Annotated in this window: 215 protein-coding genes, 1 tRNA gene and 7 pseudogenes (2 of these 223 running past the window's edge); 122 read left to right on the forward strand and 101 right to left on the reverse strand. The window is 40.8% G+C overall.

What is annotated here, in order from left to right; all coding sequences use genetic code 11:
* On the reverse strand, positions 1-531 hold the 5' portion of the coding sequence (locus QI031_RS28515; RefSeq protein ID WP_281482921.1) for a 7-carboxy-7-deazaguanine synthase QueE. The gene continues 267 nt to the left of window position 1, outside the view; the window shows 531 of its 798 coding nt (coding positions 1-531); the start codon lies at positions 529-531; its stop codon lies off the left edge, out of view.
* A 211-nt stretch (positions 532-742) separates the two neighbouring features.
* On the opposite strand from QI031_RS28515, the gene QI031_RS28520 reads away from it, so the two are divergent.
* Positions 743-1,780, forward strand: coding sequence for an anti-sigma factor antagonist (locus QI031_RS28520; protein ID WP_281482922.1), 1,038 nt, complete (start codon positions 743-745; stop codon positions 1,778-1,780).
* A 90-nt stretch (positions 1,781-1,870) separates the two neighbouring features.
* Here QI031_RS28520 and QI031_RS28525 read toward each other — a convergent pair whose 3' ends face one another.
* Entirely contained in the window at positions 1,871-2,530 is a 660-nt protein-coding gene (locus tag QI031_RS28525) for a glutathione S-transferase family protein (RefSeq protein ID WP_281482923.1), read from the reverse strand.
* A gap of 118 nt (positions 2,531-2,648) precedes the next feature.
* On the opposite strand from QI031_RS28525, the pseudogene QI031_RS28530 reads away from it, so the two are divergent.
* Positions 2,649-3,204, forward strand: a pseudogene (locus QI031_RS28530) (hypothetical protein); the annotation flags it as partial.
* A gap of 33 nt (positions 3,205-3,237) precedes the next feature.
* Entirely contained in the window at positions 3,238-3,951 is a 714-nt protein-coding gene (gene hetL, locus QI031_RS28535) for a heterocyst differentiation pentapeptide repeat protein HetL (protein WP_281486149.1), read from the forward strand.
* A gap of 253 nt (positions 3,952-4,204) precedes the next feature.
* Here hetL and QI031_RS28540 read toward each other — a convergent pair whose 3' ends face one another.
* From QI031_RS28540 to acsF, 3 genes are read right to left on the reverse strand one after another with little or no spacing between them, the layout of a single operon-like run.
* On the reverse strand, positions 4,205-4,828 hold the full coding sequence (locus QI031_RS28540; protein ID WP_281482924.1) for a 4Fe-4S single cluster domain-containing protein: 624 nt from the start codon (positions 4,826-4,828) through the stop codon (positions 4,205-4,207).
* A gap of 19 nt (positions 4,829-4,847) precedes the next feature.
* Positions 4,848-5,663 (reverse strand): radical SAM protein, encoded by an 816-nt coding sequence (locus tag QI031_RS28545; protein WP_281482925.1) that lies wholly within the window; start codon positions 5,661-5,663, stop codon positions 4,848-4,850.
* A gap of 25 nt (positions 5,664-5,688) precedes the next feature.
* Positions 5,689-6,744: a magnesium-protoporphyrin IX monomethyl ester (oxidative) cyclase gene (gene acsF, locus QI031_RS28550; protein ID WP_281482926.1), complete on the reverse strand. Its 1,056-nt coding sequence runs from the start codon at positions 6,742-6,744 to the stop codon at positions 5,689-5,691.
* A gap of 232 nt (positions 6,745-6,976) precedes the next feature.
* On the opposite strand from acsF, the gene hemF reads away from it, so the two are divergent.
* The 7 genes and pseudogenes from hemF to psbA all read left to right on the forward strand — a co-directional run bounded on the left by hemF (position 6,977) and on the right by psbA (position 12,681).
* The gene (gene hemF, locus QI031_RS28555; RefSeq protein ID WP_281482927.1) at positions 6,977-8,014 is read left to right on the forward strand and encodes an oxygen-dependent coproporphyrinogen oxidase; all 1,038 of its coding nucleotides are present in this window, start codon (positions 6,977-6,979) and stop codon (positions 8,012-8,014) included.
* Between the two features lie 194 nt (positions 8,015-8,208).
* A pseudogene (locus QI031_RS28560) lies at positions 8,209-8,970 on the forward strand (biliverdin-producing heme oxygenase).
* Positions 8,971-9,120: 150 nt separating this feature from the next.
* Positions 9,121-9,612, forward strand: a pseudogene (locus QI031_RS28565) (oxygen-independent coproporphyrinogen III oxidase); the annotation flags it as partial.
* Positions 9,613-9,785: 173 nt separating this feature from the next.
* Positions 9,786-10,649 carry an acyl-CoA desaturase gene (locus QI031_RS28570; RefSeq protein WP_281482928.1) on the forward strand — a complete coding sequence of 288 codons (864 nt, stop codon included), beginning with the start codon at positions 9,786-9,788 and terminating at the stop codon, positions 10,647-10,649.
* Between the two features lie 186 nt (positions 10,650-10,835).
* The gene (locus tag QI031_RS28575) at positions 10,836-11,201 is read left to right on the forward strand and encodes an ArsR/SmtB family transcription factor (protein ID WP_281482929.1); all 366 of its coding nucleotides are present in this window, start codon (positions 10,836-10,838) and stop codon (positions 11,199-11,201) included.
* A 94-nt stretch (positions 11,202-11,295) separates the two neighbouring features.
* Positions 11,296-11,421, forward strand: coding sequence for a hypothetical protein (locus tag QI031_RS28580; protein WP_281482930.1), 126 nt, complete (start codon positions 11,296-11,298; stop codon positions 11,419-11,421).
* Positions 11,422-11,598: 177 nt separating this feature from the next.
* On the forward strand, positions 11,599-12,681 hold the full coding sequence (gene psbA / locus QI031_RS28585) for a photosystem II q(b) protein (RefSeq protein ID WP_281482931.1): 1,083 nt from the start codon (positions 11,599-11,601) through the stop codon (positions 12,679-12,681).
* A 433-nt stretch (positions 12,682-13,114) separates the two neighbouring features.
* Here psbA and QI031_RS28590 read toward each other — a convergent pair whose 3' ends face one another.
* The 8 genes from QI031_RS28590 to petC all read right to left on the reverse strand — a co-directional run bounded on the left by QI031_RS28590 (position 13,115) and on the right by petC (position 21,931).
* Positions 13,115-16,417, reverse strand: coding sequence for an efflux RND transporter permease subunit (locus QI031_RS28590; RefSeq protein ID WP_281482932.1), 3,303 nt, complete (start codon positions 16,415-16,417; stop codon positions 13,115-13,117).
* A 91-nt stretch (positions 16,418-16,508) separates the two neighbouring features.
* Positions 16,509-16,964 (reverse strand): protein tyrosine phosphatase family protein, encoded by a 456-nt coding sequence (locus QI031_RS28595; protein WP_281482933.1) that lies wholly within the window; start codon positions 16,962-16,964, stop codon positions 16,509-16,511.
* Positions 16,965-16,970: 6 nt separating this feature from the next.
* A complete protein-coding gene (locus QI031_RS28600) occupies positions 16,971-18,422 on the reverse strand; it encodes an efflux RND transporter periplasmic adaptor subunit (protein WP_281482934.1) in 1,452 nt (483 codons plus the stop codon).
* Positions 18,423-18,467: 45 nt separating this feature from the next.
* Complete coding sequence (locus tag QI031_RS28605; RefSeq protein WP_281482935.1) at positions 18,468-18,794, reverse strand: rhodanese-like domain-containing protein; 327 nt, start codon at positions 18,792-18,794, stop codon at positions 18,468-18,470.
* Positions 18,791-19,186, reverse strand: coding sequence for a hypothetical protein (locus tag QI031_RS28610; protein ID WP_281482936.1), 396 nt, complete (start codon positions 19,184-19,186; stop codon positions 18,791-18,793). The genes QI031_RS28605 and QI031_RS28610 overlap by 4 nt, the downstream gene beginning before the upstream one ends.
* 139 nt (positions 19,187-19,325) lie before the next feature.
* A complete protein-coding gene (locus QI031_RS28615; RefSeq protein WP_281482937.1) occupies positions 19,326-19,778 on the reverse strand; it encodes a MamS/MamX family magnetosome protein in 453 nt (150 codons plus the stop codon).
* 16 nt (positions 19,779-19,794) lie between these two features.
* The gene (locus tag QI031_RS28620; protein WP_281482938.1) at positions 19,795-21,105 is read right to left on the reverse strand and encodes an NAD(P)/FAD-dependent oxidoreductase; all 1,311 of its coding nucleotides are present in this window, start codon (positions 21,103-21,105) and stop codon (positions 19,795-19,797) included.
* Positions 21,106-21,397: 292 nt separating this feature from the next.
* Positions 21,398-21,931: a cytochrome b6-f complex iron-sulfur subunit gene (petC, locus tag QI031_RS28625; protein WP_281482939.1), complete on the reverse strand. Its 534-nt coding sequence runs from the start codon at positions 21,929-21,931 to the stop codon at positions 21,398-21,400.
* A 141-nt stretch (positions 21,932-22,072) separates the two neighbouring features.
* Here petC and QI031_RS28630 point away from each other — a divergent pair.
* From QI031_RS28630 to QI031_RS28640, 3 genes and pseudogenes are all read left to right on the forward strand, one after another.
* A pseudogene (locus tag QI031_RS28630) lies at positions 22,073-22,189 on the forward strand (MBL fold metallo-hydrolase); the annotation flags it as partial.
* Positions 22,190-22,296: 107 nt separating this feature from the next.
* Entirely contained in the window at positions 22,297-23,163 is an 867-nt protein-coding gene (locus tag QI031_RS28635; protein ID WP_281482940.1) for a sulfite exporter TauE/SafE family protein, read from the forward strand.
* Positions 23,164-23,323: 160 nt separating this feature from the next.
* Complete coding sequence (locus tag QI031_RS28640) at positions 23,324-23,854, forward strand: hypothetical protein (RefSeq protein WP_281482941.1); 531 nt, start codon at positions 23,324-23,326, stop codon at positions 23,852-23,854.
* Between the two features lie 447 nt (positions 23,855-24,301).
* Here the strand turns inward: QI031_RS28640 and QI031_RS28645 are convergent, their stop codons facing one another.
* Positions 24,302-24,808: a hydrogenase maturation protease gene (locus QI031_RS28645; protein ID WP_425525997.1), complete on the reverse strand. Its 507-nt coding sequence runs from the start codon at positions 24,806-24,808 to the stop codon at positions 24,302-24,304.
* 262 nt (positions 24,809-25,070) lie between these two features.
* On the opposite strand from QI031_RS28645, the gene QI031_RS28650 reads away from it, so the two are divergent.
* The 4 genes from QI031_RS28650 to QI031_RS28665 all read left to right on the forward strand — a co-directional run bounded on the left by QI031_RS28650 (position 25,071) and on the right by QI031_RS28665 (position 27,583).
* Positions 25,071-25,262 carry a hypothetical protein gene (locus QI031_RS28650; RefSeq protein WP_281482942.1) on the forward strand — a complete coding sequence of 64 codons (192 nt, stop codon included), beginning with the start codon at positions 25,071-25,073 and terminating at the stop codon, positions 25,260-25,262.
* A gap of 167 nt (positions 25,263-25,429) precedes the next feature.
* Positions 25,430-25,819, forward strand: coding sequence for an Alr5209 family pentapeptide repeat protein (locus QI031_RS28655; RefSeq protein ID WP_281482943.1), 390 nt, complete (start codon positions 25,430-25,432; stop codon positions 25,817-25,819).
* Positions 25,820-25,967: 148 nt separating this feature from the next.
* Positions 25,968-27,089, forward strand: coding sequence for an AAA family ATPase (locus QI031_RS28660; protein ID WP_281482944.1), 1,122 nt, complete (start codon positions 25,968-25,970; stop codon positions 27,087-27,089).
* A 2-nt stretch (positions 27,090-27,091) separates the two neighbouring features.
* Complete coding sequence (locus QI031_RS28665; protein ID WP_281482945.1) at positions 27,092-27,583, forward strand: hypothetical protein; 492 nt, start codon at positions 27,092-27,094, stop codon at positions 27,581-27,583.
* 123 nt (positions 27,584-27,706) lie between these two features.
* On the opposite strand, the gene QI031_RS28670 is transcribed toward QI031_RS28665, so the two are convergent.
* The 11 genes from QI031_RS28670 to QI031_RS28720 form a co-directional block, all read right to left on the reverse strand.
* Positions 27,707-29,155: a Ni/Fe hydrogenase subunit alpha gene (locus QI031_RS28670; RefSeq protein WP_281482946.1), complete on the reverse strand. Its 1,449-nt coding sequence runs from the start codon at positions 29,153-29,155 to the stop codon at positions 27,707-27,709.
* 64 nt (positions 29,156-29,219) lie between these two features.
* Positions 29,220-29,840, reverse strand: a complete 621-nt coding sequence (locus tag QI031_RS28675; RefSeq protein ID WP_281482947.1) for a CBS domain-containing protein — start codon at positions 29,838-29,840, stop codon at positions 29,220-29,222.
* A gap of 193 nt (positions 29,841-30,033) precedes the next feature.
* Positions 30,034-30,486 (reverse strand): hypothetical protein, encoded by a 453-nt coding sequence (locus tag QI031_RS28680; protein ID WP_281482948.1) that lies wholly within the window; start codon positions 30,484-30,486, stop codon positions 30,034-30,036.
* A gap of 71 nt (positions 30,487-30,557) precedes the next feature.
* Positions 30,558-31,103, reverse strand: coding sequence for an NADH-quinone oxidoreductase subunit B family protein (locus tag QI031_RS28685; protein ID WP_281482949.1), 546 nt, complete (start codon positions 31,101-31,103; stop codon positions 30,558-30,560).
* 44 nt (positions 31,104-31,147) lie between these two features.
* Positions 31,148-32,053, reverse strand: a complete 906-nt coding sequence (locus QI031_RS28690) for an amino acid ABC transporter substrate-binding protein (protein ID WP_281482950.1) — start codon at positions 32,051-32,053, stop codon at positions 31,148-31,150.
* 40 nt (positions 32,054-32,093) lie between these two features.
* Positions 32,094-32,852 (reverse strand): bidirectional hydrogenase complex protein HoxU, encoded by a 759-nt coding sequence (gene hoxU, locus QI031_RS28695; protein ID WP_281482951.1) that lies wholly within the window; start codon positions 32,850-32,852, stop codon positions 32,094-32,096.
* 61 nt (positions 32,853-32,913) lie between these two features.
* A complete protein-coding gene (locus tag QI031_RS28700; protein ID WP_281482952.1) occupies positions 32,914-33,741 on the reverse strand; it encodes a DUF6920 family protein in 828 nt (275 codons plus the stop codon).
* A gap of 5 nt (positions 33,742-33,746) precedes the next feature.
* Positions 33,747-34,739, reverse strand: coding sequence for a M23 family metallopeptidase (locus QI031_RS28705; protein ID WP_281482953.1), 993 nt, complete (start codon positions 34,737-34,739; stop codon positions 33,747-33,749).
* On the reverse strand, positions 34,736-36,370 hold the full coding sequence (locus QI031_RS28710; protein WP_281482954.1) for a NuoF family protein: 1,635 nt from the start codon (positions 36,368-36,370) through the stop codon (positions 34,736-34,738). Before QI031_RS28710 ends, QI031_RS28705 begins: the two co-directional genes overlap by 4 nt.
* Positions 36,357-36,881, reverse strand: a complete 525-nt coding sequence (gene hoxE / locus QI031_RS28715) for a bidirectional hydrogenase complex protein HoxE (protein ID WP_281482955.1) — start codon at positions 36,879-36,881, stop codon at positions 36,357-36,359. Before hoxE ends, QI031_RS28710 begins: the two co-directional genes overlap by 14 nt.
* A gap of 310 nt (positions 36,882-37,191) precedes the next feature.
* Entirely contained in the window at positions 37,192-37,590 is a 399-nt protein-coding gene (locus QI031_RS28720) for a protein tyrosine phosphatase family protein (protein WP_281482956.1), read from the reverse strand.
* 86 nt (positions 37,591-37,676) lie between these two features.
* On the opposite strand from QI031_RS28720, the gene petJ reads away from it, so the two are divergent.
* Both petJ and QI031_RS28730 read left to right on the forward strand, forming a co-directional pair.
* Positions 37,677-38,063, forward strand: coding sequence for a cytochrome c6 PetJ (gene petJ / locus QI031_RS28725; protein WP_425526049.1), 387 nt, complete (start codon positions 37,677-37,679; stop codon positions 38,061-38,063).
* 140 nt (positions 38,064-38,203) lie between these two features.
* Positions 38,204-39,223, forward strand: a complete 1,020-nt coding sequence (locus tag QI031_RS28730) for an aldo/keto reductase (protein ID WP_281482957.1) — start codon at positions 38,204-38,206, stop codon at positions 39,221-39,223.
* 104 nt (positions 39,224-39,327) lie between these two features.
* Here the strand turns inward: QI031_RS28730 and QI031_RS28735 are convergent, their stop codons facing one another.
* Positions 39,328-40,617 carry a glycosyltransferase family 4 protein gene (locus QI031_RS28735; protein ID WP_281482958.1) on the reverse strand — a complete coding sequence of 430 codons (1,290 nt, stop codon included), beginning with the start codon at positions 40,615-40,617 and terminating at the stop codon, positions 39,328-39,330.
* Positions 40,618-41,247: 630 nt separating this feature from the next.
* Between QI031_RS28735 and sfsA the strand changes: the two genes are divergently transcribed.
* From sfsA to QI031_RS28750, 3 genes are all read left to right on the forward strand, one after another.
* Positions 41,248-41,973 (forward strand): DNA/RNA nuclease SfsA, encoded by a 726-nt coding sequence (gene sfsA / locus QI031_RS28740; RefSeq protein ID WP_281482959.1) that lies wholly within the window; start codon positions 41,248-41,250, stop codon positions 41,971-41,973.
* Positions 41,974-42,070: 97 nt separating this feature from the next.
* The gene (locus tag QI031_RS28745; RefSeq protein ID WP_281482960.1) at positions 42,071-42,196 is read left to right on the forward strand and encodes a hypothetical protein; all 126 of its coding nucleotides are present in this window, start codon (positions 42,071-42,073) and stop codon (positions 42,194-42,196) included.
* A gap of 25 nt (positions 42,197-42,221) precedes the next feature.
* Positions 42,222-42,539: a PadR family transcriptional regulator gene (locus QI031_RS28750; protein ID WP_281482961.1), complete on the forward strand. Its 318-nt coding sequence runs from the start codon at positions 42,222-42,224 to the stop codon at positions 42,537-42,539.
* A 26-nt stretch (positions 42,540-42,565) separates the two neighbouring features.
* Here the strand turns inward: QI031_RS28750 and QI031_RS28755 are convergent, their stop codons facing one another.
* The 13 genes from QI031_RS28755 to QI031_RS28815 all read right to left on the reverse strand — a co-directional run bounded on the left by QI031_RS28755 (position 42,566) and on the right by QI031_RS28815 (position 52,890).
* Positions 42,566-42,970, reverse strand: a complete 405-nt coding sequence (locus QI031_RS28755; protein ID WP_281480803.1) for a hypothetical protein — start codon at positions 42,968-42,970, stop codon at positions 42,566-42,568.
* Between the two features lie 204 nt (positions 42,971-43,174).
* The gene (locus tag QI031_RS28760; RefSeq protein WP_281480802.1) at positions 43,175-43,354 is read right to left on the reverse strand and encodes a hypothetical protein; all 180 of its coding nucleotides are present in this window, start codon (positions 43,352-43,354) and stop codon (positions 43,175-43,177) included.
* Between the two features lie 6 nt (positions 43,355-43,360).
* Positions 43,361-43,795 (reverse strand): hypothetical protein, encoded by a 435-nt coding sequence (locus QI031_RS28765; RefSeq protein WP_281480801.1) that lies wholly within the window; start codon positions 43,793-43,795, stop codon positions 43,361-43,363.
* Positions 43,796-43,800: 5 nt separating this feature from the next.
* The gene (locus tag QI031_RS28770; protein ID WP_281480800.1) at positions 43,801-44,148 is read right to left on the reverse strand and encodes a hypothetical protein; all 348 of its coding nucleotides are present in this window, start codon (positions 44,146-44,148) and stop codon (positions 43,801-43,803) included.
* Positions 44,145-44,648 carry a hypothetical protein gene (locus tag QI031_RS28775; RefSeq protein ID WP_281480799.1) on the reverse strand — a complete coding sequence of 168 codons (504 nt, stop codon included), beginning with the start codon at positions 44,646-44,648 and terminating at the stop codon, positions 44,145-44,147. The genes QI031_RS28770 and QI031_RS28775 overlap by 4 nt, the downstream gene beginning before the upstream one ends.
* Positions 44,645-44,857, reverse strand: coding sequence for a hypothetical protein (locus tag QI031_RS28780; protein ID WP_281480798.1), 213 nt, complete (start codon positions 44,855-44,857; stop codon positions 44,645-44,647). Before QI031_RS28780 ends, QI031_RS28775 begins: the two co-directional genes overlap by 4 nt.
* Complete coding sequence (locus QI031_RS28785; RefSeq protein WP_281480797.1) at positions 44,850-45,392, reverse strand: hypothetical protein; 543 nt, start codon at positions 45,390-45,392, stop codon at positions 44,850-44,852. Before QI031_RS28785 ends, QI031_RS28780 begins: the two co-directional genes overlap by 8 nt.
* A gap of 117 nt (positions 45,393-45,509) precedes the next feature.
* Positions 45,510-46,331, reverse strand: a complete 822-nt coding sequence (locus QI031_RS28790) for a hypothetical protein (RefSeq protein WP_281480796.1) — start codon at positions 46,329-46,331, stop codon at positions 45,510-45,512.
* Positions 46,331-48,835, reverse strand: coding sequence for an alanine-zipper protein (locus tag QI031_RS28795; protein ID WP_281480795.1), 2,505 nt, complete (start codon positions 48,833-48,835; stop codon positions 46,331-46,333). The genes QI031_RS28790 and QI031_RS28795 overlap by 1 nt, the downstream gene beginning before the upstream one ends.
* 1 nt (position 48,836) lies before the next feature.
* Positions 48,837-49,307, reverse strand: a complete 471-nt coding sequence (locus tag QI031_RS28800; RefSeq protein ID WP_281480794.1) for a hypothetical protein — start codon at positions 49,305-49,307, stop codon at positions 48,837-48,839.
* 2 nt (positions 49,308-49,309) lie between these two features.
* Positions 49,310-49,639 (reverse strand): hypothetical protein, encoded by a 330-nt coding sequence (locus QI031_RS28805; protein ID WP_281480793.1) that lies wholly within the window; start codon positions 49,637-49,639, stop codon positions 49,310-49,312.
* Between the two features lie 355 nt (positions 49,640-49,994).
* Positions 49,995-50,183 carry a hypothetical protein gene (locus QI031_RS28810; RefSeq protein WP_281482962.1) on the reverse strand — a complete coding sequence of 63 codons (189 nt, stop codon included), beginning with the start codon at positions 50,181-50,183 and terminating at the stop codon, positions 49,995-49,997.
* A gap of 283 nt (positions 50,184-50,466) precedes the next feature.
* On the reverse strand, positions 50,467-52,890 hold the full coding sequence (locus QI031_RS28815; RefSeq protein ID WP_281482963.1) for a DnaB-like helicase N-terminal domain-containing protein: 2,424 nt from the start codon (positions 52,888-52,890) through the stop codon (positions 50,467-50,469).
* Between the two features lie 176 nt (positions 52,891-53,066).
* On the opposite strand from QI031_RS28815, the gene QI031_RS28820 reads away from it, so the two are divergent.
* Entirely contained in the window at positions 53,067-53,258 is a 192-nt protein-coding gene (locus tag QI031_RS28820; RefSeq protein ID WP_281482964.1) for a hypothetical protein, read from the forward strand.
* A gap of 93 nt (positions 53,259-53,351) precedes the next feature.
* Complete coding sequence (locus tag QI031_RS28825) at positions 53,352-53,624, forward strand: KGK domain-containing protein (protein ID WP_281482965.1); 273 nt, start codon at positions 53,352-53,354, stop codon at positions 53,622-53,624.
* Positions 53,625-53,694: 70 nt separating this feature from the next.
* Here the strand turns inward: QI031_RS28825 and QI031_RS31845 are convergent, their stop codons facing one another.
* Together QI031_RS31845 and QI031_RS31850 are read right to left on the reverse strand one after the other, a co-directional pair.
* The gene (locus tag QI031_RS31845; protein ID WP_425525998.1) at positions 53,695-53,874 is read right to left on the reverse strand and encodes a hypothetical protein; all 180 of its coding nucleotides are present in this window, start codon (positions 53,872-53,874) and stop codon (positions 53,695-53,697) included.
* Positions 53,859-54,050, reverse strand: a complete 192-nt coding sequence (locus QI031_RS31850; RefSeq protein WP_425525999.1) for a ribbon-helix-helix domain-containing protein — start codon at positions 54,048-54,050, stop codon at positions 53,859-53,861. Before QI031_RS31850 ends, QI031_RS31845 begins: the two co-directional genes overlap by 16 nt.
* Positions 54,051-54,449: 399 nt before the next feature.
* On the opposite strand from QI031_RS31850, the gene QI031_RS28835 reads away from it, so the two are divergent.
* The 10 genes from QI031_RS28835 (at position 54,450) to QI031_RS28880 (ending at position 59,634) form a co-directional block, all read left to right on the forward strand.
* Entirely contained in the window at positions 54,450-54,767 is a 318-nt protein-coding gene (locus tag QI031_RS28835) for a hypothetical protein (protein WP_281482967.1), read from the forward strand.
* Between the two features lie 74 nt (positions 54,768-54,841).
* On the forward strand, positions 54,842-55,051 hold the full coding sequence (locus tag QI031_RS28840; RefSeq protein ID WP_281482968.1) for a hypothetical protein: 210 nt from the start codon (positions 54,842-54,844) through the stop codon (positions 55,049-55,051).
* Positions 55,044-55,238 (forward strand): hypothetical protein, encoded by a 195-nt coding sequence (locus tag QI031_RS28845; RefSeq protein WP_281482969.1) that lies wholly within the window; start codon positions 55,044-55,046, stop codon positions 55,236-55,238. The genes QI031_RS28840 and QI031_RS28845 overlap by 8 nt, the downstream gene beginning before the upstream one ends.
* 46 nt (positions 55,239-55,284) lie before the next feature.
* On the forward strand, positions 55,285-55,449 hold the full coding sequence (locus QI031_RS28850; protein ID WP_281482970.1) for a hypothetical protein: 165 nt from the start codon (positions 55,285-55,287) through the stop codon (positions 55,447-55,449).
* Positions 55,436-55,801, forward strand: coding sequence for a hypothetical protein (locus tag QI031_RS28855; RefSeq protein WP_281482971.1), 366 nt, complete (start codon positions 55,436-55,438; stop codon positions 55,799-55,801). The genes QI031_RS28850 and QI031_RS28855 overlap by 14 nt, the downstream gene beginning before the upstream one ends.
* Positions 55,798-57,051, forward strand: coding sequence for a P-loop NTPase family protein (locus QI031_RS28860; protein ID WP_281482973.1), 1,254 nt, complete (start codon positions 55,798-55,800; stop codon positions 57,049-57,051). The genes QI031_RS28855 and QI031_RS28860 overlap by 4 nt, the downstream gene beginning before the upstream one ends.
* A 275-nt stretch (positions 57,052-57,326) precedes the next feature.
* Positions 57,327-57,740 (forward strand): hypothetical protein, encoded by a 414-nt coding sequence (locus QI031_RS28865; RefSeq protein WP_281482974.1) that lies wholly within the window; start codon positions 57,327-57,329, stop codon positions 57,738-57,740.
* 2 nt (positions 57,741-57,742) lie between these two features.
* Positions 57,743-57,928: a hypothetical protein gene (locus QI031_RS28870; protein WP_281482975.1), complete on the forward strand. Its 186-nt coding sequence runs from the start codon at positions 57,743-57,745 to the stop codon at positions 57,926-57,928.
* Between the two features lie 6 nt (positions 57,929-57,934).
* Positions 57,935-59,095, forward strand: a complete 1,161-nt coding sequence (locus tag QI031_RS28875; protein WP_281482976.1) for a tyrosine-type recombinase/integrase — start codon at positions 57,935-57,937, stop codon at positions 59,093-59,095.
* 56 nt (positions 59,096-59,151) lie between these two features.
* The gene (locus QI031_RS28880) at positions 59,152-59,634 is read left to right on the forward strand and encodes a gluconokinase (protein WP_281482977.1); all 483 of its coding nucleotides are present in this window, start codon (positions 59,152-59,154) and stop codon (positions 59,632-59,634) included.
* A gap of 106 nt (positions 59,635-59,740) precedes the next feature.
* Here QI031_RS28880 and crtC read toward each other — a convergent pair whose 3' ends face one another.
* The 3 genes from crtC to QI031_RS28895 all read right to left on the reverse strand — a co-directional run bounded on the left by crtC (position 59,741) and on the right by QI031_RS28895 (position 62,876).
* Positions 59,741-60,664, reverse strand: coding sequence for a cyanoexosortase C (gene crtC / locus QI031_RS28885; RefSeq protein WP_281482978.1), 924 nt, complete (start codon positions 60,662-60,664; stop codon positions 59,741-59,743).
* Between the two features lie 167 nt (positions 60,665-60,831).
* Positions 60,832-61,260: a hypothetical protein gene (locus tag QI031_RS28890; RefSeq protein WP_281482979.1), complete on the reverse strand. Its 429-nt coding sequence runs from the start codon at positions 61,258-61,260 to the stop codon at positions 60,832-60,834.
* 638 nt (positions 61,261-61,898) lie between these two features.
* Positions 61,899-62,876, reverse strand: a complete 978-nt coding sequence (locus tag QI031_RS28895) for a carbohydrate kinase family protein (RefSeq protein ID WP_281482980.1) — start codon at positions 62,874-62,876, stop codon at positions 61,899-61,901.
* Positions 62,877-63,209: 333 nt separating this feature from the next.
* Between QI031_RS28895 and pedR the strand changes: the two genes are divergently transcribed.
* The 6 genes from pedR (at position 63,210) to cpdA (ending at position 68,062) form a co-directional block, all read left to right on the forward strand.
* Positions 63,210-63,473, forward strand: coding sequence for a photosynthetic electron transport-dependent transcriptional regulator PedR (gene pedR, locus QI031_RS28900; protein WP_214439929.1), 264 nt, complete (start codon positions 63,210-63,212; stop codon positions 63,471-63,473).
* A 615-nt stretch (positions 63,474-64,088) separates the two neighbouring features.
* The gene (locus QI031_RS28905) at positions 64,089-64,790 is read left to right on the forward strand and encodes a DUF6391 domain-containing protein (RefSeq protein WP_281482981.1); all 702 of its coding nucleotides are present in this window, start codon (positions 64,089-64,091) and stop codon (positions 64,788-64,790) included.
* Between the two features lie 165 nt (positions 64,791-64,955).
* The gene (locus tag QI031_RS28910; RefSeq protein ID WP_281482982.1) at positions 64,956-65,948 is read left to right on the forward strand and encodes a glycosyltransferase; all 993 of its coding nucleotides are present in this window, start codon (positions 64,956-64,958) and stop codon (positions 65,946-65,948) included.
* A 165-nt stretch (positions 65,949-66,113) separates the two neighbouring features.
* Positions 66,114-66,500, forward strand: coding sequence for a hypothetical protein (locus tag QI031_RS28915; protein WP_281482983.1), 387 nt, complete (start codon positions 66,114-66,116; stop codon positions 66,498-66,500).
* 113 nt (positions 66,501-66,613) lie between these two features.
* The gene (locus QI031_RS28920; RefSeq protein ID WP_281482984.1) at positions 66,614-66,934 is read left to right on the forward strand and encodes a hypothetical protein; all 321 of its coding nucleotides are present in this window, start codon (positions 66,614-66,616) and stop codon (positions 66,932-66,934) included.
* Between the two features lie 330 nt (positions 66,935-67,264).
* Positions 67,265-68,062 (forward strand): 3',5'-cyclic-AMP phosphodiesterase, encoded by a 798-nt coding sequence (gene cpdA / locus QI031_RS28925; protein WP_281482985.1) that lies wholly within the window; start codon positions 67,265-67,267, stop codon positions 68,060-68,062.
* A gap of 103 nt (positions 68,063-68,165) precedes the next feature.
* Here the strand turns inward: cpdA and QI031_RS28930 are convergent, their stop codons facing one another.
* Positions 68,166-68,756, reverse strand: a complete 591-nt coding sequence (locus tag QI031_RS28930) for a chromophore lyase CpcT/CpeT (protein WP_281482986.1) — start codon at positions 68,754-68,756, stop codon at positions 68,166-68,168.
* A 1,386-nt stretch (positions 68,757-70,142) separates the two neighbouring features.
* On the opposite strand from QI031_RS28930, the gene QI031_RS28935 reads away from it, so the two are divergent.
* Both QI031_RS28935 and QI031_RS28940 read left to right on the forward strand, forming a co-directional pair.
* Complete coding sequence (locus QI031_RS28935; RefSeq protein ID WP_281482987.1) at positions 70,143-71,240, forward strand: mechanosensitive ion channel family protein; 1,098 nt, start codon at positions 70,143-70,145, stop codon at positions 71,238-71,240.
* A 2-nt stretch (positions 71,241-71,242) separates the two neighbouring features.
* Positions 71,243-72,376, forward strand: a complete 1,134-nt coding sequence (locus tag QI031_RS28940) for a mechanosensitive ion channel family protein (RefSeq protein WP_281482988.1) — start codon at positions 71,243-71,245, stop codon at positions 72,374-72,376.
* On the opposite strand, the gene QI031_RS28945 is transcribed toward QI031_RS28940, so the two are convergent.
* The 3 genes from QI031_RS28945 to pbpC all read right to left on the reverse strand — a co-directional run bounded on the left by QI031_RS28945 (position 72,373) and on the right by pbpC (position 77,637).
* Positions 72,373-73,341 (reverse strand): glycoside hydrolase family 65 protein, encoded by a 969-nt coding sequence (locus QI031_RS28945; RefSeq protein ID WP_343217831.1) that lies wholly within the window; start codon positions 73,339-73,341, stop codon positions 72,373-72,375. The genes QI031_RS28940 and QI031_RS28945 overlap by 4 nt on opposite strands.
* 665 nt (positions 73,342-74,006) lie before the next feature.
* Positions 74,007-74,834, reverse strand: coding sequence for an SDR family NAD(P)-dependent oxidoreductase (locus QI031_RS28950; protein WP_281482989.1), 828 nt, complete (start codon positions 74,832-74,834; stop codon positions 74,007-74,009).
* Between the two features lie 475 nt (positions 74,835-75,309).
* Positions 75,310-77,637 carry a penicillin-binding protein 1C gene (gene pbpC, locus QI031_RS28955; protein WP_281482990.1) on the reverse strand — a complete coding sequence of 776 codons (2,328 nt, stop codon included), beginning with the start codon at positions 77,635-77,637 and terminating at the stop codon, positions 75,310-75,312.
* Positions 77,638-78,309: 672 nt separating this feature from the next.
* On the opposite strand from pbpC, the gene QI031_RS28960 reads away from it, so the two are divergent.
* The 5 genes from QI031_RS28960 to QI031_RS28980 all read left to right on the forward strand — a co-directional run bounded on the left by QI031_RS28960 (position 78,310) and on the right by QI031_RS28980 (position 83,313).
* Positions 78,310-78,795, forward strand: coding sequence for a hypothetical protein (locus QI031_RS28960; protein WP_281482991.1), 486 nt, complete (start codon positions 78,310-78,312; stop codon positions 78,793-78,795).
* 29 nt (positions 78,796-78,824) lie between these two features.
* Positions 78,825-79,070, forward strand: a complete 246-nt coding sequence (locus QI031_RS28965) for a hypothetical protein (protein WP_281482992.1) — start codon at positions 78,825-78,827, stop codon at positions 79,068-79,070.
* Positions 79,071-79,448: 378 nt separating this feature from the next.
* Entirely contained in the window at positions 79,449-80,630 is a 1,182-nt protein-coding gene (locus QI031_RS28970; protein ID WP_281482993.1) for a n-acyl-d-glucosamine 2-epimerase, read from the forward strand.
* Positions 80,631-80,941: 311 nt separating this feature from the next.
* Positions 80,942-82,129, forward strand: coding sequence for a glycosyltransferase family 4 protein (locus QI031_RS28975; RefSeq protein WP_281482994.1), 1,188 nt, complete (start codon positions 80,942-80,944; stop codon positions 82,127-82,129).
* 164 nt (positions 82,130-82,293) lie between these two features.
* On the forward strand, positions 82,294-83,313 hold the full coding sequence (locus tag QI031_RS28980) for a cyanophycinase (RefSeq protein WP_281482995.1): 1,020 nt from the start codon (positions 82,294-82,296) through the stop codon (positions 83,311-83,313).
* Between the two features lie 127 nt (positions 83,314-83,440).
* On the opposite strand, the gene QI031_RS28985 is transcribed toward QI031_RS28980, so the two are convergent.
* The 6 genes from QI031_RS28985 to QI031_RS29010 all read right to left on the reverse strand — a co-directional run bounded on the left by QI031_RS28985 (position 83,441) and on the right by QI031_RS29010 (position 89,751).
* On the reverse strand, positions 83,441-84,607 hold the full coding sequence (locus QI031_RS28985) for an IscS subfamily cysteine desulfurase (RefSeq protein ID WP_281482996.1): 1,167 nt from the start codon (positions 84,605-84,607) through the stop codon (positions 83,441-83,443).
* A 4-nt stretch (positions 84,608-84,611) separates the two neighbouring features.
* Positions 84,612-85,238 carry a restriction endonuclease subunit R gene (locus QI031_RS28990; RefSeq protein ID WP_281482997.1) on the reverse strand — a complete coding sequence of 209 codons (627 nt, stop codon included), beginning with the start codon at positions 85,236-85,238 and terminating at the stop codon, positions 84,612-84,614.
* 367 nt (positions 85,239-85,605) lie between these two features.
* Positions 85,606-86,205, reverse strand: a complete 600-nt coding sequence (locus QI031_RS28995) for a Uma2 family endonuclease (RefSeq protein WP_281482998.1) — start codon at positions 86,203-86,205, stop codon at positions 85,606-85,608.
* A gap of 147 nt (positions 86,206-86,352) precedes the next feature.
* On the reverse strand, positions 86,353-86,859 hold the full coding sequence (locus QI031_RS29000; protein WP_281482999.1) for a MogA/MoaB family molybdenum cofactor biosynthesis protein: 507 nt from the start codon (positions 86,857-86,859) through the stop codon (positions 86,353-86,355).
* A 113-nt stretch (positions 86,860-86,972) separates the two neighbouring features.
* Positions 86,973-87,308, reverse strand: coding sequence for a photosystem II reaction center protein Psb28 (gene psb28, locus QI031_RS29005; protein ID WP_281483000.1), 336 nt, complete (start codon positions 87,306-87,308; stop codon positions 86,973-86,975).
* Between the two features lie 286 nt (positions 87,309-87,594).
* Positions 87,595-89,751, reverse strand: a complete 2,157-nt coding sequence (locus tag QI031_RS29010) for a polyribonucleotide nucleotidyltransferase (protein ID WP_281483001.1) — start codon at positions 89,749-89,751, stop codon at positions 87,595-87,597.
* Between the two features lie 564 nt (positions 89,752-90,315).
* Here QI031_RS29010 and QI031_RS29015 point away from each other — a divergent pair.
* The 5 genes from QI031_RS29015 to QI031_RS29035 all read left to right on the forward strand — a co-directional run bounded on the left by QI031_RS29015 (position 90,316) and on the right by QI031_RS29035 (position 98,703).
* Entirely contained in the window at positions 90,316-93,549 is a 3,234-nt protein-coding gene (locus QI031_RS29015) for a DEAD/DEAH box helicase (RefSeq protein ID WP_281483002.1), read from the forward strand.
* 558 nt (positions 93,550-94,107) lie between these two features.
* Positions 94,108-94,920 (forward strand): toll/interleukin-1 receptor domain-containing protein, encoded by an 813-nt coding sequence (locus QI031_RS29020; protein WP_281483003.1) that lies wholly within the window; start codon positions 94,108-94,110, stop codon positions 94,918-94,920.
* Between the two features lie 90 nt (positions 94,921-95,010).
* Complete coding sequence (locus tag QI031_RS29025; protein WP_281483004.1) at positions 95,011-97,221, forward strand: tetratricopeptide repeat protein; 2,211 nt, start codon at positions 95,011-95,013, stop codon at positions 97,219-97,221.
* A 171-nt stretch (positions 97,222-97,392) separates the two neighbouring features.
* Entirely contained in the window at positions 97,393-98,229 is an 837-nt protein-coding gene (locus QI031_RS29030) for an SWIM zinc finger family protein (RefSeq protein ID WP_281483005.1), read from the forward strand.
* A gap of 162 nt (positions 98,230-98,391) precedes the next feature.
* Entirely contained in the window at positions 98,392-98,703 is a 312-nt protein-coding gene (locus QI031_RS29035; protein WP_281483006.1) for a CU044_2847 family protein, read from the forward strand.
* A gap of 140 nt (positions 98,704-98,843) precedes the next feature.
* Here QI031_RS29035 and psbC read toward each other — a convergent pair whose 3' ends face one another.
* Both psbC and psbD read right to left on the reverse strand, forming a co-directional pair.
* Positions 98,844-100,232 (reverse strand): photosystem II reaction center protein CP43, encoded by a 1,389-nt coding sequence (gene psbC / locus QI031_RS29040; RefSeq protein ID WP_281483007.1) that lies wholly within the window; start codon positions 100,230-100,232, stop codon positions 98,844-98,846.
* Positions 100,216-101,274 carry a photosystem II D2 protein (photosystem q(a) protein) gene (gene psbD / locus QI031_RS29045; protein ID WP_281483008.1) on the reverse strand — a complete coding sequence of 353 codons (1,059 nt, stop codon included), beginning with the start codon at positions 101,272-101,274 and terminating at the stop codon, positions 100,216-100,218. The genes psbC and psbD overlap by 17 nt, the downstream gene beginning before the upstream one ends.
* Before the next feature lie 444 nt (positions 101,275-101,718).
* Between psbD and QI031_RS29050 the strand changes: the two genes are divergently transcribed.
* The 3 genes from QI031_RS29050 to QI031_RS29060 all read left to right on the forward strand — a co-directional run bounded on the left by QI031_RS29050 (position 101,719) and on the right by QI031_RS29060 (position 104,664).
* A complete protein-coding gene (locus tag QI031_RS29050) occupies positions 101,719-102,315 on the forward strand; it encodes a photosystem I assembly protein Ycf4 (RefSeq protein WP_281483009.1) in 597 nt (198 codons plus the stop codon).
* Between the two features lie 209 nt (positions 102,316-102,524).
* Positions 102,525-103,322: a peptidylprolyl isomerase gene (locus QI031_RS29055; RefSeq protein ID WP_281483010.1), complete on the forward strand. Its 798-nt coding sequence runs from the start codon at positions 102,525-102,527 to the stop codon at positions 103,320-103,322.
* A 175-nt stretch (positions 103,323-103,497) separates the two neighbouring features.
* The gene (locus QI031_RS29060) at positions 103,498-104,664 is read left to right on the forward strand and encodes a beta-ketoacyl-ACP synthase (RefSeq protein WP_281483011.1); all 1,167 of its coding nucleotides are present in this window, start codon (positions 103,498-103,500) and stop codon (positions 104,662-104,664) included.
* Positions 104,665-104,668: 4 nt separating this feature from the next.
* Here the strand turns inward: QI031_RS29060 and QI031_RS29065 are convergent, their stop codons facing one another.
* Positions 104,669-105,820, reverse strand: coding sequence for a phosphotransferase (locus QI031_RS29065; protein ID WP_281483012.1), 1,152 nt, complete (start codon positions 105,818-105,820; stop codon positions 104,669-104,671).
* Between the two features lie 99 nt (positions 105,821-105,919).
* Between QI031_RS29065 and QI031_RS29070 the strand changes: the two genes are divergently transcribed.
* The 4 genes from QI031_RS29070 (at position 105,920) to QI031_RS29085 (ending at position 111,972) form a co-directional block, all read left to right on the forward strand.
* Entirely contained in the window at positions 105,920-107,356 is a 1,437-nt protein-coding gene (locus tag QI031_RS29070; RefSeq protein ID WP_281483013.1) for a folate/biopterin family MFS transporter, read from the forward strand.
* Positions 107,357-107,784: 428 nt separating this feature from the next.
* Positions 107,785-109,284: a carotenoid oxygenase family protein gene (locus QI031_RS29075; protein WP_281483014.1), complete on the forward strand. Its 1,500-nt coding sequence runs from the start codon at positions 107,785-107,787 to the stop codon at positions 109,282-109,284.
* 123 nt (positions 109,285-109,407) lie between these two features.
* Entirely contained in the window at positions 109,408-110,697 is a 1,290-nt protein-coding gene (locus QI031_RS29080; RefSeq protein ID WP_281483015.1) for a Glu/Leu/Phe/Val family dehydrogenase, read from the forward strand.
* Positions 110,698-111,735: 1,038 nt separating this feature from the next.
* Positions 111,736-111,972, forward strand: a complete 237-nt coding sequence (locus QI031_RS29085; protein WP_281483016.1) for a hypothetical protein — start codon at positions 111,736-111,738, stop codon at positions 111,970-111,972.
* A gap of 66 nt (positions 111,973-112,038) precedes the next feature.
* On the opposite strand, the gene QI031_RS29090 is transcribed toward QI031_RS29085, so the two are convergent.
* Both QI031_RS29090 and QI031_RS29095 read right to left on the reverse strand, forming a co-directional pair.
* The gene (locus QI031_RS29090) at positions 112,039-112,839 is read right to left on the reverse strand and encodes a TrmH family RNA methyltransferase (protein ID WP_281483017.1); all 801 of its coding nucleotides are present in this window, start codon (positions 112,837-112,839) and stop codon (positions 112,039-112,041) included.
* 40 nt (positions 112,840-112,879) lie between these two features.
* Positions 112,880-112,961 (reverse strand) — tRNA-Leu (locus tag QI031_RS29095).
* A 399-nt stretch (positions 112,962-113,360) separates the two neighbouring features.
* On the opposite strand from QI031_RS29095, the gene murA reads away from it, so the two are divergent.
* From murA to QI031_RS29120, 5 genes are all read left to right on the forward strand, one after another.
* Entirely contained in the window at positions 113,361-114,740 is a 1,380-nt protein-coding gene (gene murA, locus QI031_RS29100) for a UDP-N-acetylglucosamine 1-carboxyvinyltransferase (RefSeq protein WP_281486152.1), read from the forward strand.
* Positions 114,741-114,973: 233 nt separating this feature from the next.
* Positions 114,974-115,849 (forward strand): M48 family metallopeptidase, encoded by an 876-nt coding sequence (locus QI031_RS29105; RefSeq protein WP_281483018.1) that lies wholly within the window; start codon positions 114,974-114,976, stop codon positions 115,847-115,849.
* Positions 115,850-115,974: 125 nt separating this feature from the next.
* Complete coding sequence (locus QI031_RS29110; RefSeq protein ID WP_281483019.1) at positions 115,975-116,178, forward strand: hypothetical protein; 204 nt, start codon at positions 115,975-115,977, stop codon at positions 116,176-116,178.
* 32 nt (positions 116,179-116,210) lie between these two features.
* Positions 116,211-117,224, forward strand: a complete 1,014-nt coding sequence (locus QI031_RS29115) for a zinc-dependent alcohol dehydrogenase family protein (protein ID WP_281483020.1) — start codon at positions 116,211-116,213, stop codon at positions 117,222-117,224.
* A 1,265-nt stretch (positions 117,225-118,489) separates the two neighbouring features.
* Entirely contained in the window at positions 118,490-118,726 is a 237-nt protein-coding gene (locus QI031_RS29120) for a hypothetical protein (RefSeq protein WP_281483021.1), read from the forward strand.
* A 153-nt stretch (positions 118,727-118,879) separates the two neighbouring features.
* On the opposite strand, the gene QI031_RS29125 is transcribed toward QI031_RS29120, so the two are convergent.
* Together QI031_RS29125 and QI031_RS29130 are read right to left on the reverse strand one after the other, a co-directional pair.
* Positions 118,880-120,355 carry a DUF3131 domain-containing protein gene (locus QI031_RS29125; RefSeq protein WP_281483022.1) on the reverse strand — a complete coding sequence of 492 codons (1,476 nt, stop codon included), beginning with the start codon at positions 120,353-120,355 and terminating at the stop codon, positions 118,880-118,882.
* A 439-nt stretch (positions 120,356-120,794) separates the two neighbouring features.
* Positions 120,795-122,423, reverse strand: a complete 1,629-nt coding sequence (locus QI031_RS29130) for a mechanosensitive ion channel family protein (protein ID WP_281483023.1) — start codon at positions 122,421-122,423, stop codon at positions 120,795-120,797.
* Between the two features lie 402 nt (positions 122,424-122,825).
* Here QI031_RS29130 and ahcY point away from each other — a divergent pair, with 402 nt between their 5' ends.
* The gene (ahcY, locus tag QI031_RS29135) at positions 122,826-124,103 is read left to right on the forward strand and encodes an adenosylhomocysteinase (protein WP_281483024.1); all 1,278 of its coding nucleotides are present in this window, start codon (positions 122,826-122,828) and stop codon (positions 124,101-124,103) included.
* A 340-nt stretch (positions 124,104-124,443) separates the two neighbouring features.
* Here ahcY and QI031_RS29140 read toward each other — a convergent pair whose 3' ends face one another.
* The 3 genes and pseudogenes from QI031_RS29140 to xth all read right to left on the reverse strand — a co-directional run bounded on the left by QI031_RS29140 (position 124,444) and on the right by xth (position 126,939).
* Entirely contained in the window at positions 124,444-125,352 is a 909-nt protein-coding gene (locus QI031_RS29140; protein ID WP_281483025.1) for a phosphotransferase family protein, read from the reverse strand.
* A gap of 187 nt (positions 125,353-125,539) precedes the next feature.
* A pseudogene (locus QI031_RS29145) lies at positions 125,540-125,907 on the reverse strand (cyclic nucleotide-binding domain-containing protein).
* 240 nt (positions 125,908-126,147) lie between these two features.
* Positions 126,148-126,939: an exodeoxyribonuclease III gene (gene xth, locus QI031_RS29150; protein WP_281483026.1), complete on the reverse strand. Its 792-nt coding sequence runs from the start codon at positions 126,937-126,939 to the stop codon at positions 126,148-126,150.
* Positions 126,940-127,396: 457 nt separating this feature from the next.
* On the opposite strand from xth, the gene QI031_RS29155 reads away from it, so the two are divergent.
* On the forward strand, positions 127,397-128,464 hold the full coding sequence (locus QI031_RS29155; protein WP_281483027.1) for a glycosyltransferase family 4 protein: 1,068 nt from the start codon (positions 127,397-127,399) through the stop codon (positions 128,462-128,464).
* A 55-nt stretch (positions 128,465-128,519) separates the two neighbouring features.
* A complete protein-coding gene (locus tag QI031_RS29160; protein ID WP_281483028.1) occupies positions 128,520-128,705 on the forward strand; it encodes a hypothetical protein in 186 nt (61 codons plus the stop codon).
* Between the two features lie 106 nt (positions 128,706-128,811).
* Here QI031_RS29160 and QI031_RS29165 read toward each other — a convergent pair whose 3' ends face one another.
* Positions 128,812-129,498 (reverse strand): Uma2 family endonuclease, encoded by a 687-nt coding sequence (locus QI031_RS29165; RefSeq protein ID WP_281483029.1) that lies wholly within the window; start codon positions 129,496-129,498, stop codon positions 128,812-128,814.
* Between the two features lie 488 nt (positions 129,499-129,986).
* On the opposite strand from QI031_RS29165, the gene QI031_RS29170 reads away from it, so the two are divergent.
* Positions 129,987-131,009 carry a zinc-dependent alcohol dehydrogenase gene (locus tag QI031_RS29170; protein WP_281483030.1) on the forward strand — a complete coding sequence of 341 codons (1,023 nt, stop codon included), beginning with the start codon at positions 129,987-129,989 and terminating at the stop codon, positions 131,007-131,009.
* Here QI031_RS29170 and QI031_RS29175 read toward each other — a convergent pair.
* On the reverse strand, positions 130,987-131,499 hold the full coding sequence (locus tag QI031_RS29175; RefSeq protein ID WP_281483031.1) for a fatty acid hydroxylase: 513 nt from the start codon (positions 131,497-131,499) through the stop codon (positions 130,987-130,989). The genes QI031_RS29170 and QI031_RS29175 overlap by 23 nt on opposite strands.
* A 549-nt stretch (positions 131,500-132,048) precedes the next feature.
* On the opposite strand from QI031_RS29175, the gene QI031_RS29180 reads away from it, so the two are divergent.
* Positions 132,049-132,345, forward strand: coding sequence for a DUF433 domain-containing protein (locus QI031_RS29180; RefSeq protein WP_281483032.1), 297 nt, complete (start codon positions 132,049-132,051; stop codon positions 132,343-132,345).
* Complete coding sequence (locus tag QI031_RS29185; RefSeq protein WP_281483033.1) at positions 132,342-132,710, forward strand: DUF5615 family PIN-like protein; 369 nt, start codon at positions 132,342-132,344, stop codon at positions 132,708-132,710. Before QI031_RS29180 ends, QI031_RS29185 begins: the two co-directional genes overlap by 4 nt.
* A 121-nt stretch (positions 132,711-132,831) precedes the next feature.
* On the opposite strand, the gene shc is transcribed toward QI031_RS29185, so the two are convergent.
* Positions 132,832-134,754, reverse strand: a complete 1,923-nt coding sequence (gene shc, locus QI031_RS29190) for a squalene--hopene cyclase (protein WP_281483034.1) — start codon at positions 134,752-134,754, stop codon at positions 132,832-132,834.
* A gap of 217 nt (positions 134,755-134,971) precedes the next feature.
* On the opposite strand from shc, the gene QI031_RS29195 reads away from it, so the two are divergent.
* The gene (locus QI031_RS29195) at positions 134,972-135,322 is read left to right on the forward strand and encodes a Rieske (2Fe-2S) protein (protein WP_281483035.1); all 351 of its coding nucleotides are present in this window, start codon (positions 134,972-134,974) and stop codon (positions 135,320-135,322) included.
* A 91-nt stretch (positions 135,323-135,413) separates the two neighbouring features.
* Here the strand turns inward: QI031_RS29195 and QI031_RS29200 are convergent, their stop codons facing one another.
* Genes QI031_RS29200 through QI031_RS29210 form a run of 3 tightly spaced genes read right to left on the reverse strand, consistent with a single transcriptional unit; the run spans position 135,414 to position 138,444 of the window.
* Positions 135,414-136,121, reverse strand: a complete 708-nt coding sequence (locus tag QI031_RS29200; protein ID WP_281483036.1) for an actin-binding WH2 domain-containing protein — start codon at positions 136,119-136,121, stop codon at positions 135,414-135,416.
* Between the two features lie 39 nt (positions 136,122-136,160).
* Positions 136,161-136,868, reverse strand: a complete 708-nt coding sequence (locus QI031_RS29205) for an actin-binding WH2 domain-containing protein (RefSeq protein WP_281483037.1) — start codon at positions 136,866-136,868, stop codon at positions 136,161-136,163.
* 22 nt (positions 136,869-136,890) lie between these two features.
* The gene (locus tag QI031_RS29210; protein WP_281483038.1) at positions 136,891-138,444 is read right to left on the reverse strand and encodes an NAD(P)/FAD-dependent oxidoreductase; all 1,554 of its coding nucleotides are present in this window, start codon (positions 138,442-138,444) and stop codon (positions 136,891-136,893) included.
* Positions 138,445-139,051: 607 nt separating this feature from the next.
* On the opposite strand from QI031_RS29210, the gene QI031_RS29215 reads away from it, so the two are divergent.
* The 11 genes from QI031_RS29215 to mgtE all read left to right on the forward strand — a co-directional run bounded on the left by QI031_RS29215 (position 139,052) and on the right by mgtE (position 152,516).
* Positions 139,052-140,341, forward strand: coding sequence for a glycosyltransferase (locus QI031_RS29215; protein WP_281483039.1), 1,290 nt, complete (start codon positions 139,052-139,054; stop codon positions 140,339-140,341).
* A gap of 55 nt (positions 140,342-140,396) precedes the next feature.
* Positions 140,397-141,425, forward strand: a complete 1,029-nt coding sequence (locus QI031_RS29220) for a glycosyltransferase family 2 protein (RefSeq protein ID WP_281483040.1) — start codon at positions 140,397-140,399, stop codon at positions 141,423-141,425.
* A 167-nt stretch (positions 141,426-141,592) separates the two neighbouring features.
* Positions 141,593-143,209, forward strand: a complete 1,617-nt coding sequence (locus QI031_RS29225; protein ID WP_281483041.1) for a hypothetical protein — start codon at positions 141,593-141,595, stop codon at positions 143,207-143,209.
* Between the two features lie 28 nt (positions 143,210-143,237).
* Positions 143,238-144,083, forward strand: a complete 846-nt coding sequence (locus tag QI031_RS29230) for an ABC transporter permease (protein WP_281483042.1) — start codon at positions 143,238-143,240, stop codon at positions 144,081-144,083.
* Positions 144,084-144,085: 2 nt separating this feature from the next.
* The gene (locus QI031_RS29235; protein ID WP_281483043.1) at positions 144,086-145,363 is read left to right on the forward strand and encodes an ABC transporter ATP-binding protein; all 1,278 of its coding nucleotides are present in this window, start codon (positions 144,086-144,088) and stop codon (positions 145,361-145,363) included.
* A gap of 42 nt (positions 145,364-145,405) precedes the next feature.
* Positions 145,406-146,305 (forward strand): glycosyltransferase family 2 protein, encoded by a 900-nt coding sequence (locus QI031_RS29240; RefSeq protein ID WP_281483044.1) that lies wholly within the window; start codon positions 145,406-145,408, stop codon positions 146,303-146,305.
* A gap of 124 nt (positions 146,306-146,429) precedes the next feature.
* The gene (locus QI031_RS29245; RefSeq protein ID WP_281483045.1) at positions 146,430-147,422 is read left to right on the forward strand and encodes a glycosyltransferase family 2 protein; all 993 of its coding nucleotides are present in this window, start codon (positions 146,430-146,432) and stop codon (positions 147,420-147,422) included.
* 201 nt (positions 147,423-147,623) lie between these two features.
* A complete protein-coding gene (locus QI031_RS29250) occupies positions 147,624-148,328 on the forward strand; it encodes a TVP38/TMEM64 family protein (protein ID WP_425526050.1) in 705 nt (234 codons plus the stop codon).
* A gap of 64 nt (positions 148,329-148,392) precedes the next feature.
* The gene (locus tag QI031_RS29255) at positions 148,393-149,934 is read left to right on the forward strand and encodes a mercuric reductase (RefSeq protein ID WP_281483047.1); all 1,542 of its coding nucleotides are present in this window, start codon (positions 148,393-148,395) and stop codon (positions 149,932-149,934) included.
* 409 nt (positions 149,935-150,343) lie between these two features.
* Positions 150,344-150,694 carry a hypothetical protein gene (locus QI031_RS29260; protein WP_281483048.1) on the forward strand — a complete coding sequence of 117 codons (351 nt, stop codon included), beginning with the start codon at positions 150,344-150,346 and terminating at the stop codon, positions 150,692-150,694.
* Between the two features lie 421 nt (positions 150,695-151,115).
* Positions 151,116-152,516: a magnesium transporter gene (gene mgtE, locus QI031_RS29265; RefSeq protein WP_281483049.1), complete on the forward strand. Its 1,401-nt coding sequence runs from the start codon at positions 151,116-151,118 to the stop codon at positions 152,514-152,516.
* 75 nt (positions 152,517-152,591) lie between these two features.
* Here mgtE and QI031_RS29270 read toward each other — a convergent pair whose 3' ends face one another.
* The 6 genes from QI031_RS29270 to mdh form a co-directional block, all read right to left on the reverse strand.
* Positions 152,592-152,849, reverse strand: a complete 258-nt coding sequence (locus QI031_RS29270) for a hypothetical protein (RefSeq protein ID WP_281483050.1) — start codon at positions 152,847-152,849, stop codon at positions 152,592-152,594.
* A gap of 164 nt (positions 152,850-153,013) precedes the next feature.
* Positions 153,014-153,877, reverse strand: a complete 864-nt coding sequence (locus QI031_RS29275; RefSeq protein ID WP_281483051.1) for an SDR family oxidoreductase — start codon at positions 153,875-153,877, stop codon at positions 153,014-153,016.
* Between the two features lie 503 nt (positions 153,878-154,380).
* Positions 154,381-155,763, reverse strand: coding sequence for a DUF1802 family protein (locus tag QI031_RS29280; protein ID WP_281483052.1), 1,383 nt, complete (start codon positions 155,761-155,763; stop codon positions 154,381-154,383).
* A 10-nt stretch (positions 155,764-155,773) separates the two neighbouring features.
* Positions 155,774-157,675: a hypothetical protein gene (locus tag QI031_RS29285; protein ID WP_281483053.1), complete on the reverse strand. Its 1,902-nt coding sequence runs from the start codon at positions 157,673-157,675 to the stop codon at positions 155,774-155,776.
* Between the two features lie 38 nt (positions 157,676-157,713).
* Positions 157,714-158,391, reverse strand: a complete 678-nt coding sequence (locus QI031_RS29290; RefSeq protein ID WP_281483054.1) for a hypothetical protein — start codon at positions 158,389-158,391, stop codon at positions 157,714-157,716.
* 431 nt (positions 158,392-158,822) lie between these two features.
* Complete coding sequence (gene mdh, locus QI031_RS29295; RefSeq protein WP_281483055.1) at positions 158,823-159,800, reverse strand: malate dehydrogenase; 978 nt, start codon at positions 159,798-159,800, stop codon at positions 158,823-158,825.
* Between the two features lie 259 nt (positions 159,801-160,059).
* On the opposite strand from mdh, the gene QI031_RS29300 reads away from it, so the two are divergent.
* Positions 160,060-160,338: a hypothetical protein gene (locus QI031_RS29300; RefSeq protein WP_281483056.1), complete on the forward strand. Its 279-nt coding sequence runs from the start codon at positions 160,060-160,062 to the stop codon at positions 160,336-160,338.
* A 57-nt stretch (positions 160,339-160,395) separates the two neighbouring features.
* Here QI031_RS29300 and ndhO read toward each other — a convergent pair whose 3' ends face one another.
* The 4 genes from ndhO to QI031_RS29320 form a co-directional block, all read right to left on the reverse strand.
* Entirely contained in the window at positions 160,396-160,611 is a 216-nt protein-coding gene (gene ndhO / locus QI031_RS29305; protein WP_281483057.1) for an NAD(P)H-quinone oxidoreductase subunit O, read from the reverse strand.
* A gap of 414 nt (positions 160,612-161,025) precedes the next feature.
* Positions 161,026-161,880, reverse strand: a complete 855-nt coding sequence (locus QI031_RS29310; RefSeq protein WP_281483058.1) for a DNA-formamidopyrimidine glycosylase — start codon at positions 161,878-161,880, stop codon at positions 161,026-161,028.
* A gap of 243 nt (positions 161,881-162,123) precedes the next feature.
* The gene (locus QI031_RS29315) at positions 162,124-162,336 is read right to left on the reverse strand and encodes a photosystem I reaction center subunit IV (protein WP_281483059.1); all 213 of its coding nucleotides are present in this window, start codon (positions 162,334-162,336) and stop codon (positions 162,124-162,126) included.
* Positions 162,337-162,685: 349 nt separating this feature from the next.
* A complete protein-coding gene (locus QI031_RS29320; RefSeq protein ID WP_281483060.1) occupies positions 162,686-163,270 on the reverse strand; it encodes a PAP/fibrillin family protein in 585 nt (194 codons plus the stop codon).
* A 230-nt stretch (positions 163,271-163,500) separates the two neighbouring features.
* On the opposite strand from QI031_RS29320, the gene QI031_RS29325 reads away from it, so the two are divergent.
* From QI031_RS29325 to QI031_RS29340, 4 genes are all read left to right on the forward strand, one after another.
* The gene (locus tag QI031_RS29325; protein ID WP_281483061.1) at positions 163,501-163,743 is read left to right on the forward strand and encodes a DUF3134 domain-containing protein; all 243 of its coding nucleotides are present in this window, start codon (positions 163,501-163,503) and stop codon (positions 163,741-163,743) included.
* A gap of 81 nt (positions 163,744-163,824) precedes the next feature.
* Complete coding sequence (gene mraY, locus QI031_RS29330) at positions 163,825-164,928, forward strand: phospho-N-acetylmuramoyl-pentapeptide-transferase (RefSeq protein WP_281483062.1); 1,104 nt, start codon at positions 163,825-163,827, stop codon at positions 164,926-164,928.
* 282 nt (positions 164,929-165,210) lie between these two features.
* Positions 165,211-166,038 (forward strand): metallophosphoesterase, encoded by an 828-nt coding sequence (locus QI031_RS29335; protein WP_281483063.1) that lies wholly within the window; start codon positions 165,211-165,213, stop codon positions 166,036-166,038.
* Between the two features lie 261 nt (positions 166,039-166,299).
* Positions 166,300-166,518, forward strand: a complete 219-nt coding sequence (locus tag QI031_RS29340) for a DUF433 domain-containing protein (RefSeq protein WP_281486153.1) — start codon at positions 166,300-166,302, stop codon at positions 166,516-166,518.
* Positions 166,519-166,545: 27 nt separating this feature from the next.
* Here QI031_RS29340 and QI031_RS29345 read toward each other — a convergent pair whose 3' ends face one another.
* Both QI031_RS29345 and QI031_RS29350 read right to left on the reverse strand, forming a co-directional pair.
* The gene (locus QI031_RS29345; RefSeq protein ID WP_281483064.1) at positions 166,546-171,651 is read right to left on the reverse strand and encodes a WD40 domain-containing protein; all 5,106 of its coding nucleotides are present in this window, start codon (positions 171,649-171,651) and stop codon (positions 166,546-166,548) included.
* On the reverse strand, positions 171,621-172,958 hold the full coding sequence (locus QI031_RS29350) for a P-loop NTPase fold protein (protein ID WP_281483065.1): 1,338 nt from the start codon (positions 172,956-172,958) through the stop codon (positions 171,621-171,623). Before QI031_RS29350 ends, QI031_RS29345 begins: the two co-directional genes overlap by 31 nt.
* Before the next feature lie 498 nt (positions 172,959-173,456).
* On the opposite strand from QI031_RS29350, the pseudogene QI031_RS29355 reads away from it, so the two are divergent.
* Positions 173,457-173,732, forward strand: a pseudogene (locus tag QI031_RS29355) (Uma2 family endonuclease); the annotation flags it as partial.
* Between the two features lie 586 nt (positions 173,733-174,318).
* On the opposite strand, the gene proB reads toward QI031_RS29355, so the two are convergent.
* The gene (gene proB, locus QI031_RS29360; RefSeq protein WP_281483066.1) at positions 174,319-175,428 is read right to left on the reverse strand and encodes a glutamate 5-kinase; all 1,110 of its coding nucleotides are present in this window, start codon (positions 175,426-175,428) and stop codon (positions 174,319-174,321) included.
* A 347-nt stretch (positions 175,429-175,775) separates the two neighbouring features.
* Positions 175,776-176,300 carry a YqeG family HAD IIIA-type phosphatase gene (locus QI031_RS29365; RefSeq protein WP_281483067.1) on the reverse strand — a complete coding sequence of 175 codons (525 nt, stop codon included), beginning with the start codon at positions 176,298-176,300 and terminating at the stop codon, positions 175,776-175,778.
* A gap of 85 nt (positions 176,301-176,385) precedes the next feature.
* Here QI031_RS29365 and QI031_RS29370 point away from each other — a divergent pair.
* Positions 176,386-176,523: pseudogene (locus QI031_RS29370) on the forward strand (zinc ribbon domain-containing protein); the annotation flags it as partial.
* Between the two features lie 132 nt (positions 176,524-176,655).
* On the opposite strand, the gene QI031_RS29375 reads toward QI031_RS29370, so the two are convergent.
* The 4 genes from QI031_RS29375 to QI031_RS29390 all read right to left on the reverse strand — a co-directional run bounded on the left by QI031_RS29375 (position 176,656) and on the right by QI031_RS29390 (position 182,295).
* The gene (locus tag QI031_RS29375) at positions 176,656-177,240 is read right to left on the reverse strand and encodes an Npun_F5749 family FMN-dependent PPOX-type flavoprotein (RefSeq protein WP_281483068.1); all 585 of its coding nucleotides are present in this window, start codon (positions 177,238-177,240) and stop codon (positions 176,656-176,658) included.
* Between the two features lie 89 nt (positions 177,241-177,329).
* Positions 177,330-178,802, reverse strand: a complete 1,473-nt coding sequence (locus tag QI031_RS29380; RefSeq protein ID WP_281483069.1) for a S8 family peptidase — start codon at positions 178,800-178,802, stop codon at positions 177,330-177,332.
* 266 nt (positions 178,803-179,068) lie between these two features.
* On the reverse strand, positions 179,069-181,000 hold the full coding sequence (locus QI031_RS29385) for a S8 family serine peptidase (RefSeq protein ID WP_281483070.1): 1,932 nt from the start codon (positions 180,998-181,000) through the stop codon (positions 179,069-179,071).
* A 407-nt stretch (positions 181,001-181,407) separates the two neighbouring features.
* Positions 181,408-182,295 carry a LysR family transcriptional regulator gene (locus QI031_RS29390; RefSeq protein ID WP_281483071.1) on the reverse strand — a complete coding sequence of 296 codons (888 nt, stop codon included), beginning with the start codon at positions 182,293-182,295 and terminating at the stop codon, positions 181,408-181,410.
* A 199-nt stretch (positions 182,296-182,494) separates the two neighbouring features.
* On the opposite strand from QI031_RS29390, the gene QI031_RS29395 reads away from it, so the two are divergent.
* Positions 182,495-183,271, forward strand: coding sequence for a methyltransferase domain-containing protein (locus tag QI031_RS29395; RefSeq protein WP_281483072.1), 777 nt, complete (start codon positions 182,495-182,497; stop codon positions 183,269-183,271).
* A gap of 284 nt (positions 183,272-183,555) precedes the next feature.
* A complete protein-coding gene (locus tag QI031_RS29400; RefSeq protein WP_281483073.1) occupies positions 183,556-184,200 on the forward strand; it encodes a Uma2 family endonuclease in 645 nt (214 codons plus the stop codon).
* 193 nt (positions 184,201-184,393) lie between these two features.
* Here QI031_RS29400 and QI031_RS29405 read toward each other — a convergent pair whose 3' ends face one another.
* The 10 genes from QI031_RS29405 to QI031_RS29450 form a co-directional block, all read right to left on the reverse strand.
* The gene (locus QI031_RS29405; RefSeq protein WP_281483074.1) at positions 184,394-186,013 is read right to left on the reverse strand and encodes a B12-binding domain-containing radical SAM protein; all 1,620 of its coding nucleotides are present in this window, start codon (positions 186,011-186,013) and stop codon (positions 184,394-184,396) included.
* A 21-nt stretch (positions 186,014-186,034) separates the two neighbouring features.
* The gene (locus QI031_RS29410) at positions 186,035-186,289 is read right to left on the reverse strand and encodes a SemiSWEET transporter (protein WP_281483075.1); all 255 of its coding nucleotides are present in this window, start codon (positions 186,287-186,289) and stop codon (positions 186,035-186,037) included.
* Between the two features lie 464 nt (positions 186,290-186,753).
* Positions 186,754-187,107 (reverse strand): type II toxin-antitoxin system PemK/MazF family toxin, encoded by a 354-nt coding sequence (locus QI031_RS29415; RefSeq protein ID WP_281483076.1) that lies wholly within the window; start codon positions 187,105-187,107, stop codon positions 186,754-186,756.
* Entirely contained in the window at positions 187,104-187,340 is a 237-nt protein-coding gene (locus QI031_RS29420) for a hypothetical protein (RefSeq protein ID WP_281483077.1), read from the reverse strand. The genes QI031_RS29415 and QI031_RS29420 overlap by 4 nt, the downstream gene beginning before the upstream one ends.
* Positions 187,341-187,596: 256 nt before the next feature.
* Positions 187,597-188,247, reverse strand: coding sequence for a hypothetical protein (locus QI031_RS29425; RefSeq protein WP_281483078.1), 651 nt, complete (start codon positions 188,245-188,247; stop codon positions 187,597-187,599).
* Positions 188,248-188,413: 166 nt separating this feature from the next.
* Complete coding sequence (locus tag QI031_RS29430; RefSeq protein ID WP_281483079.1) at positions 188,414-188,641, reverse strand: hypothetical protein; 228 nt, start codon at positions 188,639-188,641, stop codon at positions 188,414-188,416.
* 3 nt (positions 188,642-188,644) lie between these two features.
* Positions 188,645-189,118 carry a type II toxin-antitoxin system VapC family toxin gene (locus QI031_RS29435; protein WP_281483080.1) on the reverse strand — a complete coding sequence of 158 codons (474 nt, stop codon included), beginning with the start codon at positions 189,116-189,118 and terminating at the stop codon, positions 188,645-188,647.
* 202 nt (positions 189,119-189,320) lie between these two features.
* On the reverse strand, positions 189,321-190,409 hold the full coding sequence (gene aroC / locus QI031_RS29440; RefSeq protein WP_281483081.1) for a chorismate synthase: 1,089 nt from the start codon (positions 190,407-190,409) through the stop codon (positions 189,321-189,323).
* Positions 190,410-190,498: 89 nt separating this feature from the next.
* Positions 190,499-191,314 (reverse strand): alpha/beta fold hydrolase, encoded by an 816-nt coding sequence (locus tag QI031_RS29445; protein WP_281483082.1) that lies wholly within the window; start codon positions 191,312-191,314, stop codon positions 190,499-190,501.
* 73 nt (positions 191,315-191,387) lie between these two features.
* A complete protein-coding gene (locus QI031_RS29450) occupies positions 191,388-192,617 on the reverse strand; it encodes a zinc-dependent alcohol dehydrogenase (RefSeq protein WP_281483083.1) in 1,230 nt (409 codons plus the stop codon).
* A gap of 755 nt (positions 192,618-193,372) precedes the next feature.
* Between QI031_RS29450 and QI031_RS29455 the strand changes: the two genes are divergently transcribed.
* Both QI031_RS29455 and QI031_RS29460 read left to right on the forward strand, forming a co-directional pair.
* Complete coding sequence (locus QI031_RS29455) at positions 193,373-198,019, forward strand: GAF domain-containing protein (RefSeq protein WP_281483084.1); 4,647 nt, start codon at positions 193,373-193,375, stop codon at positions 198,017-198,019.
* A gap of 111 nt (positions 198,020-198,130) precedes the next feature.
* Positions 198,131-198,376: a hypothetical protein gene (locus tag QI031_RS29460; RefSeq protein ID WP_281483085.1), complete on the forward strand. Its 246-nt coding sequence runs from the start codon at positions 198,131-198,133 to the stop codon at positions 198,374-198,376.
* A 131-nt stretch (positions 198,377-198,507) separates the two neighbouring features.
* Here QI031_RS29460 and QI031_RS29465 read toward each other — a convergent pair whose 3' ends face one another.
* Entirely contained in the window at positions 198,508-199,386 is an 879-nt protein-coding gene (locus QI031_RS29465) for a Uma2 family endonuclease (protein ID WP_281483086.1), read from the reverse strand.
* A gap of 205 nt (positions 199,387-199,591) precedes the next feature.
* On the opposite strand from QI031_RS29465, the gene QI031_RS29470 reads away from it, so the two are divergent.
* The 6 genes from QI031_RS29470 (at position 199,592) to QI031_RS29495 (ending at position 208,097) form a co-directional block, all read left to right on the forward strand.
* Positions 199,592-200,560 (forward strand): phosphate/phosphite/phosphonate ABC transporter substrate-binding protein, encoded by a 969-nt coding sequence (locus tag QI031_RS29470; RefSeq protein WP_281483087.1) that lies wholly within the window; start codon positions 199,592-199,594, stop codon positions 200,558-200,560.
* Positions 200,561-200,573: 13 nt separating this feature from the next.
* On the forward strand, positions 200,574-202,814 hold the full coding sequence (locus tag QI031_RS29475; RefSeq protein ID WP_281483088.1) for an ATP-binding protein: 2,241 nt from the start codon (positions 200,574-200,576) through the stop codon (positions 202,812-202,814).
* The gene (locus QI031_RS29480; RefSeq protein WP_281483089.1) at positions 202,811-204,211 is read left to right on the forward strand and encodes a hybrid sensor histidine kinase/response regulator; all 1,401 of its coding nucleotides are present in this window, start codon (positions 202,811-202,813) and stop codon (positions 204,209-204,211) included. Before QI031_RS29475 ends, QI031_RS29480 begins: the two co-directional genes overlap by 4 nt.
* Positions 204,212-204,489: 278 nt before the next feature.
* Entirely contained in the window at positions 204,490-204,798 is a 309-nt protein-coding gene (locus QI031_RS29485; RefSeq protein ID WP_281483090.1) for a hypothetical protein, read from the forward strand.
* Positions 204,799-205,015: 217 nt separating this feature from the next.
* Positions 205,016-207,235 (forward strand): CHASE2 domain-containing protein, encoded by a 2,220-nt coding sequence (locus QI031_RS29490; RefSeq protein WP_281483091.1) that lies wholly within the window; start codon positions 205,016-205,018, stop codon positions 207,233-207,235.
* A gap of 331 nt (positions 207,236-207,566) precedes the next feature.
* On the forward strand, positions 207,567-208,097 hold the full coding sequence (locus tag QI031_RS29495) for a pentapeptide repeat-containing protein (protein ID WP_281483092.1): 531 nt from the start codon (positions 207,567-207,569) through the stop codon (positions 208,095-208,097).
* Positions 208,098-208,203: 106 nt separating this feature from the next.
* Here QI031_RS29495 and QI031_RS29500 read toward each other — a convergent pair whose 3' ends face one another.
* Positions 208,204-208,434: a P-loop NTPase family protein gene (locus tag QI031_RS29500; RefSeq protein WP_281483093.1), complete on the reverse strand. Its 231-nt coding sequence runs from the start codon at positions 208,432-208,434 to the stop codon at positions 208,204-208,206.
* 167 nt (positions 208,435-208,601) lie between these two features.
* Here QI031_RS29500 and QI031_RS29505 point away from each other — a divergent pair, with 167 nt between their 5' ends.
* The 6 genes from QI031_RS29505 to QI031_RS29530 all read left to right on the forward strand — a co-directional run bounded on the left by QI031_RS29505 (position 208,602) and on the right by QI031_RS29530 (position 219,959).
* On the forward strand, positions 208,602-208,799 hold the full coding sequence (locus QI031_RS29505) for a zinc ribbon domain-containing protein (RefSeq protein ID WP_281483094.1): 198 nt from the start codon (positions 208,602-208,604) through the stop codon (positions 208,797-208,799).
* Positions 208,800-209,183: 384 nt separating this feature from the next.
* Positions 209,184-215,864 carry a PAS domain S-box protein gene (locus tag QI031_RS29510; RefSeq protein ID WP_281483095.1) on the forward strand — a complete coding sequence of 2,227 codons (6,681 nt, stop codon included), beginning with the start codon at positions 209,184-209,186 and terminating at the stop codon, positions 215,862-215,864.
* Positions 215,865-215,872: 8 nt separating this feature from the next.
* Complete coding sequence (locus QI031_RS29515; protein WP_281486154.1) at positions 215,873-216,502, forward strand: response regulator; 630 nt, start codon at positions 215,873-215,875, stop codon at positions 216,500-216,502.
* Between the two features lie 425 nt (positions 216,503-216,927).
* Positions 216,928-217,485: a DsbA family protein gene (locus QI031_RS29520; protein ID WP_281483096.1), complete on the forward strand. Its 558-nt coding sequence runs from the start codon at positions 216,928-216,930 to the stop codon at positions 217,483-217,485.
* A gap of 281 nt (positions 217,486-217,766) precedes the next feature.
* Entirely contained in the window at positions 217,767-218,108 is a 342-nt protein-coding gene (locus QI031_RS29525; protein WP_281483097.1) for a helix-turn-helix domain-containing protein, read from the forward strand.
* Positions 218,109-218,192: 84 nt separating this feature from the next.
* Positions 218,193-219,959, forward strand: a complete 1,767-nt coding sequence (locus QI031_RS29530) for a GH3 auxin-responsive promoter family protein (RefSeq protein WP_281483098.1) — start codon at positions 218,193-218,195, stop codon at positions 219,957-219,959.
* Positions 219,960-219,962: 3 nt separating this feature from the next.
* Here QI031_RS29530 and QI031_RS29535 read toward each other — a convergent pair whose 3' ends face one another.
* Positions 219,963-220,181 carry a hypothetical protein gene (locus tag QI031_RS29535; protein ID WP_281483099.1) on the reverse strand — a complete coding sequence of 73 codons (219 nt, stop codon included), beginning with the start codon at positions 220,179-220,181 and terminating at the stop codon, positions 219,963-219,965.
* 213 nt (positions 220,182-220,394) lie between these two features.
* Between QI031_RS29535 and QI031_RS29540 the strand changes: the two genes are divergently transcribed.
* The 17 genes from QI031_RS29540 to QI031_RS29620 all read left to right on the forward strand — a co-directional run.
* Positions 220,395-221,360, forward strand: a complete 966-nt coding sequence (locus QI031_RS29540; protein WP_281483100.1) for an MBL fold metallo-hydrolase — start codon at positions 220,395-220,397, stop codon at positions 221,358-221,360.
* A gap of 140 nt (positions 221,361-221,500) precedes the next feature.
* Positions 221,501-222,346: an AraC family transcriptional regulator gene (locus QI031_RS29545; protein WP_281483101.1), complete on the forward strand. Its 846-nt coding sequence runs from the start codon at positions 221,501-221,503 to the stop codon at positions 222,344-222,346.
* Between the two features lie 10 nt (positions 222,347-222,356).
* Positions 222,357-222,410, forward strand: a complete 54-nt coding sequence (locus QI031_RS29550; protein WP_281486155.1) for a hypothetical protein — start codon at positions 222,357-222,359, stop codon at positions 222,408-222,410.
* A 369-nt stretch (positions 222,411-222,779) separates the two neighbouring features.
* Entirely contained in the window at positions 222,780-223,373 is a 594-nt protein-coding gene (locus QI031_RS29555) for a nuclear transport factor 2 family protein (RefSeq protein ID WP_281483102.1), read from the forward strand.
* Positions 223,364-224,089 carry a dioxygenase family protein gene (locus QI031_RS29560; RefSeq protein WP_281483103.1) on the forward strand — a complete coding sequence of 242 codons (726 nt, stop codon included), beginning with the start codon at positions 223,364-223,366 and terminating at the stop codon, positions 224,087-224,089. The genes QI031_RS29555 and QI031_RS29560 overlap by 10 nt, the downstream gene beginning before the upstream one ends.
* A 296-nt stretch (positions 224,090-224,385) precedes the next feature.
* On the forward strand, positions 224,386-224,613 hold the full coding sequence (locus tag QI031_RS29565) for a methyltransferase (protein ID WP_281483104.1): 228 nt from the start codon (positions 224,386-224,388) through the stop codon (positions 224,611-224,613).
* Positions 224,614-224,970: 357 nt separating this feature from the next.
* The gene (locus QI031_RS29570) at positions 224,971-225,315 is read left to right on the forward strand and encodes a RidA family protein (RefSeq protein WP_281483105.1); all 345 of its coding nucleotides are present in this window, start codon (positions 224,971-224,973) and stop codon (positions 225,313-225,315) included.
* A 39-nt stretch (positions 225,316-225,354) separates the two neighbouring features.
* Complete coding sequence (locus QI031_RS29575) at positions 225,355-226,038, forward strand: transmembrane-type terpene cyclase (RefSeq protein ID WP_281483106.1); 684 nt, start codon at positions 225,355-225,357, stop codon at positions 226,036-226,038.
* A 106-nt stretch (positions 226,039-226,144) separates the two neighbouring features.
* Positions 226,145-226,387 carry a hypothetical protein gene (locus tag QI031_RS29580; protein ID WP_281483107.1) on the forward strand — a complete coding sequence of 81 codons (243 nt, stop codon included), beginning with the start codon at positions 226,145-226,147 and terminating at the stop codon, positions 226,385-226,387.
* A 57-nt stretch (positions 226,388-226,444) separates the two neighbouring features.
* Positions 226,445-226,768: a P-II family nitrogen regulator gene (locus QI031_RS29585; protein ID WP_281483108.1), complete on the forward strand. Its 324-nt coding sequence runs from the start codon at positions 226,445-226,447 to the stop codon at positions 226,766-226,768.
* Between the two features lie 169 nt (positions 226,769-226,937).
* Positions 226,938-227,072, forward strand: coding sequence for a hypothetical protein (locus tag QI031_RS29590; protein ID WP_281483109.1), 135 nt, complete (start codon positions 226,938-226,940; stop codon positions 227,070-227,072).
* Positions 227,032-227,169 carry a hypothetical protein gene (locus QI031_RS29595; RefSeq protein ID WP_281483110.1) on the forward strand — a complete coding sequence of 46 codons (138 nt, stop codon included), beginning with the start codon at positions 227,032-227,034 and terminating at the stop codon, positions 227,167-227,169. The genes QI031_RS29590 and QI031_RS29595 overlap by 41 nt, the downstream gene beginning before the upstream one ends.
* A gap of 45 nt (positions 227,170-227,214) precedes the next feature.
* The gene (locus tag QI031_RS29600) at positions 227,215-228,744 is read left to right on the forward strand and encodes a GMC family oxidoreductase (protein WP_281483111.1); all 1,530 of its coding nucleotides are present in this window, start codon (positions 227,215-227,217) and stop codon (positions 228,742-228,744) included.
* 81 nt (positions 228,745-228,825) lie between these two features.
* Positions 228,826-229,029: a hypothetical protein gene (locus tag QI031_RS29605; RefSeq protein WP_281483112.1), complete on the forward strand. Its 204-nt coding sequence runs from the start codon at positions 228,826-228,828 to the stop codon at positions 229,027-229,029.
* A gap of 46 nt (positions 229,030-229,075) precedes the next feature.
* Positions 229,076-229,696 (forward strand): FMN-dependent NADH-azoreductase, encoded by a 621-nt coding sequence (locus tag QI031_RS29610; protein ID WP_281483113.1) that lies wholly within the window; start codon positions 229,076-229,078, stop codon positions 229,694-229,696.
* Positions 229,697-229,927: 231 nt separating this feature from the next.
* The gene (locus QI031_RS29615) at positions 229,928-230,119 is read left to right on the forward strand and encodes a helix-turn-helix domain-containing protein (protein ID WP_281486156.1); all 192 of its coding nucleotides are present in this window, start codon (positions 229,928-229,930) and stop codon (positions 230,117-230,119) included.
* 283 nt (positions 230,120-230,402) lie between these two features.
* A protein-coding gene (locus QI031_RS29620; RefSeq protein ID WP_281483114.1) for a glucose 1-dehydrogenase crosses the window boundary here: on the forward strand, positions 230,403-230,686 show its start. It continues 472 nt past the right edge of the window; only the first 284 of its 756 coding nucleotides appear in the window; its start codon is at positions 230,403-230,405; the stop codon falls past the right edge of the window.

A 230,686-nucleotide genomic window follows, 5' to 3' on the forward strand; every position in this document is an offset into this window, starting at 1 on the left:
AGATGAAGATTGGCATAATTGCAGAAACTTTATATGTTCTTGCCAATGGCTCTCACCACTGACGCTAGGCAGTTTTAAATCCATACCTACAGAGTCTAGATAAGGCGAAATCATAGCTAATTGCTCTGGGCGATGTCCACCAGTCTCTAGATATACAGGCAGATTTGTAAGCGATCGCACTTGGGGCAAAAATTCCTTTAAGAAAGCTGCATGAAGAAGGGGTTCGCCTCCGGTTAAGCTAATGCTATCGTGTAGACAAGGTAGATTTTGGCTTTCAACCCATTCTACTAAAATGGGCAGTGGGACAGGATTCGAGTGGATTTCAAAATTACGTAATCCAGGCGATCGCTCTATCCGACAGGTAGGGGGCGCAATCCAGGTGTGGGCACTATCGCAAAAGTGACAGCGCAAGTCACAATAAGCGAAACGAATAAAAATCTGACGTGTCCCGACATTCAGTCCTTCCCCTTGAATAGCAGAAAAGACCTCAATCAGGCGTGCAGTAGGTTGAACTGTAGTTTTAGCAGTCATGGGATATTAGCAAGGCGATCGCGCGACACCAGCACAAAAGCAGGTATGTTTTTTTTACTTCTTGTTCTATTGTGAATCGTCGCTGACAATCTTTGCTTTCACCCTTGACAGTTAAACTATTAACTCTTAATTCCTACATATCTAAATATCCAGTTAACATGAGGTTACGTAATTTTCTAAGACAAACTAAACTTTCGCAAATTAAATTTACATGGCAACGAAAGTGCAAAGCTTCATGACTAGCCAACCTACAGAAGCAGAATTTCCTATTACTTCCCTCAATGAAACGGCAATATTACAGATGCCAACGCGATTAAGCGTGCTTGAGGCAGTAGGTTTCAAACAAACTTTTCAAGAGTTAACTCAAGCAGACTCGTATCCCAAACGAATCATCATTGATTTTCAGCAAACTACTTTTATGGATAGTAGTGGTTTAGGTGCGCTTGTGAGTAATTTCAAAACTGCTCAAGAAAAAGGGATTGTTTTGATTCTGGGGAATGTTACACCTCAGGTAACAGCAGTACTTAATCTCACAGGATTAGATCAAGTTTTTCCTATAGAATCTCATAGTGAAACACCAACAATAGAAGCAGACACCCCTAAGAATGTTTCCCGTAAGATAGAGCAGCTACCAGCTACTCATCCCTCTGTAACGTCTTGGATGAAACGCTTCATAGATATTGTGGGTGCATTAGTGGGTTTGATAATTATAGGAGTTTTGTCTATTCCTATAGTAATTGCCATTCAAATTGATGATCCCGGCCCTATTTTCTTTAAACAAATCCGTTGTGGATGGATGGGTAAGCGGTTTAAGATTTGGAAATTCCGTTCTATGTGTGTAGATGCGGAAGCGAAGAAAGCCCAAGTCAAAAACCAAGTACAAGGTGCATTTTTCAAGAATGAAAACGATCCCAGAATTACGCGAGTAGGACGCTTTCTGCGGCGTACCAGCCTGGATGAATTACCTCAATTTTGGAACGTTTTAAAAGGAGATATGAGTTTAGTTGGTACTAGGCCACCCACACCTGATGAAGTAGAACGTTACGAAGTACCAGAATGGCAACGTTTGGATGTTAAACCCGGTATGACTGGAGAATGGCAAGTTAATGGGCGATCTACAGTACGTAGTTTTGAAGATGTAATTCGTCTGGATTTGCTATATCAAAAGAATTGGAGTTTACTGTATGATTTGAAGTTAATTTTCAAAACTATAGCCGTTCTGTTTAATAGAAATAGCGGTGCTTATTAGCCAATTACTATTATTTGTAATTTGTTGGTAACTTACAATTTCATTTCATCTTTAGCAATACTCAAACTTACAAAAAGCTTGGGTATTGCTTTATTTTAGGCGATCAGTGAAAACCGCTAGTTGAGCGGCGAAAGCACGCTTGAAGGCGGGTCGCGCTTCGCCACGGGCGACATAGGTAGAGAGATTCGGATAGTCGTCCAGCATACCCGATTCTTTCAACCTGAGCAGCACTGACACCATCATCAGGTCGCCTACGCTAAATGCGCCATCGAGCCAGTCGGCATCTCCAAGGTGACTGGAAAGTTCTAAGAGCCGATTACGGATGCGACCTTCGACGACACGCAGGCGCTGCTCGTACCAGACCTGATCACGCTCTAAGTACGTGACGATTTCCCGATCAACAATTGGCGGTTCCATCGTGTTGAGTGCGGCAAACATCCATGCGATCGCTCGCGCTCGACTATTCGCATCGTCTGGCAACAGCCCTGTATGGCGCTCCGCGATCTGGAACACGATTGCCCCCGACTCGAACAGGGCGAGATCACCTGACTCATAGGTTGGAATTTGCCCGAAAGGATGAAGCGCACGGTGCGCGGGTTGCTTCATCTGTTTGAACGAAACAAGACGAACGTTGTAAGGTTGGCCCACTTCTTCGAGCGCCCAGCGAACGCGCATGTCACGCGCCAGTCCCTTGCCCCCATCAGGCGACCGTTCAAAGGCGGTAATGGTGGGTGTCATTGTCAGGGTCATGGTGATTTCTCCTTAGGGTGTGTGTTCTGTCCGGCAAGCAACTCTAGATATTAGCATCAAAGCTGGCATTAAAAGCACCGGCGGAACTATCGCCAAAAGATAGATGTAACACTAAACTAATAATCGTAATCTTCAAGACACAGGAATATTGGAAGAGATTAAACAAAAGGTTGAAGGGTGCATACACGTTACTGCTCCCATTCCTAAATCAAAGTTAGGAAAAATTACTTGGCAGTCGTTTGTAGCTAATCGCCTTCCCTGACTCAAACTCCATTTAGATATCCAAACGGCATTGCAACAAAGTTCATTGAATATACAAAAGCCAAGGAAGTTAACCGGATAAAAAATGATGATCAAAGACAGAAAGTTTTAGATAAGGCGATCGCAGAAAGTCTATCACTATCTAAAATTAGGATTTTAGTAGGAAATATTCTTCATTAGCAGTCAGAAAATAAGCTACCATCCCACAATCATGAACAAAAAGAAAAAGCTGACAAAATATACAAAGTACTGAAAAAAAGTAAAATCTGGAATGATGATAAAAAGCTTAAAAAATTAATAAGCTTTTTGCCCAAATCGAAGCACTTCTAGAAGAAGAGAAAAAAGTTGATACTTCTTTACAAGAAGGTAGTCTAGTCGAAGATAACGCTCTAGAAAAGGTACTTGATGGCTAAAAGTCAACTCCTATTACGCAAACGGTGAGTATGATGGATGTGGATGAAATTCTCAAACGCTATGCTGCTGGAGAACGAAGCTTTCAGCGAGTAAATCTGCAAGAAGCAGAGTTGACGAATGCAAACCTCAGAGGTATAGATTTTAGTAATGCCGATTTACGTCAGACACGACTGGGTAAAACCAACTTCAACCAAGCATGTCTGCGGGAAACTAACTTGAGTGAAGCGATCCTCTGGGGAATAGACTTAAGTGAAGCAGACTTGTATTGCGCTATTCTTCGTGAAGCTGATTTGACAGGTGCAAAGCTGGTTCAGACCCGCCTAGACAAAGCCAACTTAATCAAAGCTAGTTTATGTGGTGCTAATTTTAATGGTGCAAATCTCTCTGGTTGCCTGCTATTTCAAGCAGACTTGCGTCCTAGTTCCGACCAGCGCACAGACCTAGGATATGCAGTTTTAACTAGGGCAGACTTGAGCTACGCTGACCTAAGAGCTGCTTGTATGCATCACGCCAACTTAGATGAAGCGAAGTTATGTCGGGCAGACCTGAGTCGAAGAATCCAGTGGGGAGATTTGGCGACGGATCTTAGTGAAGCCAGTTTGCAAGGAGCAGACTTGAGCTATGCAGATCTTAATGGTGCTATTTTGCGAAAGGCTAATCTGCAAGGAGCAGATTTAACCGGAGCAATTGTCACTGACGTTGATTTCCAGGGAGCGATTATGCCTGATGGTACGGTTCATGATTGAAGTTGAGCGATCGCTCTAAACAATAACATGCAAGTGCGATCGCTGTCTTAATCACAACTATCTACTTACCTGGGTTAGCCTGATTAAAGTTAACTCTATCGAGCAAGGCACTACTAAAATTGGCTTTTTCCAGGAATTTAAAAGAGTTAGTAGAAATTGAATCATCAGCCTATAAATTTTCGGTTAGATCCAAAAATCTGAAATTTCAAATTTATTTCTGGGAGTTTCCTGATCCTCAACTCTCTCAGGTGATTTATACTAATTCCAGTCCACCTTGATAGCCAGTAATAATGCGGCTACCATCTTTAAGAATATGAACTTCTATTTGGTCGCTAGCCCAAGTAATCTGGTTTTGAAAAGCTGGGTTAAATACACGAACTTTTTGATTGCTGGAAGCAACTGGAGAATCAGGAGAATTAATTGCCAGAGATTGCACAAAAGGCCCGTCAATCAAAATATCTAGTTGTTCTAACAATGCTTGCGAACCTGGCGGTGCAGATTTAGACTGTAGTTGTTCGAGAGTGAAGCCACTAAAAGATATTACGTTTAATCCGGCAGATCTTAGCTTACTCGCTAAATCCGCCAGTGCTGGTGCTTGCCAAAAAGGTTCGCCTCCAGAGAAAGTTACACCTGTGTTACGAGGGTTGCTGAGAATGTTTTCAACAAGGGTATCAACAGCAATTAATTGTTTAATCTCAAATGACCAAGAGTCAGGATTAAAGCAGCCAGGACATTCACGCGCACAACCTTGTACCCAAATAACAGCACGACAGCCAGGGCCGTTAACTTCCGAGCAATCAACATAACCCATAATGTTGAGATAGCCAGAGGGAATTTCTCTAAGTGCTATTGATGGGTCAATCGGTTTAGTTTTCATCTGTTTAGCTCCTTGTTAACTATAGCGAAGTCTTTGGAGGGCAACGTACTGGAATTTTAGTGGCAGTGTGAATTTGTCTAGCTAGCGCGGATAGGACATCAGCACTGACACACCTGAGATTCTGACAAACATAACTGCTTGATTCTGTGATGTTATTACCCCTAGCATCCAACTGACGAACCAAGACGCGGGGACGAGAAGGAGTGTTGAGTTGAATTTCGTCAAGCTTGAGACGTTCTAGCATTTGGATGTAATCTCTTACCATGTCTGATTTCCAAGGAGATAAAATCATGGTTTGAATGGCTAGAAACCCTTGATATTCTTGCCGAAATTGCTCGATTCCCGCGAGTATATCTGCTAAATCGATTTCCGCTACAGGTTGGTTAATTCGCTGGAGTTGATTTGCTGAGATAGCATCTAGTTTCACAACAACAATGTCTGCCAATTTCAAAGCACTACGAACTGTGCGATCGCCTAGCAAGGTACTATTGGTCAAAACTATAGTTGGTAGTTTTGTGACTTTTTTAACAGCAGCGAGGATTTCTGCTAAATTCAGCGCTAAGGTCGGTTCGCCACTGCCACTGAGAGTAACTACATCTATATTTTCCCAGGCGATCGCTTGCAGTTCGTGAATGATTTGGGCTGTAGGTACAAAAATCTGCCTTTGACTTATCTGCTTTTGAATGTTCCCTAATTGGCAGTAAACACAGTTAAACGAGCAAGTAGATACCATACCAATAGGGTCAATACCAAGCGATCGCCCAAATCGCCAAGATTTCACAGGGCCATAAACAGAAGAAAACTGTGAGTTAGGCAGAGATTGTATTGCATTCATATTTGTATCACTACTTGCTTAATAGCTAACGCACGGTTAAGCGCAAAGCTTCAGCATCAATGGGTTTGATGAGGTAAAGTAACAGCAGATTCCCAACAATTGCTGCAATCAAAGGTAGTTTACGAATCAGTTTCACTAGTTTTGACCCAGAACTGCGCTCAATCTCTGCAATTTTCAAGTTGTAATCCGCACAACGTTGCAGACGGGGGAAAAATTGAGGATGTTCGGTATTCAGCATCACAGGAAAAGCCCGTCCCGCAGTTTCATTAGTGTTGCGGACAACTTGACGATCAAATTCTGTGGCATCAAGTCCTAGCGATTTGTAAAAACCAGTCCGTTCGTGAACTGTCAGGGTGTGGGTAGCAAATACCGATAGTAAGAAAAAGCGACTCCACAGCCTAGCTTTCCAGTTGTTCCATAGTTGCGGTTGAGAACGTAAAAGTGCCTTGAATATATCTCCGTGACGGTTTTCATCCTGACACCAACTTTCAAATTTACGGAAGATGGGATAAAACTCGTTTTCTGGGTGCTGCTGTAAATGGCGATAGATAATGATGTAGCGCCAGTAGCCGATTTTTTCCGATAGGTAGACTGTATAAATCACCCACTCTATAGGGAAAAACGTATAAGTGCGGGTTTTAGTAATATCTCCTAAGTCGAGAGAAACTTTAAAGTCGCCCATTGCTTTATTAAGAAATCCGGCGTGGCGGGCTTCATCACGCGCCATCAACTGAAATATTTCCGCTAACAGTGGACTGCGATTTTTTAATTTGCGAGATAATTCCTTGAATAGCAAGAAACCGGAAAACTCAGAAATGCAAGAGCGTTCCAAATACTCAATAAACGCCTGCCTGGCTTCACCATCAATGTGTTCCCAAGATTGGGCAAACGCTTCATCGCGAACAAAATGGTGGCGGTTGTAATCTGTCCGCATTTCTGCCAACATCGCCTGCAATTCTGTGTCCTGGGCAGATAAATCAAGATTGGCTGCGGTTTCAAAATCTGTGGTGTAAAACCGGGGGGTGAGTACAGTTTCTTGACTGGGGGTTTTAATTCCTGGCTTGGATAGGGTATTGACCATGAGTAATGCAATAATCCACTAAAATCTATATAACTATAAAGTTATACTATTTAGGATTCTTTGGCTATACCTGTTTACAATCCTTCAGTAAAGTCGGAAAGCCTTTGATAGCCAGAGCTTAGATAGTTTAGTTTGTTAAGTTTTGAAACTATTTTAAAGTTAAAAAACCATATAACTATAGAGTGATTAAACAGTAGCAATTACCCTTACTCAAAGTTTTAGAGGTTTTAAAATGGGTCGTCATTTGGATAATTCATTGCTAGCATCACCTACCAACACAATACCCAAGGATTCACGGCAACGAGTGCAGCAATTCATGCAGAAGTTACAGGATGAAATTTGCAGCGCGCTGGAAGAACTTGATGGAGAAGCAAGGTTTCGGCAAGATAATTGGCAGCGATCGCAAGGTGGTGAAGGACGCACCCGTGTAATTCGAGACGGGCGGGTGTTTGAACAGGGTGGCGTGAACTTTTCCGCAGTTTGGGGTGATACTTTGCCTGCTGCGATTTTGAGTCAACGCCCAGAAGCAGCCGGACATGATTTTTTTGCGACTGGCACTTCATTGGTGCTGCATCCGCGCAATCCTTATGTGCCAACGGTACACCTTAACTACCGCTACTTTGAGGCTGGCCCGATTTGGTGGTTTGGTGGCGGGGCTGATTTAACGCCTTACTATCCCTTTGCAGAAGATGCCGTTCACTTTCACGAAACTCTAAAACGTGCTTGTGATACTTATCATCCAGAGTATTATCCAGTCTTTAAACGCTGGTGTGATGAATATTTTTACCTGCGGCATCGCCAGGAGCAACGAGGCATTGGCGGCATATTTTTTGACTATCAGGATGCCAGTGGAAAACTGTATGTCGGTTCCCACACAGATAGTCCGGCAGCACTCTACAGTCAACAAGTAGGAACAGTATCTCGTGACTGGAAAGATATTTTTAGCTTTGTGCATCAGTGCGGTCTAGCATTTTTACCTGCTTATGTACCAATTGTGGAACGACGGCAGGAAATGGAGTATGGCGGTCGCCAGCGCCATTTTCAACTATACCGTCGGGGTCGTTACGCAGAGTTTAATCTGGTGTACGACAGAGGAACAGTTTTCGGTCTGCAAACTCAGGGAAGGGCGGAATCTATTCTGATGTCTTTACCACCTCTAGTACGCTGGGAATATTGCTACGAGCCAGAACCAGGAACACCCGAAGCACAACTTACTGAAATATTTCTCCAGCCTCACGATTGGACGAATAAGACTTTTGTCCAAAAATAAGTAGAAGGCAGAAGGTGAGTCAGCGCGGTCTTGGGGAGCCAGTCCGCCCTTGCGGTTTCCCGACTTGAAGGAACTGGCGTGGTTTCCCCCATGAGCGACTGCGAACCCGAAGGGCAGAAGGCAGAAGGGAAAAGCCAGTTTCTTAGAATTATGTCCGTCTACTTAACAACATTCTTTACCATAAGGGTTTCACAATGAGCAGTCATTTAGATGTTCGCTTACGAGAAGGCACTAAGCATTCGCACACAATGGCGGAAAATACCGCTTTTATGAAATGTTTTCTTAAAGGTGTCGTGGAAAAGAGCTTTTTTCGTAAGCTGTTGGCGGATCTTTACTTTGTCTACAGCGCTTTAGAAGAACAACTAGAGTGGTATCAACATCATCCTATCATGGGAATGATGTACTTTCCCGAACTGCATCGCAAGGCAAATTTAGAGAAAGATTTAGCCTATTATTACGGCGAAAACTGGCGATCGCAGATTGTTCCTTCTCCAGTAGGTAAAGTATATGTTGCTCGCATTTATGAGGTTGGCAACACACAACCAGAGTTGTTAATTGCTCATGCCTATACTCGCTATATGGGAGATTTATAAGGTGGGCAAGCATTGAGAAAGATTGCGCGATCAGCAATGGATTTACCACCAGATCGTGGTACTGCGATGCTTGAATTTGAACAGATTACTACCCCTGAAGCTAGGCGGGAATTTAAACAGCAGTATCGTCAAGCATTGAATTTTCTTCCTCTAGATGAGGCAATGATTCAGAAGATTGTGGATGAGGCAAACTACGCCTTTAAACTGAATCGAGATGTTGTTCATGAGTTAGAAGCAGATGTAAAAGCAGTAATTGGCGAGCATGTCTTCGATTTGATTACTCGTCAAGAGCAAGCTGGTAGTACAGAATATACTTCTAGTAATTCTGCGGTAGAGACAATGGTAGTGGATTACAGCATTTAGTGGGTATTTAAACCAAATTCTTGTTCCTACCCGGCGGTAACGTTAAGAGCGAACGGTTCAAAGATTAATTGCAGAGGTTTACCTGGAATATCTCACTCGCAATATTCAGCAAGTAGGAACTTTAATCGATTGCGTAGCTTGCCGCCGTAGGATCATTTCGCTAAACCAAACGATGAATTAGCGATCGCTCAACAAAACGGGCAACTGCATCGCAACTTTCAAGGATACACTACTAAACCGGAGTCCGATTTATTTGGGTTTGGCATGACTTCAATTAGTATGCTGCATGATGTTTATGTGCAGAATCATAAAAGTTTGAAAAGTTATTATCAGGCGATTGATAATGATGAACTGCCAATTGAAAGAGGAGTCAAACTCAATCGCGATGACATTATTCGCCGTGCAGTCATTATGGAGTTGATGTGTCAATTTCAACTTTCACAAAATGACATTGAAGAAAAATATCATTTGAGCTTTGATTGTGATTTTACAGAGTATTTTGCCCAAGAACAATCTCAACTGCGATGGCTAGAAGCAGATGGCTTGATTAGAATTTCTCCCGATCTAATCGAAGTCACGCCCGCTGGACGATTACTCATCCGTAACATCACTGCTGTATTTGATACCTACCTTAGCGATCGCGCAATGGCTGATACCAATTCACAATTCGCAAGTCGCAATTCGCAATTAAAAAACTTAGATACAGTAACCCTTTCAGGGTTTACATCTGTATCAGATTTTTCGTGAAATGGTATGAGTTTTCTCAAGCTATTTGAGCAATTTCTTTAGAATTTTTTGTGGTTGAGGAAGTATTTGTGACATTCAATTTATCCTACACTTTACCGGAGAATCCCCGTCCTCTGCGTCTTAATTGGTCAGCTGTAGCATTTTTCGGTACTATTCATGCACTGGCATTACTATCTCCTTGGTTTTTCTCTTGGGCTGCATTGGGTGTGACTCTATTTCTTCATTGGCTGTTTGGCAGCATTGGAGTTTGTTTAGGCTATCATCGGTTGCTGAGTCATCGCAGCTTTCGAGTACCCCGATGGTTAGAGTATGCGATCGCTATTTTAGGTGCTTTATCGATACAAGGGGGGCCTATTTTCTGGGTTGCTGGACATCGTTTGCATCATGCTTACACCGAAGACGAAGAGAAAGATCCCTACTCTGCCCGCAAAGGTTTTTGGTGGAGTCATATGCTGTGGATTTTTTATCCCCGTCCAGAATTCTTTGATTATGAATATTATCAGCGATTTGCTCCCGATTTGGTACGAGATCCTTTTTACCGTTGGCTCAATCGTTACTTTATAATGCTGCAATTTCCACTTACATTATTACTTTACGCACTGGGGGGTTGGTCATTCGTTATCTATGGTGTGTTTTTAAGATCTGTGATTCTCTGGCATACGACTTGGTTTATCAACTCAGTCACTCATATGTGGGGATACCGCAGCTTTGTTAGCAATGATAATTCTCGTAATCTCTGGTGGGCAGCTATTCTCACTTACGGCGAGGGGTGGCACAATAATCACCATGCTTATCCTCACGTAGCCAAATGTGGTTGGCGTTGGTGGGAAATTGATATTACTTGGTGGGTAATTAGATTTTTGAAAATACTCGGTTTGGCAAAAGATGTGAATCTGCCACCTACTCAGGCAATGAAAGCTAGAAATTTGTAGATTTTGTGGTAACTAGGGGGTATAAGAGTGAAAGTTGTTTTGCCAGATTTACCCCTTTCCTCAACCATTAACTATTGCAACTGAACAAGCGAACCCAAAGCATCACCCCAGGCAGCAAAAACTGCAATAGATTTAGATAAACTATAACTATATAGTAATATAAGATAAATAATAAATTGAATTTTTATGTCAAAGACCTTTTCTCCCAAGAACACTTCAGAAGTACTTGCTCCTGTTGCTGAGTATTTCAAGGTACTCTCTGAAACCAGTCGCTTACAAATTTTGAGTTGTCTCAGAACCGGGCCTATGAACGTCACCGAAATGGGTGAAGCTACGGGTTTAGGACAAGCGAATCTCTCAAAACATTTAAAAGTGTTGACTCAAGCGGGTTTGATATCTCGTCAGCCAAAGGGAGTTAGCGTCTACTATGCTATCAGTGACCCTGTAATTTTTGATTTATGCGAATTAGTTTGCGATCGCATTGGTGAGCAAATACAAAAACGAGCTAAAGAATTTGAACAGATCAAAGGCTTAAGCACCCTCAATAAATAACTGTCTCCTCACTCAAGCAAAAGAAAAGTTTTTTAATAGTTTCCCTACTCCCTACAAACCATTGACTTCCTAATGACGCGCAACATTCCTACGAATGTCTCGCCAAATTTGCGTAGCAGCTAAAGCACCATCCCCCGCAGCGATCGCTCAAATCGCCAATGGCAAATACTCGCGGCTAAGAAGTCCGACACATCCGATTGGTAACTTCAGCAGTCATTAAAGTGAAAACCCTGCTCAGCCTAAGTTACGCTTTGCTTGTTATCCCTTAAGTTCACTGCCGAGTAAAAATATATCTCAAACAATATGAGATTTGCTTGACTTGTATATAACTATATAGTTAAATAATATAAAAAGGTTAACTTGCCTTGAACAACGATTAACCTCAAAATTAAACATTATGACTATTTCTCTGCAACAACGCCAAAGTAACAATCTTTGGGATAACTTCTGCAATTGGATTACCAGTACTGACAACCGTATGTATATTGGTTGGTTTGGCGTACTGATGATTCCCACACTCTTAACAGCAACCATTTGTTTCATCATCGCTTTCATTGCTGCACCACCTGTAGACATAGATGGTATTCGTGAACCTGTTAGTGGTGCTTTACTCTATGGCAATAACATCATTACTGCTGCGGTTGTGCCTAGTTCCAATGCCATTGGTCTGCACTTTTATCCCATTTGGGAAGCGGCTAGCTTAGATGAGTGGTTATATAATGGCGGGCCTTACCAGTTGATTATTTTCCACTTTCTAATTGGTATTTTCTGCTACATGGGTCGCCAGTGGGAATTATCTTACCGCTTAGGGATGCGTCCTTGGATTTCTATCGCCTACAGCGCACCTGTTGCTGCTGCCACTGCGGTACTATTAATTTACTCTGTGGGTCAAGGTTCTTTCTCTGACGGGCTACCTTTAGGGATTAGTGGTACTTTTAACTTCATGTTTGTACTGCAAGCAGAACACAACGTTCTCATGCACCCATTACACATGTTAGGAGTAGTTGGTGTCTTTGGTGGTGCTTTATTCGCTGCCATGCACGGTTCTTTAGTAACTTCGTCTTTAGTTCGGGAAACCTCTGAAATTGAATCCCAAAACTACGGTTATAAATTTGGTCAAGAAGAAGAAACTTACAATATTGTTGCGGCTCACGGTTACTTCGGTAGATTGATCTTTCAATACGCATCTTTTAACAATAGTCGTGCTTTACACTTCTTCTTAGGTGCTTGGCCAGTAATTGGTATCTGGTGTGCTGCCTTAGCTGTATCCTCTTTTGCTTTTAACCTCAATGGTTTGAACTTTAATCAGTCCCTTCTTGATTCTCAAGGCCGTGTAATTAATACTTGGGCTGATGTTTTAAACCGCGCTAACTTGGGAATGGAAACAATGCATGAACGCAACGTTCACAACTTCCCCTTAGATTTAGCTGCTGGGGAGATTCAACCTGTAGCTTTGGTTGCTCCTGCTATTCACGGTTAATTAATTCTAAATTCTGTTCGTTCTAATTTCCTCAACAACAATGTAAGCAACCCAAGTTAAAAATGCTTCGGGTTGCTTTTTTATCAAAACGGCGTTGCTGTCAACGAAGAATCATTGTTTAGCGATCGCGCTGACCACGGCAGGCAGCTTAGAGGATGATCTAAAGCTCTTAACTCTGAGCTAGGCTGTTACAGTATCTCACTTTACAGCAGTTTTCATGTATTTACACCACAGTCTTGTTTGTTCTTTTCTTCCTTTGCGTCTTTGCGTCTTTGCGTGAGATAAAAATAGTGTGGTTCATTTACCTGAAAATCGCTGTAAACAAATGATGGAGCGGACAGTTGAGATTTTCTCGTCTATCATTCGAGATGAATTACTGCCGCTCATTTTAGCCGTTATCTGTAGAGCGATCGCGCTATTAAAGTAGCAGATTTTATTTGATGCTGACAGAGGTAATAGGGATTTCAATTGATTTTGACTTTCTGTGTTGCCAAACTTTGTAGTATAAAATCGGCACAGCAGAGCGGGATAATAGTAAAGATGCTAATTCTCCTGCCATCAAGGAAATAGCTAATCCCTGAAAAATGGGGTCAGTCAAAATAATTGCAGAGCCTACTATTACTGCTGCTGCGGTTAGTAACATCGGACGAAACCGGACTGCTCCAGCATCAATTACTGCCTTTTCTAATGGCATCCCTTCTTGTAATCGCAATTCAATAAAATCTACCAAAATGATGGAATTTCTCACCACAATTCCGGCTCCGGCGATGAAGCCAATCATTGAAGTAGCACTGAAAAAAGCCCCCATCAGCCAATGGCCAGGCATAATTCCTACTAGTGAAAACGGAATTGCTGCCATAATCACTAGGGGGGTAATAAAAGATTGAAACCAACCCACTACTAAAGCATAAATTAGTATCAGGACTACAGCAAAAGCAATTCCTAAATCACGGAATACTTCATAAGTGACGTGCCACTCTCCATCCCATTTGATAGCGTAGGTTTCTGTAGTGGGAGGCTGCTCTGTTAAATAGGTAGCGATAGAATAACCGAGCGCATGGGAGAGTTTGTCAATTTTCGATTGCACGTTGAGCATGGCATATACCGCACTCTCGACTCTACCGGAGACATCGCCAATCACATACAATACAGGCTTCAAGTTCTTATGATAAATGCTGTAGTCGGCGGTAGTGGTTTCAGTTTTGATTAAGTCACTTAATGGTACTAAATTATTATTTTCGCCCTTAATTTTGAGCGATTTTAGGTCTTCTAAGCTAGTACGATTTGCTTGGTTAAATCGGAGATTTACTCCCACATCTTCGCGTGCATTGTCATCGTGCAACAAACCTACATTTTTACCAGCAAGAGCCATTTGTAAAACTTCAGAAATTTCTCCCGGATTAATACCATTGAGGGCTGCTTTTTCGCGGTCAATAACCAAATGGTATTCTGTCTGTGGTGACTCCATGTACCAGTCCACATCGACAATATCGGCAGTTTCTTTGTACAGTTGACGAATTTGGCGGGCTAGGTCAATCTGTTGGTTGTAGTCGCTGCCATAGACTTCTGTCACCAGAGTTTGCAGTACTGGCGGCCCTGGTGGAATTTCCGCAATTTGGATGCGAGCCTCGTATTTATCTGCTATTTTCTTTAAGTTGGGACGGATAGCTTTACTAATTTCATGACTTTGGCGTTGACGTTCTCCTTTGGGTAAGAAATTCACCTGAATATCTGCTACATTCCCACCAGAACGCAGAAAATAATGCCGCACTAACCCATTAAAGTTGTAAGGTGAAGCAGTACCAATATAACTTTGATAGTTAATAACTTCTGGAACAGTTGTTAGGTATTCTCCCATTTCTCGCGTTACTCTGGCAGTCTGTTCTAAAGTCGTTCCTTCTGGCATATTGAGGACTATTTGTAACTCGCTTTTGTTGTCGTAGGGCAACATTTTAAAAATTACAAGACGAAATCCTGCCAGTCCCATTGCTGCAATTAATAGTGCCAGCGTTCCGGCAATAAAAATATTTCCCCACTTCTGATTCTCAATTAGAGGACGCATGAAGCGACGGTAAAGGCGACTGAGAAAATCTTCCTGTTGGTGTTCTTGGTGGTGGGTTTTAATATTAGTAAAAATCTTCACTGTTGCCCAAGGTACAACAATGAATGCTACCAAAGCCGAGAAAATCATTGCTGCTGAAGCACCAAGGGGAATAGGGGGCATGTAAGGACCCATTAAACCGCCGACAAATGCCATTGGTAAAATCGCTGCAATTACTGTCAAAGTCGCTAGAATTGTGGGATTTCCTACCTCATCTACAGCTTCTAAGACAATTGCTTGTAGAGTTTGTTGTCGCTTTGGCGATAATTGCAGACGCATCTTATTCTCTGGCATTTGCAGATGACGACCAACGTTTTCTATAACAACGATCGCATCATCTACTAAAATCCCAATCGAAAAAATTAGAGCAAAAAAAGTTACACGATTCAGGGTAAATCCATAGAAAACAAAACTAGCAAGGGTGAGAGCTAAGGTAACAGGAATCGAAATTGCCACCACTATTGCCTCTTTTTTACCCAATGCAAACCACATCAATATGGTGACAGAAACAACTGCGATCGCCATGTGTACTAATAATTCATTAGAACGTTCTGCCGCCGTTTCGCCATAGTCTCGTGTGACAGTGAGTTGCACATAACTGGGAATGTAATTGCGTTTGATTTGCTCTAACTTGTGCAATACTCGATGAGAAACTTGAATTGCGTTTGCTCCCGGACGTTTGGCAATAGCGATGGTGACTGCATCAGCTTCACCTGTTGGTGCGTTCTTCACAAAATGTTTATCACCAGTTTTACCTTGTCCAAAAAATACATAATTAGCTGGTTCTTCTGCACCATCAGTAATACTTGCCACATCACGCAGATAGACAGGTTGATTGTTAGCAACTGTAACAACCAAATTCTCAGCATCTTCTGCCGAACGAATAAAACTCTGAGTCCTCACAAGGAAAGATTGATTATTTTGACTTAAAGCACCGCTTGCTAATTCAGTATTTTGTGACTGTAAAGCTTGGGAAATTTCCAACGGAGTCAAGCCAAAGGCATTTAAACGTATTGGATCGAGTTCTATCCGCAATTGTCGTTTTTGACCACCAATGATGGTTGTTTCTGATACATCTGGGACTTGCTTAATTTGCTCGTCTAATTGAGCGGCAATCTGACGTAATTCAGAAGCGTTAACTTGGTTACTCCACAGAGTTAAAGTAACAATCGGCACGTCATCAATCGAGCGAGACTTAATCAACGGCTGGGAAACACCAGAGGGAATTTTATCAAAGTTGGCGTAGAGCTTGTTGTAAAGCTGCACGATCGCATCTTCTGTTTTTTGCCCTACATAAAATCGCACGATTGCCAAAGATGAACCAGGGCGGGAGGTAGAGTAGACATATTCTACCCCCGGCAATTCTTGGATCAGTTTCTCCATTGGGAACGTAACGCGCTGTTCCACTTCCTTTGCAGAAGCCCCAGGCATTTGTACAAAGACATCTGCCATTGGCACTGTGATTTGTGGTTCTTCTTCACGAGGTAAAATTATGGTTGCACCAATGCCTAACAATAATGAAACTAAAATAATCAGTGGAGTTAGTTTAGAGTTAATAAATTTTTTAGCTAAGGAGCCAACAAAACCCAATTTAGATGGTTTTCGTAGATTATGTTCGGAACCTTTACAATTCATATAATTTTATATTTTAAATTGACGGTGTTGCTAATTTTATATATGGTGCAAACCTTTATAGAGACGCGATAGTTCACGTCTCTACATTCGGCTAAATAGGCGATTTTAAACAATTAGAAACGTACTTGGACACAAACTGTTTAATTCCAGGTTTTTCATCATAGTCAAAACCCAATTCTTTACCTTTGGCAAAAGCTTCTTCAGGACTCAAACCTTCATGAATAGCAATGTAAATCAACGTAGCAGTAGCAGCACGTAACCCAGATTTACAGTGACTAAACATCGGTTTTGGTAGTTGGTCAATTTCAACTAATATCCGATCGATGATTTCATCATTTAACCGATCGGGTCGAAGCGGTATATTGACATAGTTTAGCCCTACTGCCTCAGCAGATCGTTGTTCATTCTTCAAAAAGCCTTCTTCTTTAGATGAACGTAAATTCAATACAGATTTAAATCCAGCTTGAGGTAATTTTTCTAACTCTTCAGCAGAGGGCTGTCCAATAAAAATGGCAAGGTCTTTGTTGATGTATTTGATGTTTTCCATAATTTTTTAATTGGATAATACAACGTGTTGTCCATCAGTTAGTTGCTTTATATTTCTGGTAATAATTCTCTCTTTTTGCTCTAATCCAGAAACAATCTCCACTTTGCTATCTCGTACTTTCCCTGTTTTCACCCAACGCAATTGAGCAATGTTATTTGCACCAACTACATAAACCCTTTCTAACTGACCTCGTTTCAATAAAGCACTTTGGGGAATCATCATTACTGAGTGACTTTCATCAGGTAGTTGCATCCGTCCAAACATTCCTGGCATTAAATTTCTGGCATTTTTTAGGGCAATTTTGACAGTAAAACTACGACTGTTAGGGTTGGCGGAAGGAATAATTTGATTTACGTGTCCGCGTACAGAACGATTGAGAGCATCTAGTTGTATTTCTACTTCATCTCCTTGTTTCACCAAAGACATCATTGACTCTGGTATTGCAACGCTAAATCGCAGGCGATCGCTACTTTCTAATGTCACCAAAGGTTGTCCCGAACCCGCTATTGCACCTACTTCTGTATGTTTCTTGGTAACGACCCCAGCAAAGGGAGCTTTAACGATACCGTAGTCTAAGTTAGCAGTCGCTTGTTCTACTCCGGCTTTGGCTTGCTGGACTTGAGAAACAGCTTGCTCTACTCCGGCTTTGGCTTGCTGGACTTGGGAAACAGCTTGTTTTACCCCGGCTTTGGCTTGCTCAATTCCCCGCTTGGTTTGTTCAATTCCGGCTTTTACCTGTTGAATCCGAGCTTGAATTAATGCTACCTGTGTATTGGCTGCATCTAGTTGTGACTGACTCACAGCACCATCCTTTCGCAGCATTGTCATACGTCGTTGATTTAGCTGGGCATCAGCTAGTTGTGCTTGTGCTTCCTGTAATTTGGCTGCGGCTTCCTGCTGACGTGCCTCTGCTTGATTGAGTTGTGCTTCCGTCTGACTCTTGCTTGCCAAGGCTTGAGTTTGAGCAGCAGTAGCAACTGTTACACCTGCCTGGGCTTGAGAAATAACGGCTGCTGCTTGATTGCGTTGTGCTTGGATATCTTTAACATCAATAATGGCAATGATTTGACCTGCTTTAACTCTGTCGCCTTCTTGGACTGGCAAACTTTTAATCTGTCCCATGACGCGACTAGTGGTAGTAACAGTTTCTACCGCTTCCACAGTACCACTCAAGGAGGTTACACCCAGAGTTAACGCTTTCTCGGTCAGAGTAGTTTCTACCTCTAGAGGTTTGACAGTACTAGCGATAGTCTCACTAGATTCCACAGAATTAGAAAATAAAACTAACCAACCAACTCGCAAGCCGATGATCGCTAAGGTGGCTCCCAAAGCAACTATAAAAATATGCTTGGGTAGCTTTTTTTTCGCAACTACAGGTTTTTGTTCGGAAGCTTCTGCTTGCAGAGATGGAACTAACTCCGAAGATTCCGTTGGAAGTAAAGGTTCTTGATTAGGCATAGCTGTTGGAAAAGCAAGTTGGGAGTGTTCTCAGCAAGCGATTGTTTAAGGTTGAAGACCGAATTTAGTCTTATAGCCTGTTTGTTTCCAAGCAATTAGACCACCTTGGAGGTTATAAACCTTTTGGTATCCTTGTTTGAGCAGCCATTGGGCAACAGGAGTACTACGATGACCGGATAGACAAACAACTGCGATCGCTTGTTCTTTAGAAACTTCGTTGAGGATACGTCTGGGATGAAATCGTTGGGCGTTGGGAATATGTCCAAACAGATACTCTAACCAACTTCTAGCATCTAGAACTACCAGTTGATTCTGGCGTTGTTGCAGTTGAGTTGGTGTGAGTGGAATCGGATTTATCTTCTGCTTTTTCATACCCGACTCATGACAGTAAAAGATTTAATAAATGGCCCTGCCATACGCGGGTCTTTAATCATGGCAAGATAGTCTCCAACCCGGAATTGCAGCTTGCGTGTCATGTAAGCCATACTGACTCCCATCATATTTAAGCCATTAGTCAGCCATTGCTGCCAATGATGGCTGTCAGCGCGTAAGTCCCAATTGAGTTTTTGACTATTGTAAGTACCTGCATAGGTGACTTGTCCATTCACAATTGAGATGACACCTCTTGGTTCTGACTCATCTTCAAAACCATAACCAATCACAGAACTGAAATGGATCTTACCAAGTGCTTCTGTTAACTCAGGTTCAGTGTTCCATTGTTGTGCGTAAGCTTGCATCCATTCTGGTGAAAATAATTCTGTCATGGTATTACTCCATAGGTTTGGTGACTACAAACATTAAATAAGGCGTTGCTGAATCGAGAAAAACAACTCGATCAAATTTCTCCCCCTACCCCCCTGCGCTTTAAATGATAAGTTTTTAGCCGAACACGATATTATCTGCTTACCTCTGCTGTCTTCTCCAACCAGCCCAAACTGGTACACCATTCTCATCGCGCAACTTGAGGATTTGATTGTCTTTTTTGACTTCAGCTGCAATGATGGCAGGCTGTCCGGCGAAATTTATTCTAGAACCCTTCACCTCAATCTGGTCTTGTAGCTTGATTGGGATAGTCTGGTTGTTGATGTACCATGCTGGCCCCAAATGTACGGAAACCACTTCGTTTTGACTTTTAACCTTTAAATGTATGCCCCCAGACATGCCTCTAGGAGAAGGGCTGTTTTCTATACCAATCACTTGTCCAGTGATAGTTTCCACAGTTTTTGGATCGTACATTCGATGGTACGGGCTTCCTCTGGAGTTACCTCTACCTATACTTGGTTGAGCCAATACAACTGGCACAGAGAGCAAACTCACAATTGAAATAGTTGCAATTATCGGGACTATTTTCTTCATCTTGCCCTCCAAGTTGTTAAACGAGTTTTTTAATTTGAGGAGTGTGTGAAAATTCAAAATCGTTGATTGGTTGTACCAGCGATAATCCCATTGCTTTTAATCCCCATTCCTCAAACCAAGGAAACGCTACACCCCAACGCATCTTGGTAAGAAAAAACCATTCAAAAGCAGTCTTACTCCAACTCACCCAACGTCCTTCTTTCGCTACTGCCCTTCTTCGTTCTCCAGTTCTAGGATTGGGTAACACTTGATCTGCGAGAAATGCAATGCCAGTATCTCCAAAATCTGCCAAACAAATCGCCTCTAAGGTTGGAGTTACAAGCGGGGCAGAAATCACTCCTAGTTGTACTGCTATATTGTGAGCAACTGCGATCGCCATAGCTTCAGTCATCTGTCCTGTTTTGGGTACGCCAATGGGAATTGGAGTTTGTTCGGGTGGTTTGAGTTGAGTAATCACTCCCACTCCATAGATTGAAGAAAACTGAGGATGTTGGTAAGTTGCAAGTACGGGCAGACACCCATTTTGGTCAGTTAAATAAGGTGCTTCTCGCAAAAAACACGGCCCTCGAAATGGGGGTAGCAGCATGGAGTATTGAAACGGTAGAGTGCGATCGTCTGCAAGAAAAATTGTTTCGGGTGCAATGCGGGTAATGGCTGCATTTTCAATCACTGTAATTTCTCTTTGGCGGAGTAATTTTTTTACCAACTCCGCAGAATTAGCCATCCCGCCAATTCCCAAATGTCCGACATAGGGTTCTGGGGTGACAAAAGTAATTGGCACTTGATTTCGCAATCCATGTCGCCGTAATACCCAGTCGGCTAATAATACAAACTCGTAAGCCGGGCCAAAACAACTAGCTCTTGGTACTGCTCCTACCACTAGATGTCCTGGATTAGCAAGAAACTTTCTCCAGGCTTCGGCAGCTTTAAGTGCATGGGGAGGATTACACACTGACTGCACATATCCGGCTGTTTCCTCTAGTCCTGGTAGTGCGTCTAATGCTAATTCTGCACCCGTAGCAATGACGGCGTAATCGTAGGGAATAACAGTGTCCTCAACAACGATTTGCTGTAATTCTGGCTGAATTTGGCTAACTCCTCCCAATATCCACTTAACTCCTCGGTTTGCTAAAAGCTTCTCTACATCCAACTGAATATTTTTCAGTGATTTAAGATTCAACCCCACCCAAGGTAAGGAAGGAATAAAAGTAAACTTTGGAGTATTGGAAATCAGAGTAATTTGATGCTCTTTAGGCAGCAGTCGTCGCAGTTCGTAGGTTGTAGGTAATCCCCCTAGTCCAGCACCAATCACTACAATCCGAGCCATAATTCCCCCTGATCGCTATATGAATACACCCAGAATCAAACAGCACTCCCACACTACATTAGCTACGATTCTTACTGGCATCCGAATTTAGATGTCAAAAATTCATTTAGTTATTTTACTATATAGTAATATAGTTTAATTGCAAATCAAATTGAGAAAAATCTTTACTATTAGCTTTGAAAATAAAATTTATGGAGAGAAAAACTCTCCAGATTTATCCCTTGCAAATAGGTGTTGTGATAGCACAAACCCATTGAAATTAGACCTGTTTCTAACTCAATCACAGATATTACTAAACCCACCAAGGTTTTTGCCCAGTGCGGGGGTCAATTTCTGTCCAAGGAGAAATTCGGATATACTCCTCTTCTAAGTTAACGCTAACGATCTTGAGAGGAAGAGGCGCAGGGCCGCGTATTACTCTGCCATCAGCATCATAACGAGAACCGTGACAGGGACATTGAAATTGATTGTCATTGGGATTCCAGGGAAAAGTACAACCCAAATGGGTGCAGTTATCGACAATTCCCCAAGTATGCAAAGTGCCATCTGACTGTACTGTCAGGTAAGTTGGTTCTGCTGCTAAACCCGCGACTAAAGCACGAGTTCCAGGAGGCTCAACTAAAATCTGGCTAGCAGGAATCAGATTTCCGTTAATATCTTTAGCAAGGATAGAACCATCTTTGCCCATTTCTGTGGGGGTAACAAAGAATTTAGCCGCAGGATACAGTAGAGTACCAGTTGTAGTGGCAACAACTGCACCTGTGAGAAAGTTTAGTAATTGTCGCCTCGATATTGAAGGACTTTCTAAAGAAATACTCTCTGACATGAATTTACACCTCCTAGTTTTGATTTAAACGTGGAACAGTTCAACAGAGAAATAGACTTTCTCAAATATGTTTTATGTATTATACTACTATATAGTTATATTTTGAGTTAATAGAACAGTTTGTATCTTGAGTTAGCTATCATGTTATTTCGACAACTTTTTGACCCAGAAACAAGTACATATACTTATTTTATTGCCGATCCAGCGATCAAAGTTGCTATCTTGGTTGACCCAGTGTTAGAGCAGGTGGAACGCGATGTCCGACGACAAGCCGCTTCACGTCTACACAAGTTGCTGCGTAACTAAATCACATACAAACTCTGCGTATTTCTGCGTTTAACAATTCTAAATTAACGGAGCGGTGTATGACCCTGTGGATTGTTGGGCATCTACTGGCTACCTGCATTGGGGTGAGCTTAGGCTTGATTGGCGGCGGTGGTTCGGTGTTAGCGTTGCCGATTTTAGTTTACGTCATGGGTGTACCCCCAAAATCTGCGATCGCCATGACTCTTGTGATTGTCGGTACTGTTAGTTTGTTGGGAGTGATTCCCCACTGGCGAGCCAAGAATGTCAACTTGAAAACTGCATTTATCTTCGGTTCTGCAACAATGCTAGGGGCATTTGTGGGAGCAAAAATTGCTACACTGCCTGTAGTTACAGCAAGTTTCCAAATGTTGCTGTTTGCAATCATGATGTTGCTGGCTGCAGTGTTGATGATTCGCCGTAGTTCTAAACCTGTGGCAGCAGATGACAAGCTGGCATTTTATCCCCAACCCGTCTGCAAGTATTGTTGGTTGTGGTTAATGAGTGAAGGCTTGGGGGTAGGGATATTGACTGGGTTGATTGGTGTTGGTGGTGGGTTTGCGATCGTTCCCGCTTTGGTACTGTTAGGAAATGTACCCATGAAACAAGCGATTGGAACATCGCTACTAATTATTGCATTTAATTCAGTTGCAGGCTTTTTAGGCTACCTGGGACATATTTCTTTAAACTGGAGCCTGATGTTGTCCTTTATTGTCGCAGCCAGTGTAGGCACAATTCCTGGTGCATACTTGGCTCAGTTTGTTCCGGCTAATAGACTTCAGAAAAGTTTTGGTTATTTTTTGCTTGCGGTTGCGGCTTGGGTGTTGGTGCAGAATCGTCATCATCCGCAGTCAGCACAGGTATCACGACACATTCCTGCAAAAATTGTACAGCATTATTACAAGCACACAAAAAAATATTTCTCTTAGTTTTTTCTAGGTAAATAGTACTATTTCTCACAAAATCCTCACCTTTTGGAATGCTAATAGAGCAAGACTTTTATAAAATTCAGAAAATTAAAAATGTTTGATTATTTACTTCAAGTATTTCCCTCCAAAACACCAATAGACTTGATATCAGGAGAAAGAGATGAAGAAGCAACAGCAAATTAATAAAAGTTTTATAAGCCTTTCTCGAAGAGCTTTCTGGGTTACGTTATCGTTATTTACTACAGTTTTTGTTGTCTTTGTTTCGTTATTTAAAGATTCTGTACAAGCTCAAAATGCGCCCACAGTTAATCAACTTACTTGTAATGATAATTTTTCTCTTGTGAAAGTAATAATTATTGCTCTTGCTATCACACTTGCTGTTTTAATTATTGTCTTTGGAGGAGTAATTGTATGGCTTGGCAAAGATGATCGTGACAAAACCTTAGAGGAACTATTTCAAGTATTTTTTTCAAGAGATAGTAATACGCTTCAAATTTTTACTGTTGGTACATTGGTTTTCTCTACACTTTTTTTGGCACTTACAGATCGACTAAGTGACGGAGTTCTTGCTTTTTTCGGCGCTATTGTTGGATTTGTTTTGGGAATTGCACAGAGTCCTCAACAGTCACCAAAAAATCACATAACTCAGACTTCCCAGGAAGGACAAGGCAATAAGGGTGATAGTGAATAGTAGTAGGAGAATCAGGTTAAATATGGTGTAAGCTGAAAACATCGATATGCTAAACGTTGAGAGTTAAGACAAGCAATCTAACAATCGTGGTGAAGCAGATGGTAGGGAGATATTGGTGCTAACTTCGAGGTCGCTTGCCACCGCTCACTAAAGAAAATACTCATTTTTGCTTTGGAGATGTCTTTCTCTTTGGGCAGTTCAACCATGCGAATCTCAACTTTTGCTACTTCAGCAATTTCATTTAATTATTCAATTCCAGTGCGTCTGCTCCCGCTTGCTGAATATGTTTGGCATAGTTTGTCCATCCACATGTTTACTAATCCAAGAGATTTAACTCTGCAATTAAAGCTGTTGTAAAGTGGTAATTGTGCTTTAAAAAGCCTCAAATAATGTGTTGAGCGCCTTCATCCTTAGCTCGTTTGATAGCAGCATCAAGAATATTTTGCATCATGCCAACTTCATGCATAATTCTTTCCTCGCAGTTTTGATTAAGTGGTTTATTTTATCAATTGCTATCTCTATTCCTTGTTCAGCAAGAGGTGATAGATTCTCACCCAATTCAAAGTTTTCTCCTGGTATTGTCACCCACCAAGCTGGCGGACAATAACCGTATATAGCTTGAGTTAGAGCTAGAAGCGATCGCGGATCTGCTGTGTGTCCAGCGATAACATTGGAAGAGTTAGGTAAGAGCGATTGTACTTGCACCTGGGAATGTTCGGACGCTAAACAAGCATCGATAAAAATTGCCAAATCACTATTAGCCAACGCTTGGGCAAGTTCGGGGGTAAGTTGTTGAACAGCAATAGATTTCACATTTGATAGCTGCAACGCCCTAGCTACTCGTTGACCAATGCCATCATCACTACGCAACTCATTACCGTAACCAATTGCGTAGGCGTAGCCCGTCGTAAACATCGCCTCCAGCGGCGCGTAGCACATCGTATTACAATTCATACTGTTTAGTTGTCCAACCTATTTTGAAGTTAGGTAAAAAACTTGAGGAACTTGTGAGGAAATATTTGAAATAAACAGTTGTTCCCTCTGTTTAAAATAAATTTTTGAAATTGAGTATTCAAAATAGGCTAAACTGCGTGTAGAAGCTGCCAGGATATTAAGATAACTCCGCAATAAATCTTAATCTATTATTTGAAAATACAAAACTCATATATATGTGTTTTGTCAGAAAATATCAGATGACGTTAAGGAGATAACTGTCATGCAAAAAGAATATATGGAGATTTTAGAAGCATTAATTGAGAAATTGACATTATCTGCAATCTTAGAAATGTTAGAGCGAATATGTCACAAAAAAGCGGAAAATCTGAGAACTCATTGGCAAGACGAGACTTCAGCAAAGCTTTGGGATAAAGCTGCTAGACAGATAGAACAGATAAATGTTGATGTTTAAGCTAGAAGAAAAATTTGAGGAACTTGTAAGGAAGTAAAAAAATTCTCAAAATTATCAATGTTTGGCAATTTGTGCATCAGCGATCTTATGATTAATGGGTATAGTGGAGACCATCGTTAAATGAGTTTCGGCTACGGTAATCATAAGACAAGCTGTAAGGCGGTTCTATGTCTGAAATAAATTCTCAACAGATCGTTAATACTGCCGTGACTCTTGTAGAGAGATATATAGAGGGGAAACGCAATTTTAGTAGAGCGAACTTGGTTAACGCCGACTTGCAAAGTGTTGATCTCAAAGGATCTGACTTCAGTTACGCTGACTTGAGTGAAGCTAATCTAAATGGTGCTAATCTTAGAGGCTGTGACCTTAGCTTTGCAAATCTTAGTCAAGCTAATTTGCAAGATGCCGATCTTCGTGGAGCCATGTTGTTTTCCGCTGATCTCCGTCAAGCCAATCTCAAGGGAGCGAAACTGGAAAAAGCAGATTGCGATCGCAACACTCATTTTCCCCAGGATTTTGATCCAGCGCAAGTAGGTTTGCAGATTAAAGAGGGGTAAAAGCACGAATTATATCAATCCCTCTGTTTTTTAATCACGCCAAATTTCGTTTACAACACTTCCATCTTCCCATTCGTGGCAATGCTTCTTAACTACTTAGGCAGATCAAAAAGTTTTTTGACTTCCCACTCCTCGTAATCGTTTTCCTATGCTCCAAAGACTGTATATACACAACTTCAGATGCCTAGAAAACTTTGAACTTGCCATAAAGGGGATGTCATCTGCTCTCTTAATTGGAAAAAACGGTGCAGGTAAATCAACTATTGCTATTGCATTAGAGGTGCTTCAAAAGATTAGTCGAGGCATCAATAGAATGCGCGAACTTGAAAAGCTCAACCTTATTAGCTCAAAAGATTTTGTTAGTGGAAGATCCGATGTGCCGATCAGGTTTGAAATAGAAGTATTACTTGATGAGAAATTATACAAATATGTCCTTGCCTTGGAGTTGCCAGAAAAATTTAAAGAACTTCGAGTTTTTGAAGAGCAATTGCTAATTGCAGGAGATCCAATCTACTCTCGAAGAGAAGCTCAAGTTACTCTTCACAACAATTTACAAAATCGTGAGGCTGAGTTTCTTGTGGATTGGCATCTTGTTGCCCTTCCAGTAATTCAGGAGCAATCAGAAACCGATCCGCTTCGTATTTTCAAGACTTGGCTTGGTCGTACGATTATTTTATCGCCGATCCCAAGCTTGATGACTGGAGAATCTAATGGTGATACTTTGAAGCCAAAGCGAGAGGGTTCAAACTTCGGAGAGTGGATTTCTGGGTTACTTAGTCGTTATCCAGCCGCTTACACACAAGTTTACGAATATCTGCGAGAAGTTATGCCTGACATTCAGGATTTTCTGAATGAACAGATTGGCAAAGATTCTAAAAACATGATTGTTCGGTTTGAAGCAAATAATGCAAATCTGAGTGTTGACTTTAAGGACTTATCTGATGGGGAGAAATGCTTCTTTCTGTGTGCAGTTGTCTTAGCTGCTAACAAATTCTATGGCCCACTTTTTTGCTTCTGGGATGAGCCTGATAACTATCTTTCCTTATCAGAAGTTGGTCATTTTGTCATATCACTACGACGCTCATTTAAAAAAAATAGTGGTCAAATTTTAGTGACATCTCATAATCCTGAAGCAATCCGAAAATTTTCAGATGAAAATACCTTAGTTCTCCATCGAAAAACCCACTTAGAACCTACTTTAGTCAGACTGCTCAGTGATATGTCTGTTCAAGGTGATCTTGTAGATGCCCTGATTCGTGGCGATATATAACTATGGGCATAAATAAGTATCAACCGCACGTTTTTGTATTGCCCGAAGACGATGCTAATCGCCAGATTGCAAACAGATTTATTCTGAATCCAAACCTCAATAGCCGTGCTATTCAAGTCCTACCAGAGGCTCGTGGCTGGGAAAATGCTGTGGAGATATTCACGAATGATTATGCCGTTACAATGCGACAATATCCACACAGAATGATTGTCTTGCTCATTGATTTTGATGAGGATGAAGGTAGATTGAGTTATGTACAAAATCAGATTCCAGAGGATTTAAATCATAGAGTATTCATTATTGGAGTGCTATCTGAACCAGAAAAATTAAAGACAGACATTAGAAAGAATTTTGAAAGTATTGGAGAAGCTCTTGCAACAGATTGCTCCAACAACACCAATAAATTATGGGAGCATAATCTTCTCAAACACAATAAAACTGAGTTAGAGCGTATGATTTTATCTGTCAAACCTTTTCTATTTAATGAGAAATAGTATTAGTAAATGGCAGATGCTCAACTTCGTGCTGTAACAGACGGAAGCGAAATCTCGGTAGTAATGCAAAATTGAAGGCGATCGCTCTGCATATAGATTATTCAACTACGAGATTCTCTGCTGTTAACCCCGCCAAACTTCATTAACAACACTCCCATCTTTCCCAACTACTTGAATATGCAAAGGCATTTGTCCGGCTGCATGAGTTGAACAACTTAAACAAGGGTCAAAAGCTCGAACTCCTGCCTCAACGCGGTTTAACATTCCTTCAGAAATTTCTGAACCGTGAATAAAATGTCGGGCAATTTGAGCTACTGTCCGATTCATTGCCAAATTATTTTGACCTGTGGCAATTATTAAATTTACTTTCTGAAGTAACCCATTTTCATCAACTTGGTAGTGATGAAATAATGTACCGCGTGGTGCTTCACTTACACCCACTCCTTCTAATTGATTAATACCAGCATCAGCACGCAATTTTGTAGACATTAAATCTGGATCGTCTATGATAATTTCTATGCGTTCAATACAAGCCAGAATTTCAATTAATCGAGCGTAGTGATAGAAAAATGATGAAGTAACTGTGCCTTTACCTCTGTCTCTAAATTCTTTCAACTCTGCATCAGCTAACGGTGTACCAATATGACTGCAAATATTCAAACGCGCTAAAGGCCCCACCCGGTAAATACCACTATCTAAACGACAATGGTCGTTCGCTTCAGGATAACCTAAAGGACGATAGTAGGGAGATTTTAAATAGGAATCTGGTTGAACTGCTTCACCGATAAATTCTTGATAATGAGTTGGATCGAGTTTATCGGCAATAATATTCCCGGCGCTATCTACAAAACGAATATGTCCGTCGTAGTTCTCCCACAAACCTTCAGGAGTGACTAACCCCATAAATAAGCTAGGAAAATTCCCGAAGGTTTGCACCTCTTTTTGATAATCGTGGAGTAAGCGTTTAAATCTACCGAGTGCATCTAAGATTATGGTGCGTGCTTCTGAGATGCGGCTTTGAATATGGGTGCGTCCTTCTTGGGATAAAGGTTCGCGGACACCACCAGGAACTGCCCATGATGGGTGTATTTTACGCCCTCCTAATTGTTCAATAATATCTTGTCCAAATTGACGCAAGCGGATTCCTCCACGCGCTAGTTCTGGTTCAGCTGCAATTAAGCCAAATACATTGCGTTTTTGGGGATCGCTATCCATTCCTAATAATAAATCTGGGGCGCTGAGGTGGAAGAAACTCAGAGCATGGGATTGAATAATTTGTCCCAAATTCATTAGACGGCGCAGTTTTTCAGCTGCTTTAGGAATTGTTACAGCCAAGATGCGATCGCCAGCCTTCGCTGACGCTAACAAGTGACTCACTGGACAAATTCCACAAATTCGCGCCGTAATTCCTGGCATTTCCCAAAGCGGACGACCTTCACAAAACTTTTCAAATCCCCGAAATTCTGTAACATGAAACCGAGCATCGCTGACTTGTCCTGTATCATCCAGATAAATACTGATTTTGGCGTGTCCTTCAATTCGAGTAATTGGATCGATGATTACTTTTTTCATAACTATCTCTGCTGCCTAAGTGGAAAGATGTAAATCCAAGAGATGTTTGCGCGAATCAGGAGTATCAACCACTACACCAAGTATCATAAATTTCTTTTGCTTCTGGATATTCATCGCAGTATTCTTCAAAGGCTGTTTTCACAACTTTTTCTGCTCGTTGATGTGCTATCTCGGCTTGTAATTCCTCAATTACATCCCAAGCAGCAGCACATTCTTCTGAACGGATACCTTTGTCAGCGCAAACGGCACGAGCTTGTTTAATTTCGTCCTGAAGCTGTTGTTCTAGCAGAATGGTATGAGGTTGTTCAAGAAAATTACTATTAGCGAGAATGTCAGCCAGGGAAATGATACCTAATAGTTTTCCCTGAATAACAGGCGCTCTGTGCAAATTATGGTCAGCAAATAATCGTGCTACGTATTCTAAACCAAGGTCAGGATTGACGACAATACAAGGTTTGGACATCACCTCGTAAACACGAACTTTACAAGGATCTTTACCATAAGCAATTACTTTATAGACAATATCGCTTTCCGTAATCATACCGTAGGCATCCTGTTCATGGCGACGATCTACAACCAGTGCTTTCCAGTCCCTTGCCCTTAAAAGTTTGACTGCTTCAGCTACTGTTGCAGAACTGCGAATTGTAGCAACATCTTTAGTCATAATGTCAGATGCTTTCAACATAATGCTCTCCAAATGTATAATGAAGCTGACGCAATACAGATTTCATCAATTTAATATTGAGAATAAATTCGTTTCCAATATTTAAGATATATAGGAAAAATTGATATTTTAAATATAAATTTATTTAATTTGTTTTAAGTTTTACTAGTTTCTAAGCTACCAAAAAAATCTTGCTTTCACTTTGAATTAACAGCTAAAAATGTGAGCTTTCTAGATGGTGTTGTGATTGATTAGCCTTGGTGTACAGCCGCATCCATTTAAAAGCAGTAATGTTTAATAATAAACCTACAAAAAATAACAAGGCCATTAAGGCTATCTGATACCAGAGAACTGGCTGGACAAATAAATCTAAAACCAGATGTAGTAAGTTCATAATGCTGTAAAAGACAGTTAAACCAAAATGAATGGTTCGGTAACTTTTTGAATCGGTAAAAGCAGTAACGATAATTCCGAGCATAGGTAGGACAAAAAAGCCCAACATCAACCACATAACTACAGAAATATCATTGATATTTGTAGCTTTTTGAGATTCGACAACAGATAAACCGTGAAAAAGTGGTATTAGACCTAGTTGTGTATGAAACAGTGTTCCTAAAAGAAACACTGTCCAAAGAGCAATAATTCTTTGCCGATAATTAATTGCCATAATTGCTGATCAAATTATTTGGTAATTGTCTGATCTTCAATTTAGATAAAAAATATGAGTAACTTGTGAAGTTAACCAAACTTGATAAATTCACGTCCTTCTAGCTGCGGTTTTTCTCCTCTTAAAAGTGGCTCTAACACTGCTTTAATCCGAGTTGCTGAAGGTGGACATCCTGGTAAATAAATATCAACTGGAACTACTGTATGCACTGGTATCACCCGATCTAGTAAGGTTGGTACAATACCAGGCTCATCGGGAATTGTGGCGTGAATATCTGCGGCTTCGATGTAACAACGTTGAAGAACTCTTTCAGCACTACCTAAAGGATTGCGTAAGGCAGTGACATTGCCAGTAACAGCGCAATCACCAAAAGAAACAAGAATTTGCGATCGCTCTCTCACTATCTGAATCATTTGCAGGTGTTCTTCATTGGCAACTGCACCCTCGACTAACACTACATCCACACCTTGGGGATATTCTTTAATATCAGCAAAGGGACTATAAACTAAATCCACTTGTGCTGCTAAATCAATCAGCCATTCGTCTAAATCTAAAAAAGACATATGACAGCCAGAACAGCCACCTAGCCAAACTGTTGCTAATTTTAAACGATTCATTTTTTGCTTCTCCTTTGTTCGCAGTGACTGTTAAGGCACAATAGCTAAAAGACTCTTTCGGGTAACTGTTCGAGTGAATCGACTGTTAGTCGCATGTTTTCGGTGAATGAATCTCGTAGATCTTTGTTGAGAGGCGCAGCGCCATGACTACCAAACCAACGATCAAAGATGGCAACGTCAGGTTGTTTGCCTGTAAGGAATCCTTGCATGAAGCGGATTAAGGCATAGTTAACCGTATCTCGGAAGGTGGAATTATTTTCTGGTAGCATACACGCTATGCCTTCATCAGAATAAGGATATCCCACGATGTCAAACTTATCAGCATTAGAAGTAGTTTGTAACCACCCTTCTAATAAAACGCCGTCAGAAGCAAACGCATCGATTTTACCCTCTTGTAAAGCTTTGTAGCCTGCGGCTCGATCGTTTACCAGTACAATCTGAGCTTTTGGTTGTGCTTGCCGAATTGACTGTTCGTTGGTTGTTTTGGGAAGTGCGCCGATGCGTTTTCCAACTAATGTCTCCGGCCCCCATAAAGATAAGCCATGCTTGACTAATAAGCGAGTACCGGTGAGACCGTAACTAACAGAAAAATCAACATCTTGTTCGCGTTCCCAAGTAAAACTGCTAGCATCGCAAACGATATCAACCTTGTTCGTAAGTAGATTGGGAATACGATCTTCTGGATCTACGGCAACCAGTTTGAGAGCGATCGGGCGTTTTAATTCCTGCTCTAACTGCTTTTCGATCAGCTTCAGCATATCCACGGAGTATCCTGTGAGTTGCCCTTTCTCATTCTTATAGGCAAAGGGAAAAGCATCTTTGCTTGTTCCTGCTGTAAGCACCCCTGTTTTGGCAACTTTTTCCAAAACAGTATGGGCTAGTATTGGACGCATAGAAGATAACAGTGTGAGTATCAATCCCAGGGTTACAAAGACTAGCTTTTTATACATATTGACTGCTCTATAGTGTTAATACAGATATTTTTTATCACTATTCTGAACCAGTTTTAAAGAGCCACTGCTTTTTCTCTCGTGCTGTGACTAGGAAATCAAGTTTGGCGCGATGTCCTGGGACAAGCCGCTTCGCGTCTACACGTTTCATTTCACCTACGCTTGAACCTTGGTAAAAAAGCGCACCTGTAGGACAAGCATTAACGCATTTGCCGCAAGAAGTACAAGTATCTGAGGTTCCCCAAGGCTGATTTAAATCAGTAATTACATGAGAATGGCTACCGCGCCCTGCCATATCCCAAGTATGCGCTCCTTCAATTTCATCGCAAACACGCACGCAACGAGTACAAAGAACACAACGGTTGTGGTCAACGCCAAAGCGATCGTGAGAAATATCTACTTTACGGTTGGGAAACTGATATTCTAAACGCACATGATCCATACCCATTTCAACGGCTAAGTCTTGCAATTCGCAATTACCATTGGCTACACAAACCGAGCAAATGTGATTGCCTTCAGCAAACAGCATTTCGATAATTGTGCGACGATATTTTTGTAGGCGATCGCTATTTGTTTGCACTTCCATACCTTCAGTAACTTTCGTCACACAAGCAGGCTGAAGTTTATTACTGCCAGCAATTTCTACTAAACACAACCGACAAGCACCGACATCCCCAACCCCTTCTATGTGGCACAAAGTCGGAATATGAATCCCTGCATCCTGGGCAGCTTGAAGAACGGTTTCTTCTTCGCGGGCGCTGATTAATTGGTCATTAATTGTGAGTGTTTTGACAGTCATTGCTGTTGTCTTACCTTGTAATTTTCATGTTGATTTTTCAAAAGAAAATATATAGAAAATTTCAACGTAACTCAGCCTGCTCAACTGTGGCGCGGAAGAACTCTAAGTAACGATCTGTGCCAAACCACCAGCCTGCACTCACCTGGGAGGGAATTGTAAATCCTGCAAATGTTTTTTCTTCCTGGTACTCTCCGCCAAATGGAATGTAAGTATAGCTACCATCTTCTGTTTGATCTCCCCAACGTGGCAGAGAAAGCTTTAGCAGTTTGCCGTTATCATCTATAAACAGTGTCAGCGTTACAGGTTCATCGTCAACTTTTAGACTAGCTTGGATAGTTTTTTCATCTATTACTTTCCAACTTACGCCGCGCTGAGGTAGTAAAGCAGCAGGTAGCCAGAAAAATTCTCCTGCGAATCGTCCAATAGTAGAGCGAGTAATATCAGGACTGTGGGCATTGACGAGGGGAACTAGTCCCCAAAGAAAGAACCGCATTCGACCAGATTTGTTGGTATAGCGATCGCTGCCGATCGTTTGGAACAAACCACTACCAATCCTTGCTTTCCAAACAAATCCTTTTGTTGAGAGAATTTCTGTAGCTTGCATCGGTATCCACGGTTTATCCTGCGCCATCCTAAAACTACCACTCATTTTCAAGCTGACAGAGGAAGCAAGAGGAGTCAAGAGTGCAATGCTATGCAAAAAGTAGCGTTGTACAGGCGCAGGTAATGCCTCAACCATGTCTTTAGTAAAACGATTTTCTGTTGGGACTCCTTCAAGCGATCGCCAAATTTTACTAACTTCTTGTTCATTTTTAATTTGTAAAATGACTAGAATTAGGAAAGCGATCGCTAGCAATGCACCAATGTTCAAGAAAATTTTTGTAATCATTTTCTTCACCTCTTCTTGTAATGAAGTGATTGATAAACTTGTTGTATTTTCTTAGGCATGATCGGGCGATCGCTGCGAATGAGAAAGCGGCCATTAAAACGCATCGGCAACGGATCGCCAGAAAACGGAGCCACAGACGATCCGGGGCGCTGGGCATGAATGTGCAGGTGAGGTTCGTCGCTGGCACCGGAGTTTCCCACCTCGGCAATGCGATCGCCAACCTTAACGTCTGTCCCAGTTTGAACCGAGAGACTCTGAGGACGAAAATGGGCAAGTAAGACATCGATATCGCCGCAGCGTAGGATAACGTGATTACCTGCGCGATTGACACGATCGATTTGCGGGATCGTCATGTCTGGCAAATCATCGATCGCTTGAACAATCTTACCTGCACAGGGGGCTAACACAGGCTCACCATAAATTTGGTAGGCAACCGGATCGCTAGGAACTACCCCTTGTGTCCGCAAGCCGAACCGATCGATCTGGATAATATCGATGCCGTAACTCTGTCCTCGATAGGCACGAAAACGCGCAACTGATTCGTCCATCGTCTTCAGATGTGCATTAATCCGAATGTCGCTACCGCCATTGAGGATGAGATAATCACCACCCCGCAGTGGAAAGGCGAGATTTACAGCGGGAATCGGGGGTGGAAACTGACCCGCCCAACTTTGCACGGCCTCGTTTCCTACAAAAACCCCAAAGGCAACAAAACCAATAATGGCAATCCAACCTAACCAGCTAGACGGCAGCTTTCGCCGGGGCTTGTGTTGGCGAAACACAGTCACCAAGGTAATGGTAAAGAGCAGCGCATAGATATAGGGTGTCCACCAAGGCGGAAAGACCCAGACTCCCATGCGGGCGATCGCAAATAAAGTCAATGCTGTGACGAGGGCTTGTAGCGAAACACCGAGTAAATTGTGGGACGGTGCGATCGCTAGCCACGCAATCAGAACAAGTGGTAAAACAATCTGCAACCCAATCAGCAAAGCAATCATAATTTTTTGTCTTTGATTAGATTTGCTGGAGCAATTAACGCTAAATACTCATCCCGAAAATACCTCAGCGTACTAAATACCGGATTTGGCGCTGACTGTCCCAAGCCGCACAAACTGGTATGCTTCACCATGTCGCAAAGTTCCTCCAGCAGTTCTAAGTCAGTAAGGGATGCTTTGCCTTTGCGGATTTTGGTTAATAATTGATACAGTTGCACCGTTCCGACACGGCAGGGAATGCACTTACCGCAAGACTCATCCATGCAAAATTCCATGAAAAAGCGGGCAACATCTACCATATTGGTAGTTTCATCCATGACAATCATGCCGCCGGAACCCATAATCGAACCTAGTTGACTCAGAGATTCGTAATCTACAGGGGTGTCAAAAGCTGAAGCGGGGATGCATCCCCCAGAGGGACCGCCTGTTTGCACGGCTTTGGCTGTACCGCCATCTGGTATACCACCACCCATTTCCTCGACAATTTGCCGCAGAGTCGTTCCCATTGGCACTTCTATGATGCCTGTATTTTGAATTTTTCCAGCTAGGGCGAAAACTTTTGTACCTTTGCTTTTTTCTGTACCGATGCTGGCGAATACATCTGCACCCTTACGAATAATCCAAGGGACGTTAGCGTATGTTTCAACGTTGTTAATTAAAGTTGGAAATCCCCACAAACCACTCTCCGCCGGGTAAGGTGGACGCGGACGAGGTGTACCGCGTTTGCCTTCAATGGATGCCATTAAAGCGGTTTCTTCCCCACAAACATAAGCACCCGCCCCAATGCGAATATCTATTTTAAAGTCAAAATGGGAGTCAAAAATATTACTTCCTAATAAACCGAGGCGTTGGGCTTGGCGAATGGCAATTTGCAGACGGTTAATAGCGATGGGGTATTCAGCGCGGATATAAATATAACCTTGGTTTGCGCCGATTGCGTATGCTGCGATCGCCATTCCCTCCAAAACCCGATGCGGATCGCTCTCCAAAACACTCCGATCCATAAATGCACCGGGATCGCCCTCGTCAGCATTGCATATTACAAATTTGCGTTCTCCCTTCGCTTTGGCGACAGTTGCCCATTTTACCCCCGTGGGATAACCTCCACCTCCTCTTCCCCGTAACCCACTGCGAGTAATATTATGCACAACTTTAGCAGGTGTCATCTCTCGGAGTACCTGATAAAGTGCTTGATAGCCATCAGCAGCAATGTAAGACTCTATACATTCTGGGTCAATTTTGCCACTGTTTTCTAGAACAATAGGTAATTGCTTGGTAAAAAATGGCTGGTTTAAATCTCCTCGTTGTATTTTTACTTCATCGCCATTTATTTCAGCGACAATTGAGGAAGTATTTTCTAAAGTTACTTTTTCGTATAGTAAGGGTGCAAAGTCTTGTACTTCTGGGCTATCAACTTGTACTAGAGGGCCTTGGCAACACAAACCCATACAACCAACACCACGAATTTCCACTTTATCTGTCAGTCCGGCTTTTGCTGTTGTCTTTTCTAAACTTTCTTTAACTGCAACAGCACCAGATGACAAACAACCAGCCGCCATACAGCACCGAACGCGAACAGGCTTAGAGTTGGCGCGTTCTTTCTGAGCTATTTGTTGTAGTTCAGCTAGATCCATGTTTGAGCCATCCTTCTATTTGTTCAGTAACTAAATCCGGTGTTTGGTGTCCGCAAACAGTACCATCAAAGACAACCGCAGGCGCAATGCCACAAGCACCCAAACATCTAGCTGTTAACAGTGAAAGTTCACTATCTGGCGTTGTTTCACCGACATGAATTTTGGCGCACTTTTCTACAGTTGCTAGTAAATTTTCTGCCCCTTTAACGTAACAAGCTGTACCCGTACACACGACACAGGTATGTGCGCCTTTCGGTGCGAGAGAGAAAAGATGATAAAAAGTTGCTACACCATAAACCCGACTGGGTGTGAGTTTCAAGCTTTGGGCGATGTAGTGTAACAGGTCATTTTCTAAATAACCGAAAAGTTCTTGAGCTTTATGCAAGACTTCTATGAGTGCATCCTGCTGATATTGATGGCGCTTCATGGTTGCATCAAGTATTTTGAAGCGTTTATCACCGCTAGGATGCTTCTTTGGTGTATTTTTTTGATTGACTGTCTGAGAGTCCATGCTGATGTTTGAAATATTTTTATTTGTAAATATGCGATCGCAAGATGCCTGCTAAAGTTTTACCTGGGCTTATATCGTTATATATCAACAATTTGAGGAAGTTGTGAGGCTATATCATTTCCTATGTAATGCTGGATTTTGGGTTGGATTTTGCGATCATAAGCAAGAAGACGCGATTCATCGCGTCTCTACAAGGGGGGATCAAAATGTATGGTTGCTTGGAAAAGGGGAAAGGCTGAAATTTACCCCTGTGAACGGTTACTTTCTTTAACGCTTTTTTGACCGATTAAATCAATTGTGGATGAAGCAATTAATCGCTCACAGTCCTAAATAAACCAAATTTTTCAACTTGTTTAAATGCTTGTTGCAAAGTTGCTCCTTGCCATATTACGATATACATTAATACGATCACCGCAGACCGCATGGCATAATCACAATGCATTAAGAGTGGTTTGGATAGTTTGTTAATTTGCTCTAACAAAGAGGTAGCAGTTTCATCATTCATTACCTCGGATTTAACAGGTATATTGATGTACGAAAGTCCTAAAAATTCAACTTTTTCTGGTTCGCTATTCAGAAAGCCCTGCTCATTGGGCGATCGCAGGTTAAGTACTGACTTAAATCCTTCCTGGGCAATTTGTGGCAATTGTTCGAGGGTAATTTGTCCTGCGATCGCCAACTCGTTATTTATCTTCCTAACAATCTTCATAAACAACTCTATTTTGGATTATCTAATAGTAATCAAAGCTCAAGCTCATCTAGCTGAATAAAAAGAAACACTGCCAATTTTAAATGATGTACTTCAAAAATACTCAACAACCTTCTTACTATTCAAAAGCTACTATCTATGTGAAAAAAATTATAACCTTGTTGTTGCTAGCGCTATTATTAACAAGTAGCTTTACCTTACCTGCGATCGCAACTGAAACAACCGACGGCGCACAAATATTTAGCGTTCAGTGCGCTGGTTGTCATATCAATGGCAGTAATATCATTAGGCGGGGTAAGAACTTGAAAAAACCAGCACTCAAGAGATATAGGATGGATTCTAAAGAAGCGATCGCATCTCTTGTTACCAATGGTAAAAATAATATGCCAGCTTATCAAGACCGTCTCACCAAAGAGCAAATTCAATCTGTAGCTGCTTACGTTTTTGAACAAGCAAACACAGGCTGGCGTTAAAAACAGTTAACAGTTGATGATTATTCAGTTACTATACTTTACCTGTTTAAGTTTTATACTTTAAGTAATTGGGCATAATTAAGTTCAACTTTATTTTCCTATGTCCATGCCCTATGCCCCATGCCCCATGCCCTATAAATATGAACCTACCAATAGAAAGCCGTCTTCAATTCACTCCTGATCTAAATATTTGTCGAATATTAAATGGTATGTGGCAAGTGTCTGGTGGACACGGACGCATCAACCCCCAAGCTGCCATTGAAGCTATGTTTCAATATGTGGATGCAGGTTTCACTACTTGGGATTTAGCAGACCATTATGGCCCTGCGGAAGACTTTATTGGTGAATTTCGTCGTCAAATGATTGCGATGCGTGGACAGGAGGCTTTGGCTAATATTCAAGCTTTCACAAAATGGGTTCCTCGTCCCGGTAAAATGACGAGACAATTGGTCGAAAAAAATATTGATATTTCCTTGAGGAGAATGAATGTTGAATCATTAGATTTAATGCAATTCCATTGGTGGGAATACCAGGATAAAAATTACTTGGATGCCCTCAAGTATATGACAGAATTACAAACTGAGGGAAAAATTAAACATTTAGCTTTAACTAACTTTGATACAGAACACCTCAAAATTATTATTGAAGCAGGCATTAAAATTGTTTCTAACCAAGTACAGTTTTCTTTAGTTGATCGTCGTCCCCAAGTAAATATGGTGCAGTTTTGTCAACAGCACGATATCAAATTATTTACTTATGGTACAGTTTGTGGTGGTTTGTTATCAGAAAAGTATTTAGATAAATCAGAACTACGAGGATTTGATTTAGCTACCACAAGCTTGAAGAAATATAAAAATATGATTGATGCTTGGGGTGGTTGGCAATTGTTTCAAGAGTTGCTTACTACTTTGAAACAAATTGCTGATAAGCATAAAGTCAGCATTGCCAATGTTGCAGTACGTTACATTTTAGATCAACCAGCTGTGGGTGGTGTGATAGTTGGTGCGAGGCTTGGTGTATCTGAACATATCGCAGATAACGCCCAAGTATTTAGTTTTAGTTTAGATGCTGAAGATAGCGATCGCATAGATGCAGTATCTCGCCAGTCACGAGATTTATATGAGATAATCGGCGATTGTGGCGACGAATATAGGCGATAACATCATCAAAATGGCAGTTGTGTCTAACACCCTCTTAAATTGGACAATAATTATTTTTGGTTAAGATTAATGCTGTGACAAGTAACTTGTCGCCCTACAAACTTTCAAATATCAACAACTGATTTTTTCGATTTTAGTGTTGTTGTACCGCCCATAGTTAATGTTCGTTTAGTAACTACATCTAAAAATAGTTCCTCATACTGTTCAATTGACTGTTTAAAGGAATAGCACTCTACAGCAAACTGTCTTCCTTTGTTACCTAGTTGTGTTGCTAGTACCGAATTACGATATAAATCCAATACTGCTGCCGCTAATGCATCTGATGATTCTGGCTCTACAATTATGCCACCACCACTTTCTTGAATAGCTCTTGCTGCTGTACCAGTAGCAGGTACTGAACCTATTATTGGACGACCACTTGCTAGCAATAGTGGTATTTTAGAAGGCATATTAAAGGAAATCACATTACGCTTTTGCACAATCAACCCCACATCAGCAGCGCTCAACATTTGTGGTAGTTGTTCTCGTGGCTGCAACGGTAATAACAAAATATTATCTGCTCCGCAAGACAAACAATATTCTTGCAGTCTAGCCAAAGCCTTCGATTCGCCAACAATTACAAAAACAACTTCTTTAATATGACGCAAGTTAGCTGCTGCGGCTACTACTGTCTCTAAACCTTGCGTTAATGCAATGTTACCAGAGTACATTACTACAAATTTTCTATCTAACTGATGGGCGATTTTCCAAAGATTATTCGCCTTAGCCAAAGGACGAATAAAATTTACATTTACCCAATTGGGAATACAAACGATTTTCTTAACAGGTACATCCTTATTTACTAAATTGTCATAAAATCCATCAGCAATCACACTAATTTTAGATGCGTTTCGGTATGCAAATTTCTCCAACACCTCACATGCCTTAATCATCCATTTATTTTTCATGAGACCGACGCGCACAGCTGCTTCTGGAAGAATATCTTGGACATTCAAAACTACAGGACACTTGTACATCCACCCCAATAGAGTTGCTGGTAGTGAAACTAGTAGTGGTGGCACTGTTAAAAGAATTACATCTGGTCGCTTACCATTTAAGGCTTGTGGTAAGCTAGTAAAGATAAAACTCAACTCTAATAGCAGCCGATCTATAAGGTTGGGTTTAGACTTAATCCGTAAGTAACTACGCTGAATGGTCACACCGTTGTTTTGTTCTGTAACGTACCACTTGCCTTTATATCCATCATAAATTTCACGCTGAGGATAGTTAGGCATTCCTGTAATCACTCGCACTTGGTGACCTCGTTCTACTAGTCCTTCAGCCAATTCGGTCATCAAGGGTGCTATTCCAATCGGCTCTGGATGATAGTTGTAAGAGTAAATCAGAATATGCATAAGCTATATTGTGAATTTTATGAAGTCAGCCTAAGAATGTCAGGTTATACTTAATATTTCGGTTGTGATGATCAATGGCATCAGAATGAGATAAATACTGATAAACATTCATTTAAAATGCTAAATCAATCACATTAAAATGAAAACATTAATTGATTCTCACAGGCTTAAATTACATATTTGTTTAGGCTTCAACCTCTAATTATTGGAACAGTGGGTTTTTGTTGTTTTAATTAATGCTGGAAATTATTCCTGGTAGATTGTAGCATTACATCTAAGTTTTGTTAAGAATTTTTACTGTAGCATTTATTTGATCTTTATACATGATTGATATCAACAGCATCTTAAAGTATTAAAATTTAAATTTTGTTATATATTTAACATACTGGTCAAAAACTTCTATTCTCAAGAAAAGAATTTTATTGTTTAAGTATAATTTTGTATTGGTGCATGTAAAATTACAAAAAATGAATGTAAGTTAAGCAAAGATATAGTTACCCGTAGGGTGAGGACTAAAGTCCTGACTACGAAATTGATTACAACAATTTTAGATCGCTTAACTTAACTCCTATCAAAATTAAAGAATGGCTTTTGCGTGCGATCGCTACAACCGTGTCCGGAGTATTGTTAATGATTGATTGGCTGTATTGCTATCCAATTTTATATTCAGGTATTTTACTCAAACGTTACAAACGCTTTTTTGCTGATGTTCAACTTGCTGATGGGGAAGTTGTAGTAGCACACTGTCCAAATACAGGCCCAATGGTTGGAGTATCGACTCCTGGTAGCTTAGTACAAGTTTCTAAAAGTGATAACCCCAAGCGTAAACTGCTTTATACCTTAGAACTAATTCAGGTACATGACAACGAGCCGACCTGGGTTGGTGTTAATACTGCTTTACCAAATCGAGTAGTGAAACTAGCTTTGGCAAAATATCTTTTTCCAGAACTGGGTAACTACAGCCAAATCAAGGGTGAAGTGGTTTATGGACTAGATAAAAAAAGTCGTGTAGATTTTGTATTGCTGGGAAGTGAAGAAGATCGCCCCATATATTTAGAAGTAAAAAATACAACTTTGGCACAGGGAAGGTTAGCTTTATTTCCTGACACAGTGACGACAAGAGGACAAAAGCACTTACGGGAACTAACGGCACTGTTACCTTTGACTCGTGCAGTTATGTGTTATTTTATCAATCGGGGTGATTGTACTGAGTTTGCCCCTGGTGATAGTACAGACCCTACTTATGGTAAGTTACTGCGGGAGGCGATCGCTTTAGGTTTAGAAGTGTTACCTTGCCGTTTTGATATTTCTCCTGAAGGCATCCGTTATTTAGGTTTGGCAAAGTTAAAAATTTGATTACACCAAGGAAAAATAAGTGATTATTCTGGTCATGGGTGTCTCTGGTTCTGGCAAAACCATAATTAACCCTTGTCTGGCAATAGTTTGAGTCCTCATGCTTCAGTGTGCTACTCATTCACTGCTCAAAACCACTAGTTTTAAACTGATTTTTGGCGATCACAGTGGGCGATCGCGCTACTCAAATGCTGCTTATTTTGAGAAATTATTAGAGTCAGTGTGACAAAAAGGGAATAACGACTAATTAATTGGCGAAACATCAATTTTTACTTTCAAGTCTAGAGCAGGATTTACTGACTCTACTTAGAAGCCATAACGGATTTTATGGCTTAGAGATATTAAACGTAATCAATCAAGTACGTTCAAAATATAAAATTAAACTTTTGACCTGTGGTTCGCTTTACACAACCTTAGGACGGATGGAAACTCAAAATTTTATTACTTCCATAAGTAGCAAAACTGAAAAAACACCACGGAGGCGATATTATACAATTTCTCAGAGTGGAGAGGAAGCACTTAAGTTAATTGAAGAATATCGCGATCGTTTAGCAAGCTGGTCAAAGTAACTTACTAGAGTGAATCCCCAGTAGACCTAACTGCGATCGCTTTCATACTCCTGTGCAGTTTCGTACTCACGCTGGAATTGTTCTAATTCTTGTACCCGGCGAAATAGCTGATCGCGTTGCGAAGTGCTGACGGTTTCTAGTTCGCTGATTTTAGTGTTGAGATGCTTAATCATCAAAAACAATACGTTTTTATCAAGATTGTCAAGTGTCTCACCGTCTACTAATAGACTGTTTAAAGTTTCACTTGTGGATGTAGTGCATTCTAGGAAATTACCAATAACCTTAAAATCCCAAGTTTCCCCGTTAATATCTTGGGGGTGAATGTAAAAGCTATACTGATTGTTTTGGTCTTTTTGGACTCTAAGTCTAAAATCAATTGCTTTTCCTTCGTGTATCTGAAAGTAATTTTCTAACGTAAACTTACTAATCATGTTCAACCTTGAAAAATTAATTAGAGAATTAGACGAATTTATCAAATACTGGGGAACTTTACCCTCAACGTTTATAGCCTATTACGATGATTTATATGGTTATCCTTGGGGAAGACTTAAACTATTTGGGATGCTGTGTTTAAGCTTTTCTTTTTATTTTGGATTGTTGATCTTGATTCTTGAACTAAAGTAATCTCCGTCCGGTTAGTCAGCCGGCTTGTCACTAGCCGGGCGTTGCACCAGATAGCCCAGAATAGCTGTAGATATTCCTGTGATTATCGTCGCAGTGTTACTGCCAATCATCCCACTACCGCCCAGGACACTAGAGACTCCTGCAACCAAACCTAAAACTGTGCTGAATCGATCTAAAGTTTTTTGATTCACTTGTAATTACTCCTGTTCTGTATTCTCTTCGTATTCCCGAATTTGGAAGTTAGTGTCGCGCTGTAAAAAGCGTTGAATATCGCGGGTGTAGAATAAAACTCGTTTAAACTTGTGGTCAATTTTTTCATTCATTTGACCCAACAGCATTTGAATTACATCTTTTCTGTTGATATACTCTTGAACGTGTAAATCAAATCTTTTGTCTAACTCTCTAATCTTCTCGGCATTGCTAGCATACTCTTTCAAATCTTCTTCAATTTGAATAATTGAAGTTGAAATTCTATTGATACTGCTAACAATTTTGATGCCTAACCCACCTAAAATGGAAAAGCTAACAAGGATTCCTAAAAATATACCAGTAGATTCTAAAGTAATTGTGATTCCTGGGCTGTTACTGTTAGTTGAGTTACTAACAGCTATTACTGATTTTGTAGTAGTCACTTGTGTTAATCAGTTGGATCATCCAAATTTTCAATAAACTGTGCTGTGTCAACCTTCACCCGGACAGTAAACTCATACTCTGGCATCTCCGGTGTACCCGTAAGCTGTTGACTGGCAAATTGAATAGGTGGTAATTCAGCATTAACTCTTGCTTCATTCACTTGGTCGGTTAATGCAGCTAATCCTTGCAAAAGTTTAACAATTCCCTTAACACAAGAAGCATTAAGAGTCAGATTGCTACCGCTTTCTGTAGTTGTGCTGAAATTAAGCTTGACTTGATTATTTCCAACAAATTCAATTGAACCAGCGGGTAACTTTTCGGCTAATGCGCTGTAACTTAATGCAGTAGTCATAAATTATCAATTTTGAACTCAATTGTTTCTAATTTGGAGCGAACCGCGTTGATTAAATCTTCCGTGGTATCAGTTTCTATTCCTCTGTATTCCCAGACAGCCAGAGTGACTTGGTAAATCCAAGGTAAAGCCTCAAACCTCAAACGATAAGATTCGGTCAGCTTGGGAAACTGAACCAACTCAATCGCATTAAGCTTAATTAGTCGGCGTGTACCATCTACTTCAGTGGTTGGAACCTGTCCCAATCCCTCAAAAACTACAGTGTCGTCAACATGAATGCCGCTAATTTGTTGATAGAAATATCCTGCTCTAATCCAAGTAGGTTTGGCATTAAGCCAGGAAGCCCCGACTAAAAAAACGTGACTATCAGTCAAATAAGGAAGCTCTACTGGGTCAATTAGCGGCGCTCTGGCTCTGCGGTTGTCGGGATTACCTACTAACTTTTGGTAGTAAGTTAATTCCCAAGCTCCCATTGCTGTTAGGTCAAGCTGAAGTGTCATATTTTGACTAATTCCCAATCTTCAGCTAGTTCAAAAACGTCATACTCTTGTTCGTCCAGGAAGTCGAGAAAGGTATCTGGGTGAATATTGCCGCGCAGAAACGCTGCTGTCATATTTGCCCGCTGGAGCATGAGATTTAATTCCTCCTCATACTCCAATTGCGACTGTCCCGGATACCAAATTGCAGGAGTTTCTAAAAAATTATTCACCACTGCCAGTTAATACAAAATATTCAGGCGTAAACCAAACACGCCCATAAGCACCCCCTAATTTGCCTTTAACAGCGTTGAAAACAGTTTTCACTTCATTATCTAAAGCTGCTGCTGATTGAATTGAAAGTGGTGCAGTGTAAGAATATTGGGTGTTACTGCCACGATTCCCTGGCGCATATCTCTTGTATGGGCGATTACTACCTAAAGCCCGAATGATATTAGGTGAATCGTCTGATACAGTAGCGTGAACTTTCGCAGGCTTAGCGCCGCGAGGTAAAGGATCTTCTGAACCGGCATCAACCAAGTTTAAAGCTGTCTGTCCAAAAAACACGACACTTTTTTGGGATGCCTGTACTTTGTACTTTTTAGCAGTTTCTCCAGCTGCAATCTGTATAGGTTTGTAAGCTACTGCAATTAAAGGATTTTTGCGAGTACTTGCACCATCTTCTCTAACGGGTGGGTTATAAGCTTCCCTTGCACGAGCATATTGCAACTCTTTTTCAATCTGTTTGGCGCTTTTGCGTCTTCCCATAGTTACTGAGGTTTGTGTAAAAAATGTTTTGCGTAAATCATTTCTAGCAAGGGTTTAGCAGTAATTTTCTCAACCGGATAACATAAGGTTGTCCGTAAAATTTTTAGTTTTATTCAATTAAACGCGTTCAATTACACTTCGTAGCCGAGATCCACTAACAGCTACTAAATTCACAGGATTCTGTTTTCCCCAAATAAACAACTGAGCATAACGAAACTTTACGTCAGATGTGCGTCTACGCACGAACTTTTTAACTGTACGCCCATAAACTCGATGTGTTCCTGGGTTATTTGAATAAACGCGGTCATTGTCTATAAATTGCAGATAATCACGGTCAAGAGAATGATTTTGGATATCTAGCACGGCTCGAATAATTCTTTCTCCCTCAGTCTTACTGGGAACTAACAGTTTTAATTCATAACCACGTTCTTTATCTGAATAAGTACATTTAAAGCGTCCTTTATGCCAAACAAAAGGAGGTGTCGCAAAAACACTTTTAATTTTTCTTGCTAATGTTTCTGCGTCAGTTCTGCTGATACTTTCACTTGATTCATTCATCAACCTAAAAGTTATTTCGCCTTCTGCTTGTGGTGTTGATTCATTGCTATGAATTTCAAAATTATAAGGTTCTAAAAAGAATAGTTTTACTTGAGGCTTAAAAGTTCGTTCTGATTGCACATCAAACCAAGGAACACCATACACTGGGCGCTGAACTGCTTCTAACCTTCCTATTGTTACTTCAAACAACCACATCCTCATCATGGTCATAACATCGGTGTCGTCATCTTTCATTAAACAAGAATGCTTCAGTCGTGGCTTAGGATTACTAATATCATCATCTGGCTGGTTTTTAAAATATGCTCGAACTGCTTTATTATGCTCCAGTCTGACAATATCTTGTAGATTTTCCCACTCATCAAATCCTTCTGGTAATGGCATTAATCATCTGCCTCCTTGTCTATATCAGTAATAGCCAAACCAGTTGCACTAAACAATTTAGCAACATCAGAAGCAGCTTTAATTTGTGCTGCCTCTGGTGGTGTAGTTCCTTGCTTACTTTCTGGCTCTTGACTCAATGCTTTAGTAAATTGTTCTTTTTGTTCTCCAATCTGGTTAACAGTTTGCTGGACAGAGAGAACCTCACTAGCAACTTGATCTACTTGAGAAACTACATTTTCAGCGTTTTCTAAATTAGTAAAAAATTTATTTTGAAAGTTAGGTGTAGGATTCATCCATCTGTAAGCTTTTTCGCTAACCTTTCCCCATCTTTTTAAAGCATTACCAATAAAAGCAACCCAAGAACCAACAACTTCTAAAGCACTTAAAATTGAATAGCCAATTGATTGAATGCTATTCATTAAGTTAGCAGCAGCTTGATAAATACGGTTCCATTTTTTATATTCAGCTTTAATACTTCCCCATTCACTCTCACCAATTACAGATTTAGCGAGTGAATCAAACTGACCACCTAAAATTGCACCAATATCTAAAGGGCTACCTTCTGCATCTTTGATACCAATTGCTGCTAATACATTGGATATTGCACTAGTTAATGTTTGTCCTAAATTGGCACTGAGCATATAGGCATTGTGCAAAGTCTGCCACCAGATAAGAACATTCAAAACTCGATCTAAATGCAGCCATTCAGCTACTCGCGATAACTTACCAGCAATGCCACCAGGAAGTTGGACACCGAGCTTATTATTAATAATGTTTAATAGTGCTAATTGTGCGGCATTACTAAATTGACTAACAGCATCTAAAATCTGCTTACAAATAGCAAATATTGGGGCTAGCAATGCCATGATCGGAGCCAATATCGATGACCTAGTTGCTGAGTGTTGAGCTGCTATAAAGGCTTTTAGCCCTGAATCGTTATAAGGCACTGCATCTACTCCATCCTTTCCATCTCTCCCTGGTCTACCGGGGAATCCATTTAAACCATCTCTTCCGTCTCTGCCCGGTTGGCCTGGAATTTGAATAATTTGCGTGATACCAGGAGCGCCTTGCCGTCCATCCCTGCCGGGTCTACCGTCACGACCCGGAATGCCTGGAACACCTGGAATGCCGGGTTTAAGTTTAAGCAATTGATACAGTCCCAATAATGTCGCTAGTCCCGCAGCTACTTCTACAGCTTTTGCTAGGGCATTATCACCAGTGTTTTGGGCTTTCTTGGCTGTGTCCTTAGCATCCTTAGCTGTTGATTTAGCTTCATTTGCTGAAGTGCTAGCAGCGTTGGCAGTTACGTTTGCAGTTGCGGCGACGCTACCCGCAGCGATCGCAATACTTGCAGCTTTCACTGCCTGAGAATTTGCTTGTACTGCTGTATTGATTGCTGTGGATGCAACGGTTTGAGCAACATTAGCTGCAAGAATTGCTTGTCCCGCTGTGCCAATTGCTTGCCTAGCTTGAGATATTGCACTGCTTGCTTGAGAGCTTGCAGAATTTCCTAAGCTTACGGCATAGTCAGCTACACCACGCACCGAACTAGCTACCTCTAAAGCATTCCTGGCTATACCTCTAATGGTTGGCAATTGGCGACCTAAAATATTAGATACAGCGTCACCAAGTGATGTCAACTCTCGCTCTATGCCGTCTATCCGAGAACCCAAAGCCTCAGCGAAGGCTACTAACTGCAAAATTTCGATAACAGTACTCGCTAAACCTGCCACTCTAGCGGCAAGTCCCAATAAATCACCAGCTACCTTACCAGCAGTAGTTAACGCTTTTCTTGATATGCCTATTGCTTCAGCCGCGTCTAAAGCTACATCTGCTACTTTGCTAGCAAGCCTGCCAACTTGACCGACAACACTAGCGATTTTGTTGTCTACGATGTCAATAGCGCGTTGGGCTGCTTTTGCTACCCCTACAGCATTGTCAGCAATCCCCCTAGTCGCTTTACTTAGTGCGCTTGCCTCTTTAGCCACTAACGTTGACGCTTTGGCTTCACTGATAGCCGTTTCTGCTACTCTTCTGGTTTGAATAGACAAACCTTTACTTAACTCGGCATCGCTTGCAGCCTTAGTTGCTTGAGCGCTTGCATTATTAGCTTGACCGAATGCAGCCGCCGCGTCTCTGTCTGCTTTTGTGCCAACGATTTCAGCACGTTCACCTACGACGAGCGCTCGTCTTGCTGTGCCTTGTGTTTCGTTGCTAACATTCAACGCCTTATTGGCCTTATTGTCGGCTTTGTTGGCGACACCAGTTGCATTTTTAGCTTCGTTACTAGCACCGTTAGCGGTACTAAGCGACCTAGTAGCTTTTCCGTCTACGATATCAATTTTTGATGATAAATTATCTGTTTTCCTCTCTACCGTATTTAAACCATTAGCGGTTCTAACAGCTATGTTTGTGGTATCACTTAACTTTATTTCTAGTGCGCGTAATGCCGATTTCAGCCCATCGACATCACTTATTAATGTTTGCCCTCCAGAAGTTGGCATATCACCTTAATAATCTCCTAATTTCGTTGAACTCAGCTTGTTCTATGCAAACCATGTCAGGAGGACAATAGTTATTTGGATCGAGACACTTAAATGGATCTGGACATGTCTGACCGCTGACCATGCCACAGCCGGCTTGACATTCAGCTAATGAGTCATATTCGCCAGGAGTCCCGTAAACATTGCTCTTGACACATGAATTATTTATGCAATCATAAGGAACCGCGTTACAAGCGGTGCAATTACCGTATTTTGTATAACCAGCATTAGGATTATCATTAGCTACAGCAGTTACTTGTGCCGTTGTAGTCAGATAAAAATAATTTGTCCCGGCAACGTTTACACCATCAAGATAAAGATATACAGTAGTTGAGTTTCTGGCACGATATTCAGGTGTTGTGCCACAAGCAAAAAATTCGTAACTAACATTCCCGTCAGCCCCTTTGCCGTAGAACCGAAAACATTGAGTCATCTTTAGTAATTATCCGGGTCAATTGTTGCAGCGGTGTCAATTTTGCTCAAAGAGATTGTTAGTTGATCAGTCCTATACCCAGTGTTATCAGTGCCGCGTGTGATAAAGCTTGTATAGCCAGTATCGATAACAATAGATTGGTCAATATTGGAGTCAAAGTTAGTCGTAGTTAAATAAGATTTCGCCTGCAACAAAATAGCTACTAACAAACTTTCGCCAGTGTTGTTACTAGAAGCGGTTAATCCTGCTAAATCAGATTTTGTAATAGTAATAGTTGTTGCGTCCTGAATCGCGTTAGCACCAAATACCTGAGTTAAAGTTGGTTCTGCCATAAAACGAATTTTTGATGAAGTGAATAGAAGTGATAGATCCGTTTTATGAGCGATTGAAATTTATGTAAATCTTCCAGTTTTATGTAAAAGTGGTAGTGTTTTTGCGGTCAGTATGCCTTGTATTGCCTAAGCTGTAGCGATATTGCTGATATCTGTACACAAAAATATACCTGTTTAACCCTGCTAGACGGTTAAACCGGAACTTGAGACAAATTTGTCTAACAAGAAGCTAGTATTTATGCTGAAAATCTCAATTGTTAATTTTAGTTAATTTTTAATTTTATGTAGATATACTAACCAGCAAGAAATAGACGATCGCTCCTCACAACCGCCTCTAAAATTTCGCTCTACCCGTTCATTCTCGTTTATTTAATACATTGTTTGCTCGTCTCAAAAAACGGGTCAAGCGACTGAGATTGTGGTTAATTTCACCATCTGCTATCTCTAAAGCTGTTTGTGTGGGCGGTTCTAAGTCAGCATTATTAAAGGTATAAGGCACAACTAAACTAACGTAATCATCTAAGTCAACATTTGAGTTACGCATAATCGCTGAAGCTAGGGTAACGGTATTATGCCCTGGCTTCGGTAGTTATTCGCTATGCCCACGTAGCGCGATCGCAATTTTCCAAATAATCGCATAATCTAGTAACTCATGATGTCATCCAGTGCGATCGCCGGGCTGTTTGTTGGCGATCGCACCTTATTTCACCTGAAAACTTTTATCGCAGCGCTGGCAGTACCATCGCCGGATCACTTCACCGCTGGTTAGGTGGTTATAGCCATTGCGGTGAGTTCGTAGCTCGTGGCAATGGGGACATTCTACGCGGTCACGGTTTGGCGAGTCTCTTAGCTTTGACATATTCAAACCTGCCTGACTCGAACTCAACTTGGTAATTCCTAGTGCCGGAATCAAACCCAACTATCGCCACCAACTCACCACCATACATTGCTAGCTGCCCCACATTCGGCGACCAGGAATCATCGGGAAGTGGATATAAATCAGCTAGTGATAATCGCGGCTGAACAATATCACCCAGGACATTAACATCGGCTTTCTTCACAGATAGATATAGCTGAATGACTTTGACTTTTTTACCCAGCGATCGCGACAGATAAACCCCGCCCACCTCAATATTCTTGTAATGTTTTGTAACGGAATGGGGTGAGGGGTTAGACCCAGGATCACCTTGAGGATCACCCCCCGGATCAGTGACCGAAGAATGGCTATGATTATTATCTGGTAAGTCTTTAGAGCTTGTTTTCACACTCTGTATATTTTCGCACAGGATCAGGGAAGGATCACCCTTCGGATCACCTCCAGAAGCTATATCTGGTAAGGCATCTAGCCGAAGGTGATCCTTAAGAGGTGTTGGGGGTTCAGAAATTTCCGTCTGCTCACTTTTTTTGCTATTTTCAGGACTTCGAGGATCACCTTTGGCTGTATCGCTTACTGCATCTAGCTTTTGAAGGTGATCCGAGGGGTGATCCTGGGGTGATCCTCTCTTTTTTATACATGGGTCTGTACTATCCTCTGATTCTTCTCCAGCAAGGCTTATGGAATTTGAGTAGTACTGATCCGAGGGGTGATCCTTTGGTGATCCTTGCTGATCCTCCTTTAGTGATCCTTCATAGACCAGGTAATAAAGGTTTGGTTTGCCCGGCCGGAGCTTTCTACTAATTAACCCATCGGCTGATAGCTCACTCAGGTATTTACGAGCATAGGCACTGGAGAAGCCCAACCTATGGGCGATTTCCTCACTAGTAAATTTGATGTTGCGGTGGTCAGCGAGAAATTGCAGCGTTTTCTCTTTGGCATTTTGAGATGACCCGCCGAAGTCTTGCCCCTCTTCTCCCATGAAACTAAAGCTGAGGTCTTCGGGGTTAAAAAACATCCGGTATTTCTTGTTTGAGGAACGCGATCGCGATTTATTAATTTCCAGGATGCGGTCGTTAGGGGTTGCAGTTTCGCTTTTGTCTGTGACGAGTGTCCAAACTTCACTCACGGCGTTTCTAATTGCGGTTGTCCCGCGTACACCACCTTCTCGGTTTGTGTGATGGATGATCAAAAATGTGACTTGGTACTGAATAGCCAGTCCGGTCATCTCCAAAATTGGGCGGGCGTATTCCATCTGCGATTCTTGATAGATAGAGTATTTGTTAGCGGTGCTGAGGGAGTCAATAACAGCAAACTCCGGTTGAAACTCTTTTAAGTCTTGGATCAGCGTGGGCATATTCTCGGCACTCCAGCCAAACCGCACCCGCACGTATTTATCGATATCGTCCTCAGAGTAACCAAGCGCCTCCAAGGCTTGCACCATGTCTCCCGGACTTTCGTCTCCTTGGTAGTAGAGAATTTTGCGTTTCTCCCCGGTAGTGATGAAGGGCCCAAGTTGAGAACCCTGAATCATGACTTTACCGATTCCATAGGCAAGTTTGGTTTTCCCAATTCCACCATCAGCAGCTAAAAGAATTGTTGTGCTTTTGGGAACAAGACCATTTATTAACCACTCACGAACTGTAGAACCTGCTAACTCTTTTAACTCCTGATAAGTGAGTAATTTGCTACACTTTTCTGTCAGACTTTTTAGGTAAAAAAGTTCTAAAAAATTCATTGATACGCGATAGTCATCAGACAAATCTTTTAGCTTCAGTAATCGCAAAGTCGGTTCAGAACAAGTAGTATAAATTGATGTCAACTCCTGTAGCATTTGACCGTGCCTCCATCGCTGATGTTCTTCTTTGGTGGGTGCAATTGGTGTTTCAATGATTGAACGAGTTTTTTCAGTGATTGCAGCTACTAAGTCAGGTATTTCACGGTCAGTTTCATATCCTAAGCGGGTGATATCATTGCCCAATTTAATGTACTGCCTATGTAGATGTGCCTTGATTACTAACCAAGCCATAGCATCAATATTGACAGCGGTAACATTCCACTCAAGAGAAGCCATCTTGCTCTGACCTCCGATTCTGGCAAGAATACCTTGCTCCCTTAAGAGGCTAGTAACACTTAATAAATCAGTCGGTTTACCTTTTTTAGAAAGTCTCAAACAAGCTTGATAAATGTCTCTATGGGCGCTAACGTAAAAATGTTCTGGTCTTAGCCTGTCACTGACGAGATAAATTGCTTTTGGGTCGTCAAGTATACCTCTAATTACTGCTTCTTCTGCTTCTATCTCGCATGGTGGTAAGCGGTCGTTAGCTGTACTAAATTCAGCTTGTACTTGGGGAAATTGGTAGATACCTTGCGTCATTCCTCTACCCCCAAAAATATGCTAGAATTAACTTCAATGATGGCAACAAAGATTATCTGAACTGTTAAGCCGTTCTCTCGTTTACGTTTATTTTTCATCTTTATTTTTGATTGTTTAATGTTTTACTCACCGCCTTGGTGAGTATTTTTTTTGTAGTGTTAATAGCGGGTTAATTAATGGCTATTAACGTTGGTTGGGTAAGTGCGATCGCACAAAAACCAGCATCTGACCAAGGCGATCGCACAAAAAAACCAGCATCTGACCAAGGGCGATCGCACAAAAAAAAACCAGCATCTCACCAAGGCGATCGCACAAAAAAACCAGCGGCTGACCAAGGGCGATCGCTCCAGCACTGGTCGGTTTGTTAAAAGCAATGTCCATAGTCCTTTGGGGGAAGTATTAGGGAAGGCGGATCGAGTTGGCGCTCTATCCGCCATGTTGTTTACCGAAAAAGAAATTAAATGAATAACATTCGATTAGATGATGGGGATGTTGTGTCAAGTAGTACTGCGGACTTTGGACTAGGAAACACTTTTAAAGTCAGCGAACTCAAGTTACAAATTCAAGCTCTTTTTAAGGAAGGAACTGAAGACGGACTCATTGCGGCTTATAGATGTTCATGGTTCGATGAAGAAGGGGCTGAGGAATTTGAAATACTGCGACAAGAAGGTGGGGGCTGGCAAAAAGGTAGAGTTCGGTTTCAGCTAGAGTTTATTCCGGATCAACCGCAATAAATTAATTTGTTGCTTTACCTTGCGTTAATCGCCCAAAACAAAACCGTCATACCGATGAGGTAAGACGGCTTTATTCGTTCTCTTCAATCTGCTGCTCTAGTTGAGACTGAAGCGCTTCAAATTCTTGGATTCTCGATTGGAGCTTTTCTGCCTCATCGTTGGCTTGCCGAATTTGATTTTCAAGTTTGTTAATTTCCTCTTTCTTCGCTGCCAGCTGATCGCGGTAGTCGGCAATCAGTTGGCGCAGCATTCCCCCAGTAATTGATTTTCCAAGGGTGAGGACGCTTGCTCTCTCGCTATGCGTTCGATCATCTCGCTTTTGCTCAGTCCCATAGCCTTCGCCTTCGCGTCGAGCATCTCTACTCCCTCCGGAGTAAGTGTCAAAGTTAGATCCTTTTTCCTTTGCCCGTGTAGCGGCTTTCTCATTAATTGTACCCATGCACTACTCCTTGATTGTACCCTTGCACTATGTTTACATTTAACCCTGGTACTATTATATTTATAGTTGTACAGGGGTACAATGATTTTTACAACCCCTGTGATTAAAACCCCAAACCATGCAGAGATAGCAGACTGCAAGCATTGAGCGAATCAAAGACCTGCTAGGGGATGAGTGCCAATTAAAAGCCAGGGTTTTGTATCGTCCCTGGCAGGTAAAAATCTTGAGTGTAAAGGAGGTCAATAAATAACAACAATAGCTTAACACTATACACAGCAAGACTTTGGCTAATTGTTAAATAACAATCCAGCAATTCATAATTCAACTATTAAGCCACTATGACCGATCAACAAACCACCGATAGAACCATTGCTAACGGTCGATCCATGACCGCGAATAGCCGTAAAGGCAAGAAGAAGGAATGGAAGGACTTGTCTATTGACCCACTATCGGAGGGGTTTGATGGACATCAAGCTGAATATGTCGTGGGTAAAGCTCCAGTCACCTGGGCGCACATCCAAACCGGACAACTTTTTTCTCGTTCCAAAAGTGGTAAGAACCTGCACGTAAAACTAAACGACGGTCGCGCAGTGTGTTTGGACACTCAAAAGCCACTTGAAGTTAAACCCAGTATCCGTAACTCATTACAGGTTTGGGTTGTGACTAACTTCAACTCGACCACCGCCAACAAAGCAGATTTTTAGGACGACCGCCTCGGTCAAGAACGCGATCGCCTAGAGATTAGTCTCCACCAAGAAAACTAAACATCACCAAAATTATGCCAGAAGACGTTAATAAATCCTACGTTCAGCGCTACATCAACCGTGCTGAAACCACAACCAGCGAAGAAGAGAGACAGAACTGCCTCTACCGGGCTGGTACTCAGATGGAAGTCATCCCTTGCGATGGTAACGACCACCTGACCCCAGAACAGAAACAAACAGTCTTGGATGCAGCCAAAGAACTGCTAGGGGATGGCAATGGATAGCAGTAGAACTCCTCAACAGGACGAACAGACAGTTAATAACCTTGATTTCAACCCGATACTAACTAGCTGTGAGTCTGAGATTAAAGATGGCATCAGCGCCAACTTTGACCCCATGCCACAACCTGACCCCAGCCAGGACAACTCAGTTTACAACTTTAACGCCATCCTTGACGGCTTACTCGATTAACTACAATCCCCCTACCAAGGGGGTTACAGCAATTTTGAGGTTTAAAATGGACAACAAAGGTAACAGTTTTCTTTTGCTACTCCTGGCGGTGGGAATCGTCGGTTTCACTTGGTATCAAGGCTCCGACCAAAATCTACAAGCGCGAGAATTGAAAAACTGCCAATCAGAATTTAAGTCCTTTAAGGATGGCATCACCTATGGCAGAAACTGAACCACAGAAAATAGTAGTCGAGGTTCCCAGCGATCGCAGTTCTTATGCCCCATTCCCCATGCCCCAGGCATCCAGGATGGAAGAATTTAAAAAGGGATGGATAAATGCGATCGCGCTCCCCGACAACCCCACAGACTTAGTTTTTGAAATTACTGCATACATTACCATTCCGGCATTAATCACCAGCTGTTGGGCATCGTTCCCTATTCCCGGTTTTTTAAGAGTTGGGGCATTGATTGCCGTTGGGGTGAGTGTGCTGGTACTGTGGCAGATGCTAGCGATTACCGAAATTAAGAATTACTTAACATTTCGCTTAATTCTGATAGCAGTGGGGGCAGCAATGGGACTATGACAACTGATTTACACCCCTCACAAGTACACAGCTATTTAAAGATGTACCATAGCACCCAAACAGCATCTTGGTTGTGCTGGGCTGCATCGGTGCTAGTGTTGTGCGCTGCGGTCGATGTTCGTCAAAAACAAATCAAGCCTTGGTTGCTGTTTGGCTCCGCATCGGCGCTGGTCGGTGGGGTCAACCTCCGTAAGTCAGCCAAGGAACTAAACCAGATGTTAGGAACCATCGACCGAGCATCACAGCTTAACTTTCAAGCGTTAGCAAGAACTCAAACTCAGCCCACAGCACAGTTGGCTATTACGGTTGGAACTATTGACGCTAACTGGAAACCCGCTAATTTAATCACTGACCCAGTTGAGTATATCCAGAAAAAGCAGAAACACGTTGCTTTAGTTGGTGGTACTGGTGATGGCAAGTCAACTTTCACCCAATACTTGTCATCAAAAATCGGAGGACGGGTCATCGTCTACGATTCAGATGCCAAGCCAGATGATTGGTCATGGCTTGACCAAAATGATGTCATTGGCCGTAAAGGCAACTTCAAAGCCATAGACACCGCCATGTCTAAAGATTTAGAAAATCTTGAAGACTTGGTTGAGCTTCGCGGCGAGGGGGGAGATAACGCGATCGCTGGTCGGGAGCGCTTCATGATTGCTGAAGAGTTCCCCATCCTGGTCGATGAATGTCCCAACTCAACTTTTTGGATTAAGCGCCACGCCAAGCGGGGTAGGAGGTATCAGCAATTTATTTGTGCGATCGCCCAAAATGACACCGCTGAAAACTTTGGCTTACAAGGCGACAAGGACACACTCTACAGCTGCTTTGTCCTGGTACGGCTGGGGCAGTTTGCCCGTGACTACGCCAGGACTAAACTCAAAGATCCACAGCTAGAGCAATGGTTAAAAGCTGGAGGTAAAAAACGCTTTATGGTCGATGATTGCCCGTGTGAACTCGACCTCAGCAACTGGGGAGTAGGAACAGCCGCGGCGGTGGAGTCTGACCGCGGCACAAATGCTGAGGCACAAATACCCCAGCCAACCCTGAACGAATATGAACAATTTATCGTGGATTGGGGTAAACGGAATCCAAGTAACTTGTTAAAAGCGGGAATGCTTCAACGATCAACGCGATTGTTTGATGATTTCCAGCCCGATGAGGTTCGGCTTATCTTTGCATCCCTTGCTGACAAGGGTTTAGGGACATTGGAGGGGACAGGCAATCAACTCGGCTGGGTGTGGATAGAATAACGTCTACAGCCTGTCTACACCTTGTCTACAGGCTGCAAGCACCGTTTTACGGATAAATTATTTTTAATTACCCAGTATTGCGAGTGCAACCATCACCCACTGACACCTAATCACCACCCCAGCAACAGTCTGTCTACACCGTCTACAATTTTCCAACCCCAAAAAATCGGCTGTAGACGGCTGTAATCCTTGCCAAGATAGGATTTTAGCGACTGTAGACAATTTTTAAAAATCTCAAAAATTGGAATTTTCTCAATAAAAATGACTGAAAACTCATGAAAATTAAAACAATACATGCTCACTTTTTGATTTCAACTGGCAACTATAGCAATGAAAGAATCGGGTTCTCTGTAAATTTGGATGATGGAGAAACGGCAGAAGAAGTAGTTCCAATTTTAAGAGAACGGGCTAAAAAGATTGTTGGAGAGAAAGCCGACGATCTTTATGAAAAGCGAAATAAACTACATAGAGACTGCATCCAGTTTGAAGACAGATTAGATAAATTACGTAAAGAATGGGACGCTACAGCAGCATTCTTAAAAGCACAAGGATTAAACCCAGATGCTCCATCAATGCCACAGTTTCGCAATTTATTATCAGCAGTAACTGTAGAATCTGAGGTTGTTTCCGATGATGAGGATGACGAGGAAGAAGATAATTATGACGAAGATGACGAGGATTATAACTAGCAATGAGAATTGAAACTATCACATATAAACGAATTAAAAACTTAGGTAATTTCAATAGTGAACATCTTGAAGCCACAGCAATTGTATCTGAAGATGATAACCCAGATGTTGCAGCCGACATCCTCAAAGAATTTGTTTTGAAAAAAACTTTATCCAGAACCATCAGAAGCAAGCGCCGTACCCGATGATTTTTAATGGATGATGATAAGTGGATAAACGTCGATCCGCGAACTAAAAAGCTCAGTTTACGCTTTCGAGTTCGCGGGTTCTCTCGCCAGTTTTATTTGTCAACCGGACTAACAGATAACAGGCGTAACCGCGAGATATTGCGATCAAAACGTGACGCGATCGCAAACGATATTATATTTAATCGTTTTGATGATTCTCTGAATAGCTATCGTCCCAAACGCCTTTTAGCCAAGGAATCAAAAGAATCAAAACTTATCACTCAGCACTCATTATTTGAATTGTGGGAGAAATTCACCCAGTTTCAAGAAAAGCAGTTGGAGGAGACGACGACTAGGCACAAATATAAAGTCATTGCCGTCAGAATTAAAAAATTTCCTAGTCAACTTGTAGAAGATGCTCCAAAAATCAGAGATTGGTTGTTAGCTAATTACAGCCAATTTTCGGTGTGGGAGACATTAATATTTCTCAACCGCTGCTGTGAGTGGGCTGTTGGTTCTGGATATCTCACATTTAATCCCTTCGTAAACCTCCAAATTAAAAAACCAAAACGGAAATCCACCAAAGAAGACGATTACAAAGCTTATAACATTGAACAAAGAGACTTTATCATCAAAGCTTTTGAGCTTGATCATGTAAATGGACACTATGCCGACCTAATAAAATTCTTGTTTTTTACAGGTTGTCGGCATGGTGAAGCCTTCGCACTACGTTGGTCAGACATTCATAGTAATTGCACACGTATCAAAATCAACAAAGCCCGAAATTTATTCAATATTCAAAAGGGAACTAAAAACGGGAAGCGTAGAACGTTTCCATGTCAACAAGGATCTAAACTTCAGTCACTACTAATTCAGCTTAGAGAAAACGCTAACAGTAGCGATGATTTAATATTCCGATCTAAAGCTGGCTTTCCTATGAACTCCGATATCTTGGGTAACTGCTGGAGGCAGTCATCTTGTGGATTGGGAGTCGTACGCCAATTGGCTAACGGGGGAAAATTACCGTATCTAAAGCCATATAGCACTAGACACACGTTTGCTACTTTGGCTATCACTTCAGGCGTAACCCCTGACAAAGTAGCGCTGTGGATAGGCGACGACGTAGCAACAGTATTAAAGTTCTATTGCCATCCAGAATCACTGTCGGCCGAGTGTCCAGATTTTTGATTATGCTACTCAAATGCTACTCAAAAATCAATTAAGTAAAACTCAAAAACTTGTCTATGATTATTCTGGTAATGGGTGTCTCTGGTTCTGGCAAAACCACTATTGGACAACTGTTGGCAGCATCATTGCATTGGGAATTTCAAGATGCCGATTCTTTCCATTCACCAGAGAATATTGCTAAGATGCAGCATAATATCCCCCTGACTGATGCCGATAGAATGCCTTGGCTGCAAAATTTACAAACTGCGATCGCTCAATGGTTGCAAGAAAATAAAAATGTAGTCATGGCTTGTTCAGCACTAAAAGCTAGTTATCGCCAATTTTTGTTATTAGATGGCGATCGCATCAAATTAGTCTACCTAAATGGGTCGTTTGAATTAATTCAACAACGACTCCAAACGCGCCAAAATCACTTCATGACCGAAAAACTCCTCAACAGCCAGTTTGATGCTCTTGAAGAGCCAGATAATGCTTTATATGTGGATGTTTCGCAGACCCCAGAAAAGATCGTAGATTTCCTCAAAACACGTTTTGAGTAATCAATTGGCTCAAACTCTTTCTCCCCCTGCCCTTGGTCACTGAGCGAAGCCGAAGTGCTGCTCCCTGCTTTATCCCAATGATAATTATTGACATGGAGCTACACACTTATTGCAGCTTAGATTTGCGATCAAAATTTAGTAGCCGCATTTGAATAAGCAAGTAATAGAATGCTGTAAACATGGCTGCTGAAAAAATTTGTCCTCCCCAACCATCATGCCAAAAATCAAATGTTGTGGCATCCCAATAAGCAACAGAAATTGCCAATAATGCAATGCGAGCAGTGTTAAAAATAAAAGCTACAATACATCCCAAAAAGCTGATTGTTAATATCTGGAATCCTTTTAATCTGTAAGCTATACCTATTAACAGACTAGTCATAACCATCAAGACCATCAAATCAAAGCCATTACAACCCCATCCTATCTCTATACTACCTGTAGGTAATTTAACCCATGTTTGATCTAAACTGCTTGGATAACCTATGGCATGAAGTGCTAAATTAACGCTCCAAGCTTGAATGCGATCCATTGTTCTTTCAGGAGTCAAAGCTTGCCATATATATGCTGGTAGAAAGAAAATACCAGGATAGATACTTAAAACCATCAAAAAAATTGGACGTAGATAGTGTTTAAAGAACTTATGTCCCCAAGTGCTAAGGACAACACCTATTAAAATTATTAACCAAACTAATGCTTGAGACCAGCCTTTATTAAGACTAAAAGGGAAAAGACCAACTCCAAATAAAATCAAACTATGTCCTAGCCGTCGTTGGATGTTTGGAGGATTTAATTTAGCAAGTTGATTTTTCTGTTGCCACAATTCTTGTAACGCTAAATAAGCCGCAGTAACTGTCAACAACGGAAATGTAATACCAATAATTATGAATTGTGTTAGTGTCTTTAACCAAAAAAATAAGTAATAACACAAACCTACAACTAAACCACACAGTACAATTTGATTGTGTCTTTTTGTTAAATAGATTAACAATATTTTTTTGATTGCATAACCATATTTCTTATAGCTATTCAAAAGAATTAAAACCTCCTTTTTTTAACTATTAATTAAGCAACATAAAGTTAGCAAATACTCTAATACAAGTACTTACTTAAGGTCAGTTACCTAAAGTTTTACGAATAATATAAATATGTTTCAGTGAGAACGTAATATTCGTCTCACTGTTTACCTTCTGAAATAATTTATTTCATCTCCATTTGCTTTTGCTCTTGGCGATGTTTACGTATTAAACCTACACCTAAGGCGGCTAGTCCTGGTATTAAAAGAGGAACAGGAACTTCTTTATGGTTATATCCTTGCTCTGTACTTATTGGTTTTGACCTATTTGAGCTACCTATATTTGTTAGTTTGGGCTTGTTTGAGTTGTTTACATAGGTAGTGCTATTACTTGAGTTTTGGCTACTGGGACTATTTGAATCGCTAGTCCATTTAAACCAGGGTATAAACCCCAAAAACCATTGTATTTCTAAAGACTTTGACGCTTTTGAATTTGCTTGTTCGGTTTTATTTGAGTTAGCTTGAGCTAATACATGAGCTTGAGAAATAAATATTGCACCTGTAGTCATAGAAGTAGCGACTACTATGCTTGCACATACAGTTTTAAATTTCATAAACTGTTATTCTCCTGAGAAATTTTTTATTTAATTTAATTTAAGTATTTGCACCCTTTACAACTATTAATAAAAAATTAGTTGTTGTTCATCCATCTGTAGATATATAAACCTTAAAATCATTGTTAATCCTCTGGATATACAGCAAATTTTAGGTTTATTAGCGTATTTAAACCTAACACTAAATGTCATTTTCTATATCTTTATTTAGCGCCGTTTCTCACCATTTATGCATCTGTAGTTTTGTACAAAATCAATACTGAAGACTAACTTCTAGCTCCTGACTTCTGTTTAATAAAAATGCTGGTCTTTTGCACTCCTCCAGAAGTTTTGTATATCTTCTAAGAAGAACAAATCTAGAACCAAGACTTATAAAAACGACGTAGATCTCAAAAAATAGTTTCTTAGCGATCGCTACTGCGATAAATAAAATGTTTCTAGTTAATTGTTGTAAAAGTATTTTTGCTGGATTTTTGCTGCGTTTTTACTTTGAGCGACTTCAACAATTAACAGAATAATTGCACTATATTAAGGACAATCTTTGTCTTTGGTTTTTGAGTTAGTCATCACCAACAAACACAAGCCAGCCGAGAATATCAGCCTTTGGTAGCTGATATCCTAGCTGTTTGTACTAATTTCTACGGTTGATGAGATGCTAAAAAAGTTTCAACTTCGGCAGGGGTTGGTTGAGAGGCGATCGCTCCTGGTTTAATGGTAGTTAGCGCCCCGACAGCACTAGCGTATGTGACAATACGTTTTGCTGTTTCTGCATCCTTTAATTTGTTGATACCATGTTGCCCTAACTGGTGGATGAAACCTGCTAAGAAACTATCTCCAGCACCGGTTGTATCAACTACAGGGATAGAAAAAGAAGGTAATGTGCCTTCGTTTTCACCCAAACAATAGCCGCAACCGTTTTCTCCATCTGTAATCAAGACTCCCTCAACTGAAGATAGGCGATAAGTGATCGCTCCTGGATCTGCGGTATCAAAAAGCCATTCCGCCTCTTCTTTGGAGAGTTTGAGGAAATCTACTTGCTTAAATATTTCCTGAATTTTTTGCCGAGCGATATTGGCATCTTGCCAAAATACAGGTCGCCAGTTGACATCTAGGACAATTTTAAGGTCATATTTTCCTGCTAGCTCTAAAGCGCGGTGAGTTGCCTGTTCACTGTCAGGATAGGCTAATTCCAAAGTACCCAAAACTAGAAAATCTGCTTCTTGAAATAGCGAATCTGGCATTTGCTTGGCTTGCAGGTGAGTATCGGCAAATTCGGCGGTGTCATACTGACCGAATCCGGCAAAAGTGCGATCGCCTGCTAGATCTCGCACTACATAAACCTGCCGCGTTGGTGCTGTAGGATGGCGTTGCACCCCAGTTGTATCTACACCTACTTCTTGTAATAATTTTATCAGTGCATTTCCTGGTTCATCTTCACCAACAGCTCCAATAAATCCTGTTGGGGTTCCCAACTTCACTAAACCACAAGCTACGTTAGCTGGTGCGCCCCCTGGATAAGGAGTCCAGGATTTTACTTCTTCTAGCTTTAGACCTAGTTGATCGGCTAAACAATCAAACAAAATTTCACCGAGGCACAAAACACGGGGATTGCTCATCTTATTTTAGATTTTCTTTCAGTATAAAATCTATAACAATCTTGGTTCATCTGTCGCCAGTTTTTAATAGAATAAAATGGCAATTTTTGCTACTCCTAGAAGATGTATATGCTCCTAATTTATATTTACTTATTTCGGTAATATACCTTAGTTAAATTTTTGGTAACGTGCTAATTTTTACTAAATTTTTGATAGAACTACTTTTAAGCTGAAATATAAAGAAAATATTGTCAATCGTATTACTGTCAACACTTGAAACGCTCACCAGCAAAAGAATCTTCTAGAATTAAAAAGAGCGATTAAGTACATATACCAAGGGAGGATAAAATAGTCATGGCTGGTGGCGAGTCTCAGACCCCTGTTAGTCTGTCAGACAGAGAACTGCAAATTATCGATTTAGTGGCCGCTGGCTTAACTAACCAAGATATTGCAGGGAAACTGGAAATTAGCAAGCGAACAGTTGATAACCATATCAGCAACATTCTCACCAAAACTCAGACGGAAAATCGAGTGGCTCTTGTCCGCTGGGCTTTGCAGTGGGGAAAAGTTTGCTTGAATGATGTCAATTGCTGTACTTTACCTAACCAGACTGATTAGACAATTTGCAAGTTAGAGATGCGATCAACAACGTTTGGCAGACGAAGCGCGATCGCGTCTAGAATCTCGATCAACTTTGTCTGGCAAGTAGTCAAGCCAATTTTGAAAGTTTACTTTTGTATTCGTGTGGACTCTTAGCGTAAATTCCTATTGGCATCAGGGAATGGGAAGCAGAGGAGGCAGAGGAGCAGGGAGCAGGGGGAAAAGGAGAAAGAGCTAATTTTTCTTCATCCCTCTTTCACCCCGCACCCCGAAGTTGCTCTACTTGGTGAGGCAGCCCGCAGAAAGTTGTTCCAACAAAGAGGAGCCAGCGCGGTCATGGGGGTTTCCATGCCACTTGCGGGACTCGGGGGGAACCCCCGCAACGCAGTGGCTCCCCAGGAGCGACTGGCGTTGGACTGCCGTTAGCGTAGCGATAGCGAGCTTGCGAGCGTCACCCGGAGGGGGAGACCCCAAGACCGCACTTCTCTTCTGCCCCAATTCCTCTTCTACATGCCCCATGCCCCACGCCCCATATTCAAATCATCAACAAAAATTAGCAACAATCCTTTGCCTCAAGCGCTACATTTGTAGGAAATCTATAATTGCTCCATCGACTTGGAAAGCAGTGTTCCTATGAATACTTCTGCTTCTGTTAAAGGTGGCTTGCCTTCCTTTGACTTTTTTAGTTTCGATTTGACAATACCTTTGTCTTGGCAAGTAACCAGTCAAGACAATTTGATTTCTGACTTTCCGCAATCTACGCAAGATGCGGAGTTACTCAAGCAGCTGTCATTTATTCCAGGGTTGAAAGAAATGATCACGCTGCGGCAGGTTCATGCCTTAGAACATGCTACTGTTTGGGTTCTCAGCGAATCAAAAATTGCCCATCCCCCCACGGTCAGACCCCCCAAGATTCAAGTTGATGACGAATTATTAAGTGGATTGTCTACAGAGCAGGGATTTTACCTTTATGGTGAAGTGAATATTAGCGATTTGCGACGTGCCGTTACCCTAGGTTTACATCGTCTTACCAGTGGTGAATGGGATTTAGCTGTACATCCTCGTTGTGGTACAAACTTATCGGTGGCGATGCTGTTGACCGCTGGACTAGCTGTGGGTGTGCATCTTTTGTTACCATTTCGACCGATTGAGCAATTAATCGGTTTGGGATTAGCAGCTACGACAGCAGCGGAAATTTCAGCAGATTTAGGTTCTATAGCACAACGTTATGTAACTACTGCCATTCCTTTTAACCTGAGAATTGAGAATATTACTCGCACATCTGACAGTTGGGGACGTGAGGCGCACTTTGTCAAGGTGAACTGGCAAGATTGACTGTAAAAAGTTTTTCAATTATCTCCTCAAATTAGTTGCAAAGATTTAATAATATTATTTTACGAATCATTCGTGAGCAACCAGATCCCCGACTTCTTTGAGAAGTCGGGGATCTGGCCTCTAATAAGCTAACCTACATGTTAGTAAATTTTAAAGGTTAAAATAATGAGAAAGCTTTACTTTTTACTGCCAGGAACTGACGGTAAATTTGCTTGTGGTGGTCTGTGGGCAGAGTTAAAAACAGTGCATCTCGTTCAACAGATATGTAGTGCTGAAGTGGTGACTTATCGTCAACGAGAACAAGACAAGCTTTTTCTAGATGATTTGCTCAAGCAGCCAAAATTAGATGATGTAATTTTTGTGATTAGCTGGGGATTTGATATTGCTAAGCTTGTTACAAAACTCAAATCCTATAATGTTGTTTATCATGCCCACAGTACGGGTTACAAATTCCAAATTCCTGCAAGTATTCCGATCATGGCTGTGAGCCGTAATACGATGGGATATTGGGGGCAACAGTCTCCTAACTCTTTGATTTATTATTTACCTAATCAGATTAGTAACGAATTTCAAAATTTTCATTTAGAACGAGATATTGATGTTTTGGTGCAAGCACGGAAATCTTCTGAGTATTTAATTAAAGAATTGATTCCATCATTGCAGCAGCAATGTCAAGTATGTGTAGTCGAGTCTTACGTAGAGGATTTACCTGGACTATTTAATCGAGCTAAAGTTTACCTCTATGACTCTGCTGAATATTGGGCGCAACAGCGTGTGAGTGAAGGTTTTGGGCTGCAACCAATGGAAGCTTTAGCCTGTGGATGTCAAGTCTTCTCTAGTGTGAATGGTGGACTCTCAGATTACTTAGATCCGGGATTTAATTGTTATAAAATTGCTGGATATTCTCAAGAGTATGATATTCAAAGAATCATGAAATTACTAAATCATCCTACATCACTAGGTTTATCTGAAGAGTTTTTTGTAGAGCATCGGACTGAAAATATTATTCAGCGTTTGCAAGTAATTTTAGATCAACTCAACGATTTTTTTGACCACAAAGCTCATCATCCTAACAATATTAAAGGTTTATCCAGAAGACGTATAGTAAAATTACTTACTCAAAGGATATTTGGAAAGTTAAAGAAGAAATATTTCTAGGGATTGTTACGGTATTTTGCTCTAACTTTAGATGAAAGTAAAACTCGTAGTACATTAGATCTGCTCTAACTGTTAAGTCTATTTTTTGTCAATAACTATGTGTTTTACTGCTAACTCCGGATAACATAGAATTGCACTTGCAAGTATCCTCCAAGGAGTTTAATAATGAAACATCCACTTCTGAGTTTATTGGCTGTGATTAGTGCGATCGCTTTCGCTCATCCTGCTTATGCCAACGAAGAAAATGTCCCTCCTATGATCACTGAGCGTCATCAAGCTGCTGTTCTTGTTACTGAACCAGTTACTATTAATAGTGGTACAAATAATGCCCTTGATCGAACTAATAATCTCAACCAAGCTGCTGAGGAGATTGGTTCAGCCCGTGCGGGAGAATGCCCCAAGGTTAATCCTCTGGATTTGATTAACAATCCGGCAGATATCTTGAAGCCACCATGCCAGAACCAAAATCCTCAACGTTCTGCTGAACCAGTGGAATATTTTAAAGTACCGCGACTCGATTCTGGTATTAGTGTGACAGTCACTAAATTTTGATAAATGTTAATAAAAAATGAACTAAAAAATTATATTCTCTAATCTCTCGAAGCATTGAAGATTAACTTTTGGGTATAGATTCAACTTAGTCCTAATAGAATAATTACAATTCCATGACTAAATTTCAAATCGATATTGACTTCAGTAGTGTAGATTTAGCGTCTCTAGAGACGGAAGAAGATTTCCAGAGAGAGGCAAAAATATTACTACCTCAAGCACTCTTTAAAGTAGGCGAAACTGTCGGTGAAAAGACATGGGAGGAATTAAATAAAAGTCTGAAAGAACCAGGAATGAAGCAAAAATCTTCTCAAAGCGAGAAACGGAGATTTATTCAAGAAACAGGAAGAACTTATCAGCGAAAAGCAAGTAGTCGAGAAAAACAAGAATTGGAAGAATATATAATAGAACAATTACGTATTCACCAGAAACAATAAGTTACTTCGCTCTAATTTTTCTTCTATTCAGTTGGAATTAATATTTATCAATATTTTAGTCAGAAGCTTTCAGAGTGTACTGTAAGATACGATCGCTTGTCTTAAAAGTAGTATTAGATATGGAAATAATCTTTAGAAGCATCTGCATTATGTAGCAAGAAGCAGAGGAGCAACTTCGCACAGACAGGAGGTAAAAACATTACTACTATTGACATTTACAATCTTGCTATAAAAGCGATCGCAGAGGATTTTTTTAGCAAATTAGTAGAGTTGGATGACTGAGTACAAATATCAAATCAATCGGTGACGCACAAATTGCTATCAGTAAAGATGAATCAAGTGTCTCCCATATCAATTGCTCAGTTAACAGATATACATCTGTTTGCGTCAGAAAATCAACGACTCTTAGGAATGCCCACAACAGAGTCTTTTCAAACAGTTATAGAACGATTAAAAAAGCTACAACCTGAACTTGATTTACTATTACTAACAGGAGATTTATCTGGTGATGGTACAACTGCATCATACGAAAATCTACAAACCCTACTAAATCCGCTGCAAATACCTACTTACTGGTTGCCAGGAAATCATGACTGTGCGATCGCAATGGATGATATCTTAAATCAGGGTATGCTTTCGCGGCGTAAATCTTTTAAACGCGGCAGTTGGAATTTTATCTTGCTTAACTCTTCCGTATCTGGGTGCGTGCATGGTGAACTTGTACCTAAAACCCTTGATTGGCTAGACTCTGAGTTGCAAATACTAGGCAATAATCCTACTGTGGTAGCCCTACATCATCCACCTTTGTCAGTAAATTCTGCATGGTTGGATACCATTTGTCTGAGAAATCCTCAAGAATTTTTTGACGTTGTTGATCGCTATCCCCAAGTTAAGTTAGTTTTATTTGGTCACATTCACCAAGAATTTCAACGCCAGCGCCACAATGTTGAATATCTGGGTACTCCTTCAACTTGCATTCAGTTTCAGTCAAAAAGCGCAAATTTTGCTATTGACCAACAACCCCCAGGATTTCGGTTTTTAAAACTATACCCCAATGGTAAATGCGAAACTTGGATTGAGCGAGTTCCTTACTTTTATCCATTGGAGTTAGCAGCAACAGGGTATTAAAAATGGGGCATGGAGAAGAGGAATTGGGACAGAAGAGAAGTGCGGTCTTGGGGTCTCCCTGTCTTCCTCTGCCCCTCTGCTTCCCCTGCCTCCCCTGCTTCTTCTACACCTTCACTTCGTCGGCAAAACTGTTCCAGCGCACAAAGTGAAATGGTCCAGCGACAGATCCCCAGAGATGTTCATCGGTTTCTAGATCTCGTCCTCTGTCAAGGCTAAGAAATTTATCGTCGTTAATCTCAAATTCATTATCTAGATAAGTATTTTGCCCTTTACGAAAGACAATGCAACCTTTTCCTGGTTCTACTCTGCCTTTGAAGCTGTTACCAGTCCACTCCACAATCATGTTACAGCCTGATAACTTTTCTAAGCGATCGCTTGTTAGGGTATGAAGACGTTGTAAGTCGCGGGAAGCACCGTAAAAAGTTTCTTCTTGTTTAACAGTGTAGTTTTCAATTTCGATGCGATCGCCTGTGTTTACCAACTTTAACACCCGCATTCTATAAGGCTCGTTTAGCTGATAGTCATAGGCCTGTTCCACAAACAAACCTACCCCTGATAACAGTTCTAACGGCAGAGGACGCATACACACACGAATATGAGCAAAAAAAGGTGGATTTTCAAAAGCTTGTTCTTGATTGCTAAAGTCAGCTGCCATCCAGCGGGCTAAGGTGGCAATATCCGTAGAATGAGTCATTAACGATATAATTAGTTGCTGAAAAATTATCTATAAATATTGTAAAGCTTGTAACAAGGGAATAATTAGTCTTGCTCAAACTGATATTTTTTATATTCCTGGAGAATTATTCTATAAATTTCGTCATCATTTAGCTATAGCAGTTCTAAATTATTCGTGAACAACAAGATCCCCGACTTCTAAAAGAGGGGATCTTGTGTTCACTTTAATATGTTTTGTTAAGTTATGTATTCAAAACTGCTTACGTGTGGATAGGCTTAAAGACGTATCTGTAGATTTGACTCTAGGCACTATTTGCGCTGGAATCCAAGATAGGACAAACATTTGAGCTATCTCAGTAAAAATACTTAATTATTGATTATCCTACCTTACCAGAAAAATAAAGTCTATTTACTGTTCACTTTGTAGACCAAATTTTTTAGCCATTTTCGCAACTCTGATCTACTATAGGATTAGAGTAACTAAAAAATAGCGATCGCGTACATATATTGGGCTGATTAAGCTAATCAGCGTTAGCTATCTAGTCATTGCTGCTGGTACATACAGTGGTTTAAAGTTAGCAGCGTTAACCAAGCTTTGGTGAAAAGCTAGTCAAAAATTAGGCAAGTATCATTTCATCACTGCTATTTAGTCAACTACTTCAGCATTACTGAGAGTAGTTGTTAGCCACATCTGTTTTGTATGATCAATTTCTGAGTAGATGACCAAATAGTTACTAATTCGTAATTCGTAATTCGTAATTACTTGGTGTCATAGCCCCTACCAAATTAAAAATTGGTGGTCTTCAAGACGTTCGCAGTTCGCTACCACCGCTACGCTATCAGTGGTGGATTCAAGCTCCTACCTAGAAGCACTACGAATTAAGTAAAGCCTGCGGCATAGCTGCGCTTAGAGCGTAGCCCATTATCAATTACGAATTATGTTGACTTTTGGGGCTAGTTACGTCTAAACTGTCCCCTCAATTTGGGATTTTATCGATTCAGTAACTAAACTAACTTGACTTGTTCAAGTCTAAAGGACTTTGACTTGTTTTTCTGCATCTTGCGTTTGCATACTCCACTCACAGTTGACAAATTAATTTGTCAGATCCTCGCACACTTCTACGTCTAAATTAATGTCATGACTGATTTTGACTTTATACTAACTATCTGCATCATAGCCGTAGCCTATCTATCCAGCGTTTATTTGTGGATATCTATTTCTCATCACTCGAATGAGTAGATTGAGTGCTACAAAGTAAATTTCAATTTTTGCCTAGGTCTTGTAAGAGTACAAACCAATATAGTTCTATGGCAATAAATTTAGATGTGCATCTTTCAGAAAAAGTCATGCTAAACTGCTGACAGGAGTTTAGCATGATACCAAAGTTGCACACCAATCTCAGAAATGCTTGTTTTATTGCCAGAAATCTTTACAAATAGAGAAATCCAAATTGGCTTAATAGGGTTAGTGATTGGCTCTTTAATTTTCATATTTGGTCGTTTAATTGTTTCATTGATTAATTTACTTTTGCAACGTTTAAATTTTATTCCAGTTAGTGATATTAACCAAAAATTATTTAAGCCTAACCAAAGCTTAATTATTGTAGTGACAGTGATGACGGTTGTCGAGGTGATGACATCTTTACTGCCGAAAAATCGCTGGACTAATCCATTAGAAATTATTACTAGCTTAACTTTAGCGATCGCAGCTAGTTGGCTAGCATCTCAATTATTTAAAAAGTTTTTTGATTTCTATTTATTAAATGCAGCTTTTAACAGTGGACAAAAAATCAGTAGTGAGTTACTGATTCTTGTCAAATGGGTTGCTAATCTAATTATTATCTTTTTAGCAATTCTGATTTATGCTCAAACACATCAAATCAATCTGTTAGGATTGCTAGCTAGTTTAGGAATTGGTGGATTAGCAGTAGCATTTGCTGCTCAAAAAACCTTAGAACAAGTTTTAGGTGGTATTGTTCTTTACCTTGATCGTCCTTTTGTGATTGATGATTATATTGGTCTACCTGATGGGACTTTTGGGCGAGTTGAATCTATTGGGTTAAGATCTACCAGGATTCGTACTTCTGGTAAGGGAACCGTAATGATAGTTCCCAACAGTTCTCTAACTCAAGTAAATATTGAAAACTTTACTGGTGCAAAGAAAGTCATGTCCATTCTTTATTTGACCTTCTATCGAGCCATTAGTAATGAAGAACGGGCTTTGATTCGTCGGGTAATTATAGAAAGTACAAATGAAATTTTTGGTATTGACTCGCGGAATACAGAAGTTACTTTTAAAAATATCAACAACATCACAGATCCAGATAAAACGCAAGCACAAGTCGCTTTCTTTATTTTGGGTTCTGGAGATGTTTCGATGGAATTACGTCGTCAGTTGCTAGATTTAGCTACTCAAAGCATTACACAATCTTTAAAAGAATATGGTATTGCATTTGATATAGAAGAACCAACAATTTATGTCGATTCGCCGATTACAATTTAGAGATGATAAATGATATTTCACAGTATATTCTCAGATTTCTGCAACGTGATAGCACAATATTAGCCTTATCTAAATTTGGCATTTTTCTATTTTTCATTCTTCTCTCTATATTTATTGGACGATATACACCGACATTAGTACGAATTATCATTCGACGCTTTGCACCGCAGCAAGTCGCCAGTATCTACAATAATTTAATTGACCCTATTAGAAATTTATTTAGAATAGCTGGTACTTCAATTCTTATTTCGTTATCTTTGATATGGATTGTAGAGTATACATCTATCTACAAATTTATTTCTCTCATTATAGATTTAGCTGTTATTGTCAGCGTTGCTTGGTTGGCTTCTCGGCTATTTCGGCAATTTATTCGAGTTTATGGCATTGAATTAGTCAGAAAATTAGGTAGAGAAGTAGATGAATTACTGTTAGTGTTTGAAACCCTAGCAAATGTGATTATCGGATTTGTTGCTATAGTTAGTTTTGCTCAAAGTCAGCAATTTAATTTAATTGGTCTATTAACTGGTTTAGGAATTGGTGGATTAGCTGTGGCTTTTGCAGCGCAAAAAACACTAGAACAGTTGCTAGGCACTATTGTATTGTATTTGGATCGGCCTTTTGTACCTGGGGAATATATTCGTTTACAAAGATCTCAACAAATCCCAGAAGGTTTATTTGGAAGAGTTGAGTCTATTGGTATCCGTTCAACTAAGATTCGTACCTCTGCTAAAAGTACATTATTTATTATTCCTAATTCGATATTGGCAAACTTAGAAATTGAGAATATTACACGAGGTAAAAAAGTTATGGTTTTACTTTACCTCGATTTTTTGAATGTTCTACAAGAAAGAGAACAAGCTTTAGTTCAACAGGTGATTATCGAAAGTACCAACTCGTTGTTTGGTATTGACCCAGGAAGTACTAGTATTACATTTTTAAGTAACAACGATCACAAGCAGACAACTCGCAGCAGAGTGTCGTTTTTTATTTTGGGTTCTAGTGAAAACTCTCTGCAACTGCGTAAACGTTTATTAGAACTAGCAAATGAAAAAATCTCCAAAAAGCTAGGTCTTGATGGAATTGAGTTCACATTGCAAGAACCAACTATTTATGTAGAATCACCTATCACTATTTAAAATGCAGTGGGTGCGATCGCCATTAATTGAAAGAGATTGTAACGCACACTCAATTGAGCCTGATCATCGCCTTCAATAATCATGTCGTTGTCTTGCCACATTTGCTCCCACGCCGCAATATGAGCTGCTAATAAAGTGGCATATCTGGCTTCATCGGCTAGCTTTTGGATAGCTGCTGCTATGGGGATATCTGTATCTTGTGATGTATATAAGGTGACAATCTTTTCTACAGTTATTGTTTTTCCTGGAACGGATTGCAAGGTAGTTGATAGTCTTGAAGAATCAGTAGCATTCTTTGCATGTATAAATGCAGTGTCGTCTTCCACTACCAATTTCGCGGCCATCCCCAGTTGAAGGTTTGAATGTATTGTTTGAGTTTGTAACCAAAGAATTTGCTCTACCCCTCCTTGATTTAAGATTCGCCAATGTTGGCTTTGAGTATCTAGGTTAGTATCAAATCCAGTTTCAACTTTAATATCACCTGCAAAATTGATGGATGTGATTTGACAACGAATTACCGAAACGTGTTGATCTGCCAAACTAGCAAAACGCTCAAAGTGGAAATCCAAAGTATGACCTTTTGGAGAACGCCAACGGACATCACGGCTAACTATACCTACACGCAAATCCAGGCGACGTTCATAATTGATGATTTCTCCAGAATCCATACTAAAGCGATCGCCTGCCAATGTCACCACCAATGGTAGCCAGTTGGGACAATTCAAAAGTTCTTTATGAACAACAGGTATATCACTATAAACACCTTGAATCAGTGTTTCTGGACAATCTTGAGGATACCCTTCCTCAAAAGTCCCTCGTGTTCCTAAATAACCATTACCAAGGGTAAAAATACTTTCTTTATAATATAGTTGTGTCGGTTCAAACTCTGTCTCAATAATATTCCAGTCAGTAGCAACAATTGGTTGCTGATTGTATGGCAGTTGGTCGGTAGATACATTAAGCATCAGTAAAAACCCTAAATGTTGAAGCTATATTGAATCAAACTTGTAGGAGTTTCAAAGTAATTTACTACTTTTGAGATTTGGATATTAGGCAGATTTTGAACAGCAATTATGATGTCAGATGCAATAATTAAATTTACTTTTGCATCTCTCTAAAGTTAGGTTTAGTTTGTAACTTAAGGTAGAGATAACAAATTGTAAAATTAACGCTAAATGATACATTTACTTAAGTGAGCGTAAATGTCAATATTTTTGTTCAATTCTGTTTTGAAAATCTGGTAAAAGATAGTTACTTGATGGTGAGCCTGTTTATAGACGTTTATACGTGATAGATCACGTTTTTATCAGTTTTAATGCTTATAAACATAGTTTTAAACTATTTTTTATAATCAAGTGTAAAACTAAATACTCAGGCTCTAAATATTGACAACATAAATGAGGCGATCGCTCACAACTTTTCACTTTCGTCTCATTTTACGAGCAAAGAGCGTGCAGCTAAATTATGATGGATACCCCAAACCGTACACAAACAGATAAAGAGCATTAAACACAGCTTCAAAAAGAAACAGTGCTATACCATTGCACGACAAATTTGATGCCGATTACTTTTCTTGCTACCTCTGCTTCCCCTGTTCGCCCAAATGTATCAACTTTAAAGTAAAACGGTATTAGATAGGGGAGTTAGAATGTTGGCGCTGGTTACGAATAATCAACTTATTGATAAGTAGAGACAACTGTGGACTCAGGCGATATATCCACCAAAATAGATGCACATATCTGGGAAAGGCTACAATTAGCTGTCCACTTTCTACCCCACGTAGTATATTTTTGACCGCAGTCGGTACATCAATAAACTTTAAAGGAATACGAGTCTTAATCTGTTCGGCATTAACACTTTTGCCGTATGCACCACTTTTGAAAAGATTGGTATCAATATAGCCAGGACATACGAGTGTCATTTTAATACCAAGGTTTTTTGCTTCGGATGCTACAGATTGGGTCAGACCAGCCAAAGCATGTTTAGTTGCCACATAAGGCGCACACAAAGGGCCAGGCATCAAGCCATACATAGAAGCGATATTTACAATATGACCACTACCCTGGGACATCATCTGTTTATAGGCTGTGTACATGACATACACAACACCTAGTAGATTAACGTCTACGACACGTTGCCAAGTAACTAAATCTAGTTCTTGAAATTCTCCACCCACTGCAATGCCAGCGTTATTAAATACATAGTCGATACGCCCGTAGCTCTTTATAACGGTACTGATAACCTCTGCAACAGACTCTGGGTTTGTCACATCTAAACTGACAGCTTCTACATTTCCCCCTGTTTGCTGCAAACGCTTTGCTAGTAGGTGTGCAGCTTCTTTATTAATGTCAGTAATTACAACTCTAGCACCGCGCCGCGAAAGCTCTTCACACAAACCTTCCCCCAAGCCAGAGGCACCACCCGTTACCAAGGTCACTTTGCCAGAAAAAATATTCATTTACGACCTTCCAACAGTGGAGGACTTCAAAAGTCTAGCTATGAAATATATAAAGTGTCAACTATAATTTGAGTTTTTTATTAATTTGCTACTTAAACAAAATAAAAGTTACAAAAACAACATTAAGATTATTTGTATAACTCACTATTAACATTTTAAATCAGCATATTGACCTATTGGAAGGGAAAAAAGATGTTTTTACTGATAATTTTTCATTAGTATGACTAATTAAAATAGAGGTTGATATCTATACATAATTTTATCAAATATCAAATATTTGGTGAATTTTACTGCGTGTTTCAATCTATTTTTTCATTCAAAACTGTGATTTTTACTAAGCTAATTTACTAAGTATTACCAGTTCTATAGGACTCATATTTGATTTGGAGAAAAAACTCAGTACACCCCTAAATCCCTTTTTTCCTGTTCCCAGCGAACGTAATGACATAAAATTGTAATCCCTGCGTCAGTCCTGCTATAGTGAAAACCCCCGGCGTGTAGGTTTAAAAGTAGCTACCTTGACTTGAAAATTTACCTTGTCACTCATTTGGCCGCTTCTAGCCTCCAAAGTCCAGTTACCGGGACGCAAATGCCAAAATAAAGAATTAGCTGATTGAGTCGCTAACTTTTCATTATTCAGCCACCACTCTACAGGCCCAGATTTAGTTCCTGCTAGCTTCAACTCTAATTTTTGCTGTCCCTCTTCACCGGGATATAACAAAAATAAGTCGCCATTATGCGGAGATACAATTCTCAGATTACTAAAAACCAAATTTGATTGTGGTTGTTTGGCTAACCAATCGTTATACTCTGATGGCAAATTGAAATCGTGCTGATTTGCGTAAGCAACTTTATCTTCAGGGTAAAAATATTCTTGTACTACTGATGTACATTCTGGCGTTGGTTGTAATCCCGAACTTGCACAGATTGGTAATTGTATCAAATTCTCTGGAGGCACAAAAGCTGCGGGTTCTTGATGTTCATGCAGGTGTAGCATAATCCGATTCCATAACGGTGCTGCACCTGTAACTCCCGAAACTTGTCGCATTGGTTCGCCATTAAAATTACCTACCCAAGTGGCTACTGTGTAATCGGTAGTAAAGCCGACAGTCCAAGTATCACGAAAATTAGAAGAAGTGCCAGTTTTGACAGCAGCAGGGAAGGGTAAATTTAGCACTGAGTCTACACCAAAAGCTGTAGCACGGGCATGACTGTCACTGAGCATATCAGTGATTAATTGCCATGTTGTGCGGTTGGGAAACCAAGAACCACAGATAGATTTATCGGCGTTTGTCGGCGTATGTGGGTGCTGGCAATTTTCTTTTGAAGAATCGCTAAAAGTAGTTAGCAATGGCGTAGCTTCTCCTTGTCGCGCCATTGTCACGTAAGCACTAGCCAATTCCCATAAACTAACTTCACCACTACCGAGAGTCAACCCCAAACCATAATATTCTGGAGTTTGATTGAGGTGGGTAAATCCTAACTGATGTAAACGTTCTAAGAAAGTCTGCACACCGACTTTTTCTAATACTCGCACTGCTGGCACATTTAAAGAATTTGCCAAAGCCACACGCACCCGCACAGGACCTAAAAAAGTTTCGGTGTAGTCTGTAGGGCTATAAAGTTTTGCCCCAGGAATAGCGTAGTGAGCAGGAACATCTGCCAAAATGGTATTTGGGCGAATTACACCTTTTTCTAAAGCTAATTCATAGACGAAAGGTTTTAAAGTAGATCCTGGTTGACGTAGGGCTTGGACTCCATCATTGCGTCCTAGTTTTGCTTCATTAAAATAATCAGGCGAACCGACATAAGCCAAAACTTCGCCTGTGTGGTTGTCAATTACTAAAGCTGCTGCATCGTGGACGTTGTTAGTATTGAGAGAAGCGATTACCTGTTGTACTTGGGTTTCAACAAACTGCTGCAAAGAACGATTGATAGTAGTACGAATTAAAGATTGTTCTTTGGTGGGGGTAATCTGATTCGCTAACCAAAATAAAAAGTGTGGTGCAGCAATAATTCCCTTTTGGCGTGACTGAAACACGACTTTTTCTGTGGATATTCGCTCTGCGATCGCCTCAGTTACATACCCATCCATTACCATCTGATTAAGGACGTATTGCTGGCGTTGTTTCAACCTTTCCCAATGTTCATAAGGATTAAAATACGTAGGATTATTGGGAATAGCCGCCAAAAGACTAGCTTGGGCAAGATTTAAATCACTAGCTGGGATAGAAAAATAAGTCCGGGCTGCGGCTTCTACACCATAGATATTTCCTCCCATTGGCAAGCGATTAATATAAGCTGCTAAAATTTCATCTTTATTCATCCCGGCTGTTAACCGCCAAGATAACCAAATTTCTTGAACTTTGCCTAAAAGATTGCGGGGAACTTGATCTAACATCCGCGCCAATTGCATAGTAATAGTAGAAGCACCGGAGACAATTCTTTTGGCGTGGATGGCTTCTTTGATGGCGCGAAAAATTGCTTTGATATCCAACGCACCATGCTGATAAAAGCTACCATCTTCGGCGGCTAAAATAGCCTGAATAAACTGGGGAGAAACTTGATTTAGTGGTACTACTGCTGTATGCTCTTGGTCACGGGTGAGTAATGTGCCTAATGGTAAACCATTGCGATCGCTAAACTGCATTGCCAGCTGATTTTGAACAATATCTGCGGTACGAATTGGTGCAAAATAAGGCAGTAAGCGCACGACGAGACATATTAACAGCAAACTTAAAATAACTTTACTAGTTTTAAAATTTAGCTTAGTTTTGAGCAGCGATCGCAAATTTATTTTCATTAGCTAATTCACCTATATTTTTATACGAAAAGAGATATTATATATAGTTCAATACAGTTCGGTTAAAGACAATTGTAGCGACTGTCTTAAAAGTCAAGCGATCGCCCACAAAAAACTAGACTGGTATAACTGATACGAAAATCTAGAGAAAGGCTCAGATCCCTGACTTCTTTGAGAAGTCGGGGATCTTATGTACTGCTATTTATATATTTTTGTAAATAGTTGCCTGATTCTGCCAGCTTCTAATTGAATAAGTTAATTGCACTCAAATAAAAACGAATAAATACTGCATAAATGTTGGATAAATTAGATATAAGCCCTATATCTACTTAGTTTATTGAAGTCGATTTATGATATAGCAATCAGATTTGATTAATGAACATATTTGCGTAGGGAGGAAACTCTTAACAGGGAACGGGGAACACTTCGGCTACGCTCAGTGCATCGCAGGAAAAAAGGATTTAGGGGTGTGGTGTACTGAGTTTTTTCATAAATTAAATATGAGTTCTATAATAAAATATATAATCATTAAAATTTCAATATTTATTCATAGATAATGCATCAACTTAAAAGTCAAGTTTCTTCAATTTTCAGTAAAAGCATCAGTTAATATTTTGGAACCTTATGTTAATTTTTAACCATAATAGTTATGTATATTAATACATTTGCCTAATGAAAAAAGTACAAAAAAATGATCCCATTTTTGAGCAACTTTTTGCTCAAATTTCTCCAGAGATAAAAGATACTTTTACAGGAGACCAAATAAAGTCTATCAAAATGGCTTTTGGCTCTAATAATATAACTAGCCATCCTGTAGAGTTACGAGTTTCAGTTCCAACTTCAGAACTGCGGTTTTATTTAGTTTTCTTGGCGGGTTTAGAACGTCGATCTCTACAACGCTTGCGCGATGAAAAAAGTCTACATCCTTTGTGGACTCCAAGTAATATAATTTTCCTCATAGGATTTTTAATTGTTCTATTGGCTTCTAGCTATGCTACTTTCTTTTTTATATTGTCCTCAGTGACTTCTACATTTACACCTACCTCACCCTATCCTACATCGATTCCTTGGATCGATAATCAATCTGAATGCCGACACACTAACAGAACTTGGCGCGATGGCAAATGTTGGGATAGTGAACACAGTCCTATGTTTTGAATTTTACTTTTACTGGTAGCAAACGCAATATGTCTCAAAAGTCTTTAAACAACAATGATTTGAGAAATGATCCTTTCATTAAACAGTTTTTTGCTCGTATTCCTTCTCAAACAGCAGCTACTTTTACCGATATCCAATTAGCAGAGTTGAAATCAGTTTTTAGAGATCGTTTCGGTAAACGCCACCCTATAGATATTAGAGTTTCTATTCCATTTTTGAAACGGCGTTTTTATATAGTTTTAATTATAGGAAAAGAAAAGCGATCGCCTAAATAATGACGGGAGCATCCCACTTTTTTGAACGTCATTGCGAACGTAACGAAGTGGAGTGAAGCAATCGCAAAATCTCTGACTACAAACAAGTCAATGCGATTGCTTCGTCGTTCCTCCTCGCAATGACACTTATTCTATTGTTGTCAAATAAAAACTGGGATGCACCCAATAATGACCATCTGCAAAATTGACAAATTTAATGGATAAAACTTAATTTTTTTAAATGTGCATCTACTAAAATTTAAACTACAACAAATTTCATTTAAATGAGGTACATTTCCCTAGCCTTTAGTCCCTAATCTCTAGCCCCTTTCTTCTTAAAAGGTGTACTACACCCAACCGAGAAATGCTGTATCTAAATAATGTCAATTGATAAATCTTATGGAATACAACTTTAAAGACCTGACTGAACTTTACAAAAATGCCCTTTTCAACGACGTACTACCATTTTGGGAAAAACACTCCCTTGATTGGCAACAAGGCGGTTATTTCACTTGTTTAGACCGTCAGGGTAAAGTTTATGACACAGACAAATTTATCTGGTTACAAAACCGCCAAGTGTGGACTTTTTCCATGCTGTGCAACCAGCTAGAAAAACGTGAAAATTGGCTATCCATTGCTAGAAATGGTGCTAATTTCCTCGCACAACATGGTCGAGATAGTGATGGTAACTGGTACTTTGCCTTGACCCGTGAAGGTAGACCCTTAGTTCAGCCTTACAATATCTTTTCGGACTGCTTTGCAGCGATGGCATTTAGCCAATACGCCCTAGCTTCTGGCGAAGATTGGGCTAAGGATGTGGCCATGCAAGCTTACAATAATGTTTTACGCCGCCAGGATAACCCGAAAGGTAAATATAATAAGACTTATCCTGGCACACGCCCTATGAAGTCGTTAGCTGTGCCAATGATTTTAGCTAACTTGACTTTGGAAATGGAATGGTTGCTATCGACTGAAACCCTAGAGAATGTCTTGGCTGCGACTGTTCAAGAAGTGATGAACGATTTTCTTGACCAAGAACAGGGATTAATGTACGAAAACGTTGCCCCTGATGGTTTCCACATTGATTGTTTTGAAGGAAGGTTAATTAACCCCGGTCATGGCATCGAAGCTATGTGGTTTATTATGGACATTGCCCACCGTAAAAACGACACCAAAACTATTAACCAAGCCGTTGATGTGGTACTAAACATCCTTAATTTTGCTTGGGATAATGAATACGGTGGGCTATATTACTTTATGGATGCAGACGGTCATCCTCCCCAACAACTAGAATGGGATCAAAAGCTGTGGTGGGTTCACCTAGAGTCTTTGGTGGCATTGGCAATGGCTTATCACCTGACCGGACGTGAAGCGTGTTGGGAATGGTATCAAAAGATGCATGATTACGCTTGGTCACACTTTGCGGATAGCGAGTCTGGTGAATGGTTTGGCTATCTTAATCGCCGTGGAGAAGTGTTATTAAATCTCAAAGGCGGTAAATGGAAGGGCTGCTTCCACGTACCCCGTGCGCTTTATCTTTGTTGGCAGCAGTTTGTAATGTTGAGTGCAAAGACGGTTTAATTTCTGCTAAAAAGCTCAGGTAGGGTATCTTATCCAAACCGTGTTGATATAGCTTTTGACTTCTAATTCAGGCAAAGGGGTAAGATACTTCCTTATAATTAAGCTTTTATAAGTTAATCTTCTAAGATGTCTCATCAGGTATTTGCTGATTTCCTCAGCTTTGATCACCTTATGTTCATAATCAGCTTTATCAAAAAACTGTTAAAAAATCTCAAAGTTTTAGTAAATATACACACTGCAATTACCACCCTTGTATTTTTAGATAAACGTAGTTTTTTAGATAATTGATCAAGTATCGGGGAGTCTAGTATATGAAAGTACTGGTACTGAGTTGGGAATTTCCGCCGAGGATAGTTGGGGGAATTGCGCGTCACGTTGCGGAATTGTACCCAGAACTAGTAAAACTAGGGCATGAAATTCACTTAATTACAGCGGAGTTTGGTCAGGCATCGATGTATGAAGTGGTTGAAGGAATACATATACATCGAGTCCCAGTGGAAATTAGTCACGACTTCTTTCACTGGATAGTGAATCTTAACCAAAGCATGGGACATCATGGTGGTAAATTAATTTTGGAAGAAGGGCCGTTTGATTTAATCCATGCTCATGATTGGTTAGTGGGAGATGCTGCGATCGCTCTCAAGCATAATTTTAAAATACCTCTTATTGCCACTATTCACGCTACCGAATATGGACGCTATAACGGTATTAACACTGATATACAACACTATATTAGTAGCAAAGAAAACGCACTTGCCTATAATGCTTGGCGGATTATCGTTTGCAGCGATTATATGCGGCAAGAAGTAGAACGAGCCTTACATAGTCCTTGGAACAAAATCGATGTAATATACAACGGTATCCGAGCCGAAAAGAAACAGCACCACGAAGATTTTCATGCTCCAGCTTTTCGTCAGCAATTTGCTGAAGAACATGAAAAAATTGTTTACTATGTCGGTCGCATGACTTATGAAAAAGGTGTACCTGTGTTGCTTAATGCTGCTCCCACAGTACTTTGGGAAATGGGAGGTAACGTTAAATTTGTAATTATTGGTGGTGGCAATACTGACCATCTCAAGCGTCAAGCCTGGGATTTAGGAATTTGGCATAAGTGCTATTTTACCGGCTTTCTTTCTGATGAATATTTAGATAAATTTCAAACCGTAGCTGATTGTGCCGTTTTTCCCAGTCTTTACGAACCCTTTGGTATTGTAGCTTTAGAAAGCTTTGCTTCTCGCGTTCCCGTGGTAGTTTCTAATACTGGAGGTTTTCCAGAAGTAGTACAACACACTAGAACAGGTGTTGTTACCTGGATTAATAATTCTGAATCTTTAGCTTGGGGAATTTTAGAAGTTTTAAAAAATCCCGGTTATCGGCAATGGTTGATTGATAATGCTTACAAGGATTTAGAAAAACGCTTTAGCTGGCCGAAACTAGCCAAGCAAACAGAAGATGTTTATCAGCGAGTTGTACGAGAGCGATCGCAAGTTGTATGGTAACAAAATGTCGAGTTACACCGAGTTTTCCGCAGATTAGCCCAGATAATTAATTGTTACTCTGGGTTATTTAGCGTAAAAAAACAGTACAAACCCTGTACGCTGGAAATTTTGCCTGCTCTGATGCGAAAGTTAGCAATAATTGCAGTTTGCACCAAAAGCTGACTATGACACAGGCATTTCCCAATATAGCAAGATGGTTGAAGACTGTAGGAAGTAATTTGATGAAGATGGGAGCTTCAATCATCACCCGTCTTACAGCATACCTGAAACCCAACTTCCAGAGCAACACTCTCGATGTTCATCCCTCCTTAGCTGGGCCTGTCCTGAATATAGGTGGAGGTGGCATTGATGTAGAGGAAGCCATCCAGTGGATGATTAACCAAGTCAGAGGAACTACTAACCACACCTCCAAAGTTAATGTTATTGTACTTCGCACTTACGGCGATGACGATTATAATCGGCTGATTTATGCCATGAAAGGCGTGAACTATGTTGAGACTTTAGTAATTAGCAATAAAAACGATGCTAATAAAGCTGAGATTGTACAAAAAGTGAGAAATGCTGATGTCATCTTCTTTGCTGGTGGCGACCAATGCCAATACATCCGCAGTTGGAAAAACAGTAAGCTAGAGACTGCCATTGAATCAGTTTATGCCAAAGGCGGTGCTATTGGTGGCACTAGCGCAGGAGCAATGATCCAAAGTCAATATATCTACGATGCTTGTGCTTCTTCTGAAGAAGGCATTGAAACTAAAGATGCACTTGTTGATCCCTATAAGGATATTACCTTCACTTACAACTTGTTTCCTTGGAAATATCTCAAAGGAACTATTATAGATACCCACTTTGACAGACGTAAAAGAATGGGTAGAATAATGGCTTTTATTGCCCGTCAAATTCAAGATGGTGTATCACAAAGTGTTTTAGGAATAGCCATTAGTGAGGAGACATCGGTTGTTGTAGATAAATATGGTTTGGCGAAAGTTATGGGTAGAGGTGCAGCATATTTTGTATTAGGAGATCATCAGCCTGAAGTATGCAAACCCCGAACTCCTCTAACATTTTCCGACTACAAAATTTGGAGAGTTCCCTATGGTGATACTTTCGATTTAAAAAACAGACCCACAAGAGGTTATTATCTCAGAAGTGTTAGGCAGGGAAGATTTAGCTCAGATCCTTATTGAGATGAGAGGGGGTCAGTTGTCAATTGTCAGTTGTTAGCTGTTTTTGATCTGGTTTAATACCCCAACCCACTTGACAACAGTTGCTACAATTTGCTATTGACCACTAACCACTGACCACTGACCACTTCTAAACCAATGTTGCTTGCTTGCGTAAACTTTGAATAGTAGCGATCGCATGTTTCGCTACAATATCAATCTCTGCTTGAGTATTAAAACGTCCAATACCAAATCGCACTGAAGCATAAGCTAATTTTTCTGAATGTCCCAATGCTGTCAGCACATGAGAAGGTGCAGTAGTTGTTGACGAACAAGCAGAACCAGAAGATACTGCCATCACTGGCTGTAATCCTAGTAAAAGTGCAGCCCCATCTACTCCCTCAACGCTGATATTCAAGTTTCCTGCTAGTCGTTGGGTAGCATTTCCGTTGAGGTGAACTTTTTCTACTTGAGAAAGTTCTTCCCACAATCTTTGCCTTAACTGGGTGAGACGTTGAGTTTCTGTCGCTTGTTCTGTCAAAGCTATTTCTACAGCTTTACCAAAGCCGACAATTTGGGGCGTATACAGAGTCCCAGAACGCATCCCTCGTTCATGTCCACCGCCATGCTGTTGGGGGGCAATTTGGACTCTGGGGTTGCGCCTACGCACATATAACGCCCCAATACCTTTAGGGCCGTAGACTTTATGGGCAGTTAGCGACATCAAGTCAATTTTCATCGCTTCCACATCTAAAGGAATTTTACCAATAGCTTGGGCTGCATCTGTGTGAAATAAAACTTGGCGATCGCGGCAGATTGCGCTAATCTCAGCTAAAGGCTGTAATACTCCTATTTCATTATTTGCAGCCATTACTGATACCAAAATTGTTTCAGGACGAATAGCTGTTTCTAACTGAGTTAAATCAATTATTCCGTCTTTTTTAACTGGCAGAATAGTAATTTCAAAACCCAGTGTTTTCAAATATTGGCAAGGGTCAAGCACTGCACTATGTTCAGTCGCAATAGTAATAATATGTTGACCTTTTTGAAAATAAGCTTCAGCAACACCTTTAATCGCTAAATTATTCGCTTCTGTTGCACCGCTAGTAAAAACAATTTCTTCCGGCGTGGCGTTAATTGCTGCTGCTAAAGTTTCCCGTGTTTGTTTGACGGCTGCTTCTGCTTCCCAACCATAAACATGGCTAATACTAGATGGATTGCCAAATTTTTCTGTAAAGTATGGGAGCATTGCTGCTAATACTCGTTCATCTACAGGTGTAGTAGCATGGCAATCGAGATATATAGGGTGATTAGACATAAAATTAACTCAAAATTTCACTTAGTTTTTTTAAAACACTGAGAACTTTATACAATTCATTTTCACGTTTTAAAAGCGTAAATTCGTCAGACATAGCATACTGATTTATAATTTCCTGAGCTAGTTTCAAAAAAGTAAAATGACTGCCATTAGTAACTAATCCAAACACAGGCTTTTTCGGATTAGGATTCGCTAGCATGTAAGTAAGTGCTTGAGGAATAGCTCCCAAAACAGAAAAACTGGGTTTTTTGGATTCAATTACTAATAACCATAATTGTTCTTGAATAATTAAAATATTAATTCTACCTCTGACAACTTCCCCTTCATCGTCCGCAGATATTTCTATCGATTGTTCACTTCTAATTAAAAAAGGTTCATCATAAAATCCAGCTAGACTAAGTATAGGAGATAATACTACTAATTTCACCGTTTCTTCTGACAATGGAGGATGTTTCACTAAGCGAAGAAAGTGAAATTTTACCTTATCTAAAGATTGTTTTTCTAAAACCGTAATTTCTGATAATTTTTCTAGCCATTCTGTAAAAAATGCATCATTTTCTGCTAATTGCAGATTAAATCTTTCTTCCAGATAGGCCAGTCCGACATTTTGTGCTTGGATGACTTGAATCATAGTTAAGCGAAAGACCCATAATAACTATAACCAGCAGGACTTACGCAAGGACGCATAGACGCGTCAGCGGCTACTCCTACGAGTTCTCCGTAAGGAGTACCCGCAGGGTAGAACGCAAAGGTAAGAGGGATTTAGAGAGTGATTGCGTAAGTCCTAATCAGTAATAAACTAGACTTTTCAAATAACCTCTAACCTCTGAGCTTTTCTTAATGAAGATTCGCTTTTCGCAGATATTAGACCTCTTGCATAAATATCTTTTTGTCTCACGCAAAGACGCAAAGACGCAAAGAAGAAGCTAAGAATAAGGACTTTTGCAAGAAGTCTATTTATATCAATTGTTGACTTCTAATCAAAAAAAGCTAACGAGTCATCTGTTGAGTTCATTCCGGACAACCTGAATAAATTCCTGCACAGCATCATACTGGTCAGGCATAGCAATATAATGTAGCAGTAAAGTAGGGTCTAAATCGGAAAAAAATCCACTCCGGTCTACTTCACAATATTCGCCTTGCTCAGTCAGGCGGAATATTTTTATAGAGTTTGATTTCCAAAACCAAACTTCAGGCACTTTTTTGGGTTTATATAACTCTTTCCTGTTAATAGTTCCACTGGTGACGATAATTTCAATTACAATGTCTGGTGTTTCTTTATTGCTTCCAATGCAATAAGACTCATCAGGTGTACCAGAAGCATACCCAGGTTCTTCTATGGTAAAACCACCGCGACCGTAAAACCGGATACCCAACTCTTTCATGTAAGCTTCTAGTAAATAACCGAGAGTTGTTTTCACATACTCATGCTTATCTCCTACGGGAGACATAATTTCCATTACCCCTGCTAAATAGGTTAGTCTGACTTCTCGGTTACTTTCTAACTGTGCTTCTATAATTTTGAACTGCTCCCAAGAAATACCGCGCACAGTTACCAATTTTTCTTCTGTCGGCTGCTCTAAAACTGGGATACTCATATCAACACTTCCTTATCTACTGCTATTTTGATATAAACTCCCAAAGTTGGCAGCATTTGCTCAACTTGTTCAAGCTTTGCTCTTTTCCTGATAACCAGTACCAAAGTTCCATCCCTAACTTTGTAATTACACAAGTATAGATTTTATCTAGTGAGCTTTCATTTGATTGACTAAATGGGTAAGTTCTGGTAGTATTATTTTTTCCATACCTAACTGCACAGCGTTACTAGAACCGGGTAAAGAGAAGATTAATTTTTGTTGATAAATACCAGCAACAGCGCGAGAGGCGATCGCTCGTGAACCAATTTCTTGGTAACTTAAAAATCGAAACAACTCGCCAAATCCCGGCAAGGTTTTTTCTAGCAACTTTTCAATAGCATCATAGGTGGTATCCCTCGGCGCTATTCCCGTGCCACCATTAAAAATTACAACGTCTAAATTTGTATTTTGACCCAGCAGTTCTATCTGTGCTTGAATCTGCGCTGGTTCATCTTTAATAATTGCATAGGCTGCTACGGTATGGTTAGCATCAAGGAGCAATTGTTGGATTAGCTGACCACTCTTGTCTGTTTGAGGAGAACGTGTATCGCTGACAGTAACAACAGCACAAGTTACTGAAATTCCTGGTAAGTTTGGGTGAGGTTGTGATGTCATTGTTATTAGTCATCAGTAATTAGGCATGGGAAGTGTGCATTCAGATAAAGATTTAATGCCCCGTGCCTATTCCCCATGCCCAAAAATTCTACCTACAAGAGGTAGAGTTTTTATTAAGCTTTGTTAAATCCCAAGTCATGTTCTGCGGCATAGCGCTCCATAAAACGCATAAAACGTTCCCATTCTTCAGCCGATTTCATCAAATGAAGGGCTTCTAATGCTTCCGGTTTACCATTGACGAATTTACCCTTAACTTCGCGGGTAACTATTTCTCCTTCTTCGTCAATTAAGTACATACCGGTAACTTCTTCGGTGCTGTCTTGAGCCAAAATCTGAGGATTTGTAAAAATAAACGTTGCTGTGCCACTATCGCCACTGCGCGATCGCGTTAAGCGTACTTCTGGAATTACTTCTTCGTCAATACCTCTAGAAAACTGAATTTTCGCCATGATAAATGAATTTAAACTTTTGTGATGGTTAATTTAATATTCTCTCATTATTTAGAACTTCAATGTAGTCGAGCGTCTTGATATTTACTTTGTGTGTATTTAACTATAAAATCTAGTTTTTAAGTATAAAAATGCGTAATTGTTAGTTTCAACTACGAGTTATATAATTGCGCCAAGTTAATCAATAGATCTATATAGAGCAAATGCTCGCTTTGAAGAAGCATACGGCGATGCCTACAACAGAGGCATCGCGGATTTTAGATCAAATCTAAAATCCCCAATCGAGTTACCGATTTACTGCCGCAGCTTCTCGCGCCGCAGCTGCTTGATCTGGGTGGATACCTAAGCGTGTGAGATTGATCCGTCCCTTATTGTCAATCTCGCGCACTTTGATAATCACTTCATCCCCGACTGCAACTTCATCTTCAACTTTGCCCACACGGTAGTCAGCTAATTGAGAAATGTGGATCATGCCTTCTTTCCCAGGCAAAAATTCCACAAATGCACCAATTGGGATAATTCGAGTAATTCGACCTGCATAAACATCCCCTTCATGCAGCTTGCGAGTCATGCCTTGAACGATGTTACGGGCTTTTTTCGCTTTGCTCTCATCTACAGCAGAAATTGTCACCGTGCCATCATCTTCAATGTCGATTTTGGCTCCTGTTTCTTCAGTGATGCCCTTAATTGTTTTGCCTCCAGGGCCAATGACAAGACCGATCATGTCTGGATCAATCTTGATTGTCAGCAAACGTGGAGCATAAGGTGAGGTTTCAATACGTGGTTGCTCGATTGTTTGCAGCATTTTCTCTAGAATATGCAATCGAGCTGATTTAGCTTGGTGGACTGCTTGAGCAATAACTTCTAACGACAGACCGGAGATTTTCATATCCATCTGTAAGGCGGTAATGCCAGTATCTGTGCCGGCAACTTTGAAGTCCATATCGCCCAAAAAGTCTTCAATGCCTTGAATGTCGGTGAGGACTCGCACTTCATCCCCTTCTTTAATTAGACCCATTGCTGCACCGCTAACGGGTTTAAGAATTGGGACACCAGCATCCATCAGCGACAAGGTCGAACCACACACCGAACCCATTGAAGTGGAACCGTTAGAAGAAAGCACTTCCGATACGACACGAATCACGTAGGGGAATTGTTCTTTTGGTGGTAGCACAGGTAAAAGCGATCGCTCTGCTAAAGCGCCGTGACCAATTTCTCTTCTACCAGGGGCGCGTAATGGCTTGGTTTCCCCAACTGAAAAAGGTGGGAAATTATAATGATGCAGGTAGCGTTTAGATTGGTCTGTTTGCAAATCATCGTTGAGGTTTTGGGCATCTCCCGGTGTACCGAGAGTACAAGTAGATAATACTTGGGTTAGCCCTCTGTTGAATAAGCCGCTGCCGTGGACTCGTTGAGGTAAGACCCCAACTTGACAAGAAACAGGACGTACTTCATCTAGTTTACGACCATCCACACGCACGTTATCTTCAATGATTTGACGACGCATGAAGTGTTTGGTAATGCCTTTAAAAGTATTGCCCAATGCCTTGGTATTTGCGGTTGAGGCAACTTTAATTGGGTCTTCTTCTGGTAGCTCGGCGATCGCAGTAGCAATTGTTTCTTTGACTGCATCTAAAGCATCATCTCGTTCGGCTTTGGTAAACTGAAATTGAGCCAGGATTTTCTTAATCTCATCGCTAGCGCGATCGCGGATATAATTTTCCAGAGTTTGGTCTACTTCTGGTGGTTCTTCCTGGACTAGTGTCAGACCTAGTTCTGCGACTAAATCTTGCTGTGCTTTGATTAAGTCTCGCACTGCTTCATAGCCAAAATCAATCGCCTCGATAATATCTCGCTCTGGCAACTGATTGGCTCCTGCTTCCACCATGATTACGCCATCTGGTGAACCTGCTACTACTAGATCCAAGTCTCCATTTTCAGCTTCTGCATAAGTGGGGTTAATAATAAAGTCATCTCCCACTAAACCGACTCGTACCGCTGCCATTGGCCCATTAAAGGGAATTTGAGCAATCAAGGTAGCAATGGAAGCGCCTGTAACTGCTAATACATCGGGTGGAACTAGCTCGTCCATCGACAGTGTTACGGCGATAATTTGCAAGTCATCCCGCAACCATGAGGGGAACAAAGGACGTAAGGGACGGTCTATCAAACGACTAGTAAGAATTGCTTTTTCTGGTGGACGACCTTCACGCCGCATGATTCCTCCAGGAATCCTACCCGCGGCATACATTCTTTCTTCGTAATCTACGGTAAGGGGTAGAAAATCAATACCTTCTCTACCCTTTGAGCGCGTAGCTGTCACCAAAACAGCTGTGTCCCCTGATTCTATCAAAACTGATCCACCAGCCTGGGGAGCTAGTAGGCCTACCTTCAGTCGAATATCCCTGCCATCGAAGGATATTGACTTATCAACTTCTGCCATTCAGTTTTTTTTCCTTCTATTTTCGCTATTCTCTCTTCTGTGGCAATCCTAACATTTATGCCCTAAGGCTGACTTCTGTTACATACAAAGCTCAACAAGTCGTTTAATACTGAACACAATACATCCACAGGAGTAAATTTGACTGCTTTTTGCCTGAGCAACTAGTAGTCTGTCAACCCAAAACCGTGCTGACTCAACTTTATAAGCTTTTCATTGATTAGGAATGGGTGGTTTATTTCCGCCTAACTGTACTAGTTGTACAATAGAACCAGCGTGACAAGTATAGCTATACTAATCAGAAAAAAGTTTGATTTTAGATAAAACACTTTGTTGTGTGTAGCATTTTGGACACTTTGATTACTCAAGTAGTTTGTTTTTAGGAATTTATAATATAGTTCACCAACCTTTTTTATACTTGGTAAAAACGGATTATTTCGATATTTAATTTTTTATTTTATTATATAAGAATGTTATAAATCAATAATACTATTTATCAGCTAATAAAAAACGAAATAAACATGTATTTAATATCTTAAGTTTGACAAAAATCAAAGTAGCTAAAAAATGGCAATTTTACACGGAAATTGGTTGCACAAAAATCAAAGTAGTTGTTTATTTATTTGGGGAGAAACTTGGCGTTCATTGCGGGTAAATTTTCAGTTGGATGAATCTACAGATATACCTCTACATCCATTAGCTATGACATCTGTGGAGTTAAGTGAGTGGTTACAAGATTCACCAAAAATAAAAATTTCTCACTTCATGCAGTCATTCCAAGCTGCTATAACAAGTACTAATAAAAAGCCCAAAAAAACAACTTCTACAGAGATAAATCTACCAAAAAAATGCCAAATAATTGCTTTACCCACTCATATTTCAGACAACAGTAAAGCAGCTAACGCATCTATGTTTCCTGTGCATTCTGCGAACTTGGGACTTGAAATAGACTCGCCTCAATATCTACAACCGTGGCGAGTTGAAGGTTTTTGTCTCAATCCTAGCGAAGCAATCAAATTTTTGACTTCTATTCCTCTGAATGCTGCGAATGGAGAAGATGCCTCTTTAGGTAAAGATTTACGTTTTTGGTCACAGATTGCTCGTTGGAGTTTAGATTTAATTTCGCGGTCGAAGTTTTTACCCACTATCCAAAGGCAATCTGACAGTTCTATCGTTGCAAAATGGCAAGTACTTTTAGATAGTGCTATAGATGGAACCCGCTTAGAGAAATTTTCTGCGAAGATGCCATTAGCTTGCTGCACCTATCAAGAAAGCACTGAGTCGGCAGAAAAATACTTAGCAGTAGATTTACCTGTAGAACCTCAAGAATTATTACTAGAATTTCTCAACAATACAATAGATGCCCAAGTACGAGGGATGGTGGGTTCTCAACCTTTAATTGAAGCCAAAGTAATGGCATCTTTACCAATAGTGCTAAGACAGTGGTTACAGGCTTTAACTAATGCATCTCACCCAATTGATGCTGACGTTATAGGAGTGGAACGACTGGAAGCGGCACTTAAAGCTTGGATGATGCCACTGCAATACCAAATAACAGGGAAAAAACTGTTTCGTACCTGTTTGCAACTGCGTTCTCCAGAGTCTGGGGAAACAGATTGGATATTGGCGTATTTTCTTCAAGCAGCTGATGATCCCAATTTTTTAATAGATGCAGCCACAATTTGGAATAACCCAGTTGAGCAATTAATTTATCAAAATCGCACCATTGACCAACCGCAAGAAACATTTTTAAGGGGTTTGGGGTTAGCTTCAAGATTGTATCCAGTAATTGCTCCCAGCTTAGAAACTGCATCTCCTCAATTTTGTCATCTCAATCCATTACAGGCTTATGAATTTATTAAGTCTGTGGCTTGGAGGTTTGAAGATAGTGGTTTAGGAGTGATTTTACCTCCTAGTTTGGCGAACCGCGAAGGTTGGGCAAATCGTTTGGGATTAAAAATTAGTGCTGAAACACAAAAGCAAAAGCAGGGAAGATTAGGGTTGCAAAGTTTACTCAATTTTCAGTGGCAGTTGGCAATTGGGGGACAAACTATTTCTAAAACTGAGTTTGATCGGCTGGTAGCGTTGAATAGCCCACTAGTAGAAATTAATAACGAGTGGGTGGAGTTACGACCCCAAGATATTAAGACAGCCCAAGCTTTTTTTGCTTCTCGCAAAGATAAAATGGCACTTTCTTTAGAAGATGCTTTGCGCCTCAGCACTGGTGATACCCAAGCAATTGAAAAGTTACCAGTAGTTAGCTTTGAAGCTTCTGGGGCATTACAAGAGTTGATTGGAACATTAGCGAATAATCAGGCGATCGCACCTTTACCCACACCAGCCAGCTTCCAGGGACAGCTACGACCTTATCAAGAACGTGGTGCAGCTTGGTTGGCTTTCTTAGAACGTTGGGGCTTGGGTGCATGTCTGGCGGACGATATGGGATTGGGTAAGACAATTCAATTTATTGCCTTTCTCCTGCACCTGAAAGAACAGGACGCACTAGAAAAACCAACTTTGTTAGTTTGTCCAACTTCTGTGTTAGGTAACTGGGAACGAGAAGTTAAAAAGTTTGCCCCTAGTTTAAAAGTTTTGCAATATCACGGCGATAAGCGCCCTAAAGGTAAAGCTTTTACAGAAGCAATCAAAAACCAAGACTTAGTGATTACTAGTTATTCACTAGTTTATCGAGATATCAAATTATTACAGAGCCTTTCTTGGCAGGCGATCGTTTTAGATGAAGCTCAAAATGTCAAAAATCCAGAAGCGAAGCAATCACAAGCAATCCGACAATTAGAAACAACATTTCGCATTGCTTTAACAGGGACACCAGTAGAAAATAGATTGCAAGAATTATGGTCTATTTTAGATTTTCTCAACCCTGGTTATTTAGGTAATCGCCAATTTTTTCAGCGGCGGTTTGCCATGCCAATTGAAAAATATGGTGACATCGCTTCTTTAAATCAATTGCGTTCTTTAGTTCAACCTTTTATTTTGCGTCGACTGAAAACCGATCGCGACATTATTCAAGACTTGCCAGATAAGCAAGAAATGAATGTATTTTGTGGTCTGACTACCGAACAAGCTACACTTTATCAACAAGCAGTAGAGACATCTTTAACAGAAATTGAATCGGCTGAAGGATTACAACGTCGAGGCATGATTTTAGCTTTATTAGTTAAACTCAAACAAATCTGCAATCATCCAGCCCAATATTTAAAAGCAGGTACATTAGAAGAACATCATTCTGCCAAATTGCAACGGCTAGAAGAAATGTTAGATGTAGCTTTAGCAGAAGGCGATCGCGCTTTAATATTTACCCAATTTGCGGAATGGGGCAAGTTACTCAAACCTCATTTAGAAAAGCAACTAGGGCGAGAGATATTATTTTTATATGGCAGCACCACTAAAAAACAACGTGAGGAAATGATTGATCGTTTCCAACACGATCCCCAAGGGCCACCAATTATGATTCTCTCTTTAAAAGCAGGTGGAGTAGGACTCAACTTAACTAGGGCAAATCATGTTTTCCACTTTGATAGATGGTGGAATCCTGCGGTAGAAAATCAAGCCACAGACCGAGTCTTTCGCATTGGTCAAACCCGCAATGTGCAAGTACATAAATTTGTTTGTACTGGCACATTAGAAGAAAAAATTCATGACATGATCGAAAGTAAAAAACAACTAGCAGAACAAGTAGTTAGTGCGGGTGAAGAGTGGTTAACTGAAATGGATACAGACCAACTGCGTAACTTATTAATCCTTGACCGTAGCGCAGTCATTGAAGAGGATGAAGGGTAATTTCTGATTTCGATTAAGACAAGAGACACAAGAAGTCACTGTCTCTACGAAGGATTGGTTATTGTAAAGACGGCGATTTACTATATCTTTGTTCTAAACACCAACTTTCGAGTTCTGAACATCAACTTTCGTGTTTGGAACACCAACTGTCGCGTTCTAAACACCAACTTTCGAGTTCTGAACATCAATTTCCGAGTTCAGAACACCAACTTTCGCATTCCAAACACTAACTTCCGAGTTCTAAACACCAACTTCCGAGTTCTAAACACCAACTTCCGAGTTCTAAACACCAACTTCCGAGTTCTAAACACCAACTTCCGAGTTCTAAACACCAACTTTCGCGTTTGGAACATAAACTATCGAGTTCAGAACATAAACTTCCGCGTTCAGAACACCAACTTCCACGTTCTGGGAATGCCGTGAGAAAATTATACAATCTTATAAAGTGTGAATCTTGTGTGTCTTGGCACTCAGAGCAGCTATAGAGCTAATCCCACAAGCATTAATTAGATATTTTTCTATTTAAAAATCTATTAGACTTATTTCTTATCTAACTCTATGGATGACCAAGAAGCACTACAGCAAACTCTCAACCGCGCCCGTCGCGCCCTCCAGATATTAGAAAACCAAAAAGCTGGTTATGGAATTAGAGTTCCAGTAGATTTGCAGATTGAACTAGAGGAGAAACAAAAAGAAGTCACCAGCCTAGAGGCACGATTGAGTCAGTTACAAAAAAAGCGCCCAGAAAGTGTACCTGATAATCTAGCAGACTATAATCATCAATCTTCCACACATCAGCCACCAGAAAGTCAAGAAAAAGAAGTTTTTATTTCCTACACCTGGCGAGATAATCACAGCGAACCATTTGTACAACAACTAGAAAAAGCATTTCAGGCAAAAGGCATTACAATCATTCGGGATAAAAATGTAGTTGGCTACAAACAACGATTTCAAAAGTTCATGCAGCGATTGAGCCGGGGCAAATGCGTAATTGTGGTAATCAGCGACCAATATTTAAAATCTGAAAATTGCATGTATGAACTAGTCGAAATTGCCAAGAAGGGCAACCTTTATCATCGAATTTTCCCCATAGTTTTAGCAGATGCCCAAATTTATCAGCCGATTGCAAGAATTAAATATATTGAGTATTGGGAAAAGCAAATTCAAGACTTAAATAACGCGATGAAAACAGTTAACGCTGCTAATTTACAGGGATTTCGAGAAGAAATTGATCTATATACTGAAATTCGTAATATGTTTGCTAATCTCATCAAGCTGCTGAAAGATATGAATACTTTGACACAAGACATTCATATACAATCAAACTTTGAGGCACTGCTCAAGGCAATTGAAGAAACTTTAGATGAGTAAACTAACTAATAGCATCTGCGGGGCTGCAAGATCCCCGACTTCTTCAAGAAGTCGGGGATCTGACCACCAATTTATTCTTATCCAAATTCTATGGACGATCAAGAAGCACTACAGCGAACTCTCAACCGCGCCCGTCGCGCCCTCCAGATATTAGAAGAAGAAAAAGCTGGTTTTGGAATTAGAGTTCCAGTGGATTTGCAAATCGAACTGGAGGAAAAACAAAAAGAAGTCACCAGCCTAGAGGCGCGATTAAGCCAGCTACAGGGAAATCACCTAGCAAGTTTACCTGATAATTTGCCCCGCTATAACGATGTATTTGTGGGACGAAAAGTAGAAATTAAGCGTTGTTTAGAAGCACTTTCACCAGAAGAACGGGGTTGGGGTGTGGCAATTGACGGTATTGGTGGGATGGGCAAAACAGCCTTGGCGCTGGAGGTAGCCCACAAAGCCCGTGATCAAGCCCTATTTGATGCCTACCTGTTTGTTTCTGCCAAAACCACTTGGCTTTCAGCTGAGGGAGTGCGGCAAGAAACCCTTGCCCTGTCTTCTCTCGATAGCTTCTGCCGGGAATTTGCCAAGGAATTGGGACACGCGGATATTGTCACAATGACTGATGCCACAGAACGCCGCCGCGCCCTTCTCGATGCCCTGCGGGGACGGCGCACCCTGTTGATTTGGGACAACCTAGAAACTCTGAATACAGAAGAACGCGAAATGATTGCCGAGTTTCTGCGGAAACTGCCCACCCCCAACAAAGCCATCATTACCAGCCGCCGCCGGACTGGAGAAAGCGCCCTCACCATTCGCTTAGATCGTCTCTTAGAAGCAGAAGCTTTGGAATTAATGCAAACCAAGGGACGTTTATACCCCCGCCTAGCCCAGGAACTAAAGACAACCAAGCCAGAAATATTAACCGCCTTGTATGAAGCCGCTGGTGGCAACCCCCTAGCTTTGGATTGGACATTGGGACAGGTGGCACATAAAGGTTACTCTCTCAGTGTTGCCCTAGAACGGTTGCGGAATGCTGCCAACTCTGCCGACCTCTACGGCTTTCTCTTTGCTGATGCTGCTCAAACTCTTTCTGAAAAAGATCGCACAGTATTATCTGCCCTAGTTGTATTTCTGACACCAGCAAAAACCGCAGCATTGGCAGATGCTACAGATTTAGTCATCACTGAGATTCAAGTTTGTTTAGAGCGGTTAGTTACTTTATCTTTGGTGAATGACTTGGATGACGAACGCTTTGGACTGCACCCCCTCACTCGCACCTATATTCGAGCAGCGATAGTTGGGACAGATACTATAGGGACACAGCCGCTAGCAGGTGGAATTAGTTTTGACTCTGCTGCCCAACGCAAAGTTCTAAGTTACTGGGTGAATTATGCCCAGAAGTACGGGGGTGACGGCAAAAATGCTTACAAAACATACGACAAGCTAGAAGCCGAGTGGCAGAATCTAGAGGGCGTAGCTACAACCCTGCGGGAGATGACAGGCATCCCTGGTGCATTGAAAGATCGACAGGCTGCCCAGATGCTCATCGATTTGGAAAATGCTTTGGATCTATTCCTCTGGTTTCGCGGTTACTGGGATGAACGGGTGCGCTTGGGTGAGTGGCGATATCAGGCAGGAAAGGCGCTGAGTCAGTGGAGCGATGCTGGTTGGGGAGCTTACAATGTTGCCTGGATTCACTACAATCGTGCGGAGACGGAACGGGCAACAAGTTGGGCAGCGCAGATGGCAGAGGCGATGGAATGTGGCGGTAGTCGTCGAGATAAGGCTGTTGCAATTCAGTTACAAGGAAATATTGCAAGTCAACGCCAGGAATTTGCAGAGGCGGAGCGTCTGCATCAAGAAGCGTTGGCAATTTACCGAGAGTTGGGGGATGAAGAATGTCAGGCGATCGCTCTCAACTGGCTGGGAGGAGTAGCGCGATCGCAGAAACAATATGATCGCGCCGAGTCCTACTACAAACAAGCATTGGCGATCGCCGAAAAACTGAGTTTAAAACAAGAACAAGCTTATATTTCTGGCAACTTGGGAAATCTCGCCCTTGACCGCGATCGCCCAACAGAAGCCCGCCGCTGGTACGAGCATCAGTTAGCTCTAACCCAGGAAGTGGGACGGCAAGATCAGATAGCTGCTGCTCAAGAGGGGATAGCGCTAGTTTTGGAAGAAGAGGGGCGCTATACAGAGGCGCTATCCTTAGCACAGGCTGCCTTAGAAATCCGGGAGCATCTGCGCGATCAGAACTTGGATTTTTCACGCCAATTGGTCGAGCGGTTGCGGCGCAAGGCAGAATAATTCGTAATTCGTAATTCGTAATTACAGCCTTTCCCTTTTCCCCGTTAACCGACTTGAAACTCCTTATACTCTCTGCGTCTCTGCTTACTGAGCGCAGTCGAAGTATGCGCCTCTGCGTGATAAAAATCATTTTGCATTTATACAACACCTCATTGAACTTCGATATTGATTATGACTAATGACACTTTACAAGCAAGCCGCGAATGGTGGTCACAGCGTTGGCTAGAGTTACTTGATTCCTACCGCTTTAAAAAGCGTTTAGAACGTGCAAGAAATTATGCCCGTCAAGGCAATGTTTTAAGTATTGAATTTAAAGGTGCAAAAGTTTTAGCCAAAGTGCAAGGTAGCGAAGTAGAACCTTACAAACTTTCTCTATCACTTGATGCTTTTAGTGATGAAGAATGGGGCTACGTCATTGAAACCATGTCCCAAAAAGCAATTTTTGCTGCCAAGCTTTTAGCAGGAGAAATGCCACAAAACATTGAAGAAGTATTCACAGCGAATGGTCTTTCTTTGTTTCCTTTTACCCTATCGGATGTTCATGGTAAATGCTCGTGTCCTGATAAAGCCAACCCCTGTAAACATATTGGGGCAGTTTACTATCAATTGGGCGATAGATTCAGCGAAGACCCATTTGTCCTTTTTCAATTACGCGGTCGAACTAAAGAGCAAATTATCAGAGATTTACGCCAATTGCGAGGCGCGAAGGCTGAAACTCCGACAACAGAAACCTCTGGTATTCCCCAGTCAAAACCCAACACCCAATATTCTGCAAACATTCAGTCTTTCTGGCAATACCATGAACCGCTAGAGTCTTCTTTAGTGGTAATTGCACCATCAAGTAGTGAAACAGTGCTAGATACATTAGGAGCAATTCCTCTGGCCAAAACAGAAGAAAGTGCAGTAAATTTAACTTCGAGTGATGTAGTAATGAAGTATTTGGGTACTCTTTACAAAGAGGTTAGCCAAAAAGCCATGTTAGAAGCCATGAACGTGGGAGATTCTTGAATATATCACCTTTGCTGTATCGCATTTCTCCAACCGTCAGCTCCCCGACTTCTTCAATAAGTTGGGGAGTTCGCAGCCTGATAATTGAGTATTTTACTTATATAGTTAGTTTTATTTATTACTAATAATTATATTAAAACGGAGCAATCCAGTCAAAACAATATGGAAATCCAAAGCAGAATTATTTCCGTAGAACTTGCTGATGGCACAAGTATTAAAGTTGAAGTTACACCAATTGATGAACGTAAAATAACCGTTCAAGACCGATATTTTCACGAAGTAACTGCTGTTATTGAATCCCTGACTAAAGACATTGCTCAAGTTTTGCAGAATGCTAAACCAGATAAAGCCAGCGTTAAATTTGGTATAGAAATAGGTATTGAATCGGGTAAACTTACACCTTTATTAGTCAAAGGTACTTCCACAGCTAACTTAGAAATCACTTTAGAGTGGAATAACAACTTGTTTGATTAAAAACAGGATGTAAGGCTCAGATGCCCGACTTCTCAAAAAAGTCGGGCATCTTGTTGTTCACAAATTATAAAAAAAGCTCTTGCTTTTACACAAGAGCCACTAAAGCATTCAATTGTCAGTGATGAAAATAATCTTGCAACCTAGTCGAGGTCATTCATAAACATGACTGGTTCAGTCTCACGGTTGATTCCTTTTTCAAAACCACCGGCAGCTGCACGAGCGCGACCAGCGTGCCACAAGTGACCGATTAAGAAGAAGAAACCTAACACGAAGTGAGAGGTAGCCAACCAAGCACGAGGAGATACGTAGTTGAAAGAGTTGATTTCAGTAGCCACACCACCCACAGAGTTCAAAGAACCCAGAGGAGCATGGGTCATGTATTCAGCGGCACGACGAGCTTGCCAAGGTTGAATGTCATTCTTAACTTTTTCCAAGTCAAGACCGTTAGGGCCACGTAAAGGCTCTAACCAAGGGCCACGGAAATCCCAAAAGCGCATGGTTTCTCCACCGAAGATGATTTCACCAGTGGGAGAGCGCATTAAGTATTTACCTAGACCTGTGGGGCCTTGGGCGGAACCGACGTTAGCACCCAAGCGTTGGTCACGAATTAAGAAGGTCAAAGCTTGAGCTTGAGAAGCCTCAGCACCTGTGGGACCGTAAAATTCGCTGGGGTAAACGGTGTTGTTAAACCAAACCATACAGGAAGCAATGAAACCCATCAGGGACAAAGCACCCAAGCTATAAGAAAGGTAAGCTTCACCAGACCAAATGGATGCACGACGCGACCAAGCAAAAGGCTTGGTAAGGATGTGCCAAATACCGCCAGCAATACAAATTAAGGCAATCCAAATATGCCCACCGATGACATCTTCCATGTTATTGACGCTGACAATCCAGCCGTCGCCACCAAAGGGAGACTTAATCAAATAACCAAAGATGACTGCCGGATTCAGTGTTGGATTGGTAATAACACGAACATCGCCACCACCAGGAGCCCATGTATCGTAAACACCACCGAAGAACATTGCTTTCAGTACCAACAGCAGCGCTCCACATCCTAAAATAATTAGGTGGAACCCGATGATGTTGGTCATCTTGTTCTTATCTTTCCAGTCATAACCAAAGAAAGAGGAGTACTCTTCTAAGGTTTCTGGGCCACGCACGGCATGATAAATACCGCCAAAACCCAGCACGGCTGAAGAAATTAGGTGAAGTACACCAACAACAAAGTAGGGGAAGGTGTCGATGACTTCACCACCAGAACCAACACCCCAACCCAAGGTGGCGAGGTGAGGTAATAAGATTAAGCCCTGCTCATACATGGGCTTTTCAGGGATAAAGTGAGCGACTTCAAATAAAGTCATCGCTCCAGCCCAGAATACAATCAAACCAGCATGGGCAACGTGAGCGCCAAGTAGTTTGCCAGAGAGATTAATCAGACGAGCGTTACCAGACCACCATGCAAAACCACTGGATTCCTGGTCACGTCCGCCGCCTAAAGTTGTAGATCTATTAGAGAGCGTTACCACGAGGTAGAACCTCCTCAGGGAATACAAATTGTTCGTGAGGCTGATCTTGAGGAGCCATCCAAGCGCGGATACCCTCATTCAGCAAAATGTTTTTGGTATAGAAGGTTTCAAACTCTGGGTCTTCTGCCGCCCGCAATTCTTGCGACACGAAGTCATACGCCCGCAGGTTGAGTGCTAAACCGACAATCCCGATTGATGCCATCCACAAACCTGTGACTGGTACAAACAACATAAAGAAGTGTAACCAGCGTTTGTTGGAGAAAGCAATCCCGAATATCTGTGACCAGAAACGGTTTGCTGTCACCATTGAATAGGTTTCTTCGGATTGGGTGGGATTGAAGGCGCGGAAGGTGTTTGAACCTTCACCATCTTCAAATAGGGTGTTTTCTACTGTTGCACCGTGAATCGCGCACAATAGCGCTCCACCCAATACTCCTGCTACACCCATCATGTGGAAGGGGTTGAGTGTCCAGTTGTGGAAACCTTGCAGGAATAACAGAAAGCGGAAGATGGCTGCGACACCAAAGCTGGGTGCAAAGAACCAGGAAGACTGTCCCAAGGGGTACATCAAAAAGACGCTGACGAATACCGCTATTGGGGCTGAAAATGCTAAAGCGTTGTAAGGACGAATCCCTACTAACCGAGCAATTTCAAATTGCCGCAACATGAAGCCAATTAAACCAAAGGCTCCGTGTAGAGCTACGAATGGCCACAATCCACCCAATTGACACCAGCGAGTAAAGTCGCCTTGGGCTTCTGGTCCCCACAGCAACAACAGGGAGTGTCCCATGCTGTCTGCGGGTGATGATACTGCTACTGTTAAAAAGTTACAGCCTTCTAAGTATGATGACGCTAGCCCGTGGGTGTACCAAGAGGTGACAAAGGTTGTACCGGTTAGCCAACCGCCTAGTGCCAGGAAGGCGCAGGGAAATAGTAATATTCCTGACCAACCTACGAATACGAAGCGATCGCGCTTTAACCAGTCGTCTAGTACGTCAAACCACCCTCTACTACTGGGGGCGCGTCCTACTGCGATGGTCATTGAACTAAAATCCTCTTTTACTAAAATTGCAACGTTTTTAAGCAATGCTCTGGCCGATTTTTCCGACTTCAGGCAAATACTACGAGGAATTAACGTTTTTTTGACACTCTTGACGGCTCGAAAGCTGCTAAAATTCTGAGAGGTTGCCGCTTAGTTTATTCGGCATTTCTCAGGATTGTGCCATTACATTTACTGTTGGCTAGTAACCTAGCTTTTGGTAACTTAATGATTCTTAACTTATCACATTAGTTCGGTTTTTCGCCTAAGCACGGAGGTAAATTAGGTATTTAAGATGAACCTATATAAATATTATTGATATCAGAATTTTAACAATTTGACATAACTTTTCTCATAAATCTTAAAACTCTTAACCTTCAGTTTGCAAGATATCCTATTAAGATGGCAGACTTTTAATGGGAAGAACTCACAGGACAAGGTAGTTCAATGACGGCATCAACAACAATTAACAAAGGCGATTCTCCTAACGGTGATAGCTCTGCTTCAAGCGTCCTGCATCAGAAAGTTCTCGGTTCTCGTCGGTTTAGCAACTACTGGTGGGCAACTATCGTGACATTTGGAGCTACAGGCTTTTTGTTAGCTGGAATATCTAGCTACCTAAAAGTAAATTTACTACTAGTTACCGATCCAACTCAACTGATATTTGTACCCCAAGGCTTAGTTATGGCGCTGTATGGCAGTGCTGGCTTGCTTTTAGCCTTATATTTGTGGCTAATGATTTTATGGGATGTAGGTGGCGGTTACAACGATTTCAATCGTGAAACTGGTAGCATTAAAATTTTTCGTTGGGGATTCCCAGGCAAAAACCGTCGCATCGAGATTGGCAGCCGTACACAAGATGTACAGTCTGTGCGAATAGATATTAAAGAAGGGCTGAATCCCCGTCGCGCACTTTATTTACGTATTAAAGGTCGGCGAGATATTCCCCTAACACGAGTAGGTCAACCGTTATCCTTAACAGAGCTAGAAACTAACGGTGCAGAATTAGCCCGCTTTTTAAGAGTACCTTTAGAAGGGCTTTAAAGGATTTGGGCATTGGGCATTGGGAAGAAGAGGCAGAGGGGCAGGGGGCAGGGTGCAGGGGGGATGAAGAAAAATTCCTCTTTCTGCTTTTCTTCCTGCTTTCCCTAGTCCCCAGCCTCTAGCCCCTAGATCCTAGCCCCTACTTCTAAATATAAAATCTAAAAATCCTCTGAGAAGATAAGATACTCTGGTTGAGTCAGTAACTGGCAATGCGTTTAAAAGTTTCACAATATTTGGTTGCGCTTTTGATGGTCAGTGCTTTGATGTTGGGAGGATGTTCAACAGAGCAGGTTACTTCTTCTAACTCTTCTCCAACCTCCGCAGCAGTGGAGACAAGTACTGCAACAACTACTGCTGAAGCAACATCTGTATCACAAACTACTAGTGAGAGTATTCCTGGAATGAAAGATTTACCACGGCTCGAAGGCAAAGCTACTGTGGTGATGACGGTTAAAGGTTCGCCGATTACTATCGAAGTAGACGGTACGAATGCCCCAATTACAGCCGGCAACTTCGTAGATTTAGTGCAAAAAGGTGTATATGATGGGTTAGTTTTCCATCGAGTTGTACGCGAACCCCAACCGTTTGTAGTGCAAGGGGGCGACCCCCAAAGCAAAGACCCGAAAGTTCCGGCAAATAGGCTGGGAACAGGGGGCTATATTGACCCGAAAACTGGCAATGAGCGCCGTATACCCTTAGAAATTAAGCCACAAGGGGAACCAAACCCAATTTACGGTAAGACATTAGAATCAGCTGGGGTAACGAAACCACCTGAGTTGCAGCATAAAATGGGTGCAGTGGCAATGGCGCGATCGCAAATGCCCGATTCAGCTTCTTCACAGTTTTACTTCGCCCTAGCAGATCTAGCGTTCCTAGATGGTAGCTACGCTGTTTTTGGCAAAGTCACTGACGGATTCGATGTAGTTAATAAAATTCAGCAAGGCGATCGCATCGACTCTGCTAAAGTCACTCAAGGCGCAGAAAATCTGAAAACACCCGGTTCGTAGGAAGCAGGGAGGCAGAGGAAGAAGCAGGGGGGCAGGGAGCAGGGAGCAGGGGAGACAGAAAGACAGTTCTTTTCTCAACTCTCCTTGTCCCCAATTCCTTTTCTTCTCCATGCCCCATGACGGCAGTTGCTCTACTTGGGGAAACCCCAAGACCGCACTGCCTCCCCAATGCCCTATGCCCCATACCCCATTGGTTAAAGTCGTTATCACTGGTATTGGTTTAGTTTCTGCTTTAGGCACAAGCCTAGAGGAGAGTTGGCAAAAATTAATTGCGGCTAAATCTGGAATTAAATGGTATCAACCATTTCCAAAACTCGAACCGTTTCCTTTAGGCTTGATTGGTCAACAACCAGCAAAATTAAAAAGACTGACCCAAACAGTTGTCGCTGCTGCATTGCAAGATAGCGGCTTAAATCCTCCTTTACCCGACTGTGCTGTGGTTATTGGATCAAGTCGCAGTCATCAGGGATCTTGGGAGTTGCTAGCACGACAAATGCATGGGTATGATTCCACCACCTGGGAAAACAAAGAGGTGGTTTTAGAAGATTGGTTAAATACCCTACCCCATACAAATGCGATCGCAGCGGCACGACAAATTGGCGCAACAGGCACAGTTTTAGCACCGATGGCAGCTTGTGCTACTGGTATTTGGGCGCTTGCTCAAGCGGCTCTACTCGTGCAAACTGGTCAATATCAAAGAGCGATCGCTGGAGCAGTAGAAGCACCAATTACACCTTTAACTTTGGCAGGTTTTCAGCAAATGGGGGCTTTAGCGAAGACTGGGGCTTATCCCTTTGATTTGCGCCGAGAAGGTTTAGTTTTAGGTGAAGGCGCAGCCGTATTTGTCTTGGAATCAGCCGAATTGGCAAAACAGCGTCAGGCAAAAATTTATGGTGAAATTCTCGGTTTTGGCTTGACAACAGACGCATATCATCCCAACCAGCCAGAACCAGCAGGTAAAAGTGCGATCGCTGCTATCAAGCAATGCCTAGAACGCAGTAACCTAACACTAGCTGATATTGATTATATTCATGCTCATGGTACGGCCACTCTCCTCAATGACCGTATAGAAAGCAAGATAATTCAGCAGTTATTTCCCCAAGGTGTAGCCGTCAGTTCTACTAAAGGAGCTACAGGTCATACATTAGGAGCATCAGGAGCTTTGGGTGTGGCTTTTTCTCTGTTGGCATTAAAGCATCAAACTTTACCCCCTTGTGTGGGATTGCAGCAGTCAGAGTTTGATTTAAACTTAGTTACAGCAGCACACTACAGTAAAATTCAGCAAGTGCTGTGTTTCAGTTTTGGCTTTGGTGGTCAAAATGCGATCATTGCTTTGAGATAAATATCTAGTTAGTAAAAATTGCTGCCATCTTAGTTGTATTTTCCTCAAACCACTCTTCTAGCAGAATTGTGTTTATCACTGCATCAACTACACTCTGGCGGGTTGCTTTCCCTTCAAGAAACCAGCCTGTCCAATAAATAATGCAGCTTGCTCTCTGTAAACGCCAAACTAACGCCAGCGCCTCTACCTCAGCCGGAATCAAAGAAATATGCTTGGAATATCCTGCGCTGAAAGTTTGCACAAACTCCCAATGCGGCGTTTCTTGCCAAGAGAATCGGGTGAAATGATCAAGTGCTGCAACATAATCCATTAAGCGCAAATCTGAAGTTGCAAACTCGAAATCCAACACCCCAACTACACGGTTTGCTATCAGCAGAACATTAGGGCTAAGGTAATCTGCATGAGTTGTTTGTACTGGAAGTGTTTTATATAAATTTGGTGCAGCTTCAATAACTTTTGTTAAAAACTTAGTAATGTACTCTTGCTCTTTTAAAGGTAATTTCAGTGATTGCAGTGCTACCAAAGGATCTGTCACTAATGGATGAATATGCTCAAGATCTCCCCATGCTGGTAATTGCGCCATTTCTGCCTCTAAATCAAATTTAGCAAGGGCGTGATGTAATTCTCCAAGTACTTGGCCAACAGCATAAGTATGAGCAAGATTTTTTCGTTCCGCAGGCTGACCTGAAATGAAAGGAAGTAAAGCAACGCGCAGTAATGAGTGATTTTGATTAACTAAAATCAATGTCTCACCCAACAAGTTTGGTATGGGAGTTGGGAGTGCAAACGACAAATTGCATGATTTCAGGTGTGCTAACAGTGAGTGTTCATACTGAATTTGTGCATTGGTTATAGTGTCGTTGTAAAGTTTTAAAACAAAATTGCCAGCTTGTGTTTCTACAAAAAAGGTTGTATTGACTGTACCTTGGTTTGTTGGTTTAACTGTTAAATTACCAAGAAATGACCATTCCCTAAGCACTTCAACAACGTCTTGCATGGATAACTGCAAATTCTGAGGCTTTTGCATAACCGAGTAAAGCACACAGGATATTGTGCCAAGATAGTCAAAAAAGTTGAACAGCAGGATTATTATGACTCTTTTAATAGCCGTTTCGTCAAAAGCGATCGCGCTGAAATAATCCCAAGCTGATGTCAAAAATGTCAAAAAAATGAGCGAATGGACATATCTTGCAACCCACCTCGCAAGAAATCGATATGATAGAAAAGTCGATAAAACTTAAAGAATATTTATCAAATGCTGATTGACTCCTCTGGCTTGTCCAAGGTCAAAGACTCAGTAAAGGAAAAAATTTTCTTCGGTCATGAACCTACTGCCGAATTAATTGCGATTCTTACCGTCTACTTTGTCCAAGGAATTTTAGGATTGGCTCGTCTAGCCGTCAGCTTTTTCCTAAAAGATGAATTGTTACTCAGTCCAGCGCAGGTGTCCGCCCTCATGGGAATTGTCGCCCTACCTTGGATTATCAAGCCAGTGTTTGGTTTTGTATCCGATGGCTTACCCATATTTGGCTACCGCCGCCGTCCGTATTTGGTGCTATCTGGGATACTAGGAGCCGTTTCTTGGGTGAGTCTGGCAACAATAGTTGATACTAGCTGGGCGGCTACAGCAGTCATTGCTCTTGGTTCGCTCTCTGTTGCCGTTAGTGATGTAATAGCTGACTCACTGGTTGTAGAACGAGCCAGAGTCGAGTCACAAGCGGATGCAGGTTCCCTACAATCTCTGTGTTGGGGTGCTTCCGCTGTTGGAGGTTTAGTAACAGCATACTTTAGTGGAATGCTACTCCAACATTTCACTACCCGTACTGTATTTTTGATTACTGCTTCGTTTCCTCTTATCGTCTCCGCAGTAGCTTGGTTAATTGCCGAGTCTCCCGTCAGCAAAGACAAGAGCGAAAGTGATAACACTAATTCTTTAAGTGTTAGGCATCAACTGGTACAATTACGCCGAGCCATCACCCAAAAAGCCATTTGGCTACCAACAGTATTTGTATTTATTTGGCTATCGACTCCCACAGCAGAATCAGCCTTTTTCTTCTTCACAACCAACGAACTCCACTTTGAACCAGAATTTTTGGGGCGAGTCCGGTTGGTAACTAGTGCTGCTTCTTTAATTGGGATTTGGATTTTTCAGCGTTTTTTGAAAAGCGTCTCATTTCGTGTCATTTTTGGTTGGAGTACTGTTATTTCAGCGATGTTGGGTATGACAATGCTGTTGCTAGTAACTCACACCAACCGAGCTTTAGGTATCGATGACCATTGGTTTAGTTTGGGAGACAGTCTCATACTAACTGTGATGGGTCAAATCTCTTATATGCCAGTGTTGGTATTAGCAGCGAGACTTTGTCCTCCTGGAGTCGAAGCAACTTTATTTGCCTTGTTGATGTCAATATCAAACTTAGCAGCAATGGTTTCTTACGAATTTGGAGCCATGATTATGCATTGGCTGGGCATTACTGAAACCAACTTTGAGTTGCTTTGGCTATTGGTAATCATTACTAACCTCAGCACACTATTACCACTACCGTTCCTTGGTTGGCTGCCTGCTAGCAACTCGGAAACCGAAACTCCAACATTGCAGCCAGCACTAGCAGCAAGCGGTGAACAAGAATTTTTACCTGATTTAATACCTGAGTTAATGCTGCGAGAACCAGAATCAAAAGCAGTTGAATAACGAAGACTTGATTTTACATATAGGACTTACGCAAGAACTCTCTGAAACTCTTATTTCTCTGTGTTCTCTGCGGTTTAATTTTCCGTTACTGGTGCGTAAGTCCTGATAAACAAAAGGGTAAAATATGAAATTATTGCAATTAATTTCGTAGTCAGGGCTAAAGCCCTTTTTGGAGGATTAAGAGAATGTTTAAAAAGTCCCTAATGATGTATCAAATAGTTTGAGATCCCCCTAAATCCCCCTTAAAAAGGGGGACTTTGATTCTAGTTCCCCCCTTTTTAAGGGGGGCTAGGGGGGATCAACAAGTGTCTAAAATCACAGCTAATCACTTTTCAAACAACCTCTAAAGTCCTCTCTACGAGACGCTACGCATAGCTTGCTTCCTCGCAGACACTACAAACCTTTAATTATTTGCGCCGTCCTAATTTATGCAGAATTTAGAAATCGAAAAAAAAGTAACCTTAGAAAAATCTTATGCTCGTGAAGACTGGCAGGGAGGATATCAATCTCTCACTCAAGAATATGATTATTGGATTGATGATGTAGAAGGACAAATTCCCTCAGAACTCCAAGGCACGTTATTTAGAAATGGCCCTGGTTTGCTAGATATAAATGGAGAACGCATTCATCACCCTTTTGATGGTGATGGCATGATTAGCCGAATCAGTTTTATTAATGGTCGCGCTCATTTTCGCAATCGTTTTGTTCATACCGAAGGTTATTTAGCAGAACAAAAAGCTGGAAAAATTCTCTATCGTGGTGTTTTTGGTACTCAAAAAGCCGGTGGTTGGTTAGCTAATTTATTTGATTTTCAAATTAAAAATATTGCCAACACCAACGTTATCTACTGGGGTGGTAAACTTTTAGCATTATGGGAAGCTGCTGAACCGCATCGCCTCGATCCTCATACCTTAGAAACATTAGGCAAAGAGTACTTCAATGGTGTTTTATCAACAGGTGAAGCTTTTGGCGCTCATCCTCGTTTTGACCTTAGTTGCGCTCAAGATGGAGGCGTGCCTTGCTTAGTCAACTTTTCGATTCAGCCAGGACTATCTACTAAAATTACTATTTTTGAACTCAATCTAGCTGGCGAAATTATTAGGAAATACGCTCGTAGTGTTCCAGGTTTTTGTTTTATTCACGACTTTGTAATTACCCCTAATTATTGTATATTCTTTCAAAATCCTGTTATTTTCAACCCCATACCTTTAGCTTTAGGCATACGCGCAGCTGGTGAATGTATTAAGTTTCAACCAAATCAACCAACTCGGATTATAGTTATTCCTCGCAACTGGCAAACAAAGCAAACAGGTGTAAAAATTCTGGAAACTCAATCTGGTTTTGTTTTCCATCACATCAATGCTTTTGAGGTGGAAAAGGAAATTGTAATTGACTCTATTTGTTATGAATCTTTACCCGAAGTTGAGCCAGAAAGTGATTTTCGACAAGTTGATTTTGAAGCGCAATCACCTGGGCAACTTTGGCGGTTTACTCTCAATCTTCAGGATGAGACAGTAAAAAAAGAGTTGATTGAAAACCGCTGTTGTGAGTTTCCGACTATAAATCCAGCTAATGCGGGACAATCTTATCGATATCTGTATATGGGTGCTACTGATCAAGAAACTGGTAATGCTCCTTTGCAAGCGTTGCTGAAGATTGATTTAGAGTCTGGGGAAAGACAACTTTGGAGTGTTGCACCCCGTGGTTTTATGGGTGAACCGATTTTTGTACCGCGTCCAGGTTCAACTAAGGAAGATGATGGTTGGGTATTGGCTTTAGTTTATGATGCTGCTGATCATCGCTCAGATGTGGTGATTTTGGATGCTAATGATTTTGGTAAAGGTGCGATCGCTAGGCTACATCTCCAGCATCATATTCCTTATGGTCTACATGGTAGCTTTACTTCTGAAGTTTTTAAATTGGTCTGATATCATAAAAGCAAAATAAAAATGTAACAAAAACTACAAAATCCTGAATGTCTCAGAAAATCAGGATAAGCTAGGCATATATGTATCCAGTTTGCGAAGACACCGCAACGAGGAGAAAATTTTATGGTTGCAACACCTCTATTGCCGTTGGAAGCAGCTTCTCCAGCGCATATTTGTCCATTTGATCAAGCCTGTAGCTACTTAGAAGCGGCTGCTAAAGAATTAAAGTTAGATCAAGGTTCTCTAGAAATTCTCAGCCACCCACGTAAAGTAGTAACGGTTTCCATTCCTGTGAAACTGGATAATGGGGAAGTACGAGTTCTCGCTGGACATCGAGTGCAGCACTCCGATATCTTAGGCCCCTACAAAGGTGGCATTCGTTACCACCCAGCCGTAACACTGCGGGAAGTGTCAGCCTTAGCAATGTTGATGACTTGGAAATGTGCATTGTTAGGCATTCCCTACGGTGGCGCTAAGGGCGGCATTGCCATAGATCCACAATTATATAGTATTGGTGAACTAGAGAGAATCACTCGTCGCTATACCAGTGAGTTAATTAAAGATATTGGGCCTGCCGTAGACATTCCTGCGCCAGATATGGGTACTTCAGCCCGTGAAATGGCTTGGATGATGGACACTTACTCAGTCAATGTTGGTCATGCTGTACCAGGAGTTGTCACTGGTAAACCACTTTCAGTTGGTGGTTCATTGGGACGAGAAATGGCCACCGGGCGGGGTGTGATGATTATTGTCCGTGAGGCGTTAGCTGAACAAGGCAAACCTTTAGCAGGTATGCGAATTGTCATCCAAGGTTTTGGTAATGTCGGCGGTGCAGCAGCTGAATTATTGTACCAAGCAGGAGCCAAAATTATTGCTGTCTCAACAGCGAAAGGTGGAGTGTTTTCTCCAACAGGTCTTGATATTCCAGCTTTAAAAGCCTACGCCGTGGCAAATCGTAAAAGTGTTGTTGGTTTTTTGCAAGCTACACCAATTAGTAATGCAGATTTACTGACTTTGCCCTGTGATGTGTTGATTCCAGCAGCTTTAGAGAATCAGATCACTGAAGAAAATGTGAATCAAGTACAAGCACAGGTTGTTGCAGAAGCAGCTAATGGCCCAGTTACTCTTAAAGCTAACCAGATTCTAGAGGCGCGGGGTGTGACAGTACTACCAGATATATTGGCAAACGCTGGCGGTGTGGTAGTAAGTTATCTGGAATGGGTACAGGGTCTTTCATATCTATTTTGGGATGAAGAACGCGTTAACCGCGAAATGGAACAGTTAATGGTGCAAGCTTATCACCAAGTAATTCAAGAATCGAAGGTGCGGCAAGTCAACCTCCGACTAGCAGCTTATACGCTTGGTGTAGGTCGTGTAGCGCAAGCACTGAACGATAGAGGTCTTTATCCTTAAGAGAGCGATTTTTTCGGGGGAGAGAGGCGACAATTTAGCAGGGGTTCTACACATTAATCATTCCCCAGTCCCTTTTGTTTAATGCTGTGACATCTGAATCACTGCCATTAGAATTTCTTGATGGTCTTGTCATACCGTTTCACTTGAAAATTGATACAAATAGGCAGCAGGGAGAAAGAATTAAAGACCAATCATCTGTTTCAAATATTTCGTGAAATGGTATTACGGCGTAATAGCTAAAGAGTATATATTAAGATACTTTGAGAGCATAAATGTCAAAAACAGTAATGTTTTTACCAATGAGGTGGAGAGGAAAGAAAACCGTAGAAGGAGAAGAGAGAAGGTATTTCTTTTATCCTTGACCTAGTTCGTAAGACTATTTACTATTTAACCATTACCCCTCTTATTTACTTACTGCTTTCTGCTTTTTGCCCTTTGTCTCTCTTGGTAAGTAAGAGTTGTGGAAATTGTGGAAAACTTCCTAAAAATCTGTTGAAAGAATGGTTAGGGGAACTAATATCTGTGGAAAACTTGTGGAAAACTCCTCTATTTTTTCCACAGAGTAATTATACTTAATCAAAGTTTTCCACAAAATATTATTATTTTTCCACAGAGGAGTTAAATTTAATCAACTTTTAGATTTTACTTAATCAATATCTTACCTTTACTGAACAAAGATTATGAAGAGATAAGACCGATGTAACAGAGTTATTGTCTTCCCACCAAAGAACTCAGAAACCATAAACAGTATTTACTCTGTTAACACTATTTCACGAAATTTTTGAGACAAATTACTCTTCTTAAGGACTTCCAGAAAATCAATTATCCAATTTTTTCAGATAATATTTTTCTTTCTTTCCCTGCGTCCTGCGTCCTATCCCCCTGCGCCCTGCCTCTTCGGTTCCCCCTACTTGCCCAAATGTATCAACTTTGAAGTGAAAGGGTATAACATCTATTTCCAAGCCTCGTAAATTGGCGAAGGTCTTGAACTAAAAGTAAAATTACCTCAGTAAATCAAGATTTTTCGAGTCAATAATTATGGAGTCAAGCCAGAAACCTCAGCGCCACGCCGCTGAACACGAGTTTGAAGAATCTCTCGACCAATTAGAGGATATCCTCCAAGAAAACTTAACTGAGGATGAAGAGGTGGCAAAATTGCCTACCAGTAACGTTAATAAAGCCGACCTTAATCAAGATTTGACAGCTGTTGATTTAGATGCTTTTGAAGATGCAGTTGCAGATATTGAAAAATATTTGGATGAAAAAACCAAATAACGCTAGGCGATTTGTTAATCCATTTTTGTTTATTTACGGGGATTATGAATTTTTAATTTTTAATTTTTAATTTTTAATTCCCCAAAGGGGTTGACTATTTTGCCGTTGGGCTTCATATAACATTAAAGCAGCTGCGATCGCTACATTCAAAGACTCCACTCCTGGACTCAGGGGAATTTTCACTTGCTTGTCTGCTAGAGTTGCTAAATCTGACGATAACCCAGCACCTTCATTTCCCAGTAAGATTAAACTGGGTTTTCGCCAATCTACCTCCCAATAAGTTAAAGTTGCACTCGGCAAGGTTGCTATTACTTGCATTCCTGACTGCTGACAATGTTGTACTGTTGCTGGCAAATCTTCACTCACTGCTGTTGTTAAGCGAAACCACTGTCCAGCAGAAGCGCGTAAAACTTTGGGGTTATCTAAATCTACACTATCGCTACTGAGCCATAGCCCCGATGCACCAGCTGCCGCCGCAGTGCGAATAATAGTACCTAGGTTTCCTGGATCTTGGATAGTTTCTAAGGCCAAAACTAAACCAGTAAAAGGTACTTGATTTGGAGAATCGCCACGTTTTGCTATGGCAATTACCCCATCTGGTTGGACTGTAGTCGCGATCGCCTGTAAAATTTCCTTACTGACAATTTCACAGCGATCGCATTGACTACAAGCTTTTTCCCATAATGAGGGATGAGCTATGTGCCATTCTGGTGTACAGCAAAGCGTTACAAATGGATAATTAACAGCACAAGCTTCTTCTAACAAGTGCGTTCCTTCCAATAAAAATAGCTGTTGCTTGTGTCGCTCTTTGGTAGAGTGCAGCTTGCGGATTTGCTTGACTAAAGGATTTTTTAAGCTGGTTAACACGATTTTAGATTTTGGATTTGAGATTAATCCAAAATTGAGATGCGGAACCCGGGACTTGAACCCGGAAGCCTTGCGGCACTAGAACCTGAATCTAGCGCGTCTGCCAATTCCGCCAGTTCCGCTGACATTCGCTTTTATTGACAATTTACCATTATTGCTTAATGATGGGCATTTGTCAAGTTCACTATTAGATAAGCGCTTACGAAGATTGGGAATTAAAATTGGGAATTATTAATGAGGTTGGGTTTTTTTTGATCCTACCCTTAGTCCATAAAGAACATCACAGTGGTTTTGCTGAGTATTAACTATTACTAAAGTTGTATACTTAGGTGTTTGTTTTGTTGGAAATTATCAAATGTCTATCAGGCTTGCTATTGCTTGCTTTCAGGCTTTAGCTAACATCTTAAAAAAAATTATTCATCTCAGATGTAATGCCAAAATGTAGACAAACCAATTCTTTACTGTAGAATCAAAACCAACTTCTAACTTATAAAATTACGTATTTTTTTGGAGGTAGGCTTATTAATCCTTCTACCAGCTTACCAGATGCCAAACTTTCTCCTGAAGTAGACTCCTCAGTCTTACAAATTTGGGGGGGGCATCCTTTGCGAGGTAATGTGAAAATTAGCGGGGCTAAAAATTCAGCATTGGTAATCATGGCTGGAGCCTTGCTATGTTCAGGAGATTGTCGCATCCGCAATGTTCCTTTATTGGCGGATGTAGAGCGCATGAGTCAGGTTTTGTCAGCTTTAGGTCTGCGCTTAACACGACAAGACGACATTTTAGATATTAATGCTAGCGAGATTACTACCTCAAAAGCTCCCTACGAACTAGTTACCCAATTGCGGGCAAGTTTTTTTGCCATCGGTTCAATTCTGGCAAGATTGGGTGTAGCACAAATGCCATTACCGGGCGGTTGTGCAATTGGAGCTAGGCCAGTAGATTTGCACGTGCGAGGGCTGCAAGCAATGGGAGCCGAAGTGCAGATCGAACATGGCATTTGTAATGCTTATGTTCCAGGTAGCAACAACAGATTAAAAGGAGCCAAAATTTATCTAGATACTCCCAGCGTCGGAGCAACAGAAACGTTGATGATGGCCGCTACCCTAGCCGATGGTGAAACAATCCTCGAAAATGCTGCTAGGGAACCAGAAGTCGTTGATTTGGCTAACTTCTGCAATGCGATGGGAGCTAAAATTCAGGGTGCGGGAACTAGTACGATTACAATCGTTGGTGTTCCTAAACTGCATTCTGTTGACTACAGCATTATTCCCGATCGCATTGAAGCAGGAACGTTCTTAGTGGCTGGCGCTATCACTCGCTCAGAAATTAGTCTCTCACCAGTATTACCAGACCATTTAATCCCCGTGATTGCCAAACTGCGGGAAATTGGAGTGACAATCGTTGAAGACAGTGCTGAATGCTTACGTGTTTTGCCAACAGATAGTCTCAGAGCCGCAGATATTGAAACCTTGCCTCATCCAGGCTTTCCTACCGATATGCAAGCACCGTTTATGGCTTTACTGACATTGGCAGAAGGTGACAGCTTGATTAACGAATCTGTATTTGAAAACCGCTTGCGTCATGCTTCCGAACTAAATCGCTTAGGAGCAGATATTCGTGTCAAAGGTAATGCGGCTTTTGTGAGAGGAGTGCCAATATTATCGGGCGCACCAGTATTAGGTACAGATTTGCGGGCATCCGCAGCCTTAGTCTTAGCAGGACTAGCAGCTGAGGGACAAACTACCATTCAAGGATTGCACCACCTTGATCGCGGCTACGATCGCCTAGATATGAAGTTGCAGCAATTAGGAGCTAAAATTCTGCGTGTGGGCGAAGCGCCAACAGATGCAGAACTTTCTCCCAACGGCAGTATTTCTCCATCATCTGTTTCGACATAGTACAAGGAGGCAGGGGGCAGAGGACAAGGGACAAGGGGCAGGGAGCAGGGGAGAAGAGGAAAAAGTGTTAACCATAAATGGATAAATGCGAAGTAGTTTCAAACTCCCCCTTGCACCCTGCCCCGTTCCCCCCTGCCTCTTCTCCCCATGCCCATTTTCATAATGGCTACTTATCTCTCGTTATACTAACTGTGGGAGGCTGTTGATATTTTGTTTTTCCAGCTGGCTACATCATGTCGTTCTTTAAAACCCCACTAATTGGTTTAAAAGCTGACTCATTTCGTCATCCGTTAGATTTAGAAGCAACTAAATCTCTCAAGCAGATACCAGGTCTAGACTTGATGGTCAGGAATTGGCTAGGACCAATGGCAGAGCAGATTTTTTATGTGGAAAATATTGCCTCTAGTATTCTGGTAGGTGAAAAACAACTACCTGATTTACACAGGCTATTGTTAGAAGCTTGCAAAACTTTAGATTTAGAACCTCCCCAGTTATATGTCCGGCAGCATCCGGCTCCTAATGCTTATACTTTTGCGATGCGGGGTAAGCAACCTTTTGTTGTATTACATACTTCTTTGATTGATATCCTCACACCAGAGGAAATTCAAGCAGTAATTGCCCATGAATTGGGGCATCTCAAGTGTGACCATAGTGTTTACTTAACGCCTGTAAATTTATTGATTTTAGCAGCGGCAATTGTGCCGAATGTGGGGGCTTTTATTGCTCAAGCGATACAGGCACAACTTTTAGAATGGGTACGCTGTGCTGAGTTTACCTGCGATCGCGCTGCTTTGTTAGCAACTCAAGACCCCAAAGTTGTAATGTCTGTATTAATGAAGTTGGCTGGTGGTTCACCGACTTTAGCACCGCAACTTAACCTTGATGCCTTTGTTGACCAAGCTCGTGCTTACGATGATATTAGCAAAACTGAAATCGGTGAATTGGTCAAAGAAGCCCGCACTTCTCAATTAACGCATCCAGTACCAGTGTTGCGGGCAAAAGAAATTGACCGTTGGGCAAGCAGTATAGAATATCAATCTCTATTGCAAAATCACGGCAAGAAGAATACTAGCGAAACTTTACCTACATTGGGTTGGCGGAACTGGTAAATTTACCAGAGAGAGGCAAAGGCTAAAGGGGGAAGGACTATGGTAAAAATTCAAGATATTTTCTTCACTCCCCCTGCTCCCTGCCCCCTGCCTCTTCTTCCCAATGCCCAATGAGGTATTTTTAAATGAATGTTTCTATCCGTTTATTGCAAGCAAACGAGTTAGCTATTGCTGATCACGTTTTTCGGTTAGCCTTTGGTACATTTGTAGGATTACCTGAGCCAACAGAATTTTATGGAGATGCTGCTTACATAGAAGTAGCAATGCATAGACCCAATGAACCTGCATACAATCGCCCTGATGTTTTTGCACTAGATGACTGGCGATAGTAGCATTGAAGCTATGGAAAAAAAGAAATCTTATGAAAGCTTACGAGATTCAAAGTAACGCAGGGATTGATGCTCTAACGTTAGTTGATCGTCCTGAACCCCAACCCGCAGCAGGTCAAGTTCTAATCAAAGTTAAAGCAACATCCCTAAATTACCGCGATTTATTGGTTGCTGAAGGAGCCTACGGTGCTGGACAGAAGTATCCCCTCATTCCCATGTCTGATGGTGCAGGGGAAGTTGTAGCGGTGGGTGGAGGTGTGACGCGGGTGAAAGTAGGCAATCGCGTCGCTGGTATCTTCTTCCAAGACTGGATTTATGGCTCTTTAGCTAAAGAAACCATGAAGTCGGATTTGGGAGGCGGTATCGATGGGATGCTTGCGGAATATGTAGTTTTAAATCAAGATGGTTTAGTAAAATTACCTGATCATTTGTCTTATACTGAGGGCGCAACTCTACCTTGTGCCGCCGTCACGGCTTGGCACGCTCTAGTAACAAAAGGTAATATTAGCGCAGGTGATAGTGTTTTATTACTTGGTACTGGTGGCGTTTCTATGTTTGCCCTCCAGTTTGCCAAGATTAACGGTGCTAAGGTAATTATCACTTCTAGCAGTGATGAAAAATTAGCACGAGCAAGAGAATTGGGTGCTGATGAAACAATCAACTACAAAACAACTCCAGATTGGGAAAAGCAAGTCTATCAATTAACTAATCGTATCGGTGTAGATCATGTAGTGGAAGTAGGTGGTGCAGGAACTTTACCTAAATCTTTGCAAGCAGCTAGAATTGGGGGAAGAATTAGCTTAATTGGCGTATTGTCAGGCAGAGGAAATGAGATTGACCCTATGCCTATACTTTTCAAAAGTTTAGCAGTACAGGGAATTTATGTAGGCAGTAGAGAAATGTTTGAGGCGATGAACAAAGTAATTGCCCAACATCAACTACAGCCAATTCTTGATCAAATTTTTCCTTTTACAGAAGCGAAGGAAGTTTATTCTTACCTCAAAAGTGCTGCTCACTTCGGTAAGATTGTGATTCAGATGGAATAATCTTTATTCTCAAATTAAGTCCATGAATTAAGGCGATCGCGGTTAGTCTTTTTGACCTACTATGTGCGAAATTGAACAGACATTTAATAGTTAGGGTCTACTGAATAGCTTTAAAAGTCCTGTCTTGTAAGCTTTTCAGGGTATTTTTTGAGAAAAAAGTGCAACAGAATAAGAGTATAAAGCTTAAAAACCTTGGATATCAAATTTTTTGAACTCCAAAAGATTGGCAACTATAGTCTCTGTTTACTACTGCCACCAAAGGACTTTTTCAGCAAGTCCTAGTTATAAGTTTAACCTATAACTAATAATTTAATTGCTCTTTTTTAGCTCAATTAATGTTAATTAAATTTACTTTTTGATAACGAAGTTATATTATATCATAAGAATTTTAACTAACTTGTATAAAACGGTTTTTTATAATAAAAACTGATATCTGTACTATAGAAACAAGACTTACGCAAAAATAACGTAACTCCGTCATTACGAGCGATAGCGAAGTAATCTACCCTAACGCTGGGATTGCTTCCCTACACTCCGTTCCGGTCGCAATGACAATATCGGCGTTGCGTAATACCATTTCACGAAATTATTGATACAAATTACTTTTCTTACTCTCCCTGCTTCTTCTGCTTCCCCAAATGTATCAACTTTAAAGTGAAACGGTATAAGTCCTAAGAAATATTCTTAATAGCAATCCTAAAAAGATATTCAAACATTTTAAAAATATGTGTATTCAAATACCTTAATAAAGGTGATAGTATTAATTGATTTAAGAAAATATCCGGATATCAAAAAAAATGAGTGTATTGAGAAGTAAATTAACTGTGCAATGTCTGACTAGAAGCGACTCTAACACAGAGTCGGAAGCTGGCCATTGGACTTTTCTTTGCGCTTAGGCACTAATTAACTACAGGGAAATATGTGAATTGTTATTTGAAATCTAATTTATTTTGTATCTTTTAAGACAGCTATAACTTTTAAAACACTGTTACTAGCTTTACTTACATCCATTGATACAAACAGTTAAGACATGATGATTGCCATAGTTTTAGATTGAGGCTTGTTTTTACTTTTTTATTTGCTACTTAAGGCTTTGAAGTTTGTAGCAAACTGCAATTTAATTGGTCTCAAATGTAGCACTAAGTATTGACAATTTCTAAATAATCGAATAACAAGGTGGCAGCATCATAAAAAAAGGCGTTAATACATCCCGGCCAAGAGACTAAATAACGCCTTTCGAGAAAATTAATACGGATAACATAATCATGCCACAAAATACTGATTACCAAGCTGCCAATTCCGAAACTCAGGCCGTTGCTTACAAAGAGCGTCTTAATTCTTGGGCGATCGCTCGTTTACTTCCTGATGCACAACGCGAAATTGTTGCTCGTTTTCGTAGCCGTTCCGATGCAGATGGTTACATGCAACACCTGATGCAAATAAAGCCTAATTCTTCTTTCATGGTTGTTTTTGATTGCAAACGCGAAGAAGTTGCAATTTAAAACCTCAAAAATAAAGAGTCATTGATTTGGGTATTTGTGCTTCTATCTAGTGTGTAAAAAACTCAGCTTTGTTGGAAGGTAGGGTATGGAAAAAGAATAAACACCCCGTACCCTACACACAATTAAAAGTTAAAAATTATGATTCTTAAATTTTTAATTTTTAATTTTTAATTTTTCATTACTCCCAGGTTTGACTCCTGCCCAAACAGTGAGAGGCTGTCCGACTTGCTTGTACAACAAGCTTTCTAGAATTACGCCGTTATTGTTAGCTGTAAGAGCTTTATTCGGCTGATGCAGAGATTCATAGAAACCGTTGTACCAGCCATCTTTGGATTTAAGATTTGTTTGGACGAAATCAAATAGTTGGTTGGTGTAAGCAGTGTGATAAAGTACGTGCCAGCCGATCGCAGCTTTGGTACTGAGAAACCGCAAATTGTTATGATTTTCTTGTGTATCTGTGATCGTCGCCCAAGATTCACCGTTGACGAATAAGCTGCCATAAACGAAGTAAGGAGCGCGATCCAAGTTATCTTCTGTGACTGCGGTTAATTGTTTGGTAGCTTGATAACGCGCCTGTTGAGCAGCTAAAATTCTATCGGCATAGGCTTTAGGCAAAGCTTGAAATCCAGTTTCAATGCCATCTAGAATATACGGTTCACTAAGGACGTAGTTATTAGCGCCAGAGTTTTGATAATCGCGGCGATCATAAGGAACTCCTTCACCGTAAAGATTCACAAAATTAGTGTGAGACTGATAATCTAAAGCTTGTTTGACATGCAAGCCCCAGAGTTTCAAACCATAAGCAGCATAATTTTCGTAGCCTAAACGTCCTTCTTGGTTGTACTGTTCTTTACCTTTAACAACGGCAGTACCGTACATTTGTCCTTTTTTGGTGAGTCGTTCAACTTGCCAATACTTCCAGACGGCTTCTGTTTGCGATCGCAACTGGGGATACTTAGCTCCGACAATTTTCAGCCAAATTGCCATCCGTCCCAAATCGATTGCCGACCAACCAATTTCTTCACGTTTGTCTAGTTGACCATAATTTACGGGTACAAGAGTTTTGGAGTTGTAAACTTTATTTGGCAGTTCTTCTTTATACAAAGGCATAGATGCCAAAGTTTTCAAAGTTTTATTCATTTTGGCTGCAAATTCTGCCGCCGATACTATATTAAGTTCTTTGGCACTGACTAAAGCAGCGATCGCAGCTGCTTGATCCCACATAGTTACCGAGGTAAAACCATCGACAGAATTGACCAAGCCAGTTTCATCATTCCAGTTGCGCTGGAAGTATAACCAAGCTTGACGTGCAGTTGTTATCTCCTCTGGAGTTAAAGATCCAGAACCAGGAGCAACATAAGGAGTAATGGCTACTGTTAATTGGCTGGGAGTGACAGGTTGACCAGGTAAAACTACAGATTTGGCATCAAGATTAGCAATTGTTTCAGCATCTAGAGGCGAAACAACTGGTTGGGATGTTGAGATTTGAGGTTTTTCAATTAAAGAAGTTTTAGTCAGTTGCTTAGACCAAAAATTGAAAATTGCGATCGCAGCTACAGCCGTGACAAGACCTCCGACAGAAGCCAGTAAGGACAAGCTTTTTGGTGGTGGTTGAAAATCAGAACTCATAATTAGTTATTAAAGCCTAGTTTGGGAAATTGCTGCTATTTGGCGTGTTTTACCAAGCTTCATTCTTCCCACCTTTGAAATCTAACTAACAGCCAAGATTTTCTGTTCTTACTTCTTATTAATTGCGGGATGATTTTTGTCACGCAGAGGCGCAGCGAAAAGTTCCTCGTTCGCGTAAGCGTTCCGCAGGAAAGCCGGGTTTCCCGGCGTAGGAAACTTTTCAAGACAGAGACGCAAAGGAAGAGAAAATAATCTATTCTTCATGCCCAATAGCTTGGCGATCGCAGCGACAAAAAGCGATGTCTTTTGCTGGCAAAGATGCTCTATCTGCCTGTAGCTTGCTTCCCCGCAGGGGGTTATTATACCTCTACGGAGAATATTAGCTCTGGTGACACAGATGCGATCATCGCCTCAAGCACGGTTAGCTATGGAGCTAAAATTAATCAGCCTTGCCATTTTCTTCATAGCTAAGTAAGTGAGGATCGTTAACCCAAATTGATTGTTGAGGTACAGGAATAGAAATTCCGGCTTGATCCAAGGTGATTTTCAAGCGCCGACGATACTCTCGTGCTACGTCCCATTGTTTCAGCGGTTGTGTTTTGATCCACACGCGAATCATCAAACCGCGATCGCCAAAATTATCTATTCCCAAAACTTGAGGTGTTTCTAGTATTTGATATTGCCATTGCGGATCTTGATCCATCTGCGAGGCGACATTTTGAATCAACTGTAAAGCATGATCAATATCAGTTTGATAAGAGACAGGAATTGTTAAATCGGCTCTTGACCAGCGACTAGAAAGATTAGCGACAACTTTAATTTCACTATTGGGAATTGTGATCAAACGCCCTTCAGAATCTCGTAATTGTGTCATCCGCAGATTGAGATTTTCTACTAAGCCTCCGACTTCTCCTACAGCAATGACATCGCCTAAAGCATACTGGTCTTCTAGGATAATCAGGAAACCGTTAATCGCATCTTTAATCAAGTTTTGTGAAGCTAAAGACACGGCAACACCAATTAAACTTGCACCAGCTAATAAGGGAACAATATCTATACCTAAGAAGACCAATGCTAGTAAGATGCCAACTCCTACCCAAACACCAGTCACAATACTTTTAGTCACACCAGAAAATGTCGAGACTCGCAATTGCAGACGTTCATAATTTTCGGAATTTAGTAAAGCCCCACTGCTAATCAAAGTTGAGGTGAAGCGGTCAATCAAGGCATAACTAGCACGAATTACTACATAAATTCCTAGTGTAACAATGCCCAATTTAAACGGGATTTTGGCGGCTGTGAGAATACCAACCTGAAGTATACGTGTATAGGGAAATAAACCCAAAATTATAAAACTTCCACCTCCCCAAATCCCTGCTTGAGTGAGTTGAAACAATCGTGTTTTAACTTCTAAAAGATGCCGATGTTGCTGTTGGTTTAATTGAGTTGCGATTGGTTGTGCTGCTGGTGGGGTTTGAGGGGTAGGGCGGGCTGTGTTCTTTTTGGAACGACGTTGCCAGCTATATACTCCAAAACTGGCAAAAATCATTGCTACTCCGATACCACCGGCAATTTTACCTTGGTCAATTAAAAACTCAGTCTGTCGCTCTTGTTTAGCCCTTGGCAAACCTTTCTGCAACTTCTCTTGGATTTGAGTTGCTAATGTTGACAGATCTGCCTGTTGTAGTCTGGCATCTTCAGAAGTAATGGTCATCAGGTATTTGCCGTTGACATCGATTACAGGTAAACCATTTACTGGTCTAATATCTACCCTGAGATCTGGCGTATCTGAACGAAAATAGCTTTTGCTAATTTCTTGCAAATTTTGCTGAATATTTTGTAAACGATCAGACAAGTTGCTTCTTGATGATGCTATCCGAAACAACCGACGACCATCCAAATAAACCCAGTCCGAAACAATCCTATTATCTAAATTATTACTGACGCTGCTAGGAGCTTGCACATTAGGTAAAAGAGGAGTCTGGGCTGTAGCTTTTGGTGCAAGTGTAGGTGTAGGCACAACAGCCACAGCCATTGAACCTGCGATCGCCAAAAATTGAAAGCGCACTCAGATACCTCCTGGAGCTAAATTTACTAGTGCTAACTACTTCTATAGCCACCTTTATATTTAACTAATAATTTGAGTAAATGTACCTATCTAGAGTTACGTTTTTACTTTGATATTGCGAAAATTTCCTATTTTAGGAAAATATTACCTCTTAAGATAGATGCCAAATTACTTAATATATTTTGGTAAAACTAAGAAGAGTCTTTGCTAAATCTCTTATCCAAGATAAATGAAAAAAACCAAAAACGAAGTTGACATTCCGCTGATCAAACGTCAAGCTAGTCCACAGAACCATTGATATCGGTTTTTGGTAATTACAGCTAAAAATCGCAAGTCGTGGAATAATCTAGTAGAGTACGTAATTAATTACGTAGCTTTTTTTACTTTTTGAGGTAATACTTAATGACTGCAACTTCTCCCCGATTAAAGCACGAGGTTAAAGACCTCGCCCTGGCTAGCTTGGGAAGACAGCGCATTGAATGGGCTGGACGCGAAATGCCAGTCTTAAAGCAAATTCGCGATCGCTTCGCTCAAGAAAAACCCTTTGCCGGGATTCGCCTTGTGGCTTGTTGTCATGTGACAACAGAAACAGCACATCTAGCTATTGCCCTCAAAGCTGGTGGTGCAGATGCTGTTTTAATTGCTAGTAATCCTTTATCAACTCAAGATGACGTAGCTGCTAGCCTCGTCGTCGATCATGAAATTCCCGTTTTTGCTCAAAAAGGCGAAGACAACGAAACTTATAATCGCCACGTACAAATTGCCTTAGATCATCGCCCCAACATTATTATTGATGATGGTAGCGACGTAGTAGCCACCTTAATTCAAGAACGCCAAGATCAAGTTAGCGATTTGATTGGTACTACAGAAGAAACAACAACGGGAATTGTACGTCTGCGCGCCATGCTTAAAGATGGCGTTCTCACTTTCCCAGCTGTCAACGTCAACGATGCAGACACCAAGCACTTCTTTGATAATCGCTATGGTACTGGGCAATCTACCCTAGATGGCATTATCCGGGCTACAAATGTGCTGCTGGCTGGAAAAAACATTGTTGTTGCTGGTTATGGCTGGTGTGGTAAAGGTACGGCACTCCGCGCCCGTGGTCTTGGTGCTAATGTAATTGTCACCGAAATTGACCCCATCAAGGCGATTGAAGCTGTGATGGATGGTTTCCGCGTGTTACCAATGGCAGAAGCTGCTCCTCAAGGTGACTTGTTTATTACAGTTACTGGTAACAAGCATGTGATTCGCGCCGAACATTTCGATATGATGAAAGACGGTGCGATCGTTTGTAACTCTGGTCACTTTGATATTGAAATTGACCTGAAATCTTTGAAGGCTAAGGCTAAAGAAGTTAAACAAGTACGTCCCTTTACCGAAGAGTATCGGTTAGCAAGTGGTAAATCAGTCATAGTTCTGGGTGAAGGACGCTTGGTAAACCTCGCCGCTGCGGAAGGACATCCTAGTGCAGTTATGGATATGAGCTTTGCTAATCAGGCTTTAGCTTGCGAATATCTGGTGAAGAATAAAGGCAAGTTGGAACCGGGTTTACATTCCATCCCTACCGATGTTGACCAAGAAATTGCTCGACTGAAGTTGCAAGCAATTGGAATTAACATTGATACCCTCACACCAGATCAAATTGAGTACACCAATTCTTGGGCTAGCGGGACTTGAGCCTCAGATATTTACTGAATCAGTGGTAGAAGTGAAACGATAACTCAATCTGGAAGTTTATGTTTATGGGATGGGCAATTTGCCTATCCCAATTTTATGAGGTGAGAAAAGAGAGTTTCGTAAACACATGCAAAAAAATGTAGGTTGGGGAGCCACTGCGTTAGACGGGTTTCCGAGGCACTCCGTTGGGCGGCTGTGCCGACTTGTTCGCGCAGCGTCTCCCATTGGGAGAAGGAAGTGCTGCCGGCTTGTAGACGCTTCTGCGGCTTCCCGCAGGGTAGTAAGTGGCGTTTGACGTAAAGAAACCCAACACTTTTATCGATGTTGGGTTGCGCTGTGCTTAACCCAACCTACGCCTAAATGCTGTCTCTAAAGGTTGAACCTCCCTAGCCAAACCAATATGTGCTAGAGATAACGATATATCATTATATTTCACTCCAATCAATGACCATTGCAACTCAAGTGTCCCTACCCAGAAACGTGCGCGGTTAATTACATACCTTAACATTGGATAATCACTTTCCATTAGCTGTACAATATTTTCTCCATAATTTCCCAGTTGGATGGCCATATCGCAAGCTGGATCTCCCAAGCCAGCAACGCCAAAATCGATAATGCCACTAATGCTTTGTGATTCTGGGTTAAAGAGAATGTGATACACAGGCAAATCGCCGTGAATAAGTACAGGTGTGTAACTCAGATCAAGTTCACCTGATACCACAGGCGCAAACAGTTCACGTATCCAAGTTTGCTGGTGTCGCCAAAGGTGAGGAAAGAGAGTTTCTTGAACATCGTTGTACAACTGCAACCAATCTTCATGCGATCGCACTGCATCAGAGAAAGATACTCCCGATGCTGCTAAAACTTCAGATGGAATGCTGTGCAATTGTTGGTGAAATGTAGCAAGTTGAGAAATAACACGGGTTTGTGCGATTTTACTCAACTTCAGCAGAGTATTGCGAGAAAGGGGTTCACCTTTGAGATATCGATAAGTAACAAAGCCTTCTTGCAAATGCTCAAAACGGGGAATCGGTAAATCAATATAACGTTGCAACACTTGCAAGACTTTAGCTTCATGAAAAAGTACTTGTTTTCCCCAATCTTCTTTAGCGAAGCGACAGACAAACTGATGGTTAACTATCACTACATCATTGATCATGCCATCTTGATTAAAATCTAGATGGTCAAAGGAAATATTCGGATAAACTGCACGAATCTTATTCAGATAAGAGGAAGGAATATTATTCACAGTGGATTTTACGATGGCAACAAACAATCAAAATCATTCGGACTTTTCGCCCGACAGAAACGATGTAACTGATTTGTGTGTTTGTTTTATCTACGCAACACTGTTGTTAAACTCCCCTAAAATATCCTTAAAAATAAGTCTAGCATCACCTAAAGCTTATTACCTGCACAAATTGGTATAAGATGCTTCATAGCATACGCTGCACGCGAGTTAGGCGCTCTGAGTAGTTTTTGATTACCTGTAGAGCAAACATTGGTGTTTCTTGAACTGCAAAGAGAAACCTGTCTTGATCAAGGGAAGCAAGTTGACAATGAGTCTTAGCGATCGCTGTATATGTTCTATTTCCTACGCCTATAAGTACCCCTGTACCAAAAACTTCGCCTGCCTCAATTGTTTCTACAACTTTACCATTAACTAATATATTTACCTCTCCGTACAAAATCCCAAACATCAAATTGCCAGGCTCTCCTTCCTCAAAAATAACTTTATCTGCTGCAAATGTTTGAGGATTTGGTTGTTTTTGAAAGATACTACTGTAATTACGGGATTTAGCATGAAAATGACCTAAAATTCCTAATTTTTAAATAAATTATTGGTATGAACTACACGAGAGCCGAAAAAAGTATACTATTTTCTGTTGATTAACTATCACCTATTGATAGATTCCAGGTTAGTATCCAAAAAACAAGTTTTTGGCAATTTGGCAGACATACAGTCCTTAACACTGGTATATTTTGTCTTGTGCAAGGGGTGTAGCAGAAGTGGTTCCGGCTATCATGGTCGGAACCACTTCTGCTATTTATCCTCCAATTCCAGAATGACCGGTGCATGATCGCTGGGTTGGGTCAATTTTCTGGGTGTAGCATCAATAATACAACTTTTAGCCCGCTCATAAAGTGCTGGTGTGAGATAGTGATGGTCAATTCGCCAACCTAAGTTGCGACGAAAAGCGGCGGCGCGATAATCCCACCAGCTGTAGTGTCCACCTTCTGTAGTAAATTTGCGAAAGGCATCAGCAAATCCCATTGCCAGAATATCTCGTAAGGCTTGGCGTTCTAGTTCGGAAGCCATAATATGATTGTCTGGACTTACTTGATCGTGAATATCCTTGGCTTCCAGAGCAATATTGAAATCGCCACAGACACAAATATCAGGTTGTGACAGCAACAGACATTTTAAATATTCTCGCAGTACTTTCAACCAGCGCAGTTTATATGCGTATTTTTCAGTTCCTACTGCTGCGCCATTGGGAACATATAAATTTACAATCCGAATGCCATCAATTACGCCTGTAATCACCCGCTTTTGCTCATCCCATTCCAGCAGTTGATCGCTCAAAATTGCTGTAAAACCAGTAGTTACATCTACAAGCTGTTTACGGCTAATTAAAGCTACACCGTTATAAGATTTTTGTCCTGATAAATAAAGGTGATAGCCCAATTCTTCAAAAAGCGATCGCGGAAAATCGGCATCTATAACTTTTGTTTCTTGTAAGCAGAGGACATCAACGGGATTTTGTTTGAGCCAATCAATAACCTGTTCTAAACGAATGCGAACTGAGTTGATATTCCAAGTAGCTATTTTCATTAGTTAAGTAGCAGTATCCAGAGCAATAATGAACTTTTAATTATTACTTATTTATGATTCTTTAATATTTGTAATCTTCCTCTTTTGATCCTGATTTTTCCTTATTTAACGTTGTGATCAATTGATCCCATCCCATAATTTTAGTATCTACAGCTACAAAATCTACCTTTTTTGTAAGTTTAGCTACAAAAAATTCTAACCGCCTATGATCCCCGCGATAGATGAAACCGTTAGAAGGTGAGTTATATTCTATAAAGTATAGTCGCTAGGTCGCTACGGCTGTTTGGTTTTAAATACATCGGTAATGTTTGACAGTAAGGTTAACTAATATTGCGCTCCCAAGAGTCAATTAAGTTAATTTAAATGTCAAAAGAGTAAGTACAAATGCTTGTCCTCATAAAATAATGTTCAGTCTTTACATTGAGGACAAATTTAACGACTGAACCCTAACAAATGTATGAAAATCGCTCAAGTTGCCCCCTTATGGGAACGAGTTCCACCTCCTAATTATGGAGGAATTGAACTGGTAGTGAGTCGCTTGACCGATGAACTAGTTCGTCGCGGTCATGAAGTAACTTTGTTTGCCTCTGGCGATTCTCTAACTTTGGCTCATTTAGAAGCAGTTTATCCATACGCATTGCGCTTAGATCAAAATATCCAAGAGTATGCAGTGTACGAAACGCTGGAACTGAGTCAAGTTTATCAACAAGCTGCGGCATTTGATATTATCCATTCTCATGTAGGGATGACGGCATTACCTTTAGCGAATTTGGTATCAACTCCCACAGTACATACACTGCACGGCAATTTTACCAAGGATAACCGTCATGTATATAGTCACCATCAACAGCAATCATACGTCAGCATCAGTAACGCCCAGCGTCAAATTAAATTAAACTATGTTGGCACAGTTTATAACGGGATTGAATTAGCGGATTATCCATTTGTAGCTCAGCCTCAAGAATTGCCCTATTTAGCATTTTTAGGACGCTTTTCTCCAGAGAAAGGGCCACAATATGCGATCGCTATTGCTAAGCAAAGTGGTTGGCGCTTAAAAATGGCAGGAAAAGTTGATGTAGTCGATTCAAAGTTTTTTGAACAAGAAATTGCCCCCCATATCGATGGTCAGCAAATTGAATATTTAGGCGAAATTAACCACGCCGAAAAAGCTGAACTTCTAGGCAATGCTGCAATCACTCTTTTCCCCATAACTTGGCAAGAACCCTTTGGTTTAGTGATGATTGAATCTATGGCAACTGGTACACCAGTAATTGCTATTAATTTAGGTTCAATACCAGAAGTGATTGTTAATGGCGAAACAGGATTTATGTGCCAAACTTATGAAGAAATGGCAGCAATGATTCCTGCGGCGTTAGAACTCAATCGTCAAACCTGTCGAGCTTATGTAGAAAACAAATTTAGCGTTAACCAAATGGTTAGCGATTACGAAGCGGTCTATGAACAAATTATTAAAAGCCGCATTGATTTAAATGGTTACATACATGCGGCTAAAATCCGAGTTTAATCAAAATTTTTTTTATCTGTTTTAAACAACAAATTTTCTTTAGGAGGACATTGGAATGAATATGAGAGCTAACACCTGTCCGTGCTGTGGTGGTTCCCTCCTGCGTCATGTTCGTCATAGCGAACTGTACTGGTTTTGCGTGTCTTGCCGACAAGAAGTACCACTTTTAACGGTTAACCGCTTGCCTAATTTAGATACTCGCAATACGGGAGTACTTTCTCAACAAGCTGTAAATTCTTAATATGAAGTTGAGATACTGTAAACTGCGTTTATATTTGTTGGCTCTACTTGGGAAAATCAGGTGGAGCTAAATTAATAGGTTAAAAGCTTGTTAACAGTTGCCACAGCTACTTATGAGCCAGAACTTGCACAAAATCTTGATGTTCTTGACTAGCTAAACCTTGTTGTAATACTTCTAAAACCTTTGCTAAATTTGCTGCTAATAAAGCTGTTTTATCTAACCATAATCCTGGAAATACCTGAGAACATATTAGACCATTGCTATTGGGTTCAACTTGAATATATTCGCCTTCATTTAATCTAAACCAATCAAATTGACTCTCATCAACTCGCCACACTAAATATTCTTGTACTCCATTGCGACGATATACTTTGAGTTTTTGATTCAAATCAATTGAAACACTGCTGGCAGCAATTTCCACAATTAATTCAGTAGCACCTTCTACATAGCCATCTTGACTAATAGTAGATTGTCCTCCAACTTCAATTCTCAATAGTGCATCAGGTTGAGGTTCGTTATCAAAATCAAGACGTACTGTAGCATTATCCAGTGTTTCCACTCCTGGTGTAGCGGCTTCGTAAGCGACTAACCAACCTATAATGCTTGCATGGGGCTTGCCGTGTTTTTTCGCTCGTACAGGGGATGCCAAGTAAACAACTCCTTCAATCAATTCTGCTTTTTTCAAATTAGGCATTGCTTGATAGCGGCGCTCAAATTCAGTACGAGTAAGTTTGTCACCGTTTTCTAAAGGCGGAATTGTCAACAGTTTAGAAGTTGTGTCAGCAGATATCATAATTTTTAAGGGTGATAGGTAATTACTGACATAATTTAATTTTACTAGCAAACAATTGAATTAAAGCTAAAATATATTTCAGGACTTACGCAAAAATAACGTAACTCCGTCATTACGAGCGATAGCGAAGTAATCTACCCTAACGCTGGGATTGCTTCCCTACACTCCGTTCCGGTCGCAATGACAATATAGGCGTTGCGTAAGTCCTATATTTATTGTCATAAAATCCTTCATTAAAGAATACCAAATAATTTAGATTAGCAACGTACTTTATTTCTCAAGTTACTAAACGGTTAAAAAAGGCTGCTATCTCCTAAACAAAACTAAAATTGAAAAATAAATTACTTGAAAAGCTGGGATTTGTTGTCAAAAACAATGGCGATACACTAGGATTATTTCTAATATTAAAGCCAAGCAATTTGAGCTTGATAAGCCTTTTTGTCGTGGTCAAATTTGGACGTGAACTACTCATTGATTAGGTTAAAACTTTGTTAGCAGCATTACTGTACGGTCAGGAAGATTTACGTTTAGAACAGGTTGCTGACCCCACTCCAGCAGCTGGAGAAATAGTCATGCAAGTACGGACAGCTACAACTTGTGGTACAGATTTAAAAGTCTGGCGGCGTGGTGGTCATGCCAAAATGCTAAAGCCGCCGACATTGTTTGGTCACGAGGCCGCAGGACAAATTGTAGCATTAGGAACAGGTGTTAATGGTTGGCAAATAGGCGATCGCATTGTGGCAAATAATTCTGCACCATGCATGGAGTGCTTTTTTTGTCAACATGAAGAATATTCGTTATGCCCAAATTTAACTTGGAATAACGGGACTTTTGCCGAATACCTGAAAATTCCTGCACCGATAGTACCACATAATTTATTGCGAGTTTCTGATGAGTTGCCGTGGGAATTGGCAGCGATGACTGAACCTTTAGCTTGTGTATTGCATGGTATAGCTCGTTCTAATATCAAACCTCAAGACAGAGTAGTTGTGTTGGGGGATGGAGCCATTGGGCTGATGTTTGTCGCGGCCTTAGCTGATAGCGTTGAAGTGTTACTTTGGGGGGGAAATGACCAAAGATTAGAAATTGGTCAAAAACTCGGTGCAGCTAAGATTTTTAACTATCATCAAATCCCGGACATTCCCAATGTCGTCAAAGAACTCACCCAAGGCTGGGGTGCAGATGTGGTGATTGAAGCTACTGGTGTACCTAGCGTTTGGGAAATTGCGATCGCTTGTGCGCGTCCTGGTGCTACTGTCAACTTATTCGGTGGTTGTCCTAGAGATACCACTATTACAGTCAATACAGAACAGCTGCACTACAGCGAACTTACCCTTAAAGGTGTGTTTCACAATACTCCCAAATATGTGCGGGCGGCGCTGTCCCTAATAGCTAGTCGTAAAATACCTTTAGAATTACTCATCAGTGAACAGCGCAGGCTAAAGGACTTAGAACAAGTGTTTTGTGACATGAAAACACGGAAGGTAATTAAGGTAGCAATGATTCCTTAGTTTTCCATAGATGAAGCCTTGTTAGCCTTAACCAACGTAACCAAGTTTGCGCCGGTTGCTCAAAGAACGTAAAAATATCACCGTAACCCAAGCTAGTTTTGTGATGGTGTAACCAATGCCTCTCAGGAGTAGTAATAAATAAAAACTGGCATAAAATATTCACTAACTTTGGAGTTTGCCAACCTAAAACACTTATATGTCTCCACCAAACATGAAACTGACCAAGTAATAATCCACAAATCACACCGATGGGAGACAAAGACCATAGAAGTACAGCCATAATTAAATAAGGTAATGCTCCCAGTATCCCATCTAAAATCACCTGAGGGTTAAATGTCAAAATAGCATAGTGGCGGAAATCTTTTTTCCAAGAGTGATGTGTTCTCAGGTGGAGGCTACCAAAAACATGCTCAGGTACGTGGTAGCAGAAGGTGGATAGGAAATCGCCAAAAAATAGTAATAGCCAAGCAACAGCTATAGCCTCAAGCATTTATAATCCTCACGTCCAGTCAGAAAACTCCACAAAAAAATGCTAGGTGCTTAGACACCTAATGTTTAGACTCTGTAAGCAGCTACTGTGCAGCTAGTTCGGCTCAAAGTCTTAAGTAATTTGGATAGTTGCAGTTTCATGAATCTACAATCCTTAATTTAGGAAACAGCAACTTGTGGAAGTTTCTAATCTGGTTTTTTGCTTTAAATTGATACATCTAATTACCAATAGGTATACCGTATTTTTTTGTCTTTACCTCATCATGTTCTTACGAAGACATACAGTATAAGCAAAGGTTGAGTTAAAAATAGTACAAATTTAGGTTAAGGTATTACCCAAAATTATTTAATGATTGAGCAAAAAAGGCAGAAGAAAGCAAGGGTTTGAATTGACTCCTAATACGGTTTCTGTTATTAATTCTGGCACACCTTCTAAATAATCATTTAATTAAATTGATACACGATCGCAGTTGGATAAAGTGAAAGTGCGATCGCAGCAATCTTCTAAATAAAACTAAAATAGATAACAAAACAACAGTCACAATCAACTATGTCAACTACTATCACTGATATTGGCACTCTTATTACTCGCCACCCTGGAATACATGGGGGCTGTCCGATTATTGCTGGAACTGGTGTCACAGTGCGACGAATTGCTATCTGGTATAAACAAGGTTACAGTCCAGAAGAAATTGCCGATCAGATTGGTCATTTAACATTAGGACAGGTTTATGCAGCTTTGACGTATTATCATATCAATCGCGAAGAAATCGATGCTGACATTGCCTACGAAGAAGCAGAAGGTGATCGCATAGAGGCATTACACAAAGCTAAAAAGTTAGGATGAGCCAAATTCGCTTATACATGGATGAGGATTCTACCGGACGTTCTCTAAGGTTGGCTTTGCAAAATCGGGGTGTAGATGTAATCACAACTCTAGGTGTAAACCGATTAAAATATTCTGATGAAGAACAATTAATTTGGGCAAGGTCGCAAAATCGCGTTTTATATAGTTCTAACATTCGAGATTTTTATAGTTTACACACAGCTTTCTTGACTCAAGAACAACATCACTCAGGAATGATTTTAGTACAGCAGCAATGTTATTCAATCGGAGAACTGATGCGTGGTATTTTGAAATTAGTTGCAGCTAAATCAGCAAAGTCAATGGAAAATCAAGTAGAGTTTCTTAGCACTTGGATCGGGGAATAAACGTAATATTATAGTCTATTCTTGCATACTTTGAACAGTCATGCGATCGCACTTTATTGACCAGCAACTTTTAGAACGATCGCACAGTATGATATTTGTAATCTGCTACAAATCGTATTTATTAGCTTGGCGATCGCAGCTGTAGTATTTGATAACGACCTAAAGCAATTAAAGGAAAATATTGTTGATAAAAATGATATTTGAGATAAAAATGACTAGGAAAACCAGTACCTGTAAAGTCTGCTTCATACCAAGTACCATCGGGCTGTTGAGTTGTTAAAAGGTAGCTAATTCCTCGTTCAATAACTTCAAGAGGTAATTTGCCAATTGCTTCACCAGCAGCTATCAGACCGATTAAAGCCCAAGCTGTTTGGGATGCAGTGCTGCGTCCTTGCCCTTTGAGACTGCGATCATCATAGCTGCGGCAAGTCTCACCCCAACCACCATCTGAATTTTGACATTTTATTAACCAATTAGCTCCTCGTTCTATACTGACATGATGTCTTTGAGGTTCAATTAAAGCTAGAGCTGATAAAACGCCACTTGTACCATAGATGTAATTAACACCCCAGCGCCCAAACCAACAACCTTCAGTTTCTTGCTCACCCAAAAGATAGGCAAGGGCGCGCTCTAGGTTTGCAGTATCAATTGTCAGGTTACAAGCACCGAGCATTTCTAGTACTCTGGCGGTAACATCTGCGGTATTCGGGTCAATCATGGCTTTCAAATCGCCATAAGGTACAGAGTTGAGCCAATCTTGATCATTATCCAAATCAAAAGCTGCCCAACCACCTAGTTTACACTGCATGGATGCAATCCAATTTAAAGCGCGGGCGATCGCAGCTTGTTTGAGTTTTTCGTTAGGAAGTTTCGCTACATCTAAAGCCATCACAACCACAGCTGAGTCATCCACATCTGGATAAAAGCGATTGTCAAACTCAAACGCCCAAGCACCGGGTTTTCCTTGGTGATTTTTCACAGTCCAGTCGCCATAGTCGAGAATTTGCTTTTGCAGCAACCATTCTCCAGCTTGCACAATCGCCGGATGATCTGACGGCAAGCCAGATTCTACCAAAGCCCGAATCACCCAAGCCGTATCCCATACAGGCGAAACACAAGGCTGAACTCGGTAACTATCTGCTGTTTCAATGGCAAAATTATCAATTGCTTGCAAACCTCGTTCGACAATTGGGTCATTGACGTTGTAACCCAAACACCGCAAAGCTAACATAGAATTGAGCATGGCTGGAATAATTCCACCCCAATCGCCTGTAGCTTCTTGACGTTCTAAAATCCACTTTTCGGCAGCTTTAATGCCTTCGTTGCGGAATGGCACTAAATTTAAAGTTTCTGCTAACTTAAATCCTTGATCGAGAGTTAAAAATAAATCAGTCCAATTGTTACTGCGGGATAATTCATACTGGACTCGATCAATACTTTCAACATATAGTTCATCTAAATTAATCGTTGGTGCGGTGAGAAAAATAGGTTTGCGATCGCATACAATCAGCAACGGTACAGTACTAGAACGCGCCCAGCTAGACATTTCGTAGATATTGAAGAAAAAAGCTGGGGGTAAAAGCATTATCCAAGGAGGTAGGGAGGGAATGCCACGCCAGTCATAGCAGCCAATCAAGGCGAGGTGCAATTTAGTAAAAATGCGAGTTTTGCTGATGCCGCCTCGTTGGAGAATAAAGTCTCGCGCTTTGATCATCGCTGGATCATTTGCCGATACACCCAGCAGCCTCAACGCCATGTAAGCCTCAACCGAGGTACTTAGTTCTCCACCGTCATCATAAAAAAGTTCCCAGCCCCCATGCTGCCGTTGTTGAGAACGCAGATATGTAATAACTTTGTGCAGAGGTCTAGCTTGGTCTGTTCCCCAAATTTTATGCAGCAGGACAACCTCAGCAGTAATGGTGACATTAGACTCTAACTCTGCCCACCAGTAACCTGCTGGATACTGAGTCGAAAGTAGATATTGTTGACTAGTGGCGATCGCTGCCGCGACTTGATTGACTGTTACCCTGTCTTGTGTTTGCATCAACTAAAGGATAAAGTGTGAAGTATTAATGAAACATACCACGCTCAGTAGATCATCAAAAACAACACTTCGACTGCGCTCAGTGCATCGCTGACAACTGACCCGCGTAGCGTAAAGTAAAATCATGTATTCAATCGGCTTTTTGATGGCTAAAAGAGCCTAAAATTTTAAAGTCTTCCCTTAAGCAGCATCTCCATATAAATCAAGTGAGGTATTAATGAACTGGATTAAAGTTCTTTCTCAAGACGAACTACCACTTAATGAACGCAAAGTAGTAAAAGTTGAACAGCATAATATTTTACTACTTAACCATAATAACCAAATCTATGCAGTAGAAAATTCCTGTCCTCACATGAAGCTACCGATGAAGAAAGGTAAAATTACAGAGGATGGAGCAATTATCTGTCCTTTTCATCGTAGCGCTTTTGACTTGTCCACTGGTAATGTCAAAGAATGGAGTACTTTTCCTCCAGGTATCGGCAAGGTATTGGGTGTAATTTCTCAAGAAAAGCCACTACCAGTTTTTCCTACGCGTCTACAGGAAGGAAGTATTTGGGTGGAGTTGTAATATAGCAGTCCTAAATCATGAACAACAAGATCCCCGACTTCTTTAAGAAGTCGGGGATCTGAGCCTCTCACTTTGCATAGAAATACGGCGCTTAATGAAAGCCTAAAATTTCAGAAATAGCCGCAACAATATCTAAATAAAAGTTACCTTTCACTGCCCGAAATAACTCAAATTTGGAGCCAGGCGCACCAAAAAAAGGTCTGAGAAACCATCCTAACTGCATACCCACAAAGCCATAAAGCAATAACCATGATCTTAAAATAGTGGTGCGGGTTTTTTTGCCAACTTCCTCTTGTTGAGAAAGTAACTGCATTCCTTCATAAAGAAATTTCACACCAAAGATGCCTGTAATGGCAAAAATTAATACATTTAACAGTTTAAAAAATTGATAAGAATCTGGGGTAGTGATCAGAAAAAATAGTGTAACTGGTGCCAAGCTGAATAAAAGCACACTAATTACTGATACCGATGTGAGTAATACAGCAAAATGTTGTTGAATACTGCTTCGAGAACCAAATAAAACACTAAAAAAGAACAAAGTGGGAAAACAAATAATCAGTGTTAACAAATAGAATGCTGGTAACTTAATAGCGCCAGATAAAGCTTGCGCCCAACTGTGAGATGCACCAATAATGATGCCATAGAGTGCAAAGAAAATAGAACTAGAAACAAACAGGGAACTAATTTTATTTTGTAATCTTATTTCTTGACGGATTTCTTCTAAAAATCCCTGGCGATCGCGTAGTAAACTAATTAAGACGTGGAAGTGTCGAATTTTGTAAGATTTTTTTTCTAACATGACAATTTGATATTTATTTGCTGTTATGTAAATTTGGATTTATGAACGAAATCCTAAAAGATAGGTAATAGCTTGAATCACGCTTAAATAAAAATTGCCCTCTCTTTCTCGAAATAATTCAAACACAGAACCAGGTGTACCAAAAAACGGTCTGAGAGTCCATCCTAGTTGACTACCGACAAAAGCATAAAGAAATAACCAAAATTGTAAGATTTTCTTACGGGTTTTGCTACCTTCATCTTCTTGTTCTAAAACTAGATTAGTTGCCTGATATAAAGCAGAAATACCAATAAATCCTGTTAAAGCGAAAATAAATACATTTAATAAAATTAAAAATTGGTAATTATTGGTGGTAATTAAGAAAAATAATGTAATTGGGGCAAAGCTAAATAAAAGAACGCTAGTCACTGAAACCGCAGTTAATACTAAAGCAAAATGTTGACTAAAAGTGCGTTTTGAACCAAAAATTATATTAGCAAAGTACAATGTTGGTAAACAAATTAATAAAGTGATTAAATACAAAGCCGGTAGCTTAATAGCGGAAGCTAAAGCTTGCATCCAGCTATGATATGCTCCAATAATTCCGCCATAAATGGCAATAAATAAAGAACTACAAACCAGCAAAGAAATAATCTTATTTGGTAATCTGATATCTTGACGGATTTCTTCTAAAAATCCCTGGCGATCGCGTAGTAAGCCAATCAGCACAGCAAAGTATTTTATACCTACAGATTTACGTTCCATCATATTATCCTCACACCGTTATGATTCAAGTTTCATCCACATAATCACAGCCAGAACCAAACTTCCAAGCATCAATTAAACGATGCCAATAATATTGTTGTTCTTTTGGTTGGTTCTTAATCCATGTTTCTAGCATTGGGCTTAACCAAAACAAGGCAGTATAAATACTTAAATTACCATAATGCACCATCCAATCGAGTAAACTTGCCAAACCTACCTGGGGAATGATCTTGGTAACTAATCCTGGATGAGAAAAACCAGTTTTTAAAAGTGTTTGTGTTAAAGGCGAAAACTGTACAACATCTTGCAAAAAAGGTTTAAGTACTGGTGTGCCTAGTTGTTGCATTTCTGCAAACACTGCTGCAAGTAGTTGGTTAATCTGATCTGGATCAATCTTTTGATTGACACCAACACTCATCGCTTTTTGAAATAACCAAGTAACAGTCAAACTTGGTTGATAAGGTTGTAGTAGTGCCAATGCTTTTGTAGATACTTGATTTGTTTCTAACGCTTCTTGAATACCCAAAGTTAGGCGCTTAAGGTGACGCACCATCGCCCCAAAACCACCAAAACTCAACGGAGATTGACTACCACTACTATCTCCCACTGGCAGAATACGATTCCAAGGGGTTTTGAGTGGACTTTGGCGATAAGTAGGAAAAAAGCCAAATAACGCCCGTTGAAAATGCAACTGGCTCAGTTCCACACCCTGATATTCTGGTAACAGACACAGATATTCCTCAAATAGTTCTGCTAAACTCAAACGTTGCGGATGTGCATCCATGTAAGTAAACAAGTAAGTAGTTCTACCATCTCTGGCGGGGAAGGCTTCCCAGAAGTATTGACACTGATTCTGTAAAGATGTAAACGATAACAACAAATCGCCTGAGTTATTTTCCGGAAATCCTTGGGCGCAACTTCCCACTACTAGACAAAGGGCATCTGGTTGTTTGCCTTGGCGTGCTTGCCGGGTGATGGGAGAAAAATGTCCCATCGCATCAATTAACAACTCACCTGTAAATTGGTTATTTACTATCACCCCATTGGGATGAATTACTGCCTCAGCAAAGGGTGTTTTTTCTAACAATTCTCCCCCAGCAGCCAAAAATTTGTTCTTTAATGTAGCCAGTAAATAAACTGGATCTACACCAATATTTAAGACATCTTCTACCCAAACTTCCGTGTTATTATTGAAGCTAACTCTTGCTGGATTGTATTGAGTGGCGATCGCTTGTTGCAATTCGGTATCTGTTAGCAAGTTCAATTCCAAAAATACCTCTAACTCTTGGCGGGAAATATTCCACTCTTGCTCTCTTCCTTGCAGAATACCTTTTTCCATCAACGCTACTCGTAGCCCTTGTACCGCTAAGGCACAACCAATTAAAATGCCTAAAGTCCCACCGCAAATAATCACATCCCACTCTACAGAATCTAAAGGCTGCTGACTTGCCTGAATTACTGTAGGTACTGGTGCTGTATTTTCTCTAATAGATGTTAATAGGCGATTGCCTTGGTGCAACCCCCCCAAAACATCACCTGGTAATTGTGAAAGAATTTTTTGAGTTAAGGAACTAGACATAAAACATTAATTCCAGCAAAGTTACTCTTCTTAATCGTATCTTTACTAAACAAAGTTTGAAGTCTAAATGATGTTCGCGTCACATCTCAGTAAAAGACGGATAAAAAATCGGTTCGCTATACCATAATAGAGGAAATTTTTCGAGTCTTTAAACTCAATATTTTCTCAAAAATTTTTGCACTCTTCTTACTCAAACACACCAGCTTTTAGCTTTATGAGGTGGAATAATTTCATACTTTATACTTTATGCTTCAATTAACTCGATTTCATGTCGTAATCTTTAGATAACACCTTGATATCTTTATCAAAAATTCATCAATTATGGTTTGTACTTAAGTAGAGTTTCATGTTAGTTTATATTTAAGCAAATTTTATACTTTACTTTATAATTAATTCATGAAAAATTTATCTAAACACTAAACAGTTAATTGAGTTATTTAGTATTTAGATAATGTTTTCTATTTCCAGGAAATACAGTTTATTTTTAATGAAAATAAATGTACCAAGCGAGAGATGTTTAGTTAAAAGCAGTTCGGTAAAAGTTATCTAGCATCTAAAAACTTTGAAATTAAAGTATAACTAACTACTAATTTTGTAGGATATTACCATGAAAATTGCTTTTATAGTTGGAGGTTTTCCCGTATTATCAGAAACTTTTGTAATTAATCAAGTAATAGGATTAATCGAACGTGGTCATGAGGTTGACATTTATGGTATACCACCAGCTATTGATTCTTCTAAAGTTCATCCAGATGTGGAAAAGTATAACCTGCTGGCTCACACCCATTATCCACCAACAATTTCTAAAAACTATTTATGGCGCATCCTCAAAGGTATAGGATTAATTATTAAAAATTTTCATAAATCTCCTTTGGTTATTCTGCGATCGCTTAACTTGTTTTATGGAAAACGAGCAATTTCTTTGCGGTTGCTGTACTCAGTGATGCAGTTATTAGAAGCTCAACCTTATGATATTATCCACTGCCAGTTCGGGACTTATGGTCTAGAAGGAATGATTTTGCGTGACATTGGGGCTATCCAAGGAAAGTTAATTACTACGTTTCGAGGTTATGATATCAGTCTGTTTATTCAGCAGCGTGGAAAACATGTTTATGACTCCCTATTTGCGAAAGGAGATTTTTTTCTAGCGAATTGCGAGTTTTTTAAGAAAAAAGCCATCAAACTAGGTTGTGATCCCAAAAAAATTGTCGTGCATGGTTCGGGAATAGATAGTAGCCGCTTTCCCTTTCAACTAAGATATCCTCGTCCGGATGGTAAAATCCGTATTGCGACAACTGGTCGTCTTGTTGAAAAAAAAGGGATAGAATATAGCATTCGTGCTGTTGCAAAAGTGTTAAAGATTTATCCAAATGTAGAATATACAATTATTGGCGATGGTTGTTTAAAAGAAGATTTGCAACAGCTAATTAATTCCTTGAATATTGCTAATAAAGTGAAACTTTTGGGTTGGAAAAACCAAGTAGAAATCATTGAAATTCTCAATAATTCTGATATATTTGTGGCTGCCAGCGTTACAGGTAAAGATGGAAACCAAGATGCTCCAGTTAATACTTTAAAAGAAGCAATGGTTATGGGCTTACCAGTTATAGCTACTCTTCATGGTGGTATACCTGAACTTGTTAAAGACGGTATCTCTGGTTTTTTAGTTCCAGAGAAAGATAGCGATGCGATCGCTGAAAAATTAATTTACCTCATCGAGCATCCAGAAATTTGGTCACAAATGGGTCAAGCCGGACGAACTTATGTAGAATCTCACTATGACATGAATAAGCTAAGTGATGAGCTAGTGCAAATTTATCAACAAGTAGTGATGAGTAGCTCACATTATCAAGAACTAGTATTAAATTCAACAGGAAGTTATGAAGCCATAAACTAAATTTTCTAGTTTAACTGAATTAATTGAAAATTATACAAGGAGACTGATTAAGATTATGAACTCATCAGCGATCGCAGCCCCAGAAGTGACAATAATTGTTGCTCCACGGGAGCGTTTTAGTCATAGCCGTGAATCCCTAGAAAGTATTTATGAACATACTAAATACCCTTTTAAATTAATTTATATAGATGGAGGTTCCCCGCGTCACATCAAAGATTATCTAGCACAACAAGCCCAGCAAAAACAATTTCAACTAATACGCACCGATTATTATCTTTCTCCAAACCGCGCTAGAAACCTTGGTCTGCGTCAAGTCACAAGCAAGTATGTTGTTTTCATTGATAATGACGTAGTAGTTAGTCCCGGCTGGCTTCAGCCTCTAGTCGAATGTGCCGAAGAAACAGATGCAATGATAGTTAGCCCTCTAATCTGTCAAGGTACACCTTTGCATGAAGAAGTGCATTGTGCGGGTGGAGAATCTGGAGTTTTAGTGGAAACCAAAGGCGAAACCACAAGACGACGGATAATTGAAAAAATTTATAAGCAAGGTCGCAAAATAGCAGATGTGCGCCCCCAACTGCAACGGCACAAAACCGGATTAGCAGAGTTTCATTGCATGATGGTACGTACAGACTTATTTCAGCAAATTGGTCTTTTAGATGAGGAACTACTGAACACAAAAGAACATGTTGATTTGTGCATATTAGTATCTGAAATTGGTGGTACAGTTTATCTGGAACCTAAATCTCTAATGACTTATGTGACAGGGCAACCATTGGAGTTAACAGATATAAGTTACTATATGTTGCGTTGGAGCGATGCCTGGGAATTAAAAAGTCTCAAACGCTTACGCGACAAGTGGAACCTAACCGAAGATGAGTACTTTAAAAACAAGTACAAACGGTTAGGGTGGAGGCGAAATATGACAATCATCAATCCCCTTGCGCGTAAATTGCCCATCGGTAAGTTTGGCTCACGGGCAACTGGAAAAGTTTTATTTTTTATAGATAAAGCAGTCAACCGTTTTGTGACCACTCGTTATGCTCAAAAGCACTTGCCAAGTCTCCAAAATCAAGACTCATAAAAACTGGCGCAATCTACAATTACAGCATCATCATGTAGTTGATGAGATGCTAACCCACCAAGAATAGTAGCTTACCAAACACGACTTTTATTTAGAAGTTGTAGTAAAAGTAAACTTTATTTTCATAAACAACAACTCCTTGACTCAGCCAAGAATACAAATTTCTCATGAGCGCGATCAAAAATGAAATTTTAGCAAAAAATGAAAAATTTTTGCCTGCCCAAGACTCTAAACCTAGGATGCGGCCTCATCGACGACAGTTCGTCGTAGGGTCAAAAGCCTTTCGCGCCTATGAAGATTGGCAGTCTCATCAACTTGATGCATCTACCTGGGTTTCTTACTGTGCCGAACTCCGTGCTGACTGGGTGAGTGATGCCGATGGTATCGAATGGATGCTTTTGGGACTCGCCGTAGAAACACTTGAATCTCAAGCAGACCCTTTAATAGAAATTGCCCGGACGGCAAGCGCTGATGTACCAGACCTTTACGCTAGCTGGGCAGGTCGCTGGGTCTTAATTGGTCGTAGTGAAATACACATGGACGCTAGTGGCTTGCTAGGCTGCTTTTACGGTACGACATCCAACAAACAAATGTGGGTATCCAGCAGTTCGGTTCTGCTGACTAAAATACTTTCGCCCAATGCTCCGCCCGCAGTAGTTCCTGAAACCTTGCATTATGAAGCCGGAATCTCGTGGTTTCCACCTCCTTATTCCCACTTTGTAGGAATAAGTCGGCTGTTACCGAGCCAAGTTATTGAACTTAAAACAGGCAGTATTAGATCGCGATCGCTGATGCCGCCGATTGATCCTTCTCTTGGCTATGACAAAACTTTAGAGCTTTTTAAAAATAGCTTAATCACAGCACTCAAAAGGCTACCTACTGAAGAAAACGAATTATGGTTGGGGTTGACAGGTGGTATAGACTCACGACTTTTGTTTGCTATAGCCCATTATGCTGGCATTAAGATTATCCCTTTTACCCGTATTAGTGCCAGAATGTCACTTGGCGATCGCTTGCTACCGCCCAAATTGGCACAAGAACTAGGGTACAAACACATCTACCTGCAAAGACAAAAGAGTAATTTTGACCGTCAGCCCTTAGTCACCGAACATACTGGAGGTCATGTATCAGTTGGTGATGCTGAACCCTTTATCCAAAGTGTACGGGATCACCTCAAAGGAATCTCTGTCGGTGGCTGGTGCTTTGAAACAGGCAAAGCACTTTTTCGTGATTTATTACCTGATACTTTTGATGATCCGAAAATTTGCGCTCGACAAATCGCCCAACTATTTGGAGAGCCAGTCGATTCAGTCATGACGCAAAAGATCCGCGATTGGCTAGAATTAATTCAAAAAACCCCACAGGAACACTTAGATTGGCGGGATCGATTTTTTATCGAGCAACGCTTAGGAGGCTGGCAAAGTTCTAAAGAACAGTTATACGACCTGACTAAAGTTGAAAGAGTTCCTATTATCAATGCTGCTCGTAACTATGCACTTCTGCTTGGGTTAGAAGAGTCCTGTCGTATTAATGCCCAGTATCAAATTGATTTGCTTTCTCAAACTGCCCCGACATTGAGTAAGTATCCTTATAACCCGCCTAATAGTTATTTTGGTACTCTGATTGGCTTCAAAGCGATCGCAATTCAATTGGTCAGTAACCCCATATACGTGTATAGAAAATTTGCAGGCAAAGTGCGATGGATAACAAGCAGAATTAAACTTTCTCAAGATTCACTATATTTTTATAGAAAAATTGTAGGTAGGCTGCGATCAAAAAAATAAAAATTACATCACAAAATGAGGGTTTACAATGCCGCCTGAGGTAGTTTATACACCTGAAAGTATGCTTAGGCATCCTAAGCAATTATTTTGGCAAATGTGGCGAGACTTGCTAGCTTCTCGCGAACTCGCTTGGCGATTGATGATCAGAGATCTTAGCGCTCAATATCGTCAATCTTTTTTAGGAATAGCTTGGGCTTTTTTACCGCCCATGATTATGGCCGCTGGTTTTACCCTTGCCAATAAAGCCAATGTTATTAATGTTGGTGCAACAGATTTACCTTATCCGGCTTATGTCATGTTCAGCACAGCATTGTGGCAAACATTTGTTGAGGCTTTAAACGGGCCAGTGCAAGCCGTGACAGTAGCAAAACCCATGTTAGCCAGAGTTAACTTTCCGCGAGAGGCACTGATTTTAGCAAAGGTAGGCGAAGTATTTTTTAACTTTGCTGTCAAGCTAATTTTAATCATAGCGTTGTTTATCTGGTTTCGTATTCCCATCACTTGGACAGTAATTTTAACTCCAGTACCGTTAGTTAATTTAATTTTGTTGGGAACGTTTCTTGGAGTTTTATTAGCTCCTTTGGGGGTGTTATATCAAGATATATCTAAAGGACTAACTTTAATTACAGGTTTTTGGTTATTTTTGACTCCTGTAGTTTATCCAGTTCCCAGAGATGGAACTTTTGGGTTTTTAGTCCAAATGAATCCTGTCACTCCTCTTTTGGTAACAGCACGAGATTTAGCCACAACAGGAGTAGTATCAGATCCTAATCGTTTTTGGTTAGTAAGTGCCATTACTCTAGTAGGGTTACTATTAACCTGGATTGCATTTCGTCTGGCGATGCCTTTTGTGGTTGAGAGAGTTAGTTCTTAATAATGACTAAATTAATAGATCAAAAAATTTCTGTTCAGCCTCAAGATACTGAAGTATTTGTTTCAGTCGATAACGTTTCTAAAAAATTTTGTAGAGACTTAAAGAGTTCTTTATTCTATGGTGTTCAAGATATTGCCACAGAGTTAGTAGGAAGTAACAGAAAAAGTGATACTTTGCGTCCAAAGGAGTTTTGGGCACTTAAAGATGTGAGCTTTCAATTGCGGCGTGGAGAAGCTATAGGGTTAGTAGGCTCAAACGGTGCTGGAAAAAGTACCCTATTACGTATTATTAGTGGCTTAATTAAACCTGATACTGGCTCTGTAAAAGTTAAAGGCAAGCTGGCTCCATTAATTGCTCTGGGGGCAGGGTTCAACCCCATATTGACAGGACGAGAAAATATATATGCCAATATGTCAATTCTGGGTCTAGCCACTAAAGAAATCAAAGAAAGATTTCAAGATGTGATAGATTTTTCCGGAATTGGAGATGCGATTGATGCACCAGTACAAACTTATAGTTCTGGGATGGCAGCTAGACTGGGATTTGCTTGTGCAGTGTATATAGAACCAGATGTTTTACTAATTGATGAAGTATTGGCTGTAGGAGATATAAAATTTAGGATGAAGTGCCATAAGAAGTTGGCTCAACTTCGAGAGAATGGCACGGCTTTTGTGTTAGTTTCTCATAATGCTCATAGCATCCTCAATGTATGTAAATCTTCAATTTATTTATCAAAAGGTCAGTTAATTACTTATGGTGAAACCGAATTAGTAATTCGGAAATATGAAGAAGACCTGTGTCTCAATGGCGCAGAGAGTGCTTTAGGAAGAATGGTTCTGCCCGAAAAGTCTGAAGCAGAAAGTATGGGTTTAGATTTTACCTCTGTATTTTTTAGAGATGAGCAAGGAAAGTCTCTAGAAACATTATTTTCAGGTGAACCTGCTTCTTTATGTGTCGAATGTAAAGCTCATCAAAAAATTGATCAAGCCAATTTAAGCGTTTTAGTAACAGCTTTATCAGGGGAAAATGATCGAGTTTTGCATCTAACTACTGCTAGTGATAATGAAGAACTTACAATATTACCCGGTAAATCTGAGATTCAAATGTATATGCCTTACTGTTCTTTAATACCTGGTGTATACAGCGCCAAAATTTATATTCGCAGGGGTGTACAGTCATTTGATATGATTGAATCTTTTAGATTTACTGTCAAAACCAACAAGACTGTCAGTAGGTGTTTATTCTATCAACCACGTACATGGAAAGTTATTAGTAGTTGATTACTTAGTACGTTCTCACCTCAATAAATAAAGGCTTTCAAGATGAGCCAACCTCTACTTAGCATTATTATTCCTACCCACAACCGACCTCATCTAATAGCTCACGCTGTCCAAAGTGCCCTTGAGCAAACTATGGATGATTTAGAGGTCATCGTTGTTGATGACGCTTCAAGAGAGCCAATAGACTTACCAAGTCATCCTCGACTCAGGACAATTCGTTTATCACAGCCTCATGGTGGTGCGGGAACTCGTAACGTTGGTCTTGAAGCCGCCCTCGGTCGATGGGTAACATTCTTAGATGATGATGACCGACTTTTGCCCCACATGGCGGCTGTGTCCCTAGAAGCGCTGTCTCAGACCACTTTACCAGCACCAGTAGCAGTAATATCGGGCTTGGAAAAAGTAAACTCTCAAGGTCAAGTCCTAGAAACACGCCTTCCTCCACCACAGCGTCTGTGTGGCGCTCACTTTTCTTTAGAAGAACTGGAACCAGGAAAATCTTACAACACCAAGCAAACCCTGGTCGTAGAACGTGAAGTGCTTCATAAGATTGGTGGTTGGGATAGCTCATTTCGCTCTCGTGTCCACTCCGAACTCTTTTTGCGACTCAATCCGGCTTGTTCAATTATTGGTCTACCCATTGTTACTTATCAACTGTATACTCACGAGGGAGAAAGAGTTTCACGCAATCCTATACTTCGTCAAGAAAGCTTTCTACAACTTGTGCGTAAGTACGAATCACTTTTTAAAGCGCATCCGAAGATGTTTGCCCAGTTAGTCTATGACCACGCTTTCATCTCTTATAAAATTGGTCAAAAACGTGCTGCTTTCTTCAATTTATGCTGGGCAATGCAAATAGATCCATTTTATATATTTCCTCGCATCGCATCTAGGTTTTATCGGTCAGGATTGAAAAAGTTATCAGGTGCATACAAGATATAAGCGCTTTGCTTGTTGATTTTACTTGCTGTACAAATGAAGTTGATAATTTGCCAGTAAATTTAATCTTTCATGCAGGCATTAATGTAGAAATCTTGTTTACATCCTATTTAGGATTCCTGAATATATGCCTAAATTAGTTTCAGTAATTATACCCTGTTTCAATGCAGAAAAATGGGTAGCAGAAGCAATTGATAGTTGTTTAAAACAGACTTATTCTGATATCGAAATCATTGTCATTGATGATGGTTCTACAGACAATTCTTTAGAGATTATCAAAAGTTATGGTAATCAAATCATCTGGCAAACTTTACTTCATAAAGGAGGAAATTATGCCAGAAATAGAGGCTTATACTTAGCGAAAGGAGAATATATCCAGTATTTAGACGCAGATGATTATATCTTACCCGAAAAAATAGAACGACAAGTCAATTTCTTAGAAGCAACAGATGCAGATGTTGTTTATGGTGATTGGAGACATCAACGTCATTTACCTAATGGTTCAATTTTCTTAGGTAAGATCGAAATTTCTGAGATGCAAACAGATATCTTAGCTTCTTTACTAGCTAACTGGTGGGTTGCTCTTGCTGCTTTTCTTTATAAAAGAACCGCAGTAGAAAATAGTGATGGATGGGATGAAACCTTACCTGCGGCTCAGGACAGGGATTTTCTATTATCAGTAGTAATGAATAATCACAAGGTTGTATACCAATCTGGCTGTTATTCAATTTATAGAAGATACGGTTCTGTAACAGTTTCGACATCTTCTAAAAGCCGTTGGTTAAAAAGCCATTATTTAGTATTAGAAAAGGTAGAGAGGAAATTACTACAGAATAATCAACTTTCAATGCAGTATCGCCATGCTCTAGCCAAATCATATTTTGAACTCGCGAGAGAGTCTTTATCTATTGACTACTCACAATATTTAAGCTTTTTAGAAGAGACTTTAGCTTTATTTCCAGAGTTTAAAGCCAACAGCAAAAGGCCAGTGTATAAGCTTGTGCAAGACATTCTAGGTTTTCGACGAGCTGAAAGAATTGCCTGTCAAATTTTACTAGTGAAGCGATTTATTTATTCAAGTTTTGTTCATTCAAGAGGACAACTTAGTATTACATCTTAATATAGTTGCAGCTAATATTTACTGCTATTTAGCTAGATTGATTACTGTAAGCGATCGCTATCTCAAATTTCTCATCTATCAGCAACTTCAAACAGATGTTAGGATGCAATCATATTGATACCATCCTTACAAATTATGAAAAAGCAATTCACTTTATATCAATTTAATACCACAAATTTGTGGAAGTTTTTTCAATTGGGTATGTTCATATTAGTATTGAGCATACCTTTGTTACTGCACATAGATCCTGCCTCGGCACAAGAATCTGTAAATACAAATGCTTTTAATCCCCAAATGCTTTTACGGAATGCTTTGCAGTGGATTGATAGCCTTGGCGCGGTGGGAGCTTTAGCCTTTATTGGTCTTTATATTATTGCTACTGTTGCTTTTTTACCAGGCTCAATTTTGACTTTGGGTGCTGGTGTTATTTTTGGCGTAGTTTGGGGTTCTGTTTACGTGTTTATTGGTGCAACTCTAGGAGCTACTGCTGCTTTTCTTGTGGGACGTTATTTAGCAAGGAGTTGGGTTGCTAACAAAATTGCAGGTAACAAAAAGTTTGCTGCTATTGACCAAGCAGTCGGTACAGAAGGATTAAAAATTGTTTTATTAACGCGACTTTCCCCAGTATTTCCCTTCAATTTATTGAATTACGCCTTTGGAATCACCGGAGTTTCACTCAAAGACTACTTTATTGGCTCTGTAGGGATGATTCCTGGAACTATAATGTACGTTTATATTGGTTCACTGGCTGGTAATCTGGCCATGATTGGTACAGAAGCTCAACCCAGCAACCCCACTATACAATGGGCAATTCGGATTGTCGGTTTGATCGCCACGATCGCAGTTACAGTTTATGTTACGCGTATTGCTCAAAAAGCTCTAGAAGATGAAGTAATTAAAAGTTAAATACCTAAAAAAACACCCATCAGCTAACTGTGACATTTTCCATTCTCCAAAGAGGTATAGTCGGATGTCCAATGCAGAGCGAGTCATAGTCCGCCCAGTAGATGAATATAATCAAAAATTGGTTTCTAATGTCCATCCGCCTAATTGGGTAAATCCCCAGCCTGCTGATTGTTACGACTTGGTGGTAATTGGTGCTGGAACGGCGGGATTAGTTGTAGCTGCTGGTGCTGCGGGACTGGATTTAGGCTTAAAAGTAGCCTTGATTGAAAAGCATCTTATGGGTGGAGATTGCTTGAATGTTGGTTGCGTACCATCTAAAACTGTGATTCGCTCGGCTCGCGTAGTTGGTGAAATCTGGGATGCCAAAAATTTGGGAATTAATATTCCTCAACAAATTGATGTTGATTTTCCTGCTGTGATGGCGCGGATGCGACGGGTAAGATCTGGTATTAGCCATAATGACTCGGCTGAACGTTTTCAATCTCTGGGAGTAGATGTTTTTTTGGGTAGCGGTAAATTTGCCGGTCAGAATACCGTAGAAGTTGACGGCAAAATTCTTAAGTTTAAAAAAGCAGTAATTGCTACTGGAGCCAGAGCCGCACGGCTTTCAATTCCTGGAATCGAAGAGGCAGGATATCTAACTAATGAAACAGTATTTTCCCTCATCCAGCGACCGGAACGATTGGCGGTAATTGGTGGCGGCCCTATCGGTTGCGAATTGGCTCAGGCTTTTCGGCGGTTGGGTTGTGAGGTGGTACTTTTTCATAGTGGTTCTCACCTCTTGAATAAAGAAGATGCTGATGCTGCGGAAATTGTCCAAAATGTCTTGGTTCAAGAAGGAATACGCTTGGTATTAAATTGTCAGTTGCAAGAGGTAGCAACTGTCACCGAAGGCAAGCGACTTTATTTTTCTGTGAATGGTCATCGAGATTCTATAACTGTAGATGAGATTTTAGTGGGTGCGGGACGTGCGCCAAATGTGGAAGGACTAAATTTAGAAGTTGTAGGAGTAGAGTACGACCAACGTCAAGGCGTGAAGGTCAATGATTACCTGCAAACCACGAATCCCAGAATTTATGCTGCTGGTGATATCTGCATGAATTGGAAGTTTACCCATGCAGCCGATGCCGCAGCGCGAATTGTCATTAAGAATACGCTGTTTTCTCCTTTTGGTTTGGGACGCTCTAAATTGAGTGACCTAGTGATGCCGTGGGTAACATATACTGACCCCGAAATTGCTCATGTGGGAATGTACGAACACCAAGCGCAGAAAATGGGTATTGATGTAACTACAATTAAAATTCCTTTTAGTAGTGTAGATCGAGCGATCACAGATAATGAAGAGTCAGGATTTGTCAAAATTCACCACAAAAAAGGATCTGATGAAATTATCGGTGCAACTATAGTCGCCGCTCATGCAGGCGAGATGATTTCAGAAGTGACTACAGCAATTGTCAATAAAATCGGTTTGAGTAAATTAAGCAGTGTAATTCATCCTTATCCAACTCAAGCTGAAGCAATTAAAAAGGCGGCAGACGCTTATCGGCGTACACTGTTGACACCTCGTACTAAAAAATTATTAGGATTTTTGACGAAGCTTTCTTGATAATTTTTAATAATATTTAAGTAGCAGATTTAGCTAATAAATAGGACTACACTCTATTTAAAAAATCTGGCGTTGCTGATTGATGGGATAAATTTTGTTTCGCGCAAAGGCGCAAAGGCGCAAAAAATTAATCTTTAGTCTTGGTAAAACATCTTAATTCATCCCATATTTATGCAACGCCAAAAATCTTTTTTAGTTATGTAACTTTTGCATACTTAAATAAGTCATTAAAAATACAGCAGATTTCAAGTTGGTGAGACAAAAAAATACTTCACCCGCCTTATTAAGGGAGGTGTACTTCATTTACTTGCAAAGTGCTTTATTTTCTATTTAATAGGAATATGATTTTTTCCAGTAACGCAACATACTTTGTTACTAGGAAAATAAATTTAATCTATGGCATTATAAAATGTTTTCTATAAATCGTACCTTCGTAGTAGTTTTACCAGTTGTCAGCTTAGGAATATTAACTGCCTGTGCTAGAGATCATAGCGAAGCTACAATCGCTAACGAGTTACTAAGATCTAAACCGAATATGATACTTAATGTTAAACGTCAAGCAGGTAACTGTCCTGAAACTATTGGAATTTGGACTTTCTTACTTCCTTTTGAAGGTGGTGCAGAACATACAGCTGTGGCTGATATGAGGAATGCAAAGTTAGTATCCTCAGGCAAAAAATTTGTGGAATATGAATCAATGCTCCGTAACTCCCATGCATCTTGTATTGGCAGCGCTCATACCATTTCACGAAATTATTGATACAAATTACTTTTCTTACTCCCCCTACCTCCCCTGCTTCCCCTGCTTGCCCAAATGTATCAACTTTAAAGTGAAACGGTATCAGTCGCAGAGGCCGCCTGTATACAATTTTCGGTTTCGCAATGGAAAAGTTTACTTTCGTGTGGATTTCAACAAAGCAACATTAAATACCGAAATTACGTATCAAGGAATAGGTGGTTATCGCCCTTATGTGCGTTGGATAGCTGTAGAATAGTTTAAAAATAAGTTAATTCATTAACTTTCAGGCAAAAAGACTTAAATTTTGATCTTAATAGCTTTATTGTTAAAAATTATTTTACAAAATAAAGTCAGGAAAATTACAAGTTTGACGTTTCCTATTCCCACTTTCCCCTAGACTAATGGCAGCAAACTTGTTCAAACTGGCTGAGGAAAGTAGACTTTGACTGAGACGAACAATTTAAACTCTATTCTTCATAATGTCACCCGTAGAGAACTGCGGGATTTAGTGCGGACTCAGTTGCAAATGTTGTTAGAGGCAGGAGACTTGCAGGGAGCAAAAGCTATTCTTGTGCCTGTGCAGCCTGCGGATATTGCTGAGGCAATTGAAGGATTGCCAGAAGCAATGCACGCTTTGGCTTTTCGCTTGCTTTCTAAGACTGAAGCGATTGAGGTTTATGAATATCTTGATTACAGTGTTCAAGAACATTTAATTACAGAACTCAAAAGTCAGGATGTTCGAGACATTGTAGATAAAATGTCACCGGATGACCGAGCTAGGTTATTTGACGAATTACCAGCAAAAGTTGTCAATCGTTTGTTAGAGCAACTGAGTCCAGGAGAACGTGAAGCTACAGCCCAACTTTTGGGTTATGAAGCTGATACTGCTGGGCGAATCATGACACCAGAGGTGATCTCTTTAAAGGAAAATTTTACAGTTGGTGTTGCTTTAGAACGGATTCGCACCCTTGCTAATGCTAGCGAGATGATTTATTACCTCTACGTTACTGATAGTGCGAGGCAATTGACTGGGATGTTATCACTACGAGATTTGGTGACATCTCAGCCAGATGAACCAATTGGCGAAATTATGACTCGTGATGTGGTATATGTCCATACAGATACAGACCAAGAAGAAGTAGCTAGATTAATCCAAAGATATGACTTTTTGGCTGTACCAGTTGTAGATCGAGAACACCGTTTAGTAGGTATTGTCACCGTCGATGATGTAATTGATATTCTGCAACAAGAAACTACTGAAGATATCTACGCTTTAGGTGGTGGTGTGCAGTCTGATGGTGACAATTATTTTCAGATGAATTTATTGCAAGTTGCCCGCAAGCGTGTTGTCTGGTTATTTGTTTTACTGATTACTAATACAATTACTGGCACAATTATTAAGTCACAAGAGGATATTTTGGCAAAAGTGGTAACACTAACAGCATTTATTCCTTTGTTGACAGGTACGGGCGGTAATGTAGGCGCTCAGTCTTCGACAGTGGTAATTCGGGGGATGAACACCGATGAGATCCGATCGCTTGGTGCATTGCAAGTGGTAGGGCGCGAAGCGATCGCTGGGGCTTTATTAGGAGGAATGTTAGGCACAATCGCTACTGTCTGGGCTTACTTTTTGCAAGGACGGATAGAAGTAGCGATCGCAGTAGGCGTTAGTTTAGTAGCTATTTCTGTTTTAGCTTCTATTTCTGGTTCCGCACTACCATTTTTGTTCCGTTTTTTGCGTTTAGATCCAGCTTTAATGTCAGCGCCGTTTATTACTACAGCCGTTGACGTACTTGGCGTTTTGATTTACTTTAATTTGGCGCGGGTAATTTTAAACTTATGAGTTATCAGTTGTGAGTGGTGAGTTGCGAGTTAAATATTTTTTAATTTAATACTCCTCACTCCTCACTGCTAATTTTTACAAATCTGAGGCAGTATCTGGTGCAACAACTTCACCAGTTCCCAACTCCAGTATCATGTCCTGGTAAGTAATCAATTCACTAAGTTCTTTAACTTGTAAATTCATCTCTTCACAAGCCTGCCGCAATTCTCGTGAGAACTTATTAAGATCGTCACCGTAGCCACATTGATAAGCAGCAGTTTCAATTCCCTGCTTGGCATTTGCTCTAGCACAATCTACTAGTTCTGTGCCATGCAATGGTTTTGCAGATGCCATAGTTCGTAATTATTTATTAGGTGTGCGTCGATAGCTAGATTAGCAACTGTTCAGTATTAACGCATCCCCCTGATGGATGAATAAAAAAGTAAAGTGAGAAATTAAAAGTAAAAATTCCTCACTTCTAATTCCTAACTCTTCATTTTTAACTATTAATTTTTGACTCAACCGTTAATTATTTCTCCACCATTGGGATGTAAAACTTGACCAGACATATAAGAAGCATCATCAGAAGCTAAAAACACATAGCTAGGCGCAACTTCTTCTGGTTGTCCGGCTCGTTGCATCGGCACTTGTTTCCCAAAAGTTTCCACTTTCTCTTCGGGAAAAGTTGAGGGAATTAAAGGTGTCCAAATTGGCCCCGGTGCTACAGCATTTACCCGAATCCCTTTGCTGACTAAATTTTGTGACAAAGAGCGAGTAAAAGCTACAATTGCACCTTTTGTAGAAGAATAATCAAGTAGCTGCTGATTGCCTTTATAAGCTGTAACTGATGTAGTATTAACTATGGTGCTGCCTTTTTGTAAATGTTTTAATGCTGCTTTAGTCATAAAAAACATAGAGAAAATGTTAGTACTGAACGTACGTTCTAACTGTTCTTTACTAATATCTTCAATGCTTTTTTGGGGATGCTGTTCGGCAGCATTATTGACGAGAATATCTAGTTTACCAAACTCATCTACCGTTTGCTGTACAGCTTGTTGACAAAAAGCTTCTTCGGTGATGTCGCCTGCTATGGCTAACGCCCGACGACCTTGTTTTTCTACTAAATTTTTGGTTTCTTTAGCATCGTCATGTTCGTTAAGGTAAACGATCGCTACATTAGCACCTTCTTTAGCGAATGCGATCGCCACAGCACGACCAATACCACTATCTCCACCCGTAATTAATGCTACTTTATCTTGCAACTTGCCACTACCCTGATACTGAGCATCATCTGCTTTTGGTTTTGGCTGCATTTTTGATTCTACACCAGGTGGTTTTTGTTCCTGTGGTGGCTGTAATTTTTCTTTGTCTGATGCTGGCATAAAATTTTTCCTAGAAATTGGCTAGAAAGTTGAAAATTCAGCTGAAAGGAAGCAAAAAGTCTTGATTTTTTCTTTTGCTTTTTTCCAAAAAGAAACCTTGGATCGATCTATTCAACCCAAGGTTGGCTTGTTAGTTTTGCTCTTACTTGCCAATAGCAAGTTTAGGCATTTTTTACCCCGGATATTAGCCAAATAAGCAGTTGTTAGCAATTGCTTATGACTGACCTTGTTTCTCCCCACACTTGACACACGCTCTTAATCTGACCACGAAAAACAAGTACACAACTCTCTTTTTTTGATGAAGGAATTATCCCTTTCATCTGCTTTCAAGTTAACTATTTATCTTACTAGTGTTAATCACTCTGGGGATGGAAACGAATGACGAGTTATCTCAGTCTGAAGGCATAAATTAACTAATACTCTTGATATGGTATTTAGTCACTGTTTTGGTATTCCAGTGGCTAGACGCAGCAACCTACATCTTAAGTTATATTCTTATATATTTATGATTCGGTGCTAATTAATAAATTTCGTAAAAAATAAAAGCGATCGCTTTTCCAATCACCACCTTTTTTTCGTCCTAAATAACCTGTTAAGGGTGAGGAAAGTTCAATCAAAATTTCGTGCATTTCTGCTGTTTTTAACGACTGTGGTGGATTGTCATAAATATACACTACATGAAGGGCATCCACTCCGACATCGATATCACCTGTTTTTTCTAAATGCTTTTTGACAAGTTGAATGATGTGCGATCGCAACTTTATAGATTGTTCAACTTTATCGATGTAAGTATTAAGTTTATCTTCTGCTGAACCAAAAGGAGCTTGTTGCAAATACTCTTTCATTTCTAACAAATTAATAGAATTTTTGTAGTGTGCTTGCAGCTCAACTAATTTTTGTAGTGTTTCAGGACTAATAACATTCATTTGATTTTCGGTAGCTGTTCTTAAAGCGTAAAAATTTAGTTCTCCAGCGGCTACAATTAATTTAATTGAATTGTCATACTGAAATTTACCAAGATGGTTCATACCTATTTTTAGTAGTTGTGCAGGTGTACCATCATTAACCTTTTCAGTTTTAGTCGCCTTGCACTCTCCTACTATTGCATAAGGTTGTTCGGTGTAAAAATCCATGCCTCCTGCACCACCAGTTCCATCTGGATCTAAACCTGAACCTGTAAAGCCCAATTTTAGTAATCCTCTACGAACTAATTTTTCAAATGCATGTCCATCGCTAGAGTTCCCAACTTCAGCAATTTTTTGAATCCAAGGTAAGTCTAAATCTAATGGATTTGTTGGTTGTTCATTACTCCAACCTAAAAATAATTTGATATCGTGGTCTAATTCTTTAGCTGCTGAATTTATATTGGCTAATTGTGATACTTGACTCTGCAATTCTTCTAATTCAGGATGCAGCGGTGGCTGTCTGTTTTCTAATTGTTGCTTGCGTTGGGCGAAGGTGTGATCGTTTAATACTGGCTTTTCTTCAGAAACCGTTAAAGAACTAGGTAAACTAACAAATTTGCCTAGCTTTTCTTGAATGTTTGTATTAACTGATATTTCTTGTAACTGAGGTAATTGATAGACACGCAAATAAGCCAGGAAAAGATGCTTTTGTTGCTGTAGTATCTCCTTTAGCAATTTTGGTGTCCATATTGTTAGTTGAGACAAAATCTCTAATGGCTGAGTTTCGTCTAAAATTTGGCAAAATTCACACTTAGCCCAAGCTTTAATCAAAACTGAAGAGTCCGCAGGATAAATTACAAATCTCTGTCCAGGACGAATAAACATCTTGGGTAAAGCTGCAATTGTTCGTCCCTGTATTAAGGCTTCAATATCAGGGACGGATAGACACAGTGCTGTTGGAATTGAGAACAGCTGATTCATTTCTAGTTAGCTATAGGTTTAGTTCAATATAATCGGCAGCAGCAACATTTTGAGGAATACTAATAGGTAATCCATCATCAGTTAAATTAGTAGGTTCTTGACCAGAGGGATCGCTGAGAATTTCTCGAATCAAAGGATTGTTAATTGCTAGTTGCTTTTGCTCAATAAAATCAAAAATCTGTTCTTCTTTCAGTTCATAGCTTTCACGATTATAGTAAACAAATACTATCGCTAACAGAGGTTTAATGTCTTGGTTTTGCAAGCTTACCCATTCTCCACCCTTGTCTTTCAACAGGGTTTTCAAATACTGTCTAGCTAATGTTGCTTTTGAACTAATATTTTTTGAACGTACCAAGCAGCCGCGAGTTAAATTAAACTTTCTATAATCGATTAGTCGTCCTAAAGCAGCACCGATAACCGTGTAGTTTTGCTGAACTACATCTACTCCAATCCTCACTTTTTTATTATTGCCAATAATTTTAAAATCCATAAAGCCATTATTTGCTGCACTTGGCTCTACCTCTTCAATTGATTCAATTGTTACTCCCTCTACAGTTTCACCTATTAAACTATTGAAAGCCAGCCAAAGAGCATCAGCAATTGTTGTTTCTTCTTCCATTAATGAATCAATAGAAGCTTCTACATTTGCTAATTCATTATCGAAGTATGGTTTAACCGGATGGATAGTTGTAGATGTCCATCTAGCTGTAGTATCTGTAGAATTTGTTTCTGGTTTCGTAGACTCATTAGGTACAAAATTTTCTGCACACCATTTCAAAACTGATCTAACAGTTGGTCTACTCTTACCAAGTTCTCTGAGTTTAATTTCATCAAATGGGTAAAGAGGATGAGGTGGAGTTTGTTGATGTTCCTCATAGAAGTCTTGTAACCATTGACTAACCAAAGCAACGATATTATCAGAATTGAGGAAGCTTAATTTTATAGGCTGTCTGTCAGCTTGATCACTTACTAATCTATCTATAACTGCTTCCGCTTCTGGTAAAGCTTTGATTTGATCTTCCCATGTGCGAGGATACATTGCTAACAACAGAACACCTTGTTTAAGACTGTTATATAAATCCTTAACTAAACTAGCAATAACTTGTGCTGCTAAAAATCCATTATCAGCAGCATCTGCAATATCTAATTCGTCAAAACAAATAACTGGAACTCTATAATGACTAGTGATATCTAGAATTTGACGAACAGTGCTTAAAGCTTCAGCTTCTCTATCCTCACTTTTAGGATTTGGTAGTCCCATTCCTTCAGCTTGTGTTTGTGTTAGTTCTAAGCCAGATAGCCAGTAGGTGGCAAAGTTAGCGTGGACTGTAGAAAGTGTCCACAAAATTGCTTTCACTATATAAGGGTTGGTTATTTCAGGCTTGACTTGCAGAACAACTTCTGTCAATTTATCTATCAAACTAGTTGAGTATTTGCTTAACCAACTGGGATACATACTAATATACTGTTGTGGCGTATAGTTCCATTGCTTTGCTTCGTTAATTAAAGCTGCTGCTATCTCTTGCCATTGCATTAAATTTTGGCTCCCAGATGCTCTAAGGCTAGAGGCAACTGTTTGGAGAAATTGATATTTAATTTGATTGAGATTGTCATACTTACTCATATAAATAAATAAGCTGCCATTTTCTGCCTTTAGTCGGTGACGAATCCGGCTAATAATATGGCTTTTACCTAACCCTTTTTCTGCTGTAATTGTGATACCTACAGTTTCGCGTTTTCCTGTACGAACTTTCTCAACAGCATCAAAAACTGTATTAGAAACATGAGCATTAATTAATGGCACATCAGGGAAACTTTTTCCCCATATTTGCTGTGGTCTGACTACAATATGCCCAGCAAAAGGGTTTTGATTTTGAATCAGTTCATCAATGGTAGATGTGGTATTAATCATAATTTTATGAAGTTAATATGTGAAGATTCAAATAAGGTTTAAGGTTTTAAACGTGTGGCGTAGCAGCGTAATCCATCTAGTTCTGTAGTTACCGAATCTTCAATTTTGTCAGGTGCGCTGTCTTCTACACTTCCTCCTTGTAATTGCAAAATATCGTTAGCTTGCATTTCTAAGAGCAAATCATTAAAATTTGTACGACTTACCTGATCGCCTATTGTTCTCCTAATACGATAAATTGGTACTAGATTATTAAAGTTGTATTCATAGTTCAACTTGTCGTAGACTTCCAATGCCGCAGATTTAAACTCGTCGTAAGATGCAATTCCTTTGGAAAGATCTGTTAACACACCTTTCCCATTAACAGGTACATTTGCACTAGTTACTGCAATATCTATATGACTAATCCATTTAATCAAGGCATTCGCCGCCCAAGTTCCGACAATAGTCCCTTCAAATTTAAAATTGCCACTTTTCAAACCATCACCCAGTACCTCTAAACCCTTGGGAGATGTCAGAGTATATCCTTTATTAGAAATTGCGATCGCGCCTTGTTGCTGTAATTCTTCTAATACACCTTGATAGTCTGCTATCTTTTTGCCTTTAGATATAATTCGCTTGGTTAGTTGACCTTTTTTTACTTCCTGCTGTGTTCCTCCCAAGTCCCATAAAGCTAGTAAAAGACGAGTTTGAGTTTGGACTGTATTTTTTGATGACATATTGGGTATATTTTTTGACTATAAAATATTGCAACTGTATATTTGTAAATTATTTAGACCGGATAAATAACCGGGAAATTGCTGAATATCTCAACGTTATAGTGGGACTGATTTATAAAAAATAAACGACACCTTAATTTAGTGTCGTCTAGATCAAAAAGTTTACATAAATATAGAATTACAATAATATTCCTCCATCTACAATAACCTCTATAACAAGGGGAGTTGGGGAAATTTAGGACTTACACAAAAATGGCTAACAAGCTTAATTTATCGAACCGCCAAGACACCAAGAACGCCAAGAATTAGTAGAACGTGCGTAAGTCCTAAAATCAACGAAATTCAAAGAACTGTATTGAGTTTAATTCTTGAAGATTGATCTAACACTGCTTATTCAAAAGCAAACTTATCAATAAAAAGCTCTATTAAAATTATGATTTCATCGCCAAAATTTCTTGCGCCTTCATAATATTTTGACGCACAGATTGAGCCGAAGTATGCAAAGCTTCTGTTTCACTATCACTAAGATTTAATTCCAAGACATTCTCAATTCCACCGCAACCCAAACGACAAGGAACACCAATTACAACATCTTCTAAACCATATTCGCCTTGCAGATATGTCGCGGTAGGCAATAACCGTGACTGATTCAACAAAATCGATTCTACCATCACACTTGTAGCAGAAGCCGGGGCAAAAAATGCTCCACCCGTCTGCATTAATTCCACAATTTCCGCGCCACCATTGCGGGTTCTCTGCACCAAGCGTTCAATTGTGGCTACATCCAACAATTCTGTAATCGGAATGCCGTTGACAGTGGCATAACGAGACAAGGGAACCATTAAATCGCCGTGGCTACCCAATACCATCGCCTTAACATCAGCAGGTAACACCCCTAATTCTAGAGCGATGAAGGTTTCAAAGCGGGCAGAATCTAACACCCCAGCCATACCCATAATTCGCTCTCGTGGCAAACCTGTAGCTTGCCAAGCTAAATAAGTCATCACATCCAAGGGATTCGTGACGACTATAAAAATAGCATGGGGAGAACAGGCGATCGCATTTTTTGCTGCTTCTACAACAATCTTGGCATTGGTTTTTAGCAAGTCATCCCGACTCATCCCTGGTTTACGGGGAAGTCCAGCGGTAATCACCACGATTTGGGAACCAGATGTATCAGCATAATTGTTTGTACCGACAATCTGGCGATTATGTAATTCAATTCCCCTAGCTTCCATCAAATCTAGTGCCAAACCTTGGGGCATTCCTTCAACGATATCCAGCAAAACCACATCTGCCAGATTTTTCTCTGCAATACGTTGGGCTAGTGTACTACCAACTCTACCAGCGCCAACAATAGTTACACGAGGTAAACGACACAGAATCGGGGAGTCAGAGGAAGAAATCATATTATGGGAATGCTTTCATGACTTAATGGTATGTCAAGTTTAAACTGATGGATGAATCAGTTTGTAGTAAAGACTTTAGTCCTGATTTTTTTAAAGAATGTGGATTAAATAAAGTGCAAAACTTGGTTTAAAGACTTTTAAATGCCAAGCTAGCCGATAAGCAAGAATTGTAAGTTAATAAATCCACGTTCCTAAGACGCTCTTAACGTCGCTACCGCTGCGCTCTGAAGTTATGCCGCAACCTTTACGTTAATCGCTCATGGGGAAAACCACGCCAGTTCCTATAAGTTGGCGGCACTTCCTACAAGTCGGGGAACCCGCCCAACGGAGTGCCTTGGAAACCCGCAAGGGCGGACTGGCTCCCCAAGACCCTACAGGTGACGCGACGCTCCTGCGTCGCTACCGCTTCGCTATCGCAAGCTCGCTACCGCTACGCTCTAAGCGCAGCTATGCCGTAGGCTTTACAGCAGTTGCTACCCTGCGGGTACTCCTTCGGAGAACTCGCAGAGTAGCCGCAGAAGCGTCTACAAGTCGGTAAACCCGCCCAACGCACTGCTTCACCGCGCTAACTCACTACAAACCTTAAAACAGAAGACTACTTAAATTCTTCAAGTTGATCTAAGCGTAACCAAATATTTGGTGTAGGCACTTTTCCAAACTTCACAAGGGCGTAATCATCTTTAACATCTACAATTTCGCCCTGACTTTCAAACAAATACGCAGGAAAGCGATTATCACTGGCTTTTGCTTCTGTACTATTTTCCAGTTTGTCGCGGACAGCGCGAACCATATCTCCTTTTTTGACTGCCATGAGTTGTCCTCTAAAAATTTGTAGATTGTTTTCATAGAGGATCTTAGCTCGTGATCAATATGCAAATACATTAATATCAGCGAAACTCAATTAACGCTGACCAGCCAATTATAAAGATACAAGCTCACGGCAGTTCGCTCAAGTCGGTAAACTTGCCTCCACAGAACTTTTCGCTGTCTTGAAAAGTTGGGCGCACGGAAACCGTAATACCGTTTCACTTTAAAGTTGATACATTTGGGCAAGCAGGGGAGGCAGTGCGGTCTTGGGGGTTTCCCCCAGGAGCAACTGCCGTGGAGCAGGGGAAGCAGGGGAGGTAGGGGGAGTAAGAAAAGTAATTTGTATCAATAATTTCGTGAAATGGTATAACGCACCCACTTTTCGCTGTGGGGTTCTTAAATTTTTAATTTTTAATTTTTAATTCCCCGTAGAGGTTTGACACTGGGGGCAAAAATGACTAGAACGACCACCTAACTTAATCCGTTGGATCAAATTACCACAAACCCGACAAGGTTCTCCCATGCGGTTGTAAACTAAGGCAACACCACCATAGTTACCGTTGATCCCCTTAACATTGAGGAAATTACTAAAAGTTGTGCCTCCAGCCGCAATGCTAGTTTCCAGTACTTGAATAATTGCATTTCGCAAACGCTCAATTTGCTTTAACTGCAAATTTGTACATAAAGTTTCTGGTAACACTCCACTCTTAAACAGCGCTTCATCAGCATAAATGTTACCTAATCCTGCTACCACAGATTGATCTAATAATGCAGTTTTAATCGGACGGCGGCGATTTTGTAATTTAGCAGCCAAATAATCTACTGTAAATTGTGGTGAAAATGGGTCTAGCGCGAGTTTTGCCAAACCAGTAATAATACTTTCTACTGCGACACCTGGGGGAACCCACCACATTTGACCGAAGGTGCGTTGGTCAACAAAGCGCAATTCTTGTTGATCCCCAAAAAATAATCTTACCCGCGTATGCTTGTGTAATGGTTCATCTTGATGCAGCCACAGCAATTGACCAGTCATTCGCAGATGAACTCCTAACCAACTAGTGGCAAGAGATGAATTAAGTTCAGCTAAAAGATATTTGCCGCGACGATGCCAAGTGGCAATGCTACTTCCTTTAATTCCATCAATAAACTCACCAATAGAAAACGGGTAGGCGATGGTGCGATTGAGCAACACATCTCCACCCGTAATTTCTCGGTTGAGGGTCAATTGATTTAGACCCCTTCGGACTGTTTCAACTTCAGGCAATTCAGGCATTTAAGCTGATTAAGCAAGCAATCTGATGTACTTTAGGGATCAGGGCAGACAAGATAAAGAAGCATGTAGACACCTATCGGTAGCTAGCCACATTACTCAAAAGAACCCGTAAATACCCGCAGGTCGGTTTCTTATGGAGTAGAGTAGGCTATGTTGAAGGATGAAAGAAATGAAAGTTTCATACTTCATACTTAAGGCTTCCCTTCATCATCTCATCAAATAATCCCTTTTAGGCTTTGCTGCTTATTTTTTTGGCTTAGCCTTGGGTGCTTCTACCTCGATTAATTCATCCGGGGCAAAATTATTGGTGTTGATACCAGCGTAATTTACCTTATCAAACCGGACAATTACTGGGTATTTGATGCCGCTTTGATCAACAGAAGCCACGGTTCCTAAATCCTGAAACCAGTAGGATTCTGGGCGGAGAATACGTACTTTAGAACCACGTTGAACCATGATTATTTTCCCTTTTAGTTATCAATCGCCAATATACAGGGCTAATTGATTTCACTCTACAACCTGAAGGTCTCTGCTAGAGGCTTTATTAAGTTATTTATCTAATTGGTTAACAATCAATACTCAACGCTCAAAAGTTACTTGTTTATTCCCTCTGCCCTTGGTCACTGAGTTTCGACTGCGCTCAACTACCGCGAAGCCGAAGTGCTGCTCCCTGCCCCCCGCCTCCATCTACCTCTATTGGTAGTTCTAATCCTCGCATACCAAACCTAAAATGAGGTCACACCCCGCTTGACAAAGTTCATACAATCAACTATGTTCGTTCGCAAATACACTATGTAAAAAACTCTTATGTTTTGCTTAAAACAAACACACTACCCTCGTTGCCCCTGCCAATTCGCAGATCGTTATCTATATAAGTTATGTCCAACCAGCCTTGTTGTGTATCGCTGTTAATAGGGACATCAACTGCCGTAAATTTTTGACCAGCTTCAATTTGTTGGATAAAGCTTTCCGGTGAACTGTACTCGATTAAACGTTGTAAACCAACAATAGACCGCTGAAATTTTACTTGGACGCGACGACCTGAAACTGGCTCGAATTTCGCAGCTACGCTGACTAATCCTTCAAGATATGGTAAGCCGTAAATCTCAGCTATATTGTAAACGCTGGTAGTATTTACCCGAATACACTGATAAATTTGACCAAGTTTACATAGCGGTACGCGATCTAAGTTTAAAAGGCCTCTGCTAGTGGTGTATAGTAATCGCCAATCGCCATTTAGCAAGTTGCTTGCTTCCACCGGACATGGTGTAGGATTGAGGTCTTCTAAGTTGGCGATCGCCACTAAGATAGCTTGTTTTTGCTGCTCACTGGCTAGTAAACCCCGATTAGTACCAGCGATCGCATCGATTAAATCCGCTTTTCCCATCATTGCCTATTACCTATCACCTCTATTAAGTCGATATTAATGTCCTATGTACAGAGCCGTGCAATTTACTCAGAATCTATTCCTAATTGTCTTGCCACTATTAAATAAAATATTTTTACCAACTTGCGGATTTATCAACCCACGAGTTGAATGTATGAATAACTAAATTTTTCCGTGTCAAGTGATAGACTTCTTAATGTCTAGTTACATAAATTTCCTTGTGTATTGGTCGTATGTTAAATTCTCCCTTACGTGAAGCCCCTCGGAACCAACGAGCTACTGTAATCCCTTTAAAGCAAGAGTCCTCTTTGTTGGACTGGTTGCAAAGTAACGGTCGTCTCATAGCCCGTGAAGTTCACGAACGCGATTTTCGGAATGAAGATCAAGAAGAAATCTCAGATTTTCTCGGTGGAGAAGATGGCATTAACGACTATGACCTAGATGATGACGATGATGCAACTGTAAGCGAAGATTAGCCTGTTGAGGCTAGCTGAGATTTGGTGATCTCATTGTCCCTGCTGTTCAGTTTTTTAAGTGTGGAGTGAAGGGAAATTTCCGTGGACGCTAAATTATCTCCTAACCAAGGATTGAATTTTTCTGGTATCGGTTTAGCTTCTTGTTTAGCCACCGGGCTAAGCATAGCAGCATTAAATTTTGATTGGATGGGCAATAGATCACCCTTTCAAGGTATGTCGCTGACTCTACCCCTATTGTTGGGTGCTGTGAGTGCGGCTGCTATGGGGTACGTAGTCATACCGTTGTTGCAAGCACTCAAAACTGGGCAAATAATCCGCGAAGATGGGCCACAAGCTCATTTAAAAAAGGCAGGGACACCAACAATGGGGGGGATATTTTTTATCCCCGTAGCTGTGATCATTGCCTGCGTCTGTTCTGGTTTTGCTAAAGAAGTACTTGCCGTTTCGGCTTTGACCCTTAGCTATGGGTTTGTTGGCTGGATTGATGATTGGCAAATTCTTCGCCGCAAGTCAAATAAAGGTATATCCCCCCGGATGAAACTGGCTTTGCAAGTTGGTTTTGCAGTAGTGTTTTGTCTGTGGTTAATGTTTAATCAACCTGCTAATATTACAAATATTGCTTTGCCTGGAGTGGGTTGGGTATTACCATTAGGTTTTTTATTCTGGCCTTTGGCTGGTTTTGTTCTAGTGGCTGAGAGTAATGCAACTAATTTAACTGATGGCATTGATGGCTTAGCAGCAGGAACAGTAGCGATCGCTTTACTGGCATTAGGCGCATTAGTGGCCCCTGCATCTTTGGGATTAATGGCTTTCTGTGCGGCTTTAAGTGGCGGTTGTTTGGGTTTTTTAGCTCATAATCGCAATCCAGCCCGCGTTTTTATGGGTGACACGGGTTCTCTGGCGCTAGGAGGGGCTTTAGGGGCTGTAGCGTTGCTGACAAACAGCTTGGTAGCTTTGTTTATTCTCAGCGGGATCTTTTTTGTAGAAACTCTTTCTGTGATGGCACAGGTGAGTTACTACAAGGCTACCAAAGGGCCAGATGGTAAAGGTAAGCGTTTGTTTAGAATGGCTCCTCTACATCATCACTTAGAATTGGTCGGCTGGTCAGAGTTACAAGTAGTTGCTGTGTTTTATATAATCGCCGCTATTTTAGCTGCAATTTGTTTGGCGATCGCTCCGTTTTAAATCTTTAATACAATTAATGGAAGATTAGTGAATAACCTCTGCATTTGCGGGGGTTATTGTTTTTTATGGCGTTGCTGAATTATCTCACGCAGAGGCACAGAGAGTAATTTGTGTAATTCGTAATTCGTAATTAAAAAATTCAGATGTAATCTGGGTTGACAACGTTGCATGTATCGTGTTCTTTTTTCAAGTTGATGTAATATTAAATTTTTGCATTTATTCAAGATATCTTTTAATGTTTGATAAGCTGTAAGCGCTGGTATGAGGAGTATCTATCGTATTATGCACTGGTTGTTTACGGGTGGTTTAAGTGTAGATAAATTAACGGTTAAGATTGCGGGACTTGCCCCATCTTTACAAGGTACAAGATTAGTACAATTATCAGATTTTCACTATGATGGTTTGCGGCTATCAGAAAAAATGTTAGAAGATGCGATCGCTGCTACTAATGAAGCCGAACCAGATTTAATTGTATTAACTGGCGATTATGTGACTGACGATCCTACACCAATTCATCAGCTTGTATTACGACTCAAGCATCTGCAAAGTCGTTGTGGTATTTATGCTGTACTCGGCAACCATGACATACACTACGGTCACTCTCAAGCGGAAGTTACAGAGGCATTTACTCGTATTGGAGTTCAAGTTCTTTGGAATGAAATTGCTTACCCGTTGGGGCAAGAATTACCATTAGTAGGATTGGCTGATTATTGGTCACGAGAGTTTAATCCTGCACCAGTGATGAAGCAATTAAATCCAGCTATACCCCGGATCGTTTTATCTCACAACCCAGATACAGCCAAAATATTGGCACAGTGGCGCGTAGATCTACAATTATCTGGTCATACCCACGGTGGTCATATTGTGATCCCAGGTATTGGCCCTGTAGTTTTTCATTATAAAAAGATGCTGAAACAATTACCTAAAAAAATGCGGCGTTGGGTTCCCTTTTTCTTAGGAGATTGTTCAAAAGTAGTGCGATATTGGGAGTGGGCGCAGGGATTTCATCAAGTTGCAGATAATCAGTTATATGTAAATCGTGGCTTGGGAACTTATCGACCAGGACGTTTATTTTGTCCACCAGAGGTAACTGTAATTACGTTAGTTTAGTAGGAGGCAGGAGGCAGCGCTATGACTGCCGCAAGAGTCAGAAACGAACCACACAGACACAGAGAACACGTAAAACAGCGCTGCGGGAGGGTTTCCCTCCGTAGGTGACTGTGTTAGCGCAGCGGTAGCGAGCTTGCGATAGCGAAGCGGTAGCGACGCAGGAGCGTCGCGTCACCCGAAGGGAGGAATGAGAATTTGAGAGTTTTTTTGCGTAAGTTCTAATCAGAATGAGATAGCCTAGCAATGTTGCCAAGAAGAGAGATAATGAGCCAGTCAGCAATCATTACTGCATCACCAGATTTAATGAATGGTACGCCAGTCTTCGCAGGAACGCGAGTGCCTGTGCAGACTTTAGTGGATTATTTGAAAGTAGGGGAATCTATTAATGATTTTCTAAAGGGATTTTTTACAGTGAAGCGAGAACAAATTATTGCTTTTCTGGAAGCCGCAGAAGCCCAAATTCTGAAGCTTGTTGCATAGTGTGAATAAAAAAATGAAATCTGAGTATCATCTGCCAAAACACAAGGCGCGATCGCCTCTTGTTACTTTCGGGTTAGTCTGTAAATAATCCTGTAATAAATTGCAGCCCCGCGCTATTAAATTTTCTAGCCTAATATCTGCTAATTCACGGAAAATTACAGTACCATTGCCACTACCCGCAGCTAAAGTCTTGCTATCAGGGCTAAAGCTGACACTGGTTAATTCTTCTTTGTCACCTTTTAAAGCAATCAATAAAGTTCCTTCTCGATTCCAAAGCCTGATTTTGTTATCACTGGAGGCTGCTAAAGTTTTGCCATCTGGGCTAAAGCTAACACTAATGAAATTGTCGCCATCCCCTACAAGATTACTTAAAAAACGGCCGTCCCGACTCCAAAGTTTGACTGTGCTATCAATACTAGCTGAGGCCAACTCCTGACTATCAGGCGACCATGCTACACCGTTAACTCGACGACTATGGCTATTTAGGGTATGTAGTAATTTACCTTCTTGATTCCAAAGCTTCACCGTTTTGTCGTCACTAGCAGAAGCTAGCAGCTTACCATCTGGACTAAAGCTGACCCAATTTACTGCATCTTGATGTCCCTGCAAGGTTTTGAGTAGTTTACCGTCTCGACTCCAAAGCTTTACTGTTTTGTCTTTACTAGCTGAAGCGATTTCTTGACCATCAGGTGTCCAAGCTACACCTAAAACTGCATCTTGATGACCCTGCAAGGTTTTGAGTAGTTTACCGTCACGACTCCAAAGCTTTACCGTTTTATCTCTACTAGCCGAGGCGATAGTCTGACCGTCATGACTAAAACTAACACCCCAAACTTGACCCTGATGACCCTTTAACGTGTTTAGCAGTTTACCATCCCGATTTAAAAGTTTGATTGTTTTGTCTTGGCTTGCTGCTGCTAAAATGCGATCGCTAGGACTAAAACTAATACTAGTAATCCAGTCGTCGTTATTAGCTTTGGGAGTTCTTAGCAGCACATCGTCCCAATGCCAGAGTTTGATAGTTTTGTCACGACTTGCAGAAGCCAGGGTGCGATTATCAGGGCTGAAACTAACGCTGTTGACCCAATTATTATGTCCTTTTAAAGTTCCCAGCAGTACGCCTTGAGAAGTCCAAAGTTTAATCGTTTCGTCGGTGCTGGCTGAAGCAATAGTATTACCATCGGGACTAAAACTGACACTAGTAACTCCTGCACTATGACCAGACAAAGTTTTTAATAGCTGACCTTGGGTATTCCACAGTTTAATAGTTTTGTCTAAACTAGCAGTGGCAATAATTTGACTATTGGGCGACCAAGTGATACTTTTAATTGCGTCTTCATGTCCCTCCCAAGTTTTGAGTAGCTGACCATCCCGATGCCAAAGCTTAATGCTGTTGTCAGCACCGGCGGAAGCTATAATTTGACCGTCCGGCGACCAAGCTACACTTAAAACTGCGAGATTATGCCCTTTGAATGTGTGGAGTAATTTGCCATCTCGACTCCACAATTTGACTGTTTTATCTGTACTGGCTGAAGCAATAAATTGATTATCAGGGCTGAAAATGACACTATTTATTACATCTTCATGACCTATTAAAGTAGTAATCAATTCACCATCTCGATTCCAGAGTTTTACCGTTTTATCCTGACTAGCAGATGCGATAAGTTCACCGTTAGGACTGAATGTAACGCTGTTGACTACATCATCATGCCCCGACAAAGTTTTCAGCAAGTTACCATCAAAGCGCCAGAGTTTGATTGTGTTATCTGCACTTGCTGAGGCAATCAAAGAGCGATCGCTACTAAATGTAACACTATTTACTCCAGATATATGTCCTTCTAAACGGTTATATTCTCTCGCCCCGGAAACTGCTTGATATAGTGCCGTCTTTACTTTTTCTCTCGTGGAGACATCTACCCATACAGCACTTTGTAGTTTTTTACCTGCCTTTAAACCTTCTTTTAAAGCATCAAGACCTTTTTGGGAAGCAAAAAGGGCTTCACTAGATACACTCAGAGTTTTAATCTCACTATCTACTGCTGTAACGATAGAGACACTTAACCCTAATATGGCTAGAAATGAAGCAGTTAGCGCTATTTTTAATGTCCGATTTAATCGCGCTTCACTTAGCCTTTGTTGTTTTTGACTTTCTGCTAATTGAGCAGTTAATTCTTTTTCTTTGAGTTCAGCTCGTAATTGCTCAATTTCTAACTGACTTAGCTCTTCCCGCTTGCGTAGTTCTCGTAATTCTGCAACTAAATCCAATCCCTGTTGGGGATGAATATTTATCAGTTTAGCTTGCTGCTTGTTTTCGCTGAGTTCGTTTTTGAGTCGTTCAATCTCTAATTGACTTTGATCTACTTTATAACGCAATTGGTTAAGTTGAGCTTGTAAACTCGATTCTTGTTGTTGGAGGTAACGAATCAAATCTACTAAATAATCATGAATGAGTTGATAGCGTTCCGGCATATCGGGAAACAGTACCACTAAACCGGAACTAACTAAAATGTCTAATACTAATTCTAGTTTTTCAGCATCTTCGATTTCAGCTAATTCTGCTGTTAATTCCGCACGAGTTTTAAAAGGACGTTGGTTACTTTCATCGGTTAAAAAATACAAAACTAGTAATGCTGCTCGTTCATTTTCGGGGCCACAATCTTTAATCAGTTCTTTAATATATCTTTCGATGAGTTTATTCGGTCTATATTGCTGGTATTGCTCTAAGGTAGTAATGCGCTCGTCTTGGAGTTGCGCTCCGACAACTTGTAATTCAATCGGTCTGACTTCTCCCAATTCTGTTGATAAATCCTCAACTAAAGCATCAATTAAAGCATGCTCTAAGTTAAATTGAGAACGTCCTGTTAATTTACTAATGACAGCTTTAGCATATTCTGAAGAAAAATTATTTAATTGATAGCGAATATTTTTATCTAGTATATTATTATTAATTGCTTCTAAAGCAGAGAGATGTTTAAACTCTAATAAGCGATGTAAATAATCTTCTCGTAAGGTAAGGATAACTTTAACAAAAGATATATTAAGACACTGACTAATAAATTGATCAAATTCTTGCTTTTGCTGGCGATCGCTATAACCAAAGAAAAATTCTTCAAATTGATCAAAAATTAAAACTGTAATCAAATGTTTGTTAGCATTTTCTTGTAATTGTTGGATAATTTCAGTAATATTAACAAGTTTGGTAGGGTCAGGTAAATCTTCAGTTTCAATGACTGTTTCTTCTTGAAGATGAAACATAGACTCGCTTAAAGATTTGCCTAATGCTTGCACCCAATCAGTATAAACTTGCAAAACTACAGGCACGGCAATTTGATCGCCAACTGCCCGATTTTGTAATGCTGGCACTAAACCCGCTGTGACAGTAGAACTCTTTCCTACCCCTGAAGGGCCGTGAATTACAGTCAGTTTTTGATCAGCGCGGCTAATTCTACCAATTAAGTTATTAATATCTCGTTCTCGACCAGAGGCGGCAATTTCTAGAGCAATACTGCTACTCCCAGAAGGAGACATTAAGGCTGGGTTTGTTACCTGGCGTTGGGGTTGCAAACGCCCCGCACCAATGAAAGCCCGAAAGCCATACTGCTGTTCTACAGAACGTCGCTTTTGTCTAATATAGTAGGCCTCTAAATATCTACCTGCTGCAAAATAAAGCGATCGCAATGTCCGCAACAATCTAATATAACGATGGGCATCATATTGATGAGTGCTATTTTCTAAAGCTTTTGGTAATTCCTGGGTAGCTTTTTCTAAATATGTCCGTGCTACTTCTTGCTCGCCTAAATTTTGCTGTGCTTTGGCTAAAATTAAATAATAAACTTGTGCCAATAGTAAGGGAAATAAGCAGTGATGGGGGTCACTATGCTTATGCGCCTCTTCTAATTTTAATAAAGATACATGAGCTAATATACTCGCCTGTACCCAGCGCGACTCCTGCACTGCAACTTGTGCCAAAAAACCGTAGTCACAAGCCAGTTGAATTTGACTGCCATAGGTTTGATGCAACTCTAAAGATTGTTCAGCAACAATCTGTAGTTCTGACCACTGTTCTAGATGTTGTAAAACTTCTGCAAGTTGACCAATAAATTCAGCAGCTATATCTGGACGCTGAGCCACTTTTAAAATACTTAAACATTGCTGAAAATAAGATTTAGCTGCTTGCCAATGGCGACGATTTTCTGGGCGATTTTGCTCTGCTAGGCGACAGTAACATAAGCCAACATAAAACAGCAAAACTCCTTGTCGGAGTGAAGGTGAAGTATAATTGCTGACAATTTCTAATTCTGCACTCCAGGAATCTGCAAGTCTGGGACTATAATTTTCTAATTCATTTTGCTGGGCTAAACGCTGCCAAATCTGCAAACTCTGGCGGAAATGATTTAAAGCGATATTGATGCGATCGCTGACATAATTGTCAAGACCAAAAACAAACTTTAAACTAGCGTGTAATTCTGGTTCTAAAGTAACACCGCGATCGTGCAACTCTCCAATGGCAAACTGAAGCTCATCGCTATGTTCCCAAACTTGTTCTAAGGTAGAGTAATTATCACCTATTTGATTTTTTGAATTTTTTACAACATCAGTTGGCAACACTTTAGCAAACAAAGAATCAGTTTCTTGTTGCAAAAATTGCAGCAACTGAGGAGTGGTCATTTCAAATCTAATTGGTGTCGCCGCCCAACTAGCGAAATCAGGCGCTAAACGCACTACTTTTTGCAATACTTGATCGTTCACCCATAAAATCATCGGGAATGGGTGACGTTTACGAAATTCATCACGAATCTGATTGATGGAACTCAGTAGATCGTCAATTTCATCTACTAACTCTAAACCCAAAACCATTAATGCTGATGTGGGGCGATCTTCAGTAATTCTTTGTAAATGAATGCTTGTATAAAGACTTCTGGCGTTGTGAGGTAAAACTACCTTTTGAATGTAGTGCGTTCCTAAAAATCTTTCTGTGAGTTGTTGCAGTATTTGCTCTTGCAAAACTCGATAGTTGCAGCATACTAAAACCACAGAAAACTGACCGCTAGATAGAGAAATTGCCCTCCCTAAACTCCGTAAAGCTTTTTCGTTAGCTGCTGTTATATTTGCTTGTGGGTGTCGTTCAACCATGATTTAAATTTTTGCGTTTCCTCTAAAACGGGGTTGACGGCAAACCAAGCTCCTTGATGATCGCGGTATTCAAAAACAAATAAACTCCGCAATAAAGTGTGATATTCTATATCTCCTCTCACCCTTTGCTGTTGCACAACTTGAAATATGAGTTCCCATTCATGGGGATCTATGGCATTAGCTCGGTAGTCTCTTTGTCTTTGAATTACTAACTCCACACATTCGCGATCAAATGGTGGATCTTGTTCTCGCAGACAGTCAAATAGCAGCCCTAGTAAGTCGCGCACATGACCACCACTAATTAAGCACAACCGATCTAATGTTGCTAAATTATCAAACACCTCTGTAATTAAGTTTAAGCGATCGCTAGGCAGAATTTCTGGGAAGGCTCTAGCTAAAACCATTTGGCGAATCATTGCTAACCCTTGATTGAAGACTTCGCCAGAACGCAGACGCACAGGGATCATTGGTAAGACTTTCGGGGCTACTCCACCTCCCAGGCGATGCTGAAGTTCGGCGCTATCGTTAGAAAAAGTTAAAGCCAAAGGAATCGTGTAGACTATATGACAATTGAGTTTGCGTAACTGTTCGCCCCGTTGAATAAATAAATATTCTGGTAGCGATCGCCCGGATGGTAAAGGACGAATTGCTACTCGATCTAAGTTATCAACAATTACTACTAATCCTTTTTTGCCTATAGCTTTAAGTTGTTGATTTGCACGTTCTAGCAGTTCTTGATTAATTGACTGCAAAATATTTTGGGTGCGCGGTTCTAAATAATCTCTTAACCGCCGCCGCAGTTGAGGACTTTCTTTCGTTTTGGCGGTAATTTTGGCGATACCCACAGATAACTCTGCTTCTACCCCTAGTTCAATTGGCGTTTGCATAAAATCGACAACCTCAGCAAACAATTTGGTAAAGTAGCTGGGTTTGAGTCTAATTCTCATCGCTTCTAGACTTTCGCTGACTTGACCTGCGATCGCCAGTAAAATATCAGTCACATCCACATCTGCCATTTCTAAGACATGGGTAGACTCAAAGTAAACTACATGAAATTTTTGTTCTTCTAATTCTGCTTTGAGTCGCAACAGTTCTGTTGATTTGCCACAGCCGAGATGCCCTGTAAATAGTTGACAGGTAGGCGTATTCGGCGATATCCGAGCGATCGTGCGTTGTAGAGCCTCAATGATTTTGCCACCCCGCACCGCTGCAAAATCGATATAATATCGGCGATCGGTAGCATTTCCTATCATTAGAGGTCTGCTCGGATTACAAGCTTGATAAAATCTTTCTAAATCTAGGAGCATAGCTAGTCAGGTTAACTTCAGAAAAAGGATGACGAAATCTGCTGAATAAATATATTTATTTTGAATAATTTATGCTTTGGTTTAATTTTATTCCATCTAAATTAGTAGCGATTCAGGATAATTTGGAATATCTATTTTTAGAAGTAATACAGCAATTATGCCATTTATTAAGTAAACAGTAATACTACTACGAATACAAAATGCCAAAATCTCTAATATAAAAACAGGTACTTTTAGGAATCTTAAAAATATTCAGTCACGTAAAAGGTAGTGTGATGTACAATTTTGTAGCATCCTCAAAAAAATTGAATTTAACTTGCGGGATGTTTCTTTTACCTCTGCCTCTTCGCTGACGCAATTAGATTTTAGTGGAGCAGAATTAATTATGACTGCTTTAACTTTGCAATTTTAAAGTTGATACATTTGGGCAAGCAGGGGAAGCAGAGGAGGCAGGGGGAGTAAGAAAAGTAATTTGTATCAATAATTTCGTGAAATGGTATCACACCACAACAGAGAAAGAAATATCTTCCACTGTGTCCAGATTTTGCAGTGGAATTAGTTTCTGAAACTGATGATGTGGAAGATACTCAAGCCAAGATGCAGGAATACTTAGCGAATGGTTTACAACTTGGTTGGTTAATCAATCCTAAAGATCAACAAGTAATAATCTATCGCCCTAATCAAGCACCGGAAATTTTACAATCTCCGCAAAATTTATCTGGTGAAGATGTTCTCCCTGGCTTTGTTTTAAATTTACAGCCGATTTTTGCATAAATAAATCATTGCCAAAGTTATTAAATAATGCAAAAACGATATTACATTGTCCTGCAAATCTTTCCCTTTGGAGAGCGATGCCTTCGGCAAAGCTTCGCTAACGCTATCAATATACTCCGTCGTAATGGTCATACTTCCATTACAATTACTCAAAGATTTCTCTTTAATGATATTGACAAACTTCTTGCCGGGTGCATCCCAGTTTTTATTTTCCAATGAGATAATAACTGTCATTGCGAGGAGGAACGACGAAGCAATCGCATCGACTCGCTCTTAGTTGGAGGATTTTGCGATTGCTTCGCTTCGCTCGCAATGACATTCAAAAAAGTGGGATGCTCCCCTTCTTGCCTTTGTGGAATGAAACAGCCCTGGCTCATATCGTGTTCAGGTAAAGACTTATCATTAAGACCGCAGGGGGCAGGGAGCAGGGGGAGAAAGAGTTTTCAGGTTTTTGCACAGATGCAGGATTCATAACTAATAAGCCGGACACGATATCACAGGAGGAACCTAGCTGCTGTTGTTAATTCAGCCTCTAATCCCACTCAAATTTCATGTACAAATCATAATTGATCGCTTGGCAAATAATTTAAGTTAAAACCAAGTTATCTCGGTGAATTACGGTGTCTGCACCTGCATAGCCCAAAATTGTAGAAATTTCTCTAGACTGGCAGCCGCGAATCTTTTGCAGTTCATCGCTAGTGTAGTTCACAAGTCCTCTGGCAATTTCGTTGCCATTGGTGTCGCACAACTGTACAGCGTCTTGAGTGTCAAAGATTCCTTCAACTGATTTAATTCCAGCTGCCAACAATGATTTTCCCGCTTGGGAAATTGCGGCGATCGCTCCTGAATCTAAGTATAATTTACCAGTAGGTACTAGACCGTAAGCTATCCAACGTTTACGTGCAGAAGTTGGCTCCGGTTGCGGTTGAAAATGAGTACCCAGTAATTCTCCTTGTAAAATTTTTTCTATATTGTGAGGAAATCGCCCTTGGGTAATTACAGTACGTACTCCCGCAGCAATGGCAATTCTGGCAGCAGAAATTTTTGTTACCATCCCACCAGTACCCCATTGAGAACCTTGAGTACCTGTTTGGATCTGTAATTGTGCCAATTCTTTCATACTACTAACTAAAGCGATCGGCTGGGCATCTGGTACAGAACGGGGATCGGCTGAGTAAAGTCTATCGACATCGGTGAGTAAAAATAGCCAATCTGCCTCTACTAAACTAGCAACTAAGGCTGAGAGGGTATCATTATCGCCAAATTTCAGTTCGTCCACTGCTACGGTATCATTTTCATTCACTACGGGGATCACTCCCAGTCCTAGCAGTTCTCGAAAGGTGTTGTAAGCGTTGAGATAGCGACTACGTTGTACTAAATCGCTACGAGTTAGTAACACCTGAGCAATTGGCTGTTGTAAAGTGGTAAACAAATCGTCATATACACGCATTAACCGTCCTTGCCCAACTGCTGCTACTGCTTGTTTAAGAGCGATCGCTTTAGGACGTTCCGTTAAACCCAAACGCGCACAACCCACGCCAACAGCGCCAGAAGATACCAAAATTACCCGATGACCTTGCCCCCTTAAACAAGAAAGTGTTTCTGCTAAAGTAGCAATAGTGGAAAGTGCCAGTTGTCCAGTTTCTGGTTTGGTTAAGCTAGAAGTGCCGATTTTGACGACAATCGTTTTGGTCATTGGTTAATGGCCAACAATAAAAAAAATTGATGATTATAGCGGTTTTCTTATGAAGAAAATACACCACTCCAGCCCCTAGTTCATAACCTCTTTTTCTTAATGAAGTGTATCGCACACAACCAAGAAGCGCTATAACTTTAAACTTTTAACCAAATTGTAAAGCGCCAGTCCTTTTATATTTGAAGGCTGACGCTTTACGGGTTTATAGTTGTTTATTATGGGCTAGGGTCTTTATTTAGCTGACCCCATGTTATTAATACTTATAATCCCAGATTTTTCAGTTTCCTAAATATTTCTTAACCATTTCTTTAGATTTAATTTCCTGAGGATTTTTCAATGTTGAAAATTTAATTTTTTTTGGGATTAATAGAGGCTCCTAAGATTTCAGAAAACCAAACTTCAAAGTTCCTGATTGGGTGAGATCGCAAGACAGCATCGGCATGAACGATAGGTTCAACCAAAATGGTAAACATGCCTAGACGATTACCTACTAAGATATCGGTAAATAGGCGATCGCCTACCATCCCTACTTGCTGCACTGGTAAATTCATAGAATTTAATGCAGCTCTTATTTTGCGTCGTGAAGGCTTGGCTGCACCTAGATAATAGGGCAAATTAAGAGAGCGAGCAATTCCACCAATTCGTACTTCACTAAGGTTATTGCTAACTAAATACAGCATAGCATGAGTACGAATTTGCTTTACCCACTGTTGTAGCTCTGGTGATGCTACTCCTACTCTCATCGGTACTAAAGTTTCATCTACATCTAAGACTAGCCCCTTGAGATTATATTGTTGGATAATTTCTGGTGTCAGATTCAATATTGAACCTGACAAAATCAAGTTAGGTTGCAAGAGCTTGTTCCAAGTCATAATCAAGAACTTAAAGATCAAAGTAGAATTACTAGTCAAAAGAACACATTAGCAAACAAATCACTAACCCGAAAGCACAACCGACTCAAGTAGTGATGCTAGTTGGTCAACTTTCTGGTAATGGTTAGAATACTTCGGTCATCAGTATGGAAAAGTAACTGTTTCAGTACCTCCCTACAATACTAGTCAAAATTGTTCTAATACCATTTCCCGAAATTACTGATACAAATTACTTTTCTTACTTCCCCTACCTCCTCTGCTTGCCCAAATGTATCAACTTGAAAGTGAAACGGTATAACTGCGCTCATCAAGTCAAAAAATCTCTGTCTACTTTCTTTTTGAAATATTGACCAAATCACGGATTAATTTCTTGATTAGACCACTGTTGGTTTTCATCAAGACAGTAAACTCGGCGGTTTTGAGGCTCTCCACGTAACTCTAAATGATCTACCTGCACAGGATCGAGTAGTAGTAAACAAAAAGTTGACAATGGTTGGCTAGGATCTGGTGGCGGTGGCTCAAAGGCTGTTGGTTGATTAACTCTTGATTCTCCAGGATGAGGCCAAGCAAATTGTAAACGACTTGCATCACTTAGTTCTTGCCAACTGTTGATCATAGCTTGCTGTAAGATAGGCCGAGAGCTGTCACTTCCTACCAAAATTAAGCAACCAGTGATGCGGAATTGCTCTCGTGTATTGGGAAAATACCAGCAAATCTCTGCCCAAGGTTGTTGCTTTATTTGGTCAGTTTTTTCGCTACGGGCATCAGTAACAAATTTTAGTTGATTGGTATTTTCCAAAAAGCCGCGAAAGACTACAGTACGATTTGCAGGGCGACCATTTGCCCGTACTGTTGCTAGTTGTAAGTAACGAGCATAAGCTAGGCTGCGGTTGTGATGGAGGGCACGGGCGATCGCGCTTCGCCAAGGGGCAAGAGGCATTGTCAAATTTTGTTGTAAATACTACAGCCGTAGATGAGATTTTTCCTACTGTTTTAGCTTATCAGTCTTTGATCGCAATCAAATTTCAATCATAAACTATTAAAAAATCTTCGATACTCATCTAGCCGTCTTTGGAGTTGATTCAGCATTTTGCCAAAGTCAGCATTATTGTTATTTTGATTATCCTGATTGTCGTCTTCATTTATACTATTGTTGTCTTTAATGCTTAAAGTGCTATCGTAATATCGAAATTGCGACTGAATATCTGAATTTATAAGTACACCTTTGTTATCTAGTGTAGAAATGGCATGAAAACTAGAATTTTCAGTATTGCGATCGCTTAGAGAATTAGTATTAAAACTATAAGTGCTAGATGATAAATTATTACTTGGCATCTGTGCGATCGCTTGATTGACTATAGAATTGGCGTTCAAGCTAGAAGTTGCCGCCTGTGGATCATTTCCTGCCGTTTCTGTAATAATCTGACGTATTTGGGCATCAGTTAAACTGCGGTTAGCACTCAGCATCAAGGCAACTACACCAGCAACATGAGGGGCTGCCATCGATGTACCGCTATACGCACCATACTGATTACCCGGTAATGAAGAATAAATTTTCACACCTGGAGCTGTAACATAAGCAAGTTGATTTTCCCCAGCTCGGTTAGAGAAATCAGCAATTTTGTTATTTTGATCTACTGCACCAACGGCAATTCCCGATTTATTGGCATAGCGAGCAGGATAGTCTGGTGATGAGTCGCCGTCATTACCTGCTGCCATCACCACAGTTACTCCTTTGCTGCTAGCGTACTCTACTGCTGACTTAAGAGCATTACTATAATAACTTCCACCCAAACTGAGGTTAATTACATTAGCGCCATTGTCAACAGCATAATAAATGCCGTTAGCAATCGCGCTATAAGAACCTGAACCAGATTCATTTAAAGCTTTAATTGGCATAATTTTGGCATTATAAGCAATACCAGTTACACCATAGCCATTATTTTCCCCAGCGATCGTCCCAGAAACATGAGTGCCATGACCGTTGTCATCTGAAATGTTGTTGTTATTACTGTCGAAATTCCAACCGTAAATATCATCAACATAGCCATTGCCGTCATCATCGATACCATTGCCAGCAATTTCTTTAGTATTAGTCCAAATATTATTTTTTAAATCCTCATGGTTGTAGTCAACCCCAGTATCTATAACCGCAACAACAACACCTTGACCTGTATATCCATTTGCCCAAGCTTCTGGGGCGTTAATTAAGTCTGCTCCCCAATTATTACCACCTACGTTAGGAACATCCGCAAAGGGATTTTTACCAGCAGATTTAGCCACCGCCGCCCCTGCATTTACTAAACCATAACCTGTAGTAGAGTTATAGTTTCCAGCGCTTGTAGCAGTAGCAGTAGCATCATTCTGTTGGTAAAAGCTACTACGAGTGTTGAGGCTCAAGTTATGGTCATCTTGGATACGAAAAGTATCTCCTGAGGAAGTAGAAATAGAATTTAGCCCGTTATGAGCAAGTAATTTGCTACTAGTATCATTAATGGGCATAGGTCTTTTATCCTCAAACAGAGTAATTATTTTTTGGCAGTATCAACTGTTAAAACCTTTTTGTCTAGGTTCTAAAGGGTGAATTACCTTCCTTGCCAATAATTACTATGAAATTAAATAGTAAAATGCTACTTTCTTTACAAAAAAAGTAAGTAAAAGTTTGATGTTATCAAAAAAATATTTTTACTTTTTTGTTAAAATTGGTATTCCATGTAAACAAAATTTCAACCACTAAGGCACTAATACACAAAAAGACAAAACGTTCTTTAAGTTATTTCCCAGCCTAGATTACGCAACCAATCATGATAATATTCAAGTAATTGTTTGTGTTTATTGACTGACAATTTCACATTAATATCATCTGCATCGACAGCAAAACTTTTTTTCTTGATATCAGTACTTTGATATAATTTCACGAATTGCTGCCAGAAAAATTTATCTACGAATTTGTCATAGTTTTCAGAAATTGTGATTTCATTGTGTAGGTTAGAATTTGAACTCAAATTAGCGATCGCAACTTTGCTCTCAGTTAAGTTACTAGAAATCAAGCTGGATAATTTCGTCTTGCTACTACTATTGGAACTAAGATTCAAATTAGAAGTCGAACTGGATGGTTTCCCACTATTTCCTGAAGTTTCCATGATTATCTGACGTACTTGGTCATTAGTTAAACCTTTCTTAGCACTGAGCATCAGCGCAATTACACCTGCAACGTGAGGAGCTGCCATAGAAGTGCCACTAAGATACTCAAAACTATTACCAGGGTATGTTGAGTAAATATCGACTCCTGGTGCTGTTACGTATGTTAGTGGAGTTGTTCCAGCGCGGTTAGAGAAGTCAGATAGAGTACCATTATAAGCAACTGCTCCAACTGCAACTCCCCACTGGTCAGCATATCGAGCCGGATAACGTGGTGCTAACTCTTCATCATTACTTGCTGCTGAGACAGTAATTACCCCTTTGCTGGCAGCATACTGAATGGCTGCTTGTAGTTCGCTGTAACCATCAGGACTACTTAAGCTAAGATTAATAACATTAGCTCCATTGTCTACAGCATAACGAATGCCATTTGATAAGGCATTAAAAGTACTCTGACCGTAATCATCAAAAATCCTTACTGGCATAATTTTGGCATTATAAGCAATACCAATAACACCAAAGTTGTTTTTTGCTGCTGCGATCGTACCGGCAATGTGAGTACCATGACCATTGACTAAATCCAGGGTCTTATTATTGTTGTGGACGAAATTCCAGCCGTAGACATCATCAATGTACCCATTACCATCATCATCCTTACCATTACCAGCAATTTCTTTGCTATTCTTCCAAATATTATCTTTCAAGTCTGGATGTTTGCGATCAACACCGCTATCTACTACAGCAACTACAACACCCTGACCTGTGTATCCTTTAGCCCAGACTTCCGGGGCTTTAATCGCGTCAGCCCCCCAATTTTTACCACCTAAGTTAGAAACATCAGCAAAGGTAGGCTGACCAATAGCTTTAGCTACTGCTGCTGCGGCATTAATTAAACCATAACCTGTGGTTGAATTGAATCCGTCGTCATTAACATTAATACGAGTAATCGGAGTAATAGTGATTTCTCTACTAGGAATGTTATTGCTTTCATTGCTTTCAGCTAGGCTACTATAAGCATCAGCTCGGTAAAGTAGGTAATATTTACCTGCGGCAGTACTACTATCAATTGTGAGTGAGAGTGTATGTATGAGAGAAGCGCCCGCAGCAACACTGTCGATATAGTCATACCCTAAGTTAACATCATCATTACTAAAAGCTTTATCTTTAGATAGGTAAAATTTTGTGTAGGTGTAATCAGCACTACTAGAGCCTTGGTTCTCAATCTCATAGCTGATTTGAATTGTACTCCCAGCAACGGCAGAACTGGGATTTGAAGTATTGCTTACTATTAAGTCTGCTTGGATTGCTTGGGTAGTTATATTGTTGCTTATATTACTTTGGGAAACAAACTTACTTGTAACTGTATTTTCTTTCCTAGCATGTATGTTATCTGAGTTAGAAATACTGTAATTAGTTGATGTTGATGTATTTGCACTACTCAAACTGAAGCTAGAGTAATTTTGCGAGTCAGTAAAAGTATCTGTTTTTTTACTTAAAGATGAAGTAACTTTTTCATCAATTATTTTATAAGTTAGGTTTCGATTATTAAAATAAAACATAAAATATTACCTTATATATTCAAGAAAATTGGCACACCAACAAGCACTAAAGCTTTCACTTTCAAAAGGTCTGAGCTTGAGATTTTGTAATTTTAATACAATTGTTGTGAGTAGATTGAGCTATAAAATTATGTAAATTCCTAGTAATATTACCATGTTCAATAAAGTATAAATATAAGTTTTAAAATCCTAATTAGGTTAGATAAAAATATTTTATAATTGACCACCTCATTATCAGAATCACAAATTTAAGTAAGTCGGTGAAATAAAACCAAACTATGTAAATAAAAGTAAATAAGGCTCAAACTCTTTCTCCCCCTGCTCCCTGCTCCCTGCCCCCTGCCTTATTCCAACGATAATTATTGACATCGACCTACTTACTATCTTTAAAGCTCACCATCATTTGCTTACCACTGTTGAGAAGCTTGTCTGACTATCTCTAAAAACCTTTGCACCGTTGGAGATTTCTCACTACTACGCCAAATCATCGCCAGCGCAACTTTTGGACTGACTTGTTGGATATTTTTATAAACTACGCCAATTCGCTGCATATTTTGTAAGGATGCCGGTACGATCGCCACACCCATCTCAGCTGCCACTAAACTAATAATTGTTTGCATCTGGATGGCTTCTTGAGTTACGGCAGGACTAAAGCCTGCTTGTTGGCAGAGACTAATGATTAAGTCATAAAGTCCAGGTGCTAATATTCTGGGAAACAAAATGAAGGGTTCCTTAGCAAGCTGCTGCAAACAAATATCAGATTGATTCGCTAGCAAATGTCCTTCAGGTAGGGCTACCATTAACGACTCTTGAAAAATGGTTTCCCAGCTATATGTATTTTCCTCCACAGGTAAACGCAGAAATCCGACATCTATGCGACCTGTGCTTAACCACTCTAATTGTTGATCTGTAGTCAATTCATGTAACTCTAGCCTCACACCAGGGACGCAAGACCGAAAGGTTCGCAAAACTGTTGGCAAAATATTATACGCCGCAGAACTAACAAAGCCGACCACTAACTGTCCGAGTTCACCACGGCTAGTTTGTTGCCCAACTTGGATTGCTTGCTGTAATTGCTTGAAGATTTGCTGAACTTCACCCAAAAAAACTAGTCCTGCTTCTGTTAATTGCACACTACGTTTTGTGCGGTGAAACAGTTCAAAGCCTAACTCTGCCTCTAATTGGCGGATTTGTTGACTTAGCGGAGGTTGAGCAATGTGCAATCGTTCTGCTGCTCGTCCGAAGTGCAGTTCTTCTGCCAGGGTAACAAAGTAGCGCAAGTGTCGTAGTTCCATTTATTTCTTGAACTGATATATTTTAAATATTAATCAAGGTAAAAATATATATTGGACATAACTAAAAATATTTTTTATTGTAATTACTAAGCAGTCATCAATTAACAAACCCATACCTAAATTTTTGAATACGAATTACAAATTACAAATTGGTATTAGTTGAAGACTAGCAAACCAATACTTTGTACTTTTACAACTTATGAATAATCTTTTACCACTCACAAATAATTGGGATACAGACCTTTATGAGAATAACCACGCTTTTGTTTGGGAATATGGCCAAGACTTACTAAAATTACTCAACCCCAAACCTGGAGAATCCATTTTGGATCTCGGCTGTGGAACTGGACAACTGACAGCAAAAATTGCCCAAGCGGGAGCTAAAGTCACTGGAATTGATCACGCACCCTCGATGATTGAAAAAGCAAGACAAAACTATCCCTATCTGTCTTTCAATGTGGCTGATGCGAGGAATTTTCAAGTAACTCAGCCAGTGGATGCTGTATTTTCTAACGCTGTTCTGCATTGGATTAAAGAAGCAGACGAGGCGATCGCTTCTATATATCAGGCGTTAAAACCTGGGGGGCGTTTTGTTGCCGAATTTGGGGGTAAAGGAAATATTAAAGCGATCGCTAAAGCTTTAGAAAGTGCTTTACAGGCAAACAATATTTCTGCACAAACATTGAATCCTTGGTATTTTCCTAGTATTGGTGAGTACGCTACTCTACTAGAACAGCAAGGTTTTGATGTTACTTATGTCGCCTTGTATGCTCGTCTTACTCTTTTAGCAAAGGAAGAAGCAGGTATGGCGAACTGGATTAAGATGTTTGCCGATGCTTTCTTTGTAGGACTGTCTGCTGAACAACAAACACAAATAATTCACACAGTAGAGGAGCATCTTAAGCCAATACTTTTTCAACAGGGTAATTGGACAGCGGACTATCGGAGAATTTGTATTGTGGCGATCAAACCTTAGTTAAAACAACAAAAGTCCCACGTCCTAATACCGTTTTACTTTAAAGTTGATACATTTGGGCAAGCAAGGGAGGCAGTGCGGTCTTGGGGGTTTCCCCCAGGAGCAACTGCCGTGGAGCAGGGGAAGCAGAGGAGGTAGGGGAAGTAAGAAAAGTAATTTGTATCAGTAATTTCGTGAAATGGTATAACCCAAAGTGTCGGTGTGGGCATAGGAATAGCGTGAGTTGCTTGATGATTCGTCATTGTTATCATGACGGTATGCAGCTGTAAAAGGAAACATCAGTCATGTTTGCACTCGTTTCTCCAGACAAGACTCAATTACCCCCTGGTGCTGTAGTGCGCTTAATCGCTAGTTGGCAAGAATATCAGTATTTATGTGATCAACGGGGAGATGGGTCAATTCCGCGGATAAAATATCGCAATGGAGAAGTATGGCTGATGTCGCCATTACCAGTACACGGTCGAGATGCTAACTTGCTGGCTGACGTTGTTAAACTACTGTTAGATCATGAGGGACGAGAATATGATGCGTTTACGCCCATCACCATGAGCTTACCCCAAGAAAGCGGCATTGAGCCAGATTATTGCTTTTATATTGATAACTGGCAAGCAGTGTCTGGGAAAAAACGCATCGACTGGCAACAAGATCCGCCACCCGATTTAGTAATTGAAATTGATGTTACCAGTTATTCTCATGTGCAGGATTATCTTCCCTATCGTGTTCCTGAAGTTTGGTTATTCAAAAATCAACAGTTATTCATTCACCAGTTACAAGGTGATGATTACCAACTGCAAACCAACAGCTGCTATTTTCCCAACTTTGATTTGCTAAGTGCCATTGATCGTTGTGTACAAATTGCGTATGAACGCAACACTAGCGCTGCCATCCGCGATCTCAAAGGGCGCTTAAATAATCTTATAGTTCCCTAGCGATCGCAAACTAGTACAGGAAGGCAAAAGAAAGAATGATGATTTTGTCAGCTTTTCGCCTATTTCAAATGGGTGGTCTATTTACGCCGTGTTGTACTAGTGGTCTGTCCCATTAATTTTGCTGGGCTAATGTGAAAAAGTCCAGTTCTTTTCTCCCCCTGCTTCCCCTGCTTCCCCTGCCTGCCTCCACCTGTCATTTTTGGGTTGACAGACCAGTAGCTTCAGCCAAATGCTTTAGTAGTGTAGTCTGTGGTAGAGGCCCTTGCAAGTGACTCCAGGGTAGTATTTGCTCTGTTGACCAATTGGCATAAACATAAAAATCTAAGTCGGGGATTTGTCCTTTGAGTTGCTTGAAGGCACGTTTGTAGCTACCCAAAGAATCGCCAAAGTTGCGGCTAAGTTCAAGCAGATAAGAGAGTCGGCGATCGCCCCTCGACAATAAAGCCTGTATAATTGACCAATTATAGCTTTCGGGGCGAAATTCTATCCCTTGCGGTTTTAACTGTTTTTGCAAAAACTGTAACCGCTTTTCTGCTTGACGATTCACCCCCAACCATTGAAATGGTGTATGTGCTTTCGGTACAAAGGTGCTACATCCAAATGTTAAACGCAATCCTGGGGCAGCTTTTTTGATGCTACGCATCATCGCCACTGTTTGCTCTAAATCTTCTGGTTCTTCACCGGGGATTCCTGCCATGCCGTAGAGTTTCAAACTTTTTAATCCTCCAGCTTTGGCATTTACCGCTGCCTGGATAATTTCATCGTTATGTAGCTTTTTATTGATGATTTGCCGGATTTTTTCGGAACCACTTTCTACAGCAATAGTAAGCGATCGCGTGTCTCGTTGTGCTAAAGTTTTGGCTAATTGTACTGTGACTGTATTGGTTCTGACTGAGGCAATGCTAAGCCGCACATCATCGTATTTGGGCTGACTAATATAATCTAATAAAGCTTCAAACTCTGGATGTTGAGTTACAGAAGCCCCTAATAATCCTAGCCGATTGGTAACTTGTAAACCTCTTTCAATAGCTGGAATTAATGAACCTTCTAAACTCGCTGTTCTAAAAGGTAATGTGAGATAACTTGCTAGACAAAAACGGCACATTTCTGGACAGCTTCTCACTACCTCTACCATGTAAATATTTTCCCATGCCGCTTTTTCTGTAACAACAGTTGATGCCGATAAAGTATTACCTCGATAAGTTTGTTTTTGGACTATTGCCGGAATTTCTGAGAAGATTGGATTAATTGATTTGATTGCACCATCTTTTGCATGATATTCCACCTCATACAAACTGGGAACATAAATTCCTGGTATTTGTGCTAATGCTTTAAGTTGAGTTTCTTTAGAGGCATTTCTAACTTCTTTATAAGCCTCAATGAAATTTCCCAATAAATTTTCGCCATCTCCTAATAAGATGACATCAAAAAAATCTGCGAATGGTTCTGGGTTAGCAGTAAGGACAGGGCCACCACCAAAAATTAGAGGATGATTTTCATCACGTAAGTTTGCGCGAATGGGAATTTCTAAAGATTCCAGCAGATTTAAAATATTGACATAATCTAGTTCCCAGGAAATAGAAAATCCCATAATTTCTGGCTTTCGGGGAAGTTGTTCGTGAGTATCGGTAAACAGGCGACTCACCTGCACATCATCACGCATTGCCAAAGTTGCCCACACTACCTGATAGCCAAGGCTGGTGATACCCACACTGTATTCATTAGGAAAAGCAAAAATCAGCGGGATAGCGTTGTTATCGGGGGTATTAGGGGTAAATAAGAGGCGTTCAGAGTCAAAAACAGATGATGTCACAGGTAATTAAATTAGGCAGGTTTATCTATATTTAATTTTAAGCCATAGAATTATAAAGTTAAAAAATAATGTCATACTGTTAGCAAGAATAATCGGCAAAGCTTGGAGATAAATTCCATAGATTAACCATAAAAAAACACCACTCATAAATGTAATCAGTATCATAAAAGAAACGTCTTTTGCTGATTTAGTTTGCCAAGTTTTAAACATCTGTGGTAAAAAGGCGATCGTAGTTAGTATAGCAGCAGCTAATCCCAACAGCGTGATAAAATCCATGTGATGTAACTATATAAATTAGCTTTAATTGTAATGCTATAGTGATGCTCGAATTACATCTATCATTCTTAGTTTTTCTGGAATTTTTAATGATATTTTAATTTTTATTCAGTCTTGATTGTTCTGCTTTTTGATATATGGCTTTGCCCAAGTATACCGCTGTGAATCTTAGTATGTGATTTATATTGATAGCCTCAAACATCATATTTCGATTTCAAATCTGCAAAGTTCTTCTGTTGAGCCAAAATAATTATATCTTCACGTTCATTGTTTTTCAGCCACTCAATTTATGATTCATTAAATAATTCTTCTCAATTTATCGGTGAAGGTTTTGTTTTAAGATTTTTGGTGGGGCGATCGTAAAGATCATCAAGTTAAGTTGTTAAGCTAGGCAGCAAAAACAATTCAATATCAGTTCAACGTTCCCATTATGCTGCGCCGCTTACTGACTCGCCCTTCTGCATCTATACCTCGTATCCTAGCGTCACTAATACTACTTCTTCTAATTGAGCAATTGTTTCAGCACCCAGTTGACCTAACCTCCGAATTAACCGAGCTTTATCCAGTACTCGAATTTGAAAACACAATGCAACTGAATTCTGTGATAATCCACCATCTCCCTGCTGGATCAACATACAAATTGGTAATGAAGCGCGCCGCTGGCTTGCAGTTAAGGGGATAGCAATAGTTGTTGTTGAGAACTGAGAGACGATATCATTTTGAAAAATGATGACAGGACGAACACCTGCTTGCTCAGAACCCTTAGTAGGATCAAGGTTTGCTAACCAAACTTCCCCTCGTTTAAGCTGGTCGATCATTGCTGATCTTCTTGAGCAAGCATCACTGCATAATCACCAATTCCAGCTTCAGCAAGAGAACGGTCTTCTTCTGCAAATTCAGTTGCGAGGGAAGCCAATTGAACAGGATCAAGAACGATACGGCGGCGTTTATCTCGAAATTTGAGAAAAGCGATGAAGTCAGCGACTTGTTGAAGTTGCTCGGCGGTGAGTTGATCAATATCTTGCTTAAGAGCTTCGCTAGTGACTGACATACTAAAACAAAGGATTTTAAAGCTATTGCTCTATTGTAGATAATCCGCTTCCACTATGTACCCCCTCCTTTTTCTCACTCTGCCATCAACCAGTGTCGCACTGAAGTCCTACAACAGGATTTAACCCAAACAACAATAGACAAGCTTGCGGTTAAGTTCCCGTCGAGGACTAACAGCCTAACGTAGAGCTAACCGGCGCAGCGCAGCTTTATCGCGCAGCGTCCAGCGACCGAAGGGAGCGAGGTTGAGCGCCATGTTAGGTCTCAGTCCCCGGTACTGGGTTTAGCTTGATCTCAGGCCAGAATCGTGCGCTTAAGTCTTCATATACCTTTGTTAGCGCCCAACTTGGCAATTGCGATGTCTCTCCGGCTGTATTCCACTGTAAAACGCCGACATGGTAGTGAGGGAACTTGTAGGTGACCGGATTCATGATTGACTGCTCCAGCGTTCCGAGATTGTCGTCATGGAAGGGGTCAGTTGCTGCGAAATGAGCCGCAACCTTATTGCGCCATAGATGGACTTCCGGTACTGCCGTTTTCACGAAATTTGTGCAGTGCGCTTTGATAACAGAGCGGTTTGATGGGTCGGCCAAGGCAGACGATTTCCAGCTGTTTGCGTTCATGAGTTGGACTAATCCAATCAGTCGTAGATAGTTAACCAATGTGACCGAAAACCAATTAAACGCACACGGGACAAGTGCGGGCACTTGGCTACTCATGTGCAGCACGACGTGCGCGGCGTGAGGGTCTTTTGCCACGTATTGAATCTCGAACTCGCGCACGGTACCTGCGAGTATCTTCAAACCCTCGTAGTTGGCGGCAAACGCCTGATAGTTGTTGAATGGCGGATTACTCGGATCAAGAGTGATGCCGTTCAGATGGTCTAGTACGATTGGAGTGGTACTCATGAGACATAACTATTTATTATACGCAAAGCTCCCGTATAATCTTTTTCTCAACTATAGTATATCAAGCATTATAACGAATTCCTGTCTGAATATACGGAGAATTTTTTTACATCCCTATCCCGGTATTATACATAATTTTTCCGTATAACTACCCTTCATGTGAGAATTATTTTGAGTGGCGGCTAGCATCCTCTGCATCTCCACTAAGATCCCTGCTCTGTTGGCTCCAACGTGTTATTAGACCGCGTTTTGGTGGCAAACTGACAACTTCTCGTCCACCTTCTGACTGCCTTTTTTGCCAGTCTGCAAACATGGCATCCAAGTCATATTTAAAAGACTTGGCATGTTCTTCACGAATCTTATGGATTTCATTTAGAATCTCGTCTGGCCACATCGCTCAATCTCCTAATAATTCGTAGGGAGTGCAAATTACAGGTAACTGGTATCCAAAATCAAAGCTAATCTCTTCAAGTTTCCTTTGAATCTGAGCGTTTGCAATATGCTTACAATTCCAGGTTAACAGGTAATCCAAGCCGTGGACGGTAGCGGCTGCAATGTGAACTGCATCGTCAGAAGCCTTGGGAGGAAGATTGCTGCGCGAAAGAAACTGGGCGGCTAGACTTCGTACAGCCTGATTGAGGTCAACTAAGGGGACTCGATTGAGGATTTCTAGACGATTAGCCGCAATCTCAGGGTCTCCTCGTGACACCTCATCCAAAACAACTTTTGAAATATAAAGTGTGAAGGCATTTCGACGAGACTCCCACCACTCTTTTGTGATTTCTATATTTGCTGCCAAGATTAAATTTCTGGTCGATCTGGCAGTAAGGTATCCCAGGATACTGGTTTCGATATAAACAGTTTCACTCATTTAAAATAGGTTAAGAGCTTTTCTACTCCAGCCAAAGTATCTTCTATCCAAGAAGCCATATTTAGGTGAGCCATGAGGATTACTCATGTTGATTTTGACTCGCTTGGCTATTCGCTCCGATATAACAATGCTCAGTAAAAAATAGGGATAGCACAATCACCACCCCACAATAATGAAATTTGCTTTAAAAATTACGTGTTACCTATAATGTCTGACATTGCCCATGATGGCGTAATAAATGGTCACATAATACTAAAGCCACCATCGCCTCAACCATTGGTACTGCACGAGGTAACACACAAGGATCATGTCTACCTTTGGCAGCTAATAACGTTTCTTCTCCCTCATTAGTGACTGTTTTTTGTTCTTTTCTAATTGTGGCTGTGGGTTTAAATGCAACTCGTAAAATAATATTTTCCCCGTTAGAAATTCCCCCTTGAATGCCACCAGAACGATTAGTTACGGTGCGAATTTCCCCATTTTCATCTATATAAAATTCGTCGTTATGTTCAATTCCAGTTAATAGCGTCCCGGCAAAACCGGAACCAATTTCAAAGCCTTTACTTGCAGGGAGAGACATCACACCTTTTGCGATATCAGCTTCTAATTTATCAAATACTGGTTCGCCCAAACCTTTTGGGACATTACGCGCCACACATTCGACTACGCCACCGATAGAATCACCTTGTCTACCTGTTTGCTCAATCAATTCAATCATGCGACTCGCACATTCAGCATCAGGACAGCGAACAATGTTGTTTTCTACTTGTTCTAAGGTGACTGTATTCGGATCAACTACGCCTTCTAAGTTTTTGATGCGCTTGACGTAACCGATGATTTCCACATTCGCAACTTGACGGAGAATTTTTTTAGCGATCGCACCTGCTGCAACTCTTCCTATTGTCTCACGCGCTGATGACCTCCCGCCGCCTTGCCAATTGCGAATGCCATATTTAGCATCATAAGTGGCATCTGCATGGGAAGGCCGATACTTCTGCTCCATCTCGTCGTAATCTTGGGAACGCGTATCTTTGTTCCGCACTAAAATTGCTATGGGTGTGCCTAAAGTTTTGCCTTCAAACACCCCAGACAAAATTTCACAGGAATCTGCTTCTTTGCGCGGGGTAGTAATTTTGCTTTGTCCAGGCCGTCTTCTGTCTAACTCTAATTGAATTTCTTGGGCAGTAATTTCTAATCGTGGAGGACAACCATCAATTACAACCCCCACACCGCCGCCGTGGGACTCGCCAAAAGTGCTGATGCTAAATAGATGCCCAAAAGTGCTACCCATAATATTGCAGAAAAAGGATAAGGCTTATGTATTGTACCTAGAGTTTTGACAAAAGTTAATGTTTGTAGCTTCACAGGGGAGCAGAGAGGTTAAAAGATAAATTTAGCTGATAACAAAATTTTATAAAGGTTAACATCGGTTTCGACTAAGCAAGCATGACCGCTATGAGGTAAAGTTATCATCTGAGAATTAGGAAAAATATTATTTAAGTGTTGTGCCTCTGTTTCTGAAGGTAAAAGTCGGTCATCTTTACTAGCAATTAGTAAAACAGGTTGAGTAATTTGAGATAATTTACTCTCGTCAATTTCAAATTCTCTCATTAAAGACAGTCGTTGACTAGCAGTTTCTTTTGGTGCGGAATAAGTTGATTTTAAAAGTGCTTGACCAGCAGCAGGTGAAAGTCGATTTAAATTAGCTAGAAAAGGTAAAGAGAAAACCGAAGACACTTTATAAAACAATTGAGGTGTGTAAGGAAACAAAAGCGAACCAAAATTTAACCAAGGTACTCGATGAAAAGAAGAAGCAGAATTAATCAAAATAATTTTGTCAAAGAGTTGAGGAAACTTTTCTAATACTTTTAACGCCAAACAACTACCAAATGATTCTGCACAGAGATAAACAGGCAATGTCTCACGACAAGTCGCTTCGTGTCTACGCGGTGCTTTTTCTAGTTCTATCTGAGTTAAAATTGCCACTTCTTTTGTCATCTCGTCCCAGCTTGTGAAATCATCAGGTGGAATTACAAAACAACGTACATCAAAAGCAGCATCTAAACTTTTTGTTTGAATATACATCAGTTCCTTTCCAGTCTCATCCATTCCTGGTAGAAATACAAAAAGTGGATAGTTAGGATTAGATGGTTGAGTATTTAGAAAATAAGGATGACTACGAGTTTTAGATAACATAACTAAATTAACATCTATAAATATCAGCAAGCCACTGAACTTGCTGATATAAAATTTTCATTTGGCAAAAACTCTAGACGTTAGCTAAAGTTGCTCCTGGTGTTAATTCTACCTTCACCCAACCTGGTTGCCGTTTATCAAATGCCTTGTACGCATCTAGGACTGACATTAGCGGTTCGACTTGGGTTAAAACTTTTGTCGGGTCTACTGTGCCATTACGAACTAAATCTACCAAAGTCGGAATATACTTGCGGTGATTACAATTACCCATATTAATTGTCAGATTTTTGTTCATCGCTGTGCCGATGGGAAAGAAATTATGGGTTGGTGGATAAACTCCAATAATCGAGAGTGTACCAGCTTTAGCTAATGCTTGAACTGCCCATTCTAAGGCTTGAGAAGGAGCATTTCCCGGATGCCAATTGCCGTTTTGAGGATTCGTTTTAGGAGCAATTTGTTGTAATTGTTGCTGGAATTGTTGTGCTTCTTTTTGAGCTTTTTCGGCTGCTGGACCACTGTCAGGAGCATTCGCATCTACACCAACTGCTTCAATTACTCTATCTACACCTATGCCTCCAGTCAGTTCGCGGATAACTTCAATTGGATCTTCAGCATTATAATCGATGACTTCTGCACCCAAATCACGCGCCATTTCCAAACGTGAGGGAATCGTATCCACTGCAATAATGCGTCCCGCACCGAACAGTCTGGCGCTGACAATTGCAAACTGTCCTACAGGGCCGCAACCAAAAATAGCGACTGTATCTCCTGGTGTGATCTCTGCAATATCAGCACCAAAATAAGCCGTCGGGAAGATGTCAGATAAAAGAATTGCTTGGTCGTCTGTGACTTCTTTGGGTAATTTGACTAACCCTGCATTGGCATAAGGAATCCGAGTATATTCGGCTTGCAATCCATCGAAAGGGCCTGCTGCTTCTGGGCCGCCAAAAAAAGCTGTGCCGGCGTTATGTCCGTGGGGATTGGCGTTATCACATTGAGCATGATATCCTGTACGGCAGTAAGAACAGTAACCACAGGCAATTGTCGAGGGAACAACGACGCGATCGCCTACTTTCAAATTCCGCACATTAGAACCAATTTCTTCAACAATACCAACACCTTCATGCCCTAGAATTGTGCCGGGTTTCATGCCTGTGAAAGTTCCCCGAATCATGTGTAAATCTGTGCCACAAATTGCACTAGAAGTTAATCGAATAATGGCATCTGTTGGCTCTTGAATTTTAGGTTCTGGTACATTGTCTAATCGAATATCTCCAATTCCGTGAAAAACAACTGCCTTCATGTTGAATGTTCCTAAACTATGACGTTTACATTTCACCAAAAAATACGTAGTTTGTATTTTCTAGCGATTACAAAATACGAGAAAATTTTTATGCGATTTAGTAGAAAATCTTGTATCCCAATTAAACTCTTTAAATACACAATTTCAGCAGAAAATTGAGTCTATTTTGGAGTACACGATATCCGCACTTAGAAATTATGGTATCGATGTTGCTATGTTTTCTTATCGTCCTCTAGAAGGATATAAATTATAAATACCAACGTGAAATGAAGAAACTGAAAGCACAGCAACTTTTTCACAGGATGATACTGCTTTCCCTTCAGGACGCTGCACGATCGCTTAGTTTGTCATTAACAGAGGCTTATTGACAAACTAAGCGATCGCTGTTTGATCACTTTTGACAAAAAAATTTACCATCGTGTATTAATTAAAACAAATACAAGACTGAATACTGGGAAAAATAAAAGGCAGAGGAGAAAGAGGAAGTCAAAAGAGGCAGGGGAGCAGGGGGCAGGGAGCAAGGGAGAAAACTGAAACGGAGCTTGTTACTCCGCCTAAGTTCGAGCGCCTTAGAAGGGCGGGGCTTTATACCCATGTTCCGCCCTGCTCTACGGCTTTGGGCAGGAATTGCTCCCCCTGCTCCCTGCCCCTCCGCTTCTTGGTAAAGCAAAGTAACAAAGTTTTACCCCTTACTCTTTGAAGTTGCTTCCCTTCTCCAAAAGGCAGAAAACTCCTAATCCCTATTTCTTTCACCGATGAAAGCACCATTACCCGATTGCGAATCACAGAGAATTGAAACACTTTTGGAGTATAAAATCCTTGACACTCCATCAGAAGCTGCCTTTGATGATATAACTCATTTAGCTTCGTATATTTGCGGAACTCCCATTGCCTTAATTAGCTTAATTGATACTAACCGCCAGTGGTTTAAGTCAAAAGTCGGTTTAGAGGCACTAGAAACACCGCGCGATCAAGCCTTTTGCGCTCACGCCATCCTACAACCTGATGTTTTTGTTGTACCTGATGCGAAATCCGACCAACGATTTTCTACCAATCCCCTAGTTACTTCTGACCCAAATATTCGCTTTTATGCTGGTGTACCTCTAATTAACCCAGAAGGATATGCATTAGGAACCCTTTGTGTCATTGACTGTATACCACGCAAACTTTCTTTTGAACAAGTAGAGGCATTACGCGCTTTAGGTCGCCAAGTAATTAAACAACTAGAACTAAAGCGTACCTTAGCCAGTTTAGGACTGATGACTCATGAACGGAAACAGGTAAAGAATATACGTCAGCAATTTTTTAAAAAGATTGCTGGAGGATTCGGGTTAGCGTCAGCAATTTTAGTCTTAATTGGTATGCTCTCATATCAAAATACAAAAGTATTAATTAATGCTAATCAAGATGTAATTACAACTCAAAAAAATATTAATAGCTTAGAAGAATTGCTGTCTGCAACGAAAGACGCTGAAACTGGACAACGTGGTTACATTATCACTGGAGATCAAACTTATCTGCAACCATATAAATCAGCAATAGCAATCATTGATCAAAAAATCGAACGGCTCAATATTTTAACAGTTAATAATCCCCAGCAGCAAAAGCAACTAAAAACTCTTAAATACTTAATCAGAGCAAAACTGGCTTTTGCCAAAAATACTATCGACTTGCGTCAAAGACTGGGATTTGAGCCTTCATCGCAACTTCTGCGGACAAATTTAGGCAAGAATCTGATGGATGATATTCGCAAGATTGTCCGTAAAATGGAGAATGAAGAGCAATCGCTGCTTAATCAGCAATTAAAAGTAGCTCAAGTCAACGCTAGGAATACAGTTTTGACATTAGCGATCGCCATAAGCTTCGGTTTTATTGTTCTTGCTATAATCTACTACCTCATTTATCGTGAAGTCACAGAGCGTAAATTAACAGAATCAACTCTCCACAAAGAGCGTAACTTTATCTCCGCAGTTGTAAATACAGCTAGCGCCTTAGTAGTAGTTCTTGATTCTCAAGGAAAAATTGTTCGCTTCAATCAAGCTTGTGAGCAAACAACAGGTTACTCATTTGATGAAGTTAGGGATAGATATTTTTGGAATTTGTTTCTACTTCCTGAGGAAGTAGAACCCGTCAAAGCAGTTTTTGAGCAATTGCTAATTGGTCAAGGCTGTAAAGAATATGAAAATTATTGGATCACAAAAACTGGCGAACGACGGCTAATTGCCTGGACTAATACCACCTTACAAGACCATGAAGGCTGTATAGAATACATTGTGGCTACAGGTCTTGATATTAGCGATCGCAAACGATCGCAACAGCATTTGGCGGCACAATATACTGTAACCCGCATATTAGCCGAATCCACTACAATCAACGAGGCGATGCCCCAAATTCTGCAAGGAATGTGTGAAAGTTTGGGCTGGAATGTGAGTGAAATTTGGATGGTAGATCAGCAGGAACAAATACTACGTTTTCTTAGTATGTGGTATAAAATTTCCTTTGAAATGCAAGAGTTTGAAATCCTCAGTCAGCAAACTACATTTGCACCGGGAATTGGACTACCTGGACGTGTTTGGGCTAGTGGTGAACCTGTTTGGTTAACGGATGTTGTTCAAGATCACAACTTTTTGCGCGCTGAAATTGCAGCTCAAGCCGGATTGCACGCAGCTTTCGGTTTTCCGATCCGTAATGGTAAAAAAATTCTTGGTGTCATTACCTGCTTTAACCATGAAATTCAGCAACCTGATCAAGATTTAGCCAAAATCATGAACTCCATTGGTGAGCAAGTAGGGCTGTTTATCGAGCGCAAGCAAGCAGAAGAAGAACTCCAAAAGCAAAATTTGCGATCGCAATTATTCACCGAAATTACTCTTAAAATTCGTCAGTCTTTAGAAATTACCGAAATTCTCCAAATCACTGCCCAAGAAATACAAAACATTCTACAAAGCGATCGAGTATTGATCTATCAACCTTTGTCAGATGGCTTTGGAAGTAACATCGTAGAAGCAGTAGTTTCTGGCTGGCTGTCGATCAAAGCTCAAAAGATCACTAGCTCTTACTTAGAAGCAGAATACCTACAACAATACTACTTACAGCAGTATCGTCACAAACAAACTCTAAATTGGACTGATTGGGATTTGGATTTAGTTGAAGTCCAAAAAAGTCATCTGGAATTATTGCAACAATTTGGGGTCGAATCCAATTTGGTTCTACCCATTTTTGTCAAAGAAGAACTCTGCGGTTTATTAGTTGTCCATCAATGCGGCAGTTCTCGACAATGGTCTAGCTTTGAAACTCATCTTTTGCGGCAAATTGCAGATCAAGTAGGTATAGCCTTAGCCCAAGCTCAAATGCTAAATGCAGAAACTCAACAGCGACGAGAACTGGAAATTGCCCGTCACCAAGCTGAATTAGCTTCTCAGACCAAAAGTGCTTTTTTGGCTAATATGAGCCATGAAATCCGCACTCCCATGAATGCTGTGTTGGGAATGACAGGCTTAATGTTAGAAACTCCCTTAAATCCAGAACAGCGAGATTTTATCGAAACAATTCGTATTAGTGGAGATGCTCTGTTAAGCCTGATCAACGAAATTTTGGATTTATCTAAACTAGAGGCTGGGGAAATGGCTTTAGAAACTCTAGATTTTGACTTATCTACCTGTGTAGAAGAGGTGTTGGAATTATTGGCTCCCCCAGCCCATAATAAGGGGCTGGAAATTGCCGGTTTGATTTATCGCAACGTTCCTACCCACCTCCAAGGAGATGCTGGCCGTCTACGGCAAATTTTGATGAACTTAATCAGCAATGCTGTTAAATTTACTAGTGCTGGTGAGGTGGTAGTACGAGCAGAATTGCGATCGCAAACTTCGACAACAGTTACTATTCATTTTGCAATTACAGATACTGGTCTTGGTATTACTCCTGAAGACCAATGCAAACTCTTTACACCATTTACTCAAGTGGATGCTTCTACTACTCGCAAGTATGGCGGTACAGGTTTGGGGTTAGCCATCTGCAAGCAACTGGTAAATTTAATGGGGGGAGAAATTGGAGTTGAAAGTCAGATGGGCAAAGGATCTAAGTTTTGGTTTGAGATTCCTTTCGCTAAACAAATTCAGCCAATTTCCTCCAGCCAAGATCGGCAACTGCTCACTAATCGGCGCTTATTGGTAGTCGATGATAACGCTACTAATCGCAAAATTATTTACCATCAAGCAACCCGTTGGGGAATGCAGGTAGATAAAGCCGATAGTGCAGCTGTGGCTCTGGCAGCTATTCAAGCAGCGCAACAGCAGAAAAAGCCTTATGATATTGCCTTAATTGATATGCAAATGCCTGAAATAGATGGCATGACCTTGGGAGAGCAAATTAAAGCAAATTATGCGATCGCTAGGTTACCTTTGATTATGCTCACTTCTACCAATCAAAGAGATGAAGTACAAAGAGCGCTCAAAATAGGCTTTGCTGCTTATTTGGTCAAACCCGTTAAACCATCCCGGCTTTTAGATACCATCATGACTATTTTAGGAACTCAATCAGAACTGCAAAAACAGGAGTCAGAAGTGAAGAGTTTAGAAAACAGCACCAATCATTCCTCTATTAGTTCTCGACTGGTTCCTAACTTTCCTAAATTAAGAATTTTGCTAGCTGAAGATAATTTAGTCAATCAAAAAGTAGCCCTCAAGCAACTCCAAAGCCTGGGTTATAGCGCCGATGTCGCCGCCAATGGTCAAGAAGTTTTGCAGTTATTAGCAAAAATTCCCTACGATTTAGTTCTCATGGATTGCCAAATGCCGATTCTTGACGGTTTGGAAACCACAAAAGAAATTCATAGTTGGTCATCAAGTGCCTTTGCTAACAATCGTCGTCCTGTAATTATTGCGATGACAGCTAATGCCATGAGAGAAGATCAACAAATGTGTTTAGATGCAGGTATGGATGACTATTTAAGCAAGCCAGTCATCAAAGAAAAATTAGCTGCTGCACTAGAACTTTGGGCAAGTAAAATATTTTTTATCCCAGAGACAGTTGACTGTGAGCAAATAATTTCTCCAATTAATGTAGGTTTAAATGACTTACCGATTAATTGGGAACATTTGCATCAAATATCAGAAAATGATCCAGAATTTGAAATTAATTTATTAGAAATTTTCGTTGCAGATATTAATGAACATTTAGAAATTACCAAAGCAGCGATCGCAGAGCAAAATTTTCAGCAATTAGCACGAGAAGCTCATCAAATCAAAGGTGCTAGTGCCAACGTCGGAGCTACGGCTATGCATATAGCCGCACAAAAATTAGAACAATTAGCTCACAATCAAGAGCGTAGAGGTACTAATAACTTAGTTACAGAGTTAGAAGAGTTTGTCAAACGCATTCAAGACTTTTTAATGAAAAGTTAGATTATTAAGATAGCCACTGGCAAGGTAAAATTTATCTATAAGGTAATACCTGAGAGCAAAGAGTTAGGAGTAAACACCATAACTCATAACTTTTAGATAGAGGAACTCACTGTGGAGCCAAAAATTAACTGTGCTGAAGCTTGCGTCAATGGGTGCGTTTTAGGAGATAAATGCCCCAATATTGAGTTTAGAGAAGCAGCCGCAAAATTCATTGAAGATACTTCTTTAGACGAAATGCTGCAAATGGCTGAAGAACGCTTGCGAAAAAAAATGACGGAACCACCACAATGGGTTTTACCTGAAGATCTGTCAAAAGAGGCAGGGGAGCAGGGGGCAGGGAGCAAGGGAGAAAACTGAAACGGAGCTTGTTACTCCGCCTAAGTTCGAGCGCCCTAGAAGGGCGGGGCTTTATACCCATGTTCCGCCCTGCTCTACGGCTTTGGGCAGGAATTGCTCCCCCTGCTCCCTGCCCCTCCGCTTCTTGGTAACTAAATAGTATTTGGATCTATACCTAATTCTTGTAGTTTGGTTGCCAAGCGATCGCTGCGTTGCTTTTCTTGTTCAGCTCGTTGCATTGCTTGTTCAGTGCGTTGCTTTTCTTGTTCAGCCCGTTGCATTGCTTGTTCAGTGCGTTGCTTTTCTTGTTCAGCCCGTTGCATTGCTTGTTCAGTGCGTTGCTTTTCTTGTTCAGCTCGTTGCATTGCTTGTTCAGTGCGTTGCTTTTCTTGTTCGGCTCGTTGCTTTTCTTGTTCGGCTCGTTGTAACTCCTGTTGTGCAGTTTCTTCTGGTGTTGGTACTAATTGTTCTTCAGCAGTGTAAAAGCGTAAATTTCTTTGCTCAACTCCTAAATATAACTCTAACTGCTGGCTCCATAACCAACCTTGAGAGTTAGGCTTTATTGGTTGATATTTACCAGCTAACAAAACAAAGCCCGCAAATTCTAAATTATTGGGGTCAAACCAGAAGTATTCTGGTGTGCGAAAAGTATCTTGGTAAATTTGCTTTTTCAAACCCCTGTCAGTGCTTGCTGTCGAGTCTGATAGCAGTTCGACAATGATGTTAGGGTATTTACCATCTTCTTCCCAGACAACCCAGCTTTTACGGGGTTTATGTTCAGTACCCAGTACCACAAAAAAATCTGGTCCTCGGAAGTCTTGTGATTTGAATTGGCGCGGACTGTAGTAGATGGTGAGATTGCCGGCGGCAAAAAAGTCATGGCGATCGCGCCACCACCAATCAAGGCATTTTAACAGCAGCAGCATTTGCTGCAAATGTAGGTAACTTTCCAATTGCGGCTCGTCACTATATAGATCCCCTGGAGGAAAGATAACATCTTCTGAGGTTGGTAAATCTTTGGCGATAGACATGGCAGCAAGTCGTCTAGTTGCTATAAGTAGTTTAGCGCAGTATTCAATGCAGAGATAGAAAAGAGTGTTGGCATAACAGTACAACTTTTCCTAATTGAAAATGGCAGTATATCTTTATAATTTTATGTGAGAATATGCACTGCTTTGGGATTAATAGATATGGCATTGCTTATTCAAAAAACAGGCTTTAAAAGCCAGAAAAACCATGCACGAGCAACTTTGTCATCAAGTTGTCCAAAATATCCTTAGTAAAAAGACTACTTTATTGCTCTCAGTATTAGCGATCGCTACTCTTGGTTCAGCCTGTACTTCTAATCGTGAAAGTTCATCTGCGACTTTACCAAGTGCGACTCAGTCGCCTATTAGCACGACTCAACAGTCTAAAGAGGAACAAGCAACTATCACAATGTCTGTGATTCCTTGGCAGGTTTCAGCAAAACAAGAAAAAAAGCTCCAACCTTTAGCTGACTATCTGAGCAAAGCCTTAAAACGACCTTTTAAATTTGAAATTGCCAAAGACTACCAAACAGCTGTTAATCTCCTAGTTGAGAAAAAAGTAGAACTCGCTTACATTGGGCCTGGTAGTTATATTGAAGCTCATCAGCGCGACCCCAAAATTGAGCCACTTGTAGCATCGATTAACCAAGATAACAAACGACCTTGGTACACATCTGTAATTGTTGCCAACAAAGCCAGTGGTATTAAGACCATCTCCGATTTAAAGGGCAAGCGGTTTGCTTTTGTGAGTAAGTTGTCAACTTCTGGTTATATCGCTCCAATGGCTCATTTGCAGAAACTGGGTATTAATCCTGACAAATATTTTGGTTCAGTAATCATGACTGGTAGCCATGATAAATCAAAACAAGCTTTAGTAAAGGGTAAAGTAGATGCGATCGCAGATGATCGCAGATCATATACCGCACAAGTCAAAGAAGGAAAAATCATCCCCACAAAATACAACATTATTTGGGAATCTGTACCTTTACCTAGTGTGCCGATAGTTGCTTCTAGTCAAGTTTCAGCCGAATTAAAAGATGCTTTGAAAAAAGCGCTGATTGAAGCACCAGCAGGTCTCAAAGACCCTAGTGGAGCTGCGGGAGTGGGATACACTTTGGTACAAGATGCAGACTACGACATTATTAGAGAATTTCAACAGCGCGTTTCTAGTAAATAAGGTTAACTAAGATATGCGGATAACGACCAAGTTTATTGGGTCGTCTTTGCTTGTCGTGGGATTAGTTACCTCTACTTTGATTGGTGGCGATATCTTTATCAGGCAAGCAGAACAAACAGCTCAGGATAATCAAGCTCAAAATGCCGAAGCTTTAACACTTATCTTGCAAATCAACATTGCTGTAAATAATCAGGTAGCTGCGCTCAAAGACATGATTTTGCTAAAGCGCGATGCTTCTAATTTTGTGAAATACCAAGAAGCTTTATTTGGATTTATTAGGGATTTAACTGAACTGGAAAAGTTAAAGCCACAGACAAGCTCTGATTTAGCCAAAATCCGCGATCGCCATAGCTTGCTTGCCAATCTAGCAATAGAGTTAACTGATCAATCTCAAGCAGATAAACCCTTAGAACTAGCAGAATCTCAACAAGATTTTCGAGTCATCAACGCCTTTTCTAGAGATATTGAACTTCATTTACATTTATTAACCCAGAAACTGCAAAAACAAGATGTCTTAGCAAAACAGGAATTTAATCAGTTTAAGCAAAATACTCAACTTGCTAGACAAATTCTGATTTTTTCAATTTTGCTGGTTTTTGTGGGTCACTTATTACTAATTCTTTTACCAGTGATTCGCTCAATTCAAAAACTACAACTAGGAGCAGCCAAAATTGGTGAGGGAAATTTAGCATATCGCTTAGATATTCAAACCAAAGATGAAATTGAACAACTAGCAAATGCGTTCAATCAAATGGCAGCAACTCTAGCTGATTCCTATCATTCTCTTGAGTTGAAGAAAGAACTTGCTGATACTGCCAATCGTGCCAAAAGTGAATTTTTGGCCAACATGAGTCATGAATTAAGAACTCCATTGAATAGCATTCTCGGTTATGCTCAAATTCTTCAACAAGATAAAGCTATAACCTCTAAACAGCAAAACGCTTTAAGAATTATTTACCAATGCGGTTCACATTTGCTAACACTAATTAACGATATTCTAGATTTATCAAAAATTGAAGCCCAAAAAATGGAATTGTACAAAAGTGACTTTCATTTCCCGACCTTTCTTCAAAGTGTGGTAGAAATTTGTCAGATTCGGGCTGAACAAAAAAATATCTCATTTATTTATCAACCAAGTTCAGAGTTACCAACTGGTGTTTTGGCAGATGAAAAACGCTTAAGACAAGTTTTAATTAACCTTTTGAGTAATGCAGTTAAATTTACAGCAAAAGGAGGTGTGAAATTTATTGTTAGTTTAGTAGCTCAATCCTCATCATTAATTGAGAATAGCCAAAAAAATATTTACATAATTAGATTCCAAATCTCTGATACGGGAATTGGAATGAGTCCAGAACAAGTTGCAAAAATATTTTTGCCCTTTGAACAAGTAGGTGACAGTAAAAAGCAAGCAGAAGGTACAGGTCTAGGTTTAGCCATTAGCCAAAAAATTGTGCAATTAATGGGAAGTACAATCCAGATCAAGAGTGAACCAAATCAAGGCAGCACATTTTGGATTGATTTAGAATTACCAGAATCAGTTGATTGGATACAATCTGCTAAAGTCATAAACAATAGCAAAATTGTAGATATAGTTGGTAATAAAAAGAAAATTCTCATAGTAGATGATAAGTGGGAAAATCGTTCTGTTGTCATTCATCTGCTAGAGAAAATCGGATTTGAAATGGCAGAAGCGGCTAATGGCCAAGAAGGTTTAGAAAAAGCTCTACAATTTTTACCTGACTTAATGATTACAGACCTGACAATGCCTGTCATGGACGGTTTTGAGCTAACTCGTCGACTCCGAAAAAAACCACAATTCCAGGATTTACCAATCATTGTTTCATCTGCGAGTGTGTTTGAATCTGACCAGCATCAAAGTATTGGAATTGGTGCAGATGATTTTCTGCCTAAACCAATACAAGCAGACGATTTATTCCAAAAGTTACAAAAATATTTGCAATGTGAATGGATTTATGAATCTCTGCAAAAGTCAGAAAATTTAGGTGAATCTCAGTTACACAAAGCTGACACAATCACAAATGAATTAATACCTCCTGATTTGGAAGAGATTGAGCAACTATATGAAATGGCCATGAGAGGTAACATTAGAGGTATTCGAGAAAAAGCCCAAAAATTCAAACAATTAGATGAGAAATTAATAGTATTCGCTGAACAACTAGAACAACTAGCAAAAAACTTTCAACTCGAAAAAATTAAAGAATTTATTCAACCATATTTAGGAGAAAAAGTATGAACTTGCCGTTTATGGAAACAGGAGTAATTTTGATTGTGGATGATAACCCTAATAACTTAGAAGTGTTATCTGAAGCATTAATAGATACAGGTTGGGAAATCTTAATTGCTGTGAATGGGGAAGGAGCGATCGCTCAAGCTGAATATGCCTGTCCCAATATCATACTTTTAGATGTAATGATGCCTGGAATTGACGGATTTGCAACTTGTAAACGCTTAAAATCAAATCCGAAAACCTGCGATATTCCGATAATTTTTATGACAGCTCTTTCTGAAACTGTCGATAAAGTCAAAGGTTTAAATTTGGGAGCAGTAGATTACATTACTAAACCGTTTGAACAAGAGGAAGTATTAGCTCGCGTCAAAACTCATCTCAAAATTTATAACCTCAGTCAGCAATTACAAACTCAAAATCAGCAACTTAAACAAGAAATATCTGAACGTTTAGCAGTCGAACTCCAGCTACAAAAACTGACTCAAGAATTAGAACAACGGGTACAAGAACGAACTTTTCAACTACAGCAAGCTCAAATTAACTTAGTACAACAAGAAAAAATGTCTGCTTTAGGTGAATTAGTTGCAGGGATAGCCCATGAAATTAACAACCCAGTTAACTTTATTTTAGGAAATCTCAATCACGCCTCAGAATATACTCAAAATTTTATTGATTTACTTTATTTATATCAGCAATATTATCCTGAACCTGAAGTTGAAATTGCTCAAAAAATAGATGAAATCGATCTTGATTTTTTAATCCAGGATTTTCCGCAAATCATCTCTTCTATGCACAAAGGCACAAAGCGTCTGGCACAGATGATTCATTCTCTAAGACACTTTTCACGCCGAGATGATGCAGCAGCAAAACCAACAGATATTCATGAAGGTATTGAAAACACACTGTTGATTTTGCAGTATCGCTTGAAAGCCAATCCAGAGCGCCCAGCAATTGAAGTAATTAGAGAGTATGAAAGTTTACCTCTTGTAGAATGTTTTCCAGGGCCAATCAATCAAGTTTTCATGAATCTCCTCGCCAATGCTATTGATGCAATAGAAGAAGGAATGGGAATTGCCCATTGGGGATTGGAGCAAGGCTTTTGCCAACCAATCACCCCAAAAATTTGGATTCGTACTAGTTTGAAAGCGCAAAGCTCAACTGTAACAATTCAAATTGCTGATAATGGTATAGGTATGACAGAGGAAGTTAAACAGCGTTTATCTGAACCGATGTTTACTACTAAACCTGTAGGAAAGGGAACAGGGTTAGGTTTGTCTATTACTCGGCAAATTATTGAAGAAAAACACGATGGAGCTATCTGGTTTGTATCTGAGGCGGGAGAAGGCACACAATTCTGGATTGAAATTCCTTTGATTAGAAAAGAATCACAACCACACAGCTAAGGTAAAATATGAGTCTTGAGTGAATGATTGTGATTCAATCGAACATCAAGTATTATGCAAGCTGGCTACTTTATAAAAAGTCGGCGGTAAACTCCATTATCTTGTGGGTGGAGAGGGATAGCTGCCCGCCGATTTGGGGCATTGGACACTTGTACTGAGCGAAGTCGAAGTATTGGGTATTGATGATTATTCCCCATTCCATAAGTCCAAAAACTTCATACTATAAATGGCATGGAGTTTTGTATTAATAGAGTTACTTACACGCAGGAGATGAAAAAATGAAGGTTTGGCTTGCCTGCTTTGTAGTGTTGTTTGCCTTGGCAGAACTATTTGACTGGTTACAAGAATTTGCACTGCCATTACCTATCTATATTTTAGGTGGGGCTTTTTTAGCCGTTGCTTCTAACTATGACAAAATTATTGGCTCTTACTTAAGTGATCCAACTATCATTGACGCATCCCTCGAACAACCCCAGTTAAATTTGCCAACCCAATCGCCTAACTCGATTTCTTTTCAAATAGCTAATCCTGTTGGAGATGCTCAACAGGACAGGCAGGGGGGCAGGGAGCAGGGAGCAGGGGGATAAGGAGAGAATAACCCATGCCCAATACTTCGACTTCGCTCAGTACAAGTGCCCCATGCCCCATGACGGCAGTTGCTCCACTTGGGGAGACCCCAAGACCCACAAGGGGTGCGGCAGTCGCTCCTGGGGCAAACCCCCAAGACCGCGCTGCCTTACCGCACTGCATGGCCCATGCCCCATGCTCATTAACAATTAAAATTCAGGCTACCGCTGCAAAGCTGTGATTAGTGGAATATTAGAAAAACTCAAAGCTGTATTGCTGAGAAATCAGGGTTATAGTGATGCTTCTGCCAATAAAAATTGGTGGCAAATTGTTCTGGTTACAAGCTTGGGTGTTACTACCTTGGTGTGGGGAGTTCGGGAACTGAAATGGTTGCAATCTTGGGAGTTAAAAGCTTATGATCAGATGTTGCGATCGCGACCTGTAGAGCCACCTGATCCTCGGATTTTACTAGTAACTATTACTGAAGAGGATGTAGCAGGTAAAAAATGGCCTTTATCAGATGCCACAATTAATCAACTGTTATTAAAATTAGAGTTTTATCAACCGCGTGTTATTGCTCTAAGTCTTTACAGACCAGAACAAAAAAATTTGGCTGCGGGTCTAAATAATCAAAATAACATCATTAGCACCTGCTTATTAAGCAGTATTGGCAGATCAGAAATTCCCCCACCGCCTAATTTTAATCAAGCCAATATAGGCTATAGCGATTTGATTCCTGATAACAATGAAGACCAAATTGTTCGCCGTGGTTTATTATTTGCTCACTCTACAGATAGCAAATGTACAACTTCATTTTCATTTGCAGCTTTAGCAGCAGTAAGTTATCTAGAAAAACAAGGTTTAGAAATAGATTTTCTTGATACAAACAGTTTCCATATAGGTAAAATTCCCTTTAAAACTCTCAAAGCAGATTCCGGCAGTTACGAAGGTTTAGATGCTGCTGGTTATCAAATACTATTAAATTATCGCCAAAGCGATCGCCTAGCCCAGCAAGTTACTCTCACACAAGTCCTCAACAATCAAATCAACCCCAACTGGATAAAAGATCGGCTAGTGATTATTGGCGTAACTGCTGCTAGTGTCCATCCTGGATTATATACACCCTATAACGCTTCACCACAGCAACCAACCAGAACGCCAGCTGTCTTGATTCATGCACAGATAGCTAGTCAGCTTCTTAGTACAGTTCTGGATGAACGACCCCAGATTTGGTACTGGCCGGACTGGGCTGAACTAGTATGGGTATGGAGTTGGTCAGTAGTGGGTAGTATTTTAGGATGGCGGCTGCGACATCCTTTGTTATTGCTAATAGTTGGCGGTATAACTCTGGCTAGCTTAGTAGCAATATGTGTTGGTTTATTTTTCCTAGCTGGCTGGATACCACTGATTCCTTCAGCTATTGCTGTAGTGATTAGTAGTATTAGTGTCATGGCTTACACCACATATCAAACGCAGCAGCAAACTCAGGTGATTATTCTGCAAGTTGAACAACAAAAAGCAGCAATAGAACAATTAAATGTTCTTTTAAAAGACACTACAACTACCGTAGACAGTACTACAATTAGTGACCTGCATGTTCATGATAATTCTGCATTGACAACAGCAGAAAAAAGAACTGGTGATTTACTTTTAGGTGGACGTTACCACATATCACAAGTTCTGGCTGCTGGCGGATTTGGTCGTACTTATTTAGCACAAGATACTCAGCGTCCAGGTAATCCTAGTTGTGTAGTTAAACAATTAATGCCAGCACGTCGAGATACAAGATTTTTAGAAGTTGCTAGAAGATTATTTAATACAGAAGCGGAAATTTTAGAAGCTTTGGGTAAACATGAGCAAATCCCGGCACTTCTGGCTTATTTTGAAGATAATCAAGAATTTTATTTAGTCCAAGAATATATTTCCGGACATACATTGGGTGAAGAATTACCACCTGTGCAGGGTCTAAAAAGTGAGTCTTTTGTTGTTGAAATGCTCAAAGGTGTATTAGAGATTCTCGTGTTTGTGCATGAACATCGAGTAATTCATCGGGATATTAAACCAACGAATATTATTAGATCTACCCAAGATCATCGACTAGTATTAATTGACTTCGGTGCAGTCAAATTAATGCAACCACCCACAAGCGAAAAAACAGAATTAGCAACAGTTGCTATCGGCACACGGGGTTATGCACCACCAGAACAAATGGCTGGTCATCCTCGCTTATCTAGTGATATTTACGCTTTGGGAATCATGGGCATTCAAGCCATTACTGGGATACTTCCTCAAGAGTTGCATCCAGATTCAGAAACAGGTAATATCATTTGGCGAGAAACAACATCAGTTAGTAAAGAGTTGGCAGTAATTTTAGATAAAATGGTGCGTTATCATTTTAGCGATCGCTATCAATCATCCGCCGCAGTTTTACAAGATTTAAAACGTATTAGTAGCTAATATTATGTTTCGTAGTCAGGACTGAAGTCCTATTTTTGTTGAGGTAGCGTCTTACAAAAAGGACTGAAGTCCTCACTACAAACCAAAACTTTTATTATGTAACTAATGAGTCAAGATCATCGGCAGGTTAAGCTAATTAAGTTTTGCAATTTCTCAATATCCCTCCAAAGTATGAAATTAATTCACCACTACAGGAAGTAGTGCTAGAAATTGATAGTAGTTATATTTGGTTTAAATATTTCCGTTGCGCGTGCGGCGAATAATTCAACTGGTTTACTGTTTACTAGATATGAATAACTTTAACTAAAGTGTTCTTTAACACAGCGACAATATGAAAGCAGATGAACTTTGCAAAAGCTATGCCGCAGGCGTAAGAGACTTTACTGCTGTCACCCTCAGCGAAGCAGATTTAAGGGGAGTTGACCTCAGTGGAGCAATTTTAGATAAAGCGATTTTAGATGGAGCTAATCTTAAGGGAGCTAATTTAGCGCACACCAGTTTAATTGAAGCAGATCTTAACGGAGCAGATTTAAGCAACGCCAATCTCCGTGATAGCAACTTATCTGGAGCAATTTTAGACGGAGCGATTTTAGACGGAGCGATTTTAGATGGAGCTGATTTGAGCCAAGCCGATTTGACTATCGCCAAGTTAATTGAAACAAACATGAGTGATGCAGAATTACAAGAGGCTAACTTACAAGCTGCAAATCTCAGTAAAGCCGACCTCAGTGGTGCAGACTTAAGCGTAGCCGACTTAACTCAAGCGAATCTTAGTCAAGCGGATTTGAATGCAGCTAATTTGAGTGGTGCAAATTTAGAACAAGCCAATATTAAAGGCACAATTCTAGATGAGAATGATTAAATAAAGCCGATATCATGTTAATGAAGCAACGCATCCTACAAGACCCAGGTGATCACACTATTTAAAACATTTTCACGGCTCAATACGGCTTAATGTAGGCAATTATTTAGGTGGGAGGCAGTGCGGCAAGTCTTTGGAATGCTGATGGTGCAGGACTATTTGCGAGGTACTGGCGTATCACCTTGGTACATGCAGCTGGACTTAACAATGAGGTATTGACTTCAAGGTCATAGATGCCAAGGATGTGGACTTCATGTTGCCATAACTGAACCGGACGTGGCACTTGGGAGTCGGCTGCATCTACTACGTTCCACCCCGTGTTTTGTCGTCTTTCCATAATGATCTTAACTGGACAGCGAACGCCTACGAACAAGAAAAGAATTGATGCCTACACAATACCAAAAGGATAATCTTGAAGCTATGCTGGGATTATTCTTGCAAGCGTGCTGTTGCCCGTGGTGTAACAATCGTCACTTCAGATGTCCTTAAATTCTGCCCCCACTGTTGGACTCCTGGCATACCCCTGAAGAAATTTGGTTATCACCGCGATCGCTGTTTTGTTTTTTATGCGGAACGGCTTTACGTAATAGTTGCGCTCAGTGTAATGAGCCAATTACATCTTTAAAGTTTCGCTTCTGTCCTTACTGTGGCTTTCCTTATAAGGAATCTAAGGATTCAAAACTGAATAGCCAGTCTCTTTAATTATTGTCTTATTTATTGTTTTTAGTTTTAGTAGTCAAAGTCTCGTTTTCCTTAATAAATAAACTAGACCGTTTCGTTTGCGCTTGGTAACAGCTTCGCCAGTTCTACCCCTTATTGCTGTCTGATGTTCTCCAGTCGGCAGATGAACTGAAATGGCGTTTTGGTTGAGCAGTGTCAAAGTTCTGCTTCACCTTAAGAATCTAATAGAAGTCAAACTTTAAAACTCAATATACTACTTCTGTGACCAGAATATCTGAAACCATTACTCTGCAAGTGCTTCAGACCTCCTCTTCCATAAATTTGCTCTTAATAGATTATTTTTTGGAGTTTGATAAACGATATACTTTGTGACATGGCTGACGACACTCATAGGAAGAGAATCCAATGATTGCCTTACCTGGAGTTACGATCCACAGCAAAATCTATGAAAGTTCGGCAACTCTTGTGTATCGGGGCATAAGAGAGCAGGAGAATTGTGCAGTTATCGCTAAAGTTCTGAAGCATGATTATCCTTCTTCTTGTGAATTAACTCGTTATCGGCAGGAATATGAAATTACCCGTTCCTTCAACATCGAAGGCGTAATTAAGGCATACAGCCAGCAAGACTATCAGCGCACGCTTGTTATTCTCTTGGAAGACTTTGGTGGGGAGTCTTTGGAATATTGGATGCGGCAGCAATCAGATTTGGGTCTCATGCCCTTGTCGATTTTTCTTGATGTGGCGATCGCTATTATCAATACACTGGGCAGAATCCATGCTGCGAATGTCATCCATAAAGATATCAACCCTGGTAACATTGTCTTTAATCCGAACACTGGCGTTGTTAAAATCATTGATTTTGGGATTGCCACTCGCTTTAGCCGCACCAATCCCACATTCAAAAGTCTCCATCTTCTAGAAGGAACCCCCGCCTATCTGTCGCCAGAGCAAACCGGGCGGATGAACCGGATGCTCGATTATCGCACTGATTTTTATTCACTGGGCGTAACCTTTTACGAACTGTTGACAGGACAGCTACCGTTCCCCACCCAAGACATCCTGGAGCTAGTTCATTGCCATATTGCCAAAACGCCGATTCCTCCGCACGAATTGAATGCGACGATTCCCCAACCCGTTTCAGACCTGATTTTGAAACTGATGGCGAAAAATGCGGAGGATCGCTATCAAAGTGCCTGGGGCATCAAAGCGGATCTAGAACGCTGCGCCGGGCAACTGGCAGAAATGGGTCAAATTAACGCCATGTCGTTGGGGCTGCAAGATGTTTCTGAACAGTTTTGCATTACTCAAAAACTGTATGGACGAGAAGCGGAGATTGAAGCGTTATTGGCGGCGTTTGACAAAGTGGCCCGAAAAGAGACATTCGGCGAAATTTGTCAACTAAAGTCAGGCATAGAAAATGCTCAACTCAATGTCGAACTCATGCTCGTTGCTGGTTATGCTGGCGTTGGCAAAACAGCATTGGTGCAGGAACTTTACAAACCCATCACGGCAAAGCACGGCTATTTTATATCAGGTAAATTTGACCAATTTGGGCGCAATGTTCCTTATAGCGCGATCGCCCATGCCCTGCAAAAATTAATACAGCAATTATTGGGTGAACCTGACGAACAGTTGCAACAGTGGCGATCGCACCTACTCATCGCTTTGGGAAGCAACGGACAAATCATCATTGATGTCATCCCCGAAGTTGAGTTGATCATTGGCAAGCAACCGCCTGTACCAGAAGTTGGAGCAACCCAAGCCCAAAATCGCTTCAATTTAACTTTTCAAAGGTTTGTGCGGGTGTTTTGTTCAAAGGATCATCCCTTGGTCATCTTCTTAGACGATCTACAGTGGATTGATGCCGCGACGCTGAAGTTAATTGAACTCATATTACTCGACGAGCAAAGCCAATATCTATTTTTAATCGGAGCCTACCGAGATAATGAAGTGACTCCAACGCATCCATTGGTTTTGACGCTGGAGACATTGCGAAACCAAGGGGCGATGCTTCAGGAAATCATCCTAACTCCCTTAACACTGGAACCGTTAAGCCAACTGATCGCTGAGACATTACATCACAATCCTGATACCGTTCGTTCCCTAGCCCAAGTTGTATCATGTAAAACCGAGGGCAACCCTTTTTTTGTCGGTGAATTTTTGAAAATGCTGTATGACGAAAATCTGTTGACTTTTAATGCACAACAGTTGAGCTGGCAATGGAATCTGGCTGAGATTGAAGCTCAAGATATCACTGATAATGTAGTAGAGTTGCTGTTGCGTCAGTTGCAGAAATTGCCACAAGCAACACAACAAATTCTCTGTCTAGCTGCTTGTGTCGGGGCTGAATTTGATTTAGAGACGTTGGCGATCGTTTGTGAAAAATCCCCTAAAGCAATTTTTCAGGATTTATTAGCAGCAATCCAAGCTGGATTAATTCAATCTCTGTCTGAATTGGACGAAAACTTGTTAGTTCAAGAGTATAAATTTTCGCACGATCGCGTCCAGCAAGCTGCTTATGCCTTAATTGATGAGTCGCAGAAACCTATTGTGCATCTGCAAATCGGTCGTAATTTACTCGAAAAAGCTTCACCAGAGCAATTATCAGACAGACTATTTGAAATTATCGATCATCTCAATCAGGGAATTGAGCTTATCACCGCTCAACCCGAACGAACTGAAATTGCCAGGTTGAATTTAATCACAGGTCAGAAAGCGAAGACAGCAACGGCTTATGAAGCAGCGCTTCAGTATTTCAATACAGGGCTTAAACTCCTCAATCCAGAGAGTTGGCAGAGTGAGTACGATCTCACCTTAGCGCTGTACTCCCAAGCAGCAGGAGCAGCATATCTTCACGGTCGCTTCAACGAGATGGAACAATTCGTTGAAGTGGTACTGACCCACGCGAAGACAGTACTTGACAAAGTGCAGGTTTACAATAGCAGAATTCAGAGATATTTGTCACAGAGCAACCTGGAAGAAGCACTGAAAATTGGATTGGAAGTGTTAAAGCTCCTGGAAGTAGATTTAATAGAAGATCCAAGTCAGGTAGATATTCAAAGAGAATTGAAGTCAACGGCTGCGCTTTTAGCTGGACGAGAAATCGAAGACTTAATTAATCTACCAGAGATGACTGCACCAGAACCGCTAGCAGCAATGTCAATCCTAGCGGATATGGGGGCTGCTGCATTTATCGTGTCACCAGCACTGATGATACTGATTACTTGCAAAACGGTAAATTTATCAATCAACTACGGTAATGCTATCTGGTCACCACTGTATTATGCTACCTACGGGTTTGTTCTATGTGGAGTTGTTCAAGACATTGAACTTGGTTATGAGTTTGGCAAATTGGCTCTGGGTTTGGCAGAACGATTGAATACCAAAAAAGGAAATGCTAAAGCATTAATGCTGTCGGGTCTCCTGGTCATGCATTGGAAGATACATCTCAAGAAAACAATACCAATGCTAGTTGAGGCTTATCAAAACGGAGTAGAAACTGGGGACTTTGAATTCGCTGGCTATGGTGCATGTAGTGCATGTTATCACTCATTTTTCGTTGGTGAGGAACTCGCTCAGGTAGAACAAAAAACGGCAGTCTACAGCAAAGCAATTGGTCAAATCAGACGAGAAATTCCCTCTAGTTGGGCTGCAATGTTGTGGCAGACAATTCTTAATCTATTAGGTAGGTCTCTTAATCCCAGTCGCCTAATTGGTAGTGCATACAATGAAGAAGAAGCACTACCACATATGATTGCCATTAAAGACAGAACTGGAGTTAACTACTTTTATTTATACAAAATTGTGTTGTGCTACCTATTTGGGGAGTATCACCAAGCTGCACAAAGTGCTGTTTCAGTCAAGCAATATGTAGAAGCACCAACGGCAGTAATGGTACCCCTATTCCGTTTTTACCATTCTCTGGTGCTTTTGAGCTTATTGGTTGAGGCTTCAAGCTCCCAAAAAGCAGCTTGGTTAAGTTGCGTTAGCACTAACCAAGAAAAGATGCAAAAATGGGCAGAACACGCCCCGATGAATTATTTGCACAAATACCATTTAGTTGAGGCAGAGAAAGCGCGAGTCTTAGGGCAATTTTTTGAGGCTGAAGAGTTTTATGAACGAGCGATCGCAGGTGCTGCTGAAAATGAGTTTATCCAGGAAGAAGCATTAGCCTATGAATTAGCGGCTAAACATTATTTAGCGCGAGGTCGGGAAAAAATTGCCCAAACTTACATGAAAGAGGCGCACTATTGCTATGATCGCTGGGGCGCAGCGGCAAAGGTCAGAGATTTAGAAACTCGCTATCCGCAGTTTTTCTCTCAATCATCCAGGGTAGCTCCCACGTCAATCCTCACCGCTTCTGAGACTATCTCTAATACTTCTGAGATCGCTTTCGATTTAGCGGCGGTGATGAGAGCCTCGCAAGCAATTTCTCGTGAAATTGAACTGGAGCAGTTGTTGCGATCGCTGATGCAGATTTTAATTGAGAATGCTGGCGCTCAAACCGGATATTTAGTTCTGGAAAACTCAGGAGAATGGTTGATTGAAGCTGCTTGTGAACTTAATGAGGGTGAAAATGTTTGCAATACGCAAGTGCTGCAATCCATTCCCGTAGCCAATCAATTGCCTGAATCGATCGTTCAATATGTGATGCGGACTCAGGAATCTGTCACTTTAAACGATGCGACTCGTGAAGGTGCTTTTACCAGCGAACCGTATATTCAACGCAACCAGACTCAATCAATTCTCTGTTTGCCACTGCTCAATCAAGCTAAGCTAGTCGGCGTACTATATTTAGAAAACAAACTATCGGCGGGAGCATTCACGCCGGAACGATCGCAAATGCTCCAACTCCTCTCAACCCAGGCAGCGATCGCGATCGAAAATGCCAGACTCTACGCCAAGCTGCGGGTTAACGAAAGCAAAATAACTCAATTTCTCGAAGCGATTCCAGTGGGAATTGCGATCGTGGATGCGGCAGGTCACCCTTACTATGCCAATCAATGTGGCAATCAGATCGTCGGCAAAGAAATTGATCGTTCCCTATCGCCAGAGCAAATTGTAGAAGCTTACCAGCTCTATATCGCAAGAACGGAGCAACCCTATCCCACAGAGAGACTGCCAGTAGTTCGGGCGTTGAGGGGTGAACGCAGTTGGTACGATGATATGGAAATTCGCTCCTACAACACCACAACTCCAATTGAAGCATGGGGAACACCCGTCTATGACGAACAAGGTAATGTTATTTATGCGATCGTCGCCTTTCAAGACATTACTAAGCGCAAACAAGCCGAGAAATTACTCGCTGACTATAACCGGACTTTAGAGCAACAGGTCGCCCAACAAACCGCAGCGTTACGCAAAAGTGAAGCAAATTATCGCAACTTAGTACAAACAGCAAACTCTATCATTATTCGCTTTGATACCCAAGGACGAATTCGATTCTTGAATGATTACGGGCTGAGATTTTTTGGCTATGAGGAACATCAGATTTTAGGGCGTACCCTGTTAGAAACGATCCGTCCAGAAAGTGAAACTTCTGGACGCAATCTCGAACAATTCATCCATGAATTATTTCACAATCCTGTATCTTACCTGCAAACCGAGAAGGAAAACCTGTGCCGAGATGGTAGACGAGTTTGGGTTGCTTGGTCAAATCGAGCAATTCTGAATGAACAGGGAGATTTAGTTGAAATTTTATCCGTTGGCAACGATATCACCCAGCGCAAACAAGCAGAAGAGGCATTACAGCGTAGTGAAGCCAAGTTCCGCAATATCTTTGAAAACTCCCAAGTCGGCATCTTCCGCACACGCCTCTCGGATGGATTAATTCTCGATGCCAATCAACGCTTTGCGGATCTATTTGGCTATGATTCACCCCATGAGATGATTGGGAAGAAACAGACTACAGATTGTTATGTAAATTCCAGCGATCGCCACAAAGCCGTTGAATTGCTGAAGTGGAATGATGAACTGCAAAACTTGGAAGTGCAGTTGCAAAAACGAGATGGTACGCTGTTTTGGGTACTTTACTCCTCTCGTCTGAATGCAGCCGATGGATGCCTGGAAGGAGTGATTGCAGATATTAGCGATCGCAAATCGGTGGAAGCTGCCCTACAAGACTCAGAGACAAAACTACGCACTTTAATTACGGCACTTCCCGATCCGCTGTGTGTCATCACTGCTGAAGGGCAAGTGATCGAAACAGTCGGAGGGAGTCCGTCCTATAGAGAGTTGTATAGAGAGGAGCGTAGTGGCGAAACGCTGCATCAACTCTTTGCTAAAGAACAAGCCGACGAATTTCTCAATTACATTCAGCAAGTGCTGAGAACCCAACAAGTCCTCACAGTTGAATACAGTCAGTGGGCGGCTGGACGAGAAATCTGGTTTTCGGCTCGCATTGCACCGATTCGGCACGACCAGGTGATTTGGCTGGCGCGAGATATTACGGCTCTTAAGCAAGCAGAAGCCACTTCAATTCTAGAAGAACGCAACCGCATGGCACGGGAAATTCACGATACGTTAGCCCAGGCGTTTACAGGCATTCTCATCCAGGTAGGTGCAGCAACTCAAGTGCTAACAGATGAGCCAGAAGCCACCCAAGCGCATTTAGATACGATTGAGGAATTAGCACGCACCGGACTAAGTGAGGCGCGGCGATCGGTCAGAGCACTCCGTCCCCAGTTGTTAGAGTCAGGCGATTTATCGAGTGCGCTTCAGCGTCTGGTAAACCAGATGAGAGCGGCGACCGATACTGCTCTGATTTATGAAGTTCAGGGGCTAGCCTATCCACTACCCGCCGAGGTTGAAAATAACTTACTGCGGATTGGACAGGAAGCCTTGACTAATGCAATTAAATATGCTCAAGCTGGTGAAATTCGCGTCGAGTTAGTATACGACAATGGACAGTGCATCTTACGAATTAAAGATGATGGACAGGGCTTTGGAGTGGGTAGTGTCCCATTGAGCAGTGGGTTTGGTTTATTAGGAATGAGCGAACGGGCGGAACACATGGGAGCGCAACTGCTGATCAAAAGCCAACCAAAGCAGGGAACAGAAATCGTTGTTATTGTCGATCGAAAGTGAGCATTATGATTAGCCAATCCGCTACAATTCGTGTTCTGATCGTTGACGATCATTCTATTGTCAGGCAAGGGTTGGCAACGATTATTAATCGCGATCCAGAAATGACGGTGGTTGCTCAGGCAGAAAATGGGCAACAGGCGATCGCACACTTTCGCGAACACCAACCAGATGTAACCTTGATGGATTTGCGAATGCCGCAACTAGCGGGAGTTGAAGCCATTAGCGCGATTTGTGCTGAATTTAAACCTGCCCGAATTATCGTTCTCACCACCTATGATGGTGACGAAGACATCTATCGTGGCTTGCATTCAGGCGCTCAGGGTTATTTGCTCAAGGATGCGAAACCGAGTGAGCTTCTGAACGCGATTCGCACGGTTCACCACGGTCAGCAATACATTCCGCCAGACGTGGGCGCAAAACTAGTGCAGCGACTGAGCAACCCAGAACTGAGCGAACGAGAACTAGAGGTACTGGGTTTGATGGCACAGGGAATGAGCAACCCAGACATTGCGACTGCTTTAACAATTGGTGAAAGTACGGTCAAATCTCATGTGAATCGCATTTTGAGTAAATTGGGAGTGAGCGATCGCACCCAGGCCGTGATTGTTGCCGTTAAACGCGGCATCGTCAGTTTATAAGGGACTTCCAGAGAATAAATTATCCAATTTACTCAGATAATATTTGTTGTCTTCCCCCTGCTCCCTGCTCCCTGCTCCCTGCTCCCCTGCCTACCCCAGCGACGGGATATTTTTTAAGTTGGAAGTCCCTAAGCAGGCTGTGAGCAGGTTGTACTCTGGTTGGAATTTGCAGTCCAACTAGAGTTAGAGCGCTCCGACCCCTGAGAGATGGACGGATTAATCGACTGCTGGGTTGGGCAAAAGTTTCAACTGGGAGTGGACGACAGATTAAAAATAGTTGCATATATTGAATTTAGGCAAACACAAACGGCAACTGAGTTGCAGGATTTAAGTTTGCTTTGTACAGGATCGTGGGAAGAGGCTGTAGAGCGTATTCTATTGCAGGCATCGCTTACAATCAGCATTTTTTCCTCGGAGGTGTTCGAGTGAGCCAAAACCAGGATCGCAGTTCATTACTCGTTCCAGCTTCAATACAGGATCGCATTCAAGGCGTGTTGAGTGCTGCCGTGGTGCTGGTCATGTATGGGGACTATCAATCTCAAGAGAGCGCGGACGTTTACAGACTGATTAAAGTCGTCAGACAACAGCTCAGTGCTTCTTCTGGGGAAAACGATTTGTGCTTCGTCTTCCGCCATTTTCCGCAGACACAGATCCACCCTCATGCTCAACGAGCAGCCCAAGCGGCCCAGGCGGCTGCCGCTCAGGGGCAGTTTTGGCCGATGCATGATACTTTATTTGCTCATCAACAGGGGTTAGAGAATGGTTATCTTGTAGAGTATGCCAATGATTTAAGACTTGATATTCCTCGGTTTCTCAAAGATTTGTCTAAACAAGTTCATGTCGCTCGTATCAATGAAGACATTGAGAGCGGATTACACAGTGGAGTAACGACTGCTCCAGCCCTGTTTATCAATAACATTCGGTATACCGGGCGCTGGAAAATGACACAACTGATGGCAGCCATTGCTGCTGCAAGTCATTAAGTACTTGGGTAGTCAACCAATTTTGGATTTTGGATTTGCGATTTTGGATTGACCTCTCCCTTTAAGAAAGAGGCTTGAAGCAACGATTTTTTGTTTTTCTTGAAAAGTTCTGCGCCGGGAAACCCGGACGCACAGACTTTTCGCTTTATCTCCTTAAACCCAGAGCTTGAAACCAAATATTTTAGATTACAGAAAATCATTTAATCCAAAATCCAAAATCTAAAATTGCTTCGGTCAAGTCAGAACCCATGCAGTGAAATAAAATTGCCAATTTTTGAATTATGCTAACCGTCACATTCAAGCACAGAAGCTTAACTCACATTCAATTGCAGCAAGTACTCGATTACATCAATACTCACCTCGATCGAGATTTGTCACTGGCTGAAATTGCAGAGGTTATTAACATTAGCCCGACCTACTTTGCCAGTTTGTTCAAACAGGCTACAAAGATCCCACCCCACCAGTATGTGATTCAGCAGCGAGTGGAACGAGCAAAGTCGATGTTGTCGAAAACGGATTTAGCGATCGCAGACATTGCTTTACAAGTCGGCTTCTCTAGTCAAAGCCATCTGACCCAGCAGTTTAAGCGCCTCACTGGAATGACACCAAAACAAGTTCGCTAACACTATAAGAATCTGAAAGAAGCCAAGCATTCAAACCTGATACACTTTTACTAGCTCTTAATCAAATTAATATTTAAGTAATTTATGAAACACTCAATATTAAACTCCAATATTTTACAACAGGCTCGTCAAAAAATCCAAAAAATCCAAAATATCTCTTTTCTCTATTTATCACAAATGTCAGCAAAGATGAGCTTAAAAAGTTTACAGAAAGATACTATTAATGCTGAAAAAGTACAAACAAAGCTCCTGAAAGATATCTTACAACTACAAAAAGATACGGAATACGGCAATAAGTATAACTTTGTTAAAATAAATTCTGTTGAAAAGTTTCAGGAGCTACATCCTCTGACTAGTTACGAAGATTACTATAATTTAATTGAAGATATTGCGAATACTGGAAACTATTCTCGACTCCTAGCAGAGCCAATCTTGTTTTTTCAAGAAACATCAGGCACAACAGGAAAAGCAAAACTTATCCCAAGAACGCAACGTTTATCTTTAACTTTCCAAAAATCATTTCAGTCTGTAAATGCAATCATCACAAATTATTATTGTCAAACAAAGTCAATATCGATAGAAAATAATCGTGGTTTAGCTTTGGCTAGCACACAACCACTAAAAACAACTCCTTCCGGTATTCCCAGAGGAACGGGAACTAGTGGTGGAATTAGGCAATCTAAGTTATTTCAAAAAGTAGTAGATCTGAATTTTTCTAGTCCAGCTACTGTCTTTTTTATTCCTAATTATAAAACAGCTTATTATTGTCATCTACTTTTTGCATTATTAGAGCCAAACTTAACTTACATTACAGCTAATTTTGCTTCAAATGTACTAGAATCATTGCAAATATTAGAACGAGAATGGACACAAATAGTAGATGATATTTCTGCTGGTAAAATTAATTCCGAGTTAGAGATTGATTCAGTAATAAGAGAGGAATTAGAAAGTGGGTTGAAGCCTAGTCCAGAAAAAAGTCAGAAGTTAAAAGCTGAATTTGAAAAAGGATTCGAGGGAATTATCAACAGAATCTGGACACATTTATCTTATATTCAATGTGTTACAACTGGCTCGATGGAGCTTTACAAAGAAAAGTTAAAGTTCTACGCAGGTAGTATTCCAATTTACTCTGGCGGATATGGCGCTTCTGAAGCCTGGATTGGATGTAATCTAGAACCACATAGAGATGCGACTGCTTATGTAGTTAACCCTAACTCAGCATTTTTTGAGTTTATTCCTTCAGCAGAAATTGAACTTGCTCAACCTCAGACAATTCGTTTAACCTCTTTAGAGATAAATGAAAGTTATGAAGTAGTTGTCACAACAGTAGCTGGGCTTTACAGATACAGAATGGGCGATATTGTCAAATGTGTTGGTTATTATAACCGCAGTCCTATCTTAGAATTTTCTCATCGACAAGGTTCTTTGCTAAATATTAGCGGAGAAAAAGTTTCGGAAACTGAAATTTTAGAAGCTATTACTCAGTCCATCAAAATTTGGGGAGGAGATCGCAAATTGGTGGATTATACGACAAATATCAATCTCTCATTTTATCCCTTAAGATACTCTATTTATCTAGAGGTTTCCCCAACATTTGAAACTCTCCCTGATTTAATCGGTTTTCAAAACAAATTCGAGGAGGTTCTTTATGATTTAAATGTACTGTATTTAAATTCAAGACAAGCCGATAGTATTGCTATTCCAGAAATCAAGTTAGTCAAAACAGACACTTTTATAAAGTTAAAAAGCAAAATTATTTCTCAGGGGGGTTCAGAAACACAGTTCAAGATGCCGCGCTTATTAAAAAATTTAGAATTAGTCAGTTTTCTCGACAGTAATTGTCTTGAATAAAGACTATGCTTGGATGCCAGTGAATGGACTGGAATGGGATCTTGCTTCAACAGCATCAATGCGTTTAAACTTAAAAGGCAATAGGGAAATCCCCATAATTAAAATCAAAGAATTTAAATAAGGACACATTATTTCTCGTGCTTCGCCAGAGCGAAATAAATCTTTTTCTTTTGCATAAATAAAGTTAGGGGCTTCTAACCCAAGAATTGGGCAGGATTTCATGACTATTGCCTGTTGCCTATTCCCTGCTTGAAGTTTAAGCGCCTCAATAGAATGACACCAAAGCAGATTCACTAACTCCACAAGAATCTAACAAATCGTTGTAAGAATCTGAAATAAATCAAGTATTCAAACTTTATACACTTTGAGTAGATGAAATTAGAGGCATTTAATTAGCCTCGATTCAGCTTTAATTACCACTGAAAGGGTTCTAATATGCTTTCTAGACTGATGATAGCTGTTGCAACCGCAGTGCTGATGATTGCGACCTCTTGTATCTTTCCAACGATAGCACCAGCCAAAAGTGCAAACGCTCAAGTGCCAGGTGTCTATCCATTCAAGTTAGGGGATTTCACAATTACAGCACTGAGCGACGGTACATTACCCCAGGATCTCCATACACTTCTGTCTAATACAAACCCTGCACAAACCGATCGCCTTCTCCAGAACAGCTTTCTGACCAATCCTGTCGAAGCATCCATTAATGCTTTCTTGATCGACACTGGAGATAAGCAAGTGCTAGTAGATACGGGAGCAGGGAACTTCTTTGGGCTAAAGTTGGGCGGCAAGCTTCAGACATCGCTGAAGGCAGCAGGCTATGCCCCTAGCGAGATTGATGCAATCCTCCTGACCCATATTCATACCGATCACAGCGGTGGTCTGGTCGAAGGGGGTAAACTGATATTTCCCACCGCCACGATCTATGTTGGCAAACCTGATGTTGATTTCTGGCTCGATCGCACTAATGCAAAGCGATCGCACGTTGCTGAAAAATATTTTGACGAAGCCGCGAAAACCGTCAAACCTTATTTAGATGCAGGCAAGCTGAAATCGTTTTCTGGCAAGACGGCTATTTTACCAGGAATCACCACGTATCCCACGCCCGGACACACGCCTGGTCATAGCTGCTATGTGGTGAAAAGCGGGGGCGAGAGCATCGAGTTTTGGGGCGATATTGTTCACTTTGCCTCAGTGCAATTCCCAAAACCAGAAATCACAGTTGCTTATGATGTCGATAAAGATGCTGCTGCTGCACAACGCAAAAAACAGTTTGCCAGAGCGGAAGCATCAAGGCTCTTAGTAGCAGGCGCACATTTGCCCTTTCCAGGTGTTGGGCATCTCCGCGCAGCAGAGCGAGGCTATGCCTGGGTGCCAGTGGATTACCGATGGCGTGAACCCTAACTCACAGAGCCTGAAGGATTGCAACCTGTCGCATTTGCAGGGTGTGAAAAACCCTGTAATTCGCTGTTGAGTCACTCTAACATGATAATCTAGAAAAAAGTTGAGACAAATTAATCCGTTGAGTTCTAAGAACAAGGTTTATGACAAGCAACCTGATTAGCTTGCTCGACCTCAGCCAACGATTGAATAAAGCTCCGGCCTTATCCAGTCGGCAAATGGGCTGGAACGGGGTTTTGGTTGAGCAGTGCAACGGTTCTTCGTCATCCTTTGAAATGGAACTTCCTGCCCTAGCCGATCATTGGCTCAACTTACATCTGGGACACCCTACTCCTTTAATCCAGAAACGTGACGATCGCCTGCATGAGTCAGTCATTAAAAAGGGGGACACTATCCTTGTTCCAGCTGGACAACGGAGCTACTGGCATCGGCACGAGGGTGTTATTTGCGATCCACTGCACATTTGCTTAAAACCAGAGTTGATCGCGCAAGTTGCTGAAACATCGAATCTCAATAGCGATCGGATCGACCTGATCAACTGTTTTTCTCAGCATGACCTGCAATTGCACAATATCGCCATGCTGCTTTTAGCTGAGTTGCAGTCAGGCGGTGTAATGGGGCGGCTTTATGTTGAATCATTGATCCAAATCTTGGTCATTCATCTACTGCGACACTATTCCACCTTAACGCAACCCATTACGTTTGAAGGCAGAAACTTAACTCGTACACAATTGCAACGGGCAATTGATTATATTCACGCTTATCTGAATCGAGATTTATCGCTAGCTGAACTGGCAAGCGTCGTCAATATCAGCCCCACTTACTTCGCGAGTTTATTCAAGCAAGCGATAGGAATTTCACCGCATCAGTATGTGATTCAACAGCGCGTGGAACAAGCAAAATTGATGCTGAAGAAAACAGATTTAGCGATAACCCTTCGGGATAGCTTCGCTTACCGCAGACATTGCCTTACAAGTCGGTTTTTCTAGTCAAAGCCATCTGACGCAACAGTTTAAGCGAATCACTGGAATGACTCCAAGGCAGGTTCGCTAAGTTCATAAGAATCTAATAAAGTGTCGTAAGAATCTGAAAGAAGTCAAGCATTGGAACTCAATACACTTTATATAGATAGAACCAGGAAAATCCAATACAGACAGCACCGCATATAGAGCAATATACAACTGCTTCATACTTTTGTCACTTAATCTAGTACAGACCCAAAAGGATATCCTTTCCTTGGGTAAACCTACTAGCTGAAAATGCAGTCGTTGATTTTCTTAGTGGTGTTCTAGATTTGTTGCTCTTTACCTGAAGGGTTTACATGTTGAATGTTTCAGGAGTCTTAACCACAAAGAAAGAACACTAACTAAAAGGGTCTATCTGCTCTAGCCCTCACTACATAAATCAGGAACATACACCAACATGGACAAACAGCAATCTGTAGACGAACAAGCAAATGGAAAGGCAACCCCCAACCTGACACCAGCCCAGGAGTTTTTGCAAGAACTCTGGGAAGAGCATCTGCGGCACGAGTTTGACACTCACAACACTGAAGATACCCTTGCCACGATGGTTGAGGATGCTTACGTTAACGACATTCCGGTAATGACTGGAGGAGTAGGGAAACCAGCACTGCGCGAGTTTTATTCCAAATACTTCATTCCACAGATGCCAGAGGACATGGAGCTGACCCCAATCTCGCGCACGATTGGAACCGATCAGCTTGTCGATGAAATGATGGTTAAGTTCACTCATACCACCCAAATGGACTGGATGCTACCTGGCATTGCTCCGACTCTTAAACGAGTTGAAGTGGCAGTGGTAGCGATTGTTCAGTTCCGTGGCGACAAGCTAGCCCACGAACACATCTACTGGGATCAGGCGAGTGTATTGGTTCAACTCGGCTTGCTCGATCCTAGTACGTTACCCGTTGTGGGCGTTGACAGTGCGCGTAAGGCACTCGATCCGAACTTGCCCTCAAACGCACTAATTGATCGCGCCAGCGCTTGCAAATAAGTGTACCAAAGACAGGGAATTTCAAGGCGATTGCTTCAGGTATACCAGGTGTTAATCCTATCCTACAAAATGAGCAGAACAAGCGCGTCTTCGTTGCTCAAGCTTTAAATCCTGCGTTAAAAGGACTTAACGATAAGGCAACCGAGAGTAATCTAGAAGGGCCGCTCTATGTTCCTAATGCGCCTGAACGACAAATGGGCGATCGCTTAGGCATCGATCCAGAAGGCGAACCATTATTCCTTTCAGGTCGCGTACTCGATGTGAACGGGCAAGCGATCGCCAATGCGCTGATCGAAGTTTGGCAGCCCAACTCGCAGGGACTATACGACATTCTTGACCCCTCCCAACCCGTCGGAAACTTTCGTGGGCAGTTCCACACCGATCGTGATGGCAACTATCGCTTTGAAACGGTTGTACCCAACGGATACAACGTGCCAGCTGACGGCCCCAGCGGTGAGATGTTGCGCCTTTTAGGACGACACACTTGGCGGGCGGCTCACATCCATTTCAAGCTGAGTGCAACTGGCTACCTGCCACTGACGACTCAAGTTTTTATTGATGGTGCGCCTCAGCTTGATTCAGACACAACTTTTACTGTGCGAACTAACATTCTCAAACTGCAAAAGCATGAGTCAGCCGATGCAAAGGCGCAGCACCAGCCCCCTCACACAGCGGAGTTTAATTTTGTGCTGAAGCCAATTGAGGCAGCGAAATGACAATATGCGCTTAAAAATCTAGCAATTGAAGTTGTGCAATGCATATTCAGCGAATGGGATTTCTATACAAGCTCTACTGCATCGGCTGGAGAAATGGCTCCCTCAAGTACCTTTCACCCCTGCAACACAGGTTGCTCAGTATTTTTCTTTACTATCGGAAAGGCTACGCTGAAGGTTCTCAGTGGAGGCAGTTTAAAGGATCAACGGTTATTTAAGTAAAGAGGATCGTGTTGAGATGGAAAAACTAGAAATTGCTCCCCAAGAAACGATGCTCAATTTGATCGGTGGATTTTGGATTGCCCGATCAATCTACCTTGCTAATGCGCTGGATCATCAATGATTGGGATGACGAAAAGTCCTCACTCATTCTCAAGAACTGTCACCAAGCGATGCTAGATTGTGGCAAGTTACTCCTGATTGGAAGCATTATTCCACCGGATAACGAACCTGATCCAGCCAAGTTTATTGACGTGATCATGCTGCTAATGGCAGGTGGACGGGAACTATCAAAGGCAGAATATTGATCGTTGTTGTGATCGAGTGGCTTTGAACTGACGCGAGTGATCCCAACTCCCTCAATGTTCAGCATACTTGAAGCCGTGAAACACTAAATAGAATTGAGAACTCGCTCAATGTTGATGGAGCGATCCAGCAGTTATTCATCTTAAGCTGCGATCGCTTCTGAATACTCCAGCAAGCAAATGAGTGAACACCTTAAGAATCTGATAAAGCGTTGTAAGAATCTGAAAGAAGTTGAGTGCTGAAACTCATTAAACTCCAGAACACGAGCAATTGCTATACTTTCACACGCACAAGGATTAGGTACGATGAGAAAGCAACTAATCAATCCGCCAGAACTCTATGATGGAAGACCACACGGGATGTCTAAAGCAGTTATTGATACCGCATCGGCTACCGTTTACATTTCTGGTCAAGTTGATTGGGACATGAACCACCAAGTTTCATGCCATACCGTCGAAGGGCAACTAAAGAAGGTACTAACTAACCTAACCACCGTTCTAGATGCAGCGGGAAGCTCCATAGAGAATCTGCTCAACCTTCGCATCTATGTTCGGGGTGAACTTGGAGAATTCATGGGGGATATCGCACCGATTCTCGTGCAATATCTGGGAGAGTCGCGCCCAGCTCTTACTGGCATCGGTGTTGCCTCACTCGCCTCAAAAGAAATATTGGTTGAGATTGAGGCAACAGCAGCGCTTAAGTGATCCGCTGATTACCATACTGAGGATTCAGGCATAAAACTTATGACTACCCCAACCGCTTTAGCAATTCTTTGTGGGATCTTTTGGACAGTTGCGTACTTGTCGATCATTCGGCGCTCGATTCGAGATAAAAGCGTTGGAATGCCGTTAGTTGCAGTTTGCTTGAACATTTCCTGGGAGTTTATCTTTTCGTTTATCTTTCCCAGTAGTAAGCCGCAGCTTTACATCCGTAACTATGTCTGGTTTTTCTTGGACTCGATCATTCTCATTCAGTATCTCAAGTTTGGCAAACTCAACTTTCGCCAACATTCTTCTAAAACCGCTTTTTATGCTGCCTTCTTCTCAGTGCTTGCCGTCAGCTTTTTCAACATGCTATTCATCGTTTATGAGTTCGGTAGAAATAATAGCGCAACTTACATTGCTTTCCAAATCAACCTAATCATGTCAATGCTATTCATTTACATGCTTTTATCTCGTGGTAGTGTCGCAGGACAATCCATGTATATCGCGATCGCAAAAATGATTGGGACTGCCTGTGCTTCTGTTTCAGTCTACCTGTCGCAACCGTCATCTATTCTCTTAGCTTTTCTTTATGTGAGTATCTTCCGGGACAGAACTCGATATGCGAGGTGTTGTTGTTGTGGGACTCAAAGAAAACACGATCGCATGGGCGCGGCTGTACATGGAGCCAGTTCAGAGCCTGTCATAGTAGCACTGGAAGGATAGCAAGATGCCTTGGTAGACGAAAGTAGTTTTGATGCAACATACCCCTTACTTATCACTACGCATTTATCTAGTCAATCGCAAGTCAATGTTCATCAGGGATAGTTCTATGACACACTTACCATTACGAAATAAGAATTTTTCTGAGCATTTTGAGGTTACAACTCAAGCTGATTCTCCTAGTGATTCCTCAGTTAATCATGCACTGATTGTGATGGCGCAAGAGGTAGCTGAGTTGCTAAAACAAGCTTATCCGATACAAGCTGACGAAACCGATTATATAGAGTTGACAAATAAGAAATGTTCTAGTCAAAGCCTTATGGTGCAACAGTTTAAGCGTTTAAAAAAATGACATCGAAACAGGTTCACTATTTGGTTAGAAGTAGTAATGTCTTTTCAGGAGAAGAAAATGAAAAAGATTGAAGCGATCGTTCCTGCTGACAATTTGGCTTTAGTTGAAACTGCTCTTGCCAATGCCGAAATTATAAATATGACAGTTTCAACAGTACGTACCTACAATCGCCAAATGAGGCAAGTTCAACGCTATCGCGGTGTAGAGTTCACCACGAATTTGATGTCTCAACTCAAGGTAGAAATTGTTGTAGAAAACAGTCAAGTAGACTTGCTAGTAGTAAAGATTACAGACGCAATTCGGACTCTTGAACTTGGTGAAGGCAAAATTTTCATTACTCCAGTCGAACAAGCCATTCGAGCATGTCCTACAGAAGTGTGAAACTACTAGACTGATAAGCACTAGTGGCCTGTCAACCCAAAAATGACAGGTGGAGGCAGGCAGGGCAAGCAGGGGGAGTAAAGAAGTAACTAACAATAATCCCGCCCAGCTTATTACTATGCAAAGTTCCCTTGGCGTAATACTAGTTTCATAACAAGAGGTAAATATCATGATACTTGAAAATAAGGTTGCTTTAGTCACTGGAGGAACAGCGGGAATTGGTCGAGCCACTGCGTTAGCGAAGCTTAACGAAGTTATCGCCTTTGGTGCTGCTGGAACCAAAGGCGATCGCAGGCAGGCGTGACGCAGAAGGAGAGAAGACCGCCAAGTTGATGGTGGATATACAGCAAGCTAATCTCCGATCTGCCCTTGCAGATATCTTTTTGCGATCGCAGTTCTAAATCGGTGGTTTCTAAGCGATTTACTGGATTGACAAGGAAAATGTTATGATTCAATACGATTACATTGTGATTGGTGCAGGTTCCGCAGGCTGTGTGGTTGCAAATCGTTTAAGCGAAGATCCCAACGTAAACGTGCTATTGCTCGAAGCAGGCAACCCGGATACAAAACCAGAGATTCAAGTCCCAGCCGATTCCTTTAAACTACTTGGCACAGAGGTGGACTGGGGTTATGTCTCTGAACCAGAACCGTACCTGAATCACCGCAAAATGCCTTGTTCTCATGGCAAAGTCTTAGGGGGCAGCAGTTCAATTGGTGCCATGTCCTATGTTCGAGGCAATCCTCACGATTATGACCACTGGCAGGAATTGGGGAATTCCGGTTGGAGTTACCAGGATGTCTTGCCCTACTTCAAGAAATCTGAGCATCAACAACACGGTGTTTCCGAATTTCACGGCGTAGACGGAGAGTTGAGCGTCACCGATCTCATTGCACCTGCTGCGATTACTCAACGATTTATCGACGCAGCGATGGCATTGGGCTATGACTACAACCCCGATTTCAACGCAAAGCAGCAGGAAGGGGTAGGGCCGTGTCAAGTTACCATCAAGGACGGGAAACGGCACAGTACTGCTGCTGCCTTTCTTGTGCCTATCCTCCAGCGTTTCAACTTGACTGTCACAACTGGGGCGTTGGTAACTAGATTGTTGTTTGAGGGTACCCGCGCCGTTGGAGTGGAATATCTACACGAAGGAAGGTTGCACCAAGTCAGGGTCAACGTTGAAGTAGTTTTAAGTGCGGGCGTGTTCGATTCGCCCAAACTGCTAATGCTCTCTGGCATTGGGGATGCAAAATCCTTACATGTATTAGGCATTTCTGTCGTGACTGATTTGCCAGGTGTCGGTCAAAACCTGCAAGACCACATTTTTGGTAGTGTATCATACCAGGCAATTGAAGATTTACACCCTGCAAGCAGCAGTAGTATCGGGGAAGCTCAACTATTTTTGTATAGCGAGAAGAATGCCGAGATTACACCCGATTTACAGTTTTTCTTCGGTCCCAATCTGTTTTTACCGCCTGACTATGCTCGACCGGAGTTTGGTTTTACAGGTATCGCGATCTTAACCCATCCCCAAAACGTTGGTAGTGTCAGTTTGCGATCGTCCGATCCGAAAGATGCACCGATGATTCGGATGAACCATCTGCAAAGTGAAGTAGATGTTCAAAAGTTAGTGGCTGGCATTAAGTTGATGCGCCAGTTGTTCCAGCACAGCACCTTTGATGAGTATCGCGGTGCAGAAATTGCGCCGGGTACTGATGTGATGAGTGATGAAGCATTAGTTGCTTATATTCGAGATACTGGCAGCACGTTCTGGCATTCGGTTGGCACTTGCAAGATGGGAACTGATCCAATGGCAGTCGTAGACCCTGAACTACGAGTGCATGGCATAGAAGGATTGCGAGTGGTCGATGCTTCGATCATGCCCATCATCACGACAGGAAATACGAATGCACCGACCATCATGATTGGCGAAAAGGCAGCGGATTTAATTAAAGGTGCGTATCGTGTTCCATAGCAGGTTCCTCTGACGATCTCTGAACGGTAGTTAAGTTTTTAATGCAAGCGGCACAACCATTCACAACAATAGGTAACTATCATGATGCTTGAAAATAAGGTGGCTTTAGTAACGGGAGGAACAGTGGGAATTGGTCGAGCCACTGCGACCCTCGCGGTATCTGCAAAGCAGCGTGCCGTCGGTGCTACTGGAGCCAAAGTAGTATTCTCTAGCAGACGCGAGGCAGAACGTGAAACAACTTCTAAAGGTGATACTTTTTCGTTCCTACTTTACTTTAGTAAGTAACTGGCTTACTGTCTAAATGGCAATTGTAATTTCTGGTTGAGGCAATATGGCAAGCATTCTGCATATTGATTCAAGTCCGCGTGGCGATCGCTCCAAATCTCGCAAGTTGGCAAAGGAGTTTATAGTTGCGTGGCAAGACTTACATCCTGATGACGCGATCGCCTATCGTGATTTAAGGCAAACGCCAGTTCCTCACGTCACCGAAGACTGGATTGCGGCTGCCTTTACTCCACCAAAAGCACTGACTCCAGAAATGGCTGAACTGCTGAAGTTTTCCGATGAGTTGGTGGATGAGTTTTTGGCGGCCGATCGGTGTGTGTTCAGCGTGCCGATGTACAACTTCAGCATTCCGTCCAACTTCAAAGCATACATCGATCAAGTAGTTCGTGTGGGTCGCACATTCACGGAGGAGGATGGTCAAGTCAAAGGACTTGCGAACGGTAAAAAAGTGTTGTTTATCACATCACGAGGCGTTGAATATGGAGCAGGTTCTCCTTATGAAGGATGGGATTGTCAGGAACCTGCGCTTCGGTATGCTTTTCAATTCATGGGTGTGACTGATCTTCAGTTCATTCATGCCAATGGTCTAGATATGGGAGACGAGGCACAAAAACGGGGGCTAGACGAAGCACAATCTAAAATTCAAGAATTAGTTAATAGTTGGTAGCGCCAGCCAGCTAACAAGTCGATGAAACGGACAATTGAGAGATTTTGGTTGTGATGCAAAGGTTTTCTGCCGCCGCCTATCTTGGTCGTTAGTCGTTCATCTGTTGCGATCTGCAATGCTAAGTCGGCATATATCATCACACATGAAAACAGAAGTTTAACTCGCGCCCAGTTGCAGCAGGCGATCAATTATATCCAAACGCATTTGAGTCGAGATCTATTGTTGACTGAATTGGCAAGCGTCATCAATATCAGCCCGACTTACTTCGCGAGTGTATTCAAACAAGCAATGGGAATTTCGCCGCATCAGTACGTGATTCAACAGCGCGTGGAACAAGCAAAATTAATGTTATTGAAAACGGATTTAGCGATAACCCTTCAAGATAGCTTCGCTTACCGCGGACATTGCCTTACAAGTCGGTAACTCTTGCCAAAGTCATTTGACGCAACAGTTTAAGCACTTGACTGGAATGATACCGTTTCACTTTAAAGTTGATACATTTGGGCAAGCAGGGGAAGCAGGGGAAGCAGGGGGAGTAAGAAAAGTAATTTGTATCAATAATTTCGTGAAATGGTATGACTCCGCGCGCAGGTTCGCTAACACGATAAGAATCTGATAAGGCATCATAAGAATTTGAAAGAAGTTAAGCGTTGAAACTCGGTACACTTCAGATCAATACAATAAGAGTGATGCTGAGAGAAACACAATGATACTTCAAGATAAAGTGGCTTTAGTCACTGGAGGAACATCGGGAATTGGTCGAGCAACTGCGATCGCCTTTGGTGCTGCCGGAGCAAAAGTCGTGTTCTCAGGCAGACGCGACACAGAAGGTGAAAAAACCGCCAAACTGATTCGCGAAACGGGCGCTGAATGTTTATACGTCCATTCCGATGCCTCGAATGAGGAAGATATCAAAGCGTTAGTACAACAGACAGTTGAAACTTACGGACGGCTCGATTGTGCCTTCAATAATGTAGGTCATGAGGGACT

It is taken from the genome of Halotia branconii CENA392, from assembly GCF_029953635.1.
Classification (GTDB): Bacteria; Cyanobacteriota; Cyanobacteriia; order Cyanobacteriales; family Nostocaceae; genus Halotia; species Halotia branconii.

Bases quoted from the DNA above. Each gene is read 5' to 3' on its own strand.
- cpdA (WP_281482985.1), top strand. From the start codon at position 67,265: ATGAATCAAGTGTCTCCCATATCAATTGCTCAGTTAACAGATATACAT.
- QI031_RS28640 (WP_281482941.1), top strand. From the start codon at position 23,324: ATGAAGAAGCAACAGCAAATTAATAAAAGTTTTATAAGCCTTTCTCGA.
- QI031_RS29080 (WP_281483015.1), top strand. From the start codon at position 109,408: ATGGTTGCAACACCTCTATTGCCGTTGGAAGCAGCTTCTCCAGCGCAT.
- QI031_RS29575 (WP_281483106.1), top strand. From the start codon at position 225,355: ATGACTACCCCAACCGCTTTAGCAATTCTTTGTGGGATCTTTTGGACA.
- QI031_RS28785 (WP_281480797.1), bottom strand. From the start codon at position 45,392: ATGGGAAGACGCAAAAGCGCCAAACAGATTGAAAAAGAGTTGCAATAT.
- QI031_RS29030 (WP_281483005.1), top strand. From the start codon at position 97,393: ATGACTAATGACACTTTACAAGCAAGCCGCGAATGGTGGTCACAGCGT.
- QI031_RS28980 (WP_281482995.1), top strand. From the start codon at position 82,294: ATGACACAGGCATTTCCCAATATAGCAAGATGGTTGAAGACTGTAGGA.
- QI031_RS29310 (WP_281483058.1), bottom strand. From the start codon at position 161,880: ATGCCTGAATTGCCTGAAGTTGAAACAGTCCGAAGGGGTCTAAATCAA.
- QI031_RS29050 (WP_281483009.1), top strand. From the start codon at position 101,719: ATGACGGCATCAACAACAATTAACAAAGGCGATTCTCCTAACGGTGAT.
- QI031_RS28710 (WP_281482954.1), bottom strand. From the start codon at position 36,370: ATGGATCTAGCTGAACTACAACAAATAGCTCAGAAAGAACGCGCCAAC.
- QI031_RS28610 (WP_281482936.1), bottom strand. From the start codon at position 19,186: ATGACAGAATTATTTTCACCAGAATGGATGCAAGCTTACGCACAACAA.
- QI031_RS29545 (WP_281483101.1), top strand. From the start codon at position 221,501: ATGACAAGCAACCTGATTAGCTTGCTCGACCTCAGCCAACGATTGAAT.
- QI031_RS29425 (WP_281483078.1), bottom strand. From the start codon at position 188,247: ATGAGTACCACTCCAATCGTACTAGACCATCTGAACGGCATCACTCTT.
- QI031_RS29535 (WP_281483099.1), bottom strand. From the start codon at position 220,181: ATGAAATCCTGCCCAATTCTTGGGTTAGAAGCCCCTAACTTTATTTAT.
- QI031_RS29200 (WP_281483036.1), bottom strand. From the start codon at position 136,121: ATGTTAGAAAAAAAATCTTACAAAATTCGACACTTCCACGTCTTAATT.
- QI031_RS29605 (WP_281483112.1), top strand. From the start codon at position 228,826: ATGATGCTTGAAAATAAGGTGGCTTTAGTAACGGGAGGAACAGTGGGA.
- proB (WP_281483066.1), bottom strand. From the start codon at position 175,428: ATGACCAAAACGATTGTCGTCAAAATCGGCACTTCTAGCTTAACCAAA.
- QI031_RS29115 (WP_281483020.1), top strand. From the start codon at position 116,211: ATGAAAGCTTACGAGATTCAAAGTAACGCAGGGATTGATGCTCTAACG.
- QI031_RS29270 (WP_281483050.1), bottom strand. From the start codon at position 152,849: ATGGCATCTGCAAAACCATTGCATGGCACAGAACTAGTAGATTGTGCT.
- QI031_RS29335 (WP_281483063.1), top strand. From the start codon at position 165,211: ATGCACTGGTTGTTTACGGGTGGTTTAAGTGTAGATAAATTAACGGTT.
- QI031_RS29510 (WP_281483095.1), top strand. From the start codon at position 209,184: ATGATTGCCTTACCTGGAGTTACGATCCACAGCAAAATCTATGAAAGT.
- QI031_RS29010 (WP_281483001.1), bottom strand. From the start codon at position 89,751: ATGGCAGAAGTTGATAAGTCAATATCCTTCGATGGCAGGGATATTCGA.
- QI031_RS28990 (WP_281482997.1), bottom strand. From the start codon at position 85,238: ATGATTCAAGTCATCCAAGCACAAAATGTCGGACTGGCCTATCTGGAA.
- QI031_RS29375 (WP_281483068.1), bottom strand. From the start codon at position 177,240: ATGCCTCTTGCCCCTTGGCGAAGCGCGATCGCCCGTGCCCTCCATCAC.
- QI031_RS29465 (WP_281483086.1), bottom strand. From the start codon at position 199,386: ATGTCTATCGCCAAAGATTTACCAACCTCAGAAGATGTTATCTTTCCT.
- QI031_RS28850 (WP_281482970.1), top strand. From the start codon at position 55,285: ATGGACAACAAAGGTAACAGTTTTCTTTTGCTACTCCTGGCGGTGGGA.
- QI031_RS28540 (WP_281482924.1), bottom strand. From the start codon at position 4,828: ATGAAAACTAAACCGATTGACCCATCAATAGCACTTAGAGAAATTCCC.
- QI031_RS28935 (WP_281482987.1), top strand. From the start codon at position 70,143: ATGCTTGTTTTATTGCCAGAAATCTTTACAAATAGAGAAATCCAAATT.
- QI031_RS29160 (WP_281483028.1), top strand. From the start codon at position 128,520: ATGAATATGAGAGCTAACACCTGTCCGTGCTGTGGTGGTTCCCTCCTG.
- QI031_RS29285 (WP_281483053.1), bottom strand. From the start codon at position 157,675: ATGATTAATACCACATCTACCATTGATGAACTGATTCAAAATCAAAAC.
- QI031_RS29180 (WP_281483032.1), top strand. From the start codon at position 132,049: ATGTCAACTACTATCACTGATATTGGCACTCTTATTACTCGCCACCCT.
- QI031_RS29110 (WP_281483019.1), top strand. From the start codon at position 115,975: ATGAATGTTTCTATCCGTTTATTGCAAGCAAACGAGTTAGCTATTGCT.
- QI031_RS29250 (WP_425526050.1), top strand. From the start codon at position 147,624: ATGTTCATATTAGTATTGAGCATACCTTTGTTACTGCACATAGATCCT.
- QI031_RS29105 (WP_281483018.1), top strand. From the start codon at position 114,974: ATGTCGTTCTTTAAAACCCCACTAATTGGTTTAAAAGCTGACTCATTT.
- QI031_RS28995 (WP_281482998.1), bottom strand. From the start codon at position 86,205: ATGAGTATCCCAGTTTTAGAGCAGCCGACAGAAGAAAAATTGGTAACT.
- QI031_RS28825 (WP_281482965.1), top strand. From the start codon at position 53,352: ATGAATAACATTCGATTAGATGATGGGGATGTTGTGTCAAGTAGTACT.
- QI031_RS29480 (WP_281483089.1), top strand. From the start codon at position 202,811: ATGAACTTGCCGTTTATGGAAACAGGAGTAATTTTGATTGTGGATGAT.
- QI031_RS28870 (WP_281482975.1), top strand. From the start codon at position 57,743: ATGAGAATTGAAACTATCACATATAAACGAATTAAAAACTTAGGTAAT.
- hemF (WP_281482927.1), top strand. From the start codon at position 6,977: ATGGGTCGTCATTTGGATAATTCATTGCTAGCATCACCTACCAACACA.
- QI031_RS28820 (WP_281482964.1), top strand. From the start codon at position 53,067: ATGGCTATTAACGTTGGTTGGGTAAGTGCGATCGCACAAAAACCAGCA.
- QI031_RS28595 (WP_281482933.1), bottom strand. From the start codon at position 16,964: ATGGAAAACATCAAATACATCAACAAAGACCTTGCCATTTTTATTGGA.
- QI031_RS29260 (WP_281483048.1), top strand. From the start codon at position 150,344: ATGTTTTCTATAAATCGTACCTTCGTAGTAGTTTTACCAGTTGTCAGC.
- QI031_RS28700 (WP_281482952.1), bottom strand. From the start codon at position 33,741: ATGATTACAAAAATTTTCTTGAACATTGGTGCATTGCTAGCGATCGCT.
- QI031_RS29280 (WP_281483052.1), bottom strand. From the start codon at position 155,763: ATGAATCAGCTGTTCTCAATTCCAACAGCACTGTGTCTATCCGTCCCT.
- QI031_RS29420 (WP_281483077.1), bottom strand. From the start codon at position 187,340: ATGTCAGTCACTAGCGAAGCTCTTAAGCAAGATATTGATCAACTCACC.
- QI031_RS29600 (WP_281483111.1), top strand. From the start codon at position 227,215: ATGATTCAATACGATTACATTGTGATTGGTGCAGGTTCCGCAGGCTGT.
- QI031_RS29345 (WP_281483064.1), bottom strand. From the start codon at position 171,651: ATGGTTGAACGACACCCACAAGCAAATATAACAGCAGCTAACGAAAAA.
- QI031_RS28665 (WP_281482945.1), top strand. From the start codon at position 27,092: ATGGGCATAAATAAGTATCAACCGCACGTTTTTGTATTGCCCGAAGAC.
- QI031_RS28675 (WP_281482947.1), bottom strand. From the start codon at position 29,840: ATGTTGAAAGCATCTGACATTATGACTAAAGATGTTGCTACAATTCGC.
- QI031_RS29125 (WP_281483022.1), bottom strand. From the start codon at position 120,355: ATGAGTTCTGATTTTCAACCACCACCAAAAAGCTTGTCCTTACTGGCT.
- QI031_RS28620 (WP_281482938.1), bottom strand. From the start codon at position 21,105: ATGGCTCGGATTGTAGTGATTGGTGCTGGACTAGGGGGATTACCTACA.
- QI031_RS28960 (WP_281482991.1), top strand. From the start codon at position 78,310: ATGAAAAAAGTACAAAAAAATGATCCCATTTTTGAGCAACTTTTTGCT.
- QI031_RS29060 (WP_281483011.1), top strand. From the start codon at position 103,498: ATGCCCCATACCCCATTGGTTAAAGTCGTTATCACTGGTATTGGTTTA.
- QI031_RS29320 (WP_281483060.1), bottom strand. From the start codon at position 163,270: ATGATGGGAAAAGCGGATTTAATCGATGCGATCGCTGGTACTAATCGG.
- QI031_RS29020 (WP_281483003.1), top strand. From the start codon at position 94,108: ATGGATGACCAAGAAGCACTACAGCAAACTCTCAACCGCGCCCGTCGC.
- QI031_RS28860 (WP_281482973.1), top strand. From the start codon at position 55,798: ATGACAACTGATTTACACCCCTCACAAGTACACAGCTATTTAAAGATG.
- QI031_RS29555 (WP_281483102.1), top strand. From the start codon at position 222,780: ATGGACAAACAGCAATCTGTAGACGAACAAGCAAATGGAAAGGCAACC.
- QI031_RS28680 (WP_281482948.1), bottom strand. From the start codon at position 30,486: ATGGCAATTAATTATCGGCAAAGAATTATTGCTCTTTGGACAGTGTTT.
- QI031_RS28985 (WP_281482996.1), bottom strand. From the start codon at position 84,607: ATGTCTAATCACCCTATATATCTCGATTGCCATGCTACTACACCTGTA.
- acsF (WP_281482926.1), bottom strand. From the start codon at position 6,744: ATGGTCAATACCCTATCCAAGCCAGGAATTAAAACCCCCAGTCAAGAA.
- QI031_RS28690 (WP_281482950.1), bottom strand. From the start codon at position 32,053: ATGTATAAAAAGCTAGTCTTTGTAACCCTGGGATTGATACTCACACTG.
- QI031_RS29175 (WP_281483031.1), bottom strand. From the start codon at position 131,499: ATGCTTGAGGCTATAGCTGTTGCTTGGCTATTACTATTTTTTGGCGAT.
- QI031_RS28685 (WP_281482949.1), bottom strand. From the start codon at position 31,103: ATGAATCGTTTAAAATTAGCAACAGTTTGGCTAGGTGGCTGTTCTGGC.
- QI031_RS29165 (WP_281483029.1), bottom strand. From the start codon at position 129,498: ATGATATCTGCTGACACAACTTCTAAACTGTTGACAATTCCGCCTTTA.
- QI031_RS28895 (WP_281482980.1), bottom strand. From the start codon at position 62,876: ATGAGCAATCCCCGTGTTTTGTGCCTCGGTGAAATTTTGTTTGATTGT.
- QI031_RS28810 (WP_281482962.1), bottom strand. From the start codon at position 50,183: ATGCGTAACTCAAATGTTGACTTAGATGATTACGTTAGTTTAGTTGTG.
- QI031_RS29495 (WP_281483092.1), top strand. From the start codon at position 207,567: ATGAAAGCAGATGAACTTTGCAAAAGCTATGCCGCAGGCGTAAGAGAC.
- QI031_RS28520 (WP_281482922.1), top strand. From the start codon at position 743: ATGGCAACGAAAGTGCAAAGCTTCATGACTAGCCAACCTACAGAAGCA.
- QI031_RS28705 (WP_281482953.1), bottom strand. From the start codon at position 34,739: ATGATTGCTTTGCTGATTGGGTTGCAGATTGTTTTACCACTTGTTCTG.
- QI031_RS29400 (WP_281483073.1), top strand. From the start codon at position 183,556: ATGTTTGCACTCGTTTCTCCAGACAAGACTCAATTACCCCCTGGTGCT.
- QI031_RS29155 (WP_281483027.1), top strand. From the start codon at position 127,397: ATGAAAATCGCTCAAGTTGCCCCCTTATGGGAACGAGTTCCACCTCCT.
- QI031_RS29365 (WP_281483067.1), bottom strand. From the start codon at position 176,300: ATGACTTGGAACAAGCTCTTGCAACCTAACTTGATTTTGTCAGGTTCA.
- QI031_RS28545 (WP_281482925.1), bottom strand. From the start codon at position 5,663: ATGAATGCAATACAATCTCTGCCTAACTCACAGTTTTCTTCTGTTTAT.
- QI031_RS28660 (WP_281482944.1), top strand. From the start codon at position 25,968: ATGCTCCAAAGACTGTATATACACAACTTCAGATGCCTAGAAAACTTT.
- QI031_RS28770 (WP_281480800.1), bottom strand. From the start codon at position 44,148: ATGACTACTGCATTAAGTTACAGCGCATTAGCCGAAAAGTTACCCGCT.
- QI031_RS28805 (WP_281480793.1), bottom strand. From the start codon at position 49,639: ATGGCAGAACCAACTTTAACTCAGGTATTTGGTGCTAACGCGATTCAG.
- QI031_RS29210 (WP_281483038.1), bottom strand. From the start codon at position 138,444: ATGTCTAGTTCCTTAACTCAAAAAATTCTTTCACAATTACCAGGTGAT.
- xth (WP_281483026.1), bottom strand. From the start codon at position 126,939: ATGAAAATAGCTACTTGGAATATCAACTCAGTTCGCATTCGTTTAGAA.
- QI031_RS29275 (WP_281483051.1), bottom strand. From the start codon at position 153,877: ATGCCAGCATCAGACAAAGAAAAATTACAGCCACCACAGGAACAAAAA.
- QI031_RS29350 (WP_281483065.1), bottom strand. From the start codon at position 172,958: ATGCTCCTAGATTTAGAAAGATTTTATCAAGCTTGTAATCCGAGCAGA.
- QI031_RS29380 (WP_281483069.1), bottom strand. From the start codon at position 178,802: ATGCCCATTAATGATACTAGTAGCAAATTACTTGCTCATAACGGGCTA.
- QI031_RS28845 (WP_281482969.1), top strand. From the start codon at position 55,044: ATGGATAGCAGTAGAACTCCTCAACAGGACGAACAGACAGTTAATAAC.
- QI031_RS29395 (WP_281483072.1), top strand. From the start codon at position 182,495: ATGAATAATCTTTTACCACTCACAAATAATTGGGATACAGACCTTTAT.
- QI031_RS29445 (WP_281483082.1), bottom strand. From the start codon at position 191,314: ATGTTATCTAAAACTCGTAGTCATCCTTATTTTCTAAATACTCAACCA.
- QI031_RS29070 (WP_281483013.1), top strand. From the start codon at position 105,920: ATGCTGATTGACTCCTCTGGCTTGTCCAAGGTCAAAGACTCAGTAAAG.
- QI031_RS29610 (WP_281483113.1), top strand. From the start codon at position 229,076: ATGGCAAGCATTCTGCATATTGATTCAAGTCCGCGTGGCGATCGCTCC.
- ndhO (WP_281483057.1), bottom strand. From the start codon at position 160,611: ATGGCAGTCAAAAAAGGAGATATGGTTCGCGCTGTCCGCGACAAACTG.
- QI031_RS29325 (WP_281483061.1), top strand. From the start codon at position 163,501: ATGTTAAATTCTCCCTTACGTGAAGCCCCTCGGAACCAACGAGCTACT.
- psbD (WP_281483008.1), bottom strand. From the start codon at position 101,274: ATGACCATCGCAGTAGGACGCGCCCCCAGTAGTAGAGGGTGGTTTGAC.
- QI031_RS28865 (WP_281482974.1), top strand. From the start codon at position 57,327: ATGAAAATTAAAACAATACATGCTCACTTTTTGATTTCAACTGGCAAC.
- QI031_RS28795 (WP_281480795.1), bottom strand. From the start codon at position 48,835: ATGCCAACTTCTGGAGGGCAAACATTAATAAGTGATGTCGATGGGCTG.
- QI031_RS28890 (WP_281482979.1), bottom strand. From the start codon at position 61,260: ATGAAATTTAAAACTGTATGTGCAAGCATAGTAGTCGCTACTTCTATG.
- QI031_RS29290 (WP_281483054.1), bottom strand. From the start codon at position 158,391: ATGTCATCAAAAAATACAGTCCAAACTCAAACTCGTCTTTTACTAGCT.
- QI031_RS28775 (WP_281480799.1), bottom strand. From the start codon at position 44,648: ATGACACTTCAGCTTGACCTAACAGCAATGGGAGCTTGGGAATTAACT.
- QI031_RS28915 (WP_281482983.1), top strand. From the start codon at position 66,114: ATGAAACATCCACTTCTGAGTTTATTGGCTGTGATTAGTGCGATCGCT.
- QI031_RS28730 (WP_281482957.1), top strand. From the start codon at position 38,204: ATGAACCTACCAATAGAAAGCCGTCTTCAATTCACTCCTGATCTAAAT.
- QI031_RS29470 (WP_281483087.1), top strand. From the start codon at position 199,592: ATGCACGAGCAACTTTGTCATCAAGTTGTCCAAAATATCCTTAGTAAA.
- QI031_RS29455 (WP_281483084.1), top strand. From the start codon at position 193,373: ATGAAAGCACCATTACCCGATTGCGAATCACAGAGAATTGAAACACTT.
- QI031_RS29245 (WP_281483045.1), top strand. From the start codon at position 146,430: ATGCCTAAATTAGTTTCAGTAATTATACCCTGTTTCAATGCAGAAAAA.
- QI031_RS28580 (WP_281482930.1), top strand. From the start codon at position 11,296: ATGTCTCGCCAAATTTGCGTAGCAGCTAAAGCACCATCCCCCGCAGCG.
- QI031_RS28720 (WP_281482956.1), bottom strand. From the start codon at position 37,590: ATGAAGATTGTTAGGAAGATAAATAACGAGTTGGCGATCGCAGGACAA.
- QI031_RS28655 (WP_281482943.1), top strand. From the start codon at position 25,430: ATGTCTGAAATAAATTCTCAACAGATCGTTAATACTGCCGTGACTCTT.
- QI031_RS28910 (WP_281482982.1), top strand. From the start codon at position 64,956: ATGAGAAAGCTTTACTTTTTACTGCCAGGAACTGACGGTAAATTTGCT.
- sfsA (WP_281482959.1), top strand. From the start codon at position 41,248: ATGATTGATTGGCTGTATTGCTATCCAATTTTATATTCAGGTATTTTA.
- pedR (WP_214439929.1), top strand. From the start codon at position 63,210: ATGGCTGGTGGCGAGTCTCAGACCCCTGTTAGTCTGTCAGACAGAGAA.
- QI031_RS29075 (WP_281483014.1), top strand. From the start codon at position 107,785: ATGCAGAATTTAGAAATCGAAAAAAAAGTAACCTTAGAAAAATCTTAT.
- QI031_RS28970 (WP_281482993.1), top strand. From the start codon at position 79,449: ATGGAATACAACTTTAAAGACCTGACTGAACTTTACAAAAATGCCCTT.
- QI031_RS29220 (WP_281483040.1), top strand. From the start codon at position 140,397: ATGAACTCATCAGCGATCGCAGCCCCAGAAGTGACAATAATTGTTGCT.
- QI031_RS29185 (WP_281483033.1), top strand. From the start codon at position 132,342: ATGAGCCAAATTCGCTTATACATGGATGAGGATTCTACCGGACGTTCT.
- mdh (WP_281483055.1), bottom strand. From the start codon at position 159,800: ATGATTTCTTCCTCTGACTCCCCGATTCTGTGTCGTTTACCTCGTGTA.
- QI031_RS28605 (WP_281482935.1), bottom strand. From the start codon at position 18,794: ATGAAAAAGCAGAAGATAAATCCGATTCCACTCACACCAACTCAACTG.
- QI031_RS31845 (WP_425525998.1), bottom strand. From the start codon at position 53,874: ATGCTGCGCCAACTGATTGCCGACTACCGCGATCAGCTGGCAGCGAAG.
- QI031_RS29530 (WP_281483098.1), top strand. From the start codon at position 218,193: ATGAAACACTCAATATTAAACTCCAATATTTTACAACAGGCTCGTCAA.
- QI031_RS29215 (WP_281483039.1), top strand. From the start codon at position 139,052: ATGAAAATTGCTTTTATAGTTGGAGGTTTTCCCGTATTATCAGAAACT.
- psbA (WP_281482931.1), top strand. From the start codon at position 11,599: ATGACTATTTCTCTGCAACAACGCCAAAGTAACAATCTTTGGGATAAC.
- QI031_RS29390 (WP_281483071.1), bottom strand. From the start codon at position 182,295: ATGGAACTACGACACTTGCGCTACTTTGTTACCCTGGCAGAAGAACTG.
- QI031_RS28645 (WP_425525997.1), bottom strand. From the start codon at position 24,808: ATGAATTGTAATACGATGTGCTACGCGCCGCTGGAGGCGATGTTTACG.
- QI031_RS29570 (WP_281483105.1), top strand. From the start codon at position 224,971: ATGTCTAAAGCAGTTATTGATACCGCATCGGCTACCGTTTACATTTCT.
- QI031_RS28790 (WP_281480796.1), bottom strand. From the start codon at position 46,331: ATGCCATTACCAGAAGGATTTGATGAGTGGGAAAATCTACAAGATATT.
- QI031_RS28950 (WP_281482989.1), bottom strand. From the start codon at position 74,834: ATGAATATTTTTTCTGGCAAAGTGACCTTGGTAACGGGTGGTGCCTCT.
- QI031_RS28975 (WP_281482994.1), top strand. From the start codon at position 80,942: ATGAAAGTACTGGTACTGAGTTGGGAATTTCCGCCGAGGATAGTTGGG.
- aroC (WP_281483081.1), bottom strand. From the start codon at position 190,409: ATGGGTAGCACTTTTGGGCATCTATTTAGCATCAGCACTTTTGGCGAG.
- QI031_RS29205 (WP_281483037.1), bottom strand. From the start codon at position 136,868: ATGATGGAACGTAAATCTGTAGGTATAAAATACTTTGCTGTGCTGATT.
- pbpC (WP_281482990.1), bottom strand. From the start codon at position 77,637: ATGAAAATAAATTTGCGATCGCTGCTCAAAACTAAGCTAAATTTTAAA.
- hoxE (WP_281482955.1), bottom strand. From the start codon at position 36,881: ATGGACTCTCAGACAGTCAATCAAAAAAATACACCAAAGAAGCATCCT.
- QI031_RS29235 (WP_281483043.1), top strand. From the start codon at position 144,086: ATGACTAAATTAATAGATCAAAAAATTTCTGTTCAGCCTCAAGATACT.
- psb28 (WP_281483000.1), bottom strand. From the start codon at position 87,308: ATGGCGAAAATTCAGTTTTCTAGAGGTATTGACGAAGAAGTAATTCCA.
- QI031_RS29580 (WP_281483107.1), top strand. From the start codon at position 226,145: ATGACACACTTACCATTACGAAATAAGAATTTTTCTGAGCATTTTGAG.
- QI031_RS28800 (WP_281480794.1), bottom strand. From the start codon at position 49,307: ATGACTCAATGTTTTCGGTTCTACGGCAAAGGGGCTGACGGGAATGTT.
- hoxU (WP_281482951.1), bottom strand. From the start codon at position 32,852: ATGACTGTCAAAACACTCACAATTAATGACCAATTAATCAGCGCCCGC.
- QI031_RS29000 (WP_281482999.1), bottom strand. From the start codon at position 86,859: ATGACATCACAACCTCACCCAAACTTACCAGGAATTTCAGTAACTTGT.
- QI031_RS29025 (WP_281483004.1), top strand. From the start codon at position 95,011: ATGGACGATCAAGAAGCACTACAGCGAACTCTCAACCGCGCCCGTCGC.
- QI031_RS29430 (WP_281483079.1), bottom strand. From the start codon at position 188,641: ATGTGGCCAGACGAGATTCTAAATGAAATCCATAAGATTCGTGAAGAA.
- QI031_RS28965 (WP_281482992.1), top strand. From the start codon at position 78,825: ATGTCTCAAAAGTCTTTAAACAACAATGATTTGAGAAATGATCCTTTC.
- ahcY (WP_281483024.1), top strand. From the start codon at position 122,826: ATGACTGCAACTTCTCCCCGATTAAAGCACGAGGTTAAAGACCTCGCC.
- hetL (WP_281486149.1), top strand. From the start codon at position 3,238: ATGGATGTGGATGAAATTCTCAAACGCTATGCTGCTGGAGAACGAAGC.
- QI031_RS28650 (WP_281482942.1), top strand. From the start codon at position 25,071: ATGCAAAAAGAATATATGGAGATTTTAGAAGCATTAATTGAGAAATTG.
- QI031_RS29410 (WP_281483075.1), bottom strand. From the start codon at position 186,289: ATGGATTTTATCACGCTGTTGGGATTAGCTGCTGCTATACTAACTACG.
- QI031_RS28735 (WP_281482958.1), bottom strand. From the start codon at position 40,617: ATGCATATTCTGATTTACTCTTACAACTATCATCCAGAGCCGATTGGA.
- QI031_RS28855 (WP_281482971.1), top strand. From the start codon at position 55,436: ATGGCAGAAACTGAACCACAGAAAATAGTAGTCGAGGTTCCCAGCGAT.
- QI031_RS28875 (WP_281482976.1), top strand. From the start codon at position 57,935: ATGGATGATGATAAGTGGATAAACGTCGATCCGCGAACTAAAAAGCTC.
- QI031_RS29255 (WP_281483047.1), top strand. From the start codon at position 148,393: ATGTCCAATGCAGAGCGAGTCATAGTCCGCCCAGTAGATGAATATAAT.
- QI031_RS29315 (WP_281483059.1), bottom strand. From the start codon at position 162,336: ATGGTTCAACGTGGTTCTAAAGTACGTATTCTCCGCCCAGAATCCTAC.
- QI031_RS29085 (WP_281483016.1), top strand. From the start codon at position 111,736: ATGGAGTCAAGCCAGAAACCTCAGCGCCACGCCGCTGAACACGAGTTT.
- QI031_RS29195 (WP_281483035.1), top strand. From the start codon at position 134,972: ATGAACTGGATTAAAGTTCTTTCTCAAGACGAACTACCACTTAATGAA.
- QI031_RS29540 (WP_281483100.1), top strand. From the start codon at position 220,395: ATGCTTTCTAGACTGATGATAGCTGTTGCAACCGCAGTGCTGATGATT.
- QI031_RS29035 (WP_281483006.1), top strand. From the start codon at position 98,392: ATGGAAATCCAAAGCAGAATTATTTCCGTAGAACTTGCTGATGGCACA.
- QI031_RS29485 (WP_281483090.1), top strand. From the start codon at position 204,490: ATGAAGGTTTGGCTTGCCTGCTTTGTAGTGTTGTTTGCCTTGGCAGAA.
- QI031_RS28835 (WP_281482967.1), top strand. From the start codon at position 54,450: ATGACCGCGAATAGCCGTAAAGGCAAGAAGAAGGAATGGAAGGACTTG.
- QI031_RS29415 (WP_281483076.1), bottom strand. From the start codon at position 187,107: ATGATCGACCAGCTTAAACGAGGGGAAGTTTGGTTAGCAAACCTTGAT.
- QI031_RS28815 (WP_281482963.1), bottom strand. From the start codon at position 52,890: ATGACGCAAGGTATCTACCAATTTCCCCAAGTACAAGCTGAATTTAGT.
- QI031_RS29015 (WP_281483002.1), top strand. From the start codon at position 90,316: ATGGCAATTTTACACGGAAATTGGTTGCACAAAAATCAAAGTAGTTGT.
- QI031_RS29230 (WP_281483042.1), top strand. From the start codon at position 143,238: ATGCCGCCTGAGGTAGTTTATACACCTGAAAGTATGCTTAGGCATCCT.
- petC (WP_281482939.1), bottom strand. From the start codon at position 21,931: ATGTCAGAGAGTATTTCTTTAGAAAGTCCTTCAATATCGAGGCGACAA.
- QI031_RS28905 (WP_281482981.1), top strand. From the start codon at position 64,089: ATGAATACTTCTGCTTCTGTTAAAGGTGGCTTGCCTTCCTTTGACTTT.
- QI031_RS28920 (WP_281482984.1), top strand. From the start codon at position 66,614: ATGACTAAATTTCAAATCGATATTGACTTCAGTAGTGTAGATTTAGCG.
- QI031_RS29225 (WP_281483041.1), top strand. From the start codon at position 141,593: ATGAGCGCGATCAAAAATGAAATTTTAGCAAAAAATGAAAAATTTTTG.
- QI031_RS29055 (WP_281483010.1), top strand. From the start codon at position 102,525: ATGCGTTTAAAAGTTTCACAATATTTGGTTGCGCTTTTGATGGTCAGT.
- QI031_RS29590 (WP_281483109.1), top strand. From the start codon at position 226,938: ATGATACTTGAAAATAAGGTTGCTTTAGTCACTGGAGGAACAGCGGGA.
- QI031_RS28590 (WP_281482932.1), bottom strand. From the start codon at position 16,417: ATGAATTGTAAAGGTTCCGAACATAATCTACGAAAACCATCTAAATTG.
- QI031_RS28840 (WP_281482968.1), top strand. From the start codon at position 54,842: ATGCCAGAAGACGTTAATAAATCCTACGTTCAGCGCTACATCAACCGT.
- QI031_RS29240 (WP_281483044.1), top strand. From the start codon at position 145,406: ATGAGCCAACCTCTACTTAGCATTATTATTCCTACCCACAACCGACCT.
- QI031_RS28575 (WP_281482929.1), top strand. From the start codon at position 10,836: ATGTCAAAGACCTTTTCTCCCAAGAACACTTCAGAAGTACTTGCTCCT.
- QI031_RS28670 (WP_281482946.1), bottom strand. From the start codon at position 29,155: ATGAAAAAAGTAATCATCGATCCAATTACTCGAATTGAAGGACACGCC.
- QI031_RS29385 (WP_281483070.1), bottom strand. From the start codon at position 181,000: ATGTTTTATTTTAATAATCGAAACCTAACTTATAAAATAATTGATGAA.
- QI031_RS28930 (WP_281482986.1), bottom strand. From the start codon at position 68,756: ATGACTCATTCTACGGATATTGCCACCTTAGCCCGCTGGATGGCAGCT.
- QI031_RS28615 (WP_281482937.1), bottom strand. From the start codon at position 19,778: ATGAAGAAAATAGTCCCGATAATTGCAACTATTTCAATTGTGAGTTTG.
- QI031_RS29435 (WP_281483080.1), bottom strand. From the start codon at position 189,118: ATGAGTGAAACTGTTTATATCGAAACCAGTATCCTGGGATACCTTACT.
- QI031_RS28745 (WP_281482960.1), top strand. From the start codon at position 42,071: ATGCTTCAGTGTGCTACTCATTCACTGCTCAAAACCACTAGTTTTAAA.
- QI031_RS28880 (WP_281482977.1), top strand. From the start codon at position 59,152: ATGATTATTCTGGTAATGGGTGTCTCTGGTTCTGGCAAAACCACTATT.
- QI031_RS28940 (WP_281482988.1), top strand. From the start codon at position 71,243: ATGATAAATGATATTTCACAGTATATTCTCAGATTTCTGCAACGTGAT.
- QI031_RS31850 (WP_425525999.1), bottom strand. From the start codon at position 54,050: ATGAGAAAGCCGCTACACGGGCAAAGGAAAAAGGATCTAACTTTGACA.
- QI031_RS28635 (WP_281482940.1), top strand. From the start codon at position 22,297: ATGACCCTGTGGATTGTTGGGCATCTACTGGCTACCTGCATTGGGGTG.
- QI031_RS29500 (WP_281483093.1), bottom strand. From the start codon at position 208,434: ATGGAAAGACGACAAAACACGGGGTGGAACGTAGTAGATGCAGCCGAC.
- QI031_RS28755 (WP_281480803.1), bottom strand. From the start codon at position 42,970: ATGATTAGTAAGTTTACGTTAGAAAATTACTTTCAGATACACGAAGGA.
- QI031_RS29525 (WP_281483097.1), top strand. From the start codon at position 217,767: ATGCTAACCGTCACATTCAAGCACAGAAGCTTAACTCACATTCAATTG.
- QI031_RS29585 (WP_281483108.1), top strand. From the start codon at position 226,445: ATGAAAAAGATTGAAGCGATCGTTCCTGCTGACAATTTGGCTTTAGTT.
- QI031_RS29300 (WP_281483056.1), top strand. From the start codon at position 160,060: ATGGGGAAAACCACGCCAGTTCCTATAAGTTGGCGGCACTTCCTACAA.
- petJ (WP_425526049.1), top strand. From the start codon at position 37,677: ATGTACTTCAAAAATACTCAACAACCTTCTTACTATTCAAAAGCTACT.
- QI031_RS29120 (WP_281483021.1), top strand. From the start codon at position 118,490: ATGCCACAAAATACTGATTACCAAGCTGCCAATTCCGAAACTCAGGCC.
- QI031_RS28945 (WP_343217831.1), bottom strand. From the start codon at position 73,341: ATGCTTAATGTATCTACCGACCAACTGCCATACAATCAGCAACCAATT.
- QI031_RS28525 (WP_281482923.1), bottom strand. From the start codon at position 2,530: ATGACCCTGACAATGACACCCACCATTACCGCCTTTGAACGGTCGCCT.
- shc (WP_281483034.1), bottom strand. From the start codon at position 134,754: ATGCAAACACAAGACAGGGTAACAGTCAATCAAGTCGCGGCAGCGATC.
- QI031_RS29475 (WP_281483088.1), top strand. From the start codon at position 200,574: ATGCGGATAACGACCAAGTTTATTGGGTCGTCTTTGCTTGTCGTGGGA.
- QI031_RS28600 (WP_281482934.1), bottom strand. From the start codon at position 18,422: ATGCCTAATCAAGAACCTTTACTTCCAACGGAATCTTCGGAGTTAGTT.
- QI031_RS29450 (WP_281483083.1), bottom strand. From the start codon at position 192,617: ATGAAGGCAGTTGTTTTTCACGGAATTGGAGATATTCGATTAGACAAT.